The sequence below is a fragment of the Roseateles sp. DAIF2 genome, assembly GCF_015624425.1.
In the GTDB taxonomy this organism is placed as follows: Bacteria; Pseudomonadota; Gammaproteobacteria; order Burkholderiales; family Burkholderiaceae_C; genus Kinneretia.
This window is the reverse complement of the sequence record NZ_CP049919.1, coordinates 1-223,623: the sequence shown is the minus strand read 5'-3', so window position 1 is coordinate 223,623 and position 223,623 is coordinate 1. Positions and strand designations below refer to the sequence as shown.

General features: G+C 68.8%; 201 protein-coding genes and 1 pseudogene (1 of these 202 only partly in view). 100 read left to right on the top strand and 102 right to left on the bottom strand.

Features of this window, described 5'->3' with window-relative positions; translation table 11 throughout:
- Both G8A07_RS01010 and G8A07_RS01005 read right to left on the bottom strand, forming a co-directional pair.
- Nucleotides 1–245, bottom strand: the 5' portion of a protein-coding gene (locus G8A07_RS01010; RefSeq protein ID WP_195795289.1) for a hypothetical protein. Its footprint begins 466 nt before the window's first position; 245 of the gene's 711 nt are visible here — the first part of the coding sequence; it begins with the start codon at nt 243–245; the stop codon falls past the left edge of the window.
- 91 nt (nt 246–336) lie between these two features.
- On the bottom strand, nt 337–507 hold the full coding sequence (locus tag G8A07_RS01005) for a hypothetical protein (RefSeq protein WP_195795288.1): 171 nt from the start codon (nt 505–507) through the stop codon (nt 337–339).
- 321 nt (nt 508–828) lie between these two features.
- Between G8A07_RS01005 and G8A07_RS01000 the strand changes: the two genes are divergently transcribed.
- The 4 genes from G8A07_RS01000 (at nt 829) to G8A07_RS00985 (ending at nt 6,046) form a co-directional block, all read left to right on the top strand.
- A complete protein-coding gene (locus tag G8A07_RS01000; protein ID WP_195795287.1) occupies nt 829–2,475 on the top strand; it encodes a peptide chain release factor 3 in 1,647 nt (548 codons plus the stop codon).
- Nucleotides 2,476–2,568: 93 nt separating this feature from the next.
- Nucleotides 2,569–4,647, top strand: a complete 2,079-nt coding sequence (locus G8A07_RS00995; RefSeq protein ID WP_195795286.1) for an Ig-like domain-containing protein — start codon at nt 2,569–2,571, stop codon at nt 4,645–4,647.
- 148 nt (nt 4,648–4,795) lie between these two features.
- On the top strand, nt 4,796–5,584 hold the full coding sequence (locus tag G8A07_RS00990; RefSeq protein ID WP_195795285.1) for an ABC transporter substrate-binding protein: 789 nt from the start codon (nt 4,796–4,798) through the stop codon (nt 5,582–5,584).
- A 138-nt stretch (nt 5,585–5,722) separates the two neighbouring features.
- A complete protein-coding gene (locus tag G8A07_RS00985; RefSeq protein WP_195795284.1) occupies nt 5,723–6,046 on the top strand; it encodes a PspC domain-containing protein in 324 nt (107 codons plus the stop codon).
- Nucleotides 6,047–6,055: 9 nt separating this feature from the next.
- Here the strand turns inward: G8A07_RS00985 and G8A07_RS00980 are convergent, their stop codons facing one another.
- Together G8A07_RS00980 and G8A07_RS00975 are read right to left on the bottom strand one after the other, a co-directional pair.
- The gene (locus tag G8A07_RS00980) at nt 6,056–7,003 is read right to left on the bottom strand and encodes an MBL fold metallo-hydrolase (RefSeq protein WP_195795283.1); all 948 of its coding nucleotides are present in this window, start codon (nt 7,001–7,003) and stop codon (nt 6,056–6,058) included.
- Nucleotides 7,004–7,108: 105 nt separating this feature from the next.
- Nucleotides 7,109–9,292 carry a 3-hydroxybutyrate oligomer hydrolase family protein gene (locus tag G8A07_RS00975; protein WP_195795282.1) on the bottom strand — a complete coding sequence of 728 codons (2,184 nt, stop codon included), beginning with the start codon at nt 9,290–9,292 and terminating at the stop codon, nt 7,109–7,111.
- A 56-nt stretch (nt 9,293–9,348) separates the two neighbouring features.
- Between G8A07_RS00975 and G8A07_RS00970 the strand changes: the two genes are divergently transcribed.
- The 6 genes from G8A07_RS00970 to G8A07_RS00945 all read left to right on the top strand — a co-directional run bounded on the left by G8A07_RS00970 (nt 9,349) and on the right by G8A07_RS00945 (nt 14,781).
- The gene (locus G8A07_RS00970; RefSeq protein ID WP_195795281.1) at nt 9,349–9,924 is read left to right on the top strand and encodes a PAS domain-containing protein; all 576 of its coding nucleotides are present in this window, start codon (nt 9,349–9,351) and stop codon (nt 9,922–9,924) included.
- Between the two features lie 137 nt (nt 9,925–10,061).
- The gene (locus G8A07_RS00965) at nt 10,062–10,832 is read left to right on the top strand and encodes an ABC transporter ATP-binding protein (protein ID WP_195795280.1); all 771 of its coding nucleotides are present in this window, start codon (nt 10,062–10,064) and stop codon (nt 10,830–10,832) included.
- Nucleotides 10,832–11,542 (top strand): ABC transporter ATP-binding protein, encoded by a 711-nt coding sequence (locus G8A07_RS00960; protein WP_195795279.1) that lies wholly within the window; start codon nt 10,832–10,834, stop codon nt 11,540–11,542. The genes G8A07_RS00965 and G8A07_RS00960 overlap by 1 nt, the downstream gene beginning before the upstream one ends.
- 29 nt (nt 11,543–11,571) lie before the next feature.
- Nucleotides 11,572–12,792: an ABC transporter substrate-binding protein gene (locus tag G8A07_RS00955; RefSeq protein ID WP_195795278.1), complete on the top strand. Its 1,221-nt coding sequence runs from the start codon at nt 11,572–11,574 to the stop codon at nt 12,790–12,792.
- A 124-nt stretch (nt 12,793–12,916) separates the two neighbouring features.
- On the top strand, nt 12,917–13,804 hold the full coding sequence (locus tag G8A07_RS00950; RefSeq protein WP_195795277.1) for a branched-chain amino acid ABC transporter permease: 888 nt from the start codon (nt 12,917–12,919) through the stop codon (nt 13,802–13,804).
- A complete protein-coding gene (locus G8A07_RS00945; RefSeq protein WP_195795276.1) occupies nt 13,801–14,781 on the top strand; it encodes a branched-chain amino acid ABC transporter permease in 981 nt (326 codons plus the stop codon). The genes G8A07_RS00950 and G8A07_RS00945 overlap by 4 nt, the downstream gene beginning before the upstream one ends.
- A gap of 143 nt (nt 14,782–14,924) precedes the next feature.
- Here G8A07_RS00945 and G8A07_RS00940 read toward each other — a convergent pair whose 3' ends face one another.
- Nucleotides 14,925–15,641, bottom strand: coding sequence for a YebC/PmpR family DNA-binding transcriptional regulator (locus G8A07_RS00940; RefSeq protein WP_195795275.1), 717 nt, complete (start codon nt 15,639–15,641; stop codon nt 14,925–14,927).
- Between the two features lie 73 nt (nt 15,642–15,714).
- Here G8A07_RS00940 and ubiA point away from each other — a divergent pair, with 73 nt between their 5' ends.
- Nucleotides 15,715–16,623: a 4-hydroxybenzoate octaprenyltransferase gene (gene ubiA, locus G8A07_RS00935; RefSeq protein WP_195795274.1), complete on the top strand. Its 909-nt coding sequence runs from the start codon at nt 15,715–15,717 to the stop codon at nt 16,621–16,623.
- Between the two features lie 13 nt (nt 16,624–16,636).
- Here ubiA and G8A07_RS00930 read toward each other — a convergent pair whose 3' ends face one another.
- The 4 genes from G8A07_RS00930 to G8A07_RS00915 form a co-directional block, all read right to left on the bottom strand.
- Nucleotides 16,637–17,050, bottom strand: a complete 414-nt coding sequence (locus G8A07_RS00930) for a nuclear transport factor 2 family protein (RefSeq protein ID WP_195795273.1) — start codon at nt 17,048–17,050, stop codon at nt 16,637–16,639.
- 77 nt (nt 17,051–17,127) lie between these two features.
- Nucleotides 17,128–17,583: a hypothetical protein gene (locus G8A07_RS00925; protein ID WP_195795272.1), complete on the bottom strand. Its 456-nt coding sequence runs from the start codon at nt 17,581–17,583 to the stop codon at nt 17,128–17,130.
- Nucleotides 17,584–17,656: 73 nt separating this feature from the next.
- A complete protein-coding gene (locus tag G8A07_RS00920; protein ID WP_195795271.1) occupies nt 17,657–17,953 on the bottom strand; it encodes a putative quinol monooxygenase in 297 nt (98 codons plus the stop codon).
- Between the two features lie 86 nt (nt 17,954–18,039).
- A complete protein-coding gene (locus tag G8A07_RS00915) occupies nt 18,040–19,134 on the bottom strand; it encodes a serine hydrolase (protein WP_195795270.1) in 1,095 nt (364 codons plus the stop codon).
- A gap of 135 nt (nt 19,135–19,269) precedes the next feature.
- Between G8A07_RS00915 and G8A07_RS00910 the strand changes: the two genes are divergently transcribed.
- Nucleotides 19,270–19,635: a hypothetical protein gene (locus tag G8A07_RS00910; protein WP_195795269.1), complete on the top strand. Its 366-nt coding sequence runs from the start codon at nt 19,270–19,272 to the stop codon at nt 19,633–19,635.
- Complete coding sequence (locus G8A07_RS00905) at nt 19,632–20,150, top strand: GFA family protein (RefSeq protein ID WP_195795268.1); 519 nt, start codon at nt 19,632–19,634, stop codon at nt 20,148–20,150. The genes G8A07_RS00910 and G8A07_RS00905 overlap by 4 nt, the downstream gene beginning before the upstream one ends.
- Here G8A07_RS00905 and G8A07_RS00900 read toward each other — a convergent pair.
- Genes G8A07_RS00900 through proC form a run of 3 tightly spaced genes read right to left on the bottom strand, consistent with a single transcriptional unit; the run spans nt 20,147 to nt 21,842 of the window.
- Entirely contained in the window at nt 20,147–20,425 is a 279-nt protein-coding gene (locus G8A07_RS00900) for a hypothetical protein (protein WP_195795267.1), read from the bottom strand. The genes G8A07_RS00905 and G8A07_RS00900 overlap by 4 nt on opposite strands.
- A 30-nt stretch (nt 20,426–20,455) precedes the next feature.
- On the bottom strand, nt 20,456–20,983 hold the full coding sequence (locus G8A07_RS00895) for a chorismate lyase (RefSeq protein ID WP_195795266.1): 528 nt from the start codon (nt 20,981–20,983) through the stop codon (nt 20,456–20,458).
- A 40-nt stretch (nt 20,984–21,023) separates the two neighbouring features.
- Complete coding sequence (gene proC / locus G8A07_RS00890) at nt 21,024–21,842, bottom strand: pyrroline-5-carboxylate reductase (RefSeq protein WP_195795265.1); 819 nt, start codon at nt 21,840–21,842, stop codon at nt 21,024–21,026.
- A 173-nt stretch (nt 21,843–22,015) separates the two neighbouring features.
- Here proC and G8A07_RS00885 point away from each other — a divergent pair, with 173 nt between their 5' ends.
- Complete coding sequence (locus tag G8A07_RS00885; protein WP_195795264.1) at nt 22,016–22,351, top strand: hypothetical protein; 336 nt, start codon at nt 22,016–22,018, stop codon at nt 22,349–22,351.
- Here G8A07_RS00885 and G8A07_RS00880 read toward each other — a convergent pair.
- Nucleotides 22,320–22,658 (bottom strand): SMR family transporter, encoded by a 339-nt coding sequence (locus tag G8A07_RS00880; protein ID WP_195797529.1) that lies wholly within the window; start codon nt 22,656–22,658, stop codon nt 22,320–22,322. The genes G8A07_RS00885 and G8A07_RS00880 overlap by 32 nt on opposite strands.
- A gap of 78 nt (nt 22,659–22,736) precedes the next feature.
- Here G8A07_RS00880 and G8A07_RS00875 point away from each other — a divergent pair, with 78 nt between their 5' ends.
- The gene (locus G8A07_RS00875; RefSeq protein WP_195795263.1) at nt 22,737–23,729 is read left to right on the top strand and encodes a tripartite tricarboxylate transporter substrate binding protein; all 993 of its coding nucleotides are present in this window, start codon (nt 22,737–22,739) and stop codon (nt 23,727–23,729) included.
- On the opposite strand, the gene G8A07_RS00870 is transcribed toward G8A07_RS00875, so the two are convergent.
- Both G8A07_RS00870 and G8A07_RS00865 read right to left on the bottom strand, forming a co-directional pair.
- Entirely contained in the window at nt 23,726–24,376 is a 651-nt protein-coding gene (locus tag G8A07_RS00870; protein ID WP_249937182.1) for a LysE family translocator, read from the bottom strand. The two genes, G8A07_RS00875 and G8A07_RS00870, sit on opposite strands and share 4 nt — an antisense overlap.
- A complete protein-coding gene (locus G8A07_RS00865; RefSeq protein WP_195797527.1) occupies nt 24,373–24,786 on the bottom strand; it encodes a VOC family protein in 414 nt (137 codons plus the stop codon). Before G8A07_RS00865 ends, G8A07_RS00870 begins: the two co-directional genes overlap by 4 nt.
- A gap of 113 nt (nt 24,787–24,899) precedes the next feature.
- On the opposite strand from G8A07_RS00865, the gene G8A07_RS00860 reads away from it, so the two are divergent.
- Entirely contained in the window at nt 24,900–26,231 is a 1,332-nt protein-coding gene (locus G8A07_RS00860; RefSeq protein ID WP_195795262.1) for a PLP-dependent aminotransferase family protein, read from the top strand.
- 16 nt (nt 26,232–26,247) lie between these two features.
- Here G8A07_RS00860 and G8A07_RS00855 read toward each other — a convergent pair whose 3' ends face one another.
- From G8A07_RS00855 to G8A07_RS00830, 6 genes are all read right to left on the bottom strand, one after another.
- Entirely contained in the window at nt 26,248–27,558 is a 1,311-nt protein-coding gene (locus tag G8A07_RS00855; protein ID WP_195795261.1) for a TRAP transporter large permease, read from the bottom strand.
- The gene (locus G8A07_RS00850) at nt 27,558–28,091 is read right to left on the bottom strand and encodes a TRAP transporter small permease (protein ID WP_195795260.1); all 534 of its coding nucleotides are present in this window, start codon (nt 28,089–28,091) and stop codon (nt 27,558–27,560) included. Before G8A07_RS00850 ends, G8A07_RS00855 begins: the two co-directional genes overlap by 1 nt.
- A 79-nt stretch (nt 28,092–28,170) precedes the next feature.
- Complete coding sequence (locus G8A07_RS00845) at nt 28,171–28,782, bottom strand: general secretion pathway protein GspB (RefSeq protein WP_195795259.1); 612 nt, start codon at nt 28,780–28,782, stop codon at nt 28,171–28,173.
- A 27-nt stretch (nt 28,783–28,809) separates the two neighbouring features.
- Nucleotides 28,810–30,504: an ExeA family protein gene (locus G8A07_RS00840; RefSeq protein WP_195795258.1), complete on the bottom strand. Its 1,695-nt coding sequence runs from the start codon at nt 30,502–30,504 to the stop codon at nt 28,810–28,812.
- Nucleotides 30,505–30,545: 41 nt separating this feature from the next.
- The gene (locus G8A07_RS00835; protein ID WP_195795257.1) at nt 30,546–30,794 is read right to left on the bottom strand and encodes a DUF3297 family protein; all 249 of its coding nucleotides are present in this window, start codon (nt 30,792–30,794) and stop codon (nt 30,546–30,548) included.
- Between the two features lie 79 nt (nt 30,795–30,873).
- Entirely contained in the window at nt 30,874–31,377 is a 504-nt protein-coding gene (locus G8A07_RS00830) for a PEP-CTERM sorting domain-containing protein (RefSeq protein ID WP_195795256.1), read from the bottom strand.
- A 258-nt stretch (nt 31,378–31,635) separates the two neighbouring features.
- On the opposite strand from G8A07_RS00830, the gene G8A07_RS00825 reads away from it, so the two are divergent.
- Entirely contained in the window at nt 31,636–32,199 is a 564-nt protein-coding gene (locus tag G8A07_RS00825) for a hypothetical protein (RefSeq protein ID WP_195795255.1), read from the top strand.
- On the opposite strand, the gene G8A07_RS00820 is transcribed toward G8A07_RS00825, so the two are convergent.
- From G8A07_RS00820 to G8A07_RS00790, 7 genes and pseudogenes are all read right to left on the bottom strand, one after another.
- Nucleotides 32,181–33,425, bottom strand: coding sequence for a vanadium-dependent haloperoxidase (locus G8A07_RS00820; RefSeq protein ID WP_195795254.1), 1,245 nt, complete (start codon nt 33,423–33,425; stop codon nt 32,181–32,183). The two genes, G8A07_RS00825 and G8A07_RS00820, sit on opposite strands and share 19 nt — an antisense overlap.
- A complete protein-coding gene (locus G8A07_RS00815; protein WP_195795253.1) occupies nt 33,422–34,981 on the bottom strand; it encodes a S8 family peptidase in 1,560 nt (519 codons plus the stop codon). The genes G8A07_RS00820 and G8A07_RS00815 overlap by 4 nt, the downstream gene beginning before the upstream one ends.
- 371 nt (nt 34,982–35,352) lie before the next feature.
- The gene (locus G8A07_RS00810; RefSeq protein WP_195795252.1) at nt 35,353–36,078 is read right to left on the bottom strand and encodes a hypothetical protein; all 726 of its coding nucleotides are present in this window, start codon (nt 36,076–36,078) and stop codon (nt 35,353–35,355) included.
- A complete protein-coding gene (locus G8A07_RS00805) occupies nt 36,075–42,992 on the bottom strand; it encodes an RHS repeat-associated core domain-containing protein (protein ID WP_195795251.1) in 6,918 nt (2,305 codons plus the stop codon). The genes G8A07_RS00810 and G8A07_RS00805 overlap by 4 nt, the downstream gene beginning before the upstream one ends.
- 120 nt (nt 42,993–43,112) lie before the next feature.
- The gene (locus tag G8A07_RS28145) at nt 43,113–44,726 is read right to left on the bottom strand and encodes a hypothetical protein (RefSeq protein ID WP_195795250.1); all 1,614 of its coding nucleotides are present in this window, start codon (nt 44,724–44,726) and stop codon (nt 43,113–43,115) included.
- The gene (locus G8A07_RS00795) at nt 44,723–47,725 is read right to left on the bottom strand and encodes an RHS repeat domain-containing protein (protein ID WP_195795249.1); all 3,003 of its coding nucleotides are present in this window, start codon (nt 47,723–47,725) and stop codon (nt 44,723–44,725) included. Before G8A07_RS00795 ends, G8A07_RS28145 begins: the two co-directional genes overlap by 4 nt.
- 1,055 nt (nt 47,726–48,780) lie before the next feature.
- A pseudogene (locus G8A07_RS00790) lies at nt 48,781–51,696 on the bottom strand (L-glutamate gamma-semialdehyde dehydrogenase); the annotation flags it as partial.
- 99 nt (nt 51,697–51,795) lie between these two features.
- On the opposite strand from G8A07_RS00790, the gene G8A07_RS00785 reads away from it, so the two are divergent.
- Complete coding sequence (locus G8A07_RS00785; protein ID WP_195795247.1) at nt 51,796–52,260, top strand: Lrp/AsnC ligand binding domain-containing protein; 465 nt, start codon at nt 51,796–51,798, stop codon at nt 52,258–52,260.
- Nucleotides 52,261–52,414: 154 nt separating this feature from the next.
- Here the strand turns inward: G8A07_RS00785 and G8A07_RS00780 are convergent, their stop codons facing one another.
- The 3 genes from G8A07_RS00780 to G8A07_RS00770 form a co-directional block, all read right to left on the bottom strand.
- Nucleotides 52,415–53,857 (bottom strand): multidrug DMT transporter permease, encoded by a 1,443-nt coding sequence (locus G8A07_RS00780; RefSeq protein ID WP_195795246.1) that lies wholly within the window; start codon nt 53,855–53,857, stop codon nt 52,415–52,417.
- The gene (locus tag G8A07_RS00775) at nt 53,857–58,281 is read right to left on the bottom strand and encodes an ATP-binding protein (protein ID WP_195795245.1); all 4,425 of its coding nucleotides are present in this window, start codon (nt 58,279–58,281) and stop codon (nt 53,857–53,859) included. Before G8A07_RS00775 ends, G8A07_RS00780 begins: the two co-directional genes overlap by 1 nt.
- 373 nt (nt 58,282–58,654) lie before the next feature.
- Entirely contained in the window at nt 58,655–59,401 is a 747-nt protein-coding gene (locus tag G8A07_RS00770; protein WP_195795244.1) for a TetR/AcrR family transcriptional regulator, read from the bottom strand.
- Between the two features lie 109 nt (nt 59,402–59,510).
- Between G8A07_RS00770 and G8A07_RS00765 the strand changes: the two genes are divergently transcribed.
- From G8A07_RS00765 to G8A07_RS00755, 3 genes are all read left to right on the top strand, one after another.
- Entirely contained in the window at nt 59,511–59,996 is a 486-nt protein-coding gene (locus G8A07_RS00765) for an abscisic acid-deficient protein Aba4 family protein (protein ID WP_195795243.1), read from the top strand.
- A complete protein-coding gene (locus G8A07_RS00760; protein WP_195795242.1) occupies nt 59,993–60,787 on the top strand; it encodes a hypothetical protein in 795 nt (264 codons plus the stop codon). Before G8A07_RS00765 ends, G8A07_RS00760 begins: the two co-directional genes overlap by 4 nt.
- Before the next feature lie 126 nt (nt 60,788–60,913).
- Nucleotides 60,914–61,141: a hypothetical protein gene (locus G8A07_RS00755; RefSeq protein ID WP_195795241.1), complete on the top strand. Its 228-nt coding sequence runs from the start codon at nt 60,914–60,916 to the stop codon at nt 61,139–61,141.
- Here G8A07_RS00755 and G8A07_RS00750 read toward each other — a convergent pair.
- Both G8A07_RS00750 and G8A07_RS00745 read right to left on the bottom strand, forming a co-directional pair.
- Nucleotides 61,071–61,793 (bottom strand): phosphatase PAP2 family protein, encoded by a 723-nt coding sequence (locus G8A07_RS00750; protein WP_195795240.1) that lies wholly within the window; start codon nt 61,791–61,793, stop codon nt 61,071–61,073. The two genes, G8A07_RS00755 and G8A07_RS00750, sit on opposite strands and share 71 nt — an antisense overlap.
- A gap of 50 nt (nt 61,794–61,843) precedes the next feature.
- Nucleotides 61,844–62,617 carry an AraC family transcriptional regulator gene (locus G8A07_RS00745; RefSeq protein WP_195795239.1) on the bottom strand — a complete coding sequence of 258 codons (774 nt, stop codon included), beginning with the start codon at nt 62,615–62,617 and terminating at the stop codon, nt 61,844–61,846.
- Between the two features lie 109 nt (nt 62,618–62,726).
- On the opposite strand from G8A07_RS00745, the gene G8A07_RS00740 reads away from it, so the two are divergent.
- Nucleotides 62,727–63,062 carry a hypothetical protein gene (locus G8A07_RS00740; protein ID WP_195795238.1) on the top strand — a complete coding sequence of 112 codons (336 nt, stop codon included), beginning with the start codon at nt 62,727–62,729 and terminating at the stop codon, nt 63,060–63,062.
- A gap of 108 nt (nt 63,063–63,170) precedes the next feature.
- Nucleotides 63,171–63,815 (top strand): hypothetical protein, encoded by a 645-nt coding sequence (locus tag G8A07_RS00735; RefSeq protein WP_195795237.1) that lies wholly within the window; start codon nt 63,171–63,173, stop codon nt 63,813–63,815.
- Between the two features lie 25 nt (nt 63,816–63,840).
- Here G8A07_RS00735 and G8A07_RS00730 read toward each other — a convergent pair whose 3' ends face one another.
- Nucleotides 63,841–66,120 (bottom strand): bifunctional diguanylate cyclase/phosphodiesterase, encoded by a 2,280-nt coding sequence (locus G8A07_RS00730; RefSeq protein ID WP_195795236.1) that lies wholly within the window; start codon nt 66,118–66,120, stop codon nt 63,841–63,843.
- A gap of 154 nt (nt 66,121–66,274) precedes the next feature.
- Entirely contained in the window at nt 66,275–68,338 is a 2,064-nt protein-coding gene (locus tag G8A07_RS00725; RefSeq protein WP_195795235.1) for an NADPH-dependent 2,4-dienoyl-CoA reductase, read from the bottom strand.
- Nucleotides 68,339–68,475: 137 nt separating this feature from the next.
- On the opposite strand from G8A07_RS00725, the gene G8A07_RS00720 reads away from it, so the two are divergent.
- The 4 genes from G8A07_RS00720 (at nt 68,476) to G8A07_RS00705 (ending at nt 72,635) form a co-directional block, all read left to right on the top strand.
- On the top strand, nt 68,476–69,750 hold the full coding sequence (locus G8A07_RS00720) for a DUF4397 domain-containing protein (protein ID WP_195795234.1): 1,275 nt from the start codon (nt 68,476–68,478) through the stop codon (nt 69,748–69,750).
- Between the two features lie 134 nt (nt 69,751–69,884).
- Complete coding sequence (locus tag G8A07_RS00715) at nt 69,885–70,796, top strand: DMT family transporter (protein WP_195795233.1); 912 nt, start codon at nt 69,885–69,887, stop codon at nt 70,794–70,796.
- A 48-nt stretch (nt 70,797–70,844) separates the two neighbouring features.
- Nucleotides 70,845–71,624: an ABC transporter substrate-binding protein gene (locus G8A07_RS00710; RefSeq protein ID WP_195795232.1), complete on the top strand. Its 780-nt coding sequence runs from the start codon at nt 70,845–70,847 to the stop codon at nt 71,622–71,624.
- A 213-nt stretch (nt 71,625–71,837) separates the two neighbouring features.
- On the top strand, nt 71,838–72,635 hold the full coding sequence (locus tag G8A07_RS00705; protein WP_195795231.1) for a helix-turn-helix domain-containing protein: 798 nt from the start codon (nt 71,838–71,840) through the stop codon (nt 72,633–72,635).
- Between the two features lie 120 nt (nt 72,636–72,755).
- Here G8A07_RS00705 and G8A07_RS00700 read toward each other — a convergent pair whose 3' ends face one another.
- The 3 genes from G8A07_RS00700 to G8A07_RS00690 form a co-directional block, all read right to left on the bottom strand.
- Nucleotides 72,756–73,352 (bottom strand): hypothetical protein, encoded by a 597-nt coding sequence (locus G8A07_RS00700; RefSeq protein ID WP_195795230.1) that lies wholly within the window; start codon nt 73,350–73,352, stop codon nt 72,756–72,758.
- 173 nt (nt 73,353–73,525) lie between these two features.
- Nucleotides 73,526–74,779, bottom strand: a complete 1,254-nt coding sequence (locus G8A07_RS00695; RefSeq protein WP_195792716.1) for an IS256 family transposase — start codon at nt 74,777–74,779, stop codon at nt 73,526–73,528.
- A gap of 466 nt (nt 74,780–75,245) precedes the next feature.
- Nucleotides 75,246–75,515, bottom strand: a complete 270-nt coding sequence (locus G8A07_RS00690; RefSeq protein ID WP_195795229.1) for a hypothetical protein — start codon at nt 75,513–75,515, stop codon at nt 75,246–75,248.
- Between the two features lie 392 nt (nt 75,516–75,907).
- Between G8A07_RS00690 and G8A07_RS00685 the strand changes: the two genes are divergently transcribed.
- The 3 genes from G8A07_RS00685 to G8A07_RS00675 all read left to right on the top strand — a co-directional run bounded on the left by G8A07_RS00685 (nt 75,908) and on the right by G8A07_RS00675 (nt 77,770).
- Nucleotides 75,908–76,387: a VOC family protein gene (locus tag G8A07_RS00685; RefSeq protein ID WP_195795228.1), complete on the top strand. Its 480-nt coding sequence runs from the start codon at nt 75,908–75,910 to the stop codon at nt 76,385–76,387.
- Nucleotides 76,388–76,549: 162 nt separating this feature from the next.
- Complete coding sequence (locus tag G8A07_RS00680) at nt 76,550–76,945, top strand: VOC family protein (protein WP_195795227.1); 396 nt, start codon at nt 76,550–76,552, stop codon at nt 76,943–76,945.
- 96 nt (nt 76,946–77,041) lie between these two features.
- The gene (locus tag G8A07_RS00675) at nt 77,042–77,770 is read left to right on the top strand and encodes a DNA-binding protein (RefSeq protein ID WP_195795226.1); all 729 of its coding nucleotides are present in this window, start codon (nt 77,042–77,044) and stop codon (nt 77,768–77,770) included.
- A gap of 16 nt (nt 77,771–77,786) precedes the next feature.
- Here G8A07_RS00675 and G8A07_RS00670 read toward each other — a convergent pair whose 3' ends face one another.
- The 3 genes from G8A07_RS00670 to G8A07_RS00660 all read right to left on the bottom strand — a co-directional run bounded on the left by G8A07_RS00670 (nt 77,787) and on the right by G8A07_RS00660 (nt 79,964).
- The gene (locus G8A07_RS00670; RefSeq protein WP_195795225.1) at nt 77,787–78,362 is read right to left on the bottom strand and encodes a YbhB/YbcL family Raf kinase inhibitor-like protein; all 576 of its coding nucleotides are present in this window, start codon (nt 78,360–78,362) and stop codon (nt 77,787–77,789) included.
- 106 nt (nt 78,363–78,468) lie between these two features.
- Nucleotides 78,469–79,260: a helix-turn-helix transcriptional regulator gene (locus tag G8A07_RS00665; RefSeq protein WP_195795224.1), complete on the bottom strand. Its 792-nt coding sequence runs from the start codon at nt 79,258–79,260 to the stop codon at nt 78,469–78,471.
- A gap of 2 nt (nt 79,261–79,262) precedes the next feature.
- Entirely contained in the window at nt 79,263–79,964 is a 702-nt protein-coding gene (locus G8A07_RS00660) for a DNA alkylation repair protein (protein ID WP_195795223.1), read from the bottom strand.
- Between the two features lie 160 nt (nt 79,965–80,124).
- On the opposite strand from G8A07_RS00660, the gene G8A07_RS00655 reads away from it, so the two are divergent.
- Together G8A07_RS00655 and G8A07_RS00650 are read left to right on the top strand one after the other, a co-directional pair.
- Nucleotides 80,125–80,415, top strand: a complete 291-nt coding sequence (locus G8A07_RS00655) for a DUF2798 domain-containing protein (RefSeq protein ID WP_195795222.1) — start codon at nt 80,125–80,127, stop codon at nt 80,413–80,415.
- A gap of 98 nt (nt 80,416–80,513) precedes the next feature.
- Nucleotides 80,514–82,079 (top strand): thioredoxin family protein, encoded by a 1,566-nt coding sequence (locus G8A07_RS00650; protein WP_195795221.1) that lies wholly within the window; start codon nt 80,514–80,516, stop codon nt 82,077–82,079.
- Here the strand turns inward: G8A07_RS00650 and G8A07_RS00645 are convergent.
- Entirely contained in the window at nt 82,066–82,641 is a 576-nt protein-coding gene (locus tag G8A07_RS00645) for an NUDIX hydrolase (RefSeq protein ID WP_249937398.1), read from the bottom strand. The two genes, G8A07_RS00650 and G8A07_RS00645, sit on opposite strands and share 14 nt — an antisense overlap.
- Entirely contained in the window at nt 82,641–83,249 is a 609-nt protein-coding gene (gstA, locus tag G8A07_RS00640; RefSeq protein ID WP_195795219.1) for a glutathione transferase GstA, read from the bottom strand. The genes G8A07_RS00645 and gstA overlap by 1 nt, the downstream gene beginning before the upstream one ends.
- A gap of 90 nt (nt 83,250–83,339) precedes the next feature.
- Here gstA and G8A07_RS00635 point away from each other — a divergent pair, with 90 nt between their 5' ends.
- The 7 genes from G8A07_RS00635 to G8A07_RS00605 all read left to right on the top strand — a co-directional run bounded on the left by G8A07_RS00635 (nt 83,340) and on the right by G8A07_RS00605 (nt 89,216).
- On the top strand, nt 83,340–83,774 hold the full coding sequence (locus G8A07_RS00635) for a DUF2784 domain-containing protein (protein ID WP_195795218.1): 435 nt from the start codon (nt 83,340–83,342) through the stop codon (nt 83,772–83,774).
- Complete coding sequence (locus G8A07_RS00630; protein ID WP_195795217.1) at nt 83,771–84,241, top strand: SRPBCC domain-containing protein; 471 nt, start codon at nt 83,771–83,773, stop codon at nt 84,239–84,241. Before G8A07_RS00635 ends, G8A07_RS00630 begins: the two co-directional genes overlap by 4 nt.
- A complete protein-coding gene (locus G8A07_RS00625) occupies nt 84,238–85,119 on the top strand; it encodes a hypothetical protein (RefSeq protein WP_195795216.1) in 882 nt (293 codons plus the stop codon). Before G8A07_RS00630 ends, G8A07_RS00625 begins: the two co-directional genes overlap by 4 nt.
- A 59-nt stretch (nt 85,120–85,178) precedes the next feature.
- On the top strand, nt 85,179–85,667 hold the full coding sequence (locus G8A07_RS00620) for a MaoC family dehydratase (RefSeq protein ID WP_249937181.1): 489 nt from the start codon (nt 85,179–85,181) through the stop codon (nt 85,665–85,667).
- A gap of 104 nt (nt 85,668–85,771) precedes the next feature.
- Nucleotides 85,772–87,262, top strand: a complete 1,491-nt coding sequence (locus tag G8A07_RS00615) for an alpha/beta hydrolase (protein ID WP_195795215.1) — start codon at nt 85,772–85,774, stop codon at nt 87,260–87,262.
- Nucleotides 87,259–88,041 carry an ATP-binding cassette domain-containing protein gene (locus tag G8A07_RS00610; RefSeq protein WP_195795214.1) on the top strand — a complete coding sequence of 261 codons (783 nt, stop codon included), beginning with the start codon at nt 87,259–87,261 and terminating at the stop codon, nt 88,039–88,041. The genes G8A07_RS00615 and G8A07_RS00610 overlap by 4 nt, the downstream gene beginning before the upstream one ends.
- A complete protein-coding gene (locus tag G8A07_RS00605) occupies nt 88,038–89,216 on the top strand; it encodes an ABC transporter permease (RefSeq protein ID WP_195795213.1) in 1,179 nt (392 codons plus the stop codon). The genes G8A07_RS00610 and G8A07_RS00605 overlap by 4 nt, the downstream gene beginning before the upstream one ends.
- Nucleotides 89,217–89,228: 12 nt before the next feature.
- On the opposite strand, the gene G8A07_RS00600 is transcribed toward G8A07_RS00605, so the two are convergent.
- Nucleotides 89,229–89,546, bottom strand: a complete 318-nt coding sequence (locus G8A07_RS00600) for a hypothetical protein (protein ID WP_195795212.1) — start codon at nt 89,544–89,546, stop codon at nt 89,229–89,231.
- Nucleotides 89,547–89,763: 217 nt separating this feature from the next.
- Between G8A07_RS00600 and G8A07_RS00595 the strand changes: the two genes are divergently transcribed.
- From G8A07_RS00595 to G8A07_RS00575, 5 genes are all read left to right on the top strand, one after another.
- Nucleotides 89,764–90,477, top strand: a complete 714-nt coding sequence (locus G8A07_RS00595) for an autoinducer binding domain-containing protein (RefSeq protein WP_195795211.1) — start codon at nt 89,764–89,766, stop codon at nt 90,475–90,477.
- 115 nt (nt 90,478–90,592) lie between these two features.
- Entirely contained in the window at nt 90,593–90,769 is a 177-nt protein-coding gene (locus tag G8A07_RS00590; protein ID WP_195795210.1) for a hypothetical protein, read from the top strand.
- 56 nt (nt 90,770–90,825) lie between these two features.
- Nucleotides 90,826–92,070, top strand: a complete 1,245-nt coding sequence (locus tag G8A07_RS00585; RefSeq protein ID WP_195795209.1) for an HlyD family secretion protein — start codon at nt 90,826–90,828, stop codon at nt 92,068–92,070.
- Nucleotides 92,063–94,219, top strand: a complete 2,157-nt coding sequence (locus G8A07_RS00580) for a peptidase domain-containing ABC transporter (RefSeq protein ID WP_249937180.1) — start codon at nt 92,063–92,065, stop codon at nt 94,217–94,219. The genes G8A07_RS00585 and G8A07_RS00580 overlap by 8 nt, the downstream gene beginning before the upstream one ends.
- A 123-nt stretch (nt 94,220–94,342) precedes the next feature.
- Nucleotides 94,343–94,576, top strand: a complete 234-nt coding sequence (locus tag G8A07_RS00575; RefSeq protein WP_195795208.1) for a DUF2061 domain-containing protein — start codon at nt 94,343–94,345, stop codon at nt 94,574–94,576.
- Here the strand turns inward: G8A07_RS00575 and G8A07_RS00570 are convergent.
- Together G8A07_RS00570 and G8A07_RS00565 are read right to left on the bottom strand one after the other, a co-directional pair.
- Nucleotides 94,563–95,567 carry a tripartite tricarboxylate transporter substrate binding protein gene (locus tag G8A07_RS00570; protein WP_195795207.1) on the bottom strand — a complete coding sequence of 335 codons (1,005 nt, stop codon included), beginning with the start codon at nt 95,565–95,567 and terminating at the stop codon, nt 94,563–94,565. The two genes, G8A07_RS00575 and G8A07_RS00570, sit on opposite strands and share 14 nt — an antisense overlap.
- Nucleotides 95,568–95,617: 50 nt before the next feature.
- Nucleotides 95,618–95,872: a YkgJ family cysteine cluster protein gene (locus G8A07_RS00565; protein ID WP_195795206.1), complete on the bottom strand. Its 255-nt coding sequence runs from the start codon at nt 95,870–95,872 to the stop codon at nt 95,618–95,620.
- 128 nt (nt 95,873–96,000) lie between these two features.
- Between G8A07_RS00565 and mnmG the strand changes: the two genes are divergently transcribed.
- Genes mnmG through G8A07_RS00545 form a run of 4 tightly spaced genes read left to right on the top strand, consistent with a single transcriptional unit; the run spans nt 96,001 to nt 100,232 of the window.
- Nucleotides 96,001–97,959, top strand: coding sequence for a tRNA uridine-5-carboxymethylaminomethyl(34) synthesis enzyme MnmG (mnmG, locus tag G8A07_RS00560; RefSeq protein WP_195795205.1), 1,959 nt, complete (start codon nt 96,001–96,003; stop codon nt 97,957–97,959).
- Nucleotides 97,949–98,605, top strand: coding sequence for a 16S rRNA (guanine(527)-N(7))-methyltransferase RsmG (gene rsmG, locus G8A07_RS00555; RefSeq protein WP_195795204.1), 657 nt, complete (start codon nt 97,949–97,951; stop codon nt 98,603–98,605). The genes mnmG and rsmG overlap by 11 nt, the downstream gene beginning before the upstream one ends.
- Nucleotides 98,606–98,664: 59 nt before the next feature.
- A complete protein-coding gene (locus G8A07_RS00550; protein WP_195795203.1) occupies nt 98,665–99,435 on the top strand; it encodes a ParA family protein in 771 nt (256 codons plus the stop codon).
- Complete coding sequence (locus tag G8A07_RS00545; protein WP_195795202.1) at nt 99,435–100,232, top strand: GNAT family N-acetyltransferase; 798 nt, start codon at nt 99,435–99,437, stop codon at nt 100,230–100,232. The genes G8A07_RS00550 and G8A07_RS00545 overlap by 1 nt, the downstream gene beginning before the upstream one ends.
- Before the next feature lie 20 nt (nt 100,233–100,252).
- On the opposite strand, the gene G8A07_RS00540 is transcribed toward G8A07_RS00545, so the two are convergent.
- Nucleotides 100,253–100,687, bottom strand: coding sequence for a GNAT family N-acetyltransferase (locus tag G8A07_RS00540; RefSeq protein WP_195795201.1), 435 nt, complete (start codon nt 100,685–100,687; stop codon nt 100,253–100,255).
- Nucleotides 100,687–101,628, bottom strand: coding sequence for an N-acetyl-gamma-glutamyl-phosphate reductase (gene argC, locus G8A07_RS00535; protein ID WP_195795200.1), 942 nt, complete (start codon nt 101,626–101,628; stop codon nt 100,687–100,689). Before argC ends, G8A07_RS00540 begins: the two co-directional genes overlap by 1 nt.
- Before the next feature lie 76 nt (nt 101,629–101,704).
- Here argC and G8A07_RS00530 point away from each other — a divergent pair, with 76 nt between their 5' ends.
- The 5 genes from G8A07_RS00530 (at nt 101,705) to G8A07_RS00510 (ending at nt 108,465) form a co-directional block, all read left to right on the top strand.
- The gene (locus G8A07_RS00530; protein ID WP_371816406.1) at nt 101,705–102,223 is read left to right on the top strand and encodes an RBBP9/YdeN family alpha/beta hydrolase; all 519 of its coding nucleotides are present in this window, start codon (nt 101,705–101,707) and stop codon (nt 102,221–102,223) included.
- 17 nt (nt 102,224–102,240) lie between these two features.
- Nucleotides 102,241–103,158, top strand: a complete 918-nt coding sequence (locus G8A07_RS00525; protein WP_195795198.1) for a ParB/RepB/Spo0J family partition protein — start codon at nt 102,241–102,243, stop codon at nt 103,156–103,158.
- A gap of 394 nt (nt 103,159–103,552) precedes the next feature.
- A complete protein-coding gene (locus tag G8A07_RS00520; protein WP_195795197.1) occupies nt 103,553–105,475 on the top strand; it encodes a PrkA family serine protein kinase in 1,923 nt (640 codons plus the stop codon).
- 49 nt (nt 105,476–105,524) lie between these two features.
- Nucleotides 105,525–106,805 carry a YeaH/YhbH family protein gene (locus tag G8A07_RS00515; RefSeq protein WP_213086213.1) on the top strand — a complete coding sequence of 427 codons (1,281 nt, stop codon included), beginning with the start codon at nt 105,525–105,527 and terminating at the stop codon, nt 106,803–106,805.
- Nucleotides 106,806–106,956: 151 nt separating this feature from the next.
- The gene (locus G8A07_RS00510) at nt 106,957–108,465 is read left to right on the top strand and encodes a SpoVR family protein (RefSeq protein WP_249937397.1); all 1,509 of its coding nucleotides are present in this window, start codon (nt 106,957–106,959) and stop codon (nt 108,463–108,465) included.
- A 109-nt stretch (nt 108,466–108,574) separates the two neighbouring features.
- Here the strand turns inward: G8A07_RS00510 and G8A07_RS00505 are convergent, their stop codons facing one another.
- Both G8A07_RS00505 and G8A07_RS00500 read right to left on the bottom strand, forming a co-directional pair.
- Nucleotides 108,575–109,993 carry an FAD-binding oxidoreductase gene (locus G8A07_RS00505; protein ID WP_195795195.1) on the bottom strand — a complete coding sequence of 473 codons (1,419 nt, stop codon included), beginning with the start codon at nt 109,991–109,993 and terminating at the stop codon, nt 108,575–108,577.
- A 121-nt stretch (nt 109,994–110,114) separates the two neighbouring features.
- Complete coding sequence (locus tag G8A07_RS00500; RefSeq protein ID WP_195795194.1) at nt 110,115–112,598, bottom strand: penicillin acylase family protein; 2,484 nt, start codon at nt 112,596–112,598, stop codon at nt 110,115–110,117.
- 128 nt (nt 112,599–112,726) lie between these two features.
- On the opposite strand from G8A07_RS00500, the gene G8A07_RS00495 reads away from it, so the two are divergent.
- The 3 genes from G8A07_RS00495 (at nt 112,727) to G8A07_RS00485 (ending at nt 115,257) form a co-directional block, all read left to right on the top strand.
- Nucleotides 112,727–114,226: an OmpP1/FadL family transporter gene (locus G8A07_RS00495; protein ID WP_195795193.1), complete on the top strand. Its 1,500-nt coding sequence runs from the start codon at nt 112,727–112,729 to the stop codon at nt 114,224–114,226.
- A gap of 133 nt (nt 114,227–114,359) precedes the next feature.
- The gene (locus G8A07_RS00490) at nt 114,360–114,611 is read left to right on the top strand and encodes a hypothetical protein (protein WP_195795192.1); all 252 of its coding nucleotides are present in this window, start codon (nt 114,360–114,362) and stop codon (nt 114,609–114,611) included.
- Nucleotides 114,612–114,672: 61 nt separating this feature from the next.
- Complete coding sequence (locus G8A07_RS00485) at nt 114,673–115,257, top strand: cob(I)yrinic acid a,c-diamide adenosyltransferase (protein WP_195795191.1); 585 nt, start codon at nt 114,673–114,675, stop codon at nt 115,255–115,257.
- Between the two features lie 25 nt (nt 115,258–115,282).
- Here the strand turns inward: G8A07_RS00485 and G8A07_RS00480 are convergent, their stop codons facing one another.
- Nucleotides 115,283–116,023, bottom strand: coding sequence for a suppressor of fused domain protein (locus G8A07_RS00480; protein WP_195795190.1), 741 nt, complete (start codon nt 116,021–116,023; stop codon nt 115,283–115,285).
- A gap of 52 nt (nt 116,024–116,075) precedes the next feature.
- A complete protein-coding gene (locus G8A07_RS00475; RefSeq protein ID WP_195795189.1) occupies nt 116,076–117,077 on the bottom strand; it encodes a YafY family protein in 1,002 nt (333 codons plus the stop codon).
- Between the two features lie 123 nt (nt 117,078–117,200).
- Between G8A07_RS00475 and G8A07_RS00470 the strand changes: the two genes are divergently transcribed.
- The gene (locus tag G8A07_RS00470) at nt 117,201–118,298 is read left to right on the top strand and encodes a hypothetical protein (RefSeq protein WP_195795188.1); all 1,098 of its coding nucleotides are present in this window, start codon (nt 117,201–117,203) and stop codon (nt 118,296–118,298) included.
- Between the two features lie 9 nt (nt 118,299–118,307).
- On the opposite strand, the gene G8A07_RS00465 is transcribed toward G8A07_RS00470, so the two are convergent.
- The 6 genes from G8A07_RS00465 to G8A07_RS00440 form a co-directional block, all read right to left on the bottom strand.
- On the bottom strand, nt 118,308–118,526 hold the full coding sequence (locus G8A07_RS00465) for a hypothetical protein (protein WP_195795187.1): 219 nt from the start codon (nt 118,524–118,526) through the stop codon (nt 118,308–118,310).
- Nucleotides 118,527–118,583: 57 nt separating this feature from the next.
- Nucleotides 118,584–119,039 carry a putative toxin-antitoxin system toxin component, PIN family gene (locus G8A07_RS00460; RefSeq protein ID WP_195795186.1) on the bottom strand — a complete coding sequence of 152 codons (456 nt, stop codon included), beginning with the start codon at nt 119,037–119,039 and terminating at the stop codon, nt 118,584–118,586.
- The gene (locus tag G8A07_RS27760; protein WP_249937178.1) at nt 119,036–119,422 is read right to left on the bottom strand and encodes an AbrB/MazE/SpoVT family DNA-binding domain-containing protein; all 387 of its coding nucleotides are present in this window, start codon (nt 119,420–119,422) and stop codon (nt 119,036–119,038) included. The genes G8A07_RS00460 and G8A07_RS27760 overlap by 4 nt, the downstream gene beginning before the upstream one ends.
- Before the next feature lie 106 nt (nt 119,423–119,528).
- Nucleotides 119,529–120,047, bottom strand: a complete 519-nt coding sequence (locus tag G8A07_RS00450; protein ID WP_195795185.1) for a GNAT family N-acetyltransferase — start codon at nt 120,045–120,047, stop codon at nt 119,529–119,531.
- Nucleotides 120,048–120,153: 106 nt separating this feature from the next.
- Nucleotides 120,154–120,816 carry a PolC-type DNA polymerase III gene (locus G8A07_RS00445; RefSeq protein WP_195795184.1) on the bottom strand — a complete coding sequence of 221 codons (663 nt, stop codon included), beginning with the start codon at nt 120,814–120,816 and terminating at the stop codon, nt 120,154–120,156.
- Between the two features lie 8 nt (nt 120,817–120,824).
- Nucleotides 120,825–121,133, bottom strand: a complete 309-nt coding sequence (locus G8A07_RS00440) for a nucleotide pyrophosphohydrolase (protein ID WP_195795183.1) — start codon at nt 121,131–121,133, stop codon at nt 120,825–120,827.
- Between the two features lie 215 nt (nt 121,134–121,348).
- On the opposite strand from G8A07_RS00440, the gene G8A07_RS00435 reads away from it, so the two are divergent.
- On the top strand, nt 121,349–122,494 hold the full coding sequence (locus tag G8A07_RS00435; RefSeq protein WP_195795182.1) for an SGNH/GDSL hydrolase family protein: 1,146 nt from the start codon (nt 121,349–121,351) through the stop codon (nt 122,492–122,494).
- A gap of 281 nt (nt 122,495–122,775) precedes the next feature.
- On the opposite strand, the gene G8A07_RS00430 is transcribed toward G8A07_RS00435, so the two are convergent.
- The gene (locus G8A07_RS00430; protein ID WP_195795181.1) at nt 122,776–123,564 is read right to left on the bottom strand and encodes an NAD(P)H-dependent oxidoreductase; all 789 of its coding nucleotides are present in this window, start codon (nt 123,562–123,564) and stop codon (nt 122,776–122,778) included.
- A gap of 94 nt (nt 123,565–123,658) precedes the next feature.
- Between G8A07_RS00430 and G8A07_RS00425 the strand changes: the two genes are divergently transcribed.
- Nucleotides 123,659–124,561, top strand: a complete 903-nt coding sequence (locus tag G8A07_RS00425) for a LysR family transcriptional regulator (protein ID WP_195795180.1) — start codon at nt 123,659–123,661, stop codon at nt 124,559–124,561.
- A 13-nt stretch (nt 124,562–124,574) separates the two neighbouring features.
- Here the strand turns inward: G8A07_RS00425 and queE (G8A07_RS00420) are convergent, their stop codons facing one another.
- The 3 genes from queE (G8A07_RS00420) to G8A07_RS00410 form a co-directional block, all read right to left on the bottom strand.
- On the bottom strand, nt 124,575–125,207 hold the full coding sequence (gene queE / locus G8A07_RS00420; RefSeq protein WP_195795119.1) for a 7-carboxy-7-deazaguanine synthase: 633 nt from the start codon (nt 125,205–125,207) through the stop codon (nt 124,575–124,577).
- 10 nt (nt 125,208–125,217) lie between these two features.
- Entirely contained in the window at nt 125,218–126,345 is a 1,128-nt protein-coding gene (locus G8A07_RS00415; protein WP_195795179.1) for a 6-carboxytetrahydropterin synthase, read from the bottom strand.
- A 325-nt stretch (nt 126,346–126,670) separates the two neighbouring features.
- Nucleotides 126,671–127,510 (bottom strand): alpha/beta fold hydrolase, encoded by an 840-nt coding sequence (locus G8A07_RS00410; protein ID WP_195795178.1) that lies wholly within the window; start codon nt 127,508–127,510, stop codon nt 126,671–126,673.
- Nucleotides 127,511–127,681: 171 nt separating this feature from the next.
- Between G8A07_RS00410 and G8A07_RS00405 the strand changes: the two genes are divergently transcribed.
- The 4 genes from G8A07_RS00405 (at nt 127,682) to G8A07_RS00390 (ending at nt 132,045) form a co-directional block, all read left to right on the top strand.
- The gene (locus G8A07_RS00405; RefSeq protein WP_195795177.1) at nt 127,682–128,527 is read left to right on the top strand and encodes an endonuclease/exonuclease/phosphatase family protein; all 846 of its coding nucleotides are present in this window, start codon (nt 127,682–127,684) and stop codon (nt 128,525–128,527) included.
- Nucleotides 128,528–128,594: 67 nt separating this feature from the next.
- Nucleotides 128,595–129,023, top strand: coding sequence for a BlaI/MecI/CopY family transcriptional regulator (locus tag G8A07_RS00400; RefSeq protein WP_195795176.1), 429 nt, complete (start codon nt 128,595–128,597; stop codon nt 129,021–129,023).
- Nucleotides 129,020–130,888 (top strand): M56 family metallopeptidase, encoded by a 1,869-nt coding sequence (locus G8A07_RS00395; RefSeq protein ID WP_195795175.1) that lies wholly within the window; start codon nt 129,020–129,022, stop codon nt 130,886–130,888. The genes G8A07_RS00400 and G8A07_RS00395 overlap by 4 nt, the downstream gene beginning before the upstream one ends.
- A gap of 2 nt (nt 130,889–130,890) precedes the next feature.
- A complete protein-coding gene (locus G8A07_RS00390) occupies nt 130,891–132,045 on the top strand; it encodes an FAD-dependent oxidoreductase (protein ID WP_213086212.1) in 1,155 nt (384 codons plus the stop codon).
- A gap of 116 nt (nt 132,046–132,161) precedes the next feature.
- Here G8A07_RS00390 and G8A07_RS00385 read toward each other — a convergent pair whose 3' ends face one another.
- A complete protein-coding gene (locus tag G8A07_RS00385) occupies nt 132,162–132,512 on the bottom strand; it encodes an EF-Tu/IF-2/RF-3 family GTPase (RefSeq protein ID WP_195795174.1) in 351 nt (116 codons plus the stop codon).
- A 98-nt stretch (nt 132,513–132,610) separates the two neighbouring features.
- Nucleotides 132,611–134,935, bottom strand: a complete 2,325-nt coding sequence (locus G8A07_RS00380) for a helicase-related protein (protein WP_249937177.1) — start codon at nt 134,933–134,935, stop codon at nt 132,611–132,613.
- A 17-nt stretch (nt 134,936–134,952) separates the two neighbouring features.
- Here G8A07_RS00380 and G8A07_RS00375 point away from each other — a divergent pair, with 17 nt between their 5' ends.
- The 5 genes from G8A07_RS00375 to G8A07_RS00355 are packed head-to-tail and all read left to right on the top strand — an operon-like array spanning nt 134,953 to nt 136,670.
- Nucleotides 134,953–135,171, top strand: coding sequence for a hypothetical protein (locus G8A07_RS00375; protein ID WP_195795173.1), 219 nt, complete (start codon nt 134,953–134,955; stop codon nt 135,169–135,171).
- The gene (locus G8A07_RS00370) at nt 135,164–135,613 is read left to right on the top strand and encodes an SRPBCC family protein (protein ID WP_195795172.1); all 450 of its coding nucleotides are present in this window, start codon (nt 135,164–135,166) and stop codon (nt 135,611–135,613) included. Before G8A07_RS00375 ends, G8A07_RS00370 begins: the two co-directional genes overlap by 8 nt.
- 17 nt (nt 135,614–135,630) lie before the next feature.
- On the top strand, nt 135,631–136,038 hold the full coding sequence (locus G8A07_RS00365) for a VOC family protein (protein ID WP_195795171.1): 408 nt from the start codon (nt 135,631–135,633) through the stop codon (nt 136,036–136,038).
- Nucleotides 136,028–136,435: a YciI family protein gene (locus tag G8A07_RS00360; protein ID WP_195795170.1), complete on the top strand. Its 408-nt coding sequence runs from the start codon at nt 136,028–136,030 to the stop codon at nt 136,433–136,435. The genes G8A07_RS00365 and G8A07_RS00360 overlap by 11 nt, the downstream gene beginning before the upstream one ends.
- Nucleotides 136,436–136,490: 55 nt before the next feature.
- Nucleotides 136,491–136,670, top strand: a complete 180-nt coding sequence (locus G8A07_RS00355; protein ID WP_195795169.1) for a hypothetical protein — start codon at nt 136,491–136,493, stop codon at nt 136,668–136,670.
- Between the two features lie 12 nt (nt 136,671–136,682).
- Here the strand turns inward: G8A07_RS00355 and G8A07_RS00350 are convergent, their stop codons facing one another.
- From G8A07_RS00350 to G8A07_RS00340, 3 genes are all read right to left on the bottom strand, one after another.
- Nucleotides 136,683–137,453 (bottom strand): PRC-barrel domain-containing protein, encoded by a 771-nt coding sequence (locus G8A07_RS00350; protein WP_195795168.1) that lies wholly within the window; start codon nt 137,451–137,453, stop codon nt 136,683–136,685.
- Nucleotides 137,454–137,575: 122 nt separating this feature from the next.
- Nucleotides 137,576–138,190, bottom strand: coding sequence for a YitT family protein (locus tag G8A07_RS00345; protein ID WP_195795167.1), 615 nt, complete (start codon nt 138,188–138,190; stop codon nt 137,576–137,578).
- A 72-nt stretch (nt 138,191–138,262) separates the two neighbouring features.
- Nucleotides 138,263–139,141, bottom strand: coding sequence for an alpha/beta fold hydrolase (locus G8A07_RS00340; RefSeq protein ID WP_195795166.1), 879 nt, complete (start codon nt 139,139–139,141; stop codon nt 138,263–138,265).
- An 84-nt stretch (nt 139,142–139,225) separates the two neighbouring features.
- Here G8A07_RS00340 and G8A07_RS00335 point away from each other — a divergent pair, with 84 nt between their 5' ends.
- Together G8A07_RS00335 and G8A07_RS00330 are read left to right on the top strand one after the other, a co-directional pair.
- Nucleotides 139,226–139,819, top strand: a complete 594-nt coding sequence (locus tag G8A07_RS00335) for a YceI family protein (RefSeq protein ID WP_195795165.1) — start codon at nt 139,226–139,228, stop codon at nt 139,817–139,819.
- 75 nt (nt 139,820–139,894) lie between these two features.
- A complete protein-coding gene (locus tag G8A07_RS00330) occupies nt 139,895–140,254 on the top strand; it encodes a YciI family protein (protein ID WP_195795164.1) in 360 nt (119 codons plus the stop codon).
- Nucleotides 140,255–140,285: 31 nt separating this feature from the next.
- On the opposite strand, the gene G8A07_RS00325 is transcribed toward G8A07_RS00330, so the two are convergent.
- The 6 genes from G8A07_RS00325 to G8A07_RS00300 all read right to left on the bottom strand — a co-directional run bounded on the left by G8A07_RS00325 (nt 140,286) and on the right by G8A07_RS00300 (nt 146,316).
- The gene (locus G8A07_RS00325) at nt 140,286–140,726 is read right to left on the bottom strand and encodes a hypothetical protein (protein WP_195795163.1); all 441 of its coding nucleotides are present in this window, start codon (nt 140,724–140,726) and stop codon (nt 140,286–140,288) included.
- Nucleotides 140,727–140,898: 172 nt separating this feature from the next.
- A complete protein-coding gene (locus G8A07_RS00320) occupies nt 140,899–142,482 on the bottom strand; it encodes an aldehyde dehydrogenase (NADP(+)) (protein ID WP_195797522.1) in 1,584 nt (527 codons plus the stop codon).
- Nucleotides 142,483–142,484: 2 nt separating this feature from the next.
- Nucleotides 142,485–143,474 carry a TRAP transporter substrate-binding protein gene (locus G8A07_RS00315; RefSeq protein WP_195795162.1) on the bottom strand — a complete coding sequence of 330 codons (990 nt, stop codon included), beginning with the start codon at nt 143,472–143,474 and terminating at the stop codon, nt 142,485–142,487.
- A gap of 20 nt (nt 143,475–143,494) precedes the next feature.
- Nucleotides 143,495–144,760: a TRAP transporter large permease gene (locus tag G8A07_RS00310; RefSeq protein ID WP_195795161.1), complete on the bottom strand. Its 1,266-nt coding sequence runs from the start codon at nt 144,758–144,760 to the stop codon at nt 143,495–143,497.
- A gap of 1 nt (nt 144,761) precedes the next feature.
- Complete coding sequence (locus G8A07_RS00305) at nt 144,762–145,382, bottom strand: TRAP transporter small permease (protein WP_195795160.1); 621 nt, start codon at nt 145,380–145,382, stop codon at nt 144,762–144,764.
- Nucleotides 145,383–145,392: 10 nt separating this feature from the next.
- A complete protein-coding gene (locus G8A07_RS00300) occupies nt 145,393–146,316 on the bottom strand; it encodes a dihydrodipicolinate synthase family protein (protein ID WP_195795159.1) in 924 nt (307 codons plus the stop codon).
- Nucleotides 146,317–146,593: 277 nt separating this feature from the next.
- Between G8A07_RS00300 and G8A07_RS00295 the strand changes: the two genes are divergently transcribed.
- The 4 genes from G8A07_RS00295 (at nt 146,594) to G8A07_RS00280 (ending at nt 149,408) form a co-directional block, all read left to right on the top strand.
- Nucleotides 146,594–146,977 (top strand): YciI family protein, encoded by a 384-nt coding sequence (locus G8A07_RS00295; protein ID WP_195795158.1) that lies wholly within the window; start codon nt 146,594–146,596, stop codon nt 146,975–146,977.
- Nucleotides 146,978–147,079: 102 nt separating this feature from the next.
- Nucleotides 147,080–147,610 (top strand): SRPBCC family protein, encoded by a 531-nt coding sequence (locus G8A07_RS00290; RefSeq protein ID WP_195795157.1) that lies wholly within the window; start codon nt 147,080–147,082, stop codon nt 147,608–147,610.
- Nucleotides 147,611–147,676: 66 nt separating this feature from the next.
- Nucleotides 147,677–148,090 (top strand): VOC family protein, encoded by a 414-nt coding sequence (locus G8A07_RS00285; RefSeq protein WP_195795156.1) that lies wholly within the window; start codon nt 147,677–147,679, stop codon nt 148,088–148,090.
- A 4-nt stretch (nt 148,091–148,094) separates the two neighbouring features.
- On the top strand, nt 148,095–149,408 hold the full coding sequence (locus G8A07_RS00280; protein ID WP_195795155.1) for an RNA polymerase sigma factor: 1,314 nt from the start codon (nt 148,095–148,097) through the stop codon (nt 149,406–149,408).
- A 15-nt stretch (nt 149,409–149,423) separates the two neighbouring features.
- On the opposite strand, the gene G8A07_RS00275 is transcribed toward G8A07_RS00280, so the two are convergent.
- Both G8A07_RS00275 and G8A07_RS00270 read right to left on the bottom strand, forming a co-directional pair.
- The gene (locus G8A07_RS00275) at nt 149,424–150,038 is read right to left on the bottom strand and encodes a DUF2242 domain-containing protein (protein ID WP_195795154.1); all 615 of its coding nucleotides are present in this window, start codon (nt 150,036–150,038) and stop codon (nt 149,424–149,426) included.
- Between the two features lie 8 nt (nt 150,039–150,046).
- Nucleotides 150,047–151,009: a LysR family transcriptional regulator gene (locus G8A07_RS00270; RefSeq protein WP_195795153.1), complete on the bottom strand. Its 963-nt coding sequence runs from the start codon at nt 151,007–151,009 to the stop codon at nt 150,047–150,049.
- 110 nt (nt 151,010–151,119) lie between these two features.
- Here G8A07_RS00270 and G8A07_RS00265 point away from each other — a divergent pair, with 110 nt between their 5' ends.
- Entirely contained in the window at nt 151,120–151,797 is a 678-nt protein-coding gene (locus tag G8A07_RS00265; RefSeq protein WP_195795152.1) for a type 1 glutamine amidotransferase domain-containing protein, read from the top strand.
- 385 nt (nt 151,798–152,182) lie between these two features.
- On the opposite strand, the gene G8A07_RS00260 is transcribed toward G8A07_RS00265, so the two are convergent.
- From G8A07_RS00260 to G8A07_RS00240, 5 genes are all read right to left on the bottom strand, one after another.
- Nucleotides 152,183–153,364, bottom strand: a complete 1,182-nt coding sequence (locus G8A07_RS00260) for a VWA domain-containing protein (protein WP_195795151.1) — start codon at nt 153,362–153,364, stop codon at nt 152,183–152,185.
- Nucleotides 153,365–153,437: 73 nt separating this feature from the next.
- The gene (locus tag G8A07_RS00255; RefSeq protein ID WP_195795150.1) at nt 153,438–155,741 is read right to left on the bottom strand and encodes a DUF5682 family protein; all 2,304 of its coding nucleotides are present in this window, start codon (nt 155,739–155,741) and stop codon (nt 153,438–153,440) included.
- A 13-nt stretch (nt 155,742–155,754) separates the two neighbouring features.
- A complete protein-coding gene (locus G8A07_RS00250) occupies nt 155,755–156,849 on the bottom strand; it encodes an AAA family ATPase (protein ID WP_195795149.1) in 1,095 nt (364 codons plus the stop codon).
- Nucleotides 156,846–158,396: a DUF5691 domain-containing protein gene (locus G8A07_RS00245; RefSeq protein WP_195795148.1), complete on the bottom strand. Its 1,551-nt coding sequence runs from the start codon at nt 158,394–158,396 to the stop codon at nt 156,846–156,848. The genes G8A07_RS00250 and G8A07_RS00245 overlap by 4 nt, the downstream gene beginning before the upstream one ends.
- Nucleotides 158,393–159,727, bottom strand: a complete 1,335-nt coding sequence (locus G8A07_RS00240) for an SWIM zinc finger family protein (protein ID WP_195795147.1) — start codon at nt 159,725–159,727, stop codon at nt 158,393–158,395. Before G8A07_RS00240 ends, G8A07_RS00245 begins: the two co-directional genes overlap by 4 nt.
- A 198-nt stretch (nt 159,728–159,925) precedes the next feature.
- On the opposite strand from G8A07_RS00240, the gene G8A07_RS00235 reads away from it, so the two are divergent.
- The 4 genes from G8A07_RS00235 (at nt 159,926) to G8A07_RS00220 (ending at nt 166,019) form a co-directional block, all read left to right on the top strand.
- A complete protein-coding gene (locus G8A07_RS00235) occupies nt 159,926–161,725 on the top strand; it encodes an FAD-dependent oxidoreductase (protein ID WP_195795146.1) in 1,800 nt (599 codons plus the stop codon).
- Nucleotides 161,722–163,566: a 2-oxoacid:acceptor oxidoreductase subunit alpha gene (locus tag G8A07_RS00230; protein WP_195795145.1), complete on the top strand. Its 1,845-nt coding sequence runs from the start codon at nt 161,722–161,724 to the stop codon at nt 163,564–163,566. The genes G8A07_RS00235 and G8A07_RS00230 overlap by 4 nt, the downstream gene beginning before the upstream one ends.
- On the top strand, nt 163,563–164,615 hold the full coding sequence (locus G8A07_RS00225) for a 2-oxoacid:ferredoxin oxidoreductase subunit beta (RefSeq protein WP_195795144.1): 1,053 nt from the start codon (nt 163,563–163,565) through the stop codon (nt 164,613–164,615). The genes G8A07_RS00230 and G8A07_RS00225 overlap by 4 nt, the downstream gene beginning before the upstream one ends.
- A gap of 480 nt (nt 164,616–165,095) precedes the next feature.
- Nucleotides 165,096–166,019 (top strand): reverse transcriptase family protein, encoded by a 924-nt coding sequence (locus G8A07_RS00220; protein ID WP_195795143.1) that lies wholly within the window; start codon nt 165,096–165,098, stop codon nt 166,017–166,019.
- Between the two features lie 55 nt (nt 166,020–166,074).
- Here the strand turns inward: G8A07_RS00220 and G8A07_RS00215 are convergent, their stop codons facing one another.
- The 9 genes from G8A07_RS00215 to G8A07_RS00175 all read right to left on the bottom strand — a co-directional run bounded on the left by G8A07_RS00215 (nt 166,075) and on the right by G8A07_RS00175 (nt 177,124).
- A complete protein-coding gene (locus tag G8A07_RS00215) occupies nt 166,075–167,610 on the bottom strand; it encodes a TAXI family TRAP transporter solute-binding subunit (RefSeq protein WP_195795142.1) in 1,536 nt (511 codons plus the stop codon).
- 1 nt (nt 167,611) lies between these two features.
- Complete coding sequence (gltS, locus tag G8A07_RS00210; protein ID WP_195797521.1) at nt 167,612–168,805, bottom strand: sodium/glutamate symporter; 1,194 nt, start codon at nt 168,803–168,805, stop codon at nt 167,612–167,614.
- 115 nt (nt 168,806–168,920) lie between these two features.
- Entirely contained in the window at nt 168,921–169,865 is a 945-nt protein-coding gene (locus tag G8A07_RS00205; protein WP_249937176.1) for a 2-hydroxyacid dehydrogenase, read from the bottom strand.
- Between the two features lie 54 nt (nt 169,866–169,919).
- Entirely contained in the window at nt 169,920–171,716 is a 1,797-nt protein-coding gene (locus G8A07_RS00200; protein ID WP_249937175.1) for an MFS transporter, read from the bottom strand.
- 29 nt (nt 171,717–171,745) lie between these two features.
- Nucleotides 171,746–172,855: an N-acetylglucosamine-6-phosphate deacetylase gene (nagA, locus tag G8A07_RS00195; RefSeq protein WP_195795140.1), complete on the bottom strand. Its 1,110-nt coding sequence runs from the start codon at nt 172,853–172,855 to the stop codon at nt 171,746–171,748.
- Complete coding sequence (locus tag G8A07_RS00190; protein WP_195795139.1) at nt 172,852–173,625, bottom strand: DeoR family transcriptional regulator; 774 nt, start codon at nt 173,623–173,625, stop codon at nt 172,852–172,854. Before G8A07_RS00190 ends, nagA begins: the two co-directional genes overlap by 4 nt.
- Before the next feature lie 44 nt (nt 173,626–173,669).
- Nucleotides 173,670–175,013, bottom strand: coding sequence for a D-tagatose-bisphosphate aldolase, class II, non-catalytic subunit (locus G8A07_RS00185; RefSeq protein WP_195795138.1), 1,344 nt, complete (start codon nt 175,011–175,013; stop codon nt 173,670–173,672).
- 31 nt (nt 175,014–175,044) lie between these two features.
- Nucleotides 175,045–175,983, bottom strand: coding sequence for an ROK family protein (locus G8A07_RS00180; protein WP_195795137.1), 939 nt, complete (start codon nt 175,981–175,983; stop codon nt 175,045–175,047).
- The gene (locus G8A07_RS00175) at nt 175,964–177,124 is read right to left on the bottom strand and encodes an SIS domain-containing protein (RefSeq protein ID WP_195795136.1); all 1,161 of its coding nucleotides are present in this window, start codon (nt 177,122–177,124) and stop codon (nt 175,964–175,966) included. Before G8A07_RS00175 ends, G8A07_RS00180 begins: the two co-directional genes overlap by 20 nt.
- Nucleotides 177,125–177,509: 385 nt before the next feature.
- Between G8A07_RS00175 and G8A07_RS00170 the strand changes: the two genes are divergently transcribed.
- The 6 genes from G8A07_RS00170 to G8A07_RS00145 all read left to right on the top strand — a co-directional run bounded on the left by G8A07_RS00170 (nt 177,510) and on the right by G8A07_RS00145 (nt 188,180).
- Entirely contained in the window at nt 177,510–180,863 is a 3,354-nt protein-coding gene (locus tag G8A07_RS00170; RefSeq protein WP_249937174.1) for a TIM-barrel domain-containing protein, read from the top strand.
- Nucleotides 180,864–181,005: 142 nt separating this feature from the next.
- The gene (locus tag G8A07_RS00165) at nt 181,006–183,969 is read left to right on the top strand and encodes a TonB-dependent siderophore receptor (protein WP_213086211.1); all 2,964 of its coding nucleotides are present in this window, start codon (nt 181,006–181,008) and stop codon (nt 183,967–183,969) included.
- A 15-nt stretch (nt 183,970–183,984) separates the two neighbouring features.
- Nucleotides 183,985–185,304: a DUF3472 domain-containing protein gene (locus tag G8A07_RS00160; protein ID WP_195795135.1), complete on the top strand. Its 1,320-nt coding sequence runs from the start codon at nt 183,985–183,987 to the stop codon at nt 185,302–185,304.
- Nucleotides 185,305–185,312: 8 nt separating this feature from the next.
- Nucleotides 185,313–185,903 (top strand): PEP-CTERM sorting domain-containing protein, encoded by a 591-nt coding sequence (locus G8A07_RS00155; RefSeq protein ID WP_195795134.1) that lies wholly within the window; start codon nt 185,313–185,315, stop codon nt 185,901–185,903.
- Between the two features lie 11 nt (nt 185,904–185,914).
- Entirely contained in the window at nt 185,915–187,270 is a 1,356-nt protein-coding gene (locus tag G8A07_RS00150) for a Gfo/Idh/MocA family protein (protein ID WP_195795133.1), read from the top strand.
- 109 nt (nt 187,271–187,379) lie between these two features.
- Nucleotides 187,380–188,180 (top strand): APH(3') family aminoglycoside O-phosphotransferase, encoded by an 801-nt coding sequence (locus G8A07_RS00145; protein ID WP_249937173.1) that lies wholly within the window; start codon nt 187,380–187,382, stop codon nt 188,178–188,180.
- Here G8A07_RS00145 and G8A07_RS00140 read toward each other — a convergent pair.
- Complete coding sequence (locus G8A07_RS00140) at nt 188,172–188,543, bottom strand: hypothetical protein (RefSeq protein ID WP_195795132.1); 372 nt, start codon at nt 188,541–188,543, stop codon at nt 188,172–188,174. The genes G8A07_RS00145 and G8A07_RS00140 overlap by 9 nt on opposite strands.
- A gap of 755 nt (nt 188,544–189,298) precedes the next feature.
- Between G8A07_RS00140 and G8A07_RS00135 the strand changes: the two genes are divergently transcribed.
- From G8A07_RS00135 to G8A07_RS00110, 6 genes are all read left to right on the top strand, one after another.
- On the top strand, nt 189,299–189,901 hold the full coding sequence (locus G8A07_RS00135; RefSeq protein WP_195795131.1) for an HNH endonuclease: 603 nt from the start codon (nt 189,299–189,301) through the stop codon (nt 189,899–189,901).
- Between the two features lie 46 nt (nt 189,902–189,947).
- Nucleotides 189,948–191,009, top strand: coding sequence for a hypothetical protein (locus G8A07_RS00130; RefSeq protein ID WP_213086210.1), 1,062 nt, complete (start codon nt 189,948–189,950; stop codon nt 191,007–191,009).
- A gap of 26 nt (nt 191,010–191,035) precedes the next feature.
- On the top strand, nt 191,036–192,286 hold the full coding sequence (locus G8A07_RS00125; protein WP_195795130.1) for an RtcB family protein: 1,251 nt from the start codon (nt 191,036–191,038) through the stop codon (nt 192,284–192,286).
- Between the two features lie 226 nt (nt 192,287–192,512).
- Nucleotides 192,513–194,174: a ShlB/FhaC/HecB family hemolysin secretion/activation protein gene (locus G8A07_RS00120; protein ID WP_195795129.1), complete on the top strand. Its 1,662-nt coding sequence runs from the start codon at nt 192,513–192,515 to the stop codon at nt 194,172–194,174.
- 22 nt (nt 194,175–194,196) lie between these two features.
- Nucleotides 194,197–200,751 (top strand): filamentous hemagglutinin N-terminal domain-containing protein, encoded by a 6,555-nt coding sequence (locus tag G8A07_RS00115; RefSeq protein ID WP_195795128.1) that lies wholly within the window; start codon nt 194,197–194,199, stop codon nt 200,749–200,751.
- A gap of 11 nt (nt 200,752–200,762) precedes the next feature.
- Nucleotides 200,763–201,746 carry a FecR domain-containing protein gene (locus G8A07_RS00110; protein ID WP_195795127.1) on the top strand — a complete coding sequence of 328 codons (984 nt, stop codon included), beginning with the start codon at nt 200,763–200,765 and terminating at the stop codon, nt 201,744–201,746.
- 31 nt (nt 201,747–201,777) lie between these two features.
- Here the strand turns inward: G8A07_RS00110 and G8A07_RS00105 are convergent, their stop codons facing one another.
- A complete protein-coding gene (locus G8A07_RS00105; RefSeq protein WP_195795126.1) occupies nt 201,778–202,080 on the bottom strand; it encodes a hypothetical protein in 303 nt (100 codons plus the stop codon).
- Nucleotides 202,081–202,349: 269 nt separating this feature from the next.
- Here G8A07_RS00105 and G8A07_RS00100 point away from each other — a divergent pair, with 269 nt between their 5' ends.
- From G8A07_RS00100 to G8A07_RS00090, 3 genes are all read left to right on the top strand, one after another.
- Nucleotides 202,350–202,787, top strand: coding sequence for a VOC family protein (locus tag G8A07_RS00100; protein ID WP_195795125.1), 438 nt, complete (start codon nt 202,350–202,352; stop codon nt 202,785–202,787).
- Between the two features lie 101 nt (nt 202,788–202,888).
- Nucleotides 202,889–203,473: a hypothetical protein gene (locus G8A07_RS00095; protein ID WP_195795124.1), complete on the top strand. Its 585-nt coding sequence runs from the start codon at nt 202,889–202,891 to the stop codon at nt 203,471–203,473.
- A 171-nt stretch (nt 203,474–203,644) separates the two neighbouring features.
- Nucleotides 203,645–204,052 (top strand): hypothetical protein, encoded by a 408-nt coding sequence (locus G8A07_RS00090; RefSeq protein ID WP_249937172.1) that lies wholly within the window; start codon nt 203,645–203,647, stop codon nt 204,050–204,052.
- A gap of 36 nt (nt 204,053–204,088) precedes the next feature.
- On the opposite strand, the gene G8A07_RS00085 is transcribed toward G8A07_RS00090, so the two are convergent.
- Complete coding sequence (locus G8A07_RS00085) at nt 204,089–205,042, bottom strand: class I SAM-dependent methyltransferase (RefSeq protein WP_195795123.1); 954 nt, start codon at nt 205,040–205,042, stop codon at nt 204,089–204,091.
- 88 nt (nt 205,043–205,130) lie between these two features.
- Entirely contained in the window at nt 205,131–205,916 is a 786-nt protein-coding gene (locus tag G8A07_RS00080; RefSeq protein WP_195795122.1) for a TetR/AcrR family transcriptional regulator, read from the bottom strand.
- Nucleotides 205,917–206,020: 104 nt separating this feature from the next.
- Between G8A07_RS00080 and G8A07_RS00075 the strand changes: the two genes are divergently transcribed.
- Nucleotides 206,021–206,695, top strand: a complete 675-nt coding sequence (locus tag G8A07_RS00075) for a DUF5701 family protein (protein ID WP_195795121.1) — start codon at nt 206,021–206,023, stop codon at nt 206,693–206,695.
- Between the two features lie 182 nt (nt 206,696–206,877).
- Here the strand turns inward: G8A07_RS00075 and G8A07_RS00070 are convergent, their stop codons facing one another.
- The 4 genes from G8A07_RS00070 to G8A07_RS00055 all read right to left on the bottom strand — a co-directional run bounded on the left by G8A07_RS00070 (nt 206,878) and on the right by G8A07_RS00055 (nt 210,217).
- The gene (locus G8A07_RS00070; RefSeq protein WP_195795120.1) at nt 206,878–207,624 is read right to left on the bottom strand and encodes a hypothetical protein; all 747 of its coding nucleotides are present in this window, start codon (nt 207,622–207,624) and stop codon (nt 206,878–206,880) included.
- 2 nt (nt 207,625–207,626) lie between these two features.
- Nucleotides 207,627–208,349 carry a hypothetical protein gene (locus G8A07_RS00065; RefSeq protein ID WP_249937171.1) on the bottom strand — a complete coding sequence of 241 codons (723 nt, stop codon included), beginning with the start codon at nt 208,347–208,349 and terminating at the stop codon, nt 207,627–207,629.
- A gap of 118 nt (nt 208,350–208,467) precedes the next feature.
- Nucleotides 208,468–209,100 (bottom strand): 7-carboxy-7-deazaguanine synthase, encoded by a 633-nt coding sequence (gene queE / locus G8A07_RS00060; protein WP_195795119.1) that lies wholly within the window; start codon nt 209,098–209,100, stop codon nt 208,468–208,470.
- 10 nt (nt 209,101–209,110) lie between these two features.
- On the bottom strand, nt 209,111–210,217 hold the full coding sequence (locus G8A07_RS00055) for a 6-carboxytetrahydropterin synthase (RefSeq protein WP_195795118.1): 1,107 nt from the start codon (nt 210,215–210,217) through the stop codon (nt 209,111–209,113).
- Nucleotides 210,218–210,361: 144 nt separating this feature from the next.
- Here G8A07_RS00055 and G8A07_RS00050 point away from each other — a divergent pair, with 144 nt between their 5' ends.
- Genes G8A07_RS00050 through dbpB (G8A07_RS00035) form a run of 4 tightly spaced genes read left to right on the top strand, consistent with a single transcriptional unit; the run spans nt 210,362 to nt 214,859 of the window.
- Nucleotides 210,362–211,327, top strand: a complete 966-nt coding sequence (locus G8A07_RS00050) for a hypothetical protein (RefSeq protein WP_195795117.1) — start codon at nt 210,362–210,364, stop codon at nt 211,325–211,327.
- Between the two features lie 2 nt (nt 211,328–211,329).
- Nucleotides 211,330–212,466 (top strand): DGQHR domain-containing protein DpdB, encoded by a 1,137-nt coding sequence (gene dbpB, locus G8A07_RS00045; protein ID WP_195795116.1) that lies wholly within the window; start codon nt 211,330–211,332, stop codon nt 212,464–212,466.
- Nucleotides 212,463–213,758 (top strand): tRNA-guanine transglycosylase DpdA, encoded by a 1,296-nt coding sequence (gene dpdA / locus G8A07_RS00040; RefSeq protein ID WP_195795115.1) that lies wholly within the window; start codon nt 212,463–212,465, stop codon nt 213,756–213,758. The genes dbpB (G8A07_RS00045) and dpdA overlap by 4 nt, the downstream gene beginning before the upstream one ends.
- 27 nt (nt 213,759–213,785) lie before the next feature.
- Complete coding sequence (gene dbpB / locus G8A07_RS00035; RefSeq protein WP_195795114.1) at nt 213,786–214,859, top strand: DGQHR domain-containing protein DpdB; 1,074 nt, start codon at nt 213,786–213,788, stop codon at nt 214,857–214,859.
- A gap of 11 nt (nt 214,860–214,870) precedes the next feature.
- Here the strand turns inward: dbpB (G8A07_RS00035) and G8A07_RS28225 are convergent, their stop codons facing one another.
- Nucleotides 214,871–215,536, bottom strand: a complete 666-nt coding sequence (locus G8A07_RS28225; protein WP_195795113.1) for an HNH endonuclease — start codon at nt 215,534–215,536, stop codon at nt 214,871–214,873.
- An 80-nt stretch (nt 215,537–215,616) separates the two neighbouring features.
- Nucleotides 215,617–217,137: a DGQHR domain-containing protein gene (locus tag G8A07_RS00025; RefSeq protein WP_195795112.1), complete on the bottom strand. Its 1,521-nt coding sequence runs from the start codon at nt 217,135–217,137 to the stop codon at nt 215,617–215,619.
- A 170-nt stretch (nt 217,138–217,307) separates the two neighbouring features.
- Here G8A07_RS00025 and G8A07_RS00020 point away from each other — a divergent pair, with 170 nt between their 5' ends.
- The gene (locus G8A07_RS00020; protein ID WP_195795111.1) at nt 217,308–218,045 is read left to right on the top strand and encodes a hypothetical protein; all 738 of its coding nucleotides are present in this window, start codon (nt 217,308–217,310) and stop codon (nt 218,043–218,045) included.
- Between the two features lie 91 nt (nt 218,046–218,136).
- Here the strand turns inward: G8A07_RS00020 and gyrB are convergent, their stop codons facing one another.
- From gyrB to dnaA, 3 genes are all read right to left on the bottom strand, one after another.
- The gene (gene gyrB / locus G8A07_RS00015; RefSeq protein WP_195795110.1) at nt 218,137–220,692 is read right to left on the bottom strand and encodes a DNA topoisomerase (ATP-hydrolyzing) subunit B; all 2,556 of its coding nucleotides are present in this window, start codon (nt 220,690–220,692) and stop codon (nt 218,137–218,139) included.
- A 97-nt stretch (nt 220,693–220,789) separates the two neighbouring features.
- On the bottom strand, nt 220,790–221,914 hold the full coding sequence (gene dnaN / locus G8A07_RS00010; RefSeq protein ID WP_195795109.1) for a DNA polymerase III subunit beta: 1,125 nt from the start codon (nt 221,912–221,914) through the stop codon (nt 220,790–220,792).
- A gap of 145 nt (nt 221,915–222,059) precedes the next feature.
- Nucleotides 222,060–223,523 (bottom strand): chromosomal replication initiator protein DnaA, encoded by a 1,464-nt coding sequence (gene dnaA / locus G8A07_RS00005; RefSeq protein ID WP_195795108.1) that lies wholly within the window; start codon nt 223,521–223,523, stop codon nt 222,060–222,062.
- Nucleotides 223,524–223,623 lie beyond the last annotated feature (100 nt).

Genomic DNA, 223,623 nt, shown 5'->3' with positions numbered 1-223,623 from the left:
ACTCCGAACACCCGGGAAAGCGCGGGCGCCCCCTCTTCGGTCGAGAGCCAGTGCATGCTGGGCTCCGACATACCGGCCCTGACATAGGCCGCCACGCTGGGATGGGTCTCGTCGCTGGACGCCGCTGCCGGGGCCTGTGCCGTCACCACACAGACGACGAGAGTCAGGACGGCCCCGAGGTGGCGTCGAATGCGACGCTGCGCCGGACGGGTCGGGCCGGTGATTGATGTGACGGGGTTGGGCATGCGGATTCGATTGGTCGCCGGCTTGCAGCGGTATGTTGCTTGGTGGGTCGCTCGATTGATTGCTTGGTCGACTGCTTGCCCGAGCGCCTTATCAGCCCGGGCCGGACTGCGCCGGGTCCACATAGAGCCAGGCCGGTTCGCCCGCGGTGAAGGCCGCGAAGCCGGCAACCTCGCTCTGCTCGCCGCCGTCTTCAGCTCCTGCAGCATCGTGGATGGCGCAGACAAGGGGCCAGTCATTGCGAGTGTCGGGGCGGATGGGCATGGGGCTCAACCTTTAAGCTCGGCGGAAAGCCCGAGGCTGGCGAAGGGACGGCGGCACAAACAGCGCATTTGTACCCGACTCTCGGCCGCGCGCACTCAGCAGAGGCTGCGGCTCGGTTCGCCAGGACCGACCCGCATGCCCCAAGCGCGGCGGCGGCCGGGCCCCGGGGCGGGCCCCCTGCGATAATCCGCCCTTCTCCCAAGCCCTGCCCCGCCCGGCCGGCCACCCACTTCATCGCGAAGTGGTGCCAGTAGGCGCGCCTCGGGCTCGGCTGCATCCTGACCCAGCGCCCTGGCCGCTCGACCGAACGCCCTCATCACCATGTCCGCCGATAGTCCCATCGCCTCGCGCATCGACAGCGAAGTCCGTCGCCGCCGCACCTTCGCGATCATCTCCCACCCCGACGCGGGCAAGACCACGCTGACCGAGAAGCTGCTGCTGTTCTCCGGCGCGATCCAGATCGCCGGCTCGGTGAAGGCGCGCAAGGCCAGCCGCCATGCAACCTCGGACTGGATGGAGATCGAAAAGCAGCGCGGCATCTCGGTGGCTTCCTCGGTGATGCAGATGGAGTACCGCGACTGCGTGATCAATCTGCTGGACACCCCGGGCCACCAGGATTTCTCGGAAGACACCTACCGCGTGCTGACCGCGGTGGACGCGGCCCTGATGGTGATCGACGCGGCCAACGGCGTGGAGCCGCAGACCCGGCGCCTGCTGCAGGTCTGCCGCGCCCGCAACACGCCGATCCTGACCTTCGTCAACAAGATGGACCGCGAGGTCAAGGACCCGCTGGCGCTGATGGACGAGATCGAGCAGGAGCTGGGCATGACCGTCGTGCCCTTCACCTGGCCGGTCGGCATGGGCAAGCATTTCCACGGCGTGATGGACCTGCGCCAGCAGCGCATGCGCGTGTTCTCGCCCGGCGAGGACCGCGTCGCCGGCACCGAGGAAGTGCTGGAAGGCCTGGACAACCCCGCCTATGCCGAGCGCTTCGGCATGCAGTACGAGAACGCGCAGGGCGAGATCGAGCTGGTCCGCGAGGCCGCACCGGCCTTCGAGCTGGAGGACTTCCTGGGCGGCCAGCAGACGCCGATGTTCTTCGGCTCCGCGGTCAACAACTTCGGCGTGCAGGAGGTGCTGGACGCCCTGGTCGAGCTGGCCCCGGCGCCGGCCGAGCGCACGGCGATGCAGCGCGTCGTCAAGCCCGAGGAAGCCAAGTTCAGCGGCGTGGTGTTCAAGATCCAGGCGAACATGGACCCGGCGCACCGCGACCGCATCGCGTTCCTGCGCGTGGCCTCCGGCCATTTCGAGCGCGGCATGCGCCTGAAGGTCGTGCGCAGCGGCAAGGAGCTGCGCCCCAACACCGTCGTGAGCTTCCTGTCGCAGCGCCGCGAGCTGCTGGACGAGGCCTTTGCCGGCGACATCATCGGCATCCCCAACCATGGCGTGCTGCAGCTGGGCGACACCATCACCGAGGGCGAGGCCCTGCAGTTCACCGGCCTGCCCTTCTTCGCGCCGGAAATGTTCCGCAGCGTCGAGGTCGCCGACCCGCTGAAGACCAAGCAGCTGCGCGAGGGCCTGCGCCAGCTCGGCGAGGAAGGTGCGATCCAGGTGTTCCGCCCCGAGGCCGGCAGCGTGCTGCTGCTGGGCGCGGTCGGCCAGCTGCAGTTCGAGGTGGTCGCGCACCGCCTGGAGCATGAGTACGGCGTCAAGGCCCGTGTCATGGCGGCGCGCTACAACGTCGCGCGCTGGGTCACCTGCGACGAGGCGGATGGTGGCGAGAAGGAGCTGCGCCGCTTCATCGATCACAACGCCCACCGCGTCGCCTGGGACGCGGTCAACGCGCCCACCGTGCTGCTGGAATACGCCGGCGAACTGCGCGCGATGCAGGAGAACTGGCCCAAGATCAAGTTCCACGCGCTGCGCGAGCATGCGGGGCTGGTGTTCCAGCAGAAGATCGACGGCTGATTCGCGGATCGCGCATTCGCGGGCATACGCTAAGCAGAACCCGGGCAAGCTGGCCCTACCATCCGCCCCAACAATATTGAGGGAGGATGGAAGATGGCCGATTCCGGCATGGATCGCTTGCGCCCCTTGGCGCTGATGTGTCTGGCCCTGACCGCCTGCGGCGGTAGCGGCGACGACCCACCGGCGCCGACCGCCGAGGCCAGCGCGGATCGCTATGACCTCGGCTGGAACGCCCCCTCCACCGCGCTCAAGGTGCTGGACAACGACCGCACCAGCGGCGGCGATGCGGTGCTGAGCATCGTGGACGCTCCCAAGAATGGCACGGCAGCGGTGTCGGCCGGCGCCATCAGCTACACCCCCAAGCCCGACTTCTATGGCGAAGACGGTTTCACCTATGCGGTCAGCGTCGGCAATGTCCGCGCCACCGGCCAGGTCAGCCTGAACGTGACGGCCGCGCTGACCTTGCAGGGCCTGGTGCATGACGGCCCGATCGCGAATGCCAAGGTCAGCGCCCGCGTCGGCGAGCAGGTCTTCGAGACCACCACCGATGCGCAGGGCCGCTACACCCTGCCCGTCCAGCTCAAGAAGCCGGCCGACTTCGTCAGCCTGAATGCCCGGGGAACTGGCGCCCAGGCGCATGTCGAACTGAGCAGCCTGATCGGCGAGGCCGCGGTCCTGGCCCGGGCCGCCCAGAGCACAACGGTCAGCGACGCCAACCTGCCCTCGCTGCGTATCAACCATCTCAGCTCGGCCATCGCCGGCTTGATCGCCCAGCGTGGCTCGACGGCCCAGCCCCGCAACCAGGCCGAGTTGCAGCAGGCCAGCGCGGCGCTGAGCCAACAGGAGCTGCTGCATGCCGCGGCGCTGGCCAAGCTGGTGATCGACCATCAGGTGGCCTTGCCGGCGGGCATCGCCACCACCCGCGAGCTGCTGAGCTCCGCAAGCGCCCTGAGCGAGTTCCAGCGGGCCCAGCTGAACACGAACTGGCGCAAGGTGGTGCAGACCCGGGACGAAACCGCTGACGACCCGCTGCTCGGCCAGGCCCCGGTGCTCGGGGGCGATGCCACGGCCACCCGCGTGCTCTACCTGACCCATGGTGTCGGTGGCGCGATCAGCTCCGACACCCTGCGTCTGGCCCTGCAGCCCGATGGCCGGGCCTTGATCGACTGGGGTGGCACGGCGCGCGGAGCCAGCTGGAAACTGGAGGCGGATGCGCTGGTGCTGAAGTTCGACGCACCGCTGATCGAAGAAGCCACTGCCCAGGATCCCAGGCCCAGCACCGAGCGCTGGACCACCACCGGGTTGCGCATCCTGGATCGCGGCGCCGGCAACGGCTTGTTCACCCCTGCGGGCCTGCGCCGCGTCGGCGAAAGTCGCAACATCGACTACCCCCAGATCAGCCGAGACCTGGGCAAGGAGCTGTTCCTGATGCGCCGCTACGAGGCCAGGTCCCTGCCGGGACTGGACGCCGCGGCCCTGGCATCGGGCAAGCGCTGGATCGGCCCCACCGCGGCCGCGCTGGCGCAAGGCCTGCGACAGGACATCCTGCACATCACCGGCGCCAGCAGCGCGCGCTTCGAGCGCGCCGGGCTGGATCTGAGCTGGGCTCGCACGGCCGACGGCGCGCTGGAGCTGAGCTTTCCGGATGGCAAGCTGCTGCATCGCTACCTCCGCCTCGGGCAAGGACCGCTCGGCGAGGAACGCTGGCTGCTGGAAGAATGGCTGGACGGCAAGTTCCAGCGCGCCGAAGAACTGATGGCATTGGAAGCCCCCGCCACAGCCCCCGCCCTGCCCCAGGCGGGCACCATCGCCGGCATCTGGAACAGCAACCTGAAGGCCCAGTATCTGGAGCCGGCCAGGTATCACCTGCGCAGCGATGGCAGCGGCGCGATCGAGAGCGGCATCCCCTCCCCCGGGCAGCCGGAGATAGCCCCTGAGTTCAGCCAGACCTGGCGCCTGCTGCCCGATGGCCGCCTCGAAATGGCGCGCGGGCAGACGGCCCTCAATGCCGCCTGCAACCCCTTCGCCGGGGCCGCCGGCTGCCGGGTGCTGCAGCGGCGCTTCTGGACCGCCGTAGCGGCGCGGGACTCCATCTTCTTCCTGCTCGAGCAGGGCCCGGGTGACACGAGCAGCAGCCGCTTTGTCGCGATGAAGAAGTCTGCGTTGCCCTGAGCGGTTGGCGGCAAGGGCCGCACACCCCCATCGGTCCGATTGACAAACCGGCTTGTATAGACAAGCCAGCTATCCACCCTGCAAGCCCGAGCAATCGGTCACGCGGCGCGTCAAGGTCCTGTCGCAGGCGCGGCCTACACTGCCGCCGATGTCCTGGCTGTCCCGTCCGTTCCTTCGTCGCCTGCTGTGTTGCGGCCTGCTGGCATGGCTGCCACTGGCGGCGGCGGCGGCAACGGCCGGCGCGGCGCCGCGGCTGCTCGGCTTCACCGAGAACCTGGCACCGCTGAACTACGAGGAGGCGGGCCGGGCCCAGGGCTTCAGCAGCGAGCTGGCGCGCCTGATGGCGGCCGAGGCCGGGCTGCCGATCGAGATCCGGGTGCTGCCCTGGCAGCGCGCGGTGCAGACAGCCGCCACCGCGGCCCAGCCAAGCCAGCCCAGCCTGCTGTTCTCGCTGACCCGCACGCCGGAGCGCGAGGCGCAGTACCAATGGGTGGGGCCGATCAGCCCGCGTCGCATCCTGGTCTATCGCCTCAGCGCGCGCGAGGACCTCCAGCCCGCCGGTCTGCAGGCCCTGGGCGCGTTACGCGTGGGCGTGGTGCGCGAGTCGGCGGCGGCGCGGCGGCTGCTGCAGGCCGAGGGCCTCGATGCGGCCCAGCTGGAATGGGCGCTCGACGATGCCGCCAATCTGCGCAAGCTGCTGGCCGGGCGCATGGACCTGATCGTGATGCTGGACTGGGCCGCGGCCTGGCATCTGCGCCAGCTGAGGCTGCCGCTGAACACGCTGGCACCGGCGCTGCCGCTGGACGTCACGCGGGCCTACTGGTTCGGCCTGCCGCCCGACTGCGATCCGGCCCTGGTGCGCCGGCTGCAGGAGGCGCTGGACCGGGTCAAGCGCGACGGCCGCTACGAGCGGTTGCGCCAGCGCTATCTCGGTTGAGCCTGGCGACCGCAGGTCGCGCGCCGCTGAAGCCTGTCCCGCGGGGATTGCAGTCCGTCGGCCCGGGCTCGCCGCGGCGCGCCTCAGGGGCTACGCTGCGAAGCATCGACAACAGTCACCCTCACGGAGCCCTTCATCATGTCCGACAGCGAAGAACTGAACCGCCTGGCCGATCTGCATCAGCGCGGCGCCCTGAGCGACGAGGAATTCGCGCGCGCCAAGGCCCGCGTGCTGGAGGGCGGCAGCAGCAGCGGTGCCGGCGGCTTCGCCCAGGGCGCGGCGCTGAACCGGCTGCGCCGCAGCCGCGACGACCGCTGGCTGGGCGGCGTCTGCGGCGGCCTGGCGCGCTTCACCGGGCTGGAGTCCTGGGCGCTGCGCCTGCTGTTCGCGCTGGCCCTGCTATGCGCCGGCACCGGCGCGCTGATCTACCTGCTGATGTGGATCTTCGTGCCGCAGGACTGAGGCCGCCCCTCAGGGCTTGCTGCTGTAGTTGGCCGGCAGCCATTGATAGCCCTTGCCGTCGGCGCGCAAGCGGCCGATGCCGGGGAAGGACACATGGGCCACGGCCACGTAGTAGCCGGCCTCGGCCGCGGCGGCATAGGCCTTCTGGCGCTGCGGCATCGCCTTGGCGGAATCGCTGTCGAAGGTGATCGTCACGGTCGGGTCGGGGAACTGCACCGCGGCCACATGCATCAGGTCGCCCCAGACCGCCAGCTTCTGGCCCTTGCTCTCGACCATGTAGACGGTGTGGCCGGGCGTATGGCCGTGGGTGGCGACGGCGCGCACGCCGGGCACCAGCTCGACATCGCCATCGAAGGGCTTGAAGCGGCCGGCCTCCTGGTAGGGCTTGACCACCGCCTGCGCGGCCTTGAAGCCGCCGCGGGCGGCCTCGGGCGCGGCGGCCATCGCGGCCTCGCTGAGCCAGTGCTCGGCCTCCTGCCTGGCGATGCGCAGGGTGGCGTTCGGGTAGGCGAGCTTGCCCTCGGCCAGCAGGCCGCCGGCATGGTCGGAATGCAGATGGGTGATGTAGACCTCGTCGACCTGCTCCGGCTGGTAGCCGGCCGCCTTCAGATGGGCCAGCAGCCGGCCGGTGCTGGGGCCGTAGGCGCCGGCGGCGCCGGTGTCGATCAGCACCAGCTTGCTGCCGGTGTTGATCAGGTAGCCGTTGACCGAGGTCTCCAGCGGCAGGCCCAGATAGGCCTGCTGCAGCGCGCGCAAGACCTGACCCGGCTGGTTCTCGCGCAGCAGCTTGTCGACCGGCAGCATCAGGGTGCCATCGTTCAGCGCGGTGACCTCGAAGTCGCCCAGCATCATGCGGTAGTAGCCGGGCGCCTGCGCCTTGATCTGCGGTGCGGCGGCCTGGGCACCGAAGGAAGCGGCCAGGGTCAGGGCCAGGGCGGCGGCGTTGAGTGAGCGCATGCGGGGATCCTCCACGGGTCGATCGGGGTGATGGTGCTGACGAACAAGCAGCGCCGGCGAGCATAGAGCAAGCCGGCGCTTCCCGCATGCCGCGGCGACAGATCCCTACTGCGGCACGCTCAGCACCCCGGCATCGAAGCCGATCGCGTCCGCCGCGGCCGGCGTCGCGGCCCAGGCCGGCACGTTACTCGCCGCCAACGCCGGGGCGCCGGCGCCGCGCGGCGTGGTGCGCACCACCTGGCTGGCCGGCAGCGCGGTGCCGCTCTTCAGATGCGCCCACATCTGGTCCAGCGCGCGCACGAAGTAGACATGCAGCGGCACATAGCGCGCGTCATAGCCGAGCAACGCACCGAAGGCGACGAAGCTGTCGAAATGCTGGGCGTTGGTGACCTCGTAGTAGCGAGTCTTGGCGGCCGCACCGTCCTGCAGCAGGTTCTTGCCGTAATAGGCGCGGGCCGCATGGTTGACCGGGATCAGCGTGTCGTTGCGGCCGGCCACGATGATGGTCGGCAGGCCGCGCAGCTTGGCGCCGAGCTGGGCCTCGGCGATGCCGGCGATGACCCGGTCCGACCAGGTCTTCATATTGCCGAACAGCGCATTGCCGCTGGCCGGGTCCTTGCCGGTGACCAGGGCGCGCAGGCACAGCGCGCCGTCCAGCGCGAAGTCCGCCGTGGCGCTGCCGGGCGAGACGGCCAGGAAGTCCAGCCTGGCGCCGCCCACCGCGTCGTTGTAGACGATGTTGACGCCCGAGGTCGGCGGCACGCCATTGCCGCTGGCGAACAGGCCGGCCTGGGTGGCCGCCACCTGCGCGATCACGTCGCCGGCGGCATTGGTGTTGGCGAAGCTGAAGCCGCAGACGTTGTCGCTGACCTTGAAGCGGCCATAGGCGTTCACATAGGTCATCGCGATCGAGTTGGTCGCGAAGCGGAAATGCGATTGCTGCAGGAAGTTGGTCTCGGCCATCCAGCCATAGGCATTCAGCTTGGCCAGCGCGTCGTCGGCCTGAGCCGCCTGGGTCGCGCCGCTGACCAGGCCGCGCGCGGCCAGCGCGGCGCAGCGGTTCTGCGCCGCCGTCGTGTAGGCGGCCGGCCAGAAGGCGGCGTTCAGCGACAGCCCGGCCTGGGCGGACAGGGCCGCGCAGGGCTGGTAGAGGTTGGCGTAGGTGAAGTAGTCGGCCAGCGGTTTGCTGTGCGTGGCCACCGTCGCCGCGCCCTGCTTGATCGTCAGGCCGGCGTTGGCGCCGGGCTGCACATTCGGCTCGGTGACGGCCACGCCGTCGATCAGGCCCTCGGTGTCCTGCTCGGCCGCGGCCAGCGCCGCGCCGCCGCCGTTCGACACCGAGGAGGCGATCACCAGCGTGTTGGCCGGCTTGATCACCACCTCCTTCTTGCCGGGCTGGCCGGCGATGTCGCTGCCGTATTTCTCGTTGAGCACATAGAAGGCCAGCTTGATCGCGCGCAGGGTGTCGCGGCCCCAGTCCTTCTCGGGGTTCTGCTGCGAATGCGCATGCTTGTAGGCCACGCGGTTCGGGAAGGCGGCGTTGTAGGCCTGGCGCTCGGCGTCGCCGATGTCGGCCTTGAAATGCGCCTTCTTGGCGGCAGTGCCGGCGCTGGCGGCGGTGCCGTCGATCTGCAGCACCTGGTCCGTCATCAGGTCGTGCACGCCGTTGCCGGTACCCTTATCGGCATAGGCCACCGCGCAGCCGCGCTTCAGACCCCATTCGCCGGCGGTGCCGATCGCGCCGTAGATGCCGCGCGAGCCCGAGGAGGTGGCGCTGACGATGCAGGGGTTGGCGCGGTCGAAGCTGGCCGGCACCTGCACCATCAGCACCACGTTCTGCTTGCCCGAGCCGTCGTCGGCCACCGCGATGTGCTCGGTGCCGGCAATCTTGCCCTCGCCCAGCGTGTCGTTGCCGCTGTTGTCGATGTTCGGGCCGTACAGGCGCGTGAAGCCGCCAGCCAGCGTGTAGTCGACCAGCGCGCGGTAGTTGGTATGGATCGCGTTGCGGCGCAGCTCGGCGGCGGTCGGCGCGGCCGGGTTGGCATAGGCCGGCGCGGCGCCCAGCAGGCCGGTCTTGCCCAGGCCGGCGGTCAGCAGGTCGTCGCTGCTGCCGTCGTAGCTGGCGGCGGCCACGCTGCCGCTGATGAAGCCCGGCAGCGCATTGGCCACCGGCGCCGGCGTTTCCGGCGCGGGGCTGCCCGCGTCGTCGTCGTCCGAGTTGCAGGCCGCCAGCACCAGGGCCAGGACGGCCAGGGCGGTGCGGGAAAGCGGGGCCGGAAGTCGCTGCATGGCTTGTCTCCTTGTGGCTCTGGGTGGGACATCGGGCGGTGGTAGCCTAGGCAGCCATGCAAGAGTGCGACAGCCCCAGGATTACGCCCGGGTTTTCCCCGGCCGACGACTTCGCGGCGCTCAGCCCGCTGGGGCTGGCGCTGGCGCGCGACCGCCGGCTGGAATGGGTCAACGAGGCCTTCGCGACGATGTTCGGCTACAGCCGCGAGCAGCTGACCGGCCAGAGCTTTCGCCTGCTGTTCGCCACCGAGACCGAGTTCGAGCGCATCGGCCGGCGCCTCTTCGCCAGCCTGCAGCAGAGCGGCAGCTACCGCGACGAGCGCCTGATGCAGCGCCGCGACGGCCTGATGCAATGGTTCCGCGTGCATGGCCATACGCGCGACCGCGAGGCGCCGCTGAGCGAGGTGGCCTGGGTGTTCGAGCCGCTGCAGAGCGGGGTCGAGCCCGAGGGCCTGACGCCGCGCGAGCGCGAGGTGCTGGCCGGCATGGTCGGCGGCCAGACGGCCAAGGAGAACGCCCGCAGTCTGGGCCTGTCGCCGCGCACGGTCGAGAAGCTGCGCGCCCGGCTGCGCCAACGCTACGGCGTGCATCGGGCCACCGCGCTGATGGGCCGCACGCTGGGCATCCCCTGACTTCCTGACGCAGCGCTTTCACCCCTGCCATTCGGCATCCGGGTAAGCCCTTGCGCAAAGCTACGTACAGGTAGTTCCCGGTGGCTGTATCGCCCTGGATCGCCCTACATTGAATGTCCAACTCAAAGACGTAGCAGATGGGCGAACTCATCCTGGAGACAAAGGGACTCACCAAGGAGTTCAAGGGCTTCACCGCCGTTGACGGCGTGAACCTGCAGGTCCGGCGCGGTCATATCCATGCGCTGATCGGCCCCAATGGCGCCGGCAAGACCACCTGCTTCAATCTGCTGACCAAGTTCCTGACCCCGACCCGCGGCAGCATCGTGTTCGACGGTGTCGACATCACCGGCGAGAAGCCCGCCGAGATCGCCCGCCGCGGCGTGATCCGCAGCTTCCAGATCTCGGCCGTGTTCCCGCACCTGACGGTGCTGGAGAACGTGCGCATCGGCCTGCAGCGCTTCACCGGAACCAGCTTCCATTTTTGGAAGAACCTGACCGGGCTGAAGAGCCTGGACGCCAAGGTGATGGCCCTGCTGGAGCTGGTGGACCTGCGCGAGATGGCGCAGCTGAAGGCCGCCGACCTGCCCTACGGCCGCAAGCGCGCGCTCGAGATCGCCACCACGATGGCGATGGAGCCGGCGCTGATGCTGCTGGACGAGCCGACCCAGGGCATGGGCCATGAGGATGTGGAGCGGGTCACCGCGCTGATCAAGCGCGTCGCCGAGGGCCGCACCGTGCTGATGGTCGAACACAATATGAAGGTGGTCTCGACCATCGCCGACCGCATCACCGTGCTGGCGCGTGGCGCGGTGCTGGCCGAGGGCGACTATGCCGAGGTCTCGCGCCACCCCGCGGTGCTCGAAGCCTATATGGGCAGCGAAGCCGCCGAGCTGCAAGGGGCGCATTGATGACGGCCGCCCTGGAGATCAAGGACCTGAACGCCTGGTACGGCGAGAGCCATATCCTGCATGGCATCAACATCACGGTGCCCAAGGGCCAGGTCGTGACCCTGCTGGGCCGCAACGGCGCCGGCCGCACGACCACCCTGCGCGCCATCATGGGCCTGACCGGCGAGCGCAAGGGCTCGATCAAGGTGCATGGCGAGGAGACCATCGGCCTGCCGACGCACCGCATCGCCCATCTGGGCCTGGGCTACTGCCCGGAGGAGCGCGGCATCTTCGCCTCGCTCTCGACCGAGGAGAACCTGCGCCTGCCGCCGCCGCTGAAGGGCGGGCGCGGCAAGCCGATGAGCGAGGCCGAGATTTACGCGATGTTCCCCAACCTGGCGGAGCGCCGCCAGAGCCAGGGTACGCGGCTCTCGGGCGGCGAGCAGCAGATGCTAGCGGTGGCCCGCATCCTGCGCACCGGCGCCGACATCCTGCTGCTGGACGAGATCTCCGAGGGCCTGGCCCCGGTGATCGTGCAGGCGCTGGCGCGCATGATCCGCACCCTGAAGGCCCAGGGTTTCACGATCGTGATGGTGGAGCAGAACTTCCGCTTCGCCGCGCCGCTGGCCGACCATTTCTTCGTGATCGAGCATGGCCAGGTGGTCGAGTCCTTCGCCGCCGCCGAACTGGAAAGCAAGCGGGCCCTGCTCGACGAGCTGCTCAGCGTTTGATGATGTCACTCACCCCTAAGGAGACAAGCATGACAACGAAAACCGCCATCACGCGCATCGCCCTGGCCAGCCTGGCCGCCTGCGGGCTCGCGGCCGGCACCGCCCAGGCGCAGGTGTCGGGCGACGTGGTGAAGATCGGCATCATCACCGACATGTCCAGCCTGTACGCCGACATCGACGGCGCCGGCGGCGTCGAGGCGATCAAGCTGGCGATCGCCGACATGAAGGGCCAGGTCGCCGGCAAGAAGATCGAGCTGATCTATGCCGACCACCAGAACAAGGCCGACGTGGCCGCCTCCAAGGCGCGCGAGTGGATCGACACCCAGGGTCTGGACCTGCTGATCGGCGGCACCAACTCCGGCGCCAACCTGGCGATGGCCAAGATCGCGGCCGAGAAGAAGAAGCCCTTCATCTCGATCGGCGCCGCCTCCTCGCGCTTGACCAACGAGGACTGCACGCCCTACACCGTGCATTACGCCTACGACACCGTGGCGCTGGCCAACGGCACCGGCAACGCGGTGGTGAAGAGCGGCGGCAAGAGCTGGTACTTCCTGACCGCCGACTACGCCTTCGGCGCCTCGCTGCAGAGCGACGCCACCGCCGTGGTGCAGAAGGCCGGCGGCACCGTGGTGGGCAGCGTCAAGCACCCGCTGTCGGCCAGCGATTTTTCATCCTTCCTGCTGCAGGCGCAGGGCAGCAAGGCGCAGATCCTGGGCCTGGCCAACGCCGGCGGCGACACGATCAACGCGATCAAGGCGGCCAACGAGTTCGGCATCACCAAGACCATGAAGCTGGCCGGCCTGCTGATGTTCATCAACGACATCCACTCGCTGGGCCTGAAGGCCACCCAGGGCATGTACCTGACCGACGGCTGGTACTGGAACCAGAGCCCCGAGTCGCGCGCCTGGAGCCGCCGCTTCTTCGAGAAGATGAAGCGCATGCCCTCGATGCTGCAGGCCGCCGACTACTCGGCCACCACGCATTACCTGAAGGCGGTCGAGGCCCTGAAGAGCGACGACGCCGACAAGGTGATCGCCAAGATGAAGGGCACCAAGATCAACGACTTCTTCGCCAAGAACGGCGAGATCGGCCCCGACGGCCGCATGCGCTACGACATGTACCTGATGCAGGTGAAGACCCCGGCCGAGTCGACCGAGCCCTGGGACTATTACAAGGTGGCCCAGGTCATTCCCGCGGCCGAGGCCTACACCAAGCTCTCCGAGAGCAAGTGCGCCCTCGTCAAGAAATGACCCACCCCCTACTCGCTTCGCGAGCCCCCTCACGGGGGCGCACCCGGCCGCTCGGCAAAGCCGGATCGGCGGGTGCCGTGCGAGGCGGGCCGGCCTGCGGCGGCCCATCGGACCTGTTCATGACATGACTGATTTTTTTGGCATTCCCCTGCCGGCCCTGCTGGGCCAGCTGCTGCTGGGCCTGGTGAACGGCTCGTTCTACGCGATGCTGTCGCTGGGCCTGGCCGTGATCTTCGGCATGCTCAACATCATCAACTTCGCCCATGGCGCGCTCTACATGATGGGCGCCTTCCTGGCCTGGATGGGGCTGGAATACCTGGGGCTGAACTACTGGGTGATGCTGCTGCTGGCGCCGCTGCTGGTCGGGGTGCTGGGCATCGCGATCGAGCGGCTGCTGCTGCAGTGGCTCTACAAGCTGGACCATCTCTACGGCCTGCTGCTGACCTTCGGCATCACCCTGGTGACCGAGGGCATCTTCCGCAGCTTCTACGGCGTGTCGGGCCAGCAGTACTCGGTGCCCGAGGCGCTGCAGGGCGCTACCAACCTCGGCTTCATGATCTTGCCGAACTACCGCGCCTGGGTGGTGGTGGCCTCGATCGTGGTCTGCCTGGCCGTGTGGGCGCTGATCGAGAAGACCTCGCTGGGCGCCACCCTGCGCGCCGGCACCGAGAACCCGAAGCTGGTGCAGGCCTTCGGCATCAACGTGCCGCGCATGATCACCCTGACCTATGCCGGCGGCGTCGCGCTGGCCGCCTTTGCCGGCGTGCTGGCCGCGCCGATCCTGCAGGTCACCGCGCTGATGGGCAGCAACCTGATCATCGTGGTGTTCGCGGTGGTCGTGATCGGCGGCATGGGCTCGATCCTCGGCTCCATCCTGACCGGCCTGGGCCTGGGCGTGATCGAGGGCCTGACCAAGGTGTTCTACCCCGAGGCCTCCAACACCGTCGTGTTCGTCGTGATGGCGATCGTCCTCCTGGTCCGCCCCGCCGGCCTGTTCGGTAAAGAGAAATGAGCCAGACGAAGAACCCCCTGATCGGCTACGGCCTGATGTTCGCCGGCATCGCCCTGCTGCCGCTGCTGGGCGCCTACCCGATCTTCGTGATGAAGGTGATGTGCTATGCGCTGTTCGCCTGCGCCTTCAATCTGCTGATCGGCTTCACCGGCCTGTTGAGCTTCGGCCATGCGGCCTTTCTCGGCGCGGCGGCCTACGGCGCCGGCCATGCGCTGAAGGTCTGGGGCCTGCCGGTGCCGCTGGGCCTGGCCTTCGGCGTCGCCGCGGCAGCGGCCTGCGGCCTGGTGTTCGGCCTGCTGGCGATCCGGCGCTCGGGCATCTACTTCTCGATGATCACGCTGGCGCTGGCCCAGATGCTGTTCTTCTTCTTCCTGCAGGCGCAGTTCACCGGCGGCGAGGACGGCCTGCAGGCCGTGCCGCGCGGCACGCTGCTGGGCCTGGACCTCGGCAAGGACCTGACCCTGTATTACGTGGTGCTGGCGATCTTCATCGGCGCCTTCTGGCTGATCTACCGCACCGTGCATTCGCCCTTCGGCCAGGTGCTGACCTCGATCCGCGAGAACGAGGCGCGCGCCACCTCGCTGGGCTACGACGTCGAGCGCTTCAAGCTGGTGGCCTTCGTGCTGTCGGCCGCGCTGGCCGGCCTGGCCGGCGCCACCAAGACCCTGGTGCTGGGCTTCGCGACCCTGACCGACGCGGTCTGGACCACCTCGGGCCTGGTGATCCTGATGACCCTGGTCGGCGGCATGGGCACGATGGTCGGCCCGATCGTCGGCGCCCTGGTCATCATCGCGCTGGAGAACAAGATCGGCGACGCCGGCAAGTTCCTGGCCGAGGCGACCGGCGTGCAATGGTTCAACGGCCTGGGCGAATCGGTCTCGCTGGTCACCGGCCTGATCTTCATCCTCTGCGTGCTGGCCTTCCGGCGCGGCCTGGTGGGCGAGCTGGGGGCGTTGCTGGAGAAGCGCAAGGCCTGAGCGGCGTCGATCGGCGCTGCTCCGCTGCGGACCGAAAAGACGTCTTGACGAGGGGCACGGCGTATCCGGGGTGACGGGGCCGCCGGCCCGCAACGCTCGGCAAGCCCTGCGCTGATTGCGCTGGCACGCCAGCCCAGGCGACCTCAGTCCGTCGCAGCGAGACCGACGTACACGTCCTGTACGTCGTCATGCGCATCGATCGCGGCCAGGAAGGCTTCCACCTCCTCCAGCTCGGCCGCGCCCAGGCCGCCGACCGGGTTCTTCGGCCGGTAGCCCAGCTTGGCCGAGCTGACGCTGAAGCCCTGGGCCGGCAGGGCCTTGACGACCAGATCCAGGTCGGCCGGGTCGCTGATGAAGAGGGTGCCGCCCTCTTCCTCCGACGAGGCCTCGAAGTCCTGCGCGCCGGCCTCGATCGCGGCCAGCTCCGCATCGGCGCCGGGCGCCGCCGGTGCGCCCTCGATCAGACCCACATGGTCGAAGTCCCAGGACACCGAGCCGGCCGCGCCGAGCTGGCCCTTGCGGAACAGTACCCGCATCTCGGAGACGGTGCGGTTGACGTTGTCGGTCAGGCATTCGACGATCAGCGGCACGCGGTGCGGCGTGAAGCCCTCGTAGGTGACGCGCTCGAAGGTCACCGCCTCGCCCAGCAGGCCGGCGCCCTTCTTGATCGCCCGCTCCAAGGTGTCGCGCGGCATCGAGGCCTTCTTGGCCTGCTCCACCACCATGCGCAGGCGCGCGTTCATGTCCGGATCGGCGCCGCCGCGCGCGGCCTGCATGATCTCCTTGGAGAGCTTGGTGAAGATCCGCCCCTTGGCATTGGCCGCCAGGTCCTTGTGTTTGGCTTTCCACTGTGCGCCCATGACGGCTCCTTGCTGATGACTGTGCTGTGTGGGGCGGGGTTATACACCCTCGGCGCTGAGACAATATTCCGCCATGAGTAGCCAAGCCCCGTCCCGCCTGTCCCTGTACCTCGATCTGATCCGCTGGAACCGCCCGGCCGGCTGGCTGCTGCTGCTGTGGCCCACGCTCAGCGCGCTGTGGGTCGCCTCGGACGGCTGGCCGGGCTGGCATCTGCTGGCGGTGTTCACCCTGGGCACGGTGCTGATGCGCTCGGCCGGCTGCTGCGTCAACGATGTGGCGGACCGCGAGTTCGACCTGCATGTGAAGCGCACCGCGAACCGCCCGGTCACCAGCGGCGCGGTCTCGGTCAAGGAGGCGCTGTTGCTGGGCGCGGCGCTGGCCCTGGTCTCCTTCGGCCTGGTGCTGACCACCAATGCGCCGACCATCGCGCTGTCCTTCGCGGCGCTGATCGTCGCGCTGGTCTATCCCTATGCGAAGCGCGTGGTCTCGATGCCGCAGGCGGTGCTGGGCGTGGCCTTTTCCTTCGGCATCCCGATGGCCTTCGGCGCGGCGCTGGGCAGCAACGACTGGAGCTGGCAGGCGCTGCGCGGCGCGGTGCCGCTGTCGGCCTGGGCCCTGCTGCTGTCGAACCTGTTCTGGGTGCTGGCCTACGACACCGAGTACGCGATGGTCGACCGCGACGACGACATCCGCATCGGCATCCAGACCTCGGCCCTGACCCTGGGTCGCTTCGACGTCGTCGGCGTGATGGCCTTCTACGCGATCCATCTCGCCAGCTGGGCCGCGATCGGCCAGCACCTGGGCCTGGGTCTGTGGTTCCTGTTGGGCATCGCCGCGGCGGCGGCCCAGGTGGTCTGGCACTACACCCTGATCAAGGACCGCAGCCGCGAGGGCTGCTTCAAGGCCTTCCGCGAGAACCACTGGGTCGGTTTCGCGGTGTTTGTCGGCACGGTGGCGGACCTGGCGCTGCGCAACGCCTGAGGCGCTGGCAGGCTCAGGCCGCGGCGGCGGCAGGCGCCGGCAGATAGACCTCATGCCACAGGGTCAGCAGGCCCTGCGCATCGAAGCGCAGCAGCAGCATCGCCTCGAAGCGGTCCAGCCGGCCGTCCAGGCGCGTCACCTCGGCGCCCATCGCCAGCACCACGCCATTGTCATCGGCGACGCGGTGGTGGACGCGGTAGTCGATCTGCGCGATGTCGCGCCGAAAGCCTTCCAGGAAGGCCAGATAGGCCGGCCGGTCCGCCTCGTAGCGCCGGCCATTGGCCTCGACCACGAACTGCGGCGCGAAGCGCTCGCCGATCAGGGCCACGTCCAGCGGCGCGCCCTGGCGCAGATGGCGCCGGTTCCAGTCGAGCAGGGCCGCGGCCAGCTCGAGGTTATGTTCACGCTTGCTGCTGCTTGTCGTCATCCGGGCCAGTGTATCGACGGCATCGCCGTGGCGCAGCGCCCGCCGAGCATGCGCGGGCGATGGGCGCCGCGCGCGTTTCAGGCCGGCGCCAGCGCCCGCCGCACCGCCAGCGCGATCGGCAGGCCGAACAGCAGCATGTGGGACAGCAGGTCCAGCACCGTGGCCAGGGGCTTGAAGCTCACCGGGAAGGGGAAGGCCGACAGCGGCAGCACCACCAGCCGCATCGCGAAGAACACGAGCACGCCGAACAGCAGGCCATAAAGGTAGGGCGACTGCGCCAGCGCCGGGCGCAGCCAGGCCGCCGCCAGGAACAGGCCGGCCCACAGCAGGGACAGCAGGAAATGCAGCGCCAGGCCCATCGCCGCCATCGGCAGCCCGCCGCTCAGCGCGCTCTTGCCGAACAGGCCGCTGGCGACGATCTGCAGCAGCTGCACCGGCCGCGTGCCGTTCCAGGCCGCGAAGGAGATCGCGAACAGGATGTCGAGCGCACCGGCAATCAGCCCGCCGAGCAGCACCACCAGCGCGGCGCTCATGGGTGTACCCTTCGGCCTGCGGTCTGTCCCGCCAAGCGGGAACGAGCTTGCTTGGGGCGGCCCCGCGCGGCGCTCATGCGGCCAGCCCGTGGCCGCCGACCACCTTCAGCTCGCGATGCTCGCCGAAGCCGGCGATCAGCGGCATCGCCCGCGCGATCGCCGCCTTCACCGCCGGCAGCTGCAGCGAGGCCTTGTGCGCGGCCGCGTCGTCCCAGACCTCGGTGATCCAGACCAGCTCCGCGTCGACCGGATCCTCGGCCACGACATAGCTGCGGCAGCCCGGCATCGCGCCGACGCTGGCCAGCAGGATCTCGATCAACTCCGCGCGCCGGCCGGGCGCGGCCCTGAAACTGCCGATCAGACCGTACATGGTGTCCGCTTTCTCTCTCAAGCCAGCCCCATTGGGAGGGTCGGGGCATTCTTGCAGAAGCGCGCCAGGGCGGCTCCTGCCGATCGTCACCCCGCCAGCGCCCGGCTCAGCCGGCTCATCACCCCGGGCGCATGGGCGCCGTCCAGCCAGCGCAGCACCACCACCGCCTCCAGCGCCGGCTCGATCCAGGTGTAATGGCCGCCGGCGCCGACCATGAAGTAGCTCTGCGTCGAGGCGCCGGGGAAGGCCCGGCCGTCGCGGTTCAGCCAGACCAGGCGGCCGTAGAAGGGCGCCACCGCGCAGGGCGTTTGCAGCTTCTCGACCCAGGCGCGCGGCAGGATCTGCCGGCCCTGGTGCGCGCCGCCGTCCAGCAGCAGCCGGCCGATGCGCGCCTGGTCGCGCGCGCCGATCGAGACGCCGCCGCCCCAATGCGTGCCGCCCGGCACCGATTGCACGCGGCCGACGCCCGGCAGCTCCAGCCAGGCATCGTCATAGCCGCGCCAGGCGAAGCCCGCGCCGCCGCCCAGCGGCGCCAGGATCTCGTGCAGGAACAGCTCCGGCAGCGGGCGGCGGAACAGGTGCAGCAGGGCCAGCGCCAGCTGGTTGATGCGCACATCGTTGTATTCCCAGTAGGAGCCCGGCGCCTGCAGCGGCCGCGCGCCGCCCTTGGGGCCGCCGGCGGGCCGCGGGTCGTTGGAGACCTTGCGCCAGCGCTCCACCTGGTCCGGCAGGCCGAAGCAGCTGCCCTCCCATTCGCTGGTCTGTTCCAGCAGCATGGCCCAGGTGATCGCGCGGTTGTGCGCCGTGTCGTCGAAGCCGATGCCGGGCAGCTGCTCGGCCACCGGGCGGTGCTCGTCGGGCAGCAGGCCGTCGCGCTGCGCGATGCCGGCCAGCAGGGCCAGATAGGTCTTGGCGATGCTGAAGGTCAGGTCCGCCCGCTCCGGCTCGCCCCAGGCGGCGATCTCGCGGCCGCCCTGCCACACCACCCCGCCCTGCGGCCCGCGCGCATGCACCGGGCCGCGCAGGCGGTTGTAGGGCGGCGGATCCTCGTGATGCACACCCCAGGCCGAGGCATCGGCGGCCGGCTCGCGCGGCCAGGGGCATTCATGGGCCCGGGCGAAGGCGATCGCCGCGTCGAGCAGTTCCGGGTCGAAAGAGGAGGGGGAAGCATCTGGCTGCATCGGTCCATTAGAGCGCCGCGCGGCCGCCGCGGCCAGCGGTCGCGTGCGCGTGGCAGCCGGGGGAAATGCCGATGGCCGGCGCCGGCGGCGCTGCGCAGAATCGGCGCTGCGATCCTTGCTTTCTCGCCCGCCGCCATGAAGTCCGCGCTGCCGCTCTCCATCCTGCCCCTGCTGCTCCTGTGCGCCGGCTGCCAGAGCCTGGTGCCGTCGCCGGCGGAGCCGGCCGGCCCGGTGGTCGCGCTCTATGCCAGCGCGGCCGAGGCCGGCGCGGCGGCGCTGGGGCGCTTCGATGCCGATCCGGTGCTGCTGGTCGCGGCCCGCGAGCTGGCCCCGGCCGAGCGCTGCGACGGCGCGCTCAAACCCGGCAGCCTGAGCAGCGCCGGCCAGCGCGCGCGCTGCGTGCGCACCACCGACGGCCGGCAGGCCTGGCTGCCGCTGGAGCCCGCGGCGCTGTCCGGCGTGCCGGGGCTGCCAGTTTCGCAGCTCGACAGCCGGGTATGAACGGGGATGCGGGCGCCGTCTGGCGGCCCGCCGAGGGCGGCTGCGACTGCCGCGCGCTGCGCTACCGGCTGGAGAGCGCGCCGCTGTTCGTGCATTGCTGCCATTGCCGCTGGTGCCAGCGCGAAACCGGCTCGGCCTTCGCGCTGAACGCGATGATCGAGGCCGAGCGCCTCACCCTGCTGGCCGGCACGCCCGAGCTGGTGCACACGCCCTCGGCCAGCGGCCAGGGCCAGTTGATCGCGCGCTGCCCCGGCTGCCGCCTCGCGCTGTGGAGCCATTACGCCGGCGCCGGCCGCGCGGTCGCCTTCGTGCGCGTCGGCACCCTGGACGAACCGGACCGCCTGCCGCCCGACATCCACATCTTCACCGCATCCAGGCAGCCCTGGCTACGGCTGCCCGAGGACGGCGTGCCGGTAATGCCCGGCTACTACGACCGCGAACAGCATTGGCCGGCGCAGAGCCTGGCGCGGCGCGCGGCGCTGCTGCGCCGGATCGCCGGCAGCGACAAAGCCTAGGCGCTGCGCGACAGCGCCGCCACCAGGGCCGACAGGGTGTTGCCGCCCAGCACCGCGCTGGCCCCCAGCGGCGCCACCAGCCAGGGCAGGCCCGGCCGGTGCGGCAGCAGCCATTCGCTCAGCAGCGCGGTCAGCAGCAGGCCCAGGCCGGCGCCCAGCACGACGCGCAGGCGTTCGCGCCCATCCAGCGGCTGGGCGGCCGGGCGCAGCGCCCGCAGCCAGTGCCGCACACGTTCGGACAGGGAGCTTGATGGTGGCGGGGCGGCGGCGGGCATGGCGCGCCATTGTGCGCCGCGGGCCTGCGCTCAGCGCCGCCGGGCGCGCCCGCGCCGCGGCGTCTGCGCGGCCAGCGTCGGCGCGAACAGCTCCATCACGCGCAGCTGCGCGCCCTGGCGGGTGAACACCGAGTTGCGCGACCACAGCATCAGCGCCGAGGGCGGCGCGCCGGTGGCGGCCTCCCATTGGCCTGCCATCTGGCGCCAGGTGTGGCCATGGCGGGCCAGGCGGCGCGGCTGCAGCTCGCTGCGCGCGACGCGCCGGTCGGCATAGAGCAGATGCCCCAGCGGCTTGGCGCCCAGGCCCTTCAGCGCCTTCCAGGGCCCGGCCAGCGCCGCGCCATGCAGGGCCGAGCGGGCCCAGACCAGCGGCTCGCCGTCGACGCGCAGGATCACCTCGCGCACCACCGTGCAGCCGCGCCGCGGCAGGCCCAGCGCGCGCTTCTCGGCCGCGCGCAGCGGCGCCACGGTCTGGCGCAAGACCTGGACCTCGTAACGTTCACCCAGCGCCGCCAGGCGGCGGCTCAGGGACCCGGGCGCGCGCAACCAGGCACGCAAGCCCGCTCGGCCGGCAATCCCCATCGAAATCGACCGTGCCTCAGCGTCCGAACTCGGCGCCCAGCTCGCGTGCGCGCGCCTCGGCGGCGCGCACCGCGCGCACGATCGCGGCGTCGACCGCGTCGGCCTGCAGGCTGCTGATCGCCGCATGGGTGGTGCCGCCCTTGGAGGTGACCTTCTCGCGCAGCTGGGTCGGCGAATCGGCCGATTGCAGGCCCAGCGCGGCGGCGCCGGCGCAGGTGGCCAGGGCCAGCTGGCGGCCCTGCTCGGCCGACAGGCCCAGCTCCTGCGCCGCCTGCATCATCGCTTCGACGACGAAGAAGAAATAGGCCGGCCCGGAGCCCGACAGCGCGGTCACCGCGTCGATCTGGCTCTCCTGCTCGACCCACAGGGTGGCGCCGGTCGGGCGCAGCACCTCTTCGACAAGTTGGCGGTCCGCGGCCGACACCGCGGCGCGCGCGTACAGGCCCGCCATGCCCTGGCCGATCAGCGCCGGCGTGTTGGGCATCGCGCGCACCACCCGCTCGCTGCCGCTGGCGCGCGCCAGCGCCTCGCTCGGGATGCCCGCCATCACCGACAGCTGCAGCGCCCCCGCGACCAGGCCCCGGCAGGGCGCGGCCGCCTCGGCGAAGAGCTGCGGCTTGACCGCCCACACCACCAGGCCGGCCCCGGCCAGCGAGTCGTCCGGCGCGGCCAGGGCGGCCAGGCCGAACTGCTGGGCCAGGCGCTCGCGCTGCGGCGCATAGGGTTCGATCACGCGCAGCGATGCGGCCGGCCGGCCGCTGCGCAGCAGGCCGCCGATGATGGCGCTGGCCATATTGCCGCCGCCGATGAATGCGATGGAGGGGTGCTCGCTCATGGCCGCAAGTGTAGGCGCCGCCCGCCGCGCGCGCGGCCGGGAAACACCCGGCCGGACGCTACAGCGCCCAGCCTTGCGGCGGCACTGTGCTGCAGTACAAGGCCTGCCTTGTGTCTGGTACGCCGGGCCGCCGCTGCCTAGGCTGGAGGCCTTGTTGCCACCCTCGCCGCCCCATGCAGTACCCCGACCCCACCCCCTTGCGCGAACAGCTGCTGGAGCTGATGCCCGGCCAATGGCTGCGGCTGCCCCGGATGCGCCGCGGCAGCCGGCTGCTGCATCTGCAGGCGGGCCGGCTGGAGCTGGCGCTGTGCAATGACCACGCCGTCTCGGCGCCGCTGCGCGCCGGCATGGTGTGGGAGCAGGCGCGCGGCGAGGGGCCGCTGCGCTTGCGCGCGCTGGCGCAGTCGCGCCTGTTGCTGCGCGAGCCGGGCGCGCCGCCCCCTGGCCCGATCGTCGCGGCGCTGCTGCGCCTGCGGCTCAGTGCCCCACCGACTTCGAGAACAGGTTGACGACCAGCACGCCGGCGATGATGAAGCCCAGGCCGATCAGGGCCGGCAGGTCCAGGCGCTGGCCGTAGACCAGCCAGCCGACCAGCGAGATCAGCACGATGCCGACGCCCGACCAGATCGCATAGGCGATGCCGGTGGGGATGGTGCGCAGGGTCAGCGAGAGGAAATAGAACGCGATCGCGTAGCCCGTCACCGTCAACAGGCTTGGCCAGAAACGGGTGAAGGACTCGGCGCTCTTCAGCGCGCTGGTGGCTATCACCTCGGCCACGATCGCGATGCCAAGATAGAGATAACTGCTGCTTATCATCGTCATCGCCGCACTGTAAGCTAGGGCAGGCCGGCTCGGTTAGGCTGCGGCATCCCCAGCTCCGATCCCCATCAGCCCATGTCCTCCCCCGCCCTGCCCCGTCGTTCACTCCTCCTCCTGCTGCCGCTGTCGATGCTGCCGCTGCAACAGGCCTTGGCGGCCGATGCCGCCTGGCCCGTCAAGCCGGTGCGCATCGTCGTGCCCTATGCGCCCGGCGGCACCAGCGACGCGGTGGCGCGGCTGCTGGGCGAGCGCCTGCAGGCGGTGCTGGGCCAGCCGGTCGTGATCGAGAGCCGGCCCGGCGCCAGCGGCACCACCGGCATGGACCAGGTGGCCAAGGCGCCGGCCGACGGCCATACCCTGGCCTTTGCCGCGATCAGCCCGCTGACCCTGAACCCGCATCTGCAGCCGCGCATGCCCTACGACGCGCTGAAGGACATCGCGCCGGTGGCGCAGGTGATGTACTCGCCGGTCTATCTGATGGCCACGCAGGCCTTCAGCGGCAAGAGCTTCGCCGACGCGATCGCGCAGGCAAAGGCCCGGCCGGGCGCGCTGAACCTGGCCAGCTCGGGCATGGGCAGCATCGGCCACCTGATGCTGGAGCAGATCGGCCGCAAGGCCGGCGTGCGCTTCAACCACATCCCCTACAAGGGCGGCGGCCAGGTCACCAACGACGCGCTGGGCGGCCAGTTCGAGCTGTTCACCGCCAACCCCGCGCCGGCCCTGAACGCGCAGATCGCCAGCGGCCGCCTGCGCGTGCTGGCCGTCGCCGCGCCGCAGCGCCTGGCCACCCTGCCCGAGGTGCCGACCCTGGCCGAGCTGGGCCACCCGGACGCCAACCTGGGCTCCACCTTCGGCCTGTTCGCGCCGGCGCGCACGCCGCGCGAGGTGCAGTTGAAGATCAACGCCGAGTTCAACAAGCTGCTGGCGGCCAAGGAGGTGCAGGAGCGCCTGGCCAAGCTCGACAGCTTCGTCGCCACCGGCAGCGTCGAGGCCTTCGCGGCGCGCGTGCGCCAGGAGCATGAGGCCAACGCCCGGGTGGTGCAGGAGGCCGGCATCAAGGCCGACTAACGTGACCACAACAGCCGCAGGGCCAGCAGCACCAGCAGCAGGGCCAGGCCGCGCGACTGCCAGCGCGCGGCGCGCGCATGGCCGGCCAGCAGCCGGTGCACCGCCGCGCCGATCCCGCCCAGCGCCGCATGGAAGGCCACGCTGATCAGGGTCAGCACGCCGCCCAGCAGGAGCAGCTGCCGCGCGATCCCACCCCGTCCGGCATCGGCGAACTGGGGCAGGAAGACCAGGAAGAACAGCAGGGCCTTGGGGTTCAGCAGGCTGTTCAGCATCGAGCGCAGCGACACCGCCAGCAGCGAGGCCCGCCGGCCGTCGCGCGCCGCTTGCGCCGTCAGCCGGCCGGGATGGCGCCAGGCCTGCCAGGCCAGCCACAGCAGGTAGAGCGCGCCGGCACCGCGGATCAGGTCGAAGGCCGGCGGCCATTGCGCCACCAGGGCGGCCACGCCCAGCGCGGTCAGCGCCGTCAGCACCAGGTCGGCAGCGCCGATGCCCAGCGAGGCCGCCAGCCCGCCGCGCCAGCCGTAGGCGATGCCATGGGCGATCACGAAGGCCATGTTCGGCCCCGGGGACAGCAGCAGCAGGAGCACCGCCAGCGCGAACAGCGACAGGGTGGCCGGATCGACCGGCAGCAGGCCCGCCGCCGTCACGCCGCGAACTCCGGCAGATCGCCGCGATGCACCAGGTGCAGCTTGTTGCCGTCCGGATCGCGCAGGTAGGCGCCATAGTAGCCGGCGCCGTATTGCGGGCGCGGCCCCGGCGCGCCCTCGTCGCGGCCACCGGCCGCCAGGCCCGCGGCATGGGCTGCGTCGACCGCCGCCGGCGACGCCGCGGCGAAGGCCACCATCACCCCGTTGCCGGCGCTGGCGGGCCGGCCGTCGTAGGGCTCGTAGACATAAAAGCGCGGCAGGCCGCGCCCGGGCTCGATCCAGCAGGCCGCCGCCGGCCCGCCATCGGGCAGCACCGGGCGCCGCACCAGCCCCAGCGGCGCCAGCAGCGCGTCGTAGAAGGCCGCGGCGCGGGCGAGCTCGCGGCAACCGAGCGTGACATGGCTGAACAACATCGTGATTCCAGGCTCCCGAACAGGGCCGGGGCGGCTTGCCCCGACCGGCTGCGCAGCGTAGGCTCCCGATCTGATACAGACAAATAATTGTTCTAGATACAAGCCGGACTATGCCCCGCGCCCGCTACCAAACCCTGGTCGACGAATTCAGCCACCGCATCCAGAGCGGCGAGCTGCGCCCCGGCGCCCAGCTGCCGACGGTGCGCGCGCTGATGCAGCGCCAGGGCGTGGCCCTGGCCACCGCGGCGCGGGTCTACCGGACCCTGGAGTCGGCGGGCCTGGTGGTCGGCGAGGCGGGCCGCGGCACCTTTGTGCGCGACACCTCGCTGCCACGCAGCCATGGGCCGCTGGCCCAGCAGCCCGGCGGCGGCGAGGGCCTGGTGGACCTGAGCTTCAACTACCCCGCCCTGCCCGGCCAGGCCGAGCTGCTGCGCGAGGGCCTGCGCGGCCTGGCCGGCAGCGGCGATCTGGACGCGCTGCTGCATGCCGCGCCACAGGGCGGGCGGCCGCATGAGCGCGCCAGCGCGGCCCGGCATCTGCGCAACCGCGGCATCCGGGTCCCCGCCGACCAGGTGCTGATCGTCAACGGCGCCCAGCAGGGCCTGGCGCTGGCGGCGCTGGCCCTGCTGCGGCCCGGCGAGCTGCTGGCCGTCGACGCGCTGACCTACCCCGGCATCCGCGCGCTGGCCGCGGCGCACCGGCTGGAGCTGGCGGCGCTGCCGCTGCGGGAGGGCCAGACCGACCTGGATGCGCTGGCCACCCTGTGCCGGCGCCGGCGCGTGCGCGCGGTCTACAGCATGCCCACCCTGCACAACCCGCTCGGCTCGGTGATGGGCCTGGCGGAGCGCCAACGGCTGGTGGCGCTGGCCGAGCGGCATGAGCTGCTGATCATCGAGGACGGCGCCTATGCCTTCCTGGCCGAGCCCGCGCCGCCGCCGCTGTTCATACTGGCGCCGCGGCGCTGCATCTATGTGTCGGGCCTGTCGAAGAGCGTGGCCTCGGGCCTGCGCATCGGCTTCGTCGCGGCGCCGCCGGCGCTGGTGCCGGCGCTGGAGCAGGCGCAGCGGGCCTCGACCTGGAACACGCCCTCGATCGCGGTGGCGCTGGCTTGCCGCTGGATCGAGGCCGGCACGGTCGACGCGCTGGAGGACGCGAAGCGCCGCGATGCGCGCCAGCGCCAGCGCCTGGCGCGCCGGGTGCTGCGCGGCTGCCGGCTCAGCGGTCACCCCGGCGCCTACTACCTCTGGCTGGAACTGCCCGCGGAGCTGCGCGCCGAACAAGTGGTGGCCGAGCTGCGGCAGGCCGGCGTGCTGCTCAGCAGCGCCGAACCCTTTGCCGCCACCGCCCATGTGCCGCAGGCCCTGCGCGTGGCGCTGGGCTCGGTGCCGCTGGACATCCTGGAGCTGGCGCTGGGCCGGGTGCGGGCCGCGCTGCAGCCCTGACTGAGCCGCCGGCGCCTCAGCGGCTGGGGCCCATCACCCAGTCCGGCAGCCAGGTCACGATCTGCGGCAGCAGGGTGATCAGCGCGATGCAGACGACCAGGCAGCCGAAGAACGGCAGGGCCGCGCGCGCGATCACGTTGCTGTCCTTGCCGGTCATGTTCTGCAGCACGAAGAGGTTGAAGCCGACCGGCGGCGTGACCTCGGCGATCTCGACCAGCAACACGATGAAGATGCCGAACCAGACCAGGTCGAAGCCCGCCTTCTGCACCATCGGCAGCACCACCGCGGCGGTCAGCACGATCATCGAGATGCCGTCCAGCGCGGTGCCCAGCACCAGGTAGACCAGGGTCAGCATCGCGATCAGCGCATAGGGGCTCAGCTGCAGCGTGTCCACCGTCTCGGCCAGCGCGCGCGGGATGCCGGTGAAGGCCATGGTCTTGGCCAGGAAGGCCGCGCCGGCCAGGATGAACATGATCATGCAGCTGGTGCGCGTCGTGCCCAGCATGCCCTCCCAGAAGTTGGCCCAGGTCAGGGAGCGGCTGCAGGCCGCGATCGCCAGCGAACCCAGCACGCCATAGGCCGCGCATTCGGTGGCGGTGGCCCAGCCCTTGAGCAGCACCACGACGATGAAGACGATCAGCAGCGCGACCGGGATCAGATTGCCGGAGCGGCGCAGCTTGTCGACGAAGCGGCTGGGCGGCTCGGCCGCCGGCACGCGCTCCGGGTGGCGCCAGCTCCACCAGGCGATATAGCCCATGAACAGCAGCATCAGCAGCAGACCCGGCAGGAAGCCCGCCAGGAAGATGCGGATGATCGAGGCGTCCGCCGCCACCGCGTAGACCACCATCGTGATCGAGGGCGGGATCAGGATGCCCAGGGTGCCGGCGGTGGCCAGCGAGCCCAGCGCCAGCCGCTCGTCGTAGCCGCGCCGCAGCAGCTCCGGCAGTGCCACCTTGGCGATCGTCGCGCAGGTGGCGGCCGAGGAGCCCGAGACCGAGCCGAACACGCCGCAGCCCAGGATGGTGGTGTGCATCAGCCGGCCCGGCACCCGATTCAGCCAGGGCGCCAGGCCCTCGAACATCTGCTCGCTGAGCCGGGTGCGGAACAGGATCTCGCCCATCCAGATGAACAGCGGCAGCGCCGCCAGCTCCCAGGAGGCGTTCGACTCCCAGAAGGCCGAGAACAGATTGCTGCCCGGCACCGTGTGGGTGAAAGCCGCCTGGCCGATCCAGCCGACGATGGCCAGGGTCATCGCGATCCAGACCCCGCTGCCGAGCATCAGCAGCATGATGAACAGCAGCAGGCCGCCGATTTCGATCAGGCTCATCAGATGTCGCTCGAGAAATCGCCGCGCGCGTGGCGCGCCTCGACCGCGGCCACATAGGCCGGCTTGCCGCCGCGCGCCACCGTCACCAGCTCGTCCAGCACCGCGACGAAGAACAGCAGCGAGCCCAGCACGAAGCTGGATTGCGGGATCCAGATCGGGATCGCGACCATGCCGCCGGCGATCTCGTTGAAACGGTAGCTGTCATAGGTGAAGCGGCAGGCCCAGACGGCCAGATAGCCGACCGCCAGCGCCGCGATGGCCAGCGCCAGCAGCTCCAGCCGGCGCCGCCAGCGCGGCGGCGCGCGGTCCAGCAGCAGGGTGACGCGCACGAAATCGCCCCGCTTGAACGCATAGGCCATGCCGAAGAAGGAGGCCGCCGCGCAGCACCAGGCCACCACGTCGTTGATGAAGCCCAGGCGCAGGCCGAACTCGCGCCCCAGGCTGCCGGCGATCATCAGCACCAGGATGGCCAGCACGAACAGCGCCGCGATCGCGCCGAAGAGGGCGTAGAGCCGGTCGAGAAAACGCCGCATCGGGTCGGGACCTTGTTGTTGCTGGCGCATCCATCATGCGCGAGCGCCCGCGGCCCGGCCACGCGGGCAAACACCATCCTCAGTAGCTGATGCGCAGGCGCTGACCCTGGAAGGACAGGATGGCGCTCTTCAGCTGGATCTGCTCCAGCACCAGGCCGGCCGCCACCTGATCGCCCTCGCGGAACAACTGGCCGTTGATGATCAGCATGCGCTGCGACGGCACCTCGGAATACATCGCGCCGCCGGTCGTCAGCGGCGGCAGCTGGCGGCGCAGCGCCTCCGGCAGCTCGGCCGGGCTGGGCAGCGGGCGCGGCGGTGTTGCGGCCTGCGGTGCCGGTGCGGGCATGGGCGTGGGAGCGGCGGCAACGGGCAGCTCGCGCGGCGGCGGCAGCGGGATCGGCGCGACGGCCGTAGCGGCGGGCGTTGGCGTCTGCACCGCCGGTGCCGGGGCGCTCACGCCCGGCGGCGGGTTGCCGCCACCGCGCCACAGCAGTGCAAAAGCGCCCAGGGCCAGCAGCGCCAGCCCGGCACCGCCCCAGAGCCAGACGCGCGCACGGCCCCGGCCTGACGCATCGGCGGCGGGGCCGGACGCGGCGCCCGCGGCGGCGGCCTGCTGGCTGTGCAGGGTCGGCACGGCGCCGCGTTCGCGTTCGGCTTCGGCGCGCTTCAGCGCTTCGAGGATGTAGGACATGGCGGTTCTGCTTCGCTGACTCTCTCGCTACCTCGGAGCTCCGGCCAGGCGGGGCTCGTCGAGGCCGGCCGCGCGGTTCAGCTGCATCAGGGTGATTGGGCCGGCGCGGCCGTCGCTGTGCAGGCCCTGGGCGCGCTGGAAGGCCGCGATGCGGGCCTGCAGCTCCTGGTCGTAGCGGCTGCGCGAGCCGCCGGCCGTCTCGGCCAGCGGCGGCTCGCCGAAGGCCTTGGCCAGCTGCTGATCGAGCCAGCCGATGCCGGCCTCGCTGGCGATGCGACTCTTCTGATAGCCGCCTGGCGGCGCGCGCCACAGGGTCAGGAACTCGCCGCGCCATTGGCGGCTCAGCAGCAACAGGTCCAGCCGGCGCTCGGCCCCGGAGGGCAGGCGCAGGATGGCGCGACGCTCGTCCAGGCCCGTCAGCAGCGCATAGCCGGCATCCTCTGGCAGCCGCAGCAGCGCGGGGCGGCCCAGCAGGCGCAACAGGGCCAGGCCCTCGTCGCTGCGGAAGCATTGCAGCGGCAACTCGGCCGTGGTTTTGCTGGTCGTCGTCTTCTTCAGCGCGTCGCAGAAGTCCACGGCCTCTGGGGAAGAAAAAGCCTGCGGCAGCGTGACGCCCCAGGCCGTTGCCAAGGCCCGGCGGGCCTGGGCCGCGTCGGTGAATAGCGCCTCGCTCAGCTGCGTCTCGTCGGCGATCGTCATCGGCGCCGGCGCGCTGGCGACCGCGGCGACCGGAGCGGGGGGGACGGCTGGTGCCGTCTGCGCCTGCACCGGTCGACTCGCCGAGGGCAGCAGGCCGTAATAGGACGAGGCCGCGGCGAACACCGCGACCGCGCCGGCCGCGCCCAGGGCACCCAGCAGCCAGCTGCGCTGCGATGCGCCGGTTTTCTTCTTGCGCGCGCGGGCATCCTCGCCGAACACCTCGGCCGCCGCGCGGGCCAGGGTGCGGCGGTCGACACGCGCATGACCCTGCGCATAGGCGCCGAGCAGCGCGCGGTCGCACAGCAGGTTGATGCGCCGCGGCACGCCGCGCGACAGGCGATGGATGCGCTTGAACAGGCCGCGCTCGAAGGGCTGCTGCAGCGTCCCGGCGACGCCGAGGCGATGCTGCACATATTGCGCGGTCTCGGCCTCGGACAGCGCGGTCAGATGGAAGCGCGCGATCACGCGCTGCGCCAGCTGCTCCAGCTCCGGGCGCGCCAGCATGTCGCGCAGCTCGGGCTGGCCGATCAGGATGATCTGCAGCAGCTTGCGCTCGCTGGTCTCCAGATTGGTCAGCAGGCGCAGCTGCTCCAGCACCTCGGGCGCCAGGTTCTGCGCCTCGTCGATGATCAGCACATTGCTGCGCCCGTCCGCATGGGCGCGCAGCAGGAAATGGTTCAGCCGGTCGACATAGTCCTTCATCGACGGCACCGACGGGCTCTCGCCGGGCTGCGCCGCGACGCGGTACTCCTCGCAGACGGTCTTCAACAGCTCGCGCGCGGTGAGCTTGGGGTTGAAGATGTAGGCGACGTTGCAGTCGGCCGGGATCTGCTCCAGGAAGCAGCGGCAGACCGTGGTCTTGCCGGCGCCGATCTCGCCGGTCAGCAGCACGAAGCCGCCGCCCGAGATCCCATAGAGCAGATGCGCCAGCGCCTCGCGGTGGCGTTCGCTCATGAACAGGTAGCGCGGGTCGGGCGCGATCGAGAACGGCTCGTGCTGCAGGCCGAAGAAGGAGGCGTACATGCGCGACGGGCGAAAGCGGAGAAGACGGAGGCTGGGCTTGCTTACTTGTAGAAGGCCTCGACCTTGCCCTTGAGCTTCATCAGCAGCGGGCGGCCCTTGCGGTCCACCGTGCGGCCGGCCGGCACCTTCACCCAGCCCTCGCTGATGCAGTACTCCTCGACATCGACGCGCTCCTTGCCGTTGAACAGGATGCCGATGTCATGCTCGAACACCGCGGCCACATGGTGCGGGCTGCGCGGGTCGATGGAGAGGTGGTCGGGCAGCGCGGGTTTGTTGCTGGCTTCGGTCATGGATTGAACGTCTCGTGGGTTGGGGCTGCGCTGACGCGCGCTCAAGACGTCTATTGTCCAGGACTCTGGCGCCGCCTTCTCAACGCCGGCGATAACGCCGCGCCAGCACCAGGCTGGCCAGCGCCGCGCCCAGCAGCAAGGGCGCCGCCGGCTCCGGCACGCTCTGGGCGCCCAAGACCGAGATGGCCATCAGCCCCTGGAAGCTTGGCGACAAGGCCAGATCCCCGCTGAACACATAGCTTCCCGGACCGAACACCCAGCTGCCCTGGCTCCAGACGGGATTGCCAAAGGCATCGCCCGGCGTGGCGGCGAACTCGTTCAGGTCCTCCGGCACCAGAGCGGTCTGGCCGAGGTAGCTGCCGTTCACCTTCAGGCCGGTCGATTCGCCGGCGAAGAAGAAATCGGTGATGCGCAGGGTGAAGGCGCTGCTGCTGCTGAAGCTGAACTCCAGCGGGCTGCCGTCGTCGCTGCTCCAGCCCGGCGCGCCATCGAGCACGTTGAAACTGAACCAGCTGCCATCGGCCTTCAACGACACCGGTCCCGCGAATGCAACACCGGCGGCGGCACTCAGGGCCGCGGCCATGAGGCCGCTTCTCAATGCTCTGCACATCACGTTATCCTCCGCTGCGATTTCTTGGTGATGAAGGCGCCTGCCGCGCCGACGATATGGATTGCTGGACCGGGCAACACCTGCCCCTCATCCTAGGACACCGGAGCGTACCGAGTTATGACGGTTTCACTACCCCACGAACGAGCGGTGCCATGGACAGCGCTGCTGGCGTCCCTGTGCCTCGTGGCCGGCAGCGCCGCGGCCCAGACCTGCCCGGCTCCGAGCCCGGAAATGCTGCCGACGCGGGGCGACGGCGGCGCCATGGCCCTGCACTGGGAACCGGTGCCCGCGGCACGCGCCTATCTGCTGTGGGCGCAATGGCGCGTGCCGGAAGCCGAGGTGCTGAACACCCTGGAACTCAGCACCGAGCAGCCGCAGTTCGCGCTGCCCGCCAGCCCCGCGCCGGAACGACTGCTGAAGCTGCAGGTGGAACTGATCAGCCTGTGCGCCGACGGGTCGCGCTCGCGGCCGGCCCTGCTGCGCCAGTTCCAGCAGGCCCCGGCCGACACCTCCTGCCCGGTGCCGCAACCCCTGCCCAGCGTTCGCGAGCCGGCCGGGCGTGCGGTGCTGGCGCGCTGGCAGGCCGAGGCGCATGAACGCTTCGAGCTGCGCTGGGAGACGGAGCGGCGTGGCGCGGGCGCCATCGATGGTGGTGACGCCGCCGTCAGCGAGGGCCAATGGCGCCTCTCGTCCGCCAGCGACGACCAGGCCGGGCAGCAGCAATGGCTGATGCGCGTGCAGCGGCTGTGCGGGAACCGCCAGCGCAGCGCACCGAGCTACTGGCTGGTCCCCTGAGCGGCGGCGGCGATACCGCCGGCTGCGGGCGGCGATGACGGGCGCTGCGGCAGGCACAGGCGCCCCACCTGCTGCCCCAGCTCCAGGCCGGCGTCGTTGTCATAGCGCGGATGGATGCCGCCCCACAGGCGCGACATCGAGGCCTCCTCGGCCAAGGCGCGCCAACGCGGCGCGGCCTCGGGCGCGTAGAAGGTCAGCACCGCGGCCGCGGCGCCGGACACGGTCGAATGACCGGAGACATAGCCCGGAAAGGGCGGCGTCACCAGCCAGGGCTGGAAATCCGGCTGCCATTCGCGCTGGATCGCGGTGATTGGGCGCTCGCCCCAGTACTGCACCTTGATGCGCCAGGCCGCCACCAGGGCGTCGTGCATCGCCATGTTCAGCCGCGCCAGCAGCTCGGCGCGCTGGGCCGGCGGGCGCGGGTGCTGCTGCAGATGGTCCAGCGCCACCGCATTCCAGACGCCCGGCGGCGTGATGCTGCCGGCGTCCAGGTTCCAGCGCTCGGCCGATTCCTTCTGCGCAGGGGTGAGCGCCGCGCGCACCGTCATCACCTCGCGCATGTCCGCGATCCAGCGCGCCGAGCCATAGGCCGGCGGCGGCTCAGGCTGCAGGGCTTCGGTCCCCGCGCACCAGGGCGTCCATTGCGGCGCCTGGGGTTCGGTCGGCTGCTCGGCGAACAACGGCGGCGTGCGGGCCCAGACGCCGGGCTGCCAGGTCGGCTTGGCCAGCGGGCGGCGGCGGGCGTCGGCACCATCGGTCAGGCTGCGCTGCAGCAGCGCGGCGCTGACACTCTCGGCCGCGTCCTGCAGCGCCGTCTGCTGCGCAACATTGGCCAGGCCCTGCTGCGCGCGCAGCGACGTCGTCTGCCAGGCCCCCTGCGCCTCCTGAGGCAGCAGCCAGGCGGCGGTCCGGGCCAGGCTGATGTCCAGCAGCGCCGCCTGGGCCGGCGCGTCGGCGGCCGCCCCGGCCGGCGTCTGCAGCGCGCGCCATTGCGCGACGCGCAGATAGCTGAAGATGCGGGCGGCGCGCAGCGGGTTGTGCTGGCGCGTGCGTACCACCGCGGTACTGCTGCGGAAGGTCAGCTCGCTGACGCGCTCGCCGGTGGCTTCGGGAGCGCTCAGCTGCACCGGGGTCTCGGCGGCGCGGACCGGCGCACCGAGACAGGTCAGCAGCAGGCACAGGCCCGCCAGCCCTGCGGGTCTGACAGGAGCGGCAGCACGACTCATGGGCATTGACGCCCGGGCACGCGCGGGCTGGTGAAGCGGATGGAGGTGCTGGCCGAGCCGCTGCGCCCTTGCGCATCGGTCACGGTCAACATGAGATTGGTGCTGACGGTCTCGCAATAGGGCACGCTGGCATTGATCCGGGTGTTGCGCGCGGTGGGAGTCTGCAGGCGGAACTCGGGGTTGCTGACCGCCCATTGGTAGGCATAGGGCCCCTGTCCGTTGGTGACCATCGCTTCGCGCGCGGTCTGACCCAGGCCGCCGCTGAAGGCCAGCGACATGATCTCGACCGTCGGCGCCGCCGCCGGATTGCCGGCCGCGACTGCTACCGCGGCGGCGGCATCCAGCAAGCCGGCACCGCAGGAGCTGCAGCTGCCGGGAAAGGCCCTGACGGTGCGCAGCAGCAGGCGCTCGAGATCGCGATCGTTCAGATAGGGGTTGGCCGCCAGCATCAGGGCCGCAACGCCGCTCACATGCGGCGCGGCCATCGAGGTGCCCTGCATGTACTGGTAGGTCTCGGTGGCGGGCCAGTTGCTGCCGCTGTTGTAGGTAGAGTAGATGCTCACGCCGGGCGCCGCCAGCGAGATGCGATAGCCGTAATTCGAGAACGAGGCCTTGCTGCCCTGCGTATCCGTCGCCGCAACGGCGAGCACACCGGTGCAGTTGGCCGGCGTGGCATTCAGCACATCGGTGTCGTCGTTGCCGGCCGAGGCGATCACCAGCGCCCCCAGGTTGCGCGCCGTGTTGACGGCATCCTGATAGGTCTGGCCGCAGCTGCCGACGCCCCCCAGCGACAGGTTGAGGATCTTGGCCGGATAGGGGTTCGCCGGCAGGCCCCAGACCGAAGCGCCGGCCGCCCAGACGATGGCGTCGGCGATGTCCGAGGTGTAGCCCCCGCATTTGCCCAGCACGCGCAGCGGCAGGATCTTCGCCTGCGGTGCAACACCCGCGATGCCGACGCCGTTGTCGGCCAGCGCCGCAATGGTGCCGGCCACATGGGTGCCGTGCCAGGAGCTGTTGGCGGCGCCGCCCATGGGCGCCGGGCATTCACCGGCGTAGCGCCAGTCGCCCTGATCGGCGGCATTGGCATCGCGGCCGTCGCCGTCGCGCGCCCTGGCCGCGTCGCCGATGAAGTCATAGCCCGGCAGCAGATTCGGCTGCAGATCGGCATGGGCGGTGTAGCCGGTGTCCAGCACCGCCACGGTCACGCCCTGCCCCCGGCTGCGGTCCCAGGCCGAGGCCAGGCGGATGCCGGCCAGCGGATCATGCAGAGCCCACAAGCTGCCGTAGTAAGGATCTGCCGGCGTCCAGTGCGGCCGCATGCGCAGGTCCGGCTCGGCGTACTCGACATCGGGATCGTCGCGGCGCAGCTGGGCGGCCATCTGCGCAACAGCGGCGACGCTCAGCGGGCGATCGAGTTGCAGCACCTGGGCCCTCTGAGCGGTCTCGCGCAGAGGGCGCAGCGACGCTCCGACCACGTTTGCGGCGTTCAGCGCCAGTTGAGTTCTGGCGCGCAGTGAACCGGCCGCCTGCAGTTGCGACTGCTGAGACTTCTGCAAAGAAGTGGTGGCGGTGCGGTATTTGACGATCAGGCGATCGGTGTCGCCTGCTACGGCAGGATCCCGGCTAGCACCGGGTGCTTGAACCGCCAGAGCCGACGTCATCGACAGCAACAGCGCACCGGCAACAGCATCGCTGGAAGAAAAGAGTCGATGGATCATTTTCCAATTCCTAGAGGGCACACCACTCCATTGCACGCAGTCGGAAATCAGCATCGGGATGCCTGTGAATCTCAATGCAACCATCGAATGACCCGACCGTCGGTTGCTTGCTGCGTGAGCGAATGCTCAAAACCACCCTTGAATCTGGACATCTCCGTCGATTCAAGTTCCCGGCCAGAAGTTCAAATTGAAGGCCTCTGTCGTCCGACTCACTCCCAGTCGATCCACGGAGTTTCGCACCCTTCCCTCCATACCCCGCCGCCGACACTAAGGCGAAGTGCGACTTCATTTGTCGAATCCAAGGATATAAGGGTAGCGACATTAATTACTCGCATGTCCCTTTTCCTCATTTCTGCTGGATTTCCGGAAAATGCCTCCCATGAGTCCTCACCCCAACGAACCAACTCTCGAACCGGTTGTCCCCGCAGTACACCCAAGTCAATCGTAACCAGTCCATTTCCGGGTACATCAAAATCCCAGGTTTCCGTCAACCACCGCCAGCCGGGAGACCCCATGGATTGCCACCTCTCGGACAGATCCGGTACTTCTTTCGTCTTGTGCTGCGCGTCTGGCACCAATTGCATCAACCGAGCATCCAGCCCATCAGCGTAGTGCTCTACCCAAAATGTCAGGTCTTTTGGCGAGGTATGGTGAAGCGGGTGCAAGGAGAATTTGCCCAGCCCGGGTATACCTATCGACTCCCCCGACCGATCAATTCCAGAACTCGCAACTCTATCAATAATTCTCATGACAGCTCGCGGGCCGTAAATCAACCCACCGGCAAAAACAAGATCGCACTTACCTGCAGCCGATCGACCTACCGTGTAGCTCCACCGAGGTGTCAAATCTCCTGATACATGAAAGCAAAAATAGCCACTACTGGAAATTGCTTCGGCGATATCAAGCCTTGATATCACCTCGCCATTAAAACTCATTTATGTATTTCCTTGTGGCAAGTCGTGCAAACTTGCCCATGATTCTTCCGTTCTGCTCCGCCACCATCAGCGTGACGTTTGTTTTTGTGATGCCCTTGAGTATCTTCAAATGGCTTTGGCTGCTTGCAGCTTGCGCAACGCTCGCCCTGTTCCTTGTATTTCTTCTTTTGCTCCGCTTCCGACCAAGTCCGCTTCTTGTCGCGCTGCGACGGCGGCACGCTACCCTTGCCCTTAGGGAGCTTGGGAAGGATGCCCGGTGTTTTTCCACCGCCCACCCATTTGAAAGGGTTCAAGCATTCAAGGGCGCAGTCTCTCGCAGTATCCCAGGGGTCAATGCAGTCGATTGAACGATCTCTGATGGCCTGAGAAGCCATCGAGCGCGCTGTGCATTGCGCTACGCAACGCGCATAAGCCCAAAGCAGCGGCGCTATTGGTAACGTGCCTTCCGGGTCCGTCAGAGAAGCGGGGTCTCCATCTACGTAAGCATACGCATTGAATGCTCCCGTTATACGCAGCGGGTCTTCCGATAAAAATCTCTTTAATTGCGGATCGTAGAATCTTGATCGGTAATAGTAAATATTGAAAGCATCGTATTCACGGCCTGTATAGGCAACATCCATTGCCGCCTGACCAGCAGCCGATGTCTCACCATATGGAGAGTATGACCTTGCGTTAACGATCAAACCGTCCTGACGCACCTCCCCGAGCACAGAGCCCAACGCATCGGTCAGCATAACCCGCTGCTGACCATTGTTATAGACGGCGATCAATTCATCGACAGCCAGCCCGGTCAGGAAATTTGTGACCTCCCCGCCCTTCGTCTCCGCCACGACTTGCTCACCATCGTAAATATACTGAACATCCTGCCCATTGATGCTCCGACTTATCCGGCGCCCCAGAGCGTCATAACGGAATCTCGCAAGCAACCCATCACTTTCAATTCCAATCAATTGATCCTTGGAGTCCCAAACATATTTGGTGACCGCAGATCCGCTATTGCATACCTTCTCCATCAAATTGCCATTTCCATCGTAGCTAAGCGCGCATGACTGTGCGCCAGGCTTGCCCGGCATCAGCGTCAGCCGGATCATTCGATCGGAAGCGTCATATTCTGCTGAAATTGGACTTTCGCTGCGATTCTGGCTTTTCAAGGATGTCTTGCTGGTTCTCTGACCTCTGGCGTCATAGCTATAACCAATACGCTCGACCACAGAGCCGTCTGCCGCGACATAAGATATTGACTGGACCTGTCCTGCGGCGTCATATCGATAGTCCACCGCGATCCCATTTGGAAGAGACTTCCGGGTCAGTCTGCCGGCCGCGTCCCATGAATAAGACGTGACACCTCCGGCATAGCGGATTTCCCTGAGGCGATTGGCTATATCCCACCCATAAGCCACTTCCTGCTGACCATTTATTGTTCTTGATACTCTCCTATCAAGGGAGTCATACTTGTTCTCAATGACCTGACTTCTTCCATCCACGGTCTGTATTTCCCGGACAAGCCGATCCGCCGCATCGTAAAAGTAGTCAACCTGGCTTTCCCCGTCAGCTCCACGGCTCACCACTTTCGTCAGACGCCCAGCTCCGTCGTACGCCTGTTCAATTACGCGATCATCGGCAGTTTCGCGAACCGTTCTTCCGGCCTCGTCGTAGTCGAACAGCGTGACTTTCCCTTTGCGATCCACTACTTCATTCATGCGGTCTTGGGCGTCGTAGCCGAAGCGTTCGACAGCACCCAAGGCATCCGTGCGACTGATTAGCCGACCGAACTCGTCGTATCCATAACTAGCAATGTCCTTACCCAAGGGATTAACAATCTTCTTGAGCCGTGCCCCTTCGTCATAGCTGATGACCGTTCGCCCGCCCAGCGCGTCTTCAATGGCTGTTGTTTGGCCAATGCCATTGGTCTGCAAGCTACTCGTGTAGCTCAGCGGGTCCGTCACATGGAGCGGCCGGCCACTGCGATCGGTACCAATGCGCGTGGTGTTACCCAAAGCATCCACCAAGCGCACCAGATCCCCAGCCGCGTTGTAGCCCATGCTGCTCGTCTGATTCAACGCATCGGTCAGAACGGTCAACTGGCCGTTGGCGTTGTAGTCCATCTTGGTCTGATGGTTCAACGGATCCGTCAGACGGTTCAGATTGCCCTTGCCGTCATAGCCCATGCGCCAGGTCTGCGCGGTGCCGTCATCTGCATAGCGGGTCACGCTGCTGGGCTTGTTCCACAGCGGGTCATACTGGATATCAGTGATGCGGCCCAACGCGTCAACCACGCGCACCATATTGCCCAGATCGTCATACACCATGCGCGTGGTGCGTCCGATCGCATCGACAACCTTGGTGCGCCGGTTCTGCGCATCGCGCGTCCATTGCGTGCGATCACCGGCGCTGTCGCTCATCTCCAGCACCTGGCCCTGGCTGCCGAAGCGGGCCATGCGGGTCGTGCCATCGGGCTCGCGCACCGTGGTGGACAAGACCTGGCCCCCGTGGAAGCGCCAGCCGGCCTCGTGGTTCTCCCAGTTGTCCTCGATCGGGCAGGCAGCGCCGCTGCAGACCTTGCCCGGGTTGCTCTGGTGGGTGATGCAGGCACCGCCGACCCGGTAGCTGAAGCGGTACTCCTTGCCCTGGGCCGTGTTCTGCTTCAGCACGCGGCGGCTCGAACCGTAGAAGTTCTCGGTCGGGTGCACCAGGCCGGGATACTGGACGGTCTTGAGCCGCTCGCCGGTCTCGGGCGGCAGCACATGGCGGCAGGCCGCGTCCACCGGCATGTCCGCATCCTTGACGTAGCTATAGCGGGTCTCGCGCCCATCGGCGTCGGTCACGCTGGCCAGCCGCTTGCTGGGCGTGTAGCCGAAGCGCTCCGCGCGCCCTTCCGGATCGGTCAGCGCCTCGATGAAGCCGCTGCCGCCATAGGTGGCGGTGATGCGGCGCTGCTCGGTCCCGACCGACAGCAGCTGGCCGCGCGTGTTGCGCGCCACCGTGACCCGTGCGCCGCTGGGCGACACCGTTTCGATCAGGAACTGCGGTTGGCCGCGCACATTGCCCGGCGCCCCGGCATAGGCCTGGAAGGTCCAGCGCGTGCCGTCCTTGAAGAACAGGCGCCACAGCCCGTCGACCTGTGCGACGCGCGCGCCGTCGAAGGCCGGTTCGCTGCGGTTGCGCAGCGTGCCGTCCGCCTCCGGGGCGAACACATGATGCACATTGCCCGGCATCACCAGGCGCACCGTGGTGCCGGCCAGCAGCATCGCATCGTGGTCCAGGGTCCAGCCGTAGCCGATCGACCCCTCGGTGCCGCCGATATTGTTGAAGGCGTCGATCGGGTTGTAGTTGCGCCCGGTCTCGATCGGCGTGTGGCCTTGGCAGCTCATGCCGCCGGTGCGGGTCAGCTCCTGGCCGGTCAGCATGTCCACCGGGTTGCCGCCGCTGGGCTTGGGGCAGTCGGGCGGCGGCGGCGGCGGCTTCGGCGGCCGCTCCAGGCAGGCCAGGCCGCAGACGCCGCAGAAGCGCGTCAGCCCGCCGTTGATCATCTTCGCGGTCTTGCCGTCGGCGCTGACCACCGCCTGGCCGGCCACCTTCCATTCGCCGGTGCCGCCCATCGGGCTGCCGTCGAAGAACCAGACGTTGATCGTCTCGCCCGGTTCCGCGCCGGTGTCGTTGGGCAGGGTGATCGGGATCGGCTTGGTCGGGATGCCGCCCATCGGCGTGCCGAAGTACAGCTGATAGGCCGCGCCGGTCGGCACCGGCGGCGACACCACCGGCAGCTCGGAGATCTCGCGCTTCTCCACCGCGATGCGGGTCTTCTTCACGCCGTCCCAGCCGATGATCTCGGCGCCGGCCGGCAGCACGATCTCGAGGCCGGGGAAGCGCGGATCGCTGATGCGCTGCTCGCTGGCGGCGTTGTTGATCGGCTTGAAGGTCTCGACCACCGGCGGCGGCGCGATCACGAAGTCCTTCAGCACGACGATCTGGTTGGCCTGCACGTCGACGCTGAAGGGCCAGATCGGATACAGCGGGTTCGCCGGCGTCGCATCGAAGCGCAGGGTCATCGGTCCGGCCGAGAGGCCGGCCAGCTCGAAGCCGCCAGCGGCGTCGGTCGCGGTCACCGGCGAGTTCTGCGCCCCGGTGTCGGCACGCACGATCACGCCCGCGATCGGCTGGCCTTCCGGCGTGACGAAGCGGCCGCGCACGCCGGTGCTGGGCGTCGTGACGGGATCGGGCACGGTCAGCGTGATCTTGACGCTGCGGCTGATGCTGCCCGCCGACGAGGTGCCGCTGCCGCTCACCAGCAGCTCGTAGCTGCCGGGCTTGGCCTCGCCATTGGCCTTCAGGCGCAGGGTGGCCTGGCGTTCCGCCGGCAGCAGGGCCGGATCGAAGCTGGCGCTGATGCCGGCCGGCAGGCCGCTGATCGCCAACTTCATCGCGCCGGCATAGGCCTGCGACCCGGTGCTGACGATCGCGATCACGCTGGCCGTCTCGCTGCCGCGCAGCAGGCGCAGCGCGTTGGGCGTGGCGCTGAGGCCGGCGTCCTGGGCCTGCTCGACGGTGAAGACCGGGCCGGTCGCCGAACCCAGGCCATTGGCCACGCGCACCGCACCGGTGCTGGCGGTGGCCGGAATGCGGATCTGCAGCTCGGTCGCCGTGGCCGCCACCAGCTCCACCGGGGCGTCGCCCACCCAGGCCCGGTTGTTCGCCAGCACCGGGTCGAAGCCCTGGCCGCTGATCTTCACCACGGTGCCCAGCCCGCCGCGCGTCGGGTTGATCGCGGTGATGCCGAGCTGACCCTGGCGCATCAGCACCTGGGCCCGCGCGCTCTGGTGACCCGGCGCCTCGGCCAGCAGCTGCAGGCTGCCCTCGCTGAGGGCGCGCAGCGTGAAGCCGACCGAGCTGGCGCCGGCCGGGATCACGACCTGGGCCGGCAGGTCGGCCGCCCCTTGGCCGCTGAGGCTCAGCTGCACCTGCAGGCCGCCGGCCGGTGCCGGCTTCGCGCTGCCGAGCGTGAACTGCTGGCTGGCGCCCACCGCCAGCTCCACGTTCGCCGGCGACAGCTGCAAGGCGGGCAGCTGCTTGACGCTCACCTTGGCGCGCAGCTTGAACTGGCTGCCCAGGGTGATCTCCAGCCAGGCCTGGCCCAGGCTCAGACCTTCCAGCTCGCCCTGCGCCGTCACGCGGAAGATCTTCTCGTCCTCGCTGCGCAGCTTGATCGGCCCCTCGGGCCGCTCGTTGATGCTGCCGTCGGTCATCAGGGCCTTGAGCGGATAGGCGACCGTGTTGCCCAGGCCCAGCTCGAAGTCGAGCGGCGGCCGCAGTTCCTCGATCACCGCCGGCGTCACCTGCACCCGGGCCGTGGCCTGGCTGCCGTTCAGGCCCACGCTCAGCTGCGCCACCCCCTCGTCGAGCGCCCGCACCGGCACGCTGGCCTGACTCTGGCCCGGCGCCACCGTGACGCTGGCCGGCACCGCCAGCACATTGGCCGCGTCCACCTGCACCGCCACCTCGCTGGGCGTGGCGCCACTGGGCGCCAGCTGCACCACCGCCTGGCCCACCATGCCCTTGGGCAGGCTCTGCTGCGCCGGGCTGAGGCCGGTCACCTTGGGCGGGCCGGCCTCGACCGCCACGTCCAGCGTGGCCAGCAAGGCATTGCCATAGCCCCGGATCGCCACCTTGGCCTGGCCCGCAGCCAGGCCCTGCACCGCGATGGCGGCCTGGCGCTCGCCGGCCTGCAGCACCACGGTGCCGGGAATCTGCAACACCGTCGCCGACCCGCCGCTCGTCGCCTGCTGGCTGCTGATGCCGAGATTCAGCACCTGGTCATAGGCCCGCACGGCATCCAGCTTCAGCAGCACCTGAGCGCTCGCCCCCGCCACCAGCCGCAAGGCGGGCGGTGCCAGGCTGATGCCCGGCGCCGTAGTGGCACCGACCGGGCTGCGCAACTGCAGCTGGGCGCCGACCTTGACGCCGCCGCCTTCCAGCTCCACGGTGGCCAGGCCCGGCTTCAGCGCCGTGACCGGCAGCTCGCCGCCATCGACGCCCGCCGGCAGCCGCAGCGTGGCCGGGGCCTGCAGCAGATCCGGCGGCGAGACATTGACGCTCAGGTCCAGCGGTTGACGGGCAAAGCCGCTCAGCTGCAGGTTCAGCTTGCCGCTGGCCCCGACCTCGAGCACGCTGCGATCGGGCAACAAGGCCAGCGGCCGCGCGACGGCCTCGGTCACGCGCAGCAGGGTCTCCAGGCGATCCGCTCCCAGCTCCGCCTGCACCGCATGGGTGCCGGCCTCCAGCGCCTGGATCGCCACGATGCCGCTCTGCTGGCCCGCCGCCAGCACCAGCTGCTCCGGCAGCCCCAGGGCCGTGCCCGCACCGCTGTGCAGCAGCACGCGCTGCTCGTCGCGCGGTACCGCATTCAGGCCCAGCTTCAGGCTGGCCACGCCGCCGGCCACCACCTGGCCGGGCACGGGTTCGATGGACACCAGCCGCGGCGCGCCGGCAATCACGGTGACCGACAGGCTGAGCAGGCGCGATGGCCCCGCGATGCGCAGCTGGACCGCGCCGGCGCTCAAGGCCTGCAGCGGCAGCTCGACCTGGGTCGCACCCTGCTCCAGATTGAGCCGGGCCGGCACCTGGATGACATCGGGACGGCTGTTCTGGATCTGATAGGCCTGCGCACGCTCCGCCGGGCCCGGCAGGCGCAGCTGCAGCTTGGTGCTGGCGCCCGCCTCCAACGCCACCTCGGTGCTGGACAGCCGCGGCGCGCCAACATTGCTTAGAACCTGCGCCCGGCCGTCCTGGAAGACACAGGCCAGCAACAGACCCAGAAGCAGGCCCGGAGCCCAAGCGCGCCATTGCGGCATCGCGCGCAGCCATGAGCCCACGCGCCGCACCAGTCCCGCCATCGATTGTTTGCTGTGCTGCCGCATAGAAGAATGCCGGTTGAGCCGCCTTGGCGCGGCGAGACCGAGGAACCCTGTTTCAGACCGTCGGCGCGCGACCGGGAGCCCCCGGCCGCAGCGCCTCTACAACAACAACAAGCCCGGCGATCAACCGCCCAGGCTGGCCACCTGCAGGGTGGCCAGCGCCTCCGGCGAGGCCTCGAACTCGCGCCCGCTGACCGTGATCAGCAAGGCGCGCGACGCGCGTCCGTCCAGGCTCGCCGTCAGGGTCACGCGTTCCACCCGCTCACCCTGCGCGAAGCGCGACAGCGCCTCGCCCATCGCCACCACCACCGTGTAGGTGATCGTGGCCTGCAGGGTGCTGGCACCGGCGGGCAGATTGATGCTGGCGGTTGCCGTCGCCGCCTGCGGCGTGCCGGCCAGCGCGGTGCTGATCGCGCTGACCTCGGCGCCGTTGTTGGGCGTGGCCGCCAGGCGCACCGTGTTGCCGACCGGCACCCCGGTGGTGGCAAAGCTCACCGTCACCGGGTTCGCCGTGTTCGCCGGCAGCTTTACATCGGCCACGCCGGTAGGCGGTTCCGGCACATTGACGCCGGCCACGCTGGTGATCTTCAGGGTCGGCGTGCCGGCGATGAAGACGGGGCCGGGTTGGGCGCTGCTGGCGGCCGGGCTGGTCGCCGCCGTGCGCGTGATGTTCTCGGCCTCCAGGCGAATGCGGCCTATTCCGCCATTGCCCCCCTGATAGCCGCAACCCACCGCGGCGCGAGCCCCGGCTTGCGCCGATACCTCGCCATTGCCAGCCAGCGTGGTGGCCACCAAACGGATTGCACCGCCGCTGCCACCGCCACCGCCGGAAGAGGAATTAGTCGTATCGCAGCCCGTGCCCGAGACAGGACCCGCGCTGCCACCGTTGGCAAGAATCTTGCCCGTAGTGTTGGTGATCGTGAGCGTTCCTGAAACGGCAATCAGCACAGCACCGCCGCCGCCACCGCCGCCGGAGCCTGCGAAGTTGCGTCCGCCGACGCCGCCGCCGCCGCCGGAACCGCCAACCAGCGGCAACAGCTCCAATGCCCCGTAAGAGGATCCGGCAGTGGAGCCTGGGCACACACCCGTCGGCTTATTCCCGGCATCACCGTTGGCACCGAAGCCGGCCCCGCCACCGCCGCCGTACCCATAGTAGCCATTGGACTCATAGTCATAGTTCGGGCACTGTGACCGAGCGCCACCGGTGCCACCGCCAGGCCCGAAGCCCTTTCCGCCCAAGCGCTCCACAAGGTCTGGTGCGCCCGGCCGGCCGCCCCGACCCCCACCGTAGCCACCGGGGCCACCTTCTCCGGGGTTGCCGTCATCAGCCAGCACGCCATCCCCCGCGGTACCGGAGGCGGTCGAGGCCTTGCCGCTGACATCGATCGTCCCGCTGATCACCGCATTGCCCGACACCAGCAACACCACCGGCGTGTTGGTGGTGTTCTTCTTGAAAGTCACCTTCACGCCGGCCGGGATGTTGATGTTGGCGTAGTTGAGGATGCCCGACGGCGGCAGGGTGACGACCGTGTCGACCGCCGGCGCCAGATCGCCGTCTGCGCCGGTGCTGCCGCTGTTGAAGGCCTGCGCGCCCTGGGCCAGGGCCACGAGCGCCAGCGTCATCACGGCGCGTCCGGTAGTGCTGAGATGATGTTGTGGTGCACGCATGGCGCGGCCTCCTTTGCTTTGAGAGAAACGGAATGTGAGTCGGGGAAATGCGGGGCTGCGCGCGCTCATGGCGTGGCCTCCTTGACGTAGACGGTGAAGGTATTCGCCGGCGAGGCCAGCGCCGAGGAGCCGCCGATCGGGTTGAAGACCCGGATCGTGTAGGCCCCGGTGGGCGCATCGGCACGCACCGCGACCGGAATGGTCAGTTCGCTGCCGTCGCCGCTGATGCTGGGCGTGTCGCCCATCACCAGGGCGCCGGCCGGCAGGGCCTCGACGCGCAGCACCCGCTGCAGATGCTTGCCGCGCACCCGCAGCACGATCACATCGCCCTGGCGCGCCAGGATGGGTTCGATCGACACGATCTCCGGCAGCTCCGCCAGCAGCTCCAGCTGCAGCCGGTTGCGGCCACCCAGCACCGGGATGGGCTTGCCCAGCTCGTCCAGCACGACCAGCTCGTAGGGCTGGATCGGCGCATCGGTCTTGGCCTGCACCGTCTGACGCAGGCTGCCGCCATCTGGGCTCACCTGCGCCGTGCCCTGCAACACCAGCGCGCCGGCCGGCAGCAGCTGCAGGCTCGCATCCGGCGGCAACGCCACCCCGCTCACCAGCAGCTCCAGACTCTGGCCGCGCTGGATCGCCACCGGATCCAGGCCCAGCACCCCGGCGCCCAGCACCACGCCGGTGTTCGCGGCGCGCAGCTGCAGCTCCTGCTCGCGCGGCAGCGTCACCTGCTCGATCTGCACGCCGACCAGGGGCGCCGGCAGCAGAGCCGCCAGCGGCTGCGTCGTGCCGCCCTCGCCCAGCAGCACGCCGACCGCTGCTGCCTGCAGATCCCGCACCTGGCTGGCCACATCGCCCAGGGTCAGCTGGTTGTTCGGCCCCGGGGTCGCGCTGCTGCTGCCGGCGGGCGTCTGCAGGGTCACGGTGCGCGGGCCCTTGGCGGCGCCCGCGTCGATGATCAGCGACACGGTCGCCACGCTGCCTTCGGCATCCACATTGACCGATCCGATCGCGATGCCGGCCGCGGGCGACACCTGCACCGACTGCGCATTCAGGAAGTTGCGGCCGCGCAGGGTCAGGGCGATCGTGCTGCCGGGCTTGGCCGTCGGCGGGTCGATCGATTCCAGCACCGGCAGCACCGGAGTCACCAGCAGCAGCGGTTCCTCCGGCGCGGCGAAGGGCAGCGCCACGCCGGCGGCGGTGACCTTGAGCCGGCGCAGACCCAGCGGCGCGTCGCTGGCCGCGGAGATCGCCACGCTGACGCTGCGACCATCCGGCGCCGCGCTGATCGCGCCGATGCTCAGGCCGATCGCCGGCTCGATGCCGACCGCATCCACGCCCTGCAGGCCTTCGCCGCGCAGCACCAGGGTGCGGCTCTCACCCTTCGCGATGGTGCGCGGGCCGAATTCGCTCAGCACCGAGCCGATGGTCACGCCGACCAGCGGCGCGGCACTGAGGGTGCTGAGGCCGCCCGGCTCGGCCGGCTTGTCCAGCACCACGCCCACCAGGCCGGCGCTGAGCTGCTGCACCGATTGCCAGCCGCTGTTGTCCTCGTAGACCGTCACGGTATTGGCGGCGGACGGCGCCTCGTCGCTGAGGCCGCTGGGGCTGCTGAGCACGAGCACGCGCGGTCCGGGGGCGGCGCTGGCCAGGACCTGCAGGCCCACGGTCAGGCTGCTGCCGTCGGGCGAGACCGTCAGCGTCGAGCCCAGGCGCAGGCCGGCGGCGCCGCGCACCTCCACGCCGTTCACATCCTGCAGATTGCGGCCGCGGATCAGGAACTCGGCCACGGTGCTGCCGGCGGTCAAGGTGATCGGCGCCACCGACAGGATCTGCGGCCTGGGCAGCACGATGTCGATGTCGTCCGCGCCCAGAGTCACCGGGCGCAGGTTCACGCCGCCGGACTGCAGCACCAGGCTGCGCAGCCCCGTCACCGCGCCGGCATCCACCGTGACCGGCAGATCCGCCTGCTTGCGGTCCGGGCTCAGGCTCAGGGTGCCGAGGCTCAGCCCCTGGGCTGGCTCGATGCTGGCGCTCAGATCCGCCGGCAGGCCCTCGCCGAGGATGCGCAAGGTTTGCGTGGCGCCTTGCGCCAGATAGCGCGGCTGCGTGTCCAGCCACAGGCTGCTGGCGCCTAGGTGCACCCCCACCAGCGGCGCACCGAGCAGGGTCGCGATGCCGGCCGGCGGCTGGGGCGTCTGCGCCAGTTCCACCCCCACCAGCGCGGCTCGCGCGGTGCTGATGCCCTCGGGATTGATCGTGACGAAGATCGGCACCTGCAGCACGCCCAGGGTCGGCGAGACCAGGCGCAGCTCGGTATTGCCACCCTTGAGGCCGCGCACCGCGAAGCGCGCCGTGGTCTGCCCCGCGGCGAAGCTCAGGCTGGCCGGACTGACCGTGGCGATGTCATCGCGCACCACCGACAGGGCGAACTGGTGCGCCTCGTCGTCCGCATGGCTCATGGTCAGATCGAAGCCGGCCGCCCCGGCGCTGGGCGAGACGGCGATCGGCAGCGGTGTCACCAGCGCGGCCGGCAGCTGCGGCCGGATCTGCAGCGAGATGCTGGCCGTGCCGGCCGCCGAGCTCAGGCGCAGCGGGCTGGCACCGAGCTGGGCCGTCGGCGAGACCGCCAGATCGAAGGCGATGCTGGTCGCCGTGCGGCCGACCCGGGAGATGCCCAGTTCGGGGTCATCGGCCGTCAGCGCGGCCGTGGCGAGCTGGGTGCCGATCAGGGTCACGCGCACATTGCTGCCGCGCCGGATGGCGGTCGGCGCGATGCTCGTGACCGTCGGGGGCTGCGCGACACCGTCGGTGCGCACCGCGAGGATGTTGCCGGCCGCGTCGTACTGGTACTCGGTCAGCTTGTTGGCCGCATCGATGACGCGGATCAGGCGCCCGAGCCCGTCGTATTCGTAGCGCTCGGTCGCGGCCCGCGCGGGTGCTGCGGCGAGCAGCAGCGCAGCGCTCAGAAAGAAGAGGAAGAAGAAAAGGCAATGGCGCAGCGTCGACCGGATCCGACCGGCGCGCCACAGCGCATGAACAGACGACAGTGCTCTGCTGGAGCCCACATCTTCCCCCTGATAGCCATCTTCCGCGGCTTGCGTGCCACTTCTGCAGACATCGGTCCATGGACTCGAAGGCCGCAGCCTGACGGGCTACGCGTGGCCCGCAGTGGAGCATGGGGGGGTGAAAGAAGTCAACGCAGCGGATGCCGAGCGGCTCCTATCGTTTTCCCTGTTTCAGGGGCCGCGCAGGGCGAGCCGATCGGCCACGTACTGCGGATAGGGGACAGGCGCGCGAGCATGGCCGTCGCCGCCTCACGACGCCTGCACTTGGTCACTTGACGGACCCATGCGATCGCTTGGGGCGCGCATAAAAGGCAAGACCTGGCACCGGCCAGGTCTCGCTTGCAACGGGTGGATCCTCTTACTCAGTGCCCGCCGGCCAGCAGCGCTGCGTTGCCGCCCGCCGCCGCGGTGTTGATCGTCAGCGTCTGCTCGGCGGCGAAGCGGTAGAGCTGGCGCGGGTCCTGGGCCTCGGCGGCGCCGATCAGCGGCAGGATCGCGCCGGCGCGCGCGGCCAGGCGCTGCTGCACCGCGCGGGACAGGCCGGGCTCGCCGCCGGCCAGCACCACGCCGGCCAACTCGGTCGGGGCCAGCCAGGCGCCGAGGGTCGCCGCGTCCTGGCGTCCGGCGATGCGCACCGCATCGCCGACCGGCAGCACCGTCAGCAGGGTCTGGGCGGCGGCCTCGCTGCGCTCGTCGACCAGCAGGGCCACGCTGTTGCCCGCCAGCAGCGCGGCGGCCACCGAGGCGGCCAGCGCCGGGGCGGATGCGCCGCCGGCCAGCAGCAGGAACAGGCCGCGGCCATGGCGGCGCAGCTCGTTGCTCTCGCCGGTGGGGCCGGGCAGCGCGAGCGGGGCCAGGTCTTGCTCGGCGGCGCGGGCCAGGGCCGCGATCAGCGCGGCGCTGGCGCCGTCCAGCAGGCCGTTGGTCGAGGCCTGGCGCAGCGCGGCCGCGCGCTCGGCCAGCGGCCGGGCGCTCCAGTCCACATAACCGCGGCGCAGGGTCGCGTAGACGCTGCCGACCGCCGCCACGGCATCGGCACCGAGCGCGACGACCGGCGCCGATGCCGCATCCGCCGCGCCACCGGCCACCGCCGCCACCGCCGCGAAACGCCGCAGATAGCTGGGGCCGCCGGCCTTCGGGCCGGTGCCGGATAGGCCCTCGCCGCCGAAGGGCTGAACACCCACCACCGCGCCGATGATGTTGCGGTTCACATAGACATTGCCGATGCGGGCCTTCTCGGCCAGGCGCAGCGCGCGGCTGTCGATGCGGGTCTGGATACCCAGGGTGAGGCCATAGCCCAGCGCGTTGATCTGCTCGACCACCGCGTCGACCTCGCCGCCCCAGCGCAGCACATGCAGCACCGGGCCGAAGATCTCCTGGCCCAGCTCGCCGATGCGGCCGATCTCGAAGGCCACCGGCCGCACCAGGCGCGGCAGCGCGTCGTGCACCGGCGCCTCGGCGATCAGGCTCGCTTCGGCGCGCAGGCGCGCCACATGGCGCTGGATGTTCTCAAACGCCTCGTCGTCGATCACCGGGCCGACGTCGGTGGCCAGCTCGGCCGGATTGCCGACCCACAGCTCCTGCAGCGCGCCCTTGAGCATCGCGATCAGGCCGTCGGCGATGCTCTCGTGCACGCACAAGAGGCGCAGCGCCGAGCAGCGCTGGCCGGCCGAGCGGAAGGCGCTCTGCACCACCGCGTCGACCACCTGCTCGGGCAGCGCGGTCGAGTCGACCACCATCGCGTTGATGCCGCCGGTCTCGGCGATCAGCGGCACCAGCATGCCCTTGGTAGCCAGGCTGCGGTTGATGATGTGCGCGACCTGGGTCGAGCCGGTGAAGCAGACGCCCGCGGTATGCGCATCGGCCACCAGGCCGGCGCCGACCGTCTCGCCCGGGCCGTGCAGCAGGGCCAGCGCATCGGCGGGCACACCGGCCGCGTGCAGCAGCTCGACCAGCTTCAGCGCGACGAAGGGCGTCTGCTCGGCCGGCTTGGCCGCCACGGTGTTGCCGGCCACCAGGGCCGCGACCACCTGGCCGGCGAAGATCGCCAGCGGGAAGTTCCAGGGGCTGATGCAGACGAACACGCCGCGGCCCTGCAAAGGTTCCGTTTCGGCTTCGGCCTGGTCGGCGTAGTAGCGCAGGAAGTCGACCGCCTCGCGCACCTCGGCGATGCAGTCGCCGGCGGTCTTGTAGGCCTCCTTGACCAGCAGGCCGCAGAACTCGCTCAGGCGCGTGTCCAGCTGGTCGGCGGCGCGGCGCAGGATGGCGGCGCGTTCGGCCGTGGGGCGTGCGTTCCAGGCCGGGAAGCCTGCAGCCAGGCGCGCCATCGCGGCCGCCACCTCGGCGGCCGAGGCCTCGGCAACCGGCTCGATGCGGGCCGCGGCGATCGCCGCGACGATGGGTGCGCGCTCGCCCGGCGCGGTCAGATCGGCGCCGCTGGAGTTGCGGCGCAGCCCCAGGATGTCGGCCGGCAGCAGCAGCGAGGCCTGGCCCTGCACCAGGCTCAGCGGCGAGGCCAGCAGCTCGTCGACCCGCACCTCGGCATCGGCCAGCTGGTGCACGAAGGAGCTGTTGGCGCCGTTCTCCAGCAGGCGGCGCACCAGATAGGCCAGCAGGTCGCGATGCTCGCCGACCGGCGCATAGACGCGGCAGGGAATGCTCGGGTCCTTCAGCACCTCGCGATAGACGCCCTCGCCCATGCCGTGCAGGCGCTGCATCTCGAACTTGGCGCCGGCCTTGCGCGCCATCTGCAGGATGGCCGCGATGGTGCCGGCGTTGTGGCTGGCGAACTGCGGGTAGATCACGTCGGCATGGCCGATCAGCGCCTGGGCGCAGGCCAGATACGAGACGTCGGTGTGCTGCTTGTGGGTGTAGACCGGGTAGGCGGCCAGGCCCTGCTCCTGGGCGCGCTTGATCTCGCCGTCCCAGTAGGCGCCCTTGACCAGGCGCACCATGAACTTCAGGCCATGCTTGCGCGCGATCGCCGCCACCTCGTCGACCACCGCGCGGGCGCGGGTCTGGTAGGCCTGCACCGCGAGGCCGAAGCCGCGCCATTGCGGGTAATGGCCGGCGATGCGTTCGGCCAGCGCGTCCAGCACGTCCAGCGACAGCTCCAGCCGGTCCACCTCCTCGGCGTCGATCGTCAGGTTGATATTGGCCTGGGCCGCCAGCTCGATCAGCTGCCAGACCCGCGGCAGCAGCTCGGCGAACACGCGCTCGCGCTGCAGCACCTCGTAGCGCGAGAACAGCGCCGAGAGCTTGATCGAGATGCCGTCGGCGGCCTCCGGCGAGTCCGCCTTGCGGCCGCCGGCGATCGCCTTGATCGCGTTGACGTAGGAGGCCTGGTAGCGCTCGGCGTCATGCTCGGTGCGGGCGCCCTCGCCCAGCATGTCGTAGGAGAAGCGCAGCTGATGCTGCTGCTTGCGCGCGGCATCGGCCTCGCCCATCGCCTCCTGGATGCTGCGGCCCAGCACGAACTGGCGACCCAGCAGCTGGATCGCGCGCACGGTGGCGGCCACCACGGTCTGCGCGCCCAGGCGCTTCAGCAGGCCGCCGTCCTGCTCGGCATCGGGCAGAAACTTCTTGGACAGCCCGATCGCGCTGGCGGCCAGGCCGGCCAGCATCGTGTGCGGGCCACCCGAGGCATTGCCGTCGAAATCGGCGCGGCCCAGCTGGTCGGCGGTCAGCGCGATCGCGGTCTCGGCGTCCGGCACGCGCAGCAGCGCCTCGGCCAGACGCATCAGGGCCAGGCCCTCAGCGCTGGTGATCGGGTATTCGCGCAGCAGCGATTCCATCGCCCAGAAGGGCGCCGGGTTGGCGCGCACCTGCTCGACCCAGGGACCGGCCAGCGCGATCACGCCGGACCAGTCCAGCGCCACGCCGGCGGCCAGTTCGCGGACCAGCGGGATCTCGTCCCGGTAGGGTTGCGGCAGGCGGGCCGATTCCGGCGGCAGGGCGAAAGCAGCGCTCATGGGAGGAGATCCTCATCATCACTAGTGAAGACCGGGAATTTATTCGTCAGCCGCCTGGATTAAATTCTGAACATTCGCATTTCAGCCGAGAAAAATCCGGTGACCGACGAACTCGACAAGATCGACGCCCGCATTCTGCGCGCCTTGCAGGCCGATGGGCGCATTTCCAACCTGAAGCTGGCCGAAGCGGTGCATCTGTCCCCCACCGCGGTGCTGGAGCGGGTCAAGCGCCTGACCCGCGAGGGCTACATCCTGGGCTACGAGGCACGGCTGAACCCGGCCAAGCTGGGCGCTTCGATGCTGGTCTTCATCGAGATCCTGCTGGACCGCACGGTGCACGACGTGATGGACAACTTCAAGGCCGCGGTCCAGGCCCGCCCCGAGATCCTGGAATGCCATCTGGTGGCCGGCGGCTTCGACTACCTGTTAAAGACCCGGGTGGCCGACATGGGCCATTACCGCGAGTTCATCGGCAGCGTGATCTGGACCCTGCCGGGGGTGCGGGAGACGCGGACGTATGCGGTGATGGAGGAGGTGAAGCATACGAATGCGTTGCCGATTTGAGGGGGGCGGCCGCGGGCGGTCTGGCTTCCGCTTTGCAGCGGTTGCCGCCGGTCGGCTTGAACGGGTGAACTCACGCTGTCGGCCACTAAGCGGCCACTAAGCGGCCACTAGTTCTGGCGGCGTCCTCATGAAGATTCGTTGAAAGGGCGCTGCGTCACACGAACGTGACACCATAGGTCAGCTTTTCTTCAAAGCCGCTGAATCCACCCTTCTTGTGGAGCGTTCTCACACGCCAGAAGTAGAACGATCGCACCTCCTGGACTGCCTCATCCGGTGATGTGCGATATGCCGTGCCTCTCGAGATAAGGGCCATACCGCAGTTTCCGTCGAACTGCATGGGGCGAACCGGTCCCCAGCCCGAATTCCAGTACCTGAGGTCGGCGATGACATCGCTACCCGATTTGACCTCCAGCACCCCATCGCGAGGCGTGACCTCCAACTGGCCACGCCCTGGAATTGCAGGCAAGAAGAGGCGGCCGGGATAAAGATCGTGCTGCAGGTAACCAAGGCGCTCGAAGTCGAGCGGCTTGGCCAGCGGCCAGACTCTGCTCTCCCGATCGGCTATCGCTTGATGAGCTGGCGACTCCAGGACCGTCGTCGTGCCTAGGGCCTCCTGGAAGTCGCTAGCGAGTAGCCCTCCGGTTCTCCACAGGTCCTTCAAGTGTTCAGCCAAGCCTTCATCCGCGACGCTGCCACCTGCCGCCTGCGCCCACCGGACGACCGAGACCTCCACACAGCGGTCCATTGACATCACAACGGGCGACGAGAAGGCCATCAGCTCGTCGCCGGGACGGTCTAGCTGAACCTGGTCAATGAGACTGCGGACTGCCTCTCCTATCGCCTTGTCATCGCCGTCGAAGTCCGTTCGGCCGGGAAGCCAAGCTGGCCGCCTAGGCCTAAGCAGTGCAAGCGTCGGGTGAACAGGCAAAGCCAATAGAGCCTGGTCTTCCGCTTTATCAGGAGGCATGCCCCAGAACTCCTCAGCAACCGCCAACGTGCGGTGGTAGGCGGAGATCATCCGCAAGGCAGTCCGAGATGAGATTTGACCGCTGAACCCGTCGCCCAAGGGGCGCGAGAAGTGCCAAGGGTCGCCTTGAAAAGGAGCCTCCGGGTAGGCGCCCTTGTTCATCGACCACTCGAAAGCCATCTGGCGGACGAACGGCAGCCGCGTAGCGGCCTCAAGCTCCGTCATGGAGATGCGGAACATCCGCGGAAGGTCCGCGCCTTGCACTCCGTTGAAATCCTGTGGAATCTCGAAGTCCTCAGGCACTTCTTCTAGGCCTTCGTCCGGGGTGTCCGCCCATAGACCGAGGCTCTCCAGCACCAGCTCCGAGAGGACTGACGTCTTAGGAATGCTCTCGGCCAGTTTCGGGCTGGCCTCGTACCCGTGCGCCTGCGCGGCCATCCAGAAGACGAAGAGCGCCTCCACCACCTCGGCCTCGAGCTTCCTTGTGCCCAGGAATTCAATGAGTGCGGCCTCAGTCGCCACTTTCGACGCCGGCGCGCCGAGTCGAGCCGCGAGCTCCTGCATGGTCCACCACCTTGCAGCGGTCGATGGCCAACCCAGCCTGGCAACGAGGATGCGAAGGTCGTCCATCACTTGCCCTTCGCCCTCGTAGCGTCGAGCTCTTCCGCCCAGCGCGGACGTTCCAGCGGAAGGGTTCGGGTGTCTTCGAGCACGCAATTCACCATCATCTTGGCAAACTTGACTGCGTCGGCAACGCGCTTCTGGCGTGCATAGAAATAGACCAACAGATCCGTCGGTGCTACACGCGGCGGCTCGGGCTCTCCGAACATGCCATACGTCGTCTCAGCGACGAACTCGTCGCAACGACTCGGAAAGTGCTTCACGACCATGTCCAGCCGCTTGCGCGTCTTCTCTTCGCTCTCCACGAAACCCAGCCATGCACCCTTCCGGATCTGCGCCTGGACGAGGTATTTCCACGCAGCCTTCGAGCCACTCAGCTTGCGCCTGGTCTCAAAGGCGAGGTCAGACAGGTCGAGGATGCCGTTGATGCGCCCCTCGTCTGACTGAAGAGAGCTGTCCAACGCCGCGAGAAGGCGCTTGCCCTGCCCGGCCTTATCCCAGTACTCGTACCAGGCTCGAAGCAACCTCTTCTTCTCGTTGTAGCTGGTCGACAGGCTTGCCAGCAGCTCGTCGACCTGCTCCGGCGCAAACGTGGTGACGTCGCCCGTATACGGCTTGCTGTCAATGTCGCCGCTAGACGAGTCTTTTCGCTGAAGCACGCCGACGTCCCAGCCGGCATGCTCCCTGAGAACACGTAGCCGCTCGGCGGCGCCATCCTGGCCATTGCGCTCAAGCTGCTTCAACGCGTCCTGGACCTCTGGGTGAACACCCGTGCGCATGAGCGCATCCAGCGGCCAGCCATCCCGCACGCCCTGCTCCACATACGCCCGCAGGCTGTCCTCCGCATGCGACCAATCGCCCGCGTCCGTGTGCTCCTCATACTTCGCCACCAGGGCTGCGGGGCAGAGCTTCGCCAGCAAGCGGTCCGCGGCTGAGAGCACGTGCCTCGTGCCTTTTCCATCCGTGTAGTCCAGCACGCGGTGGACCTGTGGCGAGATCAAGCTGAGCAGCCGTCGAGCATCGTCCGGCGCGACCTCCACCAGGTAGTCGATGGCGTCGACGGTGTTGTTCAACGTGGGGTCCTTGCGGTGCCCATAGCCAGTCGTCAGTTCCCAAGTCTGCGTGCAGAGCTCCCGGGCGCTGGAGTTCAAGCCGTGACTGAGGGCGATACCACAGAGTTGCAGCGGCGTCTGCAGATGGACGCTTGTCTCCTGGCGGATCTCAGCATCGAGCAGGACGCGTTGGGATTGAATGAAGGCCGCTGCGGCCTCATCGCTCATCCTGGTCAGCAATCCTGCCGCGTACTGGGTGCGGAAGGACGCAGGGTCAAACCACTCGCCAGTAGCTGAGGCGACCATGGTCGCCTCAGTGAGGTCAACATCGTCGCGACCGGCGAGCAGGCAGCTCGCAAGCCGGATGTCGCAGGCAATGCGATGCAGTCCAGCCCGGAAGTCCTCCGCGGCTGAGCTCGCGTCGTACCCCTGCCTGAAGCGCCTGAACTGGACAGGTCTGAGCATTTCGAACAGCTCATGGAAGTCCACGAACTCCCCGCGCCACCAGCGCTCGGCAACCTGAGCTGCAATCGCTGAGAGCGCGTTCAGGAAGTAGCTGATGTTCCTCCTGTCCTCGTAGGTGGGCGCCCGCATGAACTCGAAGCCGGTTTGTCCTTCCGCCTGCATGCAAAGGCTCAGGTGCAAGCCGCTGAAGAACCAATGGTGGACGAGCGCGCTCAGGTCGTCCTTGCGCTCGTAGTAATCACCCTCAAGCCACTCAATGGGGATGGGCTCGTTCAGCGGCTTCGAGACTCGTGTGCGGGCGGCCTCCAGTGCGGCAACGAACGGAGTTCGCGCCAGCTTGCTGAAATCGTCGTGGTCAAAGATGCTCACCCCGGCCGTTGCAGCCGCACGGACGCAGACGTCGCTGAGAACACTCTTATCCGGGTCGTCGGGCGGCAGCGGGGTGGCCACGTCCATCAGGTCGTCCAGCACGCCCTCATCAACCAGCATCCGAGCTCTCGGCATCCACACGACGGGGCCGTTCTCACGAACCAGCTTGGCGAACGCCTCCGAGGTCGCACCGATGACACCCAGGCGCGTGAACGCCTCGACCAAGAATTTGAAATCAGCAATTCCTGCGTTGGACGAGTACCGCGTGGAGAAACGGCTGAGACCTCTGAAACGCCGCAGTGCCTCGGCACCACAGGCCTCGGCCAGTACCGCCCGTCCTCGCGCCTGCAGGGCCAAACCAAGGGCGGCCACACGCAGGATGTCCGTCTCGTGCCGCGACGCCACAGCCTCTCGGACTACACCGTCGTCGGCTGTCAGCCTCAGCGTAAACGACACAAGCCGAGCCATGTCGTCATCCTGCATCTGAAACTCGCTGCCGCGGACCATCCGCGCCCTGAGATGGTCAAGGCGGTAGGCGTCGGAAAACGCGTTGGTATCCAGCGCCGCGACCATGGCCTCTGACAACAAGGTGTCGAACAGCGACTCTGGATAGCCCTCCTCCAGGCGGAGCATGATCCAGTCGCGGGTCAACCCGGCAATGAGGTTCTTGGGGTCACCGAGCTTGGCCTGAACCGACCAGAGCCAGTTAACGCGCAAAGAAGGCGGCGCCGATGTTTCCAGCCAGCTCGCTACCGCCGGCATCAGCTCCTTGATGCGCTCGTCGTAGCCCGGTGTTGAGCGTACAAACACCGCCAGGCTCTCATGAAAGACCTTCAAACCTGCAACCGAAGAATGCAACAGGTGCCCCACCTTTGCTACTTCGGGCTGAGCGATGCCGAGCTTCGCCGCAATCTCCGAGAACGCAGCCTTCGGCCAGAAGAAGGGGAATGCACACACCAAGCGCAGCGTGGCCTGGAGACTGGGCGGGAGATCTACCCACAGGGATGCGTAGTAGAACTTCACCTCCTTGGTCATGTCCCCCTGCAGCCGCTCGATATCCCAGCTGTCCAGGTCTCCCCCCGCGTTCTCAAGCTCCGCGGTTGCATAGATGACGTGCAGCGGGTGGCCGTTGGTCTTCTTGCGAAGCGCGGTCGCGGCCTCCTGCAACTGGCGCTCCGACTGCTCCTCATGGTCGAATCGGGTCGACAGCCTGCCCTCGTCAACGGCCTTGCGCAGGTACGACAACACCGCGTTCTCGGACATCGCCGGCAACTCTCGCCAGCTGGCCTTAGGTGCGACCGCCAACAGGTCCTTGGGCAGTTGGGTATCGTCGACCGGCTGCGTGCCCACCAGCAGAACCATGTTGTCCGGACACGGCAGGACCTGGGAGAATAGGTCGTCCAGCGGACGCTTGTCAGCGGCATTGATGCGCCAGACATGGTCCAAGCCGTCCAGGACCAGCACGAACGGCTTGCCCTTCTCCCTGTAGTAGGCCGCGCAAGCTTCGAGGAGCCCTCGCAAGTCACCGCCAAGTGCCTGAACGCCTGGATGAAACTGCTTGACCTGAGCCGCGATGGACTGCTCAACCACATAGCTGTGCACGCGGTCGCGCCCCCGCTCAGTCGTCGACAGGAAGTAGTGGTGACGGACCGTGGGAATGTCCAAGCTAGCAAGCTTGTCGCACAGCGCGCTCAAGTACGTGCTCTTCCCGCGGCCAGGCGGCCCCGTGAGCACGAATGTCTGTCCGGCACCGGCGGCGGTGTCGCGCACGAAGTCCAGGTGGAACGCCTCGTCTGGCACTTCATATCCGAGCGGCACGAAAAAGTCTTCAGGCAGCGGTGCCGCCGGCGCAGCTCGCAGGATTGTGCGCACCTGGTCCAAGGAGATCCACCCGTCAGGCGGCGGGGAATTCTTCCGAATCGCCCAGTTCAAGGCGACATTCTTGAGGTTCGCAATGCCCTCAGGCGTGCCGTGCCGGTGCAGTCGAGCATCGACCTCGTGCTCGAGCGATTCGAACCCCTTGTCGCTGTGAAGAACCTGCAACTGACTGAAGAAGGCTTCGCACTTCTTCTGGTCGCCCAGCTCCGCGATTAACGCTGAGCGCCGCGGCTCGGGAACTTTGGCGAAGTCGATCTTCCCCCCGGACAAGCACGCCTCAACTTCTGCGTCTGGCCGGCGATTCGTCCTCAACGATAGGACGCCAACCCGAGCAGGGTCCAAAGCGGCGAAGGCGTCAAACCACTTCCGAAGCATGGACCTCGACCGCGCAGTCGTGCCTGCCTTCTCAAGCATCCACTCCCAGCTCAGCGCATGCACACCCGGGTTCGGTGTGTACTTGACCTGCTCCAGGTCGATGAGGTCGTCGGCGCGCTCGGCGACGATGTCGTCCAGTCCCTTCGGCGCAACGGCCTCGTCGTCACACTCAAACTTCACACGGGTGAAGCGTGTCGACGCATCGAGCCAATCGCAAAGAAGCCTCAGCCCCTGCCGATTCTGATAGATGTAGCCGGCGGCGGTTATCGCAGTGTTTTTGATCTCTTCAGACATGGAATGGGATGGCCGGCAAAGGTATTGACCGAGCGGACGACCTTGTGAAGCCGCTCGCGGAACACCAGTTCTTGCGCACACACCTATCAGCTCACACTGGCGGCGCCGGAGCCTCGCCGTAGCGGCAGAAACTGCTCAAGGAACATGGCACGCCAAAAGTGCATATCGACTCCCTGGCAAGGAGGCTCGTTGCTGCGCTGAAGGATGCGCTTGCAATTCGGAGTTCCTAAGGCGGCTCGACTACAGCCCGCAGTAAAGCAGGCAGTCGCGTCGGCTGTGGTCGAAGGTCAGGTATTGATGTGAGCCGTCGCTCGATTTGACCATGGCGATCGGCCGGAATCAGCCTGTAGCGGAAGCAGCGCCCACCCGCTAGTCAACGCCCCGTCCCCACCAGCCTCAAGCCCCTCAACTGCAACTCCAACATCGGCCCCAGCACGCCGCGCAGCAAGCCCTCCCGCCCGGCCGGAGCGTCGGCAGCCCCCTCCCCACCCGACGGCCCACCGCCCCCATCAAACTGCCCCGCCAGCGCCAGCACGGCAAAGCCGTGCACCACCGACCAGGCGCTCAGCACGCCCAGCTGCTGCGCGGGTGAAAAGGCGGCGCCGGGTTCGAGCCCGTACAGGCCCCGCACGCCCTCCTCCAGCACCGCATAGGCCGCCCGGCCGCGGCCCTGCAGGACATCATTAGTCGTCCGCTGCTTCGGTTCGCAACGGAACATCAGTCCGAAGCGACCCGGGTAACGCAGCGCGAACTCGACATAAGCGATGCCCTGCTCGCGCAGCCGCGCCAGCGCATCGTCGCTGCCGCCGCGCTCGTTGCCGGCCTCCAGCGCGGCGCGCAGGCCCTCAAAGGCCTGGATCGCCACCGCGTTCAGCAGGCCGGCGCTGTCGCCGAAATGATGGGCCGGCGCCGCCGGCGACACGCCGGAGCGCCGCGCCACCTCGCGCAGCGAGAACCCCGCCAGCCCCCGCTCGGCCAGCAGGCCCTCGGCGGCCTCCAGCAGCGACTCGCGTAGCGCGCCATGGTGATAGGCCTCGCGCGCGGGGCTACCTGGCGTCGCCGAGCTGGCGCTTGTCGGCGGAAATGAGGAACGGGCGGGGTCTGACGATCTGCTGGGCATGACTTGAAGCATATCTTGACATCGTTCAGATCCGCTTCGACACTTGATCTAGACACTGTTCAGATTTGACTTTTCCACGACGACGACCACCACCACCGGAGCATTCCTCATGCCGCAGCCACTCACCTCGGGCCTTCTTCTTCAGCTCGATCCTGCCGTCTTCTTCTCGCTGGGCAGCAAGCTGGCGCTGCTGGGCTGGGCCGCGCTGGTGCTGTCGCCCTACCGGGTGTCCTGGGCGGCGCGGGCCCGCTGGCTGGCCGGCCGCCTGATCCCGCTGCTGCTGGCCGTCGCCTATGTGCTGTTGTTCGCGACGAACGGCATGGGCGACGGCGGCTATGACTCGATGGCCGCAGTGCAGCGCCTGCTGGCCCAGCCCGCGCTGCTGAGCGCCGGCTGGCTGCATTACCTGGCCTTCGACCTGTTCGTCGGCAGCTGGATCGCCGAGCGCGCCGGCCGCCTGGGGCTGCCGCATCTGGTGCTGCTGCCGCTGCTGGCGCTGACCTTCCTGTTCGGCCCGGCCGGGCTGCTGGCCTTCGCGCTGCTGCGCGAGGTCTGGCGCCGCCGGCCGGCGGCCGGCCTGCGGGAGGCCGCATGAGCGCGGTCGGCACGGCCGCCCTGACCGCCGGGCCGCGGCCGGGCTGGCGGCAATGGCCGGCCGAGCTGCTCCGACGTGAGCGCCGGCTTACTCTGTTCGCTTTACTGCTACTGGCCCTGGTGCTGCCGATGGCGCTGGGCTGGACGTTCGACGAGCGCCTGCTGCGCGGCGCCAATATCTGGATCAAGCCGATCAAGTTCGCGCTGTCCATCGCGCTGCTGGCCCTGACGACGGCCTGGTTCATCGGCCACCTGCCGGCCGCGCAGCGCGACGGCCGGGCGCTGCGCCGCATCGTCTGGCTGCTGATCGCCACCGGCGGCTTCGAGATGGCCTATATCGCGCTGCAGGCCGCGCTGGGCCAGGCCTCGCACTACAACACCGACGACCGCTGGCATGCGCTGATGTACACGCTGATGGGCGTCGGGGCGCTGGCGCTGACCGCCACCCAGCCGCTGCTGGCCTGGCGGCTCTGGCGCCATCCGGACCCAGGGCAGCCGCCGGCCCGGCGCCTGGCGATGCTGCTGGGCCTGCTCTTGACCTTCTTGCTGGGCGCCGGGGTCGGCATGGTGCTGGGCGGGCGCCAGCCGCCGGACGACGGCTTGCCGCTGCTGGGCTGGCAGCTGGCCGGCGGCGACCTGCGGCCGGCGCATTTCATCGGCATCCATGCCGGGCAGCTGCTGCCCCTGGCCGCCCTGCTGCTGCCACCACGGCGGCGGCGCTGGGTCTGGCTCCTGGCACTGGCCTATCTGCTGCTGTTCACGCTGCTGCTGGCCCTGGGGCTGCGCGCCTGAAGGCCCCCCTCGGGGGGTGGACTCCCCCCGCCTCCCCCGCCGGGCCGCCCTGCGTGTGATGGGAATGGCGGGCGCCAACGCCCACACTGGACTCATCGAATCCGGCAGTTTTTCACGGAGTCCAGTATGCAAACCCAGCCGCAAGCCCAGCAGCAAGCCAGCGCCGAAGCACATCAGCAGCAGGCCGCGATCGCCGCCGCCCAGCTGCTGACCGGCAACGAGCCGGCCTGCCGCTGCGGCTGGTTCGAATCCAGCTACGAGCTGCGCCAGGGCCTGGAGATCGTCATCGAGCTGACCTTGGATGAGACCGAGCTGGCCCTGTGGTTCCCGGCACCGGCAACGCTGCTGCATTGAGCCGGCGATGCAGCTCATGGCGGGTGTAGACCTGCTGGCGCCCCGAGAGCTGGCGCGACAGCTCCATCATCAGCTCATGGCTGCGCGAACGTGGCGCGGACAGCGGCAGCAGCAGCACCGCCGCGGCCAGCCCGGCCGGCAGCCAGAGCGGCAGGGCCAGGCGCAGGGTCGGCGCACCCCATAACACCCAGGCGCTGGCCAGCCCGCCCAGCAGGGCGCCGGCCAGCGCCTCCGACGGCGAATGGGCCCGCACCTCCAGCCGCGACCAGGCCACCAGCGCGGCCAGCAGGAAGCCGCCCACCACCGCCACGCGGCGCGCCCGGTCGCCGCGCGCCAGCAGGCCGACCCAGGCCAGCACCGGCAGGCAGGCACCGGCGAACATCGCATGGCCCGAGATGCCGGTGAAATCCCAGCGCGCCGAGCCCAGGCCCCAGCCCATGAAGGCCAGCTTGGACAAAGTGGTCAGCAGCGCGGCCAGGCCGATCGCCAGGCCCCAGCGCAGCGCCAGCCGCCCCTGCTCCGCCGCCAGCCACAGCCAGGCGGCGGCCGCGCCGACCAGGGGCAGCAGGATCTGGGCCTCGCCCAGACGGGTGATCAGATGCCAGAACGGCGCGAGGGACGGGGAGACTGCATCGGGAGGAACAACAAGCATGGGCCCGATGCTAAGGGCTGACCGTGAAGCGCTATTGATCTATCGATCGATCAGCAGTAGGCAAGGCCGGGCAGCAGGCCCTGCGGCGCCAGGCCGGTGGCCGCGCGCATCTCGCGCACGAAATGCGACTGGTCGTAATAGCCGGCCAGCATCGCCACCTCGGTCAGGGTCGTGCCGGCGCCGTAGCTGAGCACGGCCGAGCGCAGCCGCGCCGCGCGCGCAAAGCGCTTCGGGCTGACGCCGACGCCGGCCGCGAAGCGCCGCCCCAGGGTGTCGGTGCTGAGGCCCAGCTCGCGGGCCAGATCGGCGATGCGCAGCTCGGCCGGCTCGGCGCGCAACCGGTCCACCGCCGCGACGATGGCCGGCTCCGGCGCGGCGCCCTGGGCCAGCCGCTCGGCCAGATGCCGCTCCAGCGCGGCCGCACGGGCGCCGTCGTCCGGCGCCGCCCGCAGGCGCTCGCGCAGAGCCTCGATCTCGGCCACGGGCCACAGCCGCGCCAGGTCCAGCGTCTGCTCCACCAGCCGCGCGGCCTCGACGATGCCCAGCGCCACCGCCGCGGCCGGGTGCAGATGCGCCAGCACCAGCAGGCTGCCGGCCTCGGTGCGCACGATGCGCGAGCCGCAATGCAGGCCGGTCAGGGTCTGGTCCGGCAGGGGCACCCACGCGCCGTCGCGCCACAGGCTGGCGGCGCCCGCGAGCCGGATGCCGACGCTGAGCCGGCTTTCCGCCACCAGGGTGCGCGTGCTACGCGCCGCATTGCGCAGCACCGCCAGGCCTTCGATCAGGCCCCCGGTGGTGGCGACGGGAAACGGGCTCAGCTGCATCGGCTCGGATCGGGGGGGCTGCTTGCGGTTTTTGTCCAAGCGCCCAGGGCGCGATGCGGGCATCTTAGGCGGACCGTCAACCAGCAACCCAGAAGGACCCATCATCACCATGCAACAACTCTTCGCCTTCCTCTACCGCCCGACCCGCCCGCTGGACGAGGCCGACCGGGCGCGGCGCAGCCTGCTGGTGCGCGAATGGTCGCTGGCCCAGCATGCAGCCGGCCGGGCGCTCGCGATCGCGGTGTTCGACGAGGCCACCTTGCTGCTGCGCCATGACGACCGGGACGACCAGGCCCCCGACCAGGCCCCGGCGGCCGGCTGCACCCTGTTCCAGCTGCCCGACCTCGATGCCGCGCTGGCTCTGGCCCGCGACTTCCCCGGCCGCGCCTTCGGCACCGATGTGGAGATCCGGCCGGTGAAGACATTCGTGCCGCCGACGACCTGAGCCTGAGGCACCGACGTCAACATTCGGACTACGCGCGCAGGTTCTGCTGTCATTCAAGCGTCGCTCCCCGCGGGCATAAACAGGTCTCGACATCCTGAGGAGATCAGCATGCGCGGGTTCGAAGGGCCGTTCGAGTTTGACATCGATGAAGAGGGCACCGCCGTCCCTTGGGACAGGGCAGATGCGGGTCTGCTGGAAGCGCTTGAGAAGGAAGGACGCTACACGAGGGAGAACTCGACCTTGTTCGAGGTTCGGGTCGCGGTGCTGCCCCGGCCGGACCGGGTCGAGAAAAAGCACGACTGGTCGCGCATACGACGCATCTTCGTCGAGGCCAAGACGGGATCTCATTCGATGAGCATCCGGGGTATCTCTCCCGTGTCCAAGCAGATCGCCGAGATACCCACCGCCGAGATGCCGTTCCTCAAGGCCATGGCCGGGGCCAAGCTCTTCGAATCGCTGCAGTTCAAGCTGAAGGTCTCGGGACCGGTCAAGCAATTCGCGCGCTCCAACCGCTATGCCGTCATTTCCTTCTACAGCAAGCGCAGCGCGCAATGGGTCTTTTCCGAGGGCTGGGAGGATCTCGGCTTCCGCCTATGCCTGGTCGTCGTCGTTCCGAACGATCTGCCCCAGGACAAGCGTTCCTTGCTTGTCTCCGTCAAGCCCACCTGGCGGCAGAACCTGTTCCTCACCCAGGTTGCGGTCTGGGGCCGTCAGGTGCGCTTGAGCGGCAGCACGTCGCCGGCCACCGGCTGAAACGATCGGGAGGAAGCTCCCGCGCTCAAGCCAGCTGCAGATGCCGCACCCGCGCCTTGCGCTGTTCCGGCGGCGGGGTGAAGTTGAAGTCCTCGGCCGGCATCGGGCGGCCGTAATGCCAGCCCTGGGCCCAGTCGCAGCCCTCGCGACGCAGCCAGGCGGCCTGCTCGGCGGTCTCGACGCCCTCGGCCAGCACGTCCAGGTTCAGGCTGCGCGCCAGCACGATCACGGTGCGGGCGATCGCCGAGACGTTGGCGTCGCTGCCGAGCTCGGAGACGAAGCTGCGGTCGATCTTCAGGGTCTTGACCGGCATGCGCTTCAGGTAGGACAGCGAGGAATAGCCGGTGCCGAAATCGTCGATCGCGACCCGCACGCCGCGCGCCGAGAGCTCGGTCAGCAGCTCGATCGCCTGCTCGGCGTCCTCCAGCAGCAGGCTCTCGGTGACCTCCAGCTCCAGCGCGCGCGCCGGGCAGCCGGTCTCGGCCAGGATGTAGTCCAGGGTCGCGACGAAATCGCTCTGGCGCAGCTGGCGCGCCGAGACGTTGACCGCGATCTGCTGCGGCTTGCCCGGCAGGCCCTGCCAGCGCGCGGCCTGGGCGCAGGCCTCCTGCAGCACCCAGCGGCCGATCGGCACGATCAGGCCGGTTTCCTCGGCCAGCGGGATGAACTCGGCCGGCGAGATCGGGCCGCGCGTCGGGTGGCGCCAGCGCAGCAGCGCCTCGGCGCCGATCAGCTGGCCGTCGGACAGGCGCACCTGCGGCTGGTATTCGATGCGGAACTGCGCCGCCTCGTTGGCCTGGCGCAGCGCATGGGTCAGCTCGAAGCGCTGCTGCACCGCCTGGGTCAGCTCGGGCCGATAGGCCTGCACGCTGTTGCGGAAGTTCAGCTTGGCGCGGCACATGCCGGCCTCGGCATTGCGCAGCAGCTCGTCGACGTCGCGGCCGTCGGTAGGGAACAGCGCCAGGCCGATGCTGGCGCCGAGGTTGAAGCGCTGCTGGCCGACCAGGATCGGTTCGTCCATCGCCTGGATCAGGCGGTCGCCCAGGCGCATCGAGGTCTCCTCGTCGACCAGGCCGGACAGCACGACGACGAACTCGTCGGCGCCGACGCGAGCCACCGAGTCGCTGGCGCGCACGACGTTGACGAAGCGCGCCGCCACCTCCTTGATGACCTCGTCGCCGGAGCTGTGGCCGGCGATGTCGTTGACCTCGCGGAAACCGTCCAGGTCGATGTAGAGCACCGCGACGCAGGTATGGTCGCGCTGGGCGATGCCGATCTGGCGCGCGATGCGGTCGCGCAGCAGGGCCAGATTCGGCAGGCCGGTCAGGCGGTCGTGCAGGGACTGGTGCAGCAGCTCGGCCTCGGTCTGCTTCAGGCGCGAGATGTCGGTCAGCACCGCCAGGTAATGCGGCTCGCCGCCGGCCTCGGTGGCCGGCACGCAGACGATGGTGGCCCAGACCGGGATGCTGTCGCCGAGCTTGTGGCGGTCTACCAGCTCGCCGCTCCACTTGCCCTTGGCGCCGACCTCGGCCCACAGGGCGCGCAGCAGCTCCGGGTCCTGGTGCTCGGCCTGCAGGTAGCGCGGCAGGCTGCCGATCAGCTCGTCATGGCCGTAGCCGGTGATCGCGCACAGCGCCGGGTTGACGTCCTGCACGCGCAGGCCGGCGTCCAGCACCATGATGCCCTCGCCGCAATGCTCGAACACGGTGACCGCGCGGTGCAGCTGGGTCATCGCGTCGCGCAGCGCGGTGACGTCGCGCGCCACCCCCACGACACCGATGGCGCCCAGCGGCTGCTCCTCGTCGAACACCGGCGCCTGCACCACATCCAGGCAGACGCGCTTGTCCGGCGTCCAGGCCAGGGTGCGCTGGGTGGTCGCGGCGTCGCTGCCGGCCAGCGCCGCGGCCCAGGCCGGGCGCTGGGCCAGCTGGTCGTCGCGGCGGCCCAGCAGCTCGGCCTCGGTGATGCCCATGCATTGCTCGAAGGCCGGGTTGCAGCCCTCGTAGGCGCCGCTGGCATCCTTGAAGAAGACGGGATCGGGGATCGCGTTCAGCAGCGCGCTGAGCTTGGTGCGCTCGCGGCGCACGCGCAGCAGCTCGGTCTTGCGCTGGCGCAGGCGGCGGCGCTGCAAGCGCAGCAGCGCGAGCCCCAGGCCCATGCCCAGGGTGCCCAGCACCGAGAACACGCCCAGCCACAGCATCGGGCTGGCGGGGTCGATGGCCGTCAGAGAGGCCTCGGGATGGGCGAACGCAAGACCTGGCACGGCCAGGGCCAGCGGCCAGCGGCGGCAAGAGATCAGGCTCATGGGCGGACAAACCTTGTGGGTCGCAGCGGGATGGCGCGATGAGTCATCGCGCCGCTGCGGCCATATCTGTTTATTGCTCACCCGCAACCGCCGGGTGTTCCCTCGTGAACGGCGAATCGGGAGTGTGGCGGCCCCGCTTGAGCCCGACCAGGGTCTAGAGACTCATGCCGAGCCGGGTTCCCTGCAATATTGCACGTTTGGCGTCCAGTTCCGCGGCCTCGTCGGCACCGCCGATCAGGTGCACAACGACGCCGGCGGCGCGCAGCGGCGCCTCCAGCTCGCGCTGCGGCTCCTGGCCCGCGCACAGCACGATGGTGTCGGCCGCGACCAGCTGCAGGTCGCGGCGCTGCTCGCCGTAGCTGACCCACAGGCCCTCGGCGCTGATCGACTCGTAGTTGACGCCCGCCAGCATCTCGACGTTCTTCATCTTCAGCGCCGCGCGGTGGATCCAGCCGGTGGTCTTGCCCAAGGAGGCACCGGGCTTGCCGCGCTTGCGCTGCAGCAGGGTCAGTTCGCGCGCGGGCGCGCCCGGCTGCGGGCGCTGCACGCCGCCGCGCACCTCGGCCGGATCGGCCACGCCCCATTCGCGCCGCCAGGCCGGCGGGTCCAGCGCCAGCGAATGGCCGGCCTCCAGCAGGTATTCGGCGATGTCGAAGCCGATGCCGCCGGCGCCGACGATCGCAACGCGCCGCCCCACCTCGGCCCGGCGCTGCAGCACGTCGACATAGCTGAGCACACGGCCGGCCAGCGCCGGGTCGTCCTGGCCCTTGATGCGCGGATCGCGCGGCTTGACGCCGGTGGCCAGCAGCACCTCGTCGTAGCCGGCCAGCTCGGCCGCGCCGACGCGCTGGTTCAGCCGCAGGTTCACGCCGCTGGTCTGCAGGCGGCGGGCGAAGTAGCGCAGGGTCTCCTGGAACTCCTCCTTGCCCGGGATGCGCTTGGCCATATTGAACTGGCCGCCGATCTCGGCCGCGGCGTCGAACAGCTCGACCGCATGGCCGCGCTCGGCCAGGGTGCAGGCCGCCGCCAGGCCGGCCGGCCCGGCGCCGACCACCGCGATGCGCTTGCGGCGCTGCCCCGCGGCCAGCGGCAGCAGGCGCAGCTCGGTCTCGTGCGCGGCGCGCGGGTTGACCAGGCAGCTGGCGATCTTCTGCTGGAACACATGGTCCAGGCAGGCCTGGTTGCAGGCGATGCAGGTGTTGATCTCGTCGGCGCGGTTCTCGCGCGCCTTGCGCACGAACTCCGCATCGGCCAGGAAGGGCCGCGCCATGCTGACCATATCGGCGCTGCCGTCGGCCAGCACGCTCTCGGCCACCTCGGGCATGTTGATGCGGTTGCTGGTGACCAGCGGGATCGTGATGCCCTCGGCGCGCAGCTGGGCACGCAGCTTGGCGGTCACCCAGGCGAAGCCGGCGCGCGGCACGCTGGTGGCGATGGTCGGCACGCGCGCCTCATGCCAGCCGATGCCGGTGTTGATGAGGGTCGCGCCGCCGGCCGCGACCCGGCGCGCCAGAGTCAGCACCTCGTCCCAGCTGCTGCCGTCCGGGATCAGGTCCAGCATCGACAGGCGGTAGATGATGATGAAGTCCGGACCCACCGCCTCGCGCATGCGGGCCAGGATCTCCAACGGCAGGCGCATGCGGTTCTCATAGCTGCCGCCCCAGGCGTCGCGGCGCTGGTTGGTATGCGTCACCAGGAACTGGTTGATGAAATAGCCCTCGGAGCCCATCACCTCGACGCCGTCGTAGCCGGCCTCGCGCGCCAGCGCCGCGCAGCGCACGAAGGCGCGGATCTGGCGCTCGATGCCGCGCGTGCTCAGCTCGCGCGGCGTGAAGGGCGAGATCGGCGAGCGGATGCGCGAGGGCGCCACGGCCAGCGGGTGATAGCCATAGCGCCCGGTGTGCAGGATCTGCAGCGCGATCTTGCCGCCCTCGGCGTGCACCGCGTCGGTGACGATGCGGTGGCGCCGCAGCGCGCGGGAGCTGGCCAGGGTGCCGGCGAAGGGCTTGGCCCAGCCCTCGATGTTCGGCGCAAAGCCGCCGGTGACGATCAGCCCCACCTCGCCGCGCGCGCGCTCGGCGAAATAGGCCGCCATGCGCTCGAAATGCTTGGAGCCATCCTCCAGGCCGGTATGCATGCTGCCCATCAGCACGCGGTTCCTCAGGGTGGTGAAGCCCAGGTCCAGCGGGGCCAGCAGATGCGGGTAGGGGTGCGTCATGACGAAAGGCATGCTAGCAGTCGGCATCGGGCGACAGGCGCCCGAACTCAACAAATCTTCACGCTGCGCAACCTGCGGACAACAGCCAGCAAAGCCGCCCGACTCCAATCGCGCCCATTCTCGTGAAGGAGTTCGTGATGGGTTTCAAGCGCCTGGCCGCAGGTTTGATGATGATGACCGGCCTGACCCTGCTCGCCGCCTGCGGCGGCAGCGGTGGCAGTGACAGCAGCAACAAGGGCAAGGCGCAGCTGCGGCTGGTCAATGCCAGCAGCGCCTACACCGGCCTGGACCTGAAGATCGGCGAGACCTCCCTCGCCACCGGCGTCGCCTATGGCGGCGCCAGCTCCTATGCCGCGGTCGATGCCGACACCAGCCTGACGATGCTGGTGCAGTCCGGCGGCACCACGCTGACCTCGCGCAGCGCCACGATGACCAAGGATCGGAACTACGCCCTGATCAGCTATGGCTGGGCCGGCAATATGAAGGCCGAGGCCATCGACGAGTCGCAGGACGCGCCGGCCGACAACTACAGCAAGCTGCAGGTCATCAACCTGGCCGAGACCGGCAAGCTCGACGTTTACCTGACCCAGAACGTCGACGACCTGGGCAATGCCACGCCGACCTTCGCCTCCACCGAGGGCGGCGGCGGGATCAGCACCGTCGCCAGCGGCGCCTACCGCGTGCGCGTCACCGCCGCCGGCAGCAAGACCGACCTGCGCCTGAACATCCCGACCATCACGCTGGCCAGCAAGCAGGTCGCCACCCTGGTGATCACGCCGACCCAGGGCGGCGTCCTGGTCGGCAGCCTGCTGATGACCCAGCAGGGCGCCACCAGCGCCCAGGGCGCCAGCAATGCGCGTGCCCGCGTCGTCTCCACCGTCGCCGACAACGCCGCGGTCACCGCCACGCTGGGCGGCACCACGATGCTGGCCAACAACAGCAAGATCGGTGAGTACCAGATCGTCACCGCCGGCCAGCCGGTGTTGAACGCGACCGTCGCCGGCGTGGCCATCCCCGCCAGGACCACCACCCTGGCCGCCGGCAGCGACTACACCCTGCTTATCTGGGGCCCGGCCAATGCGCCGCAGGTCGAGGTGCTGGCCGACGACAACCGCCTGCCCGTCGCCAGCACCGCCAAGTTCCGCGTGATCAACGGCCTGGCCAACCAGAACGGCGGCCTGACGCTGACCCTGGACTACAGCGCCATCGCCAGCAATGTGCCGGCCGGCAAGAGCTCGGCCATTGCGAGCGTCACCGCACCGACCACCTCGCAGCTGAGCGTCTTCACGCCCGACCAGGTGCAGCCGATCTACAACGTCCCCACCCTGGCGGTGCAGAACCAGGGCGTCTACACCGTCTTCATGATGGGCAGCGCCGCCAAACCGGAAGGCATCCTGCGCAAGGACCGCTGAGGCTTGTGAGCCGGTGCGCCCCTTGTTGTGCGCACCGCACGATTACTGATCCTCCCCTCTGCCCCGTGCGGCGCGCAAGCGCGACGGGGTCTTTTTTCGTCCGGCGCGGGCGGGTCTGCGGCAAGATCGCGCCCATGCCCCCATCCCGCGCTTCCCGGGCCCTCTGGGTCGGCCTGCTGACCATCCTGGTCTGGGGCCTGAACTTCCCGCTGCAGAAGACCCTGTTCCAGGTCATCGGCCCGGGCGGTTTCCTGTTCCTGCGCTACCTGCTGATGCCCGTCTGCGCGGCCCTGCTGCTGCTGTGGCATTTCGGCCTGGCCTGGCCGCGCCTGCCGCGCGCCGACTGGTGGGCACTGCTGCGCCTGGGCCTGATCGGCCAGGGCCTGCACCTGGCGCTGGCCAGCTACGGCGTGCATTGGTCTACCGCCTTCTCCAGCTCGGTGCTGCTGGCCTGCGGCCCGGTGTTCACCCTGCTGATCCTGCGCCTGACCGGGCTGGAGGCGCTGTCGCGCGCGCAGATCCTGGGCGTCGCGGTGGCGGCCGGCGGCGCGCTGCTCTTCATGTCCGACAAGCTGCTGGGCGCGCAATGGCAGGCCAGCGGCGGCGACCTGGTGCTGCTGCTGGCGGCCGCGCTGTTCAGCTATTACACGGTGGCCAGCAAGCCGCTGATCGCGCGCCATGGCGGCGTGCTGGTGATGGGCCATGTGACCCTGTTCGCCAGCCTGCCGGTGCTGCTGTTCAGCGCGCCGGCCGCGGCCCGGGTCGACTGGGCCGGCATCTCGCCCTGGCTGTGGGCCGGCGCGATCTGGGCCGTGGTGGTCAGCGGCTTCGCCGGCTGGCTGGCCTGGGGCTGGGTCAATGCACAGCGCGGCGTGGCCCGCACCGCGCCGCTGGTCTACCTGATGCCGCCGATCGCCGCGCTGTCGGCCTGGGTCGCGATGGGCGAGAGCTTCAGCCCGGTCAAGCTGCTGGCCGCCGCGGTCACGCTGGGCGGCGTCGCGCTGGCCCAGTTCGCCCGGCCCTCGCCGGCGCGGGGCGGGGCTTAGGGTCAAGGCTTGTCGGCGCCCGGTGCGCCATGCGAGCATGCCGGGCATATGCCATCCAGGATCTCTCGACGCCATCTGCTGCGGCTACTACTGCTGCTTGCACCGGCCCTGCCGGCCGCGGCCACACCGCCGCTCGCCGGGCTGCGCGTCGTCAGCGGCGACCTGCCGCCCTTCGCGATCGAAGGCCAGCCGCAGCGCCCCGGCGTGCTGGTCGAGGTGGTCGAGGAGCTGCTGCGCCGCGCCGGCCCCTCGCCGCAACGGGTCGAGATCTATCCCTGGGCGCGCGCGATGCAGATGGCCGCCAACAACCCGCGCGTGGCCATCCTGCCGCTGACGCGCACGCCCGAGCGCGAGCCCCGCTACCAATGGCTGCTGAAGCTCTATGTGCAGCATTTCGTCTTCATCAACCGCGGCGGCCAGCCGCCGGTGTCGACCCTGGAACAGGCGCGCGGCCTGCGCCTGACGGTGCTGCGCGCCAGCCCGAACCTGGCGCAGCTGCAGCGCCATGGCTTCGACGCCAGGCAGGTGGTGCTGGCCAACAGCGTCGAGGACATGCTGCGCCTGCTGGAGCGCGGCCATGTCGACGCGCTCTATGGTGGCGACGTGGTCAATATGGACAAGGTGCGCAGCAGCGGCCGCGATCCGGCGCAGTTCCAGGTCGGCCTGGAGCTGGAGGCCGGCGAGGTCTGGCTGGCCACCAGCAGCGGCGTCGAGGACACCGAGCGCGCCCGCCTGCAGGAGCTCTACCAGGCGATGCTGCGCGACGGCAGCGTCGAGCGCTTGTTCCGCGCCTATGGCATCCGGCCTCGCGAGCAGGACCTGCGTTGAGAGGCTGAGAGGTTTTCTACTGCGCCAACGCCATGCGTTGTTGGCCGGTGCTCGGAATCCTCACGTACAGGAAGTACGTTCCGGTTCCTGTGCGCCGTCCGCCTAGCCTGGCGTTGGCTCGCGACGAAAACCTCTCACCCTTCCAGGCCTGAACTCGCCATCATGACCTCCAAGGTCATTGCGGCAAGACCCGGCCCCGCTAGCATCGGGGCCATGAACAACGCCGCCACCTCCGCTGCTTCATCCCCGAACATCGCCTCGCCGCTGGCCGCACTGCGTGCCCAGCGCCGCATCAGCCAGCTGGAGCTGTCGCTGCGCGTCGGCGTCTCGCAGCGCCATCTCAGCTGCATCGAGACCGGCCGCTCGCGCGCCAGCCGCGAGATGCTGATCGCCGTGCTGGACGCGCTGGAGGCGCCGCTGGACGAGCGCAACAAGGTGCTGCTGGCGGCCGGCTATGCACCGGCCTACCGCGAGACCAGCCTGGACGACCCCGAGATGGCGCCGGTGCGCGCCGCGCTGACCCATCTGCTGGAGGCGCATGATCCGGCCCCCGCGCTGGTGATCGACGGTGCCTGGAACCTGCTGATGGCCAACAAGGGTCTGCGCGGCCTGATGCGTCTGCTGGGCGTCGACCCGGCGCTGCTGGAACACGACTTCAACCTGCTGCGCGCCTGCCTGCAGCCCGGCGGCCTGCGCCATCTGTGCGCCAACGAGGACGAGGTCTGCGCCGCCCTGTGGCAGCGCGCCAGCAGCGAGGCCCAGCATGTGCCGGCGCTGCGCCCGCTGCTGGAGGAACTGCGCCCGCATGTGCCGCGCCTGATCGCGCCGGCCCCGGTGACCCCGCTGATGCACACGCGGCTGCGCTCCTCGGCCGGCGAGCTGGCCCTGTTCTCCGCCTTCACCACCTTCGGCACGCCGCTGGACGTGACCGTGGCCTCGCTGCGCGTCGAGCATTTCTTCCCGGCCGATGCTGCGACGCGGGCGGCGTTGATGAGGGCGGCGTCGGATTGAGGGCGCGATACGCGGCTGACGGCTGCGCCTGAGATCAACAGGTCAAGCCGTTTAAGCACGGCCGTCGAGGAAGCGAATCACGGCATGAACATGGCGATTTCTGTAGGACGCCTAGGTCCTTCATGCTTCATGCGGCGGGGTTGCGGCCAACGGGCGTGACTCCAACAGCGTGAGTGCCTGCCGAGTAGAGGCGATTAGCTCCGCGTTACCCAAAGCCAGACGAAGCGCCAGTGCTTCCACAAGGGCGGCACGAGCTTCGCCATGTGCCCCGGCCTGCATCAGCGCTTTTCCCAGATGATGCAGAGCAAAGTGCCGGACGGGTGAATCGTTTGACTGCTGCGCCACGACTTCAGAGGCAAGGCGCACCGCTTCGTTCACGCGCCCGAGTCGCTGAAGAACTTGTACCAGCCGCAACTCGGAGGCACTGCGCGTCCTGGCGTCCCCCATCGCAGCCTGAGCAGCGATGACCCTGTCTAGAACGCCTTCAGCCGCGTCGAGCTCGCCAGCGCAAAGGAGCATGAAGGTGGCCATGCTCTGGGCGCGCAGCGCTTGCGCAGACTCCGACTTCGAGTTCTGGGCAAGAACGGCTTGCGCCGCGGCGAGCATGGCGGCTTGATCTATGGCTTCCGGCAGCAGGTGCGGAAGGCAAAGACGGTATTCGGTGCCTGCACCCGCAATGCTGAGCAAAAGGTCGGAGCTACCGGGGGCGTCAGTCATGAGGTCCAACGTTGAATATGAGCGATGGCCTCCGGCGTGCGAAATAAGCTGGAAGCCTCCCACTCGACGGTGAGGTTGGGTCGGCTGCTCGGGGCTGTCTGAATTTCTGTGTTCGAGGCTCGGTGTAGGGCTCGCCGATTCAGACGAGCCCGCGCCGCATATTACGCGGCAGGTCAGGTAAATCGCTCGCCGTAGGCGATGGCGAATTGGTTCATGGCCTCCTTCCATTCCTTGGCCGCGCGGCCCCAGTCGGCCGTGATATTGCGCAGCGCCAGCCACAGGAGCTTGGTAGCGGCATCGTCACTGGGGAAGTGGCCGCGCGTCTTGATGATCTTGCGCAGCCGACTGTGGATGCTCTCGATGGCGTTGGTCGTGTAGATCACGCGCCGCACGGCTGGGCTGAAGGCGAAGAACGGGATGACCCGATCCCAGGCCCGGCGCCAGGTGGCCGTCACGGTCGGGAACTTCTGGCCCCAGGCGCTCGCCTCGAAGGCATCGAGTTCGGCCTGGGCCGCGTCAGCACTGGACGCCGTGTAGATTGGCTTCAAGGCCGCCGCCAGGGCCTTGCGGTCCTTCCAGCTCGCGAAGTCCAGGCTGTTGCGGATCAGGTGCACGATGCAGGTCTGCAGCGTCGTGGCTGGGAACACGGCAGCGAGCGCCTCGGGGATGCCCTTGAGCCCATCGGTGACGGCAATCAGGATGTCGGCGACTCCTCGGGTCTTCAGATCGTTGAAGACCTTCATCCAGAACTTCGCGCCCTCGGTGTTCTCGATCCACAGGCCCAGGATGTCGCGCGTGCCATCGGGCAGCACGCCCAGGGCCAGGTAGATAGCCTTGTTGCGCACCACCGCATCCTCGCGAATCTTCACGCGCAGAGCGTCGAAGAACACCACCGGATACATCGGCTCCAGCGGCCGGCTCTGCCAGGCCGAGACCTCGGTCATCACGGCATCCGTCACGGAGCTGATGAACTCGGGGCTGACCTCGGTGCCGTACTGCTCGGCCAGGAAGCCCTGAATCTCGCGCACCGTCATGCCACGCGCGTACATGGCCACGATCTTGTCGTCGAAGCCGGTGAAGCGCCGCTCGTGCTTGGGGATAAGGATGGGTTCGAACGAGCCGGCGCGGTCGCGCGGCACCTCGATGCGCAACGGACCGTCCTCGGTCAAGACCGTCTTGGCGGACTTGCCGTTGCGCTGGTTGCCGGCCTCCTCCGGCTTGGCCGTGCCGGGCGGATAGCCCAAGTGGTGCGACAGCTCCGCGCCCAACGCGCGCTCGATCAGCGCCTTCTTCAGCGCCATGGTCGTGGCGTTGATCTGCTCGGCCGTCATCGGCGTCGAGCCGCCGGTCAGCTGCTCAATGAGTTCCTTGGGGATCGACGGCAGCGCCGTCATGCCGGCTCCCGCCGGCTTCTTCTTGGTTGGCATAGATGCTCCTGGTCGTCATGCTATGCCTCGCACACAAAAATCCTGACAGGCTCGGCTGCTCCGGCAACAGTATGTGCAGGCTGACCTCAATCATTGCCCCAAGTCCAACCAGCCTTTCTAAGGCAGAGCACGACTATGGCCGTCCACAGTGCGCTGTTTAAGACGGTCGGTAGATAGCCCCACAGTCCGGGTAGAACTCGTGGTGGAGCATCAAGCAGCGAAAGTGGAAACCACAAGATCTCAAAGGCAGGTCCAGAAAGATTTCGCGACAACCAGGATACATGGCGCCCATCGAAGTGCGCAGCCGATGTCGTGAACGACCACAGCAGCGCACCCACACTCGAAATGAAATGCGCGGCGAAGAAACTTGCAGCAAACCACGACGTGCGCATGAACGGCCTACGTTGAAGCTGAGCCGCGAACCGAGACTTGCCGAGGGCCGTCGGCTCGAGCGACTGGTCGGGTGTCACTTTGCCCATAGCTCCGCAACAGCGACAGAGAAAACCAAGGCCACGGCGGCCCAGAACGAATTCCTGAGCTTGCTCGCAATAGCGGCACCGCGAGCGACGATTGCTGGATCTCCACCGTTTACAAACTCGCCGCTCCGGAGCATGCGGTACTGCTCTCGCTGGAATGCATTCAGTCCCCCATCGTCGTGAGCCTTCGGACTGGCGTTTTCCTCAGTCCTGCCTGTGGCAGCAGCAACGTGCTCACAGTAGGAGAAGAACTGGAACATGGCCGGAATAGCGTACGCACCGTACGCAATCCCACCCACCAGTAGAACGACTACAGCAGCGCTGCTCATCATTGCCTTCCCAAGAGCACCATGTCGACGTACGTTCGACTGCTCTCAAACGCACTAGGTTTCATTCGATGGCGCTCAATATGTTGCATGCCGCACCGCTGCGCGGCCTATCACGGTGGCCCGTGCCGTGACGAATGGCTTTCCTTGCGCTTCAACTGAATGAGGGCTCATCGCTTCTCCCTCCGTTTGAAGTATTGGCGAGGCTACCAAAGGTTCCGCCAAAGGCAGCAAAGCTTACAACCGACCACGCAGTCGCCCCCGCCCCTGCCCAAGGTCCCCAACCCGCGCGTACGATCCACCTCCCCACCCCTTGGAGCACCCCGATGATCCCCAAGAACACGATCTGTCTCTGGTACGACGGTGGCGCGCTGGAGGCCGCGCAGTTCTATGCGCGGACCTTTCCGGACAGCGCGGTGGGCCGGGTGCTGCATGCGCCCGGCGACTATCCCTCCGGCAAGCAGGGCGATGTGCTGACGGTCGAGTTCACCGTGGCCGGCATTCCCTGCCTCGGCCTGAACGGCGGGCCGGCCTTCAAGCCCGACGAGGCTTTTTCCTTCCAGATCGCCACCGACGACCAGGCCGAGACCGACCGCCTGTGGCAGGCGATCATCGACAACGGCGGCCAGGCCAGCGCCTGCGGCTGGTGCAAGGACCGATGGGGCCTGTCCTGGCAGATCACGCCGCGCGTGCTGATCGAGGCGATCAACGATCCCGACCCCGCCGCGGCCCGGCGCGCCTTCGAGGCGATGATGCAGATGGGCAAGATCGACATCGCGACGATCGAGGCGGCCCGGCGCGGCTGACTGAGCGCGCGCGGCGCCGCCGGCCTTCCCGCATTCATTCACTCAGGAGTCCTCGAAACGCCCCTTCGGGTCTCGAATGCATCCGGCCGCAAAGAATCATGGCACGCTGCCCGCGCAGCCATCGCGCGAGCAAAAAGAATGCAAGGAAACAAGGAGACCCGGATGAGCAACAAGCGACGCGTCACCGGCATCGGCGGCATCTTCTTCACGGCCAAAGATCCCGGCGCATTGCGCGCCTGGTACCAGCGCCATCTGGGCATCGAGCTGCTGCCCTGGGGCGGTGCCGCCTTCAGTTGGACCGACGCGGCAGGCCAGCCGACGGCCGGCACGACGATCTGGTCCATCGGCGCGGCCGGCGACGAGTCCTTCGCCCCCGGCAGCGCGCCCTTCGTGATCAATTACCGCGTCGACAATCTGGACGCGCTGCTGCAGGCTCTGCGGGACGAGGGCTGCCAGGTCCTGGATCGGACCGACGATTCGGAGTACGGCAAGTTCGGCTGGGTCATCGACCCGGAGGGCAACAAGGTCGAGCTCTGGCAGCCGCCGCCCGGTCGGTGATCGGCCCGACTCCGGCGATTAAAGAGATTGGCCCGGGCGGTCGCCTTCAGGGATAAATCCGCCCAGCATCGGGCGTGCTACTTACCGCATACCGCCATGGCAGACGCAGAAGAAAACAACAAGACCACCAGCAATCGAGACATCGGCTTCGAGCAGGTCGCCGCCGCCGCGCAGCGCCTGGCGGACGGTGGCCGGCCGGTCACGCTCGGCGGCCTGCGCGACACGCTCGGGGCGGGCGCCTCGGCGCAGGCCATCCACCCGCATCTGGCGGCCTGGCGCGCCGCGCAGGCACCGGCCGCCGAGGCACCCAAGGTGGAGCTGCCCGCGCCCCTGGCGGCCGCGCTGGGCGATTGGGCCAGGCAGCTGGCCGAGGACGCCGCCGCCGGCCTGCGCGACAAGCTCTCGCACAGCGATGGCGACCTGGCCTCGCTGCTGCAGCTCAACGAGCAGGCCGAAACCGCGCGCGACGCGCTGAGCGCGCAACTGGCCGCGCTCACCGAGGAGCGCGACCAGGCCCTGGCGCGGCTGGCGGAGCGCGACGCCAGCATCGAGCGGCTGACCATCGAGCTGCGCCATGCGCGCGACATCGCCTCCGACGCCCTGGTCGGCAAGGCCAAGGACCAGCTGGCGATCGAGGGCAAGGAGGCGCAGCTCGCCGATCTGCGCCGCCAGATCGAGCGCCATGTGGCCGCCTCGGCCACCGAATCCGACGCGCGCCTGGCGGCCGAGATGGAGCTGGTCGGCGCGACCACGGCGCGCGACAACTTCGCCGCCGAGATCGCGGAGCTGCGCGCGCAGCTGGACGCGCTGCGCGCCGGCCGCTGATCGATCATCAGCCCGCCTAGTTGCCCTTCGGCCGGCCGTAGCGGGCCGTGAAGCTGGCCTGGCCCAGCGCGTTGGCCTTGATCATGTAGCCGGCCAGCGCGGCGGTGGCATCGGCGGGCAGGTCCAGCCGCTCCGTCTTCAGCGCATAGACGGTGAAGATGTAGCGGTGCGGCTTGTCGCCCGGCGGCGGGCAGGTGCCGCCCCAGCCGGCGACGCCGTAGTCGATGCGCACATGGCTGGCGCCCTGGGGCAGCTTGGCGCCGCCCACCGCGCCGGCGTCGGCCGGCAGCCCGGTCAGCTCGGCCGGCAGGTTGACCACCGACCAATGCCACCAGCCCGAGCCGGTCGGCGCATCCGGGTCGTAGACCGTGACGGCGAAGCTCTTGGTGCCGGCCGGCGCGCCGCTCCATTGCAGGACCGGCGAGCGGTTCTCGCCGGAACAGCCGAAGCCGTTGAACTCGAAACGCTGCGGAATCAGGCCACCGGCCTTGATGTCCGGGCTGCTCAGCTTGAAGCCGGCGGCATGGACCAGGGTCGAGGCGCCGATCAGGGCGGCGGCCAGGGCGAACTTGCGTGCTTGTTGACGATGCATGGCGGGATTCACTCTACGAGGTCAGGAACAGCCTGCATCGTCGCTCGGCACGGCCTGGCGCGCTAGCCCGCAGACCCCAATCGCTGTGCGCCGCGGCTCATCCTGCTCAGGGGCGCAAGTCCGAGGGCGCGAAGCCGAAGCGCTGCCGGAAGGCGGCGGAAAAGCGGCTGTGCGAGTCATAGCCGCAGCGGGCCGCGATCTCCGAGACCTGCAGGCCCGAGCCCTGCTGCAGCAGGGCCAGCGCGGCCTCCAGCCGCACCTCGCGCACGCAGCGGCTGACCGAGCTGCCCTCCTCGGCCAGCCGGCGCTGCAGGGTGCTGGCGCTCAGGTGGAAGGCGCGCGCCAGCGCCTCCACCGTCCAATCGGCCTGGGGCCGCTGGCCCACCAGGCGCTGCACGCGGTCGGCCCAGGCCAGGCCGCGCGCCGGCGCAAACACCAGGCCGCGCTCGGCCAGCAGCAACAGCAGCTCCAGCGCCCGATGCTCGCGCATGGCCTCGGAGCTGTCGGGCTCTTCTCGCAGCGCCGCGCTGGCATGCTCGAAGGTGGCGGCGAAGGCCGCATCCGCCGCGGTGCCGGCCGCGCCCTGCAGCGCCGGCACGCCGGCGAACTGGCCGAAGCGCTGGTGGAACCGCTCGATCAGCGGCGGCGCGAAGCCGATCAGGCGCGCCTCGTAGACCCCGCCCGGCGCGGCCTCGTTGACCAGGTCCCATTGGGTCGCGCGCGGGATCAGGAAGACCTGGCCGGCGCCGAAGCGGATCTCGCCGGCGGGCGTGGCCAGGCGCTTGCGGCCCGCCATCAGCCAGCCCACCAGGTCGTCGCGGAACGTGGCGGTGCGGATGCGGTGCGAGACCCGGGTGCGGATCAGCTGGGTGCTGGCGCCGCAGGATGGCAGGTTCATGGCTACTGGTACTTCTTCAGCTCGCGCAGCGCATCCGCCGCGATCCAGCGCGCGCTCTTCTCGGGCCGCTGGCGCAGCCGCTCGGCGCAGGCGATGGCCTCCAGCCTCAGCCCGGCCGAGCGCTTGCCGATCTGGCGCAGCGCCCAGTTGACCGCCTTCTTGACGAAGTTGCGCTCGTCGTCGGCCGCCGCCTCGATCAGCGGCAGCAGCGCGGCGAAGTCCGCATCGGGCCGCCGCTTGTCGTGCACCGCCAGGGTCGCCAGCAGCGCGAAGGCGGCGCGCCTGACGAATTCCTCGCCCGCGCCGGCCCAGACCGGGATGCGCGCCCAGGCCAGCGGCGAGCGGGCGAAGGCATTGCCGCAGGCCTGGTCGCAGACATCCCAGGCCTGCATGCCGCGCGTCCAGTGGTTCATCTGCGCAACCGTCAGCGCGGCCGGATCGGCCAGCAGCGCCGCGACGATCTGCGCGTCCGGGATGCCGGTGTCCCACAGCGCCAGCGCCAGCTCATGGTCCTTGCGGCCCAGCTGCTTGCCCAGGGCCCGCATCTGCGGCACCGACAGGCCCAGCCGGGTCGCGCCGGTGATGCCAAAGCGCGCCAGCGCCTCCAGCTGCTCCGGCCGCGCCTGCGCGCGCAGCAGCTGCAGCGCCCGCTCCAGGCGCTGCTCCAGCGTGACGGATGGCGTGACGAGTGTCAGGTCTTGCATAGGGCGCGATGATAGTCAGGCGATCCGTAGGTTAGACTGGCGCCGCCGATGTCACAGCACATCGGTCGTAAGCGTCTAACGTCAAGCAACGCACTACACCATCCCGGGTCGGGATGGGCGCTGGTGCCTGCCTTGACCCTCTTGTCCAACGAGTTCTCCGATGACAAAAAACGCTTTCGACTCCTCCTCACAGCCCTCCATCGTTCCCACCGCCCGCTCGCGCAAGCTGCCGGCCCGCTATGCCGGCATCGTGATGCCGCTGCTGCTGTCCATCCTGATGACCTGCATCGTCTCCGCGATCAGCACCCTGCGCGGCGTCGGCCCGGTGCCCGGTTTCCTGCGCATCTGGCTGGGCTCATGGGCCTGGTCCTGGGTGGTCGCCTTCCCGACCCTGCTGCTGGTGCTGCCGCTGGTGCGGCGCCTGACCGCGGCGGTCGTCGAGACCCGCTGAGGCGGCCGCCCGGCGCCCCGGGGGCTTGTGCGCCCAGCGCATAAGCTCCTGCATTCCCCTCATGGGCAGGGGCTTGCCCCCGGGTCGACAATCGGGCCATGAAACCGACCCCACTCACCGCGCTGGCGCTCGCGCTGGCCCTGATCGCCCCGGTCGCTCAGGCGACCGCTCCCGCCACCAGCGCCGGCGTGGCCTGGCAGAGCGCCGCGGCCGATGCCGACATCGAACGCGCCTTCGCCCGCGCCAAGGCCGAGAAGAAGCCGGTGCTGCTGTACTGGGGCGCCAAATGGTGTCCGCCCTGCAACCAGCTGAAGGCCACGCTGTTCAACCGCCAGGACTTCATCGAGCAGTCGCGCGCCTTCGTCGCGGTCAACATCGACGGCGACCTGCCCGGCGCGCAGAAGCTGGGCGCCCGCTTCAAGGTGCGCGGCTACCCGACGATGATCCTCTTCAGCCCCGAGGGCCAGGAGCTGACCCGCCTGCCCGGCGAGGCCGACGCGCCCCAGGTGCTGCAGGTGCTGCAGCTGGGCCTGGCCGGCGGCCGCCCGGTCAAGGCGGTGCTGGCCGATGCCCAGGCCGGCAAGAAGCTGGGCGCCAACGAATGGCGCCTGCTGGGCTTCTACTCCTGGGAGACCGATGAGCAGCAGCTGGTGCCGGCCGCCGAGCGCCCCGGCCTGCTGGTGCAGCTGGCCGTGGCCAGCGCCGGCGCGGGCGATGCCGAGACCACCAACCGGCTGTGGCTGAAGGCGCTCGCCGCCAGCCAGGGCGGCCAGGGCGTCAAGCCCGACGCGGCGCTGCGCGAGCGCGTGCGCGGCATCCTGGGCGATGCCAAGCTGAGCCGCACCCATGCCGACGTGCTGGGCAACGAGGCCAGCGACATCGTCAAGGCGCTGAGCCCCGAGGCCGGCGCCGAGCGTCAGGCCCTGGTGGCCGAGTACGACCTGGCGCTGAAGCGCCTGGAGGCCGACGCCACCTTGTCGCGCGCCGACCGCAGCCAGGCCCTGATCGCCCGCGTGCAGCTGGCCCGCATCGACCAGCCCAAGGATTCGCTGACGCCGACGCTCCCGCCCGCCCTGGTGCAGGACGTCAAGGCCCATGCCGCCAAGGCCGACCGCGAGGTCACCGAGGGCTATGAGCGCCAGGCCGTGATCACCTCGGTGGCCTATCTGCTGGGCCAGGCCGGGCTGTGGAAGGAGAGCGACGAGCTGCTGAAGACCAGCCTGGCCAAGAGCCATTCGCCCTACTACCTGATGAGCCAGCTGGGCGGCAATGCGCGCAAGCAGGGCCGCACCGAGGAGGCGCTGCGCTGGTACGAGGAATCCTTCGCCAAGAGCGAGGGCCCGGCCACCCGCCTGCAATGGGGCTCCGGCTACTTCGCCGCGCTGGTCGACCTGGCGCCGCAGGACGCTGCCAGGATCGAGAAGACCGCGGCCCAGCTGTTCAAGGAGGCCGCGCAGGACAAGGGCGCCTTCTACGAACGCAGCGCACGCTCGCTGCAGCGCGTCGGCGCCAAGCTGTCGAGCTGGAACGCCGGCGGCCAGCACCAGGCGGTGCTGAACCGGCTGAAGACCCAGCTCAACGGCGTCTGCGCCAAGGTCGACACCGCCGACCAGCAGCGCGCCACCTGCGAGGCCTTGATCAAGGCCCCGGTCAAGAAGGGCTGACGAGCTCTTTCAGCTTGCCGGCGAGGCCGCGAAAGCGCGCCTCGCCGGAATCCGCCAGCTCGGCCAGCGGCCGCCAGGCCGCGCCATGCACCTCGGCCAGCTGCGGGGCCAGGTCTTGCCCGGTCATCGGCGCGATCACCAGGTACGCATAGTCATGGTGCCAATGCTCGCCCTCGCCCTTGTTCGGATTCGCGGCGATCGGATGGCTGTCGATGTCCAGCGGCAGCGCCGCGCCCCAGACGGGATGGGCCGCCAGCCGGGTGACGCCGGTCTCCTCGGCCACCTCGCGCAGCGCCGATTCCCACAGGCCCTGCCCCGCCTCGTAATGCCCGCCCGGCTGCAGCCAGCGGCCGATCACGCGGTGGTGGATCAGCAGCGTGTGCGTCAGGCTCGGGTCCAGCACCAGGGCGCTGGTCGTCACATGGCCGCGCATGTTCGCGCGGCTCAGCGGGTCGCCCGCGTCCTCGTCCAGCTGGGCCTGCAGCGCCGCCAGGCGTTCGGACTCGGCGGGAAAGCGCGCCAGGTACAGCGCCAGCTGCCGGCGCGCCTCCTCGCGCATCATCACTTCAGCAGACCCTCGGCCTTCAACGCCTCCTGCACCGCCGGGCGCGCCGCGACGCGTGCGCGGTAGGCGACCAGGTTCGGATAGCCGCCGAGGTCGACGCCGACATACTGGCCCCAGTTGCTGACGGTGAACAGGTAGGCGTCGGCCACCGTGAACTGCTCGCCCATCAGGTACTGCCGGCCCTCCAGCTGGGCGTCCACCCAGCTGAAGCGCTCGGCCAGCTTGGCGCGGAACAGGGCCTTGGCCTCCTCCGGCATCGCGGCGTTGAACAGCGGCGAGAAGCCCTTGTGCAGCTCGGTGGTGATGAAGTTCAGCCATTCCTGCAGGCGGTAGCGCGCCAGCGTGCCGTTGGCCGGCGCGAGCTGCTTCGCCGGCACCTGGTCGGCGATGTACTGCACGATGGCCGGGCCTTCGGACAGGCGCTCGCCGCCGTCCAGCTCCAGCAGCGGCACATAGCCCTTGGCATTGATCGTGTAGTAGTCGGTGCCGTCCTGCAGCTTGTGGGTCTTGGTGCTGGCCAGCACCAGCTCGAAGGGCAGGCCCGCCTCGCGCAGCACGATATGGGGGGACAGGGAGCAGGCACCGGTGCTGTAGTAGAGCTTCATGGGGTAGGGTCCAAAAGGGTGGGACGCAACGATACGCCGGTTTCGGCTAGGCTGCTTGCGCGCGCGCCGCCACCGCTCGCACGCCCTCTGATGCCCTCGCCCACCCTGTCGCTCCTGCTGCTCGCCGACCTGGTGCTGCTGCTGCACCTGGCGGTGGTGCTGTTCGTGCTTCTGGGCCTGCTGCTGATCGTCGCCGGCAATCTGCGGCGGCGGCGTTGGGGCTGGGTCAACGGCTGGGCCTTCCGCGGCGCACATCTGGCGACGATCGCGCTCGTCGTCGCCGAGGCCTGGCTCGGCCTGACCTGCCCGCTGACCTCGCTGGAGGCCTGGCTGCGCGTTTCGGCCGGCGGCCGGGCCTATGGCGAGCAGGGTTTCATCGCCGACTGGCTGCACCGCCTGCTGTTCTACAGCGCGCCGGACTGGGTGTTTGCCCTGCTCTACAGCGGCTTCGGCTTGCTGGTGCTGCTGGCTTGGTGCTACTTTCCGCCTCGGTCCGTTCCACCACCGGGAGATCCCGCGCCATGAGCACGACCCAAAAGATCCGCCTTCAGTTCCACGCCAGCATCGCCGCGCCGCGCGAGCGGGTCTGGCGGACCATGCTGGAGCCCGACAGCTACCGCCGCTGGACCGCCGCCTTCATGGAGGGCTCCTACTACGAGGGCTCCTGGGAACGCGGCGCCGAGATCCGCTTCCTGGCGCCCGGCATGGGCGGCATGTTCGCGCGCATCGCCGAGCACCGCGCGCCCGAGTTCGTCTCGATCGAACATCTGGGCATGATCGATGCCGAGGGGCGGGTCGACCGCGACAGCCCCGCGGTGCGCGCCTGGGTGCCAGCCTACGAGAACTACACCCTGCGCGAGCCGAACCCCGGCCTGACCGAGCTGCTGGTCGAGCTGGACGTCACACCCGACTTCGAGGCGATGATGAAGGAGAGCTGGCCCAAGGCCCTGGCCCTGCTGCAGCAGGACTGCGAGGACGGCGGCGCGCGATGAACCCCGGCCTCGCCCGCACCGGCGGGCTATTGCTGCTGCTGATGACGACCGCGATGAGCAAGGCCTCCGCCCTAGACCTGAACGCCCTGTGGGACTTCGGCAACCCGGCCCTCAGCGAGCAGCGCCTTCGCGCCGCGCTGGTCGATGCGCGGGGCGACGAGGCCCTGATCCTGCAGACCCAGATCGCGCGCAGCCATGGCCTGCGGCGCGACTTCGAGGCCGCGCGCACCCTGCTGGCCACGCTGGAGCCGCAGCTGGCCGGCGCCGGCCCGGAGGCGCGCGTGCGCCATGCGCTGGAGCTGGGCCGCAGCTACAGCTCGGCTGCGCATGCGCCGGCCACCCAGACCGACGCGGCACGGACGTTGGCCCGCGCCGCCTACCAGCGCGCCCTGGCCGAGGCGCGCGCGGCGCGGTTGGACGGCCTGGCCGTCGACACCCTGCACATGCTGGCCTTTGTCGATCGCGCGCCGGCCGACCAGCTGCGCTGGGGCCGCGAGGCGCTGGCCCTGGCCGAGGCCTCCGAGCAGCCGGACGCGCGGCGCTGGCGCGCCACGCTCCACCACAACATCGGCATCGCGCTGCGCGAGCTGGGCCGGCCCGAGGAGGCGCTGGCCGCGTTCCGCCTTGCGCTGGCGCTGCGCGAACAGGCCGGCGAGACGGCGCGGGCCCGCATCGCTCAATGGATGGTCGCGAACCAGCTGCGCCTGCTGGGCCGCGCCGACGAGGCCCTGGCCCTGCAGCTGGCGCTGGAGCAGGCCAATGCCGCGGCCGGCGTGCCCGACCCCTATGTGTTCGAGGAGCTGGCGGCGCTGTACCGGGCGCGCGGCGAGACGGCCCGTGCCGACCATTACGCCCGGCTGCAGCAGGCCGGCTCCTGAAGCGCGAGCGCTGTCGCGCAGGCGATGGCGGGCGGCGGCGCCCTGCCTATAGTCGGCGCATGACGACGAGCACCACCACGATGAACCCCCACCCCCGCCATGCCTTCGAGGATTTCGCGCCCGGCCAGGTGCGCGAGTTCGGCGGCCGCCGGGTCGACAAGGACGAGGGCCTGGCCTTCGCCGCCGCCTACGACCCGCAGCCGCTGCACCTGGACGAGGCCGCCGCCGAGGCCTCGGTGCTGGGCGGCCTGTCGGTCAGCGGCTGGCACACCTGCGCGATGGTGATGCGCATGATGTGCGACGCCTACCTGCTCGACTCCACCAGCCAGGGCTCGCCGGGCATCGACAAGCTGCGCTGGCTCAAGCCGGTGCGCCCCGGCGATACGCTGCGGGTGCGCATGACGGTGCTCCAGACGCGGGTCAGCCAGAGCCGGCCCCAGATCGGGCTGGTGCTGTCCGCCTGGGAGGTCTTCAACCAGCATGAGGAGGCGGTGATGTCGATGGAGGGCTGGGGCATGTTCGGGCGCCGGCAGCCGGTCGCACCCTAGCCGCAGATCGTCCCCGCCGGCCGCCATTCGCGACAGGCGGCCGCCCGGGCAACCGGCTGCTGCACATAATCCGCCCGCACTCTCTGGAGAAGGTGGAGGACGGTATGTCGTGTCGCAGCAGTAGAAGAAGAAAGATCCTTCGCATCCTCGGGCCCCTGGCCGCGCTGGCCCTGCTGGCCGGCCAGGCGCAGGCCCAGGCGCCGGGCCCGGCCACCCAGGCCTGCCGTGTCGAGGGCCTGCCCACCGAGCTGCAATGCGGCCTGCTGAAACGCCCGCTGGACCCGAGCCAGCCGCAGGGCCAGCAGATCGAGATCCATTACCTGGTCCTGCCGGCGATGGCGCGCAACAAGCAGCCCGACCCGGTGCTGATGCTGGCCGGCGGGCCCGGCCAGAGCGCGATCAATATCGCGGCGCTGGTGCTGCCGCGCTTCGCGCGCCTGAACAACCGCCGCGACCTGGTCTTCATCGACCAGCGCGGCACCGGCCGCTCCGCCCCGCTGGACTGCCCGGACGAGAGCCGCCTGCCGCTCGCCGAGGCGCTGGATCCGGCGGCGCAGCTCAAACGCCTGGACGACTGCCGCCTCGCGCTGGAAAAGCTGCCGCATGGCGACCTGCGCTTCTACACCACCGAGATCGCGATGCAGGACATCGACGCGGTGCGCCAGCGGCTGGGCGTGGCGCGCTGGAACCTGGTGGGCGGCTCCTATGGCACGCGCGCCGCGCTGGACTATCAGCGCCAGTTCCCGAGCGCCGTGCGCCGCCTGGTGATCGACGGCGTGGCGCCACCCGACATGGCGCTGCCGGCCGCCTTCTCCACCGATGGCCAGAGCGCGCTGGAAGCGATGTTCCGTGCCTGCGAGGGCGAGAGCGCCTGCCGCCAGCGCTTCCCGGCACTGCGCGCCGACTGGGACGGCCTGCTGGCCAGCCTGCCGCGCCAGGTCGAGGTGCTGCATGCGCTGAGCGGCGAGCCGCAGCGCTTCACCCTGACGCGCTCGATGCTGCTGCGCGGTACGCGCCTGCCGCTCTACAACCCGGCGCTGGCCTCGGCCCTGCCGGCCGCCATCCACCAGGCGGCGCGCGGCCGCTTCCAGGCGATCAGCGGGCTGGCCGGTTCGATGGGCGGCGGCGGACGCGCCGGCAAGCTGGCGGCCGGCATGCATTTCTCGGTGATCTGCGCCGAGGACCTGCCGCGCCTGGCCGCGGCCGGTGACGCGCCGGGCCGCGACTTCGGGCGCAGCGATGCCGAGTTCTACCAGGCCGCCTGCAAGACCTGGCCCCGTGGCGCGGTGTCGGCAGAGTTCTACCGCGTCAAGCCGGCCGCGGCGCCGGTGATGGTGCTCAGCGGCGGCGCCGATCCGGTGACGCCGCCGCGCCATGGCGAGCGCGTGACGCAGCTGCTGGGTCCGCAGGCCGCCCATGTCGTGGTGCCCGAGGCCGGCCATGGCGTCACCGGCCTGCCCTGCATGCGCGAGGTGATCCACCGCTTCATCGACACCCGCGAGGACGCGGCCGCGCTGAAGGGCATCGCCGCCGGCTGCGCCACCCGGATTCCGCGCCCCGGCGCCTACCTGCCGATCGAGGTGACGCTGCCATGATCCATATCGACAACATCGCCAAGCAGTTCCACACCCGGTCCGGCGGCTCGCTGTTCAAGCGCGCGCCGCGGCAGACCGTGCAGGCGGTGCGCAGCGCCAGCCTGGATGCGCCGAACGGCCGCATCACCGGCCTGCTGGGCCCCAACGGCGCCGGCAAGACCACCACCCTGCGCATGCTGGCCGGGCTGTTCGCGCCGGACAGCGGCACCATCGCGGTGGACGGCATCGACGTGCTGCGCGAGCCGCGCCGGGCGCTGGCCCGCATGGGCATTCTGGGCGATGCGCATGGCCTGTACCCGCGGCTGACGGCGCGCGAGAACATCGTCTACTTCGGCCGCCTGCAGGGCATGGAGCCCGACGCGGCGCAGGCGCGCGCCGAGAGCCTGGCGCGGCTGCTGGACATGGGCCATATCCTGGAGCGGCGCGCCGAGGGCTTCAGCCAGGGCGAGCGCATGAAGACCGCGCTGGCCCGCGCCCTGGTGCATGACCCGGCCAATATCGTGCTGGACGAGCCCACCAACGGGCTGGACGTGCTGGCCACCCGCGCGCTGCGCGAGGCGCTGCGCCATCTGCGCTCGCCCGAGGGCGGCAGCAAGTGCATCGTGTTCTCCAGCCACATCATGCAGGAGGTGGAGCAGCTCTGCGACCATGTCGTCGTGATGGCCCATGGCGCCTCGGTGGCCGAGGGCTCGGTGGAAGAACTGCTGGCCCAGGCCGGCACCACCCGCTTCGAGGACGCTTTCGTCACCCTGGCTTTTGGCGAGGAGGCCAAGGCATGACTTCGGAAAACTGGAACGACTTCGTGATCGTGCTGCGCAAGGAGATCGTTGACGCGCTGCGCGACCGCCGCACCCTGCTGCGCCTGCTGATCCCGGCGGTGCTGATGGGGCCGCTGCTGCTGATGGCGATGTCGGCGCTGATCGCCTCGCTGGAGGAGCGGGCCGAGCGGCGCGAGATCATGGTGGCCGGCATCGCGCATGCGCCCAGCCTGCGCAACTACATCGAGCGCCAGACCTACACGGTCAAGGACGCGCCGGCGGACTACGAGGCGCGGCTGCGCGCCACCACCCTGCTGGAGCCGGTGCTGGTGATCAAGCCGGACTTCGAAGCCGAGCTGCTGCGCGGCGAGCGGCCGGTGGTGGAGGTGGTGACCGACAGCGCCAACCAGCGCGCCAGCGCCGGAGCCGGCGGCATGGCGCGCCTGCTGCAGGGCTTCAACCGCGAGCGCGCCGGGCTGCACCTGGCGATGCGCGGCATCTCGAGCGAGCTGCTGCAGCCGCTGGATGTGCAGGAGCGCGATCTCGCCAGCGCCCAGGCGCGCGCCGCCCGCATCACCTCCATCGTCCCGATGTTCATCATCATGGCGGTGCTCTACGGCGCGCTGACCGCGGCGCTGGACAGCACGGCCGGCGAGCGCGAACGCGGCTCGCTGGAGCCGCTCTTGATGAACCCGGTGCCGCATGGCGCGCTGGTGGCCGGCAAATGGGGCGCGGTGGCCCTGCTGGGCATGGCGGTGGCGCTCTTGGCCAATCTGAGCTTCGTGCCGGCGCAATGGCTGCTGCAGAGCGACAGCCTGCAGGCGATGTTCCAGTTCGGCTGGGGCGAGGTCGGCGCCTTCCTGCTGCTGCAGCTGCCGCTGGCCGCCGGGCTCTCGGCCCTGCTGATGGCGCTGGCGATCCGCTCCAAGACCTACAAGGAGGCGCAGGCCGGCTCGACCCTGATCATCACCCTGGTCGGCCTGGCGCCGATGGTAAGCCTGCTCAACCCCGGCGGCGACGCCCCCTGGTACCTCTGGGTGCCAGGTCTTGCCCAGAACACGCAGATGCTGCTGGTGCTGAAGGGCGAGGCGCTCGGCTGGGCGCAGCTGCTGCCGTCGATGATCGTGGGCCTGACGCTGACCGTGGCCGGGCTGGCCCATGTGGCGCGCTCGATGCGGACCGCAGTGGCGCGTTGATGGCCCGCGATGTCAGTGCAGCAGACCCAGCGCGCGCTGCACCTCATCCTGCCAGGGCAGCGTGCGCACGATCTCGTTGAGTTGCAGCACCGACTCCATCGGTGCCAGCACCTCGCCCGCGGTACTGACGAACTGCAGATTGGTCACCAGCGCCATCGGGTCGGCCAGCGCCACCACGCCCTCGGGCATGCAGATCCAGTCCCAGGCCACCCCAGCCTCGGCGCCGTCCTCGGATTCCCCGATCCACAGGGTTTGCCCCGTGCAAGGGTGTTCCGCGTCGCCCGACACCAACACACGCGTCGTGGAATGCGCGAAATGCAAACGGGTCACCCGCTTCGCCTCGCACAAAATTCGCGGCCAAGCGTACACAATCCAAGTTGGAGTCATTTTTCTAGAGTTTTCTCAGGATGAGTGGGGCAGCTCGGGCGAGCGCGGCAGAATGGGGGCAGTGTGCAAAGCCCCGGCATGAATCGCTAGCTGTAAACCTTGTCAGGGATGTGAAGATCCGGCGTCACCTTAGGCCCGGAGTGGTTGCGGAAAGAGTTTGATGCTGCAGGGCGGTTACCAGTCGGTGCTCGATGCGAGAACCCGCGAAGAATTTCGCGGGGAGGTGCTTCGTTTCACCAAACAGCTGGAATTCGAAACCTTCTCGGCCATCACCGTTGTCGATCACTCGATCGGCAGGTCCGAGTTCATCGCTATCGACAACTCGCCGCCTGGATTTAGCGATGCTTTGAATGACCCACGCCTGGGCCGCCTTGATCCGGTCATGCAGCATTGCAAACGGCATAGCGTGCCTATCGCCTGGGACCGAGAGACCTATCTAAGGCACGACGCCGAGGATCTGTGGGAAACACAGGCTCGCTATGGCTATCAAACCGGCATCTGCCTTGCATTGCATCTCCCCGAAGGTCGGCATTTCATCCTTGGTGTGGATCGCGACCAGCCTTTGCCCAAGGACAACGCGCAGCTGACCCGGCTGGTCGCCGACCTGCAGCTGTTTGCCGTGCATGCACTCGATGCTGCATTGCGCGTTCTTCTTCCCATCGAGCAGCAACTGGAAGCGCCTAAATTAACGCCTCGAGAACTGGAATGCCTGCGCTGGACGATGGAGGGAAAAACGGCCTGGGAAGTCGGCGGCATCCTGAGCATCTCGGAGCGCACCGCGGTCCTGCATATCAACAATGCGATGCACAAACTCAACAGCACCAACAAACATCAGGCGGTGCTGAAGGCATTGCGTCTTGGCTTAATACGATAAACACCACGTCGTATATCCCCCATCTGTAAGAGTTGACAGTTACGCATGTTTGCTCCTGTTGCTTCAATCCGGTCCGTGCACTTCTTCGCACGTCACAGAACATCCGGAGCCGGTCATGCAAAAGCAACAAGGTCAACAAACCCCCGTGCAACAACAAGTCGCGGGCCCCGTCGAAATCGATGCCAAGCTGCTGCAATTCGTCAGCGGCGGCGCCCCCAAGAACACCTGGTCCGAGCCGCAAGCCGAGCTGCTGTCTCTGGCATCCGTGCAAGCACCAAAGAACACCTGGTAAGAAAACAAATCGCTGTCATCCACTTCGAGAGTGGGTGGGCAAGCCTGACAAACTGAATGCTGTTCCGTCCCGAAGCACTGGCCGGCCAGCAGCAGTCCTGGTTGGGCAGCATTCAGTTGCTGCGCCCTCTCTCGCTAAAGCTGCTCACGGTCTGTGCCGTGGGCAGCGTCGTTTTGGTCGGCGTGTTTTTGAGCAGCGCCGAATACAGCCGCAAGGCCCGCGTCGGCGGCTACTTGGTGCCGGACCGCGGCGTGCTGCGTATCACCGCACCGCAGGCCGCCACCGTGCTGGCACGCCGCGTCAGCGAGGGCCAGCAGGTCAAGGCCGGTGACGTCCTGTTTGAGCTGAGCTTGGACTCCGCCAGCGCCAGCGCCGGCGAGGGCGTGGCCCAGAGCCTGGCCGAACGCGAGGCTTCGCTGCGCGAGGCGCTGCGGCAGCTGGACGGCCAGTTCCAGCAGCAAAAGCTCGGCATCGAGCGCCGCCTCGCAGCGCAACTGGGCGAGCTGAACGCGGCCGACAAGGAATCGCAGGCGCATCGCGAGCGCCGCCGCCTGGCGCGCGAGGAACTGGCCCGCGCCGAGACCCTGCGCGGCCAGGGCTTCTATTCCGATGCCCAGCTGCAGGGCCGGCGCCGCGAGCTGCTGGACACCGACACGCAAGCCCTGACCCTGGAGCGCGAGCGCGAGAAGCTGCGCACCGAGCAGGCCGCGCTGCGCGCCGAGCGCGATGCGCTGCCGCTGCGCCAGACCGAGCGCCGCGGCGAGTTGACGCGCGAGCTGGCCTCGTTGCGCGCGCTGGGCCTGGAAACCGAGGCCCGGCGCCGCCTGGTGCTGCGCGCGCCCAGCGACGGCATTGTCTCGACGATCCAGGCCGAGCCCGGCCAGCCGGTCACGCCCGCGCTGGCGCTGGCCAGCCTGCTGCCGGCCGATACGCGCATGCAGGCCTACCTCTACGCCCCGTCCAGCGCGGTCGGTTTCGTGCGGCCCGACCAGGAGGTGCGGCTGCGCTACCAGGCCTATCCGTACCAGAAGTTCGGCCATCAGGAAGGCCGGGTGCTGCAGGTCTCGCGCACGCCGCTGCCGGCCGCCGAGCTGGCCACCCTGCCGCTGGGCCAGGCCGCCCATGGCAACGAGCCGCTGTACCGCATCACGGTGGCGCTGCAGCGCCAGTCGGTCGAGGCCTATGGGGCCGAGCAGCCGCTGGCGGTGGGCATGCAGCTGGATGCCGATGTGCTGCTGGAGCGCCGGCGCCTGATCGAATGGATCTTCGAACCCTTGCTGGCCCTCGCCCACCGTGTCTGAGCCTTCGACTTCTTCCCTGCTGCAGCGCCTGAACCTCGGCTGGTCGCGCGGCTCGCGCCTGCCGCTGATCCTGCAGACCGAGGGGGCTGAATGCGCCCTCGCCTGCCTGGCGATGGTGGCCAGCTTCCACGGCCAGCGCTGCGATCTGGCCGAACTGCGCGCGCGCTTCTCGCTGTCGATGAAGGGCGCGACGATGGCCGACCTGGTGCGCATGGCCGCGCAGCTGGGCCTGGCCAGCCGCGCGCTGCGCGCCGAACCCGAACATCTGACCCAGTTGCAGCTGCCCTGCATCCTGCATTGGGACTTCCGCCATTTCGTCGTGCTGGCCGAGGTGCGCGGCGACAAGGCCCTGCTGCACGACCCGGTGGCCGGCCGGCGCTGGATCAAGCTGGCCGAGCTGTCGCGCCATTTCACCGGCGTGGCGCTGGAGCTGCGGCCCGGCGCCGATTTCGCGCTCAAGCCCGCGCCGCCGAAGATCCGCTGGCAGCAGTTGCTGGGCAAGGTGCTGGGGCTCAAGCGCTCGCTGGCGCAGATCCTGGCGCTGGCGCTGGCGCTGGAGCTGCTGGTCCTGCTCTCGCCCTTCTTCATGCAATGGGTGGTGGACGGCGTGCTGGTCAGCGCCGACCGCGACCTGCTGGTCACCCTGGGCCTGGGCTTCGGCCTGCTGGTGCTGCTGCAGGTCGGCATCGGCGCGCTGCGCTCCTGGGCGGTGCTGCAGCTGTCGGCCAGCCTGAACCTGCAATGGCTGTCCAATGTGTTCAACCACCTGCTGCGGCTGCCGCTGGACTGGTTCGAGAAGCGCCATATGGGCGATGTGCTGTCGCGCTTCAACAGCGTGCAGCAGATGCAGCAGACCCTGACGACGCAGTTCATCGAGGCGGTGCTGGACGGGGTGATGGTGCTGATCACCCTGGTGATGATGTGGATCTACAGCCCGCGCCTGGCCCTGATCGCGCTGGGCGCGGTGCTGGCCTATGGCCTGCTGCGCTGGGCCTACTTCCGGCCGCTGCGCCAGGCCTCCGAGGAGGCGCTGGTGCACGAGGCGCGCCAGACCAGCCATTTCATCGAGTCGCTGCGCGGCGCGCAGGCGGTCAAGCTGTTCAACGCCCAGGCCGATCGCGGCGCGCGCTTCGCCAACCTGGTGGTCGAGCATATGAACGCGCAGCTGGGTTCGCGCCGGCTGGAGCTGGGCATGGGCGTGGCCAACAAGCTGCTGTTCGGGCTGGAGCGCGTCGCGATCATCTGGCTCGGTGCACTGCTGGTGCTGGAGCGCCAGCTGTCGGTGGGCATGCTGTTCGCGTTCCTGGCCTACAAGGAGCAGTTCAGCCTGCGCCTGGCCGCGCTGATCGACAAGGCGGTGCAGCTGAAGATGCTGGGCCTGCAGGGCGAGCGCCTGGCCGACATCGTGCTGACCGCGCCGGAGCCGCAGGACCAGCGGCTGCCGCAGCAGGAGCCGGCGCCGGCCGCGCTGGAGCTACGCGAGGTCACGTTCCGCTATGCCGACGGCGAGCCGGAGGTGATTTCCGGCTGCAGCCTGCGCATCGAGCCGGGCGAATCGGTCGCGATCGTCGGCCCCTCGGGCTGCGGCAAGACCACCCTGCTGAAGCTGATGCTGGGCATCCATGCGCCGCAATCCGGCGAGATCCGGCTCGGCGCGCAGGCGCTGGCGCAGATCGGCCTGGCGGACTGGCGGCGCCGCATCGGCACCGTGATGCAGGACGACCAGCTGTTCGCCGGCAGCCTGCGTGACAACATCGCCTTCTTCGACCCGCAGGCCGACCAAGACTGGATCGAGCAATGCGCGCAGCTGGCCTGCGTGCATGAGGACATCGTCGCGATGCCGATGGGCTACGAGAGCCTGATCGGCGACATGGGCTCCAGCCTGTCCGGCGGCCAGCGCCAGCGTGTGCTGCTGGCGCGGGCCCTGTACAAGCGCCCGCAGCTGCTGTTCCTGGACGAGGCGACCAGCGCACTGGACGTCGACCGCGAGCGCCAGGTCAATGCCTCGCTGCGCCAGCTCTCGATCACCAAGATAGTGATCGCTCACCGCCCCGAAACCATCGCGGCCGCGCAGCGGGTCATCACCCTGCACCAGGGCCGGGTCGCCCAGGACCTGCGCAGCGTCAACCCGGCCGGCCTGCAGGCCTGATCACAAGCCGGCCGCATGGCCCGGGACTATGGCCGCGATGGCCAGAATCAAAGCCGGCAAGCGATGAGAATCACTATCATTTCCCTATCGAACATTGATTTCCGATAGCGGGAGATAGAACTCATGAGCAAGACCGCCAGCTTTGGAGTGATGCATCTGGGCACGGCCTTCGGCGTGACCTATCTGATGACCGGCAGCGTCGCGATCGCCGGTGCCGTGACCTTCGTGGAACCGTTGGTCAACACCGTGCTGCACTATTTCCACGACCGGCATTGGGACCGGGTCGAGGCCAGGCTGCGCGGCCTGTTCCGCCGCAAGGCGGCCGCCGAGCCGACGGCCGCGCTCAATCCGGCTTGATCTTGGCGCGGGCCACTACGGCCTTCCAGCGCTGCTGCTCCTGGGCCACGAAGGCCGCGAACTGGGCCGGAGTGTTGCCCACCGCCTCGGCCGCGTCGGCGCTGAGGCGCTCCCGGGCCGAGACCGAGCGGATCGCCTTCGCGGCCTCGATCGCCAGCTTGTCGATATGGGCCTGGGCCATCGTGGCCGGCGCGGTCAGGCCGTACCACTGCGTCATCTCGAAGCCCGGGAAACCCTGTTCGGCCACGGTCGGCACCTCGGGCAGCTGGGGCAGGCGCTCCTTGGAACCGGTGGCGATGCAGCGCAGCTTGCCCGCCTTGATGTGCTGAATGACGGTCGGCGCGCCGACCGCGGCCGCGTCCAGGCGCCCGGCCAGCAGGTCGGTCAGCTGCGGGCCGGTGCCGCGGTAGGGCACATGCAGGATGAAGAGGTTGCCGACCATCTTCAGGTATTCAAAGGCCAGATGGCCGGCGCTGCCATTGCCGGCCGAGCCGTAGTTCAGCCGGCCCGGCTTGCCGCGCACCAGGGCGACGAACTCCTTCAGGTCCCTGGCCGGCACCTCCGGATGCAGCACATAGAGGCTGGGCACCTTGGCCAGCAGGGTCACCTGGCGGAAGTCGCGGTTGGTGTCGAAGGGCAGCTTGTCGTAGATGAAGGGGTTCACCGCCAGCGTGCCGATATGGCCCAGGATCAGGGTGTGCTGATCGTCGGCGCGGGCCACCTCGCCCATCGCGATATTGCCGCCGCCACCGGGCTTGTTCTCGACATAGACGGTCTGGCCCAGGGTCTTGCTCAGCTCCACCGCGGTGGCGCGCGCCACGATCTCGCTGCTGCCGCCCGGCGCAAAGGGCACGACCAGGCGGACCGAACGACTGGGCCAGGGTGCCGACTGGGCCGCCGCGGACCGTGGCAGCAGCAGCCCGCCCGTCAAACCCGTAGTAACAGCGGCGGCGGCGAGGCCGGACTGGAGCAGCAGACGACGATCGGCCATGGACTTGTCTCCCTTGGTTTCCCGTGAAACCAGTCTAGGCCAGTTGTCCCTCAGGGCGCCGTTTCCCGCTCCATCCAGCCCAGCCAGCGCATCGCCTGTTCGCGCGTTTCGCCACACATGATCTCGCTGGGCTGCAGCGAACCGCAGACCTCTGGGCGCTCGGCCGAGCCGAAGATCTTGCAGCGATCCTCGTCGTCGAGCTGGATGCAGCGCATGCCCGCCGGCTTGCCGTTGGGCATACCCGGGATCGGCGAGCTGATCGACGGCGCGATGCAGCAGGCGGCGCAATGGTCACGGCAGTTCATGATGGGCAATATTGTCGCGCCGCCCATGCCCCTCGGCCGTGACTTATCCACAGGCCGCCCGTAAAATTCAGGGTTTGCCCGCGCCGACGTTTTTCCCATCTTTGCGGCGCCCGATCGAGGCTCAAGCCATGCTCTATCCCAAGGAATTCGACGTCATCGTGGTCGGTGGCGGCCATGCCGGCACCGAGGCCGCGCTCGCGGCTGCGCGCATGGGCGTCTCCACCCTGCTGCTGACCCACAATATCGAGACCCTGGGCCAGATGAGCTGCAACCCTTCGATCGGCGGCATCGGCAAGGGCCATCTGGTCAAGGAGGTCGACGCGCTGGGCGGCGCGATGGCCGCGGCCACCGACGAGGGCGGCATCCAGTTCCGCATCCTGAACGGCTCCAAGGGCCCGGCCGTGCGCGCCACCCGCGCCCAGGCCGACCGCGTGCTCTACAAGGCCGCGATCCGCCGCCGCCTGGAGAACCAGCCGAACCTGATGCTGTTCCAGCAGTCGGTCGATGACCTGATGGTCGAGGGCGACAAGGTGGTCGGCGCTGTGACGCAGAGCGGCATCGCTTTCCGCGGCCGCGCCGTGGTGCTGACCGCCGGCACCTTCCTGGACGGCCGCATCCACATCGGCCTGCAGAACTACAGCGCCGGCCGCGCCGGCGACCCGCCGGCCGTCAGCCTGTCGGCCCGCCTGAAGGAGCTGAAGCTGCCGCAGGGGCGGCTCAAGACCGGCACGCCGCCGCGCATCGACGGCCGCACGATCGACTTCTCCAAGTGCATCGAGCAGCCCGGCGACGGCATGCCCGGCAGCGACGCGCCGATGCCGGTGTTCAGCTTCATGGGCTCGGCCGACCAGCATCCGGCGCAGCTGCCCTGCTGGATCACCCACACCTCGGCGCGCACGCACGAGATCATCCGTTCCGGCTTCGAGCGCAGCCCGATGTTCACCGGCGTGATCGAGGGCGTGGGCCCGCGCTACTGCCCCTCGATCGAGGACAAAGTGAACCGCTTCGCCGACAAGGACTCGCACCAGATCTTCCTGGAACCCGAGGGTCTGACCACGCATGAGTTCTACCCGAACGGCATCTCCACCTCCCTGCCCTTCGACATCCAGCTGGCCGCCGTGCAGTCCATCCCCGGCCTGGAGAACGCGCATATCCTGCGCCCCGGCTATGCGATCGAGTACGACTACTTCGACCCACGCGAGCTGAAGAGCAGCTTCGAGACCCGCGCGATCCAGGGCCTGTTCTTCGCCGGCCAGATCAACGGCACGACCGGCTACGAGGAGGCCGCGGCCCAGGGCCTGTTCGCCGGCCTGAACGCCGCGCTGCAGGTGCAAGGCAAGGAAGCCTGGCTGCCGACGCGCGACCAGGCCTATCTGGGCGTGCTGGTCGACGACCTGATCACCAAGGGCGTGACCGAGCCCTACCGCATGTTCACCAGCCGGGCCGAGTTCCGCCTGCAGCTGCGCGAGGACAACGCCGACCTGCGCCTGACCGAGAAGGGCCGCGAACTGGGCCTGGTGGACGACGCCCGCTGGGATGCCTTCAACCGCAAGCGCGATGCTGTTTCACGTGAAACCGAGAAGCTGAAGAGCACCTGGGTGCATCCCGGCACCCTGCCCGCGGCCGACGCCGAACGACTCGTTGGCAAGGCCCTGGAGCGCGAGTACACCCTGATCGACCTGTTGCGCCGGCCCGGCGTGCAGTTCGATACCCTCGTCGAAGTGGCCGCGATTGCAAAACCCGAGAGCGGTGTTTCACGTGAAACGCTGGCGAGCGAACTGGGCGGCACGATGGCCGAAGCCGTGATCGAGCAGATCGAGACCAGCGTCAAGTACGCCGGCTATATCAACAAGCAGGTCGAGGATGTGGCCCGCGCCGCCCATTTCGAGAATCTGAAGCTGCCCGCCGAGCTGGACTATGGCCAGGTCAGCGCCCTCTCCATCGAGGTGCGCCAGAAGCTGGCCAAGCACAAGCCCGAGACCCTGGGCCAGGCCTCGCGCATCTCCGGCGTCACGCCGGCCGCGATCTCGCTGCTGCTGGTCCACCTGAAGAAAGGCCGGTTCAAGGGCTTCGCCGATGCCGCCTGAAGAAGAGACGATGAAACAAGCCCTGACCCAAGCAGCCGCCGAACTCGGCCTCAAGCTCGACGACAGCCAACTCGAACAGTTGCTCGCCTACCTGGGCCTGATCCAGAAATGGAACAAGGTCTACAACCTGACCGCGGTGCGCGATCCGCAGGCCATGCTGACCCAGCATCTGGTGGACAGCCTGAGCCTGCTACCGGCCCTGCTGCGCCATGCAGCCGACACCCCCCTACGGATGATGGACGTGGGTAGCGGCGGTGGCCTGCCCGGCGTAGTGGTCGCGATCTGCGCGCCGCAGATTGATGTCATCTGTGTCGATGCGGTGGCCAAGAAGGCCAGCTTCATCAAGCAGGTCGCGGTCGAACTGGGCCTGCGCAATCTGCACGGCGAACATTCCCGCGTCGAGGAACTGCAGGTCCCGCCTTTTGACCTGATCACCTCGCGCGCCTTCGCCTCGCTGCTGGACTTCACCACCCTCACCCGCCAGCACCTGAAACCCGGCGCCATCTGGTTGGCAATGAAGGGCCAGCATCCGACCGAGGAACTGGCCGCCCTGCCCCCGGACCTCGACGTGTTTCACGTGGAACAACTGGCGGTGCCCGGCCTAGATGCCCAGCGCTGTCTCATCTGGATCAAACCGCGGGCCTGATCCGTCCTTGGCCCGCCCGCTTCCGGGCTACCATCGCTGCCTCCGAGAAAAACCAGACCATGGCGAAAATCTTCTGCGTTGCCAATCAAAAAGGCGGGGTCGGCAAGACCACCACGACCGTCAACCTCGCGGCCGGCCTGGCCCAGGTCGGCCAGCGGGTGCTGGTCGTCGACCTGGACCCGCAGGGCAATGCCACGATGGGCTCGGGCGTCGACAAGCGCGCGCTGGAGTTGACCGTCTATGACGTGCTGCTGGAATCCGCCAGCATCGCCGAGGCCAAGCAGCGCAGCGAGAAGGTTGGCTATGACGTGCTGGGCGCGAACCGCGAGCTGGCCGGTGCCGAGGTGGAGCTGGTCGAGCTGGAGCGCCGCGAGCGCCGCCTGAAGGCCGCCATCGCCGCGGCCAGCGACGACTACGATTTCGTGCTGATCGACTGCCCGCCCTCGCTGTCGATGCTGACCCTGAACGGCCTGTGCTCGGCCCATGGCGTGGTGGTGCCGATGCAGTGCGAATACTTCGCACTGGAGGGCCTGTCCGATCTGGTCAACACGATCAAGCAGGTGCATGCCAACCTGAACCCGGACCTGCAGATCATCGGCCTGCTGCGCGTGATGTTCGACCCGCGCATCACCCTGCAGCAGCAGGTCAGCGAACAGCTGAAGAGCCACTTCGGCGACAAGGTGTTCGACACCGTGATCCCGCGCAATGTGCGCCTGGCCGAGGCCCCCAGCTACGGCATGCCCGGCGTCGTGTTCGACCCGGCCTCCAAGGGCGCCCAGGCCTTCGTCGACTTTGCCAAGGAAATGGTGCGCCGCGTCGGCAAGATGTGATGCAGCCCGCCGCCGAGCGCATCCCCGCACCCCTGCTGGCCCTGGCGCGCCGCGCCGAGGAGGCCGGCCTGAACGCCAGCACACCGCCCCAGCAGCAGCGCATCGAGGGCTGGCTGATCCGCCTCTCCCCCGGCAAGGCCAAGCGCTCGCGCTGCGTCAATGCGCTGGACGAGGGTAGCTTGCCGCTGGACGAGCTGCTGCGGCGCTGCGCCGGTGCCTTCGCGAGCGCCGGCCTGCCGCTGTGCGTGCGGGTCACCCCCTTCAGCCGCCCGGTCGATCTGGATGCGCACCTGGCCGCCCAGGGCTGGTCCCGCTTCGATCTGACCGATGTGATGGTGCGGCCCCGGCTGGACGACCTGCCCGAGCCGGTCCTGACGGCGGGCCAGATGATCGCGGCCGTCGATGCGCCGGCCTATGCCGCGGTGGTGGGGGTGCTGCGCGGCTCCAGCCGTGGCGAGATCGAAGCCCATGCCCAGCGCCTGCTGGAGTCGCCCGTGCCCTACCGCGGCCATTGCCTGCGCGATGCCGCGGGCGCCCTGCTCGCCTGCGGCCAGTTCGCCCGCGAGGGCGGCATCGTCGGGCTCTACGACATCTTCACCCCGACCGAGCAGCGCGGCCGCGGCCATGCCCGGACCCTGTGCCTGGCCCTGCTGCAGCGCGCGCGCGCCGAAGGGGCCGCCGAGGCCTATCTGCAGGTGAGCAGCGACAACCTCGTGGCGCAGCGCGTCTACCAGCGCCTGGGTTTCGAATCGGCCTACCGCTACCACTACCGCAGCCCGCTGACCGAGCTGCGCTGAGAACGCAAGAAAGCCCGGCTCTAGTCGCGCGGCTGCCAGACCTTCAGCAGGGTGTGGCGGGTAAAGCCCGGTACATAGTCGTGCACATGGGCGATGCAGGCATAGCCGAGATGCTCGTAGAGCTCGGCCACCTCGTCCAGCAGGGTCTCGATCAGTGCGTCGACGCAGCCGCGCTTCAGCGCCTGGGCCTCGACCTGGCGCAGCAGCTCGCCGCCCAGGCCCTCGCCGCGGCGCTCGGCCGCCACCCAGAGGTAGCTGATGTACAGGCGCTGGAACTCGGTGCGGCCCCAGGCGCCGGCGACCAGGGCGCCGTCCTCGTAGAGCCCGCAGGCGATGTCTTGGGCGTCGCTGCCCTGGGTCTGCTGCCGGCCATGGACGATCACACCCTCGCGGATCGCGTCCAGGTCGGCCGGCGGAAGGTCGGCGTCGCGACGCCAGACCCGGCTTTCAGACATCAGAGGCCGAGCGCCTCGTCCAGGCCCAGGTGCACGTTCATCGACTGCACCGCGGCGCCGCTGGCGCCCTTGCCCAGGTTGTCCAGGCGGGCCATCACCAGCACTTGCGTCTCGCTGCCGAAGACAGCGATGTCCACCCGGTTGGTGTCGTTGCAGGCCTGCACGTCGTAAAAGCCCGTCTCCAGGGTCGCGGGATCGCGCAGCGGCAGCACGTTGATGAAGCGCTCGCCGGCGTAATGGGCGCTCAGCACCTCGTGCAGATGCTCGGCCTTGGAGCCGGCGCGCAGCTGGCTCAGATGCAGCGGCACGGTCACCGCCAGGCCCTTGTAGAAGCTGCCGACGATGGGCACGAACACCGGCGCGGTCTTCAGGCCGGTGTGGGCCATCATCTCGGGCAGATGCTTGTGCGCCAGGCCCAGTGCATAGGGGCGCGGCGAATCCAGCTTGGCGTCGCCGCCGGCCTCGTACTGCGCAATCATCGACTTGCCGCCGCCGGAGTAGCCGGTGATCGAGCTGGCGCTGATCAGGGCCTCGGCCGGCAGCAGGCCGGCATCGACCAGCGGACGCACCGCCAGGATGAAGGCGCTGGAATGGCAGCCCGGGTTCGAGATGCGCTTGGCGGCGCGGATCTTGTCGCGCTGGCCGCGGGCCAGCTCGGGCAGGCCGAAGGTCCAGCCGGGCGCCGTGCGGTGCGCCGTGCTGGCATCGATCAGGCAGGTGTCGGGATTGGTGACCAGCGACGCGGCCTCGCGCGAGGCGACGTCCGGCAGGCACAGGAAGGAGACGTCGGAGGCGTTCAGCAGGCGCGCGCGCTCGGCGGCGTCCTTGCGCTTGTCGGCATCGATCTTCAGCACCTCGACGTCGGCGCGGCCGGCCAGGTACTCGTGAATGCGCAGGCCGGTCGTTCCTTCCTGACCATCGACAAACACCTTGAAAGCCATGACTACTTCTCCCGCACAATCGCGCACACCAAAGGGAAGCGAAGCATAAGGCAAGAGGGGTTCGATGGCGCGTGTCATGTTATTGCCCGGGTGGCTGAATTCAGACCCGGACCACTGGCAGAGCCGCTGGGAGCGGCAATTCGGCTACCAGCGGGTCGAGCAGGCCGACTGGACCTGGCCGCGCCGCGGCGACTGGATGGCGCGGCTGGACGAGGTGCTGCTGGCCAGCGAGGAGCCCGCGGTGCTGGTCGCGCATTCGCTGGGCTGCCAGCTGGTGGCCAGCTGGGCCGAGCATTCGCAGCACCACGCCCGCGTCCGGGGCGCGCTGCTGGTGGCGCCGCCCGATACCGAGGCCGAGCACATGCCGCCGCAGCTGCACAACTGGCGCCCGATCCGCCGCCCCCGCCTGCCCTTCCCCGCCATCGCCGTGCTCAGCAGCGACGACCCCTACTGCGCCCCGGAGCGCGGCGCGCAGATGGCCGCCGACTGGGGCGCCGAGCTGGTGCTGATCGGCCCGCGCGGGCATATCAACAGCGAGTCGGGCCTGGCCGATTGGCCCGAGGGTCAGGCCCTGCTGGCCCAACTCCGCGCATAAGGGACAATCGCGCCCCTATGGTCACGAAAAAACCCAAGGGCCTCGGCATGGGCCTGGAGGCCCTGCTGGGCCCCAAAGTCAGCGACAACCCGGCAGCGGCGGCCGCCCGCGACGGCGAACCCAGCAGCCTGCGCCTGGAACTGATGCAGGCCGGCAAGTACCAGCCGCGCACCCGCATGGACGAGGGCTCGCTGTACGAGCTGGCCGAGAGCATCAAGGGCCAGGGCATCATGCAGCCCATCCTGGTGCGGCCGATCACGCCAGAATCGTCGAAGGATGGCGCCGCGCGCTACGAGATCATCGCCGGCGAACGGCGCTTCCGCGCCGCCAAGCTGGCCGGCCTGCGCGAGGTGCCGGTGCTGGTCAAGGCCGTGCCCGACGAGGCCGCCGCCGCGATGGCCCTGATCGAGAACATCCAGCGCGAGGACCTGAACCCGCTGGAAGAGGCCCAGGGCCTGAAGCGCCTGACCGAGGAGTTCGGCCTGACCCATGAACAGGCCGCCCAGGCCGTGGGCCGCTCGCGCAGCGCCGCCAGCAACCTGCTGCGCCTGCTGCAGTTGGCCGATCCGGTGCAGAACATGCTGATGGCCGGCGACATCGACATGGGCCATGCGCGCGCCCTGCTGCCGCTGGATGGCGCTCACCAGATCACCGCAGCCACCGAAATTGCCGCAAAAAAGCTCAGCGTGCGCGAGGCCGAGAAGCTGGTGGCGCGCCAGGGCGCGGGGCGCCAGAAGCCGCTGCTGCGCGTCAAGGGCGACAAGAGCCGCGACGTGCTGCGTCTTGAGGAGGAGCTGTCGGACCTGCTGACCGCCCAGGTCGAGATCCGCGTCAAGAAGCGCACCAAGCGCGGCGAGCAGGGCGAGCTGTCGATCCAGTTCGGCTCGCTGGACGAGCTCAACGGCCTGATCGAGCGGCTGCGCGGACCGCAGTAGGACCAGCCGGTAAAGATGCGCAAAGCCGTGACTCGTTCACGGCTTTTTTCATGCCCCGCCCGCCGGGCTGGCACGCGCCATGCATATCCATATGCAGGCCTCTTCCACCGTATTCGGGGGGGCTCGGCGGGGGGCCAGGTCTTGCCCTGCGCAGGAACTCACAGAAGGGCGTAGCATGGTGTCAACGCTTGGGGCATCAAAGGTGTTGAAGGGCCAAGACAAGGTTTATCCTGTCATCGAGGCCACGGCCTTGAACCAAGCTAGCAACAGATCACGCTGACCTCGGAAAGCTCTGATGACGCCTCGGTCCCGATGTAGGGGCGCCATCAGAACTTCCCAGACGATGCCGGTGGATTCACGCCCGGCGGCGTCTCACCCGACACAGGAGGTCAGCATGGACGTGATCAGCAGCTTCGCCGCTCGCTACGAACGCACCCGGGTCGAGGAACTCTCGCTGGAAGAGTATCTGGCCGAGTGCAAACGCAACCCGCTTGCCTACGCCACCTCGGCGGAACGCATGCTGCAGGCCATCGGTGAGCCGCAGATGGTGGACACGCGCAACGACACGCGCCTGTCGCGCATCTTCGCCAACAAGACGATCAAGATCTATCCGGCCTTCGCCGAGTTCTACGGCATGGAGGAGGCGATCGAGCAGGTCGTCAGCTACTTCCGCCATGCCGCGCAGGGGCTGGAGGAGAAGAAGCAGATCCTCTACCTGCTGGGCCCGGTCGGCGGCGGCAAGAGCTCGATCGCCGAGCGCCTGAAGTACCTGATGGAACTGGTGCCCTTCTATGCGCTGGCCGGCTCGCCGGTCAACGAATCACCGCTGGGCCTGTTCAACGCCGCCGAGGACGGCCCGCTGCTGGAGAAGGAATACGGCATCCCGCAGCGTTACCTGAACCGCATCATGAGCCCCTGGGCCGTCAAGCGCCTGGAGGAGTTCGGCGGCGACATCCGGCGCTTCAAGGTGGTCAAGCGCTACCCCAGCGTGCTGCGCCAGGTCGGCGTCGCCAAGACCGAGCCGGGCGACGAGAACAACCAGGACATCTCGTCGCTGGTCGGCAAGGTCGACATCCGCAAGCTCGAGACCTTCGCGCAGGACGACCCCGATGCCTACAGCTATTCCGGCGGCCTGTGCCTGGCGAACCAGGGCCTGCTGGAATTCGTCGAGATGTTCAAGGCGCCGATCAAGGTGCTGCATCCGCTGCTGACCGCGACACAGGAAGGCAACTTCAAGGGCACCGAGGGCTTCGGCGCGATCCCCTTCGACGGCATCGTGCTGGCGCACAGCAATGAGAGCGAGTGGAAGACCTTCCGCAACAACAAGAACAACGAGGCCTTCCTGGATCGCATCTACATCGTCAAGGTGCCCTACTGCCTGCGCGTCAGCGAGGAAGTGAAAATCTACGAGAAGCTGATCCGCGGCTCCTCGCTGGGCGAAGCCAAGTGCGCCCCCGGCACCCTGAAGATGATGAGCCAGTTCGCGATCCTGACGCGCCTGAAGGAGCCGGAGAACAGCTCGCTGTACTCCAAGATGCAGGTCTACGACGGCGAGAACCTGAAGGACACCGACCCGCGCGCCAAGAGCTATCAGGAGTACCGCGACTACGCCGGCGTCGACGAGGGCATGAGCGGCACCAGCACGCGCTTCGCCTACAAGATCATCTCCAAGGTCTTCAACTTCGACAGCGCCGAGCTGGCCGCCAATCCGGTGCATCTGATGTATGTGCTGGAACAGCAGATCGAGCGCGAGCAGTTCCCGGCCGAGCTGGAGCAGAAGTACGTCGGCTTCATCAAGGAGCTGCTGGCGCCGCGCTACGCCGAGTTCATCGGCAAGGAGATCCAGACCGCCTATCTGGAAAGCTATAGCGAGTACGGCCAGAACATCTTCGACCGCTACGTCACCTATGCCGACTACTGGATCCAGGACCAGGAGTACCGCGACACCGACACCGGCGAGGTGTTCGACCGCTCGGCGCTGAACGCCGAGCTGGAGAAGATCGAGAAGCCCGCCGGCATCAGCAACCCCAAGGACTTCCGCAACGAGATCGTCAACTTCGTGCTGCGCGCGCGCGCCAACAACGCCGGCAAGAACCCGACCTGGACCAGCTACGAGAAGCTGCGCACCGTGATCGAGAAGAAGATGTTCTCCAACACCGAGGAGCTGCTGCCCGTCATCAGCTTCAACGCCAAGGCCAGCGCCGACGAGGCCAAGAAGCACGAGAACTTCGTGCAGCGCATGGTCGACAAGGGTTACACGGCCAAGCAGGTGCGACTGCTCTGCGAGTGGTACCTGCGGGTGCGCAAGAGTTCCTGATCATGATGAAGTGACGCCACAAGGGCCGTGACAGGGCCAAGGACCGAAGATGCTGCAACAAATCATCGACCGTCGGCTGTCAGGGAAGAACAAATCCATCGGCAACCGCGAGCGCTTCCTGCGCCGCCACAAGGAGCAGATCCGAGAGGCGGTCAGGCGCGCCGTGGATGGCCGGGGCATCCGCGACATGGAGCGCGGCGAAGATGTGCATATCCCCAAGCGGGATCTGAGTGAACCGGTGTTCGGCCATGGCGAGGGCGGCACGCGCGAGGTCGTGCGCCCCGGCAATACCGAGCATGTGCGCGGCGACCGCATCCCGAAGCCGCAGGGCGGCCAGGGTCAGGGCGGCGGCGGCCAGGCCAGCGATTCCGGCGAGGGCGATGACGATTTCGTCTTCCACCTCAGCAAGGAAGAGTTCATGCAGGTCTTCTTCGAAGACCTGGCCCTGCCCAATCTGGCGCGCACCACCCTGGCCGACACGCCCGAGTGGAAGACGCAGCGCGCCGGCTATGTGTCGGACGGCACGCCGACCAATCTGCATGTGGTGCGCTCGATGCGAGGCGCCCTGGGCCGCCGCATCGCGCTGGGCATGGACAAGCGCCGCGAGCTGCATGAGCTGGAAGAGCGGCTGGAGCTGCTGCACCGCGAGGACCAGCGCAAGCCCGACGTGAAGGCCCTGCTGGCCGAGACCGAGGCGCGCATCGCGCATCTGAAGCAGCGCATCGGTGCCATCCCCTTTCTCGATCCGATCGACCTACGCTTTCGCAACCGCATCCGCGTGCCGGTGCCGACCACGCGCGCGGTGATGTTCTGCCTGATGGACGTCAGCGGCTCGATGGACGAGGCGCGCAAGGACCTGGCCAAGCGCTTCTTCATCCTGCTCTATCTGTTCCTGACCCGTCATTACGAGAAGATCGAGGTGGTCTTCATCCGCCACCACACCCAGGCGCAGGAGGTCGACGAGCAGAACTTCTTCCATGCCACCGAGACCGGCGGCACGGTGGTCAGCTCGGCCCTGGTGCTGATGGAGGAGATCATCCGCGCACGCTACTCGCCGACCGAATGGAACATCTACGGCGCCCAGGCCAGCGACGGCGACAACTGGCACCATGACAGCGGCCGCTGCCGCGAGCTGCTGACCGACAAGATCCTGCCGCTGTGCCGCTACTTCGCCTATGTGCAGGTGGCCGAGGCCGAACAGAACCTCTGGGAGGAATACGCCAAGCTCGCCGACGAGGAGCCGCGCTTCGCGATGCGCAAGGCGGTCGAGGTGGCCGAGATCTATCCGGTATTCCGCGATCTGTTCAAGAAGGAAGGAGCGGCGGTATGAGCCCCCGCCCGGCCGCCCCGAATGGGGTTCGCACCGCAGTGCGAAGCACGGAGGTTTCCCAATGAGCCCGGTCGAGAATCGCCGCAACATCGGCATCGCCCCCTCCAGCAACGACTACGGCGGCCGGCGCCGGCGCGAGCCGCTGCGCGAGATGCTGCCGCTGAAGCAGCGCCCCGCCCGGCCCCTGCCCGCGCCCAGCGACTGGACCTTCGAACTGGTCGAGGAGTACCACGAGGTGATCCGCCAAACCGCCGAGCGCTACGGCCTGGACACCTATCCGAACCAGCTGGAGGTGATCAGCTCCGAGCAGATGATGGATGCCTATGCCTCGGTGGGCATGCCGGTCAACTACCGCCACTGGAGCTACGGCAAGGAGTTCATCGCCACCGAGCGCAACTACAAGCGCGGCCAGATGGGCCTGGCCTACGAGATCGTCATCAACTCCGACCCCTGCATCGCCTACCTGATGGAGGAGAACACGATGGCGATGCAGGCCCTGGTGATCGCCCATGCCTGCTACGGCCACAACAGCTTCTTCAAGGGCAACTACCTGTTCCGCATGTGGACCGATGCCTCGTCCATCATCGACTACCTGGTCTATGCGAAGAACTATGTGGCCGAATGCGAGGAGCGCCATGGCCTGGATACGGTCGAGCAGTTGCTCGATTCCTGCCATGCGCTGATGAACCATGGCGTGGACCGCTACCGCCGGCCGTCCAAGCTCTCGCTGGCCGAGGAACGCGCGCGCCAGCATGACCGCGAGCATTACGCCCAGCAGCAGATCAACGACCTCTGGCGCACCCTGCCGCGCGGCAAGGACAAGGCCGAGGAGGAAAAGGGCTCGCGCCGCTTCCCCGAGGAGCCGCAGGAGAACCTGCTGTACTTCATCGAGAAGAACGCGCCACTGCTGGAGCCCTGGCAGCGCGAGATCGTGCGCATCGTGCGCAAGATCGCGCAGTACTTCTATCCGCAGCGCCAGACCCAGGTGATGAACGAGGGCTGGGCCACCTTCTGGCACCACCGCCTGCTCAACACCATGTACGACGATGGCTATCTGAGCGACGGCATGATGATCGAATGGCTGAAGTCGCACACCAATGTGGTCGCGCAGCCGCCGATGGCCAATCTGAACCCCTATGCGCTGGGCTTCGCGATGTACACCGACATCAAGCGCATCTGCGAGGCGCCCACCGAGGAGGACCGCCGCTGGTTCCCCGACATCGCCGGGGCCCCCTGGCTGCCGACCCTCGATCACGCGATGCGCAACTACAAGGACGAGAGCTTCATCGGCCAGTACCTGAGCCCGCACCTGATGCGCGAGTTCCGCCTGTTCTCGATCATCGACGACGAGCACCAGAGCGAATACGAGATCTCGGCGATCCATGACGAGGCCGGCTACCAGCATGTGCGCGAGGCCCTGTCACGGCAGTACGACCTCTCGACCCGCGAACCCAATATCCAGGTCTGGAACGTCAACCTGCGCGGCGACCGCTCCCTGACCCTGCGCCATACCCAGCACCTGAACCGGCCCCTGCACGACAGCGCGCAGGAGGTCATGAAGCATGTGGCGCGGCTCTGGGGCTTCGGCGTGCAGCTGGAGTCGGTCAACGACGCCGGAGACGTCACCAAGCGCTGGAGCGTCCCAGCACCCGCCCATTGACCCCCCGCTCGCGGGTACGCTCGCCTTGCACCCCAGCTGGGGGCTGAACAAGAACCGGGCGCGACCCGGTTCTTGTTCATGGTGCCGCGCCTTGGGGCGGCGCGGCGAGCTACAGGGAAAAGATCTTCCCCGGGTTCATGATGTTCTTCGGGTCCAGCGCCAGCTTCAGCCGACGCATCATGTCCACCGCGCCCTCGCCGGCCTCCTCGACCAGGAAGCCCTGCTTGTGCAGGCCGATGCCATGCTCGCCGGTGCAGGTGCCGTCCAGGCGCAGCGCGCGCTGCACCATCTGGGCCGACAGTCGCTCGGCGGTCTCGCGCTCGGCCGGGATCTCGGGGTCGATCAGATAGCCCAGGTGGAAATTGCCGTCGCCGACATGGCCGACGATGAAGTACGGCAGGCCTGCGGCCTCCACCTCCTGCACCGATTCGTTGATCGATTCCGCCAGGCGCGAGATCGGCACGCAGGTGTCGGTGGTGACGCAGCGGCAGCCCGGTTTGGTTTGCAACGCCGACAGATAGGCATGGTGGCGCGCGGTCCAGAGCCTGGTACGGGCCTCGGGCGTGGTGGCCCAGTCGAAGTCCTCGCCGCCGAAATCGCGCGCGATCTCCTGCACCGTTTTCGCCTGCTCGGCCACGCCGGCCTCGGAGCCGTGGAACTCCATCAGCAGCATCGGCGCCTCGCGCAGGCCCAGCTTGTCGTGCAGATTGACGGCGCGCACCGAATGCGCGTCCAGCAGCTCGCAGCGCGCGATCGGCACGCCCAGCTGGATGATCTGGATCGTGGTCTGCACCGCGGCATCGATGCTGGGGAAGAAGCAGATCGCGGCCGACACCGCCTCGGGCAGCGGAAAGATGCGCAGGCTGACCTCGGTGATCACGCCCAGGGTCCCCTCGCTGCCGACGAACAGGCGCGTCAGGTCGTAGCCGGCGCTGCTCTTGCGGGCACGCGAGCCGGTGCGTATCACCTCGCCCTCGGGCGTCACCACGGTCAGGCCCAGCACGTTCTCGCGCATCGTGCCGTAGCGCACCGCGTTCGTGCCGCTGGCGCGCGTGGCCGCCATGCCGCCCAGCGAGGCATCGGCGCCGGGGTCGATCGGGAAGAACAGTCCCTGGTGGCGGATCTCGGCGTTCAGCTGGTTGCGCGTCACGCCGGCCTGCACCGTGACGGTCAGGTCCTCGGCATGCACATGCAGGATGGATTTCATGCGCGAGACATCGAGGCTGACCCCGCCCTGCACCGCCAGCAGATGCCCCTCCAGCGAGGAGCCGGCGCCATAGGGGATCACCGGCACGCCATGGGCATGGGCCTGGGCCATCACGAAGGCCACCTCCTCGGTGCTTTCGGCGAACACCACGCAGTCCGGCGGATCGACATCGAAGGGCGACTCGTCGCGCCCATGCTGCTGGCGCAGCGCCAGCGCGGTCGAGCAGCGCTGCTCGCCGAAGCGGGCCTGCAGCGCCTGCAGCATCGCCGGCGGCACGGCACGGCGTTCGGCGGCGGCCGGCAGGTGGGCGGGTGCATTCATCGCGGACGCTCCATCAGGGGAAATTGACGATGCATCGATTGTGCGCCGCCGGCCGCGCAAACAAAGCGGGCCCGAGCGCAGAACGCCCAGGCCCGTGGCGGCTAGCGGAACAGTCGCCGGCTTATTCGCGCAGGCTCAACGAGCGATAGGCCGGGTCGGCCTTGATCTCGGCCTCGCTGAACGGCAGCTTGGCCCATTTGGCGCCCTTCAGGAAGATGTCCGAGTAGAGCTTGGTCTGGTCCGAGAACTGCGGGCTCAGGATATGGCTGCTCTGCGAATAGGTCAGCAGGCCCTCGGCTACCGGGCCGTTGGCGTCGAAGGTGACGAACTGCATATAGCTGTTGCCATAGACCGGGTCGCCGTACAGGCCGTTCGACAGCTCGCCGCGCACATTGTTGAAGGTGTAGCGGCCGCCGGGCAGCGGGATTGGCGCGCTGTCGCGCACGATCACCTGCTTGCGCGCGTTGACCTCCTCCAGCGCGATGCCCGCCTTGTTCATCAGCTGCACCGCATCGGCCAGCGCCGTCAGCGCCTTGGCGTTCGCGGCCGTGTTGAAGCCGCGCGGCGTGCGCACCGGATCGGCCGGATCGAAGGCCACGCGCCAGTAGGCGGACTCCTTCAGCTCGCCGGCGCTCTCGTAGAAGTTGCGGAACAGCAGCGCACCCGGATCGGTCAGGCCCTCGGTCTTCTTCCAGATCGCCAGCACGCCACAGGCCCTGGTGATGTCGGTGTCGACGCCGTTCTTGTCCTTGGCCTTGATCGGCGCCGGCTTGCCCGCGCAGTTGGCGGCCAGGAACTCGTCCAGCCAGATCTCGGCCTTGTAGAAGCGGCTCTTGGCATAGACCTGCTGCAGGTTCGCCACCGTGAAGCCGGTGCCGGCCAGGCCGTCGGCGCCGCTCATGCGGTCCTGCACCTGCACGATGCCCATGCGGGTGCGCTCGCCCTGCGGCATGCCCTCGGCGTTGGGGCCGGTCGCGATGATCTTCGGATGCTTGCTCAGGCGCACCTGCTCGTTGGGCAGCCAATGGCTGTCGTTGGCGTTGACGACATAGTCGTCGCGCAGCACATAGGGGCGCTCGGCCGCGCCGATCGCGCCGCTCCAGTTGCAGCTGCTCTTGCTGCCGTCCATCAGCACCTGGCCGCGCGTGGCCAGCAGGAACTGAGCCGTAGGGCTGTTGACGCAGCTGGCCAGCTGCGCGTCGCTGACATTGGCGGCCACCGAGTAGTTGGCGAACAGCGCCTTGCCGCCCTTGTCCGCCGCCATCGTGTTGACCCAGGGCAGCGCGCTGTGCGTGGCCAGATTCTGGCGCAGCGAGTCGGCGCTGGTGGCCTTGGCGTTCAGGATGACCTGGTCGATCAGCTTGTAGTTGGTGTAGTTGGCGTCGCGGATCGCGAAGGCCGCGGCGCTGCTCCAGGCAAAGGTGCTGCCATCGCTCAGCAACGGGCCGAAGTCGGTGCCGTAGAGCGTGCGCTGCTGGGTCGCGAGCGTGCCGTCCGGCTGCAGCACCTCGACGCTCAGCGCGGTCTTGCTCATCGCCTTGTAGGCACCGTCGACCTGGTAGCGGGTCGGGTCGGCCGGGTCCAGCTTCAGCTGGAACAGGGTGAAGCGGTTGTCGGTCGAGAAGGTGTGGGTCCAGGCCACATCCTTGTTGAAGCCGATCAGCGGCACCGGCGCGCCCAGCAGGGTCGCGCCCATCACGTCGAACTGGCCCGGGATCGTCAGGTGCAGCTGGTGCAGGCGCAGCGCGCCCCACCAGGGGAAATGCGGGTTGCCCATCACGATGCCGGTGCCGCTCTGCGTCACACCCTTGCCCAGGCCGTAGCCGTTGGAGCCGATCGCATGCTCGAACAGCACGTCGGTGGCGCGGATCAGCGGGCTGTTCAGCAGCGCCAGCTGGGTGCTCTTCTTCTGCAGCGCCTTGGCGCCGGGCAGCAGCGCGGCGGTCTTCACGACCGGCGGCTGCGCGCTGCCGACCGCATTGATGAAGGCCATCGAGCTGCCGGTCATCGCCGCCTGGCTGAAGCGCCAGTAGAGCTCCTCCTCGGTCATCGGCCGCACCCAGGGTGCGCCCTTGCAATCGTTGGGCAGTCCGTTGGCGCCCTGGTCGCGCAGGTAGCGGTTGTAGCCGGCCACGAAGCCGCTGACCAGGTCGCGCGTCTCCTGCCCCGCCGCAGCCTTCATCGCCGCGGCCTGGGCCGGCGTCATGTAGAGCTTGTAGAAGAAGTCCGAAGCCAGGTTGGGCGTCACCGTGCCGGACTGGCCCAGATAGGTGACGGGCACGCCCTTGGCGTCGGCGGCGCCGAAGAACTTCGAGCGCTCGCCGCGCATCGTCACCAGCTCCTGCGCGAACAGGCAGACATGGTCGGTCGCGAAGGCATAGCCATAGCCATAGCCCAGGCCCTTGAAGTTCGCCGCCTTCACATGCGGCACGCCATAGCTGGTGTAGCGCAGCTCGGCCTCGTACTGCGCGGCGCCCGTCGTCGGCGCATCGGCCGGGTTGCTGCCATCGCCACCACCGCCGCAGGCGCTCAGCACCAGCGTCAGCGTCGCCAAGGCGACAGGGGTCAGGACTTGCGCACGCAGAGCGCCCAGCGGCTTCTTCATTAGATATCTCTCCTTAATTTCTTGTTGTCGGGTGGCCTCATACCAGTGGCAACCCCAGGTGGGGCGCAGGCTATCATCAAAAACACAAGGCTCGCCACGGGCCCACCCTCACAACATCTGGAGACTCCATGCGCTTTTCGCCCACTCCTCTGATGCTCGGTCTGCTGTGCGCAATGGGCACCTCGTCCGCGCTGGCATCGGGCTACCACTTCGGTTCCCAATCGGCCGCCGCGCAGGGCACGGCCAATGCCAACGCCGCCGAAGCGGCCGATCCCTCGGTGCTGTTCTACAACCCGGCCGGCATGACCCGCCTGGACGGCACGCGCGCCTCCGGCGTGCTGAACGTCGTGGTGCCCAGCACCAAGTACGAGGACCAGGGCTCGGTCACCTCCTTCGGCCTGCCGATCAGCGGCGGCAACACGAAGAAGTTCATCAAGACCACTGCGGTGCCGCATGGCTACTTCACGCACAAGCTGTCCAACGACATGTCGCTGGGCCTGGCGGTGTTCGTGCCCTTCGGCTCCAAGACCGAATACGACAAGGGCTGGGCCGGCCGCTACACCGCGCTGAGCACCGAGCTGACCACGATCGCGGTGAATCCCTCGATCGCCTTCAAGCTGAGCCCCAAGGTGAGCCTGGGCGCCGGCCTCACCGCTCAGTTCATGGACGGCAAGCTGCAGAAGGGCGCGGACTTCGGTTCCGGCGCGCTGGGCAGCGTCGTGGCGCAGCAGGTGGCTCAGGCCGCCGCGGCCCAGCCCGGCGTGCCGCTGGAGCTGATCCGCGCCGCGGTGCTGAACCGTCTGGGCGGCATGATCAAGCAGGCCTCGGGCAACCCGCTGTATTCCGGCGGCGTCGATGTCAAGGGCGACGACTGGGGCTTCGGCTTCAACCTCGGCCTGATGTACGAGTACGACAAGGACACCCGCTTCGGCATCGCCTACCGCTCCTCGATCAAGCACAAGCTGAAGGGCAGCGCGACCTGGGATGTGCAGACCGCCGCCACCAACCTCGGCTCGCTGCTGAACACCGCCCTGCCCGGCGCCGGCGACCAGGTGCGCGCCAGCCTGCTGGCCCGCTACACCAACAGCGACGCCGGCCTGGAGATCAAGACGCCCGAGTCGCTGGCCTTCAACTTCTTCAAGCAGCATGAGCGCTTCGGCGTGATGGGTGACTTCACCTGGACCCGCCACTCGCGCTTCAAGGAACTGCGCATCGACTTCGCAAACACCCTGGCCGACAGCAACACGCCGGAGAATTGGACCGACACCCTGCGCGCCTCGCTGGGCCTGACCTACCAGTGGAGCGACGCGCTGCAGCTGCGCGGCGGCGTGGCCTTCGACCAGTCGCCGGTGACGCCGCGCAACCGCACCGCGTCCCTGCCCGACAACGACCGCAGCTGGCTGTCCGCCGGCCTGAACTGGAAGCTGGACGCCAAGCGCTCGATCGATCTGGCGGCCAGCTATGTGCATGTGAAGGACGGTCAGATCGACCAGTTCGACACCGGCGGTTACGCCACCTGCACCGCCGCCGACGCCGTGCCGAAGAACACCTCCAGCTGCGCGACCACCCGTGGCCGTTACAAGGTGGACTCGCTGCTGTTCGGCGTCCAGTACAACCACCAGTTCTGATCCGGCGCGTCGTTTCCGACGCCACACCAGGCACCACCGGCTTGCGGTCCGCCGCGGCCGGTGCCACCATCACGGGCAACAGCCGTCATCGATGACGATGGCGCCTTGCCCGCGATGTGGAAGGAGTTGTGCCATGTCCAACGATCTTGCAAGCCTGCTGCTGCTGGTCCTGGTCGCGCTGATCGTGATCGGCGCGCTGCGCCTGGACCTGCTGGGCCAGCTCTGGCGCGAATGGCTGCACCTGGGCGAACAGCCGCCCGGCGTGGCCGACTGGCGTAATGACCATGCGCATGGCGCCTACGGCCCGGCCCGCTCGCGGCAGCTGCATGGCCCGGGCATGGGCCACGCCAAGCCCGGCTTCCATCGCAGCGGTCGGCGCGGCTGAGGAGTCCAGCCCCGTTCTGGGGCAAGATGCGGGTCTCCCCACTTTCCCGTTGATCCGCCCCATGGCCAACCGACTTTCCCAGATCGCAACCCGCACCGGCGACGACGGCACGACCGGGCTGGGCGACGGCACCCGCGTGCCCAAGGACCATCTGCGCGTGATGGCGATGGGCGATGTCGACGAACTGAACTCGCAGATCGGCGTGCTGCTGGCCGAACCGCTGCCGGACGATGTGCGCGAACTGCTGGTCACGATCCAGCATGAGCTGTTCAACCTGGGCGGCGAGCTCTGCATGCCCGGCTACCAGCTGATCAAGGACGACGCGGTGTTGCGCCTGGACGAGGCGCTGGCCCATTACAACGCCGCCCTGCCCCGCCTGGCGGAATTCATCCTGCCCGCCGGCACCCGTAGCGCCGCCGTCGCCCATGTCTGCCGCACCGTCGCGCGCCGCGCCGAGCGGGCCGTGGTCACCCTGGCCGGGCAGGAGACGATCAACGCCGCGCCGCGCCAGTACCTGAACCGCCTGTCGGACCTGCTGTTCGTGCTGGCCCGGGTGCTGAACCGCGCCAATCTCGACGGCCTGGGCGGCGACGACGTCTACTGGCACAGCGAGCGGCTGAAGCGGCAGGAAGCCGCGGACAACTAGACCCGGTCCGGCCGCAGCGGCGGACTCACCAGAGCCCGAACCGCTTCAGCGTGGCATCGGCCCGCTGCGGATCGACCCGGTCATCGACACCCTTGCGATCGAACCGCTCCAGCAAGCGGTTCACGCCGGCGCGCAGCTTGAACTCCATCTCCTTGGCGTGGAGCGGCACGACCGCATAGAAGCTCACGGTCTTGACCCCGGGAATGTCGAGGCTTCGAAACGCCGGCGGCACGCTGACCGGCGGCAGGACCAGGGCGCCGCACAGCGCGGTGTTCGGTGCATAGGGCTCGGCGGGATCCCCATTCGGCACGGTGTGCCCGAAGCCAAGCCAGGTCGCATGCTTGTGCGGCAGCCTGGCCAGGCCCTTGATCAGCCGGATCGGCCAGTACCAGGACTCGTCCTCGAACGACGCCTGATCGGTTTTCCAGTCCGCCGGCAGCGTCATCATCAGCTCGGCATAGCGTGGCACCTCCGCTCCCTCGGGAACCGTCATCGGCAGATCGCTCATGCCCGAGGTGATGAAGCGCACATAAGGAAACGCCGGGCTGGGTTTGACGACATGAACGTCGATGTGGACCAGGTCCGAAGCGATTTCATGAAAGACCGTCTCGATGGGCCCGAGGTGCCTCTCGATGTGCGCCGATATCTGCTGGATGAATTCCTCGCCTTGCGGCGCGGCCCAGGGCTTCGGATTGCCGTGCCGGTAGATGGGGCTGCCGCTCAGCGACACGAGTTCGGCGCTCCGTTTCGGATCGTCGCTTGCCATGGTTCTTCCTCCCTGATGGTGTGTGCTCGGTTCTGGTTGTACGACCTCACTTCTACACCAGGCCCGCCACCGCTCCCTTAAGCCGCTGCGCATAGGCCTCGCGCAGCGCCGGCGGCGCCAGCACCTGGACCTGGCCCGCATGGCGCAGCAGGTCCATCAGCAGCTCGGTCGCGTCGACATAGGGCACCTCCAGCTGCCAGCGCCCGTCGTCCAGCCATTCGCTGCGCTGGGCCGGATGCCATTCCTCGCGCGCCACCCATTGCGCGGCCTCGGCGCTGAACACCAGCCGCGCCTGCTGGGCCTGGCCGCCGGCAAAGATGCCGTAGCCCTGGTCCAGCTCGGCCTCCAGCACCGGCAGCGCGACCGCGCGCGCCTTGGCCTCCAGCAGGGTTGCCCCCTCCATCGCGTCGAGCGCGAAGCGCCGCAGGCCCTCGCTGAGGTGGCACCAGGCGTCCAGGTACCAGGTGTTGCGGTAGTGCACTAGGCGCTGCGGCGAGACCTCGCGCTCGTTCACGCCGCCGCCCGCCACCGGGCCGCCGCGACCGCGCTTGCGGTAGAGGATGCGCAGGCGCCGGCGTTGCACCACCGCGCTGCCGACGGTCTCGAAGAACTCGCTGGCGACGCGCCGGCGCGCGGTGCTGATCAGCTTGATGCGGCGCGTGATCTCCTGCGCCTCCTCGGCATCGGTGCCCAGCATGCCGGTCAGCTTGTCGAACATCGGCTGCAGATGCCGGCTCAGGATGCCGTCCTCGTCCAGGCCGGACAGCAGCTGGTGCATGGTCAGCAGCGCATGCAGCTCCTTCTCGTTGAACCAGACGCCGGGCAGCTCATGCTGCGGCCCGCCACCACCGCCTCGCCATTGCCGGCCGAACCGGTAGCCATTGGCCATCGCGTCGTATTCGATCGGTGCGTCCAGGCGCTCGCGCAGGTACTGCAGATCGCGCTTCAGGGTCGCCGGCGAGACCTCCAGCTCGGCCAGCAAGGTCGCGAAGCTGACGCATTCGCGGCTGCGGATCAGCAACTCGATCTTGTAGAAGCGTTCGGTCCGGTCCATCGGCGGCGACCCTCTCCCGTCCAAATTTGTCAGTAGGCTGCGGCGCCCGCTGCGCCGCCCCTTGGTAGCTCATCCAATGAGCTACCAGGCGGCCACACTGTGCCACATCAACAGGAGCAACTCATGGCACAGATCGCAGCAGCAGTCCCCGCAGTTCGCACCACCGCCCAGCTGGAGCTGGCGGGCCTCGCCGCCCCCATCCCGGACGCGGCCGCCCGGCCCGCCGTCGGCCAGGGGAGCAGCAGCAACGATCTGGGCTTCGAGCTGGGTTTCGACCATGCGCGCCACGGCGTGACGCCGCCGGTGGCCCATCTGTCGCACCAGTCGCCACTGCTGCAGGGCTGGCAGGCCGGCATGGCCACCTTCGGTCGCCGCGCTCACAAGCCGAACCGCCATACCCGGCTCTGGCTGCAGTTGCGCGTGCATGCCTGGCAGCGCGGCCGCAGCTTCGAGGACGTGCAGCTGACGCCCAACTACCTGCAGCAGATCGCCGCCGACTTCTGCCCCATCCTGCGCAGCCCGCTGAGCGAGCAGCAGGGCTCGGTGGACCGGGTGCGCGACGACGCCGGCTATGCCGCCGGCAACCTGGCGATGATGAGCCCCGGCGCCAATGCCGCCAAGGCACGCCATGGCTGGGCCAGCGCCAGCGAGCTGGCCCGCAGCGTGGCGCAAGGCCCGATCCGCAGCATCGCCGGGCTGGGCCCGCAGGAATGGCGGCGGGTCGCGGTGCTGTGCAGCTTCGTCACCGAACTGCCACATGAGGAGGCGGCCGTGATCCCGCTGCATGTGCTGCCGCCGAACCGGCTGCGCCTGTTCAACCCGATCCAGGCCCTGCAGGCCCTGGTGACGCGCCAGCTCGCCACGCCGGGCTGGAGCGCCCGCCTGGCGCGGCTGGAGGCCCTGCTGCCGAACGAGGCGCTGCGTGCCGACTTCAACCGCTTCGTGCTGGCGCTGGCGCCGCGCGTGCTGCATGTCGGCAAGGGCGCGCTGACCGAGACGCATGAGATCCGCTGGGCGCTGGAGGATGCCTGGGCCCAGCCGCTGGTGCAAAAGCGCTGGGCCAAGTTCGCGCTGCAGCTCAATGCGGCCCAGGCCGAGGCCCTGGTGCAGCGCGCCGCCGCGAAGCGCCTGTGCCCGGTGCATGTGCAGCGTCATCCCGAGCCGCGCGCCACCGAGGGCTGGGCGCTGGAGCGCGGCGGCTACCGCGCGCCGGCGCATTGAGCCGCTCGATCAGCCCGGCAGCCCCGGGCTGAGCCGCTCCATGCCGCCCGCCTGGTCCTGCAGCGCGACGTGGTAGCCGCGTTCGCCGAACCATTGCGCCCATTGCTGGGCCAGCTTCTTGTTCGGCAGCCAAGGGCCGGTCCGATCCATATGAATGCGGTAGCCGCGGCGTTCGTAGAACACCACACGCCACATGCCGGAAGAGATGGATCGGTCGAAGTTGCTCATGGTCGTCGGGAGCGCGCAATCTAGCAGAGCCCGACGTTTCTTATCGGCAGGGTTTACTCAGAGCTGCGTCAAGAAATCCTCGCTTGCCACGAGTTCCACGGGGGAGGCCTTGCGGCCGCGCGACCAGCGCACTTTTTTCAGCGCCGCGCTGTCGCTGACCAGCCGGCAGGGCTGGCCGGAGGCCCGGGCCAGGTCCAGCGCCAGAAGGTCGAATGGGGACAAGACCTGACCCTCGACGGGCACTTGGGCCGGCGCGGCCTGCTGGATCTCGGCATAGGGCAGGTAGTCGGCCAGCAGCTCGCGCTGCTGCTCCGGCGTCAGGCGCAGCGCCGGGCTGCCCAGCGCCAGCACCAGCGCCCGCGCGCTGTCCGCATCGACCAGCGCGCGGCAACGGCCCTGCTGCCAGGCCTGGCGCAGGCGCCGCGCCGAGGCATCGCCGCTCAACAGGGTGCGCAGCAGCAGCGGGGTGTCGAACACCACCGCCGGCACGGTCGCGGCCTTGTTGGTCCTCACTTCGCCACCACGCCGCTACGCTTGCGGGCCGCGGTCTTGGGTGCCGTCGCGGTCTTCACGGTCGCGGTCTTCCGGGCCACCTTGCGAGCCGGCGCCACCTCGGGCGCGGCCGCCGGTTTTGCCTTCCTGCTACCGCTGGCCTTCTTCTTCGCCGGCACCGCCAGGGCCTTGGCGGCCCAGTCCAGCGCCTTCTCGATCGCCGCCTCGCCGAGGTCCAGCTCCGCCAGCTTGGCGCGCAGCGCATCGCCGCGCTGAATGCGCACCGGCGTCAGGATGATCTGGCCGGCCCGGGCCTGCACCTCGAAGTACTGCACCGGCCCGATGGCCTCGGTCACGCTCTTGGGCAGCGTCAGTTGGTTCTTGGAGGTCAGCTTGGCCAGCACGGGACGCGGGGAGAAAAAAGATGGGATCGGGCCAGGCAAGACCTGGCCCCGGAGAAAAAAACAATGCGCCCCGCAAGGGCGCATCGCGCTGCAAAAGCGAAACCGTTTAGACCAGCGAACGCTGCAGGCGCAGTTCCTCGAGGCGGGTGCCGCTGACCTCGGTGGTCTTGGTGCTGCCCATGTCGCGCTTGAAGCCGGCCAGCTCGAAGAAGCGCAGCGCGCGTTCGTTGCGCAGATAGGTCCACAGCGTGACCTTGGTGCAGCCTTCTTCCTGCAGGCCGTCGCGCGCGGCGTCCCACAGGGCCAGGCCGACGCCCTTGTCCCAATGCACCGGGTTGGCGTACAGCGCCCAGATCTCGCCGGTGGTGGAGGGCGTGCCCTTGTCGCGCGAACGGTCGAAACCGACAAAGCCCATCAGCTCGTTGTCGATATGGGCCACCATCACCTGCGGTTCGCACAGGTCGATGGCTTCGCGCCAGAAGGCCTGGCGTTTTTGCACCGACAGCGCGTCCAAGGTGGCATCGGGCAGCAAACCCTTGTAGGCGTCCTGCCATGCCGCGACATGGACTTCGGCGATGGCCTTGGCATCACGCAGGGTGGCCGGGCGGACCTGGATACTCGACATACGGATCTAACTCTGACTGAGAACTCGAAAAACGGGCAAGGGCGGAATTTTGCGCGCCAAAACCCGCGCACCGGCCGCTTGACAGCGCTATTTTTTGGGTTCTCGATCAGACGGCTTGCAGGCCCAGCGATGCCAGCCGCGGCCGCGCGTAATCACTCACACATCGTTTCAAAGCCGCTTTGCCGGCCCGCTGCAACAGGGCCAGCAGGGCATGGTCGACCGGCAGCGCGCCGAGCTCCCGCGCATAGCGAGCCTCCAGATCCGCCTGCATGCGCAGCAGCAGCTGCGCGGTGGTCAGCGCATCGGCCAGCGCGCGGTGGGCACGGCCGTTGTCGGGCAGATTGTGGTGGCGGGCCAGGGTGCCGAGCTTGCAGTCCGGCGCGTCCGGATACAGGCGCCGCGCCAGCAGCACGGTGCAGGCGAACTCATGCGCCGGATCGGGCGCGCAGCCGGCGCGCTCCAGCTCATGCATCCAGAAGCCGCGGTCGAAGCTGGCGTTGTGCGCCACCAGCGGGCAGCCGCGGGTGAACTCGGCCACCTCACGCATCACCCGCTCGGCCGGCGGCGCCTCGGCCAGCATCGCATTGCTGATGCCGGTCAGGCGTTCAATGAAGGGCGGCACCCAGGCGCCGCTGTGCATCAGGCTCTGGTAGCGGTCGACGATGGCCCCATCACGCACCAGCACGGCCGCGATCTCGGTGGCGCGGCCGCCCGCGGTGGGGCCGAGGCCGGTGGTTTCGAAGTCGATGACGGCAATGGTCTGTTGCATCACCGCCCTCAGGGTGCCGGGTACTTCAGCGCGTTCTTCGCGAACTTGCGCTCCACCGCCCGCTCGACATCAATGCCGCTCTGATCGGCGATCTGCAGCAGGTAGAGCATCACGTCGGCGATCTCCTCGCCCAGGTGTTCGCGCTGCGCCGGCTCCAGCTCGCGCGACTGCTCGGGCGTCAGCCACTGGAAGATCTCCACCAGCTCCGCCGCCTCCACCACCATGGCCATCGCCAGGTTCTTGGGCGTCTGGTAGGGCTGCCATTGGCGCGCCGCGGAGAAGGCACGCAGGCGCTGCTGCAGGTTCACGATATCCATGGCGGGAAGTGTGGCATGGCCCGCGCTGTCGCCAAGGCGACAAGCACTCGCGATCTAGACGCGGCGCTCGAAACCGCGGTCTGCCAAGAGCAACAGCCCGGGGTTTGCACCCAGCATCGCGCGCGTGAGCGCTGGCTAGAGTCGGCTGTCAGGCTCCGCCTTCCATCCTTCCTCTCTCACCCCGCTGCACGGGGCATTCCACAGGAGACAAAACAATGAAGATCCCAAGACTCAAGACCGGCCTGCTGACCCTGGCCATCGCAATGCTGGCCGGCTGCGGCGGTGGTGGCGACGGCGTGCCCCAGGAGGAGGGCGTCACCGCGCTGAAGGTGTTCGGCGACAGCCTGGCCGATGTCGGCACCTTCGGCGGCGTGCGCGCCACCGTCCAGGGCAACGGCCAGCTGATGTACCCCGAGCATGTCGCCGCCGCCTATGGCCTGAGCACGCATTGCAACTTCTTCCTGCTGGCCGGTGCCAGCATCGGCGTGAATCCCAAGGCCGGCTGCACCAACTACGCGATCGGCGGCGGCGTGATCAACCATGCCAACCCGAACGACCCGCGCAGCATCCAGCTGCAGCTGGCCACGCCCAATGGCTTCAAGGCCGGCGACCTGCTGCTGGTCGACGGCGGCGGCAACGACGCGGCCGCGCTGGTCAGCGCCTATCTGGCCGTGCCCAAGGACAAGGGCGCCTCCTATGCCGCCCTGCTTGCCACCCTGCTGCCGAAGGCCCAGGTGGATACCGCGATGGCCGGCGGCTCCGCCACGATCGCCGGCATCGGCATGCCCTATATGCAGGCCCTGGCCGTCAAGTTCCGCACCGGCATCCAGCTGCATGCGCTGGACAAGGGCGCGACCCGCATCGCGCTGCTGAACATGCCCGGCATCACCAACACGCCGCGCTTCCAGACGGTGCTGGACGGCATAGCCGCGGCCAACGGCGGCGGCACCGCCGGCGCGACCGCGCGCGCGCAGGCCGAGGGTCTGTTCAAGGGCTGGATGGAAGCCTTCAACGCCGAGCTGGCCAAGCAGTTCTCCGGCGACGCCCGCGTGCTGGTGATCGACTTCTACACCGCCTTCAACCAACAGGTCGCCTCGCCGGCCCAGTACGGCCTGAGCAACGTCAAGACTCCGGCCTGCCCGATCACCGGCGTGGGCAGCGACGGCCTGCCGACCTACAGCTTCCCCACCTGCACCGCCACCGCGCTGTCGGCCAACCCGCCGGCCGGTGTCAGCGGCGGCGCCGACTGGTGGAAGACCTATGCCTTCTCCGACGGCTTCCACCCGACGCCCTACGGCCATCAGCTGACCGCGCAGCTGATCACCAAGGCGCTGAGCGACAAGGGCTGGCTGAAGAAGTAAGCGAGCAAGTCTTCGTTCCTTCCCCGGGGAGCCCATGCGGCTCCCTTTTTCTTGGCCTTTTGTTATTCCTTGTTTTCAATTTATCTCTTTAGTCGTATTGGTAGAGGGCGGTCTTTGCTGTGGGCAACTGCCAAAACACCAGTCGCGACAAGGAGATGGCGCCGGTCAAAGTCTGTGCGCCGGACCCGGGACAGCCCGATACGGCCAATGGAACAACTCGGCGCCGCCCGATGGCGCTGTGGACAAGCACCGACTTGTTCAAGTGCCATCCACAGACTTGTTCACAGGCCCGTGTCCACATGCACCATCAGGCCCTCGCGGCCGGGTGCCAGCGCGTCGGCGAGCCGGTGTCGGTCCGGATAGTCGCCGCCGTTCTGGCGCCTAAACGGGATCGGCGCCTCGTCGAACAGCCCGACCAGGCGCTGCCGCCAGGCCGCCAGCTCCGCCTTGACGGCCTCGGCCCCGATCCGCCCGGTGCCGTAGACCGCATGCGTCGGCAGCACGTCCATGCCGGGGTAGAACAGGCAGCCATGGGTCAGCGGGAACAGCAGCTGGTCCAGCGGCCCGTTGATGCCGCGCGGCCCATAGTCCGCGGCCGGCCCGCCCACCATCACCGACAGCAGCGCCCGCTTGCCCTTCAGCAGCCCGTCGCCGTAGCGCAGCCGGTTGCCCTGGCCCTCGAAGCCGTAGGCGAACCCATAGGCATAGACCCGGTCGATCCAGCCCTTCAGGATCGCCGGCGGGCCGAACCACCAGAGCGGGAACAGCAGGATCACCGCGTCCGCCGCCAGCAGCTTGCGCTGCTCGGCCTCGACATCAGCGGTCTGCGTCCCCGCCGCGAAGGCGTGGCCCGACTCGGCGATGAAGGACAGGCGCCCGGCATCGGCCCGGTCCGGGAAATCCTGCGCATCGAACACCGCCTTCCAGCCCATGCCGTACAGATCCGAGCTCAGCACCCGGTGCCCCTGGGCCTCCAGGGTCTGGCGCGCCGCGGCGGCGAATTGCGCGGTCAGCGAGTCGGGCTCCGGCTGCGCATGGACGATCAGGATTTTCTTTGTTGAAACCGACATCGAAGACTCCCATGAGCTTGTTGCGTTGGAAGCCAGTCTGGCCGTCGGCTAACTATTTGTGAAACTCAAAGATCTCTTGGTTACTATCCATTGAATGGATATCAAGAGGCTGGACCTGAACCTGCTGCTGAGCCTGGAAGCGCTGCTGCAGGAGCGCAATGTGACGCGCGCCGCCGCGCGCCTGCACTTGAGCCAGCCGGCGCTGAGCGCCCAGCTGAACCGGCTGCGCGACCTGCTCGGTGATCCGCTGCTGATCCCGGCGCATCGCGGCATGACGCCGACGGCCAAGGCGCTGCAGCTGCTCGAGCCCTTGCGCCAGTCGCTGGACCAGCTGCGCGGCTTGCTGGCCAGCCACCGCGACTTCGATCCGGCCCATGCCCGTCTGGACTGCCGCATCGCCTGCACCGACTACCTGCAGGCGGTCGCGGTGCTGCCGCTGATCCGCCAGCTGAGCGAGCGAGCGCCGGGCATCCGCATCGCGCTGCGCCATCTCGATCCGCAGGCCCTGGGCGGCCAGCTGGAGCGCGGCGAGCTGGACCTGGCGCTGATGACGCCGCCCACGCCCCTGCCCGCTCGGCAATATGCCGCGCCGCTGTTCAATGAACGCTACCTGCTGATCGGCCGCCGGAACCACCCGCGGCTGCGCCCGGGCCTGAGCCTGGCCGACTATCTGGCGCTGGAGCATGTGGTGGTGTCTCTGGGGCGGGACGACTTCGTCACCGCGGTCGACCGGCAGCTGGCCGCCGGCGGGCTGGCGCGCCGGGTTGCGGTTTCGGCGGCGTCCTTCCTGCTGGTGCCGGAGATCGTGGCGGCCACCGACGGCGTGGCCCTGGTGCCGGAACGCCTGGTGCGGGACCGCGCCGAGCAGCTACAGCTGCTGGAGCCGCCGCTGCCGGTGCCGGGTTTCGCGGTCGGCATGCTGTGGCACGAACATGCCCATGGCCATCCCGGCCAGGCCTGGATCCGCGGTGCCCTGGCCGGCCTGTTCGGTGGCTGAGTCGCCGCGTTCTTTAGTCGATGCCGACGACCTTGTGCATCTGCACCGACAGCTTCCACTGCGGATGCGCCAGGCAGTAGTCGATCGCCTCGCGGGTGTGCTGCTTTTGCAGCAGCGGCGTGTCCATCGGCTGCAGGTAGAAATGGGTGAAGTCCAGCCCGGCGAAGCGCTCCGGCCGCGCCAGCGGCTGCGGCCAGACCAGCTTTAGCTCGTCGCCGCGGGTCAGCACGATCTCGGCATCGGCCTTGGGGCTGACGCAGATCCAGTCCAGCCCCGCCGGCGCCGGCTGGGTGCCGTTGGTCTCGACCGCGATCTCGAAGCCCTGGGCATGCAGGGCCTCGATCAGCGGGGCGTCCAGCTGCAGCAGGGGCTCGCCGCCGGTGCAGACCACATAGGGCTTGCCGCCCCCGGGCCATTTGGCCGCGACCGCCGCCGCCAGCTGGGCCGCGGTCGCGAACTTGCCGCCGCCCTGGCCATTGGTGCCGACGAAGTCGGTGTCGCAGAAGTTGCAGACCGCGCCGGCCCGGTCCTGCTCACGCCCGCTCCACAGATTGCAGCCGGCAAAGCGGCAGAACACCGCCGGCCGCCCGGCCTGCGCGCCCTCGCCCTGCAGGGTGTAGAACATTTCCTTGACCGCATAAGTCATCGCCAGGTCCTCACACCGGGATCAGTTCGTCCGCCGCCGCGACGCTGACGATCGCGCCCGAGCCGCGGGTCTCGTACAGGTCCACCCGGTCGATCTGCGGCAGCGCCGCCCGACCCTTGGCCAGCACCCAGGCCGCCAGGCTGGCGGTGTCGCCGTCCGGCAGGTCGGCGATCTCGTACAGCGGCCGGTGGTCGATCGCTTTGAAGATCGGATCGAACAGGGTTTTGACATCGCCGAAGTCCACGGTCCAGCCGTAGACCGCGTCCAGCGGCGCGTTCAGATGCAGGCGCAGGGTGTAGGTATGGCCATGGATGCCGCGCAGGGGGCTGTCCGCCGGCGCGCGCTTGAGCCGGATCGCCGAATCCAGGGTCAGTTCCTTCCAGATCCGGTAGCGCTCGCCGTCGAAATTGGCGCCGCAGGAGCCGGTCTCGTAGACCGTGACCCAGCTCAGCTCCGGCAGCAGGGGCTTGAGGCGCTGCCACAGCCAGGCCGAGATGACCTCGCTGGTCGGGTTCTCCAGACCCTCGATGCCGTTCAGGCATTGGTAGTTCAGCTGCATGTGGAACGGGGCCCAGACCTCGTCCAGATGGTCGTAGTCGACGCTCAGGTCGCGTTCACCCAGGTCCTGGTTGGCATGCAGGATCACCTCGAAGCCATGGCCATGCATGCGGCCGCATTTATGGCCGACCGGCACATGGGGCAGCTGGTGCGCGGCCTGGAAGCGGTAGCGCCTCCAGACATGGGCCTGGCCCGACACGTCCAGGTCCACGCCCGAATGCTGGGTGCTCTGGATGCCGACCTGGCGGATGCCCGGCACGCCGAACTCCGTCTCCAGGCGCCGACGTATCCAGCGTGCCAGGTTCTCGTCCGTCGGCTGTTGCAGCACATCGTTCAGCAGGCCATGGTCCAGCGGCGCGAGGCAGGCCTCGAGCCGGCGGCGCAGTTCCTCCACCTCGGCGCCGGGAAAGGGCGCCCAGCCGGGCGGCAGCTCGGCGCGCACGGTGGCGAAATAGCTGTGGCCATGCAGGCCATGGCTGCGATGGCCCGCCGGCAGCGCGGGAATGCGGCAGGCGGACTCGAAACCGCCGGAGGCGGTGTGCAGGAGAACGAGGGGGGTGGAGGCGGACGACTGGCTCATGACAACTACCGGGAGGGCCGGCAGTGTGACATGAGTCGGCCTTTGTGCGTTCAGCGCGCGGGGCTAGCCCGCCCGTGCCACTCGGTTTTGCAGCCCGACCTGCTTTTCCCGCCCGCTCTTGTATTCACTGTATTTCTTATTCTTTAGATTAGTAGTCTTAGTAGAGGGCGCCCTTGCCTGTGGACAAGCGCATTTTTCCCTTGCCCGACAAGTGTTTGGCCTGGGATCAAGCATGTGGGCCCCTTGGGGTCGAGATCACCCCTCGACAGACAACAACTTGGCGGGTCGCGCTAGCCCTGTGGATAAGCCCCCGCTTGTTAAAAACTTATACACAGGCTTGTGCATAAGCCCGTTGCTGCGCCGGCCGCGGGGTGGCGCTCAGCCAGGCGGCGACCTCGTCCGGATGGCTGATCGGGCCCAGATGGCCGGCCATCGGCAGCCAGTCCAGCCGCGCCTGCGGCAGCGCCAGGGCCAGCAGCTCGCTGATGCGGCGTGCCGGCGCGCGGGTGCGGCCGCCGCAGAGCAGGCGCAGCGGCGGCAGCCTGGCCAGCTCGCGCGTGCCCCAGCTGGCGGCGAACAGGGCCTGGAAATGGCGGGCGATCGTCGGCATGCGCCGCGCCAGCGATTGCTGCTGCAGGCAGTTCAGCGCCGCCCAGGCCGGGCCGTCGGCCCAGTAGTCGCAGAACAGCGCGGCCGCGCCCTCGGGCTGGTGGCGGGCCAGCCGGGCGTCGATGCGGCCGGCCAGGTCGGCGATCTCGTGCCAGGCCTCGCCCCAGGGCTCCTGGTGTTTCAGCAGGCCGAACAGCACCGGCTCGTACAAGGTCAGCGAGCGCACCCGCTCCGGCCGCTGCCGGGCCATCTGCAGTGCCAGCGCGGCGCCATAGGAATGGCCGACCAGGTCCAGCGGCACCGGCGTCGGGCCCAGCGACATCCAGACCACCTCGGCCTCCAGCGCCAGGTCCGGCCGGGTGTCCGGCGCCCAGTCGCTGCTGCGGCCATGGCCCGGCAGGTCGACGCAGACCAGGCGGTGCCGGCCTTGCAAGCGCTCGGCCAGCGCCCGCCATTGGCCGCCGCTGGCCCCGCTGGAATGCAGGCAGACCAGCGGGGCCGGGCCCAGACCGAATTCCTGGCTGTGCAGCAGGCGATGGGGGTGATCGTGGTTCATGGCGGCGGCGCTGTCGGGGTGGAGGAGCCGCCACTGTCGGCCGCCGCCGTTTCAGGCCGGCTGCAGCCCCGTCGCACCCCTGTTTTGTTTGTTGCGTCGTCCATCGCCTAGGGCTTGCCGGCCCCGGCGCCGCGAGGCATGGTGGCGGCGCGGCCGATGGAGGATCCGATCATGGCGACTGGCAGGAAGCTGTTCTCGGTGGCGTCGTGGAACGTCGAGCATTTCAAGGACGATCCCGGGCGGGTCGGCCGGGTGGTCGAGTTCATGGTCCGGCAGAAGCCCGATGTGTTCGGCCTCTACGAGGTGGAGGGCGCCGCCGTGTTCGGCGAGCTGGTCAAGCGCATGCCCGGCTACACCTTCCAGATCACCGAGGGCCTGCAGACCCAGGAGATCCTGATCGGCGTGAGAAAGGGCCTGACCGCCTTCATCACCCAGCGCACCGAGTTCCGCTCCGGCACCACCCATATGCGCCCGGGCCAGCTGGTCAGCGTGCATGTCGGCGGCCACAACTACTGCCTGCTGTTCCTGCATCTGGCCAGCGGCGTCGAGCCGCGCGGCATGGGTCTGCGCGACGACATGCTGGGCCGCGCGCTGGAGTTCCGCCGCGACCTGGACAAGGCGGCCGGCGGGCCCGGCCAGGCGCGCTACCTGTTCCTGGGCGACCTCAACACCATGGGCCTGGACTACCCCTTCGGCCGCGCGATCGATCCGGCCATCGAGCTGCAGAAATGGGATAAGGAGGCGGCGCGCACCAAATACGCCGGCATGCGCCGCCTGGTCAAGACGCATGACGCCAGCTGGAGCAATGGCTCGGCCTCGCGCATCCCGGACTCCAACCTCGACCATGTGTTCGCCAGCAGCAATCTGAAGTTCCGCGGCTTCAGGCGGCCCGTCGATGGACTGAGCGCCGAGGTGGCGCTGCGCGGCTGGCCCGAGGCCGCCACCCTGGCCGGCCGCGACGCCTGGATCCGTGACTACTCGGACCATGCGCTGATGTACTTCGAGCTGCTGGCCTGATCGATCCTGGCGCCTATTCAGAATGAAAGTTCTAGACATTGAGTTCTAGAACAGATATTCTGAATCCATGGCGAAAACCTCCTCTTCTTCTTCCTCCCAGCCGCGGCCGACCGCGGCCGAGCTCGATCTGCTGCGCGTGCTGTGGCGCCTGGGCGCGCCGGCCGATGCGAAGCAGGTGCACGAGGCCCTGCTGACCGAGCGGCCCGAGGCCAGCTATGCGACGGTGCTGCGCCAGCTGCAGGTGATGCATGGCAAGGGCCTGCTGAGCCGTGACGAGAGCCAGCGCCCGCAGCGCTACGCGCCGACCCAGGCGCAGGACAAGCTGCAGACCCATCTGCTGAAGGAGCTGATCGCCAAGGCCTTCGCCGGTTCCGGCAAGGCCCTGGTGATGGCGGCGCTGAAGGGCCATGTCAACGCCCGCGAGCGCGACGAGATCCAGCGGCTGCTGGATCAGCAGAAGCAGAAAGCGGACGGCAAGGACGGGAGCGCCCGATGAGCGGCGCGGCCGAGCTGTTCGTGCCCGCGCTGGGCTGGGCGCTGCTGCATTTCGTCTGGCAGGGCCTGGCGATCGGCGCCGTCGCGGCCCTGCTGCTGCGGCTCCTGCGCCGGGCCGGGCCGCAGCGGCGCTATGCGGTCTGCGCGCTGGCCCTGCTGGCCTGCCTGGCTCTGCCGCTGGCCCATCTGGGCTGGCTGCTGTCGGGCGACGAGGGGCGCGTGATGAACCCGCTGCCGCCGGCCTGGCTGCTGGCGCTGGGCGCGCAGCTGCCGGCCCTGGTGACGGCCTGGAGCCTGGGCGTCGGCCTGATGAGCCTGCGCCTGGGGCTGGGCCTGGCCTGGGTGGCGCGCCGGCGCCGCGAGGCCGAGCCGGCCCCGGCCCATTGGCAGGCACGGCTGGATGCGCTGGCGCGGCGCCTGGGCCTGACCCGGCCGGTGCCGCTGAAGCTGCTGGCGCAGGGCCTGGACGCACCGGTCACCGTGGGCTGGTGGCGACCGCTGGTGCTGCTGCCCGCGGCCCTGCTGAGCCGCCTGCCGGTGCCGCTGCTGGAGGCCCTGCTGGCGCATGAGCTGGCCCATGTACGGCGCTGGGATTACCTGGCCAATCTGCTGCAGAGCCTGGTCGAGGCCCTGCTGTTCTTCCACCCGGTGGTGTGGTGGCTGTCCGGCCGGCTGCGCGACGAGCGCGAGCAGGTGGCCGACGAGATCGCGGCGCACGCGTTGGACGATCCGCGCCGCCTGGCGCTGGCCCTGCAGGCGCTGGCCGAGCCGGACGATGCGCCGCCACAACCCGAACTGGCCATGTCCGCCCGCGGCGGACGGCTGCTGCCCCGAATCGAACAACTGATGCTGATGATGAAGATCCCGACCACCCCGCAGGCCTCCTCCCGCACCCCGGCCTGGAAACTCGCCCTGCCCGCGCTGCTGCTGGCCGGTGCCAGCCTGCTGGTGCAGGCGGCGCGCCAGCAGCCGACGACAACGACCGAACCGGCGCTGGCGACCGCCCCACTGGGGGCAGCTGCTACCTCGCCGCGCGAGCATGCCGGCCAGGTCACGCCCGCGGCTCCCGCAACGGCACCGAGCGCGTCGCTGGGCGCCCTGATGCAGCTGCCGGTCAATGCCCGCCACATGCTGGTGCTGGACGAGGGCTCGGGCCGGGTGCTGATGAGCAAGGATGCCGACGCGGTGGTGCCGATCGCCTCGCTGACCAAGCTGGTGACCGCGATGGTGGTGCTGGACGCCAAGCAGCCGGCCGGCGAGATGCTGCAGATCGACGCCGATGATGTGGATCGCCTGAAGCACAGCGCCTCGCGCCTGAAGGTCGGCGCGAAGCTCAGTCGTCAGGCCGCGCTGGAGCTGGCCCTGGTGTCCTCGGACAACCGGGCGGCCTCGGCGCTGGCGCGCTTCTATCCCGGTGCTACGGCCGGCTTCGAGCGGGCGGTGGCGGCCAAGCTGCGCGGCCTGGGCCTGATGCAGACCGTGATCGTCGAGCCGACCGGCCTGTCGCCGTCCAATGTCTCCACCGCCAGCGAGATGGCGCGCATCGCCGCCGCCGCGGCGCGCTACCCGGAGATCGCGCGCATCACCAGCGAGAGCAAGACCCGTGTCGCGGTCGACGGCCGGCCGCGCGAGCTGCGCAACACCAACCGCCTGGTCGGCGGCAAGGGCTGGGACATCCGCCTGTCCAAGACCGGCTATACCGAGGAAGCCGGCCGTTGCCTGGCGATGCGGGTGCGCCTGGGCGGCAAGGAACTTCGCAACGTGCTGGTCGTGCTGCTGGACGCCGACGGCTCGGCCCAGCGCCTGGCCGACGCGCGGCGCATCCGCCAGTCGATCAACAAGATGGCAGCAGCGACCAAGGCATGACGATGGGCAACAAGCCACACCCGAGCCGCCGCGCGCTGCTGGGCGCGGCCCTGCTGGCCGGCCCCGCGGCGGCGCTGGATTTCGCGGCGGCGCCCGCCCCGGCGCGCATGCGCGCCAGCGCCGACCGGGTGATCGACATCGCGGTCTGCACCCGGCCGTTCCGGCCACAGGGGCCGCGCCTGGAGGCCGAGCGCCTGCATGGCAAGCATCTGGTGCACCACTACGGTCATGGCGGCGCCGGTTGGTCGCTGTCCTGGGGCTCGGCGCGGGCGGTACTTCCCTTGATACAGGCCGGTGTGGCCGGCGGCAGGCAGCAGCAACAACGCATCGCGGTGATCGGCGGCGGCGCGATCGGCCTGACGTCCGCGCGCGTGGCCCAGCGCGCCGGCTTGCGGGTGCGCATCTACTGCAAGGATCTGCCGCCCGACGTGCCCTCCTCGGCCGCCACCGGCATGTGGTCGCCGGACTCGCGCTTCTGCACCGAGCAGGAGGCCACGCCGGCGCTGTGCAGCCAGTGGGAGCAGATGGCGCGCAGCTCGTTCAGGACCTGGCAGAGCCTGCTGGGCCTGCCGGGCGATCCGGTGCAATGGCGCGACGGCTATCTGCTGTCCGACCTGCCCTTCGACCAGGACGCTGGCGGCTACCCGGTGGGCGAGCCGGACTATCCGGACCTGATGGCCCGGCTGCCCGACATCCGGCCGCGCTCGGTGCTGCTGCGGCCGGACGAACATCCATTTCGCCAGCCGCATGTGCGGCGCTTCACGCAGATGATGTTCAACCTGAGCGTCTACCAGCGCCTGCTGCTGGAGGACTTCTTGCGCGAGGGCGGCGAGATCGTGCGGCGCGAGTTCGAGAGTCCGCGCCAGATCGCCGGCCTGCCCGAGCCCGTGGTCGTCAACTGCACCGGCTACGGCGCCCGCGCGCTGTTCGGCGACCAGAGCCTGGTGCCGGTCAAGGGCCAGACCGCGCGCCTGGTGCCCCAGCCCGAGATCGACTACGCGCTGATCTACCGCGGCCATGGCCTGGTGGTGCTGCCGCGCCGCGACGGCCTGCTGGTCGCGACGCATGGCGAGGGAGATTACGGCAATGCGGACCGGACGCCGGATCGGGGGCAGACGCTGGCGGCGGTGGAGAGGGTGGCGGGGGTTTATCGGTGAGGGATCGGGCGAAGCCGATGCCTCCAAGGGGTAGATGACCTGTGCCGCGCGAGTTCTAAATTCAGGTCTTGAAGGGAAGACGGTGAAGGGCCTACCGACTTTCCTATCGATGGCGACTACTTGCCCATTCGCTCCAGGGTAACGGGAACCTGGATGCCGAGCACCGACTCCACCGTGGGAACGGTGTTGAAGTTTGATTCGTCAACCAGTGTGCCGACGTGGACATTCACCGATTCCCGATCGAAATTGGCGAGAAGGAGGCCGATCTCAGCACCTGCTATCGAAGTAGGGATCAGCTTCCTGTCGAGTTCAATCGCCTCGACTCTAGCGACGAGGGGGCCAAACTGAGTCAAGAGGCTGACATGGTCTCCCTTGGAGACGGAGCCGCTTTCCACGATGCCATGGAAGACGACGCCTGTACGGAAAATGACAAAGACGTCGTTTGACGTGAATCGAAAGTCGCTCATGACGATGTAGGGGATTCGTTCAACTAGGCTTTTGGTAGACCGTCAACGAAACCTGCGCGCATTCCAGCGCACGACTTCCGGCCGCGTCAGCCCCTGGATCACGCTCGCCGCGGCCCGCCGCGCCCGCCGCCCCTCATCTGCCACAGCGGCTTCTTGCCCTTGAGGTGCCGCTCGATGCCGTCGTTGAGGCGGCCACGCAGGTCCACCACGGCGTCCACGTTGCCGTAGACGCCGGGGAAGCGCAGGTCCAGCCAGAGCCACAGGGTGCAGGAGCGCAGCGCCTGTTCCATGCGGTCCAGGCGGCTGTGCTCGTCCACATCGTCCAGGAACCAGGGCTGGCCCGCCTTGCCGGTGCGGGCATGGCTGCTGGCCCAGTCCAGGTATTCCTGCACCTGGGCCGGCGTGCGGCTGTCCACCGGCGCCTGGGCGTAGATAAAGCGGGTCTTCAGCGGCAGCGCGGCGGCGGCCTGATCCAGCTGGTCGGCCAGCTCCAGCATCTGTTCCAGCTCGGCCACCGCGAAATGGGCGTCGTCCAGGCGCAGCTGCTGCATGAACACGTCCAGCACCGCGCGCAGCCGGGCCAGGCCCAGCTGGGTGGCGATGGTCTGCACATGCCACCAGTTCGGCGCCACAGCGGCCTTGAAGTCGCGCGGCGCCTTCGGGCTGCGGCCCATCTGTTCCTTCAGCACCCGCGCGGCCTGCGGCTCGGCCTCGCGCAGCACGCCGGCGAAGCCCTCGTCGAACATGCCATAGCGACCGGCACGGCCGGCGATCTGGTGCACCTCGGAGACGTCGAGCTTGCGGTCGCCAATGCCGTCGAACTTGGTCAGGGTGCTGAACAGCACGCGGCGGATCGGCAGGTTCAGCCCCATGCCGATCGCATCGGTCGCGACCAGGATATGCGAGGCACCCTCGGCGAAGCGCTCGGCCTCGCGGCGCCGCACCTCGGGCGGCAGCGCGCCGTAGATCACCGAGACCGGATGGCCCTCGGCGGCGATCTGGTCGCGCAGCATCAGCACCTCGCGGCGGCTGAAGGCCACGACCGCATCGCCCTTCTTCAGCGCGGCGATCGCCACCGGCGCATCCATCAGCTGCACCTCCTGCTTGCGCTCGAAGCGTTTGATCTCGCAGCGCTCGCCGGCCAGGCCCAAGAGGTTCTCGATCGCCGGCACCGCATAGGCGGAGCAGATGATGATCAGCTCGCGCGCCGGCACGCCGACGATGGCCTGGGTCCACGCCCAGCCGCGGTACAGATCGAACAGCATCTGCGCCTCGTCGATCACCGCGACGTCGATCGGCCGGGTCGTGTTGACCATCTCGATCGTGCTGGACACCACCTTGGCGCCCTCGGCCGGCACGTTCTCCTCGCCGGTCAGCAGCGAACAGGGCACGCCGCGCCCGACCAGGCGGTCGCGGCCCTCCAGCGCCAAGAGGCGCAGCGGCGCCAGATAGGCGCCGTCCTGGGCCTGGGCAAGGCGTTCGAAGGCGGCATAGGTCTTGCCGCTGTTGGGCGCGCCGACATAGAGCGTGACCTTGCGGCCCAGGCGGCGCGCCTGCTCGAAGCTGTCCGGATAGCCGCGGAAGGCCAGCTCGCTGTTCAGCCGGGCCAGGGTGCCCTGCTCCTCGACCTGGCGTTCCCAGCGGTCCTGGGCCCGGGTGCAGCCGGCCAGCAGGGCCTCGATCGCCTGCGGCGTCGAGCATTCGGCCTGCAGGCGCGGCAGCAGCGAGCCCAGCTGCTCGGTCGTCGCGCCCATCGCCTCGCTGCGCGCCAGCAGCTGATCCAGATGGGCGGTGAGCCGCTCTGCCTGCTCATAAGCGGGTTGCTGGCCCAGCGCCAGACGCAGCGCGTGATGGTCGCCGTCGCGGTAATAGTCCCAGATCGCGGCGATCTGGGCCGGCGCCTCCAGCGCGACGCGGTAGAACACCTGCACCTGCCAGTCCTGGTGCTCCAGCTTCAGGACGCGGTTGCACAGCCGGCTCCAGCCCAGGCCCTCGCGCGCCACGCCCAGCGATTCCAGCTGGGTCGCGCGCTGCTGCATCAGTGCCCGCACCGTCGGCGCGCTGCCGACCACGTCCAGGTGCCGCAGCGCGGTGGCGATCAGGCCCGGCGCTATCCAGCGGCTGGGCCGGGCGCCGGACACCGCCTTCTGGATCAGGATCAGGCCCAGGCGGTCCAGATCGGGCTGCTTGCCGGGGGCCATGCCCTCCTCCAGGTCGGCCGGGCTCAGCACCTGGGGCAGCTGGTAGGCGGCCTGGCGGATGCGCAGCCATTGCTCCGGGCCGACCTCGGCCGGGATGCGGCCGGCATGGCGCGGGTTCGGCAGCGCGAAACCGGTGGGGGCGACGGGCGAGGAGGACTCGGGCGGGGTGGCGGCCTCGGCCGCGGACCCGGGATTGCTGTTGGAAACGGTATCGGACTTCACGGGTGGAAGTGGAACACATGCCGGGCCGCAAGCCGAGCCGGATCTCGGTTGACGCGCCCAAGGGGCTTGGTTTCAATGCGGCGTCGGCAAAAAAGAACGGGAGATTCCTGCGGCCGCTGTCGAAAGGGATCGCGGCCGATCGTCGTCCGTCTGTGCAGCCCGCCGGGCTGCGCCATGCCCATCTGGTTTTTCTTGAACATCGAGCAGGAAGAAAGGAAGGAACAAGCCATGACTAGCAATACCGTTCGTCTGCACCGCGTGCTGCGCGCCACGCCGGAGCGCGTCTACCGCGCCTTTCTCGATCCCGAGGCCTGGGCCAAGTGGCTGCCGCCGCATGGCTTCACCGGCAAGGTGCATGAGATGGACCCCAAGGTCGGCGGGCAGTACCGCATGTCTTTCACCAATTTCACGACCCGGCACAGTCATGGCTTCGGCGGCCGCTACCTGGAGCTGGTGCCGCACGAGCGGCTCAGCTACACCGCGCAGTTCGACCCCGAGATGAAGCTGCCCGGCGAGATGCGCACCACGGTCGAGTTGAAGCAGGTGTTCTGCGGCACCGAGGTGAACATCGTTCAGGAGGGTATCCCGGCGGTGATCCCGGCCGAGGCCTGCTACCTGGGCTGGCAGGAGTCGCTGACCCTGCTGGCCCAGCTGGTCGAGGCCGAGGTCCGGGAGTGATGTAGGGAGGAGCCGCCTTGTTTTCCCATGTCTTCGTCGGTGTGGCCGACTTCGAGCGGGCCCTGGCCTTCTACACGCCGCTGATGGAGCTGCTGGCCCTGCCGCCGCGCTTTGTCGAGCGCGATGCGGCGCGCAGCTGGGCCGGCTGGCAGCCGGCCGGCGGCGGGCGCCCGCTGTTCCTGATCGGCACGTCCTTCGACGGCCGGCCGCACCAGGCCGGCAACGGCCAGATGGCGGCCTTCCTGGCCGCGCGCCGGGACCTGGTGGACCAGGCCCATGGGCTGGCGCTGCGCCTGGGCGGCCGCTGCGAGGGGCCGCCGGGCCCGCGGCCCAAGTACCACCCGCATTACTACGGCGCCTATTTCCGCGATCCGGAGGGCAACAAGATCGGTGTGGCCTGCCATGAGCCCGAACATGACGCGTAGCGCCCCGTCCACCGCCGACGCGCAAGCGACCGAGTTCCTGGTGCTGTCGCGCGGCCAATGGGATCCCGGGCTGTCGCCCGAGGCGATCCAGGCCATGATCGACGCCTTCTACCGCTGGTACGAGCAGGGCCTGGCCGAGGGCAGCCTGCTGCCGGGCCAGCGCCTGGCCCGGGCCGGGCGACGCCTGTCGCGCCGCGGCGTGCTGGACGGGCCCTTCGCCGAGACCAAGGAGCTGGTCGGCGGCTACTGGTTCGTGCGCGCGGCCAGCCTGGAGGCGGCCGCGGCGCTGCTGGCCGGCAATCCTTGCCTGGCCGGCGGCCTGGAGATGGAGCTGCGGCCGCTCGACTACGAGCGCGCCAGCGCCTATGCGCTGAGCTGCGAGCGGCCGCAGCGCTGAGGAAGCGCTGGAACGCGTGGCGTGCGGGCGCTAGATTTGCCGGGAGGGGGAATCGATGATGATCATGATGGCTCAGACCCGGTCGATGATTCCGCGCAGCCCGCCCGGCAATACCCGCCAGCCCGAGGACCCGGAGCCGGGCCTGCTGCCGGTCGATCCGGACCAGGGGCCGCAGGCGCCCGCTCCCGCCGAGCCGGAACCGGATGGCGGCCGGCCGGAGCCGCCGCCCGTCTGAGCGCCCCACCGCTCATTGCCAGCCCTCGTAGTGGCGCTGCACCCGCAACTCCTCGGCCTCGCTCATCAGCGGGCCGGGTTCGTAGGGCGGGCTGGCCTTGAGCGCCTCGCGGCTCAGCCGCAGATGGGCGTGGCGGCCGTTCCAGTCGATGCTGTCGATGACGGCGGGCGAAACCAGCACGCGCCGGCCGGGGAGCCAGTTGCGGGTGTCGACCACCGCATAACGGATCTGCCAGGAGCGGGTGTCGAACAGGAAGTCGTCGACATGGCCGATCGTGCCGTCGCTGGCCTCGATGTGATAGCCGATCACCTCGGCGCTGCTGCGCAGATGCGGGTCACCGGACTCGCGCGCCGCCGCGGCGATCTCGCGCTCGATCTCGGTGGGTACCTGCTGCCCGGCGCCGGGCACCAGCAGGCCGCCGGCCAGCGGATAGGCCTCGCTGCCCCACAGGCCGACGCCCGACCAGTAGTAGGGGTAGCCGTAGTAGTCGTACTGGCTGGCCTCATGCTGGCGCGAGACCGGCCGGTCGGTCTCGATGCCGGGCGCCTCCTGGATCTGCCGGCGCGTCAGCTCGACCGCCAGGCGCCGCTGCGCCGGCTCGACCGCCGCGATCGCATGCGGCGAGATCAGCACCTTGCGTCCGGGCAGCCAGCCGCCGGTGTCGGCCACCAGATGGCGAACCACCCAATGCGCGTCGTCGAAATACACCTCCCTGGCCTTGCCGATGCCGCCATCGCGCGCCGCCAGTTCATAGCCCTTCAGGTCCTTGATGCTGCACAACATGATCGCTGCTCCCGGGTCGAGGGGGCGGGCCGGTCTGCCCGCCCATGCCCTCGACGGGCAAGGCGGATGCCCGCCTACGCCAGCTTTGCTCTGTATCCGGTTGTTGCGTGTGCAGGCCCAGGCTACAGCACCGCGTAGCGACCCGGCCGGTGGTTCACCGCGATGAACAGGTTCATCACCACCGCGGCCTGCACCGAATAGGCGACCCGCGAGGGTTCGACCACGGTCAGCGCCAGCAGCACGATCACGCAGTCGATCGCCATCTGCACCTTGCCGGCGCGCCAGCCCTTGGCGCGCTGCAGGTAGAGCGTCACGATGGTCGCGCCGCCCAGGCTGGCGCGATGCCGGGCCAGGAACAGGCAGCCCGAGCCCAGCAGCAGCCCGCCCAGCACCGCCGCGTAGCCGGGATGCAGGCGCTCGATCGCGAACAGGCGCGGCGAGTATTCGGTCAGCAGCGACAGCAGCGCGATCGCGATGAAGGTCTTGATGGTGAATTCGCGGCCCATGCGGGTCCAGGCGAACCAGTAGAAGGGGATGTTGATCGCGAAGAACAGCTTGCCCAGGCCGATGCCGGTGGCGTAATGCAGCACGAAGGCGGCGCCGGCGGTGCCGCCGGTCAGCAGCCCCACCTGGGCGAACAGGATCAGGGCGAGGGAGACGAACAGGACGCCGGTGAAGATGGCCTGGGCGTCCTCGAACAGGGTGTGCGAGCGGATGGTGGGGTCGTCGATGGTCATGGCAGGTGCGGAATCCGCACGAAGCATGCCACGGCACACCCGCCGCCGTTGTTATATCGATCTGCCTTCCGATTAGGCCCGTGCGGCGGCGTCTCCGATGCCGGCGACGAAGCGCGGCCACAGGCCCGGGGGCAGGTCATGCCCCATGCCGTCGATCTCGTCGATGCGGGCGCCGGGGATGCGGCGCGCCAGGTCGCGCCCGGCCGGCACCGGCACCAGCGGGTCGGCGCTGCCATGGATCACCTGGGTCGGGGCCTGGATGCGCGACAGCAGCGGCGTGCGGTCGGCATCGGCCGCCACCGCGCTGAGATGGCGCAGCAGGCCGCGCGGGCGGTGGCTGCGGCGGATCGCGCGGTCCAGCCGTGCCTCGATCCAGCCCTCCGGCGGCGGATAGGCCGGGCTGCCGATCAGGCGCACGAAGTCGGCGCTGTGCGCCACCAGGCCGGCATGGTCGCGCGGCGGGCGCGCCAGCAGGCCGGAGCGGACCCGCATGCTCGGCCCCGGCAGGCGGCGCGAGCCGCTGCTGGTCATCATCAGGGTCAGGCTTTTGACCCGCTGCGGATGCCGCGCGGCCAGGTGCTGGGCGATCATGCCGCCCATCGAGGCGCCGCAGACATGGGCCCGCTCGATGCCCAGCGCGTCCAGCAGGCCGCGCGCGTCCTCCGCCATGTCGGCCAGGCTGTAGGCGCTGCGCACCGGCAGGTGCAGCAGGTGCAGCAGCGAGGACAGGCCCAGATGCGGCACGCCCAGGTGGTCGAAGCCCTGGCTTAGGCCGATGTCGCGGTTGTCGAAGCGGATCACCCGGAAGCCCGCGGCGGCCAACTGCTCGACGAACTCGTCCGGCCAGCCCACCAGCTGCATGCCCAGGCCCATGATCAGCAGCAGCGGTTCGCCATTGGCGGGCCCATGTTGTTCGACTTCGAGGGTGATGCCGTTGGCGACGATCTGCATCGGCTGGACTCCGTGCCTGTTCTTGTGGTGACGACTCAATGGTAGCGTTCGCAGCCGATCGATGATCCTTTTGGAGACGCAGCAATGACTCGCAAGATCAGATCCACCACAATCGTCGCCGCTGCGGCCTTGCTGAGCCTCGCCGTTTCGGCCGCCCCGGTCGAGTACGAGATCGACCCGCACCACACCTTCCCGAGCTTCGAGGCCGACCATATGGGCATCTCGGTCTGGCGCGGCAAGATGAACAAGAACAGTGGCAGCGTGGTCTACGACAAGGCCACCGGCGCCGGCCGGGTGGAGATCGAGATCGACCTGGACGGCATCGACTTCGGCCATCCGCAGCTCAACACCTGGGCGCGCGGCGGCGATTTCTTCGACGTGGCCAAGTACCCGAAGGCGCTCTACCAGGGCCGCATCGAGCCCGAAACCCAGCCGGGCCGGCCGCGCCAGGTGCTGGGCGAGCTGAGCCTGCATGGCGTGACGCGGCCGGTGAACCTGACCCTGCACTGGATCCGCTGCGTCCCGCACCCGCTGAACAACAAACGCGAGCTGTGCGGCGCCGATGTCAGCGGCAGCTTCCAGCGCGACGAGTTCGGTCTCGGCGCCGGCAAGGACTACGGCTTCAAGATGGATGTGGCGCTGCGCATCCAGGTGGAGGCGCTGGCCAAACAACCATGACCTCCGGCAGGGGCATCGGGCTGTCGTCCACAATCGCCGCTCGTCCTCATTCAGGAACACCCCAGGGAGACCCCGATGTCCTACATGCTGCTGATCATGGAACCCTATGGCCAACGTCAGGAGCACGGCCGCGCCAGAGGCGAGAAGGCCTGCCAGACGATGATGGAATTCGCCGCCGACCTGCAGCGCCGCGGCCTGCTGGAGGGCGCCAACTCGCTGGCCTCCACCAAGAACGCGGCGCGCGTGCAGATGCACGCGCCGGGCAAGTCCCGCCTGATGGACGGCCCCTTCGCCGAGGTCAAGGAGATCATCGGCGGCTACTTCATCGTCAACTGCGCCACCCGCGAGGAAGCCATCGCGATCGCTGAGCAGTGCCCGGCGGCGGAATGGGCGACGGTGGAGGTGCGCAGGCTCGCGCCTTGCTACGAAGACTGACCCTCTAGTGGCCGGCGCGCTGCCGACCCGCTCAAGGCTTCAGCGAAGCTTGGCTGGTGTAGGAGGCGCCCAGGGCGTGAGCCAGCTTCAACGCGGCCAGTTGTGACGGCGTCAGGTCGATCAGCTTGGGATCAACCGTGCGAGCGAACGCGACCATGGCGCCCTCGACCTGCGCATCCTCGACCATCGCGAGTTCGGCCACATAGAGCTCGCGAAAATCCTGACGGGCCTTGGCAACCTCCGCTGCCGTATGTCCATCGGGATTGGCGACCGTGGCCGCCGCCTTGATGGTGCGCTGGTAGACCGAACGCCGCAGGTCATGAAAGGGCTTGGCAGCCTCCAGGGCTCGAGCCTCTGCTTCCTTCTGCCGGGTCGAGTTGAAGCTGAGGACGCTGATCACGACACCCGACACGACACTCAAGACCTGAACCGTCGCCGCGACTAACTCAAGCGTGCTTTTCGCATCGGCCATGTGGGACTCCCCTGGGTGGCGCAAGATCCCGTCATCATCTTGCGGTGGTGACTGGGGACGCTGAAGGGCACAGGCTAATGCAGGTGCCGGCTGGTGGTTTGCGCGGCTGTCCGCTGGCTTGTGGATGAAAGACGAACCGGTCAAGCAAGTGGGCCGGACATCTCGCGGCCGGTCACACCAACGGCGCCTCAACCCTCCCCTCCACCAGCCGCCACAGCCCCAGCGGGTTCGCCTGCTGCAACGCCGGGGGCAGCAGCCAGTCGGGCAGGTCCTGGTAGCAGACCGGGCGCAGGAAGCGCTCGATCGCGCTCGAACCGACCGAGCTGTGCTGCGGGCCGGTGGTGGCCGGCCAGGGGCCGCCATGGACCATCGCGTGGCTGACCTCGACGCCGGTCGGGAAGCCGTTGGCGAGAATGCGGCCGGCCTTGCGTTCCAGCACCGGCAGCAGGCGTCGCGCGATGTCGGCGTCGGTGTTTTGCTCCAGCTGCAGGGTCGCGGTCAGCTGGCCTTCCAGGGCTTCCAGCAGGGTGACGAGTTCGTCGGCATCGCGGCAGCGCAGCAGCAGCGCGCTGGGGCCGAAGACCTCGTCGTGCAGCACCGGGTTGGCCAGGAAGGTGGCGGCATCGGCGACGGCCAGCTGGGCGCTCGGGCCGGTGCTGGCGAGGCGCACGCCCGGCTGTTCGCGCAGCCGCGCGCTGCCGGTCTCGTAGGCGGCCTGGATGCCCGGCGTCAGCATCGGATGGCCCTGGGGCTTGGCGGCCAGGGCGGCGCCCGCCGCGGCGAGGAAGCGCTCCAGCTCGGGGCCGTCGATCGCCAGCAGCAGGCCGGGGTTGGTGCAGAACTGGCCGACGCCCAGGGTCAGCGAATCTGCAAAGCCCTGGGCCAGCTTGTCGGCACGCGCGGCCAGCGCGCCGGGCAGCAGGATCACCGGGTTGATCGCGCTCATCTCGGCATAGACCGGAATCGGCTGCGGCCGCGCCTGGGCCGTGGCCAACAGGGATAAACCGCCGCGGCGCGAGCCGGTGAAGCCGACGGCCTGGATCGCCGGATGCCTGACCAGGGCCTGGCCCAGCGCGACACCGCTGGCGTCGCCATGCAGCAGCGAGAACACGCCCTCGGGCAGGCCGGTGTCGCGCACCGCCTGCTGGATCACGCGGCCGACCAGCTCGGAGGTGCCGGGATGGGCCGGGTGGGCCTTGGCGACGACCGGGCAGCCGGCGGCCAGGGCCGAGGCGGTGTCGCCGCCGGCGACCGAGAAGGCCAGCGGGAAGTTGCTGGCGCCGAACACCGCGACCGGGCCGACGCCGATCTTCTGCAGGCGCAGGTCCGGGCGCGGCAGCGGCTGGCGCTCGGGCAGCGCCGGGTCCAGCACCACGCCCTGCCAGCGGCCGTCGCGCAAGAGCTGCGCGAACAGGCGCAGCTGGTTCATCGTGCGGCCGCGCTCGCCCTGCAGGCGGGCCAGAGGCAGCGCGGTTTCCAGATGCGCGCGCTCCAGCAGCGCATCGCCCAGGGTCAGCAGGCCATCGGCGATGGCCTCCAGCAGGCGCGCGCGCTGCTCCGGCGCGGCCTGGCGGAAGGGGTCGAAGGCGGCACGGGCCAGCGTGCAGGCGGCGTCCACATCGGCGGCATCGGCGCCGCCGAAGGTCTCGGGCAAGGCCTGACCCCGCACCGGGCTCCAGGCCTGCAGGCCGCCGGCCTGGCCGCGCTTCGCGCCGGCGCCGATCAGCAGCTCGCCGGTGATGGGGGCCGTCGTCACGCTCACAGCGAGGCTCCCACCTTGCGCAGCTCGGCGATCTGCGGCGCCTTGGGCAGCCAGATCTTGTCGAACTCGCGCGCCAGCGCGGCGGTGTCGAGGCCGGGTTCGGTCCGGATCGCGAAGGGCACGGCCTTGAATTTCTCGACCAGGCCCAGCTCGGTGGTGACGATGTCCTTGATCTGCGCATCCAGGCTCTGGCGCACCAGGCCGCGGATCAGCTCCTTGTCCTTGGCGTCGAGATCCTTCCAGACGCGGCCCGAGACCAGCGGCGCGAAGGGCATGAACAGCGCGTTCATCTGCAGCATGGCCTTGGCCACCTTGTCGAAGCGCTGGTTCCAGGAGAACTCGATGTCGGCCTCCAGGCCGTCGACCTGGCCGTTGGCCATCGCGTCGAAGACCTGCGGGGTCGGGATCGGCGTCGGCGCGGCGCCCAGCGACTGGTAGAAGTCGCGGTAGACCGGCGTCGGGTTGATGCGCAGCTTCATGCCCTTGATGTCCTTGACGCCGCCGATCTCCTTGGTCGAGAACACCACGCGCATGCCGGTGATGCCCCAGCCCAGGCCGACGGTGCCGGTCTCGCGCGGCAGCGCCTCCAGCAGCTTCAGCGCCGCCTCGTGGCGCACCAGCTTGGCCACGTCGGTGGTCGAGCGCACGAGATAAGGCGCGTTGATCGAGGCGATGCTGGCCACGCGCGAGCCCAGCTCGGCGGCCTGGATCCAGCCCATGTCCAGCGCGCCGGTCTGCAGCTGCTGCATCATCGCCGCCTCGTTGCCGAGCTGGCCGGAATGGAACACGGTGGCGCTCAGGCGGCCGTTGGTCTCCTTCTTCAGCGCCTCGCCGAAGGCCAGGGCGGCGCGGTTCCAGGAATGGCCGGCCGGGGTGATCAGGCCCAGGCGGAACTCCTTGCCCTGGGCGCGGGCCTGGCCGATGAAGGCGGGGGCGGTGGCCAGCGCGGCGCTGGCTTGGACGAAGTGGCGACGGTTCATGGACATGGCGGAGCCTTTCATCAGCTTCAGTTCAGGAGGGAGAGGGACAGGGAGGGGAACAGCGACAGCAGCACCAGCGCGACGCAGCAGATCAGGAAGAAGGGCAGGGTCACCATGAACATCTTCCCGGGCTTGGCGCCGGTGACCGCGGCGGCGACGAAGAAGCTCAGGCCCACCGGCGGGGACATCAGGCCCAGCACCAGGTTGACCACGACGACCACGCCGAAATGGCGCGGGTCGATGCCGTAGATCTCGGTGGCGATCGGCAGCAGGATCGGCACGGTCATGATCAGGCCGGGGATGCCGTCGATCACGGTGCCGATGATCAGGAGGATCACATTGGTGATCAGCAGGAAGCTGACCGGATCCTTGGCCACGGTCTGGATCCAGGCGGCCGCGGCCTGCGGCACCTTGCCGTAGATCAGCAGCCAGGAGAACACCGCGGCCGCGGCGACCAGGAACAGCACGATGGCCGAGTAGACGCCGGCGCGCAGCAGGATCTGCGGCAGCATCGCGAAGCGGAATTCGCGCGTCACGAAGCGGCCGACCAGGGCCGAGACCACCGCACCCACCGCGGCCGACTCGGTCGGGTTGGCGACGCCGCCGAGGATGGAGCCGACGATCACGATCGGGATCAGCAAGGTCGGCGAGGCCTGGACGATGGTGCGGGCGCGCTCGCGCAGGGTCTTCCTCTCGCTGCGCGGGTAGTTGTAGAAGTAGCCCATGCAGGCGATCACGACGAAGAACAGCAGGGTCAGCAGGATGCCGGGCAGCAGGCCGGCCATCAGCATGTCGCCTACCGCGACCTGGGCCAGCACGCTGTAGACCACGAACATCACCGAGGGCGGGATGATCGGGCCCAGCATGCCGCCGTAGACGGTGACGCCGGCCGCGAAGGTCTTGTCGTAGCCCTGCTTCTCCATCTCCGGCACCATGATCTTGGACATGATGGCCACCTGGGCGGTGGCGGAGCCGATGATGGAGGCCAGCATCATGTTGGCCAGGATGTTGACGTAGGCCAGGCCGCCGCGCACCGCGCCGACGAAGCCCATCGCCAGCTCGACCAGGCGGCGCGTGATGCCGCCGCTGCTCATGATCTCGCCGATCAGGATGAACAGCGGGATCGCGATCAGGCCGTAGCTGTCGACGCCGCCGAACATCTGCGAGGGGAAGGACTGCAGGAGCACCTGTGCATCGTTGGCGTAGATGTAGACGATGCCCGACAGGCACAGGCAGATGCCGATGGGCACGCCCAGCAGCATCACGAGGAGGAAGAAGATGCCGGTGCTCATGTCAGTTCACAGCCTCTTCGGCGTTGTGGAGGTCGAAGCCCCTGATCTCGGCGCGCGGCCGCAGGCCCAGGTCCTCGACCAGGTTGGCGGCGGCATGCACGGTGAAGCCGAGGCCGAAGATCGGCAGGATCAGCTGCACCACCCAGGTGGGCCAGTTCAGGGTCTGGGTGCGCTCGGTGTAGAGAAAGTTGAAGCTGTCGGCCGCATAGGCCTTGGCGTCGAAGCCGTAGCGCGCGATGCCCACCGGGTCCATCCAGATCCAGCACATCGCCAGCAGTGCGAGGCCGAACAGGAACACGCCGAAGGTGGCCAGCGCCTTCACGCGCCGGGCATTGCGCTCGGAGAGCCAGTCGGTCAGCAGGGTCACCGCGAAGTCCAGGCGCAGCCGCGTCATCGCCGAGGCGCCGACGAAGCAGAGCCAGACCACGGTGTAGACCGAGGCCTCGTCGACCCAGTAGATCGGCATGCCGGTGTAGCGGGTGACGACGTTCAGCAGGATCAAGAGGGTCAGCAGGCCCATCAGCCCGGTCAGGGCCTGGCGCTCGAGCGCGAGGATCGCGCCGGAGGCCTGCTGCACCCAGCGGGCCCAGAGGTGTCGCGTCGGTGCAGCAGGGTCACTCATGGCGCAGTCCTCAGGCGACGGATTGGTATTTGGCGGGACGGGAGGCCAGTGCCTTTTCCACCACCGCGGTGATGAAGGCGCGCTCCCCGCCGATCAGCGGCAGGCGCGGCTTGCGCATGTGCTCGCTACCGACACCGGCCAGCACGTCGATCAGCTTCAGGTTCTGCACCAGCTTGTTCGACACATCGAGGTGCAGCATCGGCGTCATCCATTGGTAGAGCTTCAGCGCCTCGGCCCATTGGCCGGCCTTCATCAGCTCGAACAGGGCCACGGTCTCGCGCGGGAAGGTGCAGCCCACGCCGGCCAGCAGGCCGTCGGCGCCCAGGGCCAGGGCCTCATAGGCGAGGTCGTCCACGCCGCAGAAGAGCTGGTAGCGGTCGCCCAGCGCATTGCGCAGGTCGGTGATGCGGCGGATGTCGCCGGTGCTTTCCTTGATCGCGGCGATCCACTTGCAGTCGGCCAGCTCCTGCATGTGCTCCGGCTTCAGGTCCACGCGGTAGGCCACCGGGTTGTTGTAGACCATGATGGGCTGCTGCGCGGCCTCGGCCATCGCGCGCACGTTCAGCATCGCCTCGCGGGCGTCGGCCACATAGATGACCGAGGGCATCACCATATAGCCGGCCACGCCGACCTTGTTGCAGGCCTCGATGTAGCGCAGCGCCTCGCGGGTGCTGGTCTCCGAGACATTGGCCAGCACCGGCACGCGGCCCTCGGCGGCCTGCAGCGCGATGCGCGCCACCTCGACCTTTTCCTCCAGGCTCAGGGTGCTGGCCTCGCCCAGCGAGCCGCAGGTGACGACGCCATGGATGCCGTTGCGGATCTGGAAGTCGATGTGCTTGGCGGTGCCTTCGGCGTCGATGCGTTCGTCGGCATGGAACTTGGTGGTGACGGCGGGGAAGATGCCGGTCCAGCGCGGCTGGTGGGCTTGGCTCATGAAGGTCTACTCCTGTCGGGTCGGTGGAGCGGCGGGCCCCGGCTAGGGCTCACCGCGAAGAACTGGTTTAAATATATTTGCTGTATTTCAGCAATACATTGGCGTTAACCAGTACGTATGCCGCACGCCATTCGCACGCGGGTCGTTTCACCGGCGATCTAGGTGTAAACCCTTGATTCTTGAAATTCCTGTCGATCTCGCCGTCGGCCGCCCGTCGTGTGATCAGAGGGCCGATGGGCGGCCCGAGCGACAGACAACAAGCACCAGGAGAAGCACGATGCGATTCATGATCATTGTTCGCGCCACGGCCCAGAGCGAAGCGGGCGTGCTGCCCAAGCCCGACGACGAGCTGATGGTCGAGATGGGCGCCTTCCACGAGGAGCTGGCCAAGGCCGGCGTGCTGCTGGACGCGGCCGGCCTGCGCCCCAGCCGCGACGGCTGGCGCATCCGCTACCAGGACAACAAGCGCCAGGTGGTCGACGGCCCCTTCGCCGAGACCAAGGAGCTGATCGCCGGCTACACCCTGATCCAGGTGCGCTCCCGCGAGGAGGCGATGGAATGGGCGCGGCGCTTCCCGGCCCCCTTCGGCAAGCAAGGCTCGGGCGGCGAGATCGAGCTGCGCCAGCTCTACGAGGTGGAGGACTTCGAGGTTTCCGCCTGAGCGCCACCGGAAAAGTACCACTGACAAATTCCGACACGACCACCCCTCACCATCCCGCCCAGGTTCCAAGACAGACCACCACCGATACCAGGAGCCCACACCATGTTCCAGACCCTCGCCCTCGTGATCCTTGCCGCCCTCGCGCTGCTGCTGATCTACGCCGCCACCCGCCCCGACAGCTTCCGCGTCGAGCGCAGCGCCCGCATCCAGGCCTCGCCCGAGCGGGTCTATGCCCTGATCAACGACCTGCAGCAGCTCAAGCGCTGGAATCCCTGGGAACGCAAGGACCCGGGCCTGAAGGGCACCTTCGGCGGCACGACGGCCGGCGTCGGCGCGGCCTACGGCTGGGAGAGCGCCAAGGTCGGCACCGGCCGCATGGAGATCACCCAGGTCCAGCCCGGCCGGAAGGTCGCGATGAAGCTGGACTTCATCAAGCCCTTCCAGGCGCAGAACCGCGCCGAGTTCGCGCTGCACAGCGCCGGCGGCGCCACCGAGGTGCGCTGGAGCATGGAGGGCCCGACACCCTTCCTGTCCAAGCTGATCGGCGTGTTCGTCAGCATGGACCGCATGATCGGCCGCGACTTCGAGGACGGCCTGGGCCATCTGAAGCAGATCGCCGAACAGGGCGCCTGAGCCGGCGTCCTCCAACCAAGTTTCCTTTCTCCTTATCCTTCAACCAACCCACAGGGAGTTTTCACCATGCATCAACAGATCTTCGTCAACCTGCCGATCAAGAACATGGCCCGCACGCGCGGCTTCTTCGAGGCGCTGGGCTACCGCTTCAACCCCGACTTCAGCAACGAGCAGGCCGCCTGCCTGGTGCTGGGCGAGAACCTCTTCGCGATGCTGCTGGTCGAGGACTTCTTCAAGAGCTTCATCGGCCAGAAGCCGATCGCCAATGCGCATGAAAGCATCGAGACCCTGACCTGCCTTTCCTGCGCCAGCCGCCAGGAGGTCGACACCCTGGTCGCCAAGGCGGTGGCCGCCGGCGGCAAGGTGCCGCGCGCACCGCAGGACCTGGGCTTCATGTACAGCCATGGCTTCGAGGATCTGGACGGCCACACCTGGGAGCTGATGCACATGGGCGACATCGAGCAGGCCAAGCAGGGCTGATCGGATGGCGTCTCGCCCGGAAGAAGAAGAGAAGAAGACGGGCGGCGAGCGCGAGGCTCGCCGCGCGATCGAGGCGGTCTGGCGCATCGAGGCCGCCAAGATCATCGCCGCCGTCGCGCGCATCACGCGCGACGTCGGCCTGGCCGAGGAGCTGGCGCAGGACGCGCTGGTGGCCGCGCTCGAGCATTGGCCCGAGAAGGGTCTGCCGGACAACCCGGCGGCCTGGCTGATGACCACCGCCAAGAACCGCGCCCTGGACCAGCATCGCGCCCATGTGCTGCATGCGCGCAAGGAAGAGGAGCTGGGCCAGGAGATGGCGACCCTGCAGATCGACCACACCCCTGACTTCGTCGACGCGCTCGACGCGGCGCGCCAGGACGATATCGGCGACGACCTGCTGAGCCTGATCTTCACCGCCTGCCACCCGGTGCTGTCCACCGAGGCGCGCGTCGCGCTGACCCTGCGCCTGCTGGGCGGCCTGAGCACCGACGAGATCGCCCGCGCCTTCCTGGCCAGCGAGGCCACGATCGCGCAGCGCATCGTGCGCGCCAAGCGCAGCCTGAAGGACGCCGGCGTGCCCTTCGAGGTGCCGCGCGGCGAGGCGCGCGCCGAGCGGCTGGCCTCGGTGCTGGAGGTGGTCTACCTGATCTTCAACGAGGGCTATGCCGCCACCGCTGGCGACGACTGGATGCGCGCCGACCTCTGCGAGGAGGCGCTGCGCCTGGCGCGCGTGCTGGCCGGCCTGGCGCCTGAGGAGGGCGAGGTGCAGGGCCTGGTGGCGTTGCTGGAGATCCAGGCCTCGCGCCAGCATGCGCGCACCGATGCCGAGGGCAAGCCGGTGCTGCTGCTGGAGCAGGACCGCAGCCGATGGGACCCGCTGCTGATCCGCCGCGGCCTGGCCGCGCTGGCGCGCACCGAGGGCAGCGAGCGCGGCCCCTATGCGCTGCAGGCCGCGATCGCCGCCTGCCATGCACGCGCCAAGCGCGCCGAGGACACCGACTGGGCCGGCATCGTTGCGCTCTACGACGCGCTGTACCGCCTGATGCCCTCCCCGGTCGTCGCGCTGAACCGCGCGGTCGCGGTGGGCATGGCCTACGGTCCGGCGGCGGCGCTGGCCCTGGTCGACGAGCTGGGCGGCGACAAGCAGCTGCAGGGCTACCACTGGCTGCCCAGCGTTCGCGGCGACCTGCTGCTGAAGCTGGGCCGCGGCGCCGAGGCCCGCGACGAGTTCGAACGCGCCGCGCAGATGACGCGCAACGCCCGCGAGCGGGCGCTGCTGATGGCGCGGGCGATGGAGGCGGCTAAAGGCGGCGGCTGAGCGCCCGGCGCCCTGTCAGCGCGAGGCGGTGGCCGCGGCCGCGGCCGTCCGGTCCGCGTTCTGCTCGAGCACCAGGCGCTGCATCAGCGCGAAGAAGCGGTCGTAGAACTCGCCGGCCGGGATGGTCTCGGAGGCGACCTTGACCAGCGAGTCCTGGGTCGAGGACAGCGGCATCGAGATCGAGCCGATCGCGCTGACGCCGATGCTGGTCGAGTTCGGGTTCTTCTTGAGCACGTAGCGGTCCTGCTGCGCCGAGACATAGGCGGTGGAGAGCTGCTCGCCGCGGCCATCGGGCACGCAGACGATGTTGAAGCTGATCTCCACATGCACCTCGCCCTCGGGCTGGAAGCGCTTGCTGCCGTTCACCAGGCCGCCGCCGGCCTGGCTGATCACATAGCCCTGGCTCAGCAGCGCGCGCCGCGCGGCCTCGCAGGTCTCGTCGAGGCTGGCGTCGAACAGGCGCGAGAAGGTCTCGTCGGCCTGAAAACGTTCGTTCTGGTAGACCGGCTTGCGCGGGCGCGAGCCGGCGGCGGAGTCCAGCACCGCGCAGCCGGCCAGCGCGAGGGCGCTCAGCAGGCCGATGAGGCAGGCAGCGGACCGCCGCAGGGGCGTCGTCGTCTTGGTCGGCATGGCCGGCATTATCCCGTGCCGCCCGAGGCCCCCGGCCCGCCGGCCCGATGTAAAGCCTCGGCCGCCATGCCCAGATGTTCGATCAGCGCGCGCGAGGCCGCCGCCAGCCGGCGATGCGGCGCATACAGCAGCGAGAATGGCCGCGTGCGCCCGCTGGCGGCCGGCAGCAGCTCGACCAGGCTGCCGCGCCGCAGCCGCTCGGCGACCACGAAGTCATAGCTCTGGCAGATGCCCAGGCCCTGCTCCGCCAGCGACACCAGGCCCAGCACATCGTCCTCGACCCGCAGCGCCGCCGGCGGCAGCCAGTCCAGCGCCGCGCCCTGCGCATCGCGCAGCAGCCAGGGCGCGAGCCGGCCGGTGCTGGGCATCACGAAGGCCAGGCAGCAATGCCCATCCCGCTGCAGCTGCTCCAGCGTCGCCGGCATGCCCTTGCGCGCCAGATAGGCGGGCGAGGCGACCAGGCGCAGCGGCGCGTCCTCCAGCTTGCGCGCGACCAGGCCGCTGTCGGGTAGCTGGCCTAGGCGGATCGCCAGGTCGAAGCCCTCGGACACCAGGTCCACATTGCGGTTCGCGATGCTCAGCTCGACCTGCACCTGCGGATGCCGGTGCACGAAGCCCTCCAGCAGGCGCGGCAGGCGGTAATGGCCGTAGGTGGTGGGCACGCTGAGCCGCACCCGGCCGCTGAGCGCCTGCTGGCTGCCCTGCACCGCGTTCTCGGCCTCGGCGATCAGCGCAAAGGCCTGGCGCGCCTGCTCCAGGTAGTCGCGCCCGGCCTCGGTCAGGCTCTGGCGCCTTGTACTGCGGCGCAGCAGCTGCACGCCCAGGCGCGCCTCCAGCCGCGCGATCGCGCGGCTGATCACCGAGGGCGTGGTGCCGAAGGCCACCGCGGCCGCGCTGATCGAGCCCCGGTCCACCACCTGCAGCAGGGCCTCGACATCGTTCAGGTGCTCGAAACGGCGGCCCTGGCTCATCCTGCTTCTTGCCTTTCAAGAACAAATCATTTCGCGCCGAGCCAGTTTATCGCCGCAGAAGCGATCAATACAGTGGATCCCATCGCATCAACCAACGGAGATCCCCGATCATGAAACCCGTTCTCTTCGTGCTGACCAGCCATGGCGTCAAGGGCAGCACCGGCCAGCCGACCGGCTTCTACCTGGGCGAGGTGACGCACCCGCTGGCGGTGCTGCAGGCGGCCGGCATCCCGGTCGAGTTCGCCTCCATCCAGGGCGGCGAACCGCCGATCGACGGCCTGGACCTGAACGACGCCACCAATGCCCGCTACTGGGCCGACGAGGGCTTTCGCGCGGCGATCCGCGCCACGCATCGGCTCGACACCCGGCGCGCCGAGGACTATGCGGCGATCTTCTTCGCCGGCGGCCATGGCGCGGTCTGGGACTTCCCGGACAGCCCGGCGGTGCAGCGCCTGACGCGCGAGATCTACGAGGCCGGCGGCGCGGTGGCGGCCGTGTGCCATGGGCCGACCGCGCTGGTGAACGTCCGGCTGAGCGACGGCCGCTATCTGGTGCAGGGCAAGCGTGTCGCGGCCTTCACCGATGAGGAGGAGCGGGCGGTCCAGCTGGAGCATGTGGTGCCCTTCCTGCTGGCCAGCACCCTGGTGCAGCGCGGCGCGCGCCATGAAGCGGCGCCGGACTGGACGCCCCAGGTGGTGGTCGATGGCCGCCTGGTGACCGGCCAGAACCCGCAATCGGCCACCGGCGTCGGCGAGGCGTTGCGAAACGTTTTGTTACCGACTGCCTGATTTCGACGGTCGGATCGGCGCCCGGCGCGGAGCGCGTCGGGCGCGTTTTTTTGGGTCTCCCCTTTTTTGAGCCCCGGTCCGCACCTTTTCGGCGGGCCGTTTCCGGGTCTCCCCTCTTTTTGCCGGTTTTCCGCGGCCTGTTTTTCGGGGTCTCCCTTGTTTTGGCGCGCTTTTCGGCCTTCTCCGGCCCGAGCTGAAGGCGCTGATGAGGAAAGGAAATCGGTATCTCGGAATCACCGGATTCCGGTAAACAAGGAGGTAAGGAAACAAGGAAAACCTGCATCCTTGATTCCAAGAAAGCTTGTTGCCGCGATCGCGCAGGGCCAAGCCCGGCCACTGAGGTGGTGGCCGGCTTCGGAGCCGATGAGAACGAGAGAAAAAGGCCTCAGCGACCCTGGGTCACCAGGCCCTGGCCGGCGGCCCAGGCGGCCACGTCGTCGCGGCGAATGGCCGCGGCCATCAGGCCCGGGAAGGCATCGGGCGTGCAGGCGAAGGAGGGCACGCCCAGCGCGGCCAGCTTGACCGCGAGGCCATGGTCATAGGCCGGTGCGCCCTCGTCGCTCAGGGCCAGCAGGGTGATGAACTGGACCCCCGCCTCGACCAGCTCGGCCGCGCGCTGCAGCAGCTTCTCCTCGACGCCGCCCTCGTAGAGGTCGGAGATCAGCACCAGGATGGTGTTGCGCGGCTCGCGGATCACCGACTGGCAGTAGCCGACCGCGCCGTTGATGTCGGTGCCGCCGCCGAGCTGCACGCCGAACAGCAGGTCCACCGGATCGTCCAGCTGTTCGGTCATGTCGACCACCGCGGTGTCGAACAGCACCAGCCGTGTCGCCACGGCCGGCAGCGACGCCATCACCGCGCCGAAGATGCTGGCGTAGACGATGGAGTTGGCCATCGAGCCGCTTTGGTCGATGCACAGCACGATCTCGCGCTGCGGCCGCCGCGCCTTGCGCCCGTAGCCCAGCAGGGTCTGCGGCACCACGGTGCGGTACTCGGGCTGCCAATGGCGCAGATTGGCGCGGATGGTGCGGTGCCAGTCGATCTCCGCATGGCGCGGGCGCCGGTTGCGCTGGCTGCGGTCCAGCGCGCCGCGCACGGCCGAGCGCATCGGCTCCTCCAGCCGCTGCAGCAGCGCATCGACGACCTGCCGCACGACCCGCCGCGCGGTCTCCTTGGTGCCCTGCGGGATCACGCGCGACAGCGCCATCAGCTGGGCGACCAGATGCACATCGGGCTGCATGTTCTGCAGCATCTCCGGCTGCAGCAGCATGTCGCGCAGCTGCAGGCGTTCCAGCGCGTCGCGCTGCATCACCTGGACCACCGAGCTGGGGAAATACTTGCGGATGTCGCCAAGCCAGCGGGCCACCTGCGGCGCCGATCCGCCGCGGCCGCCGCGCGGGTTGCGCAGCCCGCCGGGGCCGTCGGCCTCGTAGAGGGCGGCCAGGGCCTGGTCCATCTCGGCCAGCGCCCCGCCCAGTCCGCCGCAGCTCGCCTCGGCCTCGCCGCCCAGGGCCAGGCGCCAGCGGCGCCGGCGTTCGTCGTCGTCGATCATTTGGTCATCGCTCATTGGTGCACCCTTCGGCCTGCGGCCTATCCCGCCAAGCGGGAGCAAGCTTGCTTGGGGCGGCCCGGCGCGGCGCTCACGCCGGCATCCCCAGCAGTTGGCGCAGCAGCGGCAGCGGCAGCGCGGCGCGTGCCTCGTCCCAGGCCGGCGGTGTCGGCGCGGCATCGGCGGCGCGCGGGCCCCGGCCGGCCAGCTGGCCGAGGTCGCGCCGCTCGCCCGGGCCGAAGGCGGCGAAGCTGCGCCGCACCAGCGGCAGCACGCGCAGGAAATGCTCCTCGCTCAGGCCGGTCAGCCAGCCGTCCACCAGCCGCCAGACGGTGGCGTCATGCAGCAGCACCAGGGCATTGCGGTTCAGGAAGCCGTCCAGCCAGGCCGCCGCCCGCGCCGGTTCGGTACCGACCGACAGATGCAGCGACAGCGCGACGCCCGCCCGCTCGGCGGACCAGACGCCCTCGTCGAGCAGCAGGCGGGTGCACAGGCCCTGCAGCAGTTCATGGCTGCCCTGCTGCGCGGCCACCAGGCCCAGCGCATGGCGCCAGGCCTCGCTCTGCGCCTCGCCCTGGCGCAGGCCGACCGCCGCATGGGCCGCCAGCAGCTGGTCCCGCAGCCGTTCGGCCGCCTCTTCGTCGATCGCGCCACAGGCCAGCGGCAGGCTGAGCGCGGCGCGCAGGATCAGGCGGTCGAGCACATGGCCGACCATCGCCGCATCGGTCTGCCGCACATTGCCGTAGCGGAACACATTGGCCAGCGGCGGCAGCGCCGCCATCAGCTGCGCGGCGTCCGCACTGTGCGCGGCGCGGTCCTCCAGGGTCTGGCTGACCCGGGTCACGGCGTCCGGCAGATCGGCCAGCAGCACCGCGTCGACCAGGGCCGACAGCGCCCCCAGGTCGGCGGCCTCGGCCGCGCGCAGCGCGGCGCGCGCCGTGGCCGCCTCGGGCAAGGTCTGACCCCATTGGCTGGCCTCGATCAGGCGCAGCGCGAACTCGGGCCGCCATTGCAGGGTCCAGACCTCGTGGAAGCTGCCGCGCGAGCCGCGGCCCAGGCGGCCGAGCCGGCCCCAGGGCAGGTCCAGCAGGTTCAGGCGGTGCAGCAGCCGGCTGCGTGCCAGGTCGTTGGGCTGGCGCAGGTCCAGGTCCAGCGTCTTCTCCAGCGCCTCGGGCTTCAGTCGCAGCGACTTCTGCAGCTGCTCCAGCTCGCGCTGCAGCGGCACGGTGGGCACATCGTCGGGCACGCGGCCGAGGCGGTCGCCGACCACCAGCGCGGCGTCGATATAGCGCAGCAGCGCGTCGTCGCCCAGGGTCAGCACCGCGCGCGTGGCCTCGTGCAGCTCGTCCAGCCCGGGGGCCGGGCGGTCGCGCAGCGCGGCCAGGCTGTCGGCCAGCCGGGCCGCCTCGATCAGGTGGGCGCTGGAGCAATCCAGGTCGCGCTCGCGCATCAGCCGCGCGACGCGGGTCAGCCATCCGATGGCGCGGGGGCTCTCCCGCTCGGCGCTGCGCCACAGATGCTCGTACCAGCCCGGCGACGCGATGCCGGCGCCGTAGCCGCTGGCGCGGGTCAGGTGGCCGTAGGTCCAGGGCACCCAGGTCGACTGCACCTTGAGCTTGGGCAGGCTTTTCAGCGAGTCCTTCAGCAGGGCCTGGTCGGCCTTGGCCGTGCTCGCGGCGCGCAGCCCGCCCAGGTGCCAGGCGCCGCAGACGACCGCGATGCGGCGAAAGCCCTCCTTCTGCGCCGCCCGCAGGCATTGCCGCATATGGGCCTCGCGCAGCGCCTCGCGTTGGGCGTCGGCGGCGCTGCGCGGGCGTTCGCCGCCCTCGGCGCGCAGGGTGCACATCGCCTCGTCGATGGCGGCGAACAGCTGCTCGCCATCGCCGCGCTCCTCGACCATATGGTTCCACCAGGCCTCGCCGTCCGCATAGCCGGCGGCCCGGGCCAGCCAGTGCAGCGGGTCGCGATGCGGTGCCTCTTCTGCTTCCCCCCCTTCCGGCCCCGGCGGTTCCGCCGGCGCGGGATCCGCGGCCGCGTCGCGCTCGGCCTTGTCCAGCGCCAGCGCATGGTTGAGCGGCAGGTCGATGAAGCGCGCCGGCACCGCTTCGGCCTGGGCCCAGCGCAGCGCCTGCCATTCCGGCGAGAACTCCGCGAAGGGGTGGTAGACCGCTAGCCCCGGCTCGTCCGGGCAATAGCTCAGCAGCGCCACCGGGGGCTCCATGCCGGGCTGCAGCAGGGCCGGCAGCAGGGCCTCCCCCTCGGGCGGCCCCTCGACGAGCAGGCAGTCCGGCCGCAGCGCCCGCAGCGCCCGCAACAGGCTGCGCGCGCAGCCGGGGCCATGGTGGCGGATGCCGAAGAAATGCAGCAACTGCGGCGGCGCTTGGTCCTCGCTCATCGCCGGTCGGCCCTCAGCCCTGCTGCTCGCGGAAGGCGCGGTACAGGTCCTTCCAGTCGCCGCGCTCCTTGACCACGGTCTCCAGGTACTCGTTCCACACCAGCTGGTCCTGCACCGGGTCCTTGACCACGGCGCCGATCAGGCCCGAGGCCAGGTCATGGGCGCGCAGCACGCCGTCGCCGAAATGGCCGGCCAGCGCCATGCCGCTGTTGATGACCGAGATCGCCTCGGCGGTCGACAGGGTGGCGCTGGGCGACTTCAGCTGGGTCTTGCCGTCCTCGGTGCGGCCGTTGCGCAGCTCGCGGAAGATCTGCACCAGGCGGCGCACCTCCTTCAGCGCCGGCGGCTCGGCCGGCAGCTGCAGCGCGCGGCCCATCTCGCCGACGCGCTTGACGACGATGGCCAGCTCCTCCTCCTCGCTGGCCGGCACCGGCAGCACCACGGTGTTGAAGCGCCGCTTCAGCGCCGAGGAGAGTTCGTTGACGCCCTTGTCGCGGTTGTTGGCGGTGGCGATGACGCTGAAGCCGCGCGTGGCCTGCACCTCGCTGCCCAGCTCGGGAATCGGCAGGGTCTTCTCCGACAGCACCGTGATCAGGCTGTCCTGCACATCGGCCGGGATGCGCGTCAGTTCCTCGACGCGGGCGATCTGGCCGCGGCGCATCGCCTGCATCAGCGGGCTCGGCACCAGGGCCGCCTCCGACGGGCCGTGGGCCAGCAGCTGCGCATAGTTCCAGCCGTAGCGCAGCTGCTCCTCGCTGGTGCCGGCGGTGCCCTGGATCAGCAGGGTGGAGTCGCCGCTGATCGCGGCGGCCAGATGCTCGGAGACCCAGCTCTTGGCGGTGCCGGGCACGCCGTAGAGCAGCAGCGCCCGGTCGGTGGCCAGGGTGGCGATCGCCACCTCCATCAGCCGGGCGCTGCCGATGTACTTGGGGCTGATCTCGAAGCCGTTGTCGAGCTTGCCGCCCATCAGATAGCGCAGCACCGCCCAGGGCGACAGCGCCCAGTTCTCGGGGCGCGTGCGCTGGTCCTGGCGGCCCAGCTCGGCCAGCTCCTCGGCGAACTGCTGTTCGGCGTGCTGGCGCATCACGGTGGTGGCTTGTGCATTCATGAGCTTGACGGAAGAGAGCTGAGGGCCAGGCGCAGCTGCGCGACCTGGGTGACGGTCTGTAGGGTCTGGGCCAGCGACGGCGTGGCGTCGATTGGCCGATGTAGCGTCGCCATGGTCGGCAGCTGCTGCGGATGCAGCATGCAGGCGAGCTCGGGCAGCTGGCTGCGCAGCAGGTAGTCGTTCTGCAGCGACTGCGGATCGGCCAGCGCGCGCCGCAGGCGCTCGACCAGCTCGGCCGACAGCCCCGGCGACAGGGTCTCGCCCGCCGGGCAGGCCTCCAGGCATTGCTGGATCACCGTCGGCAGCGCTTGCGCGTCGAGGCCCAGCTGGGCCTGCCAATGGCGCTCGCGCGCGGCGCGCGGCAGCAGGGACAGCAGGCCGGCGCGGTCGTCGTTCCAGGCATTGCGGGGCCAATGCGGCAGCAGGGCCTCGGTCCATTCGTCGCGCGGGTCCTGGCGCAGCACGTCGCGCCAGCCGCGCAGCAGCGCCTCCTGCCAGTCGGTCTGGCCGGCCCAGCTCATCAGCGCGTCGGGCGTCATCGCCAGGCTGGCGGTCCACCAGGCCAGTGGCACCTGGCGCACCAGCTGATACAGCCACCAGGCCCGCTCGCCCAGCGATTCATGCTGCGGCCGCGGCGTATCCAGGTTGTCGGCCTTCCAGTCGGGCTCCGGCTGCTGCGGCGCCTGCAGGACCCAGCGCTTGCGCAGCAGCACCCGCTCCTGCTGCAGCAGCGCGCCCAGGCGGGCCTGCGCGCGCTGCACCAGGGCGGCCTGCGGCAGGCGCAGCAGCAGGCCGATCGCCATCTGCCGCACCTCGCGGCTGCGGTCGGTGCGCAGCTGGTCCAGCAGGGGCTCGTCGTCCGGGCCCAGGCCGATGGCCAGGGCGCCGCCGAGTTCGACCCGCTCCTTGGCCGGCAGATCGGCCAGAACCCCGCGCAGCCGCTCGCGGCCGGCGGCCGGATCGCGTGCGCGCAGGCCGCGCAGGAAGGCCAGGCGCTGGTCGAGGCGGCCCTCGCTCCAGCAGCGCTCGTCATCGTCCGGCCGGTCGGCAGTGACGCCGGCGGCATAGGACCAGTCGGGGTTCTGGGCCGCCAGCCAGAGGCCGCGGCTGCCCAGGGTGGGCAGCAGCGCGGCGCGCAGCGCCAGCGAGCGGCGCCCCTGCTCCAGCGCCAGCGGCAGCAGGGGTTGCGGCAGGCGCAGGCCGGCCCGGGCGATCTGCAGCAGGCATTCATGCTGCAGGCGCGGCGGCCCCTGCTCCAGGGCCCAGCGCAGCTCGCCGGCCAGGGCCTGGACCGCGGGGCGGGTTTCGGCGCCGGCCGGCTCCGGCAGCGCATGGGGCCAGGGGCGGCCCTGGGCACCGGCCAGGCCGCAGCTGGCCAGCACCGCGGCCGCGCGCAGCAGGCCGCCGGCCGGGTCCGGCGCCGCGGCGGCGGCCTGCTGGGCCAGCGCGCCGACCGCACCGGGCCAGGCCGTCGGCAGGGCCTGGCGGTCGGTGCCGACCATGGCCGCCGGCAGCAGGGCGGTCCAGATCGAGAGGTCCGCCCTCATGCCGGGCTCCCGCATTGCCAGTCGGGGCTGGTGGATCCGTCGGCCCAGGCGCTGAGCGGGCGCAGGACCTGGCCATCCCATTCGCCCATCAGGGTCGAGGGGGCGCCGCCGCGGCAGGCGAGCAGGCTCCAGGCGTCGGCATCCGCGATCCGGGCGGGCAAGACCTGGCCCTGTGCGGCGACCAGCCAGCCCTCGCCGCCGCGCAGCAGGGTGGCAGCGCCCAGCAGCATCGGGTGCAGGCCGACCCAGGGGCTGGCCGCCACGCGCCGGCCCAGCATCAGCCATTCGTCCTCGATCGGGCGCGTCGGCGGCGCCAGGGCCGCCTCGGGGCGCAGCAGCCCCTCGGCGGCCAGGGCGCGCAGGCCCGCGGTGCCGGGGTAGAAGCTCAGCGGCCCGGCCATGCAGGCGCCGACCAGCCAGGACTGCTCGAAGCCCTGGCCGCCGAAGGCATGGTCCAGCAGCCAGGCGCGCCGGCCGCTGCCCACGCCATGCAGCCAGACGCGGCGCTCGGTCAGCCGGTCGTCGCGCGCCTCGCTGAGGCTGCCCAGCACGATCCAGCGGTCCTCGATGCGTTCGCCCTGGCTCAGCACCTCGGCCTTGTCATGCGGCCAGCCGGCCAGGCTGCGCAGCTCGTCCTGCAGGGCCGGGCTCAGCTCGGCGCGGCGCTGCAGGGCCTCGCAGGCCAGCTGCAGCAGGCCCAGGCGGTGCAGGCTGCGTTCCGGCCAGTCCGTGCCCTGGTGCAGGCCCGCCATGGCCTCGCGCAGGCGCTGGGCCAGGCCGGGGACCTGGGCATCGACGAGGCGGGCGCTCATCGTCTGCCAGGCCTTCAGCGCCTCGCCCTGCTGGGCGCCGAGCCCGCGCGCCAACTGGTCGGCGAGCCAGCGCTGCAGATCCTGGGCCGCCTGCTCGATGCGGGTCCAGCGCTGGGCCTCGCGCTTGAGCGCGGCCTGCGGATCTGGCGCGGGCGCCGCGGCCTGCTGCCGCTCTTCCTTCTTCTGGGCCTTTTCCTGGCGGGAGTTCAGCCATTCGTCGACCCAGGCGGGCGCGTCGGCGGCTTCGAACAGGTTTTGCTGCTGCACATGCAGCATCAGCAGGGCCAGGCCATGCTTGCAGGGAAACTTGCGGCTCGGGCAGCTGCAGCGGAAGGCCGGGCCGGCCAGGTCGACCTGGGTCTGGTAGGGCTTGGCGCCGCTGCCCTTGCATTCGCCCCAGACGGCCGCGGCATTGGCGCCCAGCGACGGCCAGCCCGCCGGCGCCAGCAGGCCCCTGGCCGCCTTAGCCGACGACTCGTCCGGCGCCAGGGCCAGTACTCCCTCCATGCTCAGCGACATGCTGGCCCGCTCCCTTTTTTCTTGATGGTGCGCAGTCTAAGCGAGCCCAACGGAAGGGCACCGGGTTTGCCCGCAAGCACCGACGCGGCGCATGCGGCGTAGACTGGTCCGGCGGCCTGCACCATTGCGGCGCATTCCGCACCAGAGCCAGCATCGATCGATCGAACTATCTGCAAGCAGCACAGGAGGCCTTCCACCGTGCAAGCCAGCGATACCGCGAATCCGGCCTATTTCCACAAGGTCGTCGATTGCCAGTGGGCCTGCCCGGCCCATACCCCCGTCCCCGAATACATCCGCCTGATCGCCCAGGGTCGCTATGACGACGCCTATATGGTGAACTGGGTGTCGAACGTGTTCCCCGGCATTCTCGGCCGCACCTGCGACCGGCCCTGCGAGCCGGCCTGCCGGCGCGGGCGGGTCGAGGAGAAGAACGCCGCCAAGCCGGAAGCCGTCGCGATCTGCCGGCTCAAGCGCGTCGCGGCCGACCACAAGAGCGAGGAGCTGCGCGCGCGCCTGCCGCAGCCGCTGGCGCGCAATGGCAAGCGCGTCGCCTGCATCGGCGCCGGACCGGCCTCGCTGACGGTGGCGCGCGACCTGGCGACGCAGGGCTATGCGGTGACCCTGTTCGACGGCGAGGCCAAGGCCGGCGGCTTCATCCGCACGCAGATCCCGCGTTTTCGCTTGCCGGAGAGCGTGATCGACGAGGAATGCGGCTACATCCTGGGCCTGGGCGTCGAGCTGCGCGCCGGGCAGCGCATCGCCTCGATGCGGGCGCTGCTGGCCGAGGACTACGACGCCGTCTTCGTCGGCTGCGGCGCGCCGCGCGGGCGCGACCTGGCGCTGCCGGGCCGGCAGGAGGCCGCGGCGCAGATCCGCATCGGCATCGAATGGCTGGCATCCGTCTCCTTCGGCCATGTGACCAGCGTCGCGCCGCGCGTGATCGTGCTGGGCGGCGGCAATACCGCGATGGACTGCTGCCGCTCCGCGCGGCGCCTGGGCGCGCAAAGCGTGACCGTGGCGGTGCGCAGCGGCTATGCACAGATGAAGGCCTCGCCCTGGGAGAAGGAGGACGCCGAGCATGAGGGCATCCCGATCCTGGACTTCCACCAGCCGCTGGCCTTTGTGCACGAGGGCGGGCGCCTGGTCGGCATGCGCTTCAAAAGAGTGCAGCAAGGCGACGAGATCGAGATCCCCTGCGACGAGGTGCTGCTGGCGGTGGGCCAGGAGAACGCCTTCCCCTGGATCGAGCGCGACTGCGGCATCGACTTCGATGCCGAGACCGGCCTGCCGCGGCTGGATGCGGCCAGCTTCCAGTCCAGCCTGCCGCGGGTCTTCTTCGGCGGCGACGCGGCCTTCGGGCCGAAGAACATCATCACCGCGGTGGCCCATGGCCATGAGGCCGCGGTGTCGATCGACCGATATCTGCATGGCGAGCCGCTGGCCAAGCGGCCGCCGCCGCATGTGAACCTGCTGTCGCAGAAGATGGGCATCCACGAGTGGAGCTACGACAACGACATCAGCAACGCGCTGCGCAGCAAGGTGCCCTGGGCCGCGGCCGAGGCGGCGCTGGCCAGCATCAAGGTCGAGGTGGAGCTGGGCTTCGACGCCGCCACCGCCTTCAAGGAGGCGCAGCGCTGCCTGAACTGCGATGTGCAGACCGTGTTCGCGCCCAAGCTCTGCATCGAATGCGATGCCTGCGCCGACATCTGCCCGATGGACTGCATCAGCTTCACCGACAACGGCGCCGAAGACGATCTGCGCGGCCGCCTGCGCGCGCCGGCGCTCAACGCGGCGCAGGACCTCTATGTCTCGACGCCGCTGAAGACCGCGCGGGTGATGGTCAAGGACGAGGATGTCTGCCTGCATTGCGGCCTGTGCGCCGAGCGCTGCCCGACCGGCGCCTGGGACATGCAGAAGTTCCTGCTGCTGACCACCAAGGCCGGGCCGGCCTGCCGGGACCATGAGACGCGCAAGGCCGTGGCGGGAGCCGCCACATGAGCCGCATCGAGGCGCTGAACGACTTCGTCGTCAAGTTCGCCAATGTCAACGGCTCGGGTTCGGCCTCGGCCAACGAGCTGTTCGCCAAGGCCATCCTGCGCATGGGCGTGCCGGTCAGCCCGCGCAACATCTTCCCCAGCAATATCCAGGGCCTGCCGACCTGGTACGAGGTGCGGGTCAGCGCGGCCGGTTGGCTGGGCCGGCGCGGCGGCGTCGACATGATGGTGGCGATGAACCCGCAGACCTGGGCCCAGGACGTGGCCGAGGTCGAGCCCGGGGGCTATCTGTTCTACGACAGCACCAAGCCGCTGCCGCGCGAGGCCTTCCGGCCCGACCTGCATCTGCTGGCGATGCCGGTCACCGCGATCTGCAACGCCACCTATGAGGACGCACGCCAGCGCCAGCTGTTCAAGAACATCATGGTGCTGGGCGCGCTGTCGCAGCTGATGGGCATCGAGGCCGCGGTGATCGAGGCCCTGTTCGCCGAGCAATACCGCGGCAAGGAGAAGCTGCTCGACTCCAATGTGCGCGCGCTGCATGCCGGCCGCGAGTTCGCGCGCGACCATCTGGACGGCGCGCTGGGCCTGCAGGTGCGCCGCGTCGACAGCCGGGATGCACAACAGCGCATCTTCGTCGACGGCAACAGCGCGGCGGCGCTGGGCATGGTCTACGGCGGCGCGACGGTCTGCGCCTGGTACCCGATCACGCCCTCCTCCTCGGTGGCCGAGGCCTTCCAGAAGTACTGCGCGAAGTTCCGCGTCGAGCCGGAGACCGGTCGCCAGCGCTACGCGATCGTGCAGGCCGAGGACGAGATCGCCTCGATCGGCATGATCACCGGCGCCGGCTGGAACGGCGCGCGCGCCTTCACCGCGACCTCGGGGCCCGGCGTCTCCCTGATGAGCGAGTTCCTGGGCCTGGCCTATTTCGCCGAGATCCCGATCACCATCATCGATGTGCAGCGCGGCGGCCCCTCGACCGGCATGCCGACGCGCACCCAGCAGGCCGACCTGCTGGCCGCGGCCCATGCCTCGCACGGCGACACCAAGCATGTGCTGCTGCTGCCCGAGGACCCGAAGGAATGCTTCGACTTCGCCGCCGCCGCGCTGGACCTGGCGGACCGGCTGCAGACCCCGGTGTTCCTGATGAGCGACCTGGACATCGGCATGAACCAGCGCCTGTGCGCACCCTTCGAATGGGATGAGGCCGCCGCGCGCTACGACCGCGGCAAGGTGCTGAGCGCCGAGCAGCTGGAGGCCGGCGCCGAGTTCGCGCGCTACAAGGATGTGGACGGCGACGGCATCCCCTGGCGCACCCTGCCCGGCACGCATCCGAGCCGCGGCGCCTACTTCACCCGCGGCACCACGCGCGACGCGCAGGCGCGCTACTCCGAGGCCGGTGCCGACTATGTCTACAACGTCGAGCGCCTGCAGCGCAAGTTCGCCACCGCCGCGACCCTGGTACCGCCGCCTGTGCAGCGCAGCGCGGCGCGCAAGACCGCGCTGGGCGTGCTCTATTTCGGCTCCACCAGTCCGGCGATGGACGAGGCCCTGCAGGCCCTGGCCGAGGCCGGCATCCACCTGGACGGGCTGCGGCTGCGCGCCTTCCCCTTCCCGGAGTCGGTGCGCTTGTTTCTGGACGCGCATGCACAGGTCTTCGTCGTCGAGCAGAACCGCGACGCGCAGATGCGCAGCCTGCTGATCAACGAGCTGGAGGTCGCGCCGGCGCGCCTGACCAAGGTGCTGCATTTCGACGGCACGCCGATCACCGCGCGCTTCATCATCGACGCGATCACCCGCCATGTGCATGCGCTGGCGACCACACCACGGGAGGCCGCCGCATGACCTATATCGCCAAGCCCCGGCTGCACCATCCCTCGCTGCGCCGCAACGCGGTCGGCTACACGCGGCGCGACTACGAGGGCAAGGTCTCGACCCTGTGCGCAGGCTGTGGCCACGACTCGGTTTCCAGCGCCATCGTGCAGGCCTGCTGGCAGCTGGACATCGCGCCGCACCGGGTCGCCAAGCTCAGCGGCATCGGCTGCAGCTCGAAGACGCCGGACTATTTCCTCGGCGCCAGCCATGGCTTCAACACCGTGCACGGCCGCATGCCCAGCGTGCTGACCGGCGCCAACCTGGCGAACCGCGAGCTGCTGTATCTGGGCATCAGCGGCGACGGCGATTCGGCGTCGATCGGCCTGGGCCAGTTCGCCCATGCGCTGCGGCGTGGCGTCGCGATGGTCTACATCGTCGAGAACAACGGCGTCTACGGCCTGACCAAGGGCCAGTTCAGCGCCACCGCGGACCGCGGCTCGGTCGCGAAGAAGGGCCAGGCCAATACCGATACCGCGATCGACCTGGTCAGCCTGGCGCTGCAGCTGGGCGCCACCTATGTGGCGCGCGGCTTCTCGGGCGACAAGGAGCAGCTGGTGCCGCTGATCGAGGGGGCGATCAAGCATCGCGGCGCGGCCTTCATCGACGTGATCAGCCCCTGCGTCGCGTTCAACAACCATGCCGGCAGCACGCGTAGCTACGACCATGTACGCGAGCACAACGAGGCCCTGAACCGCATCGACTTCATGGACCTGGCACCCGAGGCCCGCGCCGCCGGCGACGAGGCGCTGATCGAGCTGCCCCAGGCCGACGGCAGCTCGCTGCGCCTGCGCCGCCTGCATGCCGATCATGACCCGACCGACCGCATCGCCGCGATGACCCGGGTGCAGGCCCTGCAGGCCGCCGGCGAGATCCCGACCGGGCTGATCTACCTCGACCCGCGGCCGCGCGACCTGCACGCCGGCCTGAACACGGTGGCGACGCCGCTGAACCGGCTCGGCGAGGCGGAGCTGTGCCCCGGCGCCGCGGCGCTGGCGAAGATCAATGCGGGGCTGCGCTAGCAACGCCGGCAAATAAGCACATTCGCTAATCTCATTCGACACGGCGAGATCAAGGCTCTACCGTCCACTTGCTTGGACGTTATGCAGTTACTTCGGTAACGGGACTGCGGTCCGTGGAGGCCACAAGCCTCTAATCAGGTAAGAGCCGTTTGTTCTTGGTTCTTAGCCTGCCCGTCCGGACGGGATCCGGGCCGGGCAAGTGTCAGGTGAGCAGGGGTTGAAACCGCCGCCGCTTTTGCCGGACTTCATGGCCGACGTGAGCCTTCGCTCTGGAGGCGCCATGAAGAAAGGATGCCAGCAATGGCAAAGCAGCAACGACGTCCGAGCCGTCGGCGGAATTCGAAGAGCGGTATCTGGGTGAAGCTGGAACTGGGCCTGAGGGCGGTGGCCAGCGTTGCTTGGCTCATCAAGACTTTCTGGGGATCTTGAATGAGTCGCCGCAAATCGGAGTCCCTGTTGTCTTGACGAGGGTCGGTCCGCATGAGCTATGCGTTTCATCAAAGTCCTCTCTATGTCATGCGCAGCCGCAGACGGCTTGCCGACGAGATCTTTGGCATCTCCCTGACCGCTCTTGAGGGTTTGGTCGAGAACGGCAACAACTACATCGAGTCCCGCCGTGTGACGGGCGGCAAGGAAAGGCTTGTTCGCGCTCCAAAGCCCTTGTTGCGCCATATCCAGGAACGCCTGGCTCAGTTGCTGAATCGGATCGAAGCTCCCGACTATCTGCATTCGGGCCGCAAGCAGCGGTCGCATATCAGCAATGCCCTGGCGCATCAGGGTGCAACGCGAGTCCTGAAGCTCGACATCCGTAAGTTCTACCCCTCTATCACACGGGCTCGGGTCTGGAACTACTTCGCCGGGCAGATGCGGTGTTCACCCGATGTGGCCGCGTTGCTCGCCAAGATCTGCTGCTTCGAGGGCAGTGCTCCAATCGGCAGCCCGGTGAGTCAGGTGCTGGCATTGCAGGTGGTGCGCCCGATGCTGGATGAGGTCGATGTGCTCGCGCGGGCGCATGGCTTGACGTTCACCTGCTATGTCGATGACCTGAGCTTCTCGGGCGAGAAGGCCACGCCGGCCTTCCTATGGCAGATCAAGCAACTGATCCGTCGGCATGGCTATCGCTACCACGGCGGCACGGCCTATGGCCCGGATGCCGAGAGGCGGGTGACCGGTGTGCTCTTGACCGCGCAGGGGCCGCGAGTACCTCCAGCGCATCTGCAGGGAATTCGCGCCGCGAGGCATGCGTTCGAGGCGGCCAAGGAGGCATCGGACCGCGAGGCAACTCTGTCCGTGCTGATAGGGCGGTTGGCGGCGGCAGCCGCCATAGAGAAGCGGTTTCTCGCTCAGATCGGAGACCTGAGGCGCCGCCGCCGCAGGTTCCGACCACCGAGCTTTGGGGGCTGAGTCGCAGCAGCCGAGCGCGTAGCGCGGTGCCCCGCGGTCGCTGCCTACCCGGCGACTATCTTGACGCCGCCGATGCCGCCGCCGCGGCCGGTCCGGCCGCCAACCCCTCCAGCGCCTTCAACGCCGCTGGATGCTGCGGTATCGGCAGGGCCAGGCGGGCGTTGGCGGCCGAGACCTGGGCGCCCTGGGCGCTGCCGCGGGCGGCGAGGTCGCCGCCCTGGCTGAAGATGAAGCGGGTCAGGGCCGCGACCTCGGCGTCGGACAGGTCCCTGGCCGCCAGCAGCAGCGCGGCGGTGGCGACGGTGGCCACCTCGGCCTTCTGGCTCGCATAGCTGCCGCGCGGGATCGTGAAGGCCATCAGGCCGGTGCCCGGCGCGGCCAGCTGGGCGACGGCGCGCTCGGACAGCGGCAGCAGGCGCAGCGGCAGCTCGGCCAGCGCGTCGCGCAGGCTGTCGGCCGGCAGGCCGATCACCTGGATCAGCGCATCGGCCTCGCCGCGGCCCAGCGCGGCCAGGGATTCGCCCAGCGACAGCTCCAGGGGCTGGATGTCCTCCGGGCGCAGGCCATGGGCCTGCAGCACGCGCAGCGCGGTGCTGCGCGAGGCCGAGCCGGGCAGGCCGATCGCGATGCGGCGGCCGCGCAGGTCGGCCAGGGTCGCGGCGCGCAGCTCCTGGCGCACCAGCACATGCAGCGGTTCCGGATACAGGCTGGCGACCGCGCGCAGGCCCGGGTCCGGGCCGTCGGCGGCGAACTCGTCGCGGCCCTCGTAGGCGGCCAGCGCCGCGTCGCCCTGGGCCAGGGCCAGCGAGACCTTGCCGGCGCGCAGCAGGCGCAGGTTCTCGGTGCCGCCGCGCGTCACCAGGGCCACGGTGCGGGCGCCCTGCTTGGCCGACAGGGCCTGCACCAGGCGCAGGTACTGGCCGCGCTCCGGGCCGGCCGCGATCGCGTAGCCGTCGGCGGCGCGGGCCAGGCGGGCGCGGATGGTCGCGTGAGCCGCGGCCAGCTCCTCCTCGATCAGCGCGGCCTGCACCGGGCCGGCGTCCTTGGAGGCGGCGTCCACCACCTTGCGCATCGCGTCCAGCAGGGTGGCCGCGCGGCTGGGCGGGGTGTCGGTCGCATAGGCCGGCGCGGCGGCCGGGGCATAGCCGCCGGGCGCGACGGCCTGCCATTGCTCGCCGTCGCGCTGGTAGAGCGCGGTGCCATGGGCGCGCACGATGTCGCCGCCGCGGTTGCCGCCGGCGGTGATGCCGACGATGCCCTTGGGCCCGGCGCCCAGGGCCGAGACCAGGCCGGCCACGCCGGGCGAATCCCAGGCGCCGAAGTCGAAGTCGCGCGCCAGCTTCAGCTCGATGTCGTAGTAGATGATGCGCCGGCTCTGGCCGGACGGGGCCTTGCTGTCGTTCTGCGAGCCGCGGCGCTGCAGCGATTGCACCTCGACGGTGCCGGACGGCAGGGCCTGGGCCAGGCGGGCCTCGACATCGCGCTTCAGCGTCTCGTCATCGGCGACGCGGCCGCAGCCGGCCAGCAGGAACATCAGCGCGACGAGGCTCAGCAGGCGCTGCAGGAAGGGGCTGTGCTTGATGATCGCCATCTCAGCCTCCGATCAGCGGCAGAGTGACCGTGAGCACCACCGCGTTCATCAGGTCGATGAAGAAGGCGCCGGCCAGCGGCACGATCAGGTAGCTCTGCGGCGCCGGCCCGTAGCGGGCGGTGATGGCCTGCATGTTCGCCATCGCGGTGGCGGTGGAGCCCATGTTGAAGCCGATCAGCGCGGCCGAACTGACCGCGGCCTCGTAGTCGCGCCCCATGAAGCGGAAGCAGACGAACACCGTGTAGAAAACGATCACCGCCGCCTGGGCCGCGATCATCAGCAGGAAGGGCCCGGCCGACAGCGCCACCTCGACCAGGTTCAGCGCCATCATCGTCATCACCAGGAACAGCGACAGGCAGACCGAGGAGATCAGGTCGGAGGCGCGGTCATCGAAACGCGCGCCGGCAAAGGGCAGCACATTGCGGATCAGGACGCCCAGCATCATGCACCACAGGAAGCTGGGGATCGTCACCGGCGCATCGGCAAAGCGCGCGGCCAGCCATTGGCCGGCCAGCACCGCGCTCAGGATGCCGGCCAGCGCGCCGACCATGCCGACGGTGGCGATCGGCGGCTTGGCGGCGGCCGTCTCGGCCGCCGGTTCCGGCGTGGCGGCATCGCCGGCCTGCGAACGCAGGCCATGGCGCTTGATCAGGTATTGCGCGACCGGGCCGGCGATGATGCCGCCGACGATCAGGCCCATCGTGGCCACGGTCATCGACAGCTCCATCACCGACTGCAGGTTGTTCACCTCGGCGAAGCGCTCGGCATAGGCCGCGCCGGTGCCATGGCCGCCGACCAGGGTGATCGAGCCGCCGACCAGGCCGAAGATCGGATGCTGGTCCAGCAGCTTGGCCACCGCGATGCCGACGCCGTTCTGCACCAGGATGTAGGGGAACAGCACCAGCAGGAAGATCACCAGCGCCTTGCCGCCGCGCTTGAGCATGCGCAGGTCGGCGCACATGCCGACGCCGGCGAAGAACATCAGCAGCAGCACCGGCTTCAGGGTCTGGTCGATCGCCAGCTTCAGGCCGGCGGCCGAGAGCGCGATCGAGGCCAGCAGCGCGAACAGCAGGCCGCCGGTGATGGGGTCGGGGATGTTGTAGCGCGACAGCAGGCCGATGCGGCGGTTCAGCAGGGTGCCGACCAGCAGCACCAGCACGGCCGCGAGCAGCGAGGCGAGCGGATCCAGGCTCATGGAATTCATGGGGGGTACTTCTTTTCAACAAGGACGGGCGCGCCCCGGCGGGCGCGCGCATGGCCGAGTTTTTACCATCACCCCATTTTTAGGCCCGTCGCGACGGGCCCGCGCCTCAGAGCGGCGTCAGCAGCGGCTTCCCATCGGACCAGGCCTCGACATTGGCGATGAACAGCTCGACGGTGGCGCGGATCGCCTCCGGCGACCAGCCGGCGATATGCGGGGTCAGCACCACGTTCGGGAAGCCCAGCAGGGCCTCGGGCGGCTTCGGCTCGGTCTCGTAGACGTCCAGCGCCGCGCCGCCCAACCGGCCGGCGGCCAGGGCCGCGGCCAGCGCGGCGGTGTCGACCAGGCTGCCGCGCGCGATATTGACCAGATGGCCCTGCGGCCCCAGCGCGGCCAGCACCTCGGCGTTGACGATGTGCTTGGTGTCGGCGCCGCCGGGCGCGGCGACGACCAGGAAATCGGCCCAGGTGGCCAGCGCCATCAGGCCGTCGAAGTACCGGCAGTCCGGCGCATCGGCGCGCGGGCGGCGGTTGTGATAGCCGACCTGCATCTCGAAGGCCAGCGCGCGGTTCGCGATCTTGCGCCCGATCGTGCCCATGCCCAGGATGCCCAGCCGCCGGCCGTTGACGCTGGGCCGGATCGGCAGCGCGTCGCGCCACAGGCCGGCGCGCAGCGCCTGCTCCTGCTGAGGCAGCGCGCGCACGCTGGCCAGCAGCAGGGCCAGGGTATGGTCGGCGACGCAGCTGTCGTTGGTGCCGGCGCCGTTGCAGACCGCGATGCCCCGCGCCTTGGCCGCGGCGATGTCCAGGGTCTCGTAGCCGGCGCCCTGGGCGGCCGCGAGCTTCAACTGGGGCAGCGCGTCCATCTCGTCGGCGCGCAGGCCGGTGGCGCCGTTGGTCAGCACCAGCTCGATGCGCGGGCCATGGGCGGCGATCGCGGCGGCGCGCTCGGCCGCGGTCGGCGCGTCGATCAGCTCGAAGCGCTCATGCAGCAGGGCCTTGTACTCGTCGGCCATCGCCACCAGCAGCAGACAGGTTTTCTTCGTCGTCGTCATGGGGGCCATCATCGCCGCTCCCGGCGCCGGGTGGTGCGCGCAGCGAACCCGGCGTCAGCGCCCGCGCGCGAAGAAGGCCTCGATCTCTTCCAGGCTCTTGCCCTTGGTCTCCGGCAGCAGGAAGGCCGCGGCCAGGAAGTAGACCGCGGTGCAGCCGGCCCAGAAATAGAACATCGCCGCATAGCCATGGTGGCCGACGGTCGGCAGGAAGACCGCGGCGATCACGGTGGAGACGAACTGGTTGATCAGCAGCGCGATGCTCATGCCGTTGGAGCGGATGCGGGTCGGCATCAGCTCGGACAGCGCCAACCAGACGCAGACGCCGGGGCCCACCGCGAAGAAGGCGACGAAGGCCAGGATGCAGCCCGCGACCAGCCAGCCGTGGCTGGCGCTGGGCACCGGGCCGAGCCGCGCTTGGTCGATCTGCAGCGGCGCCCGGGCCGCGTCGGCCGGGTCGGCGAAGGGGTTCAGGTGCAGGCGGCGGAAGAAGCCGCCGATCACGCCGTCGGCCTGCACCGTGTCGGCGCGGTTGATGCGCAGCAGGATCGGCGCGCCGCCGTCGTTGCGCAGGGTCTGCACATTGCTGAAGGCGCCGTAGGAATAGGACAGGGTCAGCTGCTGGCTGCCGTCCATCGCCGCTCCGCCGCCCAGCGCGGCCCAGGCTTGGGCATCCAGGCGCAGCTCCAGCGCGTCGCCCGCGACCCGCGCCTGCAGCGGCGCGGCGACGTCCTGGCGGCCGCGCTCGGCGCTCTGGAACAGCAGGCCCGCGGCGACCAGGGACAGCATGATGCCGCCGCTGCCCAGCATCAGCAGGAACTTGCGGCCCTTGCGGTCGACCAGGGCCACGGCCAGCAGGGTCATCGCGGCGTTCAGCAGCTTGATCGCGACATCGGCCCAGTTGGCGGCCGAGCCCGGCAGGCCGGCCTGGTTCAGGATGTTGACCGCATAGGCCAGGATGGAGTTGATGCCGGTGGCCTGGGTGCAGGCCAGGATCAGGCAGGCCAGCAGGAAGGGCACCAGGTAGCGCCGGCTCAGCAGGCTGTCGCGCGGGGCCGCGGCGGCGCTGCCGCGCTGGTCGGCGGCCGGCTCGCGCATCTCGCGCAGCGCGGCCTCGGCCTGTGCGGGATCGAGCCCGCGCCGCAGCGCCGCCTCGGCCTCGGCGATGCGGCCGCGGCGCAGCAGCCAGCGCGGTGATTCGCTCAGCAGCAGGCCGCCGGCGGTGAACACCAGGCCGGGCGTCAGGCACATCCAGAAGATGCTGCGCCAGGCATGGTCCTTGGCCGCATAGAGCGCCTCGGGCTGCAGGCTGGCCGCGGCGGCCTCGACCGCCTGGCTCTGGTACAGGCCGATCAGCGCTGCGACCACCAGGCCGACGGTGAGCAGCAGCTGGAACATCGCGGTGCCGCGGCCGCGCATCGTCGGGCTCAGGCATTCGGCCAGGTACAGCGGCACGACCACGCCGATCAGCCCGCCGCTGACGCCCTGCAGCAGCCGGCCCAGCAGCAGCGGCGTGTAGCCCTCGGCCAGCGCGATCACCGGGATGCTCAGCGTGAACAGCGCGCCGCTCAGCACCATGGCCCAGCGGCGGCCGATCAGATCGGCCAGCGCGCCGGCGAACAGCGAGGACAGCACGCTGCCCAGCAGCACCGCCGCGACGATGAAGCCCAGCTGCTGGGTGCTGAGCTTCCAGGCCTGCGAGGCGGTGGCCTCCAGATAGGGCAGGGCGCCGGCGATGATGCCCAGGTCGATGCCATAGAGCAGCCCGCCCATGCCGGCGATGAACAGCAGGTAGCGCATGTACCAGCTCGGGCGCGCTGGGGCGGCCGCGGCCGCCAGGACGGGAGCATTCATCGTGCGGGTTCCTTGTGGAAAGGGACGGTCTATGAAAGCGGGAGCGGGTCCAGCGGGATGGCCTGGCCCTCGACGAACACCTGCTGCAGCCGCAGCGCCTCGTCCAGCACCACCAGGTCGGCCCAGGCGCCGGGCCGCAGCCGGCCGCGTTCGGCCAGGCCCAGGTAGTCGGCCGGGAACTGCGAGAGCCGGCGCGAGGCGTCGGCCAGGTCCAGCCCCAGCTCGACCAGGTTGCGCAGCGCCTGGTCCATGGTCAGCGCGCTGCCGGCCAGCGAGCCGCCGGCCAAGCGCACGCAGCCCAGGCATTTGTAGACCCGCTGCGGGCCGAGCGCGTATTCGCCATCGGGCATGCCGGTGGCCGCGGTGGCGTCGGTGATGCAGTAGAGCTTGGGGATCGCGCGCAGCGCCGCGCGCAGGGCGCCGGGGTGCACATGCTGCAGATCGGGGATCAGCTCGGCGTACTCGGCATGGGCCATTGCCGCGCCGACGATGCCGGGCTCGTAATGGTTGAGCCCGGTCATGCCGTTGAACAGATGGGTGAAGCCGGCCGCGCCGGCCTTCAGCGCGGCCACGCCGTCCTCGTAGCTGCCGGCGCTGTGGCCCAGCTGGACGCGGATGTCCATCGCCGCCAGCTGCGGGATCAGGGCCAGATGGCCCTCGATCTCCGGCGCCAGGGTCAGCACCTTGATCGGCGCCAGCGCATGGAACTGCTGCACCTTGGCCAGCGTCGCCTGCAGCACCAGCGGCGGCTGCGCGCCCAGGCGCTTGTGGCTCAGGAACGGGCCCTCGAGATGCACGCCCAGCAGCCGGGCGCCGTCCGGCGCGCGCTCGGCGATCGCCGGGGCCAGGCCGCGCAGCGCGCGCAGGATCTCGGGCTCATGGGCCGTCATCGTCGTGCCCAGCATCGCGGTCGTGCCATGGCGGGCATGGGCGCGCGCCACGGTCACCGCGGCCGAGCCGCCTTGCATGATGTCGACGCCGGCGGCGCCATGCACATGCAGGTCGATGAAGCCCGGCAGGATGTAGCGCCGCACCGGCGCGCTAGCATCGGCCCGCAGGCCCTGGATGCGCGCGTCGTGCTGCAGCCGGCCGGTGACCCAGCCCTCGGGTGTCAGGATCTGGCCGGCCAGCTCGTTCATGGCGCTCCGGCGATGATCAGTTCGATGCCCAGTCGCTGCAGGCCGTCGCGGTACTCGGCGGCGATGCCGGCGTCGGTGATCACGGTGTGCACCTTGTCCAGCAGCGCGATGCGGTGCAGGCTGACGCGGCCGAACTTGGAGGCGTCGGCCAGCACGATCACCTTCTTGGCCCGCTCCACCATGCGGTGGTTCAGGCTGGCCTCGGCCTCATGGTGGGTGGTCAGGCCGAACTGCAGGTCCAGGCCGTCGACGCCGAGGAAGAGCTTGTCGAAGTTGTAGGCGTTCAGGCAGGCCTCGGCCTGCGCGCCCTGGATCGACAGGGCCTGCTTGCGCAGCAGGCCGCCGGTCAGCATCAGCGCCACGCCCTCGGCGCGCGACAGCTCCCAGGCGATATTCAGGCCGTTGGTCATCACGGTGACGTCGCGCGCGTCGCGCAGATGGCGCGCCAGCGGCATGGTGGTGGTGCCGGAGTCGATGATGATGTTGTCGCCGGGCTGCACCAGGCGGGCCGCGCAGGCGCCGATGTCCTCCTTCAGCGCGACATTCAGGCCGTCCTTGGCCTGGATATGGTGCTCGGCCGGCGGGGTGCGGGTCAGCACCGCGCCGCCATGGTTGCGCGTCGCCAGGCCCTGGCTCTCCAGGGTCGCCAGGTCGGAGCGGATGGTCACCGAGGACACGCCCAGCTGGGCCACCAGCTCGGCCACCTGCACCGATCCCTGCTGGACCAGGAGTTGCAGGATCTGCTCGCGGCGCTGGCTGGTGTTACGCATGATGGCTTCCGTTCTTTCGCTTGTTGCTGTTCGAGGGCGAAAGCTTAACGGTACGAAAGTTCAGCGGAAGATCCGCTTTCGATTTGTGGCGCCCGGTTGTGGGCGCAGGCGCGCGCATAGCGGGCCAGCACCAGGCCCACCTTGTGCTGGGCCAGCGCGGTGGCGCGCGGCGCCAGCCGGCCCAGCAGCACATCCTCGACCTGCTCGGGCAGGTACTGGCTGATCAGCGGCAGCGGCAGGGCGATGCCGTCCAGATTCGCGATCAGGCGCTGCAGGGCCTGCTGCACCGCCGGCTCGCCCCAGTAGTAGCGGCTGCGGTCGCTGAAGGCGTAGCGGCGCGCCAGGCGCTGCTGGGCCGGGCTGCCGTCGTAATGCTTGCGCCAGTGGCGCGGCTGCTCCAGCATGCAGCGCTCCAGCACCTCGACCAGGTCCGAGCCCTGCTCGGCCGGCAGCAGCTCGCGCTCGATCGCGGCCAGCGCGAACCAGGCCTCGCGCAGCGCATGGGTAGCGGCCGGGCCGACCTTCAGGATCGCGAAATGGTCGCGCACCAGCGCATGCAGCGCGGCCTCGGTCTGGTAGTCGGTCGAATGGGCCTCGAACACCAGGCCGGGCCGCAGATCCTGCGCCTCGACGAAGGCCGACAGCTCGGCCGCGGCGGCCGGCTCGTAATGCTGGACCTGGCTGTGGTCGAAATCGACGCCGGGCTGCACCACCAGCGCGATCACCCGCTGCCAGGCCGCGCGCAGCGCCGGGGTCGCCGCGAAGGCCTGGGCATGCACCGCCAGGGTCGCGCCGGCGGCCTCGGGCCGGGTCACCGCGACCCCGCCCTGCAGCGAGGATTCGCCGCCGGGGATCGGCACCTCGGTGCCGATCACATAGACCGGCGCCGGCAGGCCGGCCGCGACGGCGGCGGCCTCCGCCACCTCGGCCAGTTCGGCCGAGCGCGCGGCCACCGTTGCATCGGGCAGGCGCTGCGGGTCGTCGGCGCAGGCCATGCTGCAGTCCAGGTGGATCTTCTGGAAGCCGGCGCTCACATAGCTGCGGATCAGCTCGCGGGCGTGGGCCATCGCCTCGGCGGCGGGCAGGCCCTGCCAGGCGTTGGGCCCCAGATGGTCGCCGCCCAGGGCCAGGCGCTCGGCCGGGAAGCCCTGGCGGCGCGCCAGCGCCAGCACATAGTCGCGGAACTGCGGCGGCGTCATGCCGGTGTAGCCGCCGAACTGGTCCACCTGGTTGGAGGTGGCCTCGATCAGCAGGACCGTGTCGTGGCGCAGCGCCACCTGCATCGCGGCCAGCAGCACCTGCTCGTTGCTGCAGCAGACGCTGTACAGGCCGACCGGCCGGCCCTGGCCATGATGTTCTTGCAGGAGTCGTTGCAGCAGGGAAGACATCGGATCGGTCCGGAAAAGGGTAAGAAGAGGGTCAGGCCGTGCCGAGCTGGCGCACCAGCAGGGCCGCGCCGCGCGCGCCGCCGGCATCGCCGAACAGCGGCGGCAGGATGGGCGGCACATGGGCGCCCCGGAACAGGTGATGGCCCACCGCGGCGGGCAGCTCGGCATAGAGATGCGCCAGCTTGGACAGGCCGCCGCCCAGCACGATGGCGTGCGGGTCCAGCGCCAGCACCAGGCCGGCCAGGCCATGGCCCAGCAGGTCCAGATGCATGTCCAGGCAACGCCGGGCGCCGGCCTCGCCGGCGGCGGCGCGCGCGGCGATCGCGGCGGCGTCCAGCTCGGGGCCGCCCAGCTGGCGGTACAGCAGGGCCAGGCCGGGGCCGGAGACATAGCGCTCCAGGCAGCCCTGCAGCCCGCAGGGGCAGTCCAGCAGCGGCAGGCGGTGGCGCGCCAGCAGGCCGGCCGGCACGCTCCAATGGCCCCATTCGCCGGCCAGGCCGTTGTAGCCGCGGATCAGCCGGCCGCCGACGCAGTAGCCGCCGCCAGCGCCGGTGCCGAGGATGGCGCCGAACATGCTGTCCCGGCCCTCGGCCGCGCCGCCCTGGGCCTCGGAGAGCGCGAAGCATTGGCAGTCATTGCCCAGCACCACCGGCCGGGTCAGGCGTTCCTGCAGCGCCGGCAGCAGGCGCCGGCCGTTCAGCGCCGGCACATTGGAGCTGATCTGCTCGCCGCTGCGCGGGTCGGTGACGCCGGGCATGCCGATGCCGACCGGCGCCGGCGCGCCGCCGAGCCGGCGGTCCGCCTCCAGCACCAGGCCGCAGACGGCGTCCAGGAAGGCCTGGTAGTCGCGGCCGGGCGTGTCGATGCGCTGGCGATGGCGGATCGCCAGGCTCGCATCGCAGCTCACCAGTTCGATCTTGGTGCCGCCGATGTCGAGGCCGTGGAAGAACTCAGGCTTGTTGTGGCTCATCGCGGTAGATCGTGACGCCCTGCACCACGCGGTTGACCGTGCCATCCGGGAAGGGGTTGTCCGGCCGCAGGCCCAGCGCGGCCGAGCGGTGCAGCGCGAACAGCTGGGCCAGCAGCAGCGGCAACGGCGCGGCCCAGGCATCGGGCAGGTCCAGCGCCGGCGCCGCCAGCGGCGTCTCGCCCGGGCCCAGCGCCAGCACCTTGCCGGCCACCTGGTCGCGGCGCAGCTCGTCCAGCAGGTCCTGCTCGTAGCGCCGCGCGCCGGCGTCGCCGCTGCGCAGCAGCAGCACCAGGGTCTGCGGGTTCAGCACCGATTTCGGGCCATGGCGGAAGCCCAGCGGCGTGTTGGCCAGGGCCAGCGCGCGGCCGCTGGTCAGCTCCAGCACCTTCAGCGCGGCCTCCTTGGCCAGCGCTTCCAGCGGGCCGCTGCCCAGATAGACGATGCGCTCGAATGCCTGGAGGGACAACTCGGCCGCCACCGGCGCCCAGGCCGCCAGCGCGCCGCCGGCCACATCGGCCAGGCCCTCGATGCGCCGCAGCCGCTCGGCCCAGGGCGCCTCGCCCAGCGCGGCCAGGGCCGCCAGCAGCATGCAGCTGAAGCTGCTGGTCATCGCGAAACCGCGGTCGCAGCTGCCGGCGGGCATCAGCAGGTTCAGGGTGTCGGCGCGGCCCTCGCTGTCCTGCATCAGGCCGCCCTCGGCATTGCAGGTGATGTTCAGGAAGCGGGTCGTCGCGACGCGCTCGCGCAGCAGCGCCACCGCGGCCAGGCTTTCCGGGCTGCTGCCGCTGCGCGCGAAGGACACCAGCAGGGTCGGCCGTGCCGGGTCCAGGTAGAGGGCCGGATGGGTCAGCAGGCTGGTGCTGGGAATGGCCTCGATCTGCGCCGGCCAGGCGGCGTTCAGCGCCGCGGCCGCGATCTCGCCGACATAGGCCGAGCTGCCGGCGCCGGTCAGGATCACGCGATGCCCGGGCCGGATCAGCCAGTCGCCCAGGAAGGCGTCGATGCGGGCCTGCTGCTCCCGCAGCTGCCGGGCCAGGGCCAGCCAGAGGGCGGGCTGGTGCTGGATCTCCTCGGCGGTGTGCTGGCCGCCGAGCCGGCGCCAGGCCTCGCGATCGTCAAGGTGAAGAGGGTGCTGAGTCATTGCAGGAACTGAAGTACGCGGCAACGATAACTTTGAACTTTCGAAGTGTCAAACAAAGAAAGAAATTAAAAAGATAAATCGAAAGAAATGTGCGAAGCGAGCGTCGAGTGCCGGAGATGTTTGGCCTTCTGGTCGCTGGAAAGCCCAAAGTCCGGCCTGCTTTGCATGGCCGTCTTGTGTTGAAAAGAAAGAAATGTCTAAGGTTTACAGTGATTCGAAAGATATTTAAGCGGCGTTTGCTAGGGAATTTCCCTTGTCTTGTCATTTTTCCTTCGAAATTGCCTTTCGATCGCGTTGACTCGTTTCGATTGCCTGCATAGAGTTTGCGCAAATCATTTCGAACGGGCGTCGGACGACCCGTCGATCCGCGAGAAGGACTAGAGGAATGAACGCTGGGGATTTGCGCAAGACCGCCACCGCCGCTGCCGCCATCGCGACGATGCTGCTGGCCGGCCTGCCATCGGGCGCCGGGGCCGCGTCGGTCGGCAATCTGCGCGAGATCAGGCCGCTGCCGGCCGAGGCCGGCCAGGGCAGCCGCTGGGAGCTGCAGACCGATGCCCGGGTCAAGCTGCAGATCGGCCTGCTGCGCCCGGACCTGCTGCGCATCTGGGCCGGCAGCCGCCAGACCCTGCAGGGCGCCGGCGACCAGGCCGCGCCCATCGTGCTGCCGCAGTCCTATGGCCCGGTGCCCTTCACCCTGGACGAGCGGCCCGACCATCTGCTCTTGAAGACCAGCGCGCTGGCGCTGCGCATCTACCGCAAGCCGCTGCGCTTCGAACTGGACCGGCTGGACGGCGCCGGCCAGGCCCAGCCGCTGTGGCGCGAGCTGCAGCCGCTGGACCTGGCGGCCGAGCGCAGCGTGCAGACCCTCAGCAGCGAGGCGGCGGAGCGCTTCTTCGGCGGCGGCCAGCAGAACGGCCGCTACGAGTTCAAGGGCCGGCAGCTGGAGGTGTCCTATTCCGGCGGCTGGGAAGAGGGCCACCGGCCCAGCCCGGCACCCTTCCTGATGAGCTCGCGCGGCTGGGGCATGCTGCGCAACACCTGGAGCGACGGCAGCTACGACCTGCGCCAGCCCGAGCAGCTGGCGCTGGAGCACAGGGAGGGGCGCTTCGACGCCTATTACTTCGTGGGCCCCAGCCTGCGCGAGGTGCTGGCCCGCTATACCGAGCTGACCGGCCGCGCCCGCCTGCTGCCGCGCTGGGCGCTGGAGTACGGCGACGCCGACTGCTACAACGACGGCGACAACGCCAAGAAGCCCGGCACCGTGCCCAAGGGCTGGAGCGACGGCCCGACCGGCAAGACGCCCGACGTGATCGAGTCGGTGGCCAAGAAGTACCGCGAGCACGACATGCCCGGCGGCTGGATCCTGCCCAACGACGGCTATGGCTGCGGCTACACCGAGCTGCCCGCGGTGGTGCAGGGCCTGCGCGAGCAGGGCTTTCGCACCGGGCTGTGGACCGAGAACGGCGTCGACAAGATCGCCTGGGAGGTCGGCCAGGCCGGCAGCCGCGCGCAGAAGCTGGACGTGGCCTGGACCGGCAAGGGCTACCAGTTCGCGATGGACGCGAACAAGTCGGCCTACGACGGCATCCTGAACAACTCCGACGCCCGCCCCTTCCTCTGGACCGTGATGGGCTGGGCCGGCATCCAGCGCTACGCGGTGACCTGGACCGGCGACCAGAGCGCCAGCTGGGACTACATCCGCTGGCATGTGCCGACCCTGATCGGCTCCGGCCTGTCCGGCCAGGCCTATGCGACCGGCGACGTCGACGCGATCTTCGGCGGCAGCGCCGAGACCTATACCCGCGACCTGCAGTGGAAGAGCTTCACGCCGGTGCTGATGGGCATGTCCGGCTGGGCCGCCGCGGCGCGCAAGCATCCCTGGTGGTTCGACGAGCCCTACCGCAGCATCAACCGCCGCTACCTGAAGCTGAAGCTGCGCCTGACGCCCTATATGTACGGCCTGACCCGCGAGGCCGAGCAAAGCGGCGCGCCGCCGGTGCGCGGCCTGATGTGGGACCACCCGAACGACCCGCAGGCCTACACCGAGATGCACAAGTACCAGTTCCTGCTCGGCCGCGAGCTGCTGGTGGCGCCCGTCTACCGCAGCCAGGCGGCCAGTCAGGGCTGGCGCCAGGGCATCCACCTGCCCCAGGGCCGCTGGATCGACTACTGGGACGGCCGCCAGCTGAGCGCCGGCGCCGCCGGGCGCCAGATCGACCTGCAGGTGGGCCTGGACAAGCTGCCGGTGTTCGTGCGCGCCGGCGCCATCCTGCCGATGTACCCGGAGATGCTGTACGACGGCCACAAGCCCAAGGACGAGCTGACCCTGGACCTCTACCCGCAGGGCGAGTCGAGCTACACGCTCTACGAGGACGACGGCGAGACGCGCCAATACGCCGTCGGCCAGTTCAGCGAGCAGCCGATCCGCATGAGCGCGCCCGGCGCGGCCGGCGGCGAGCTGCGCGTGGCGATCGGCGCCGTCGCCGGCAGCTATGCCGGCCAGGAGCCGCGCCGCCGCTACGCGCTGCGCCTGCTGAGCCGCCAGCGCCCGCAGGGCGTCGCGCTGCAGGGTCAGGCCTTGCCCGAGCTGCGCGAGCGCGCCGCCTTCGACGCGGCCGCGCAGGGCTGGTTCTTCGACCCGTCGGACCGCCTGGGCACGGTGCATGTCAAGACCGCGGCGCGCGACATCCGCGAGCCGCTGGACTTCGCGCTGCGCCTGGCGGCGGCCGCCGCGCCGGAGGATGCCTTCCCGGCCGCGCCGGCGGTCGGCCGCGAGCTGCAGGCCGATGCGTTGAGCGTGGTGAACCGCCCGGCCGAGGAGCCCGGCCATCCGCTGGAGCAGGCCTTCGACGCCCAGCCCGAGACCTGGTTCCGCACCACCCGCAACCAGGCCCTCAAGCATGGCGCGCATGAATGGACCCTGGGCTTCGGCGAGCGCCGCCTGATCGACGGCATCGAGATCGCGCCGCGCACCGACCAGCATTGGAAGCATGGCCAGGTGCGCGACTACGAGGTCTATATGGCCGACAGCAACGGCGACTGGGGCGCGGCGATCCACCGCGGCCGGCTGGCGCTGCAGCAGGAGCCGCAGCAGATCGCCTTCAGGCCGACCGCCGGCCGCCTGCTGCGCTTTCGCGTGCTGAGCACCCACAACCCGGATGCGCAGTCGGCCGCGGCCGAGGCGCCGGCCGAGCCGGGCGCCCGCGCGCTCGATGCCAGCCTGCCGGCCGAGGTCGGGCCGATCACCCTGTCGCGCTTTCGCGTGCTGGAGCATCGCAGCGCCGAGCGCCCGGAGCTGCTGCGTTACCTGTCGGATCTGTCGGCCCCGCCGCGCGGCGTGGCGCGCGACCTGGCGCCGGGCGCCAAGGCGCCGATGCGCATGAACGGCCTGCTGTTCCGCAAGGGCCTGGGCGTCGGCGCGAGCAGCCGCATCGAGCTGGCGCTGGACGGCGACTGGCGCCTGCTGCGCGCCGACCTCGGCGTCGACGACAGCTGCCGCGCCCAGGGCGGGCTGCAGTTCCAGGTCTGGGGCGACGGTCGCCTGCTGTACGACAGCGGGCTGGTGAAGGCGCCCGGCGTGGTCAAGCCCGAGATCGATGTGCGCGGCCTGCGCCGGCTGAGCCTGCGCACCCTGGGCGCCACCGGTGCCAAACCCGCCGCGGTCTGCGGCAACTGGGCCAATGCCGCCCTGCTGGGCATGGAGGGGGATCGCGCCGCCTTCTCGACCAAGCCTTAAACCACCCACCCCAAAACCCGCTCCAGTACCGGCGCGCCGACCCGCGCGCCTGGCGGAGCACTGCCCGCCCCTCACCGCTACCACGTCAGATCGCAAGGCCGAGACAAGCCGAGCAAGCTCCAACCGATAAGGAATCACGACGATGCTGAACCGAAGCCAGACCCCCCGCCCCCATGCCCGGGCCCGCGCCATCGCCGCCCTGCTGTGCGCCGGCCCCCTGATGGCGTTTGCCCAGGCCGAGCCCAAGCAGCAGATCGAGCGGGTCGAGGTGACCGGCTCCAGCATCCGCCGCGTCAATGCCGAGACCGCCTCGCCGGTGCAGGTGATCAGCGCCAAGCAGATCGAGAACATGGGCGCGCGCACCCTGCTGCAGGTGCTGGACAACCTGCCGGCGGCGATGCCGGGGCAGCAGGACTTCCGCTCGATGTTCACCGGCTCGGACGGCGCCTCGCAGGCCAATCTGCGCGGCCTGGGTGCGCATGGCACCCTGGTGCTGCTGAACGGCCGCCGCCTGTCCTTCTACGGCGCGCCGGAGGGCTTCCAGCGCCAGTTCGTCAACATCGACTCGATCCCCGCCGCGGCGATCGAGCGCATGGAGGTGCTGACCGACGGCGCCTCGGCGATCTACGGCTCCGACGCGGTGGCCGGCGTGATCAACGTGATCACCAAGAAGAGCTTTCAGGGCCTGCAGCTGACCGCCAGCACCGATTGGTCGGACAAGGTCAGCAGCTACGGCGAGAAGCAGGCCAGCCTGCTGTACGGCTTCGGCGACCTGGAGCGCGACCGCTACAGCCTCTACGGCTCGCTGAACCTCTACAAGCGCGACCGCATCGCGCTGTCCGACACCTACGACAAGCGGCCCGATCACTTCTATGTGAACAAGCCGACCTTCATCTCGGACTTCCGCATCGGCAGCGGCAGCGAGCCGGGCGTGCTCAACCCCGGCACCTTCTTCGCGTTCGACCCGACCAAGGGCAATGCGCGCTCGCAGGAGCCGGCACCGGGCTGCAAGAACACCTTCCAGCAGGCCGCCGGCCAGCGCTGCATCTGGAACTCGCTGCCGAATGCGCTCGACACGGGCCCCAGCTCGGAGCGCGCGACGCTCTACCTGAACGGCCGCGCCAAGTTCAGCGACACCCTGGAGGGCTTCAGCGAGCTGGCCTATACCCGCATCGAGCTGCAGGGCCGCAACGGCCCGGCCGCGCTGAACAGCGGCAGCACCACCAGCTGGTACTCGCGCAACACCGGCACGACGCTGAACACCTTCACCCAGCCCTTCCTGGGCCCCAACAACATCTACAACAAGGCCAGCCCCGAGCTGCGCGCCAAGATGGGCGGCGTGGTGGGCCTGAACTACCTGCTGCAGGACGCGACCGGCCATTTCGGCCAGCGCAACACCGACAACAGCTACCGCTGGCTGGCCGGGCTGCGCGGCGCGCTCGGCGACTGGGACTTCGAGACCGCGCTGGCGGTGGCCGGCAGCGACTCGACCCTGTACCAGACCGTCAACGTCAACCGCAAGGGCTTCGAGAAGGCCTTCGGCCCCTTCACCACCGACGCGGCCGGCCGCCTGCTGATGGCCGACAAGCCGGCCTACGAGTTCGGCGTGATCAGCGAGAAGAACGCCGCGCTGCTGCGCGAGGCCTACCCGACCTTCGACATCGCCTCAAGCACCCGGCTGATCACCTATGACGCCAAGGTCGAGGGCACGGTCTACAAGCTGCCGGCCGGCGAGGTGCGCACCGCCTTCGGCCTGAACCTGATGCGCGAGAGCTTCAAGACCCCCGGCAACACCGACGCGGCCAACGGCCTGATCACCCAGCAGGGCGGCTCCTGGTTCGACGGCAAGCGCACCGTGGGCGCGCTGTTCGGCGAGGCCATCGTGCCGCTGACCAAGAACCTGGAGCTGAACGCCGCGCTGCGCCTGGACAAGTACCCGAACTTCGATGCCAACCTGGCGCCCAAGCTGGGCCTGAAGTTCAAGCCCCTGCCGGAGCTGCTGCTGCGCGGCACCTACTCCGAGGGCTTCCGCGCGCCCAGCCTGGCCGAGTCCGGCAACGGCGGCGTCTATGCCCAGCATGGCGGCCTGCGCGACAAGGCGCGCTGCGACGAGACCAATGCGATCGCGAATCTGCTGCTGAAGTCGGTCAGCGCGACCGACAAGGAGCTGGGCAAGCAGTTGCTGAACTCCAACTGCAGCACCACGATCGGCGGCCTGACCCCGCCCAACAAGGCGCTGAAGCCGGAGAAGGCCAAGATCGCGACCCTGGGCCTGGTGCTGCAGCCGACCAAGGACCTGGATGTGTCGCTGGACTACTGGTTCGTCTACCGCCGCGACGAGATCCAGCGCGGCGACTTCAACAAGCTCTACGAGGCCCTGGCCGCCCAGTACGGCGCCGCACTGGTCAACGCGCCGGGCGCGACCCGCGTGCCGATCTCCGATGCCGACCGCGGCAATGCCGCGGCCGCCGCCGCGATGTGCCAGAACCCGGCCAATGCCGCGGCCTGCGCCGCCGGCGTGCCCGGTTACACCATGGGCAACCTGGCCGGCCTGGTCAACAGCTACACCAACCGCGGCCGCACCCTGATCGACGGCTTCGACATCGATGCGCGGGGCCGCGTCGCGCTGGGCGACTACGGCCGCCTGAACCTGGGCGCGGCCGCGACGATCGCGCGCCGCAACAAGGCCGACTACACCAACGAGGGCTTCAAGTACGAGTACGTCGGCTACTACAACAACCCGCGCCTGCGCGCCACCCTGAGCGCCGACTGGGCCTACCAGAACTACAACGCCGGCCTGTTCCTGAACTACACCGGCAGCAGCAAATGGGCCACCGACAGCGATGACAAGGACAACGCGCCCGGCACCTGCAAGGGCGCCTACCTGCCCCTGCCGGAGGATCTGTGCAAGGGCCAGCCCTCGCATTACACGCTCAACCTGAGCCTGGGCTGGAGCCCGGTGAAGGACATGCGTCTGGGCCTGTCGGTGAAGAACCTGCTTGACCGCAAGCCCTACTACGACCCGCATGGCTGGGAGGGCTACAACCACCGCCTGAACCTGTTCGGCCGGGTCTACAGCCTGTCGGCCAGCTACCAGTTCAAGTAAAGGGGAGTGACGAGCATGAGCCAACAACTCCCCGTCCTGCGCGCGCTGGCGCCGCTGGCCGCCCTGCTCGCCGTCTGCGGCGGCAGCGTCGCCGCCGCGCCGCAGCCGGTGGCCGCGCCGGCAGCCGTCGTCGCGAGCCCGAAGCAGCAGCCGGCACGCGTCGACCTGGCCGGCAATGCCTTCATCACCCAGGCCGGGCCCGATGCGCCGGAATGGATCTCCTACAACGAGGGCCTGAAGGACTGGAGCGATCCGGCCACGGTCATCAGCACCTATGTGCGGGTGGCCCAGCCGGGCCGCTTCAACATCGCGCTGAAGGGCGTGGTGCCGCCGGGAGGCATCAGCACGGTCAAGGTCAGCGCGCTCGGCCGCAGCTTCACGCTGCGCCTGACGCCGACCGCCTCGGTGGCGAGCGGGCTGGCCGTGATCGACGTGCCGGCCGCCGGCTACGTGAAGATCGACGTGCAGGGCCTGACGCGCAGCGGCCCCGAGTTCGCCCAGCTGCAGGCCATCGAGCTCAGCGGCACGGCGGCCAGCGGCCTGCAGTACGCCAACCAGGCGGCCGACTCCGGCTACTACTGGTCGCGCCGCGGCCCCTCGGTGCACATGAGCTACACGGCGCCGGCCGATGTCGAGTATTTCTACAACGAGCTGACGATCCCGGCCGGCGAGGACAAGGTCGGCTCCTTCTTCATGGCCAACGGCTTTGGCGAAGGCTATATGGGCATCCAGGTCAAGGAGCGCGAGCGCTGGGTGCTGTTCTCGGTCTGGGACCCGTCCGTCGGCAAGACCACGCTGGTCCGCAAGGGTCCCGAGGTCGTCACCAACGAGTTCGGCGGCGAGGGCACCGGCGGCCAGAGCCGGCTGACCTATGCCTGGCGCGCCGGCACGACTTATCCCTTCATCACCCGCGTGCGCCCCGACGGCCAGGGCGGTAGCCTCTACTCGGCCTGGTTCTATGCGGTGGAGGAACAGCGCTGGCGCTTCATCGCGACCTGGCTGCGCCCGAACACGCAGACCTGGCTGGTGCGCCCGCATTCCTTCCTCGAGAACTTCATCGATACCGAGGGCCACCAGGGCCGCAAGCTGCTGATGGGCCGGCAATGGGCGGTCGACAAGCAGGGCGTCTGGACCGAGCTGAACCGCGGCCGCTTCACCGTCGACGCGACCGGCGCGGCCAGGCAGCGGCTCGACTTCGCCGGCGGGCTGGACGCCAGCGGCCGCTTCTACCTGCGCAACGGCGGCTTCTTCAATGAAACCGTGCCTGCGAACCAGAACTTCACCCGCCCGCTGACCGGCCAGCAGCCGGCGGTGGATCTGAGCACCCTGCCATGAGGACCGCGATGACCCCCTCCCTGTTCAAGCGCCTGGCCGCGCCGGCGCTGCTGTGCGCCGGCCTGCTGTGCGGCACCGGCGGCCATGCCGCGACGCATGAGCTGGCGATCGACCAGCTGGCCAGCCGCGGCCTGCTCGGCGCCGCCGGCAACACGGTGCTGTCGCTGCAGATCGGCGCCGGCGCCCGGGTGACCGGGCTGCGCTGGGACCTCGAGCTGGAGGCCTTCGCGCCGAGCTGGCTGTCCGAGCTGCGCCTGGCCGTCAGCGGCAGCGATGTCGGCGCCGGCGGCCTGCTGTTCGCACCGGGCGAGGGCCGCGACGCCGCCGGAGCACTGCGGGCCGCGGGCGAGCTCGACCTGCTGCAGGCCGGGCTCGACTTTCGCGTCGGGGCCGATGGCCTGCTGCGCCTCGAGTTCCACGAGGCCGCCGGCGACGGCCTGCAGCCCGACGGCCTCTGGCGCTCCGGCCACCTCAGATTCGACAGCGTCGCCGCGCCGGTGCCGGAACCGTCCAGCCTGGCGCTGCTGGCGGCCGGCGGCCTGCTGATCGCCGCGCTCGGACGCCGCCGTCTGCGCCACACTCCCACCTCGAACGAATGAACCGAAGAACCATGCTCCGTCGACAGTTTCTGCTTTCCTCCTCCGCCGCCGCCCTCGCGGCCAGCGGCCTCACCCCCCTGGCGCGCGCCGCGGTGCGGCCGCGGCTGCGCCTGGCGATGATCGGCACCGGCATGCGGGGCCAGGTCTTGCTGCGCGAGCTGCTGCGCCGCGACGATGTGGACATGGTGGCGCTGTGCGACATCGAGCCCATCATGCTGGGCCGCGCCATGGCGATGGCCGAGAAGGCCGGCAAGCCCGCGCCCAAGGCCTATGGCCAGAACGGCGACACCCAGGCCTGGCGCAAGCTGCTGGAGCAGCCGGGCCTGGACGGCGTGATCATCGCGACGCCCTGGGAATGGCATGCCGAGATGGCCATCGGCGCGATGCAGGCCAAGGTGGCGGTGGGCTGCGAGGTGGTCGCCGGCATCACCCTGCAGGACCATTGGGACGTGCTGAACACCCAGCTGAAGACCGGCACGCCCTATATGCTGCTGGAGAACGTCTGCTACCGGCGCGACGTGATGGCGGCGCTGCAGATGGTGCGCGCCGGTCTGTTCGGCGAGCTGGTGCATCTGCAGGGCGGCTACCAGCATGACCTGCGCGCGGTGAAGTTCAACAGCGGCGATCCGGCCAAGCCCTATGGCGGCGGCGTCGAGTTCGGCGCCAAGGGCTGGAGCGAGGCGCGCTGGCGCACCGAGCATTCGGTGCAGCGCAATGGCGAGCTCTATCCCAGCCATGGCATCGGCCCCTGCGCGATGTATACCAACATCCACCGCGGCAACCGCTTCACCCGCATCAATGCCTTCGCCAGCAAGGCGCGCGGCCTGCATGAGTATGTGGAGAACCTGGGCGGCAAGAAGCATCCGAACGCCGCGGTCAAGTTCAAGCTGGGCGACATCGTCACGACCACCCTGTCCTGCGAGAACGGCGAGACCATCCTGCTGCAGCACGACACCTCGCTGCCGCGTCCCTATTCGCTGGGCTTCCGCGTGCAGGGCAGCAAGGGCCTGTGGATGGACCTGAACCAGTCCATCCATATCGAGGGCCGCAGCAAGCCGCATGAATGGGAGGCCTTCAAGACCTACCAGGACCGCTACGACCATCCGCTGTGGAAGAAGTACGAGGGCGCGGCGGCCGGCGCCGGCCATGGCGGCATGGACTTCTTCGTGATCCATGCCTTCGTCGAGGCGCTGAAGGCCGATGCGCCGATGCCGATCGACATCTACGACGCGGTGGCCTGGAGCGCGATCACGCCGCTGTCCGAGCAGTCGATCGCCCAGGGCTTCCAGACCCTGGACTTCCCGGATTTCACCGGCGGCCTGTGGAAGACCCGCAAGCCGATCTTCGCCTTCGACGACCGTTACTGATCCCCGCCGCGCCGCCATCCGCACCCGCCGACCGGCCGTTCGCCGCAATCGGCTGGCGAGGCGCGGCGGCGCACGGGACACTGATCCGGTTCAGCGAGGAGACCGGGTCTTGAAGTTGCAGCAGCTGCCGCCGGAGGTGCGGCGTTTCATTGGCGACGCCGCGCTGCGGCGCGACCCGGTGGGCGAATCGCCCTGCCGGGTCTACCGCTTCGACAAGGGCGGCGCGGGCTTCTTCCTGAAGCTCTGCCCCAAGCCCTATGCGAACACCACCTACGGCGCGCTGCGCGAGGCGCGGCTGATCGACTGGCTGGGCGGCGGCGGCCGACTGTTGGTGCCGGAGCTGGTGCTGGCGGTCGGCGCGGCCGAGGGCGAATGCCTGATCACCCGCGAGGTGCCGGGGCGGCCGCTGTCGGCCCTGCTGGCGAGCCGCCCCGAGGCGGCCGTAGAAATTTTTGTTGAGGCGCTGCGCCAGCTGCAGGCGGTGCCGGCGCGGGACTGCCCCTTCGATGCCGGCATCGCGATGCGCCTGGCGGAGTTGCGCCGGCTGCTGGCGCAGGGCCTGTGCGCCGACGATGCGGACATGGCCCAATGGCCCGAGATCCAGGCCGCCACGCCGGCGGCGCTGCTGGCCCATTTGGAGCTGCGGCGACCCGAGCGCGAGGACCTGGTGTTCTCGCATGGCGACCTGAGCGACGGCAATGTGTTCGTCGACGAGGCGCGCGAGCGCCTGCATTTCATCGACCTGGGGCGCGGCGGCCTGGCCGACCGCTGGCTCGACATCGCCTTCGCGCAGCGCAATCTGCGCGAGGAGCTGGGCGAGGCCCCGGCGCAGCGCCTGCTGGACGGGCTGGGCCGGCCGGACCAGCCACAGCGGCGGCGCTATTTCGAGCAGCTCGACGAGCTATTCTGATTCATCCAGCCGTGCCTGCAGCTGCTGGCGCAGCGCCTTGCGGCCCGCGCTGTTGCTGGCGCGCCAGGCAGCCAGCGCCAGCTCCAGAAAGGCCTTCTCGGCCGGGCTGGGCGGGGCCTCGGGATGCGGCTCGTCGAGCCAGCCGATCGCCTTGTCGCACAGCACCTCGATCTGGCGCGCCAGCTTGTCGCCGATCGGCCTGGCGCTCTTGATCTGGCTCCACATGCTGGGCGAGATCTGTAGCCGCGCCGCGAAGGCCTGCTCCAGGCCCTTCGGTGGCAGGCCCTCGGCCAAGGCCTGTTCGGCGAAGGACTGGAACAGGATCAGCGCGTTCTGGCGGCGCTGCAGGGTGGTATCGGCCACGGGGACGGGATGCGAACAAACGGCAACAAACTTGGGGCCGATATTGTCGCAAGCGCTTGACCTTGGAGTAAAGACTATTTACAGTGCGCAGCTCGACAGTTTTCAAACCCAGCCGCTCGGTGCAAACGAGACATGGAGCGGCCCAGACTCAGACAAGAAAGGTTTCATCGTGACCAGCCGCCATTCCATCAACGCCAGCAAGACAGCAGCAGCCGCATTCGCGGCGGCGCGTCCGGCGTTGCGGAGCACAGCGGCGGGATATCGCGGTGAAGGCTTGATGACGCATCCGGGAGAGGGTGGCGCTGAATAAACAGGCGCCAGACCTTCCAAGCTCTGTACCCAGGGGCCCGGATTCGCAAGAGTCCGGGCCCCTTGTGTTTTCGCCCCGCCCGCGCGCAGGCCTGCCTGCAGGCCGCGCGGACGACGTCCGACTCCGGCTGTGTCCTTGCACTCCGTTGGCCGCATCTCGAAATGGTGTTGGCGGCCCGGGATGTGCGCGGGGCCGATCGCATGTGCCGGCCCCACGTGCAGCGACACACCACCTCCGACGGGAGGGTCGCGCTTGGGCATAGCCGAAGTCGGATGAACCGCCGCAGACCGATGCGATGTTTGAAGGCAAACCCACAAACCGGCCGCAAGGATTGGGCGGCGCCGGAACCCGTGACCGGCACTCACTTTTCACTTTTTCGTACCCCAACGCTCCGAGTTTCATGACCTAGCAAACCGCCCAAGGGAGGGCCCCGATGTGCCGCAAGATGCCTGATCAAGATCGACCACAAGACCTGACCCCGCGAGCGCGGCCGCAGGTGCTGCAGCTGGACCTGCTGGGCACACCCCAGGCCTGGATCAGCACCGAACAGGCGGCCGTCTGCCACGCGATCGACGCGGTGGCCTGGGTCGCGGGACGGGAACCGCTGCGGGTGCTGCGCGGCGGCTGGAATGCCGGCCGCGGGGCGGCGTCGCGCATCGAGGTGTTCCCGATCATGGCGCTGAAGGGGGCCGCGCGGATCAATCTGTTCGATCGGCCGACCCTGGTGTCGCGCGCCAAGCTGTTCCGGCGCGATCGCCACACCTGCGCCTACTGCGGTGGCCTGTTCTCCGAGCGGCGGCTGCAGGCCGAGCACATCGTGCCGGCCTCGCGTGGCGGGGCCTGGAGCTGGATGAACCTGGTCTCGGCCTGCGCCGCCTGCAACGGCCGCAAGGCCGCGCGCACGCCGGAGGAAGCCGGCATGCCGCTGCTCTACCTGCCCTATGTGCCGAACCGCTACGAGGATTTCCTGCTGGCGGGCCGGCAGGTGCGGGCCGATGTGCATCAATGGCTGGCCGCCCGGCTGGCGCGGGGGTCGCGGCTCAGCTGAGCGAGCCGCGCCCACCATCAACAAGAAGATAGAAGAGGAAGGAATCATGGAAACCAGCAACAAGAACAAGGAGGGCGCGGGCCAGGAGGCCGCCGCCGCGATGAAGGTCAAGCAGCCGCCGGTGCTGTTCCACAAGACGCAGGCCCTGCTGGGGCGGCTGGCGGAGCAACTGGGCGGCCCGGTGGTGGCCTACTGGAACGGCGCGCGCGGCGCGGTCTGCCACAACGACGTGGTGGCGCTGCACGAGGTGCTGACGAGGCTGGGCCAACAGGAGCGGATCTATCTGTTCCTGAAGTCCGACGGCGGCAGCGGCCAGGTGTCGCTGCGCCTGGTGAACCTGCTGCGGCAGCATTGCCGCGAGCTGGTGGCCCTGGTGCCGCTGGAATGCGCCTCGGCCGCGACGATGATCGCGATCGGCGCCGACCGCATCCAGATGGGCCCGACCGCCTACCTGACCGCGGTGGACACCTCGCTGAACCACCCGCTGTCGCCGGTGGACCGCGACAACGACCGGGTTAGCGTCAGCCTGGACGAGCTGCAGCGCGCGATCCGCCTGTGGCGCGAGCAGGAGGGCGGTGGCGCGGCCGGCGGCGCGCAGAGCGAGAACGCCTACCGCTCGCTGTTCCAGTATGTGCACCCGCTGGTGATCGGCGCGGTGGACCGGGCCGAATCCCTGTCCATCATGCTGTGCCGCGAGCTGCTGGCCCACCACATCCCCGATGCGGCCGAGGCCGAGCGGATCGCGACCACGCTGAACTCGAAGTACCCCTCGCACAGCTATCCGATCCTGCTGGACGAGGCGCTGAAGATCGGCCTGAGGGCCCAGCGCATGGCGCCCGATGTGAACCGCCAGCTGCTGGCGCTGAACAGCCTCTACAGCGAGATGGGCCAGAAGGCGACGACCGACTTCGACGAGCGCCGCGCCCACAGCAACGAGATCGCGAACATCTGGGAAACCACCGGTGTGCAGGTCTATTACCAACAGGACAAGGACTGGTTCTACCGCGCCGAGGAGCGGCGCTGGATCACGATGAACGACAACAGTGGTTGGCGCCGCATCGAACGTGTCGGCTCGCGCATCAAGCGCAGCGCCGTGCACGTGTCCTAGCCAGAAGAAGAGAAGAAACAAGCATCATGGAAAAGAACAACAACAACATCCCCGAAGCAGCAGCCGCCGGCTTCGAGCAGCTGGACGTGGGCGGCGGCGTGCCGGTCAAGATGTGGACCCGCGGCGTGCCGGTGGAGGAGGCGGCCAAGCGCCAGCTGGAGAACGCCGCGCGCCTGCCCATCGTCTTCCGCCATATCGCCGCGATGCCGGACGTGCACCTGGGCATCGGTGCCACCGTCGGCTCGGTGATCCCGACCCTGCGCGCGATCATCCCGGCGGCGGTCGGCGTCGACATCGGCTGCGGCATGATGGCCGCGAAGACCACCCTGCGTGCCGAGGACCTGCCGGACAACCTGGCGCCGCTGCGCAGCGCGATCGAACGCGCGGTGCCGCATGGCCGCGCGCCGGGCGCGCGCGATCCGGGCGCCTGGCACAAGACGCCGGGTTCGGTGAATACCGCCTGGGCGCAGCTGGAGCCGGAGTTCACCGAGCTCTGCCGCGACTATCCCAAGCTGGCCAAGACGAATCATCTGAACCATCTGGGCACGCTCGGCTCGGGCAACCATTTCATCGAGGTCTGCCTCGACGAGGCCGGTGCGGTCTGGTTCATGCTGCACTCGGGCTCGCGCGGCGTCGGCAACGCGATCGGCACGATGTTCATCGAGCTGGCCAAGCAGGACGCGCTGCGCAACAACGCCAACCTGCCGGACCGCGACCTGGCTTACTTCGAGGAGGGCGCGCGCTACTTCGGCGACTATGTGCGCGCGGTGGGCTGGGCGCAGAAGTTCGCGGCGCTGAACCGCGAGCTGATGATGCGCCGCGTGATCGAGGCCGCGAAGACGGTGATCCGCAAGAACTTCCAGAGCCATATCGAGGCGGTCAACTGCCACCACAACTATGTGCAGAAGGAGCGCCATTTCGGCGAGGAGGTCTATGTCACCCGCAAGGGCGCGGTCAGCGCCAAGGCCGGCCAGCTGGGCATCATCCCCGGCAGCATGGGCGCGCGCAGCTATATCGTGCGCGGCAAGGGCCAGGCCGAGAGCTTCGAAAGCTGCTCGCATGGCGCCGGCCGCACCATGAGCCGCGGCGATGCCAAGCGCCGCTTCACCCTGGCCGAGCACCGCGCCGCCACCGAGGGCGTCGAATGCCGCAAGGACAAGGATGTGCTCGACGAGACGCCCGCGGCCTACAAGGACATCGACGCGGTCATGGCCGCGCAGCGCGACCTGGTCGAGGTGGTGCACACGCTGAAGCAGGTGGTGTGCGTGAAGGGCTGATCCCCGGCGGCGCCACGGCGCCGCGCGGGCGATCCGTTGCGGCCAGCCGACTTGAATCGTTACGTTTGCGCGATTTGCGCACAAATTGACGGGTTCCGGCACTAGTTCCTGGCCGCCTTCATATTTCGCGACTCCAATGCGGCTCCTGGCGCGCGCGGGAGGTGCTGTTGTCGCTGCGTGCCCTTCGAACCCATCCACAAGAAAACGCAGCGGAAGGCGCGCGCGCATGAGAAGAACGAAGAAGAAGCAACTCGTCGCGGGAGCGGCCGTCCTGGCCCTGCTGGCCGGCGGGACGGCCCTGGCCCAGAGCACGTCGCCCCGCTTCGACATCCAGCGCTTCGAGGTCAGCGGCAATTCGCTGATCGAGCCGGCGCGGCTGCAGGCCCTGCTGGCGCCCTTCACCGGTCCGCAGCGCGAGTTCGGCGATGTGCAGCGCGCGCTGGAGGCGCTGGAGGCGGCCTATCGCGCGGACGGCTACGGCACGGTCCAGGTCAGCCTGCCCGAGCAGGAGGCTAGCGCCGGCGTGGTGCGGCTGCAGGTGCTGGAGGTCAAGCTCGGCACCGTCACGCTCAGCGACAGGCGCCACTACAGCGAAGCGAATGTGCTGCGCGGCCTGCCGGCGCTGCGGCCCGGCGAGCCGCCGAACCTGCGCCGCCTGTCCGAGAACCTGCAGCTGTCCAATGAGAGCCGCTCCAAGCAGCTCGAGGTGACCCTGGTCGCGGGCCGCAGCGCCGACACCGTCGACGCCAAGGTCAAGGTCGACGACCGCAGCCCGCATCGCTTCGGCCTGACCCTGGACAACAGCGGCAGCGACGCGAGCGGCGACTGGCGCATCGGCGGCCTCTACCAGCACGAGAACCTGTTCGACCGCGACCATGCGGCCAGCCTGGCCTACAGCACCTCGCCGGACAGCCCGAGCGGCGTGCGCATCAACATCTTCAGCGTCGGCTACCGCCTGCCGCTGTACGGCTGGGGCAACAGCATCGACCTGGTCTACGGCCGCTCCAGCTCGAACACGCCCAGCTCGACGCCCAGCCTGGCCGGCGCGCTGAACCTGGTCGGCAAGGGCGAGATCGCCGGCCTGAACCTGAACCACAACTTCGCGCGCGCCGGCGAGACCAGCAGCCGCCTGATCTTCGGCCTGGGCTATACCCATGTCGACTCGCGCTGCTCGACGGTCGACGGCCAGCCGGTCAGCACCGCGCCGCCGACGCCGCCGATCGCCAGCTGCGTGCCCTACACCGTCCGGCCGCTGAAGCTCAGCTATTCCAGCATCACGCGCAGCGCCGGTCAGCAATGGGACTACCATGCTGGCCTGGCCGTCAACCTGCCCACCGGCACCCGCTACACCAATATCAGCGGTCGCAGCGACCGCTATTCCTACCTGACCGCCGGCAACCGCGACACGCGCGACGAGTTCCTGATCCTGCGCGCCGGCGCCAGCCTGCAGCGCAGCTTCGCCGGCGACTGGCTGGCCCGGCTGGCGCTGAGCGGCCAGTTCGCGCCCGACCCGACCGTCTCGGCCGAGAGCTTCGGCCTGACCGGCGCCAATGCGGTGCGCGGTTTCGAGGAGCGTGCGCTGGTCGCCGACAGCGGCCTGCTGCTGAACGCCGAGCTTTACGGCCCCGACCTGGCCGCGGCGCGCGGCTGGGACGGCAGCCTGCGCGGCCTGTTCTTCGTCGACGCCGCCCATGGCCGCAACCGCGCCGCCAATGCCGTCGTGCCCACCAGCGTCACGCCGGCCAGCCTCGGCTTCGGCCTGCGTGCCGCGATCGGCAAGACCGCCAGCCTGCGCCTCGACGTGGCCCGCATCCTCGACGCCAGCCGGGCCGCCAAGGCCAGCAACGGCGACGTCAAGGCCCATGCGCTGCTGATGCTCGATTTCTGAAGAAAGACGCCAGGACCACACCATGAGCGCCCATAGCCAGAACCCCTCCCGTCCGACCCTCGTGCTGCGCATCGGCCGGCACCGGCTGACCCTGAGCCTGCGGCCGCGCCGGCGCATCGCCGCGCTGCTGGCCGGCCTGCTGACGCGCTGCTGGCGTGCCCTGCCCGGCTTGGCCGGGCTGGCCGCCACCGGCGGGGCCCTGGCCGCCGGGCCCGTCGCGCCGAACGCGCTGCCCAGCGGCGGCACGGTGAGCTTCGGCCAGGCCGGCATCGTCCAGAACGGCAGCCAGCTGACGATCCGCCAGGGCAGCGACAAGGCGATCCTGAACTGGAACAGCTTCAACATCGGCGCCCAGGCCTCGGTCGTGTTCCAGCAGCCGGGCGCGAACTCGGTGGTGCTGAACCGCGTCTCGTCCAACGAGCCCTCGCAGCTGCTGGGCAATCTGTCGGCCAACGGCAAGGTCTGGATCATCAATCCGGCCGGCATCATGGTCGGCCAGGGCGCGCAGATCAATCTGCAGAGCCTGGTCGCCAGCTCGCTGGCGATCCGCGACGAGGACTTCCTGGCCGGGCGCATGAACTTCCAGGCCACGCCCAACGCCGGCCAGGTGCGCAACCTCGGCAGCATCACGACGCCGGCGGGCGGCAGCGTCTACCTGATCGCGCCGCAGGTCGAGAACGGCGGCGTGATCCGCGCGCCGAACGGCGAGGTCATCCTGGCCGCCGGCCAGCGCGTCGAGCTGCTCGACACCGCGACGCCGGGCGTCAAGGTGGAGATCAGCGGCGCCGAGGGCCAGGCCACCAATCTGGGCCAGGTGATCAGCGAGGCCGGCCGCATCGGCATGGCCGGCGTGCTGGTCAGGAACAGCGGCCGGCTGAGCGCCGACAGCGCGGTCAGCGAGGGCGGGCGCATCTTCCTGCGCGCCAGCAAGGACGCGGTGATCGACGGCACGGCCGGCATCGGCGTGACCGGCACCCGCGGCGGCCAGGTCGAGGTGACCGGCGAGCGGGTCGGCCTGCTGGGCAGCGCGCGCATCGATGCCTCGGGCGTAAACGGCGGCGGCACGGTGCTGCTGGGCGGCGATTACCAGGGCGGCAACAGCGCGGTGAGGAACGCGCAGACCGCCGTGCTGGCACCCGACGCGGTGATCAAGGCCGATGCGACCGGGCAGGGCCATGGCGGCAAGGTGATCGTCTGGTCCGACGGCGTCACCATCGCCGCCGGCAGCATCAGCGCCACCGGCGGCGCCCAGGGCGGCGACGGCGGCTTGATCGAGACCTCGGGCAAGCGCTTCCTGAACGTCGACAGCCTGCGCGCCGACACCTCGGCCGCGCGCGGCGCCCATGGCATCCTGCTGCTGGACCCGGACAACATCACGATCGGGACCGTGGCGCTGTTTGATGGCGCCTCCACTGGCGCGGACCTCAACACCGTCGGGCTCAGCGGCGGCGCGTACACGCTGGACACGAACAGCTTTGCCGGCTACAGCAGCCAGATCACCGCCGCCAAGGTCGGCCAACTGCTCGGCGTCGCCAACGTCGTGCTGCTGGCCAGCGGCGACATCACCGTCCAGAACGCCATCGCCAAGACCACCGGCGCGACCCAGACGCTGACGCTGACGGCCGGACAGAACGTCTACTTCAACGCCAACGTCACCAGCACCAGCGGGGCGCTGAACCTGAACGCGACCGCCGGCAGCGGCATCAGCGGCGGCGGCACCCTGAACCTGAACGGCGGGGCGCTGAACCTCACCACCAGCAATGGCGACATCAGCCTCGGGCAGATCAACGCCGGCAGCCTGGCGATGACGGCCTCCAACGGCCAGCTGATCGTCGACAGCGGCACCGACTGGCGCGCGAACAGCTTCAACCTGATTGCCGGCTCCCATATCCGCGGCTCGGCCGGCGTGGCCAACCTGGGCAGCACGGGTGGCGGCGCCACGATCACCGCCCAGACCGGTGGCAGCGGCGCGATCGCGATCGCGCACTCCGGCGATCTCGCGACGCTGAACCTGACGGCGCCCGGCTCGATCGAGTTCGCGAGCGACGGCGTCGTCGCCAGCGCCCAGTTCAACACCTCCGGCAACGTGACGGCCAGCGCCGCCAGCCTGGTGCTCGCCGGCCCGCTGGAAGCGAACCACATCAGCCTGACCGGCCACAACGGCCTGACCCTCAACCAGGACATCACGGCCCATGGCAACCTCTCGCTGGCCGCGAGCAATGCCGCGGTCACGCAGACCGCCGGCGCGCTGCGAGCCAGCGGCAGCACCAGCGTGGCGGCCGGCGCCGGCGCGATCACGCTGGGCGGCGCGAGCAATGACTTCGGCACCGCGCTGAACCTGTCAAACAGCGGCGCGAACGCCGTCAACATCAGCTACACCGGCGCCCTGAACCTCGGCACGGTGGCGGTCGGCTCGGGGGCGCTGGAGATCAGCGCGCCGAGCATCGTGCAGAGCGGCGCGATCACGCAGAGCGGTGCGGGCGCGGTGACGTTGCAGGCGAGCAGCGGCAGCATCGACCTGAACCATGCCGGCAACGATTTCCGCGGCGCCGTCGGCCTGAACGGCACCGGCGCGGTGACGATCCGCGCTGCCAACGACCTGCTGCTGGGTACCAGCAGCGTCGGCGGCGCGCTGACGGCCGCCTCCTCGTCCGGCTCGATCGGCCAGGCGGGCGCGCTGAACATCGGCGGCCTCGCCAGCTTCAACTTCGGCGGCACCGCGCAGGATCTGCTGCTGGGCGGCGCGGCCAATGTCTTCGGCGGCGGCCTGGCGATCAACACCAGCGGCAGCCTGCGCGACATCAGCCTGCGCAGCGCCGGCGCCTTCGGCGCGCTGCCCGTGGTGGCCGCCTACAGCGGCACCCTGGCGCTGACGCAGGACAGCGGCGGCTTCAGCCTCAACAACCAGAGCTTCGCCGGCGGCCTGGCGCTGACGGCCAGCGCGGGTTCGATCGCGCTCAACAACGTGACGACCGGCGGCGCGCTCAGCGCCACGGCCCCAGGGCCGCTGAGCCTGGGCGGCACGATCACGTCCACCGGCGCCCAGACCTACAACGGCGCGTTGCGCCTGGACGGCAACACCGTCCTGAACGGCCAGGGCATCGAGTTCAACGGCACGCTCAACGGCGGCACCGGCGCCAACCACCATGCGCTGACGATCAACGACGGCGGTGTCACCCGCTTCAAGGGCGTGGTCGGCGGCATCGACTCGCTCGGCAGCCTGACGGTCAGCAGCGGCGGCGGCACATGGATCCAGACCGGCGCGATCACAACCCAGGGCGCGCAGACCTACAACAGCGCGCTCACCCTGGCCAGCGACACCACGCTGAGCAGCAGCGCGGCGGGTGTCGCCAGCCATGGCGCGATCGACGGCGCGCATGCGCTGAACATCAACGCCGTCGGCGGCATCAACGTGGCCGGCGCTGTCGGCGGCGCGGTGGCGCCGACCGCCTTGGCGTTGAATGGTGCCAGCGTCGCGCTGAATGCGACGATCAACGCGGGCAGCCTCGTGACCAGCTCGGCCACCAGCGCCGGTGCCTCGATCGATGCCGCATGGACCAATAACGGCAGCCTGACCCTGACCGGCGGCGGCACCCTGCGCACCGGCGGCGGGCTGACGCAGACGGGCCCGGTCGACCTGGGCGCCGGTAGCACCCTGCAGCTGGATGCCGCGGCCAACGACAGCTTCGCCGCGCCGATCACCGGCGCCGGCGGCCTCCTGAAGACCGGCAGCGGCAGCACCACGCTGCTGGCCAGCAATGCCTACACCGGCAATACGGTGCTGCAGGCGGGCCGGCTGGCGCTGGCCGTCAGCGACGCGATCGCGGCCAGCAGCATCGCCATCGGCGCCGGCGGCACCCTGGACCTGGCCGGCTTCGACAACACGACGGCCGGCGGTGTGAGCAGCGCCGGCATCATCGTCGGCAGCGGCACGCTGACGGCGGGCGGCGGCTATACGCTGAGCGGCGGCACGGTCGATGCGAACCTCGGCAGCGGCACCTTGACGGTGACCGGCTCCGCGACCTTGAACGGCAGCCATGCGGGCGCCCTGGTCGAGATCCACAACGGCGGCAGCCTGAGCCTGGGCGCGAGCGAGCGGCTTAGCGACGGCGCGGCGCTGCACATCGCCGCCGGCGGCACGCTCGATGCGGGCAGCGGCGACGAGACCCTGGGCAGCATCACCAATGCCGGCACGCTGAAGCTCAGCGGCCGCGTCGCGGCCCAGCAGTTCGCGCAGAGCGGCGGCGCGACCCAGGCCTCCTCGACATCCACCGGCCTGCTGGCCGTGCTGGGCAGCTTCAGCCAGACCGGCGGCACGATCAGCGGCCTGGAGGCGATGCATGTCGTGCAGGGCAGCGGCACTGCGGTGCTCGGTACGATCTCGCTGCTGCAGGGCCTGAACATCACCGCCGAGAGCGGCGGCATCACGCTGGGCAGCCTCAGCGCCGGCGGCCTGGTGGCCCATGCCACCGGCAGCATCACGCAGGCGGGCGGCACGGCGCTGAGCCTCGGATCCGCCGCCTCGCTCACCACCAGCGCCGGCAATATCGTGCTGGACGCCGCCGCCAACAGCTTCGGCGGCCCGGTCTCGCTGACCCAGCTCGGCAGCGGCAACATCGCGATCCACAGCGGATCGGCCCTGAACCTGGGCGAGGTCGCCAGCAGCCAGGGCGGCGCCGTCACGGTCACGACCGGTGGCGCCGCGCTGAACCTGGCGGGCGGCATCGCGGCGAACGGCAGCGCGGTCAGCCTGAGCGCCGGCGCCGTGACCCAGAATGGCCTGATCACGGTTGGCAGCCTGAGCATCCACAGCAGCGGCAACGTGGTGCTGAGCCAGGCGGGCAACAGCATCGGCAGCCTGTCGGCCGACGCGGGCGCTTCGCTCAGCGTGACTGGGGTGCAGGCGGTCGGCGGCGGTGGCATCGGCGCGGCCGGCGACATCCTGCTGAAGAGCGCGGCCGGCCTGAACGTGCAGGCCAATATCGCCTCCAGCGGCGGCAACGTGACCCTGCTGGCCGACGACCTCGACATCGGCGTCGGCAGCCAGGTCCGCTCGGCCGCCGGGAGCGCGAACTTCGTCAAGGTCAGCAGCGCCAGCGCGGGCCGGGCCATCCATCTGAGCTCGCTCGCGAACGGCGGCGCGGGCGCCTCCTACCTGCTGCTCGACGGGCGCGACCTGGCGGCCTTCGCCACGCCGACCCTGATCGTCGGCGACAGCGCCCATACCGGCGCCATCCTGCTGGTCGGCGGCGGCGAGATCGCTGCGCCCGGCGTCGGCGGCACCCTGCGGGTGATCAACAACGGCAGCTTCGCGCGCGAGGGCAACGAGGCGCTGGTGCTGCACGGCCTGGACATCACCGCCCGCAACGGCATCGAGCTGGCCGGAGCGAACCGGGTCGGCAGCTTCAAGGCCAGCAACTCCGGCAGCGGCAATATCGTCTTCAACAACGGCGGCGCCCTGTCCATCGCGGGCCTGAGCAATACCGCCGCCGCCGCGAGCAGCAGCAGCGGCAACATCACGATCGACAACGGCGGCGCGCTGAACGTCGCCGGCCCGGTGGCGGCGACCGGCATGGTGAGCCTGACCGCGCGCGGCGGCCAGCTCGGCGTCGCGGCGGCGAACATCAGCGCCGGCGGCGGCATCGGCCTGACGGCCGGCACCGGCATGAACATCGGCGCCGGCGCGCAGCTGCTCAACACCGCCGCCGCGCCCATCACGCTGCTGGCGCAGAACGGCCACATCACGGTGGATGCCGCGGCTTCCATCAACAGTGGCGGCGGGCCCATCGCCCTGACCGCGCAGGGGCAGGCCAGCAAGGTGACAGCCCCGGCCGGCGTGTTCAGCGGCGCGACGCCGACGATCACGCAGACCTATGACGCCGCGGCCGAGGAGGCCGCCCGGGCCGCCGCCGAGGCCGCTGCACGCGCCGCCGCGGAAGCCGCGGCCAAGGCTGCCGCGGAGGCTGCTGCAAAGAAAGCGGCGGAAGAAGCTGCCGCGAAGGCCGCGGCCGAGGCGGCCGCCAAGAAGGCTGCGGAAGAAGCGGCGGCAAGGGCGGCTGCGGAGGCCGCTGCCAGGAAAGCGGCGGAAGAAGCCGCCGCGAAGGCCGCAGCCGAGGCGGCTGCCAAGAAGGCCGCGGAAGAGGCGGCAAGAAAAGCCGCCGAAGAGGCCGCCCGGGCCGCGGCCGAGGCCGCTGCGAAGGCGGCTGCCGAAGCCGCCGCCAAGAAGAAGGCGGCCGAGGAAGTATCGGCCCGGGCCGCCGCCGAGGAGATGGCGCGCCGGGTGGCCGAGATCGCGGCGAAGGCCGCCGCGGCCGCCGATGCCAAGGACCCGGGCGCGCCCGGACCCGCAACGGCCGGGACACCACCGCCCACCACGGGCACGCCTGCCGGCAGCACCTCACGGGCTCAGGTCTTCGAGTCCCAGACGATCGGCGGGGGCGACGACAGCTTCGGCGGCAGTGGCAGTTCGTCGGCCGACGCCAAGGAAGACCAGAAGGACGACAAGAAAAAGGCCGTGGGGGAAAAGGCCGACGACAAGGCCAAGCAGGAAACCAGGAAGCTGGCGGTGTGCAAATGATGAAGACGACGATGATGATGAACACGAAGAAATCCCAGTTCCTCGGCGCGCTCATCCCGGCGCTCGTCAGCGCGGCCGCCCTGCTGGCGCTGCCCACCAGCGCTCATGCGGCGCCCGGCGATACCGTGGGGACCGTCACCCATCTGTCGGGCCTGCTCTCGGTGCAACGCGCCGACGGCTCGACCCGGCTGCTGTCGCTGCAATCGCCGCTGCTGGAGGGCGATGTGCTTGCCACGCAGGCCGATTCCTTTGCGCGCATCAAGTTTGTGGATCAGTCGGAGATGGTGATCCGCCCCGACTCCCAGCTGAAGATCGCCGAGTTCAGCTATCGCGAGCTGGAGCCGCAGGGCGACCGCATCCGCTTCGAGCTGCTCAAGGGAGGCTTCCGCGCGGTTACCGGCAAGCTGGGCCAGCGCAACCATGCGGCGGTCAGCTACGAGACGCCGCAGGGCGCGATCAAGCCGCTGGGCACGCACCTGGGGGCGCTGTTCTGCGCCAACGACTGCGGCGGCGTGCCGACGCCGACCGGCAAGACGCCGGACAACGGCCTGCATGTCGATGTCGCCGCGGGTGCCGTCGTCGTGACGCCCAAGCTGACCGTGGCCCTGCCCGGTGCGAGCTCGGTGCCTGCCACGCCGCCGTCACAGGGTGGTGCGCCCGGCTCGTCGAATGCCGCCGGCACCTCGGTTCCCGGTGATCGGAGCGCGGCCGCTGTCAGGCCATCGCCCACGACACCGGTCGGCGGTGTCTCGCCGACCCTGCCGTCCACGCCGCAGTTGCCGAGCCTGGCGCCCGGCAGCGGCGCGCCGGCGGTCGTCCTCAATGCCGGCCAGTTCGGTTATCTGCCGCCGCCACAGAACGGGGTGCAGCCGCCGCTGGTGCTGGTGCCGCCCAGCCAAGCGGTGCAGGTGCGCATGCCCGCCTCGATCAGCCAGAACCGTCCCTCGTCGGGCGCCACCAACAAGAGTTCCGATCCGGAATGCGTGGTGCAGTAAGAGTCGTCGTGGACGAATGCCGCGCCGCAGCTCAGGGCTGGGCCCGGCAGTCGCCGGCCCGCTCGGCCGCGATCTGGAACTGATAGTCGGCCAGCGGGCCGCGCAGCGGCTGGATCCACAGGCCGGGCTGGCCCGAGACCAGGCGCTGCACCTTCATGACCCTGACCTGTTCGGCCTGGCGCGGCGTCTGCGGATTCAGGGCCCACCAGCCGTCGGCCACGGTGCACACCATGCCGGACTGCGGGCCGCCCTCCGGCTCCGGACTGGCCCAGGACAGACCCGGGCCGGCGATCCCCAGCGCGATGGCGACCCAGGGCGCGGCGATGCGGCGCATGCCTGGGGCGGCTCGCCGCGTAAGGCTTCTTTTTTCTTCTTCTTGTTCCACTTCGTTCCCCCTGAATCGGCGATCGCCGCGGCGCACCTGGCGGCAGCGGGTTTCGGCCTTTAATAGCCTGTTATTGCGACAGCGTCTTTACATTCTGGCACGCAGGAGTTTCAAGGCGGTTTCATTCTTAAGGGGGTGGAAACGGTCTGCGCCCCGCCGTGCGGGCGGCGTACAGTCGGTGCTCCCCTGGCTCTTCACCACACCCCAAGGAGACCGCCATGCGCATCGAACCCTATCTGTTCTTCAATGGCCGCTGCGAGGAAGCGCTTAACTTCTACAGGACGGCGCTGAACGCGGAGGTGCAGATGATGATGCGCAACTCCGAAAGCCCGGAGCCGCCGCCGCCCGGCATGCTGCCGCCGGGCAGCGAGAACAAGATCATGCATGCCTCGATCCTGATCGGCGGTGCGCTGGTGATGATGTCGGACGGCATGTGCGATGGCAGCGAAGCCAATGCCGCGGCCTTCAAGGGCTTCTCGCTCTCGCTCGACTGCGCCGACGAGGCCGAGGCGCGGCGCGCCTTCGAGGCCCTGGCGGGCCAGGGCGGCCAGGTCACGATGCCGCTGGGCCCGACCTTCTGGGCGCCGCTGTTCGGCATGGTCAACGACAAGTTCGGCGTCGCCTGGATGGTCGGCGTGTCGGGACCGAATGGCTGACAGACCCTGGCAGGGTTGAGGACCTAGATTGGTGGCCTGCGTCGCCGCCGGCCCGATGGGCGAGCCCCGGCGGCGCTGTTTGTCCCGCAACGGAGGCCACCATGTCCGACACCCTCACGATCACCGACACCCCTTCCTCGCTCCCTGCCGCCATCACGCTGCCGGATGGCGTCGGCGCTGCCACCGCGCTGGCCCTGCTCGGCAGCACGCCGGGCCGGCCGGGCGACTTCGACTTCCTGTCCGGCCACTGGAACATACGGCATCGCCGGCTGATCGAGGGTGGTGGCGATGGCGCTTCGCCGCATTGGGACGAGTTCGACGGCGAGGCCAGCTGCTGGGGCATTCTGGGCGGCGTCGGCAGCGTCGAGGAGCTGCGCATCCCGGCGCGCGGCTTCAGCGGCCTGGGCCTGCGCCTGCTGGACCTGAAGGCGCAGCGCTGGTTCGACTTCTGGGTCAACGGCAAGAGCGGCGCGCTGACGCCGCCGGGCATGCCCGGCAGCTTCGAGCGCGGCGACGGCATCTTCTTCGCCGAGGAGCGGGACGAGCAGGGCCGGCCGATGCTGGTGCGCGGCATCTGGGATCGCATCACGCCGCAGTCCTGCCGCTGGCACCAATCCATCTCCTATGACGCCGGCCGCAGCTGGACCATGAACTGGGAGATGGCCTGGACGCGCAAGAGCGCCTGAGGCTCGGGGCCCGGGCGGCCTGTGACATATCGTTGGCTTGCTTACATCTCGGGCGTCAGCCGCGGCGGCGTCCGGGCCGTTGAGCCGGATACGAGGGCATGGCCGGCGTGTTGTCGATCGCCTGCCTGCCCAGCCCGTCCGCCCCTCGCGACCACCGGCCAGGAGCCCGAGATGACGACCCCGACGATGCCAATCCCGACGATCTCCCACCCCTCCGCGACCCACGGCCGCTGGGCCGCCCGGCTGGCCATCATGGCCGGCGCGAGCCTGGCGATGCTGATCGCGAGCCCGGCGCAGGCGCGCCCGGACGTGCACTGGTCGATCTCGATCGGCGCGCCGGTCTATGTGGAACCCGCGCCGGCGGCCTATTACTACGTGCCGCCGCCACCGCCGCGGCCGGTCTATGTGCAGCCGGCACCGATCGTCTACGGCCCGCCCGGCTATTACTACGAACCGCGCCCCTACCCTCGGCATCACCGCCACCACCATCATCACCACCGCCATGGCTATCGCGACAGCGACCGCGACGGCGTGCCGGACCGCTACGACCGGCGGCCGGAGAACCCCTGGCGGCAGTGACCACCGTTTGATGCGGGCCGATGCGTCATCGCCCGCTCAGCCGGCGGGATTCGCGTAGACCAGCACCTTGAGCGCGCGCTCGTCCGAGACATCGGCAAAGGCCGGCGGGTTGGGCAGGCGGCGCTCGAACACCAGCCCCGGCGCCAGCTCCCGCATCTGATCCTGCAAAAAGGCCATGTCCAGCTTGGGCGTGCTCAGGCACAGCAGCGCCCGCCCGCCCGGGGCCAGCAGGTCCGGCAGCCGGCGCATCAGGCGCGCATAGTCCTTGGTCGCGACGAAGCTGCCCTTCTGGTGGCCCGGCGGGTCCAACACCACCAACTCGTAGGCCCCCAGGCGCTTGATCTTGCCCCAGGAGTTGAAGACGTCATGGGCCAGGAAGCTGGCGCCGCCGGCGATGCCGTTTAGCCGGTGGTTCTGCTGCCCGATCGCCAGCGCGCCCGAGCTCATGTCCACATTGACCACCTGGGCCGCGCCCGCCTGCAGCGCCACCACCGAGAAGCCGCAGGTATAGGCGAACAGGTTCAGCACCTTCACCGCCTTGCCGCCGCCGGCCGCGCCGACCTGCTCGCGCAGCCAGCGCCGGCCCTCGGCCATGTCGAGGAACAGGCCATGGTTCTGGCCGCGCAGCAGGTGCACCAGGTAGCGGGTGCCGTTCTCGGTCACATGGTGCGGCTCGGGCACCGCTCCGCCCATCAGCCGCGTCTCGCTGCGCCCGCCCTCCTGCCGGCATTGGTAGACCCAATTGAGCGGCTGTGCAGCCGGGGCCAGGTCTTGCCAGCGCGCCGCCAGGGCCGCGCCGATGCGCGCCAGTTCCTCCTCGGTGGCCGGCTGGAAGGAGGTCAGCAGAAAGACCGGCGGATAGAAGTCCAGGGTCCATTGCTCGCAGCCGGGATGCAGGCCGCCGCGGCCGTGGAAGAGGCGGTGGGCATCGGCGGCGCTGATGGTGCTGTTGATGTCCATCGAGGCGATGGTGTCGAGCAGGGCTTGCATGCGGGGGAGAGGGCGGGAATTGGGGAAAGATCTGCGGGGCCGTGCATTGTGGGGTAGCGGCCGTGTGTGGGTCGTCGTCGCTACTTACCTACCGGCGTCGTGGCTGCTTCTGCCGCTTGCTCAGCACAAAGGTCTGGATGCCGTCCAGCAGGCGCTGCAACCCGAACTCGAAGGAGCGCTCGGGGGCCGTCGTCGCCCCGTACTCCGCGCCGGCCGCCGCGCCGACCCGCGTGGCGAGGGGGAAGCGCTGCGGATCGACCAGCTGCTGCAGCAGCTCGCCATGGGCGGCCCACCATTGCGCGTCGGTCTGGCCGGTGCGTTGGGCGGCGAGGCGGCCCTCCAGCGCCGTCCTGGCGGCGCCGCGCACATGGTCCGAGACGACCGAGGCGACCAGGTCCATCTCCAGATCGGACAGCCCCACGTCGGCGACGGCCTGCAGCTCGCGCTCGTACTTGCGCAGGGAGTTGGGCCCGAGCGCCGCGCGGTAGGTCGAGATCTCCAGCATCCAGGGATGCCTCAGGTAGAGCCGCCAGCTGTCCCGGGCCACCTCCGCCAGGCGCTCCACCAGCCCCCCGCCCGGCAGGTCCGCGGGCAGCTCGGCATGCGCGAGCTCGACCATCAGATCCAGCAGCTCCGGCTTGCCGGGCACATAGCGGTACACCGCCATCGTCGAGACGCCCAGCCGGCCCGCCAGCTCCCGCATGGTCAGCGCCTCCAGCCCGGCCTCGTCGGCCAGGGCCAGCGCCGCGGCGCCGATATGCGCCGGCGTCAGGCTCGGCTTGCGCCCCGGCTTGGATGCGGCCGCGGGAAGACCCCATAGCAGAGAAAGCGTGGCGCGCGGATCCCCGCGGCCCGAGTACTCGGAAGAACTCATGGAGGAAGGAGCGAACGATGTTCTGGCGGCGGTTGTGGATTGACAAGCGGTGGGCAGTCACCGGATGATAGTGTACGTTGTACTCAATTTGTGGAGTGTGGTGGATGGGCGCAGTGGCATTTTCCTTTGACGAGCAGATCGAACGGCTGGTGGCCCTGGGCTATCCCGGCCTGCTCGGCTGCGACTTGCAGACATTCCGCCGGACGCTGGCCGGCCTGCGCCGAGCCCATGTCCCGGATCAGGGCGGGGTGGATCTCGATCGGGGTCAGGCGAGCTTCATCCTGGTCGTGAACTGCCCGGCCGCGCCGGTGGCCGCCACCCTGCCGCTGGTGAAGCGCCAGGGCCGCCAGGCAATCCACCGGCTCTATCCGCGCGAGCCCGAGTTCTTCCGGCCGATCGGCTCGCTGGCGCTGCCCCGGGGCGATGCCTACCTGCTGCTGGATGTCGACCGGGGCAATGACACGCTCAACGCAACCCCGCTGGTCGCTCAGGCCATGATCGAGGCTGCGGGGCGCTCACCGCTGACGGTCGAGGAAGGCGTCGCGCTGCTGACGCAGGCCCCCGAATTCCTGCAGCCGAATCGCTGCTTCATGACCCTGGGCTCGCGCGGCGACGACAAGCGCGTGCCCGCGCTCTGGCTCAGCGGCAAGCAGCCGAAGCTGGGCTGGTGCTGGGAGGGCAACCCGCATACCTGGCTGGGGTTCGCGTCCTGCCTCGCGCGGTCTGCGGCGGTGAGCTTCCCGCTGTCGGGTCGGCAAGAAGAAGAGCTGGCGGCCTGAGGCCGTGCAGCGGATGACGAGGCCGCCGGGGCGCATGGCTGCCTGCGCCAGCCTGCTGTTGATCGCGGCCTCGGCCGGGCTTGGCGGCGGTGTCGCGGCCATCGCGGAGGTGGTGGCACCGGCTGCTGCTATGTCGGTGGATGGCGAGGTGCGGTGCAGTGGTGTGCGTGGCCGCCCCAACGCTATGGCACTGGCTGTTGGAAGTTCAGGGCGCCGGTGTCGGGGTTGGATGTCACCCTGAGTGGGCTTGGCCGGCCCGCGCAGCCGGATGCCAGGCCGCAGCGGTAGTGCACCAGCTGCAGCGCGACATCACTTTCTTGTGCCGCCGCCACAGGTTCGAGGATGGGCAGCACGAGAATGCCAGACTTGATGTCGGCCATTAGCATGTCGCAGCCCGACCAGTAGCCGCTAAATCGATGGGCGGTCGGGCCGGGCTGCTGGTTCCGATGGAAAGGCACTAGCACCACCGTGGACCAGCGCTGGAGGCGACCGCTCTTGCCGAGGCCGCTGTGGCTGAATTCCAGGCAGCTCCCCCAGCGACGCTGGCCGACGAAGACCCGCCAAGCATCGGATGGCCGCCAGTCCAGTTCCGGCAACGGTTGGCCCGCAGCCGGACGGTGCTCGACCAGCTGCAAGACGCGCCGCTCCTTTCCTTTGCTGTTGTTCAACAGCTGGCCTTGCGGCTCGGTCTGCACGGAAAGCCGCTCCGCATCCACGCTGCAGCCCTTCGGGCCGCAGCCACTCTCCAAGGTAATCGCGACCAGTCGGACTGGTGTGTACTGCGAGGTCTTGAGCTCCCGCCGCAGCAGTTCGCTCAGCTCGGTAGCGTTTGTGGCCGTGGCGCTTTGGTCACTGGGCGATGGCGGCGCTTCGGCCTGAGCGAAGGCCGGAGCCAATGCCAGTGCCAGGGTTGCGAGAGCGACTTGCATCTTCAGTTGTATTCCGAGTTACTGGCGCCTTTGATGAAGTCAGGGTTGTACTTCCAGAAGATGGTGCCGCCCCAACCTGCTGTGGACTGGAAGCGATAACTCCAACGCCCCCGCAGCTTTGTCTTGTTGCCCTTGGCATCTCGCCACCATTCTTCGCCCGGTACTTCCTTGTCCTCGATGCCGACGACGTTGTGGGCGGGATCGGTGATCTTGATGCCCTTCTTCACCTTGTCATGCTTGGCGTAGTTGGTGCGGATGTCATACCCATCCCAGAAGAAGGCTCCATTGGAATAGTCCTCGGCATTGGGCGTCCGCGCATGGTTGACGGCGCGTACTGCCATTGACATGCCCGAGTCGGCCGAGACTTGAGCATCGGTCGAGCGGACAAACAGTTTGTAGCGAGGGTTCTTGTCGCTGGCCGCGTAGGCGTAGGTTTTGTCGGTGGCGAGGAAAGTCGAGACTGATGAATAGCCGCGAGCTTTCTGCTGGCGCAAGACCACGATGGCAATTGCCGCCATTTCCTCGAAGACATCTTTGGTCGATGCTTCGCCATAGGCCAGGGCCGCAAGTGCTCGGGTTTCAGCGTCAAGCGCAGGGGCCGCAGTAACCGCGGAGGAGCCAGCAGGGCCAGGCAAGGGAGAGGAGATCCGCGCCATCGTGCCCTTGTCGATGACCGGGCAATTCGTGTCTGTGCCAAGGGGTCCTGGAATGCGGCAAGCAGACATGGTGGGCTCCTTCCAGTGGCAGGATTCGTGTGACTTACTGGCTACACAGTAGAGAGTTCGATGTTGCGCAGGAACCAACCTTAGTCACTATGAGGCCCCTGCGGTGTACATGGCGGTCTCAGTCGATGCCGACGACCTTGTGCATCTGCACCGACAGCTTCCACTGCGGATGCGCCAGGCAGTAGTCGATCGCCTCGCGGGTGTGCTGCTTTTGCAGCAGCGGCGTGTCCATCGGCTGCAGGTAGAAATGGGTGAAGTCCAGCCCGGCGAAGCGCTCCGGCCGCGCCAGCGGCTGCGGCCAGACCAGCTTTAGCTCGTCGCCGCGGGTCAGCACGATCTCGGCATCGGCCTTGGGGCTGACGCAGATCCAGTCCAGCCCCGCCGGCGCCGGCTGGGTGCCGTTGGTCTCGACCGCGATCTCGAAGCCCTGGGCATGCAGGGCCTCGATCAGCGGGGCGTCCAGCTGCAGCAGGGGCTCGCCGCCGGTGCAGACCACATAGGGCTTGCCGCCCCCGGGCCATTTGGCCGCGACCGCCGCCGCCAGCTGGGCCGCGGTCGCGAACTTGCCGCCGCCCTGGCCATTGGTGCCGACGAAGTCGGTGTCGCAGAAGTTGCAGACCGCGCCGGCCCGGTCCTGCTCACGCCCGCTCCACAGATTGCAGCCGGCAAAGCGGCAGAACACCGCCGGCCGCCCGGCCTGCGCGCCCTCGCCCTGCAGGGTGTAGAACATTTCCTTGACCGCATAAGTCATCGCCAGGTCCTCACACCGGGATCAGTTCGTCCGCCGCCGCGACGCTGACGATCGCGCCCGAGCCGCGGGTCTCGTACAGGTCCACCCGGTCGATCTGCGGCAGCGCCGCCCGACCCTTGGCCAGCACCCAGGCCGCCAGGCTGGCGGTGTCGCCGTCCGGCAGGTCGGCGATCTCGTACAGCGGCCGGTGGTCGATCGCTTTGAAGATCGGATCGAACAGGGTTTTGACATCGCCGAAGTCCACGGTCCAGCCGTAGACCGCGTCCAGCGGCGCGTTCAGATGCAGGCGCAGGGTGTAGGTATGGCCATGGATGCCGCGCAGGGGGCTGTCCGCCGGCGCGCGCTTGAGCCGGATCGCCGAATCCAGGGTCAGTTCCTTCCAGATCCGGTAGCGCTCGCCGTCGAAATTGGCGCCGCAGGAGCCGGTCTCGTAGACCGTGACCCAGCTCAGCTCCGGCAGCAGGGGCTTGAGGCGCTGCCACAGCCAGGCCGAGATGACCTCGCTGGTCGGGTTCTCCAGACCCTCGATGCCGTTCAGGCATTGGTAGTTCAGCTGCATGTGGAACGGGGCCCAGACCTCGTCCAGATGGTCGTAGTCGACGCTCAGGTCGCGTTCACCCAGGTCCTGGTTGGCATGCAGGATCACCTCGAAGCCATGGCCATGCATGCGGCCGCATTTATGGCCGACCGGCACATGGGGCAGCTGGTGCGCGGCCTGGAAGCGGTAGCGCCTCCAGACATGGGCCTGGCCCGACACGTCCAGGTCCACGCCCGAATGCTGGGTGCTCTGGATGCCGACCTGGCGGATGCCCGGCACGCCGAACTCCGTCTCCAGGCGCCGGCGTATCCAGCGCGCCAGGTTCTCGTCCGTCGGCTGTTCCAGCGTGCGGTTCAGGTGCTCGTAATCCAGTGGCTGAACACATTGCTCCAGCCGCTGCTGCAGTTCAAGCACTTCGCCACCGCCAAACGATCCCCAACCCTCCGGGAGATCAGCGCGCACGGTAACCCAGAAGCTATGGCCGTGCAGACGCCGGGACCGGTGTGACTCCGGAAGTATGGTGACCTGTCGCGCTGCCTCGAAGCCGATAGAAGCGCATGTGAGTGGGCGGGGATTCATGGGGACAGCGCCTTGGATAGGGGTGGTCGGTCTGCAGGCGAAGCCAGATGATCAACAGTTTCTAGGGGCAACTGTTGAGTCAACCCTGACTTAATGCAGGACTACAATCGCGCATTTTCCTGCAGTTATTTGGATTGCCGGACGATGCCAAAGCAAAAACTGCAATCCAGGCCATGTGCGGTTGTCACCAGTTGCACCAGCCGCAAGCTCAAGCAGGCTGAGCGCACAGTCTTTGCAGACGACGCCCAAGTGCAGACCCTGCGTGAGTTGTGTAGTCGTTGGGTCGAGCAATTGCGACGCCAAACCGAGCTCCTGCCTGCGGGCAGGCTGTATCAAGGCCGAGCTTTCCGCGAGGCCGATATCGCTGCGGACTGCGTGGGAGCTCCTCTGTTCATCTTGTCAGCCGGGTTGGGTTTGGTTGGCAGCATGCAAGAAGTTCCTGCATACGACCTCACCATCAGTGCTGGGGCAGGTTCTGTAGCTAGCGCCCTGACCCGTTTGCGTGAAGCTGAGCAGTCCTGGTGGCGGGAGCTCACGCAAGCGCGCGAGCAATGCCGACCTGTGGCAGCGCTGCTTGAGGGTGACGAGTTTGAGCAGGTGCTGCTGGCAATGCCCTCTACCTACCTCGCGATGATTGCAGCCGAGTTGGGTACCGTTGATCCTGAGTTGGTACGGCGGAAACTGCGGATCTTCTCTTCGCCCAAGAGTCTCAGCGTTCTTCCCGCTTCGCTTCAGGCCTGCGTTCTGCCTTACGACGAGAGATTGGAAAGCACTGAGCTCTCCGGCACCTTGAGCGACTTTCCACAGCGTAGTCTGCGGCACTTTGCCAGCCAGGTGAACGCACAAGGCGCAAGCCTCGCAGAGGCGCGGGCGATGGTGACTGCAGCACTAGCGGGCCTTCCGGTCCGAGAGAAGCCACAGCGCCAGAAGCTCAGCGACGAAGAGATCACCCAGGCGCTCCGCCAGCAATGGTGGCCTCACGAGGGCAGTTCAACCAAGCTGCTGCGATATCTGAGAGATGAAGCAGGCATCGCCTGCGAGCAGGGCCGCTTCCGGCAGCTGTGGCTACGCCTGAAGCGTGAGTACACGATAGACACGCCCGGAGGCTAAGCATGGCGACCAAGAAAGTCAGCAAGCAAGAGATTGTGGTCCGTGCCTTGCATACGACCCAGGCCGATGGCCTCGATGTCTACGCCTTTTTCATCCGAGGCTCTGACATCGTTCGAGTTGCTGACATTAGTCGTGTTGAGCGCGACGACAGCGACGTACTCAAGGGCTTCCAGCGGCCAGAAATTCGCTCGCACGTGAAAGGCATTGTTGAGTACCTCAACCAAGGCAGTGTGCTGTTTCCGAACTCGATCATTCTGGCGATGTCGCCCGAAGTGAAGTTCGCGGCTTCGCGTGGCAGCAAGCCCACGGGCGATGAGGGGATCGCCCAGTCCGGAACGCTGACCATTCCGGTGCACGGCGAGGGCCAGCGCGTGGCCTGGATCGTGGATGGTCAGCAGCGATCACTGGCTTTGGCGCAGGCCGTCAATAAGTCGATCCCGGTGCCTGTCGTGGGCTTTGTATCGGACAGCCTCGAGGTACAGCGCGAGCAGTTCATCCTTGTGAACAAGGCCAAGCCTCTGCCCACGCGATTGATCAATGAGCTGCTGCCCGAGACTCGTGGCATCTTGTTGCCCCGAGAACTGGCGGCGCGCAGGATCCCATCTGAGATCTGCAATCTCCTGAACCGCGACCCCAACTCCCCATTCCACAAGCTAGTCCGGCGCGCATCAGACAAGGCGGGAGGGGCAGCTTTGGTCACGGACACCGCGGTGATGGCGGTGATCCGCAACAGCCTCAACAACCCGCTGGGCGCATTGGCACAGTACAAGGCCAATGGCCGGGAAGGTGCCGACGTCGAGGCCATGTACCAGATCTTGCTGACCTACTGGTCTGCGGTGCGCGACGTGTTTCCCGAGGCTTGGGGCAAAGACCCACGGCACAGCCGACTGATGCACTCGGCTGGCATCGTCGCCATGGGTGTTCTGATGGATCGCATTTACGCCCGCCTGCCTGGCTCCAACGAAGACTACAGAACCGTGCGCAAAGAACTGGAAAAGGTAGCCCCAGACTGCCGTTGGACCAAGGGCACTTGGGAGATTCTGGGCATGCCCTGGAACGAGATTCAAAGCACCCCTCGCGACATCAAACGACTGCAGGACGCCTTGGTGCGCAGTTACGCCAACGCATCGAACCGATGAAGTTTCTTTACTCCGATACGCAGGACTACGTCGACCCCAACTACGACTTCCTGAATGACCGCAACAAGATTGGGCACAAGCGTTATTGGGATGATCAGTATGCACATGAGTTGATGGACCCGGCCCCATACGATGGGTTGCTGGTCTCGATGAGTGCAGTGCGGCAAGCCGAAGGCGTAGCGAAGTCGAAGGTCCGTTACTCGACCTCAGAAGAGCAACGGATGCTGCGCGATGGCGCACGCAAGTTCCTGCGCTTTGGTGGCCCAAAGTTCAAGGACCGCATGCTGATGGGCGACTGCGGCGCATTCGCTTACGTCGAACACCCAAAGCCGGCCTACTCACCGATGGAGGTGATGGAGTTCTATGCGGACGCGGGCTTCACGCATGGCTGCTCACCTGACCACATCATCTTTGAATGCGACACCGCCAATCCGTCTCGGAGCGAGATGTCAAAGCAGGTGGGAGACCGCTACGACATCACGCTGAAGAATGCTCACGAGTTTCTGAAGCTGACCAAGGAGGAAGACTGGCCATTCGAGCCACTCGGTCCGATTCAAGGCTGGTCGCCGCAGAGCATGGCCGAAGCTGCGGTAGAGCTCGAGAAGATGGGGTATCGGTATCTGGCGGTCGGGGGCCTCGTTCCGTTGAAGGTCGAGGTGATCCACGAAGTGCTGCAGGCACTGCGCCGCGCGATCAAGCCCGAGACAGATATCCATTTGCTGGGCTTCGCGAAGGCCGACAAGATCCATGAATTTACCGGCTATGGTGTGACCAGTTTCGACTCGACATCGCCGCTGCTAGCTGCGTTCAAGGACGCCAAGAAAAACTACTACCTTGAGAACCCGAACGGTGGACTCGACTATTACACGGCGGTGCGCATCCCGCAGGCGATCGAGAACACGCGCTTAGTGCGTGGCATCAAGGAAGGGCGTTTCAGCGCCGAAGCGCTGCAGAAGATGGAAGCCCAAGCGCTCGATGCGATGCGCGCTTATCACCGCACCGGTATGGCGATCGATAGCACTCTGGATGCCATCACTGAATACCAGCATTTCCTGGTCAAGGGCAACGTGGGTGGCGATGAAGAAGAGGCCAAGGCGCTGAAGAAGCAGCGCGAATTGATTCGCCGCACGCTCGAAGAAAAGCCCTGGCAGCGCTGCGGCTGCGACATCTGCAAGCAGGCAGGCGTCGAAGTGATCATCTTCCGCGCCAGCAACCGCAACAAACGCCGCGGCATGCACAACCTCGGCGTCTATCACCAACATGTGCAGCGCACGCTGAACAAGAAGAAGTAGTAGTAAGAAGTAAGAGAAGAGCAAGCAATGACCGTCTATCGCTTCAAGGCCATTCGTGCCAATCAAGCCCCCGGCCACGAGGTTTTTTCATTTGCAGCTGCGCCAAAGGATGTGCTGGCGTTTTCTGAGATCGAGCGCGTGGGGCGCGACGATCAGGGGCACCTGAAAGGCTTTCAGCGTCACCAGGTCGCTTCGCACATCAAGGACATTCGTGACTACCTCGCGCGGGAGGATGCCCTGCTGCCGAATGCCGTCATCGTCGCGTTCGTCGAAGGCGCGGACGTTAAGGTGAAGGACCTCGGTGATGGCATCGTCGAAGTGAAGATCAACGCGGCGGCGGAGAAGCCAGGCTTCGTCGTTGACGGTCAGCAGCGACTGAGTGCTTTGGCGGGCCTGGACAAACCGGGCTTCCAGGTCTTCGTGTCGGCGCTTGTATGTCGCGACTACAACGAGCTAAGACAGCAGTTCGTATTGATCAACAACACGAGACCACTGCCCAAAACGCTCATTTATGAACTGCTGCCGACTGTGGAAGGATTGCCGGAGCGATTCACGGCTAGAAAATTTGCCGCTCGAATCGTTGATCGCTTGAATTTTGATCCCAACTCATCGTTGCGTGGGGAGATCCGTCAGCACACCAATCCCAAAGGGGTGCTCAGCGACACAGCTATGCAGAAGTTGGTGAGCAACTCTGCGGCCGATGGCGCGATTCGAGAGTTTATTAAGCATGACGACTACGAACAACGAGCGTTTCAGCTTGTCAGCGAGTTTTTCTGGGCTACAAGAGAGATTTACGCGTCCGAATGGGATGGCATGGCCCCCAAAACTTCGCGTCTAAAGCACGGTGCTGGAATTGTAGCCATGGGATTCGTTATGGAGTTACTCTACTCCGCAAGTGGTGCAACTGCCCGCGATGATTTTCGAGCTGGGCTTGCCTCCTTGAAACAATATACGTCGTGGACGAGCGGATCTTGGAAGTTTGGAGAATTCGATGAGCGCCTCTGGAACGGTATCCAAAACACTCCCTCCGATATAGATCTGCTGGCCAACTACCTGGTGAGAAAGGTGAAGCGGCAATTGCGGAAAAACAGCCCTGTCTAAGTTTGAATAACCTAAATGAAGCGAAAACCAGGGCGTCTTGACATGTTCTGCCGGGCTTGGGCCTGTAAGCCGTTGATGTGCGCAGCCCCGTGAGATTCGCAAAGAACCGTGAGGTTGTCCAAAATATTTCGACCGCCTGCCTGAATCGGAATGTGTTGAATGACTAGAAGTTGATCGGTCTTACTGCTGGCTGTGCAACCGGGAACTGCGCAGGCTCCAGCATGGCGCTGGAGAGTGCAATAACGCATTCGGGTCGAGGGCTCATTACCCACGGGCTCTTCGAAAAATGGAGCGATCATTAGCCAGTGAAGGCTGGCAGATTTCCCTAAATTGCACTGACTACATAGGAGTTGAAAGTTGATCAACTCATCTGCACCCCCAAATGCAACTGGGATTACATGATCAATATGTGGCTCGGCATTGCGATCTAGTAATTTTCCACACAAGGCGCATCGATAATTCTGCTTAGCCTCCAGGACTAGTTTGTCCTCAAGGCTAAGCCTTGTCCTTCGTTGAGACGGGCTCGATAGTGCAATGTGGGCGTCTGAGGGGGAACTACCAATCGCCTTGGCAATAAACGAAATTCGTTCGTCATCCTTTAATCGACTGTTTGGAAGTGAAGCCCAGATAGATCGAAGGAGGAAAAGAGTTGATCCGTGAAGCGAAGCTTCGCGCATGCTTAGCGGATGCTGAGGGCGAAAGTCCCTCAGAGCGCTAATCCTCCCCTGAAGTTTGGCAAGTGGATCCATTATTTGACTCACGCGCTACCGTCTTTTGCCTTCTTATCAAGGAAAACGACTTCCTTCTGAAGGAAGGTCGTGAGTTGCTGAATGTCTTGATTTGTGTTTTGGCGAGGCAGTAGTTGAGTCTTGTAATTGCTCAGTTGAGTGGCATTGCCGGTGGATGCACTTTCGAGTGACCACAAGACTTTTGCGCGAAGTCTCTTCAAGCTTGCTTCAACACCCGCCCAAGCTTCAGGCTTGGTGAGATCGCCACCGTGAATTGCGGTCTGCACGCGAAGCAAATCGACCAAAACTTTGCCGATTGCTCGTAGACCGGCTCCATGGGAAAGCTTGGAATCTTTGGAACTCTTGCCCCAAGCCTCGGGCCAAATGCCGGCAACTAGCGAGTATGCCTTGGCTACAGCGTGAGCAAGATCCTCGCTCCCTTCGCCAAAATCAATACCTGATTGATTAAAAGTCGCTACAACGGAGAACAAGGTGTTGTAGACAATAGGCATTCCTTTTCCGTCCACTCCGGGATGTTTTACTAGTCCGTAGAAGGGCGAGTTCTTGTCATCAATTGCTAAAGTCTTTACCGCCTGTGCGACGCGCTTTTCCTCTCGCACGTACCCAGGCGTCTCGTCCAAGGTGCCAAGAAGTGCTCGCGCAAAATCTGTAGTAATCCTGACAGTGCTGTTGGCGATCCGAAATGTATTCTTGGCCTCCTCTTGGCTGCCTACAAGTGCATTGACAGTTAAAAAGAAGGAGGGGACAGCATCAATATCAACAAGCGAAAGTGCGGCTGTTCTCTGCTGACCATCAACTAGATACGCTGTTTTCTCTTCATCAAATGCTGCATTCCTGAATGGAATATCAAGCTCGACCGGGCAGACTTCTTGAACAATACGGTCGTGATCAGTCGGATGTTTAACCAGCGACCAATCGCTTAGCTGTCGACATACAACCCATGATTCTGGAACTTCATCGTCGCTAGGTGCCCAAGAGAAAACTTCTTCGTTGAAAACAACAATAACTGAATTGGGAACTTGGACGCCATCACGCATACCATTGCTGATGTCGCTCACATGCTTGTAAATCTCATCCCGTTGGTTTCCGGTTCCTGCAACAACGTCAAGCCGATCAACTGCGGCAAAACTTCGGATCAAGCGTCCATCAATCGTAAACTGGAGTCTTACGGCCCCGTCGTCAAGCTTGGATGCAATTCCGAAAAGCTTCAACCTCTGGACAGTAGATTCCTTGAGACGATACAAAGTTGGGGGATTCTTGTCGAGCGCGCGCTGCGTCGATGTGGACTTCTCAAGAAATCCCTCCGTCCGCAACTCTTCCAAAGCCGAAATAGCATCCCCTAGCTCAACCGATACATTGAGAAGTGCAATTGCTTCTTGGGCCGTTATCAGTGGATCCGATAGTTCGCTGAAGAGTCGAATAAACTTCTCTTTTAGCGCATTTGCCCCTACGCCTAGGGAGGCCGAAAGGGCGAGGTCATTGGCAGAGAAGCGAGACTTCAGAGTCTCACTGAGATGAAGAGTAGACATGTCTTTCCTCCCGATAGCTTGCGTCGATCATCTCTGGCCTCATGCTGAGCTGTCAAGTGGTGTGCTCATATTGATTGACGCTGCTTGGTATGAGAAGCACAACGAATTCTCAGTTGTCATTCGAGAACTGGTTGGCTAGTATTGCGCTACTAAATCATCGAGGGAGCTCAATGGAAGGAACGAATATCCCGGCACCAGTGTTCGCTGCACTAGGGGCATTATTGGTCGCACTGATCACAGGTTTTTTCTCATTCTTGAACATGGTCAGTTCGAAAGAGAATAAAGTGTCTGAGTTTCGCCTAGCTTGGATAGATGGTTTGAGGGAGGAGATAGCAATCTATACAGTAGCGGTTCAAGAGCTGCTGCGACTAGAACAGGCCAGAGTTGCAGAAGATATCAGCGCGAGTAATTTATCGTGGCTTGATTCTAGTAGGGATGCATACGGTCAAGCAATTGGAAGCTTGACGCGAATTCAGTTGCGGCTAAATCCGAAGCATCTGGTCGATAATTCTTCGGCACCTGAGGCTGTTCTGATTTCAACCATCCGAGAGAGTAGAGAGAGATTCAATGAAGGTGACTTTGAGGCCGCAATTAGAAGTTGCGAAAATATTAGACATGCTGCCGCGCCGCTTCTCAAGGCAACCTGGGACCAAGTAAAGCTGGGGGAGGTTGGATATAGGCGAGTGCGAAGGCTTGCGCAGCTTCTAATAATCGTTGGATCGCTGGTAGTTTTGTTCGCCAGCGGTTACTTGTTTACTAGACCAACAACTGTAGCGAAGACTACGACGGTAAACCCAGGCCTCAGTATTTCAGCAAATCAACCAGCCGGTACTCTGCCTGTAACTGGTGGTGCTGCAAGTTCAACAGCGGGCGCAGCCGTACTTCCGACTCCGACGGGCAAGCCGTAAAAGTCAGATTGCGATAGGGTCTAGAAAGTAGAGGCCCTGCCGGGGCCTCTACATGACGCTTTTCTGGCCTCATGCGCCAGAGAATACCTAGTCAAACGTCGATGTTGGCCGCGCGCAGCGCATTGGTCTCGATGAAATCGCGGCGCGGCTCGACCTCATCCCCCATCAGCATCGTGAACACCCGGTCCGCCTCGATCGCGTCCTCGATCTGCACGCGCAGCAGGCGGCGCACGGTGGGGTCCATCGTGGTTTCCCACAGCTGCTCGGGGTTCATCTCGCCCAGACCCTTGTAGCGCTGGCGGCCGACGCTGTTCTCGGCCTGCTGCATCAGCCAGGCCATCGCGGCGCGGAAATCGGCGACCTGGCTTTCCTTGGCCTTTTCGCCCTCGCCCTTCTTGACCACGGCGCCCTCGCCGACCAGGCCCTTGAAGGTGCGGCCGGCCTCGGCCAGCACCTCGTAGTCGGCGCCATGCACGAAGTCGGCATTGATGATGCTGGAGCGCACATTGCCATGGTGGCGGCGGCTGATGCGCAGGAACAGCTTGTCGGTGCGGGCGTCGTATTCGCTGCTGACCTCGGCCTCGTGCAGCGCGGCCTGCATCGCGCCGGCGGCGGCCTCGGCGGACTCCTTGCTGTCGAGGTTGATCGCCAGGCCGCTGGCCAGCACGCGCAGGGCCTCGAAGTCCATCCAGTTGGACAGGCGGCCGATCACGTTCTCCGCCAGCACGTACTGGCGGGCCAGGGCCTCGAAGGCCTCGCCCTTCAGCACGCTGCCGTTGGCGCCGCCGGTGTGCAGCTCGGCGTCCTGCAGCGCGACCTTCAGCAGGAAGGCGTCCAGCTCGGTGCCGTCCTTCAGGTACTGCTCATGCTTGCCGACCTTGACCTTGTACAGCGGCGGCTGCGCGATGTAGATATGGCCGCGCTCGCAGAGCTCGGGCATCTGGCGGTAGAAGAAGGTCAAGAGCAGGGTGCGGATGTGGGCGCCGTCCACGTCCGCGTCGGTCATGATGATGATGCGGTGGTAGCGCAGCTTGTCCGGGTTGAAGTCGTCGCTGCCGGCGCCGCGGCCGATGCCGGTGCCCAGCGCGGTGATCAGCGTGATGATCTCGTTGCTGGTCAGCAGCTTTTCGTAGCGCGCCTTCTCGACGTTCAGGATCTTGCCGCGCAGCGGCAGGATGGCCTGGAACTTTCGGTCGCGGCCCTGCTTGGCGGAGCCGCCTGCGGAGTCGCCCTCCACGATGTAGATCTCGCACATCGCGGGATCCTTTTCCTGGCAGTCGGCCAGCTTGCCGGGCAGGCCCAGGCCGTCCAGCACGCCCTTGCGGCGCGTCATCTCGCGAGCCTTGCGCGCGGCCTCGCGGGCGCGGGCGGCGTCGAGGATCTTGCCGCAGATGGTCTTGGCATCCAGCGGGTTCTCAAGCAGGTAGTCGGTCAGCAGGCGCGAGACGATGTCCTCCACCGGGGCGCGCACCTCGGAGCTGACCAGCTTGTCCTTGGTCTGCGAGCTGAATTTGGGCTCGGGCACCTTGACGCTGACCACGCAGGCCAGGCCTTCTCGCATGTCGTCGCCGGCGACCTCGACCTTGGCCTTCTTGGCCAGCTCGTTGTCCTCGATGTACTTGTTGATCACCCGCGTCATCGCGGCGCGCAGGCCGGTCAGGTGGGTGCCGCCGTCGCGCTGCGGGATGTTGTTGGTGAAGCAGAGGACGTTCTCGTTGAAGCCGTCGTTCCACTGCATCGACACCTCGACGCCGATGTTGGTGCCCTGCTCGCTCACCTTCTCGCCGACGGCGTGGAAGATGTTCGGGTGCAGGGTGGTCTTGCCCTTGTTGATGAACTCGACGAAACCCTTGACGCCGCCGGCGTAGGCGAAGTTGTCTTCCTTGTTGTTGCGCTCGTCGACCAGGCGGATCTTGACGCCATTGTTCAGGAACGAGAGCTCGCGCAGGCGCTTGGCCAGGATCTCGTAGTGGAACTCGTTGTTCTGCTGGAAGATCTCGGTGTCGGGCAGGAAATGCACCTCGGTGCCGCGCTTGTCGGTCTCGCCGATGATCTTCATCGGGCTGACCTCGAAGCCCTCGCGCATCTCCAGCACGCGGTCCTGCGGCACGCCCTTCTTGAACTCGATCTGGTGCACCTTGCCGTCGCGGCGCACGGTCAGGCGCAGGTTCTTGGACAGGGCGTTGACGCAGGACACGCCCACGCCGTGCAGGCCGCCCGAGACCTTGTAGGAATTCTGGTTGAACTTGCCGCCGGCATGCAGCTCGGTCAGCGCGATCTCGGCCGCGCTGCGCTTGGGCTCATGCTTGTCGTCCATCTTGACGCCGGTCGGGATGCCGCGGCCGTTGTCGATGACGCTGATCGAGTTGTCGGTGTGGATCGTGACGATGATGTCGTCGCAATGGCCGGCCAGGGCCTCGTCGATCGAGTTGTCCACCACCTCGAACACCAGGTGGTGCAGGCCGGTGCCGTCGGAGGTGTCGCCGATGTACATGCCGGGGCGCTTGCGCACCGCTTCCAGGCCTTCCAGGATCTGGATCGAATCGGCGCCGTACACGGTACCCGCGTTGACGTCCGCCTGGGCCGCCGCCTGCTGCTTGTCCGTCAGGCCTTCGGGATTGGTTTCGTTGCTCGGAACATCACTCATCGGGGACTCTCTCTCACACTGGCGCTGCGGTATTCACAGCCCCATTAAAAGCACTGAAGCGGGCCGGGGCCCGCTGTTGGTCATTCCTTGCCGGCCGTCAGATCCGCATCGGCATCACGACGTACTTGAAGCCGGTCTGCTCGGGGATCGTGATCAGCGCGCTGGCCGCGCTGTCGTTCAGGTCGATCGACACCATGTCCTGGCTCATATTGGACAGCGCGTCCATCAGGTAGGTGACGTTGAAGCCGGTCTCGATCAGGTCGCCGCCGTAGTCGATCTCGATCTCCTCCTTGGCTTCCTCCTGCTCGGCATTGCTGGAGGCGATGGAGAGCAGGCCCGGCTCGAAGGACAGGCGCACCGCCTTGAACTTCTCGCTGGTCAGGATGGCGGCGCGCTGCAGGCTGGCCAGCAGCGGGGCGCGGCCCAGGGTGACGTTGAACTTGTGGTTCTTCGGGATCACGCGGTTGTAGTCGGGGAACTTGCCCTCGACCAGCTTGGTGACGAACTCCATGCCGCTGAAGCTGAACTTGGCCTGGTTGCCGGCGAAGCGCATCTCGATCGGCTGCTCCTCTTCCTCGCCCTTGCCGCCGTCCTTCAGGAGGCGCATCAGCTCCAGCACCGTCTTGCGCGGCAGGATCACCTCCTGCTTGGGCATGTCGGTCTCCAGGGTGGCCTGGGCCAGCGCCAGGCGGTGGCCGTCGGTGGCGACCAGGGTCAGGGTCTTGCCCTCGGCGACGAACAGGATGCCGTTCAGGTAGTAGCGGATGTCGTGCACCGCCATCGCGAAGTGCACCTGGTTGATCAGCACCTTCAGGGTCTTCTGCGGCACGCTGAAGCTCGGGCCGAAGTCGGCCGCTTCCTGCACCAGCGGGAAATCGTCGGCCGGCAGGGTCTGCAGGGTGAAGCGGCTCTTGCCGCCCTGCAGGGTCAGCTTGGACGCGTTGGCGGTCAGGCTGACGGTCTGGTCCGAGGGCATCGAGCGCAGGATGTCGATCAGCTTGCGCGCGCCGACCGTGGTGCTGAAGTTGCCGGCGTCGCCGTCCAGCTCGGCCGTGGTGCGCACCTGGATCTCCAGGTCCGAGGTGGTCAGCTCGATCTGCGGGCCCTGCTTGCGTATCAGCACATTCGCCAGGATCGGCAAGGTATGGCGGCGCTCGACGATGCCGGCCACGGCCTGCAGGGCCGCAAGCACCTTGTCCTGGGTGGCTTTCAACACAATCATGTTCAACCTCTCTCCGCTCGTTGGGCCGGTCCGGCCGCCTTTTGGGCAATACCGCGTATTTTCACCTACTTGGAGGCCGTTTCCGGTCCAGGCAAACCAGGGGCTGTGCGCATCGGAGGGCGCGGGCACCGTCCCCGGTCGCGCCTCATCCCTTCAGCGTTTGTTCGAGCACATGCAATTGCTGGTTCAGCTCGGTGTTCTTCTGGCGCTCGCCGCCGATCTTGCGCACCGCGTGCAGCACGGTCGTGTGGTCGCGGCCGCCGAACAGCTCGCCGATCTCCGGCAGGCTCTTCTGGGTCAGCTCCTTGGCCAGGTACATCGCGATCTGGCGCGGGCGGGCGATGCTGGCCGGGCGCTTCTTCGAGTACATGTCCGCGACCTTGATCTTGTAGAAGTCGGCCACGGTCTTCTGGATGTTCTCGACCGAGATCTGCCGGTTCTGGATCGACAGCAGGTCCTTCAGGGCCTCTCGCGCCAGCTGGATGTTGATTTCCTTGTGCGAAAAGCGGCTGTAGGCCAGCACCTTGCGCAGCGCGCCTTCGAGTTCGCGCACATTGGCGCGCACGTTCTTGGCGATGAAGAAGGCCACGTCCTCGGGCATCGGCGCTGCTTCAGCCTCCGCCTTCTTGATCAGGATCGCGACCCGCATCTCCAGCTCGGGCGGCTCGATCGCCACCGTCAGGCCGGCGTCGAAGCGGCTGGTCAGGCGCTCGTCGATGTCCACCAGGCCCTTCGGATAGGTGTCCGAGGTCATGATGATGTGGGCGCGCTTGGCCAGCAGGGCCTCGAAGGCGTTGAAGAACTCCTCCTGCGTGCGGTCCTTGCCGGCGAAGAACTGCACATCATCGATCAGCAGCAGGTCCAGCGAGTGGTACTTGGCCTTCAGCTCGTCGAAGGTCTTGCGCTGGTAGTTCTTCACCACGTCGGAGATGAACTGCTCGGCATGCAGATAGAGCACGCGCGCGTCCGGCTTGTCGCGCAGCAACGCATTGCCCACCGCATGGATCAGATGGGTCTTGCCCAGGCCGACGCCGCCGTAGATGAACAGCGGGTTGTACATCGCGCCGGGTGCGCCGGCCACATGCAGCGCGGCGGTGCGCGCCATCTGGTTGGCGCGGCCGGGCACCAGGGTATCGAAGGTCAGCGCATGGTTGATGCGATGCCGACTGGCGCTGGGCGGCGGGTTCAGGTTCAGCGCGGGCGCGGTCGGTGCCGCCGTCTGCTGCACCGGCGCAGCGGGTGCAGGGGCCGCCGCCGGGATCGGTTGCGGGCGCAGCCCGTTGTGCAGCACCTGGCCCATCGCCACCGGCTGGTTGGCCGGCAGGCTGCTGGTCACGCGCGACAGCGGCTCGCGCGGCGCCAGGCCCAGCTCCAGCCGCGCCGGGCGGCCGGCCAGTTCGCTCAGGATGGATTCGATGCGGCCGGCGTACTGGTTGCGGATCCAGTCCAGCTTGAAGCGGTTCGGTACGCGCAGGGACACCACCACGCCATCGGCGCCGCCGTCGGCCACGTCGGCCGGGGGCAGGGGGCGGATCCAGGTGTTGAATTGTTGTTCGGGCAGTTCCGCGGCCAGCCGTTCGCAGCCGCGCTGCCAGAGGTCAGCGCTCATTGTGGAAAACTTGTTCTTGAGCGGCCGGATTGTACGGGTCTTGGAGCCGCCAGGATGCCGGTTATCCACAGAATTTTCGGACCGGTCAATCCCCCGTAAA

Excerpts from the sequence above, each read along its gene's own strand:
- G8A07_RS01005 (WP_195795288.1), bottom strand. The coding sequence starts at position 507 with ATGCCCATCCGCCCCGACACTCGCAATGACTGGCCCCTTGTCTGCGCC.
- G8A07_RS01000 (WP_195795287.1), top strand. The coding sequence starts at position 829 with ATGTCCGCCGATAGTCCCATCGCCTCGCGCATCGACAGCGAAGTCCGT.
- G8A07_RS00995 (WP_195795286.1), top strand. The coding sequence starts at position 2,569 with ATGGCCGATTCCGGCATGGATCGCTTGCGCCCCTTGGCGCTGATGTGT.
- G8A07_RS00990 (WP_195795285.1), top strand. The coding sequence starts at position 4,796 with ATGTCCTGGCTGTCCCGTCCGTTCCTTCGTCGCCTGCTGTGTTGCGGC.
- G8A07_RS00985 (WP_195795284.1), top strand. The coding sequence starts at position 5,723 with ATGTCCGACAGCGAAGAACTGAACCGCCTGGCCGATCTGCATCAGCGC.
- G8A07_RS00980 (WP_195795283.1), bottom strand. The coding sequence starts at position 7,003 with ATGCGCTCACTCAACGCCGCCGCCCTGGCCCTGACCCTGGCCGCTTCC.
- G8A07_RS00975 (WP_195795282.1), bottom strand. The coding sequence starts at position 9,292 with ATGCAGCGACTTCCGGCCCCGCTTTCCCGCACCGCCCTGGCCGTCCTG.
- G8A07_RS00970 (WP_195795281.1), top strand. The coding sequence starts at position 9,349 with ATGCAAGAGTGCGACAGCCCCAGGATTACGCCCGGGTTTTCCCCGGCC.
- G8A07_RS00965 (WP_195795280.1), top strand. The coding sequence starts at position 10,062 with ATGGGCGAACTCATCCTGGAGACAAAGGGACTCACCAAGGAGTTCAAG.
- G8A07_RS00960 (WP_195795279.1), top strand. The coding sequence starts at position 10,832 with ATGACGGCCGCCCTGGAGATCAAGGACCTGAACGCCTGGTACGGCGAG.
- G8A07_RS00955 (WP_195795278.1), top strand. The coding sequence starts at position 11,572 with ATGACAACGAAAACCGCCATCACGCGCATCGCCCTGGCCAGCCTGGCC.
- G8A07_RS00950 (WP_195795277.1), top strand. The coding sequence starts at position 12,917 with ATGACTGATTTTTTTGGCATTCCCCTGCCGGCCCTGCTGGGCCAGCTG.
- G8A07_RS00945 (WP_195795276.1), top strand. The coding sequence starts at position 13,801 with ATGAGCCAGACGAAGAACCCCCTGATCGGCTACGGCCTGATGTTCGCC.
- G8A07_RS00940 (WP_195795275.1), bottom strand. The coding sequence starts at position 15,641 with ATGGGCGCACAGTGGAAAGCCAAACACAAGGACCTGGCGGCCAATGCC.
- ubiA (WP_195795274.1), top strand. The coding sequence starts at position 15,715 with ATGAGTAGCCAAGCCCCGTCCCGCCTGTCCCTGTACCTCGATCTGATC.
- G8A07_RS00930 (WP_195795273.1), bottom strand. The coding sequence starts at position 17,050 with ATGACGACAAGCAGCAGCAAGCGTGAACATAACCTCGAGCTGGCCGCG.
- G8A07_RS00925 (WP_195795272.1), bottom strand. The coding sequence starts at position 17,583 with ATGAGCGCCGCGCTGGTGGTGCTGCTCGGCGGGCTGATTGCCGGTGCG.
- G8A07_RS00920 (WP_195795271.1), bottom strand. The coding sequence starts at position 17,953 with ATGTACGGTCTGATCGGCAGTTTCAGGGCCGCGCCCGGCCGGCGCGCG.
- G8A07_RS00915 (WP_195795270.1), bottom strand. The coding sequence starts at position 19,134 with ATGCAGCCAGATGCTTCCCCCTCCTCTTTCGACCCGGAACTGCTCGAC.
- G8A07_RS00910 (WP_195795269.1), top strand. The coding sequence starts at position 19,270 with ATGAAGTCCGCGCTGCCGCTCTCCATCCTGCCCCTGCTGCTCCTGTGC.
- G8A07_RS00905 (WP_195795268.1), top strand. The coding sequence starts at position 19,632 with ATGAACGGGGATGCGGGCGCCGTCTGGCGGCCCGCCGAGGGCGGCTGC.
- G8A07_RS00900 (WP_195795267.1), bottom strand. The coding sequence starts at position 20,425 with ATGCCCGCCGCCGCCCCGCCACCATCAAGCTCCCTGTCCGAACGTGTG.
- proC (WP_195795265.1), bottom strand. The coding sequence starts at position 21,842 with ATGAGCGAGCACCCCTCCATCGCATTCATCGGCGGCGGCAATATGGCC.
- G8A07_RS00885 (WP_195795264.1), top strand. The coding sequence starts at position 22,016 with ATGCAGTACCCCGACCCCACCCCCTTGCGCGAACAGCTGCTGGAGCTG.
- G8A07_RS00880 (WP_195797529.1), bottom strand. The coding sequence starts at position 22,658 with ATGATAAGCAGCAGTTATCTCTATCTTGGCATCGCGATCGTGGCCGAG.
- G8A07_RS00875 (WP_195795263.1), top strand. The coding sequence starts at position 22,737 with ATGTCCTCCCCCGCCCTGCCCCGTCGTTCACTCCTCCTCCTGCTGCCG.
- G8A07_RS00860 (WP_195795262.1), top strand. The coding sequence starts at position 24,900 with ATGCCCCGCGCCCGCTACCAAACCCTGGTCGACGAATTCAGCCACCGC.
- G8A07_RS00855 (WP_195795261.1), bottom strand. The coding sequence starts at position 27,558 with ATGAGCCTGATCGAAATCGGCGGCCTGCTGCTGTTCATCATGCTGCTG.
- G8A07_RS00850 (WP_195795260.1), bottom strand. The coding sequence starts at position 28,091 with ATGCGGCGTTTTCTCGACCGGCTCTACGCCCTCTTCGGCGCGATCGCG.
- G8A07_RS00845 (WP_195795259.1), bottom strand. The coding sequence starts at position 28,782 with ATGTCCTACATCCTCGAAGCGCTGAAGCGCGCCGAAGCCGAACGCGAA.
- G8A07_RS00840 (WP_195795258.1), bottom strand. The coding sequence starts at position 30,504 with ATGTACGCCTCCTTCTTCGGCCTGCAGCACGAGCCGTTCTCGATCGCG.
- G8A07_RS00835 (WP_195795257.1), bottom strand. The coding sequence starts at position 30,794 with ATGACCGAAGCCAGCAACAAACCCGCGCTGCCCGACCACCTCTCCATC.
- G8A07_RS00830 (WP_195795256.1), bottom strand. The coding sequence starts at position 31,377 with ATGGCCGCGGCCCTGAGTGCCGCCGCCGGTGTTGCATTCGCGGGACCG.
- G8A07_RS00825 (WP_195795255.1), top strand. The coding sequence starts at position 31,636 with ATGCTGCCGACGCGGGGCGACGGCGGCGCCATGGCCCTGCACTGGGAA.
- G8A07_RS00820 (WP_195795254.1), bottom strand. The coding sequence starts at position 33,425 with ATGAGTCGTGCTGCCGCTCCTGTCAGACCCGCAGGGCTGGCGGGCCTG.
- G8A07_RS00810 (WP_195795252.1), bottom strand. The coding sequence starts at position 36,078 with ATGAGTTTTAATGGCGAGGTGATATCAAGGCTTGATATCGCCGAAGCA.
- G8A07_RS00805 (WP_195795251.1), bottom strand. The coding sequence starts at position 42,992 with ATGCGGCAGCACAGCAAACAATCGATGGCGGGACTGGTGCGGCGCGTG.
- G8A07_RS28145 (WP_195795250.1), bottom strand. The coding sequence starts at position 44,726 with ATGAGCGCGCGCAGCCCCGCATTTCCCCGACTCACATTCCGTTTCTCT.
- G8A07_RS00780 (WP_195795246.1), bottom strand. The coding sequence starts at position 53,857 with ATGGACGACCTTCGCATCCTCGTTGCCAGGCTGGGTTGGCCATCGACC.
- G8A07_RS00775 (WP_195795245.1), bottom strand. The coding sequence starts at position 58,281 with ATGTCTGAAGAGATCAAAAACACTGCGATAACCGCCGCCGGCTACATC.
- G8A07_RS00770 (WP_195795244.1), bottom strand. The coding sequence starts at position 59,401 with ATGCCCAGCAGATCGTCAGACCCCGCCCGTTCCTCATTTCCGCCGACA.
- G8A07_RS00765 (WP_195795243.1), top strand. The coding sequence starts at position 59,511 with ATGCCGCAGCCACTCACCTCGGGCCTTCTTCTTCAGCTCGATCCTGCC.
- G8A07_RS00760 (WP_195795242.1), top strand. The coding sequence starts at position 59,993 with ATGAGCGCGGTCGGCACGGCCGCCCTGACCGCCGGGCCGCGGCCGGGC.
- G8A07_RS00755 (WP_195795241.1), top strand. The coding sequence starts at position 60,914 with ATGCAAACCCAGCCGCAAGCCCAGCAGCAAGCCAGCGCCGAAGCACAT.
- G8A07_RS00750 (WP_195795240.1), bottom strand. The coding sequence starts at position 61,793 with ATGCTTGTTGTTCCTCCCGATGCAGTCTCCCCGTCCCTCGCGCCGTTC.
- G8A07_RS00745 (WP_195795239.1), bottom strand. The coding sequence starts at position 62,617 with ATGCAGCTGAGCCCGTTTCCCGTCGCCACCACCGGGGGCCTGATCGAA.
- G8A07_RS00740 (WP_195795238.1), top strand. The coding sequence starts at position 62,727 with ATGCAACAACTCTTCGCCTTCCTCTACCGCCCGACCCGCCCGCTGGAC.
- G8A07_RS00735 (WP_195795237.1), top strand. The coding sequence starts at position 63,171 with ATGCGCGGGTTCGAAGGGCCGTTCGAGTTTGACATCGATGAAGAGGGC.
- G8A07_RS00730 (WP_195795236.1), bottom strand. The coding sequence starts at position 66,120 with ATGAGCCTGATCTCTTGCCGCCGCTGGCCGCTGGCCCTGGCCGTGCCA.
- G8A07_RS00725 (WP_195795235.1), bottom strand. The coding sequence starts at position 68,338 with ATGACGCACCCCTACCCGCATCTGCTGGCCCCGCTGGACCTGGGCTTC.
- G8A07_RS00720 (WP_195795234.1), top strand. The coding sequence starts at position 68,476 with ATGGGTTTCAAGCGCCTGGCCGCAGGTTTGATGATGATGACCGGCCTG.
- G8A07_RS00715 (WP_195795233.1), top strand. The coding sequence starts at position 69,885 with ATGCCCCCATCCCGCGCTTCCCGGGCCCTCTGGGTCGGCCTGCTGACC.
- G8A07_RS00710 (WP_195795232.1), top strand. The coding sequence starts at position 70,845 with ATGCCATCCAGGATCTCTCGACGCCATCTGCTGCGGCTACTACTGCTG.
- G8A07_RS00705 (WP_195795231.1), top strand. The coding sequence starts at position 71,838 with ATGAACAACGCCGCCACCTCCGCTGCTTCATCCCCGAACATCGCCTCG.
- G8A07_RS00700 (WP_195795230.1), bottom strand. The coding sequence starts at position 73,352 with ATGACTGACGCCCCCGGTAGCTCCGACCTTTTGCTCAGCATTGCGGGT.
- G8A07_RS00695 (WP_195792716.1), bottom strand. The coding sequence starts at position 74,779 with ATGCCAACCAAGAAGAAGCCGGCGGGAGCCGGCATGACGGCGCTGCCG.
- G8A07_RS00690 (WP_195795229.1), bottom strand. The coding sequence starts at position 75,515 with ATGTTCCAGTTCTTCTCCTACTGTGAGCACGTTGCTGCTGCCACAGGC.
- G8A07_RS00685 (WP_195795228.1), top strand. The coding sequence starts at position 75,908 with ATGATCCCCAAGAACACGATCTGTCTCTGGTACGACGGTGGCGCGCTG.
- G8A07_RS00680 (WP_195795227.1), top strand. The coding sequence starts at position 76,550 with ATGAGCAACAAGCGACGCGTCACCGGCATCGGCGGCATCTTCTTCACG.
- G8A07_RS00675 (WP_195795226.1), top strand. The coding sequence starts at position 77,042 with ATGGCAGACGCAGAAGAAAACAACAAGACCACCAGCAATCGAGACATC.
- G8A07_RS00670 (WP_195795225.1), bottom strand. The coding sequence starts at position 78,362 with ATGCATCGTCAACAAGCACGCAAGTTCGCCCTGGCCGCCGCCCTGATC.
- G8A07_RS00665 (WP_195795224.1), bottom strand. The coding sequence starts at position 79,260 with ATGAACCTGCCATCCTGCGGCGCCAGCACCCAGCTGATCCGCACCCGG.
- G8A07_RS00660 (WP_195795223.1), bottom strand. The coding sequence starts at position 79,964 with ATGCAAGACCTGACACTCGTCACGCCATCCGTCACGCTGGAGCAGCGC.
- G8A07_RS00655 (WP_195795222.1), top strand. The coding sequence starts at position 80,125 with ATGACAAAAAACGCTTTCGACTCCTCCTCACAGCCCTCCATCGTTCCC.
- G8A07_RS00650 (WP_195795221.1), top strand. The coding sequence starts at position 80,514 with ATGAAACCGACCCCACTCACCGCGCTGGCGCTCGCGCTGGCCCTGATC.
- G8A07_RS00645 (WP_249937398.1), bottom strand. The coding sequence starts at position 82,641 with ATGATGCGCGAGGAGGCGCGCCGGCAGCTGGCGCTGTACCTGGCGCGC.
- gstA (WP_195795219.1), bottom strand. The coding sequence starts at position 83,249 with ATGAAGCTCTACTACAGCACCGGTGCCTGCTCCCTGTCCCCCCATATC.
- G8A07_RS00635 (WP_195795218.1), top strand. The coding sequence starts at position 83,340 with ATGCCCTCGCCCACCCTGTCGCTCCTGCTGCTCGCCGACCTGGTGCTG.
- G8A07_RS00630 (WP_195795217.1), top strand. The coding sequence starts at position 83,771 with ATGAGCACGACCCAAAAGATCCGCCTTCAGTTCCACGCCAGCATCGCC.
- G8A07_RS00625 (WP_195795216.1), top strand. The coding sequence starts at position 84,238 with ATGAACCCCGGCCTCGCCCGCACCGGCGGGCTATTGCTGCTGCTGATG.
- G8A07_RS00620 (WP_249937181.1), top strand. The coding sequence starts at position 85,179 with ATGACGACGAGCACCACCACGATGAACCCCCACCCCCGCCATGCCTTC.
- G8A07_RS00615 (WP_195795215.1), top strand. The coding sequence starts at position 85,772 with ATGTCGTGTCGCAGCAGTAGAAGAAGAAAGATCCTTCGCATCCTCGGG.
- G8A07_RS00610 (WP_195795214.1), top strand. The coding sequence starts at position 87,259 with ATGATCCATATCGACAACATCGCCAAGCAGTTCCACACCCGGTCCGGC.
- G8A07_RS00605 (WP_195795213.1), top strand. The coding sequence starts at position 88,038 with ATGACTTCGGAAAACTGGAACGACTTCGTGATCGTGCTGCGCAAGGAG.
- G8A07_RS00595 (WP_195795211.1), top strand. The coding sequence starts at position 89,764 with ATGCTGCAGGGCGGTTACCAGTCGGTGCTCGATGCGAGAACCCGCGAA.
- G8A07_RS00590 (WP_195795210.1), top strand. The coding sequence starts at position 90,593 with ATGCAAAAGCAACAAGGTCAACAAACCCCCGTGCAACAACAAGTCGCG.
- G8A07_RS00585 (WP_195795209.1), top strand. The coding sequence starts at position 90,826 with ATGCTGTTCCGTCCCGAAGCACTGGCCGGCCAGCAGCAGTCCTGGTTG.
- G8A07_RS00575 (WP_195795208.1), top strand. The coding sequence starts at position 94,343 with ATGAGCAAGACCGCCAGCTTTGGAGTGATGCATCTGGGCACGGCCTTC.
- G8A07_RS00570 (WP_195795207.1), bottom strand. The coding sequence starts at position 95,567 with ATGGCCGATCGTCGTCTGCTGCTCCAGTCCGGCCTCGCCGCCGCCGCT.
- G8A07_RS00565 (WP_195795206.1), bottom strand. The coding sequence starts at position 95,872 with ATGAACTGCCGTGACCATTGCGCCGCCTGCTGCATCGCGCCGTCGATC.
- mnmG (WP_195795205.1), top strand. The coding sequence starts at position 96,001 with ATGCTCTATCCCAAGGAATTCGACGTCATCGTGGTCGGTGGCGGCCAT.
- rsmG (WP_195795204.1), top strand. The coding sequence starts at position 97,949 with ATGCCGCCTGAAGAAGAGACGATGAAACAAGCCCTGACCCAAGCAGCC.
- G8A07_RS00550 (WP_195795203.1), top strand. The coding sequence starts at position 98,665 with ATGGCGAAAATCTTCTGCGTTGCCAATCAAAAAGGCGGGGTCGGCAAG.
- G8A07_RS00545 (WP_195795202.1), top strand. The coding sequence starts at position 99,435 with ATGCAGCCCGCCGCCGAGCGCATCCCCGCACCCCTGCTGGCCCTGGCG.
- G8A07_RS00540 (WP_195795201.1), bottom strand. The coding sequence starts at position 100,687 with ATGTCTGAAAGCCGGGTCTGGCGTCGCGACGCCGACCTTCCGCCGGCC.
- argC (WP_195795200.1), bottom strand. The coding sequence starts at position 101,628 with ATGGCTTTCAAGGTGTTTGTCGATGGTCAGGAAGGAACGACCGGCCTG.
- G8A07_RS00530 (WP_371816406.1), top strand. The coding sequence starts at position 101,705 with ATGTTATTGCCCGGGTGGCTGAATTCAGACCCGGACCACTGGCAGAGC.
- G8A07_RS00525 (WP_195795198.1), top strand. The coding sequence starts at position 102,241 with ATGGTCACGAAAAAACCCAAGGGCCTCGGCATGGGCCTGGAGGCCCTG.
- G8A07_RS00520 (WP_195795197.1), top strand. The coding sequence starts at position 103,553 with ATGGACGTGATCAGCAGCTTCGCCGCTCGCTACGAACGCACCCGGGTC.
- G8A07_RS00515 (WP_213086213.1), top strand. The coding sequence starts at position 105,525 with ATGCTGCAACAAATCATCGACCGTCGGCTGTCAGGGAAGAACAAATCC.
- G8A07_RS00510 (WP_249937397.1), top strand. The coding sequence starts at position 106,957 with ATGCTGCCGCTGAAGCAGCGCCCCGCCCGGCCCCTGCCCGCGCCCAGC.
- G8A07_RS00505 (WP_195795195.1), bottom strand. The coding sequence starts at position 109,993 with ATGAATGCACCCGCCCACCTGCCGGCCGCCGCCGAACGCCGTGCCGTG.
- G8A07_RS00500 (WP_195795194.1), bottom strand. The coding sequence starts at position 112,598 with ATGAAGAAGCCGCTGGGCGCTCTGCGTGCGCAAGTCCTGACCCCTGTC.
- G8A07_RS00495 (WP_195795193.1), top strand. The coding sequence starts at position 112,727 with ATGCGCTTTTCGCCCACTCCTCTGATGCTCGGTCTGCTGTGCGCAATG.
- G8A07_RS00490 (WP_195795192.1), top strand. The coding sequence starts at position 114,360 with ATGTCCAACGATCTTGCAAGCCTGCTGCTGCTGGTCCTGGTCGCGCTG.
- G8A07_RS00485 (WP_195795191.1), top strand. The coding sequence starts at position 114,673 with ATGGCCAACCGACTTTCCCAGATCGCAACCCGCACCGGCGACGACGGC.
- G8A07_RS00480 (WP_195795190.1), bottom strand. The coding sequence starts at position 116,023 with ATGGCAAGCGACGATCCGAAACGGAGCGCCGAACTCGTGTCGCTGAGC.
- G8A07_RS00475 (WP_195795189.1), bottom strand. The coding sequence starts at position 117,077 with ATGGACCGGACCGAACGCTTCTACAAGATCGAGTTGCTGATCCGCAGC.
- G8A07_RS00470 (WP_195795188.1), top strand. The coding sequence starts at position 117,201 with ATGGCACAGATCGCAGCAGCAGTCCCCGCAGTTCGCACCACCGCCCAG.
- G8A07_RS00465 (WP_195795187.1), bottom strand. The coding sequence starts at position 118,526 with ATGAGCAACTTCGACCGATCCATCTCTTCCGGCATGTGGCGTGTGGTG.
- G8A07_RS00450 (WP_195795185.1), bottom strand. The coding sequence starts at position 120,047 with ATGTCGAGTATCCAGGTCCGCCCGGCCACCCTGCGTGATGCCAAGGCC.
- G8A07_RS00445 (WP_195795184.1), bottom strand. The coding sequence starts at position 120,816 with ATGCAACAGACCATTGCCGTCATCGACTTCGAAACCACCGGCCTCGGC.
- G8A07_RS00440 (WP_195795183.1), bottom strand. The coding sequence starts at position 121,133 with ATGGATATCGTGAACCTGCAGCAGCGCCTGCGTGCCTTCTCCGCGGCG.
- G8A07_RS00435 (WP_195795182.1), top strand. The coding sequence starts at position 121,349 with ATGAAGATCCCAAGACTCAAGACCGGCCTGCTGACCCTGGCCATCGCA.
- G8A07_RS00430 (WP_195795181.1), bottom strand. The coding sequence starts at position 123,564 with ATGTCGGTTTCAACAAAGAAAATCCTGATCGTCCATGCGCAGCCGGAG.
- G8A07_RS00425 (WP_195795180.1), top strand. The coding sequence starts at position 123,659 with ATGGATATCAAGAGGCTGGACCTGAACCTGCTGCTGAGCCTGGAAGCG.
- queE (WP_195795119.1), bottom strand. The coding sequence starts at position 125,207 with ATGACTTATGCGGTCAAGGAAATGTTCTACACCCTGCAGGGCGAGGGC.
- G8A07_RS00415 (WP_195795179.1), bottom strand. The coding sequence starts at position 126,345 with ATGAGCCAGTCGTCCGCCTCCACCCCCCTCGTTCTCCTGCACACCGCC.
- G8A07_RS00410 (WP_195795178.1), bottom strand. The coding sequence starts at position 127,510 with ATGAACCACGATCACCCCCATCGCCTGCTGCACAGCCAGGAATTCGGT.
- G8A07_RS00405 (WP_195795177.1), top strand. The coding sequence starts at position 127,682 with ATGGCGACTGGCAGGAAGCTGTTCTCGGTGGCGTCGTGGAACGTCGAG.
- G8A07_RS00400 (WP_195795176.1), top strand. The coding sequence starts at position 128,595 with ATGGCGAAAACCTCCTCTTCTTCTTCCTCCCAGCCGCGGCCGACCGCG.
- G8A07_RS00395 (WP_195795175.1), top strand. The coding sequence starts at position 129,020 with ATGAGCGGCGCGGCCGAGCTGTTCGTGCCCGCGCTGGGCTGGGCGCTG.
- G8A07_RS00390 (WP_213086212.1), top strand. The coding sequence starts at position 130,891 with ATGGGCAACAAGCCACACCCGAGCCGCCGCGCGCTGCTGGGCGCGGCC.
- G8A07_RS00385 (WP_195795174.1), bottom strand. The coding sequence starts at position 132,512 with ATGAGCGACTTTCGATTCACGTCAAACGACGTCTTTGTCATTTTCCGT.
- G8A07_RS00375 (WP_195795173.1), top strand. The coding sequence starts at position 134,953 with ATGCCGGGCCGCAAGCCGAGCCGGATCTCGGTTGACGCGCCCAAGGGG.
- G8A07_RS00370 (WP_195795172.1), top strand. The coding sequence starts at position 135,164 with ATGACTAGCAATACCGTTCGTCTGCACCGCGTGCTGCGCGCCACGCCG.
- G8A07_RS00360 (WP_195795170.1), top strand. The coding sequence starts at position 136,028 with ATGACGCGTAGCGCCCCGTCCACCGCCGACGCGCAAGCGACCGAGTTC.
- G8A07_RS00355 (WP_195795169.1), top strand. The coding sequence starts at position 136,491 with ATGATGATCATGATGGCTCAGACCCGGTCGATGATTCCGCGCAGCCCG.
- G8A07_RS00350 (WP_195795168.1), bottom strand. The coding sequence starts at position 137,453 with ATGTTGTGCAGCATCAAGGACCTGAAGGGCTATGAACTGGCGGCGCGC.
- G8A07_RS00345 (WP_195795167.1), bottom strand. The coding sequence starts at position 138,190 with ATGACCATCGACGACCCCACCATCCGCTCGCACACCCTGTTCGAGGAC.
- G8A07_RS00340 (WP_195795166.1), bottom strand. The coding sequence starts at position 139,141 with ATGCAGATCGTCGCCAACGGCATCACCCTCGAAGTCGAACAACATGGG.
- G8A07_RS00335 (WP_195795165.1), top strand. The coding sequence starts at position 139,226 with ATGACTCGCAAGATCAGATCCACCACAATCGTCGCCGCTGCGGCCTTG.
- G8A07_RS00330 (WP_195795164.1), top strand. The coding sequence starts at position 139,895 with ATGTCCTACATGCTGCTGATCATGGAACCCTATGGCCAACGTCAGGAG.
- G8A07_RS00325 (WP_195795163.1), bottom strand. The coding sequence starts at position 140,726 with ATGGCCGATGCGAAAAGCACGCTTGAGTTAGTCGCGGCGACGGTTCAG.
- G8A07_RS00315 (WP_195795162.1), bottom strand. The coding sequence starts at position 143,474 with ATGTCCATGAACCGTCGCCACTTCGTCCAAGCCAGCGCCGCGCTGGCC.
- G8A07_RS00310 (WP_195795161.1), bottom strand. The coding sequence starts at position 144,760 with ATGAGCACCGGCATCTTCTTCCTCCTCGTGATGCTGCTGGGCGTGCCC.
- G8A07_RS00305 (WP_195795160.1), bottom strand. The coding sequence starts at position 145,382 with ATGAGTGACCCTGCTGCACCGACGCGACACCTCTGGGCCCGCTGGGTG.
- G8A07_RS00300 (WP_195795159.1), bottom strand. The coding sequence starts at position 146,316 with ATGAGCCAAGCCCACCAGCCGCGCTGGACCGGCATCTTCCCCGCCGTC.
- G8A07_RS00295 (WP_195795158.1), top strand. The coding sequence starts at position 146,594 with ATGCGATTCATGATCATTGTTCGCGCCACGGCCCAGAGCGAAGCGGGC.
- G8A07_RS00290 (WP_195795157.1), top strand. The coding sequence starts at position 147,080 with ATGTTCCAGACCCTCGCCCTCGTGATCCTTGCCGCCCTCGCGCTGCTG.
- G8A07_RS00285 (WP_195795156.1), top strand. The coding sequence starts at position 147,677 with ATGCATCAACAGATCTTCGTCAACCTGCCGATCAAGAACATGGCCCGC.
- G8A07_RS00280 (WP_195795155.1), top strand. The coding sequence starts at position 148,095 with ATGGCGTCTCGCCCGGAAGAAGAAGAGAAGAAGACGGGCGGCGAGCGC.
- G8A07_RS00275 (WP_195795154.1), bottom strand. The coding sequence starts at position 150,038 with ATGCCGACCAAGACGACGACGCCCCTGCGGCGGTCCGCTGCCTGCCTC.
- G8A07_RS00270 (WP_195795153.1), bottom strand. The coding sequence starts at position 151,009 with ATGAGCCAGGGCCGCCGTTTCGAGCACCTGAACGATGTCGAGGCCCTG.
- G8A07_RS00265 (WP_195795152.1), top strand. The coding sequence starts at position 151,120 with ATGAAACCCGTTCTCTTCGTGCTGACCAGCCATGGCGTCAAGGGCAGC.
- G8A07_RS00260 (WP_195795151.1), bottom strand. The coding sequence starts at position 153,364 with ATGAGCGATGACCAAATGATCGACGACGACGAACGCCGGCGCCGCTGG.
- G8A07_RS00255 (WP_195795150.1), bottom strand. The coding sequence starts at position 155,741 with ATGAGCGAGGACCAAGCGCCGCCGCAGTTGCTGCATTTCTTCGGCATC.
- G8A07_RS00250 (WP_195795149.1), bottom strand. The coding sequence starts at position 156,849 with ATGAATGCACAAGCCACCACCGTGATGCGCCAGCACGCCGAACAGCAG.
- G8A07_RS00245 (WP_195795148.1), bottom strand. The coding sequence starts at position 158,396 with ATGAGGGCGGACCTCTCGATCTGGACCGCCCTGCTGCCGGCGGCCATG.
- G8A07_RS00240 (WP_195795147.1), bottom strand. The coding sequence starts at position 159,727 with ATGTCGCTGAGCATGGAGGGAGTACTGGCCCTGGCGCCGGACGAGTCG.
- G8A07_RS00230 (WP_195795145.1), top strand. The coding sequence starts at position 161,722 with ATGAGCCGCATCGAGGCGCTGAACGACTTCGTCGTCAAGTTCGCCAAT.
- G8A07_RS00225 (WP_195795144.1), top strand. The coding sequence starts at position 163,563 with ATGACCTATATCGCCAAGCCCCGGCTGCACCATCCCTCGCTGCGCCGC.
- G8A07_RS00220 (WP_195795143.1), top strand. The coding sequence starts at position 165,096 with ATGAGCTATGCGTTTCATCAAAGTCCTCTCTATGTCATGCGCAGCCGC.
- G8A07_RS00215 (WP_195795142.1), bottom strand. The coding sequence starts at position 167,610 with ATGGCGATCATCAAGCACAGCCCCTTCCTGCAGCGCCTGCTGAGCCTC.
- gltS (WP_195797521.1), bottom strand. The coding sequence starts at position 168,805 with ATGAGCCTGGATCCGCTCGCCTCGCTGCTCGCGGCCGTGCTGGTGCTG.
- G8A07_RS00205 (WP_249937176.1), bottom strand. The coding sequence starts at position 169,865 with ATGACGACGACGAAGAAAACCTGTCTGCTGCTGGTGGCGATGGCCGAC.
- G8A07_RS00200 (WP_249937175.1), bottom strand. The coding sequence starts at position 171,716 with ATGAATGCTCCCGTCCTGGCGGCCGCGGCCGCCCCAGCGCGCCCGAGC.
- nagA (WP_195795140.1), bottom strand. The coding sequence starts at position 172,855 with ATGAACGAGCTGGCCGGCCAGATCCTGACACCCGAGGGCTGGGTCACC.
- G8A07_RS00190 (WP_195795139.1), bottom strand. The coding sequence starts at position 173,625 with ATGCGTAACACCAGCCAGCGCCGCGAGCAGATCCTGCAACTCCTGGTC.
- G8A07_RS00185 (WP_195795138.1), bottom strand. The coding sequence starts at position 175,013 with ATGTCTTCCCTGCTGCAACGACTCCTGCAAGAACATCATGGCCAGGGC.
- G8A07_RS00180 (WP_195795137.1), bottom strand. The coding sequence starts at position 175,983 with ATGAGCCACAACAAGCCTGAGTTCTTCCACGGCCTCGACATCGGCGGC.
- G8A07_RS00175 (WP_195795136.1), bottom strand. The coding sequence starts at position 177,124 with ATGACTCAGCACCCTCTTCACCTTGACGATCGCGAGGCCTGGCGCCGG.
- G8A07_RS00170 (WP_249937174.1), top strand. The coding sequence starts at position 177,510 with ATGAACGCTGGGGATTTGCGCAAGACCGCCACCGCCGCTGCCGCCATC.
- G8A07_RS00165 (WP_213086211.1), top strand. The coding sequence starts at position 181,006 with ATGCTGAACCGAAGCCAGACCCCCCGCCCCCATGCCCGGGCCCGCGCC.
- G8A07_RS00160 (WP_195795135.1), top strand. The coding sequence starts at position 183,985 with ATGAGCCAACAACTCCCCGTCCTGCGCGCGCTGGCGCCGCTGGCCGCC.
- G8A07_RS00155 (WP_195795134.1), top strand. The coding sequence starts at position 185,313 with ATGACCCCCTCCCTGTTCAAGCGCCTGGCCGCGCCGGCGCTGCTGTGC.
- G8A07_RS00150 (WP_195795133.1), top strand. The coding sequence starts at position 185,915 with ATGCTCCGTCGACAGTTTCTGCTTTCCTCCTCCGCCGCCGCCCTCGCG.
- G8A07_RS00135 (WP_195795131.1), top strand. The coding sequence starts at position 189,299 with ATGCCTGATCAAGATCGACCACAAGACCTGACCCCGCGAGCGCGGCCG.
- G8A07_RS00130 (WP_213086210.1), top strand. The coding sequence starts at position 189,948 with ATGGAAACCAGCAACAAGAACAAGGAGGGCGCGGGCCAGGAGGCCGCC.
- G8A07_RS00125 (WP_195795130.1), top strand. The coding sequence starts at position 191,036 with ATGGAAAAGAACAACAACAACATCCCCGAAGCAGCAGCCGCCGGCTTC.
- G8A07_RS00120 (WP_195795129.1), top strand. The coding sequence starts at position 192,513 with ATGAGAAGAACGAAGAAGAAGCAACTCGTCGCGGGAGCGGCCGTCCTG.
- G8A07_RS00115 (WP_195795128.1), top strand. The coding sequence starts at position 194,197 with ATGAGCGCCCATAGCCAGAACCCCTCCCGTCCGACCCTCGTGCTGCGC.
- G8A07_RS00110 (WP_195795127.1), top strand. The coding sequence starts at position 200,763 with ATGATGATGAACACGAAGAAATCCCAGTTCCTCGGCGCGCTCATCCCG.
- G8A07_RS00105 (WP_195795126.1), bottom strand. The coding sequence starts at position 202,080 with ATGCGCCGCATCGCCGCGCCCTGGGTCGCCATCGCGCTGGGGATCGCC.
- G8A07_RS00100 (WP_195795125.1), top strand. The coding sequence starts at position 202,350 with ATGCGCATCGAACCCTATCTGTTCTTCAATGGCCGCTGCGAGGAAGCG.
- G8A07_RS00095 (WP_195795124.1), top strand. The coding sequence starts at position 202,889 with ATGTCCGACACCCTCACGATCACCGACACCCCTTCCTCGCTCCCTGCC.
- G8A07_RS00090 (WP_249937172.1), top strand. The coding sequence starts at position 203,645 with ATGACGACCCCGACGATGCCAATCCCGACGATCTCCCACCCCTCCGCG.
- G8A07_RS00085 (WP_195795123.1), bottom strand. The coding sequence starts at position 205,042 with ATGCAAGCCCTGCTCGACACCATCGCCTCGATGGACATCAACAGCACC.
- G8A07_RS00080 (WP_195795122.1), bottom strand. The coding sequence starts at position 205,916 with ATGAGTTCTTCCGAGTACTCGGGCCGCGGGGATCCGCGCGCCACGCTT.
- G8A07_RS00075 (WP_195795121.1), top strand. The coding sequence starts at position 206,021 with ATGGGCGCAGTGGCATTTTCCTTTGACGAGCAGATCGAACGGCTGGTG.
- G8A07_RS00070 (WP_195795120.1), bottom strand. The coding sequence starts at position 207,624 with ATGCAAGTCGCTCTCGCAACCCTGGCACTGGCATTGGCTCCGGCCTTC.
- G8A07_RS00065 (WP_249937171.1), bottom strand. The coding sequence starts at position 208,349 with ATGTCTGCTTGCCGCATTCCAGGACCCCTTGGCACAGACACGAATTGC.
- queE (WP_195795119.1), bottom strand. The coding sequence starts at position 209,100 with ATGACTTATGCGGTCAAGGAAATGTTCTACACCCTGCAGGGCGAGGGC.
- G8A07_RS00055 (WP_195795118.1), bottom strand. The coding sequence starts at position 210,217 with ATGAATCCCCGCCCACTCACATGCGCTTCTATCGGCTTCGAGGCAGCG.
- G8A07_RS00050 (WP_195795117.1), top strand. The coding sequence starts at position 210,362 with ATGCCAAAGCAAAAACTGCAATCCAGGCCATGTGCGGTTGTCACCAGT.
- dbpB (WP_195795116.1), top strand. The coding sequence starts at position 211,330 with ATGGCGACCAAGAAAGTCAGCAAGCAAGAGATTGTGGTCCGTGCCTTG.
- dpdA (WP_195795115.1), top strand. The coding sequence starts at position 212,463 with ATGAAGTTTCTTTACTCCGATACGCAGGACTACGTCGACCCCAACTAC.
- dbpB (WP_195795114.1), top strand. The coding sequence starts at position 213,786 with ATGACCGTCTATCGCTTCAAGGCCATTCGTGCCAATCAAGCCCCCGGC.
- G8A07_RS28225 (WP_195795113.1), bottom strand. The coding sequence starts at position 215,536 with ATGCGCGAAGCTTCGCTTCACGGATCAACTCTTTTCCTCCTTCGATCT.
- G8A07_RS00025 (WP_195795112.1), bottom strand. The coding sequence starts at position 217,137 with ATGTCTACTCTTCATCTCAGTGAGACTCTGAAGTCTCGCTTCTCTGCC.
- G8A07_RS00020 (WP_195795111.1), top strand. The coding sequence starts at position 217,308 with ATGGAAGGAACGAATATCCCGGCACCAGTGTTCGCTGCACTAGGGGCA.
- gyrB (WP_195795110.1), bottom strand. The coding sequence starts at position 220,692 with ATGAGTGATGTTCCGAGCAACGAAACCAATCCCGAAGGCCTGACGGAC.
- dnaN (WP_195795109.1), bottom strand. The coding sequence starts at position 221,914 with ATGATTGTGTTGAAAGCCACCCAGGACAAGGTGCTTGCGGCCCTGCAG.
- dnaA (WP_195795108.1), bottom strand. The coding sequence starts at position 223,523 with ATGAGCGCTGACCTCTGGCAGCGCGGCTGCGAACGGCTGGCCGCGGAA.